This window comes from Cohaesibacter marisflavi, assembly GCF_963665895.2.
In the GTDB taxonomy this organism is placed as follows: Bacteria; Pseudomonadota; Alphaproteobacteria; order Rhizobiales; family Cohaesibacteraceae; genus Cohaesibacter; species Cohaesibacter marisflavi.
On record NZ_OY762534.1, the window covers coordinates 2,756,118 to 2,986,803 of the forward strand.

193 protein-coding genes, 1 tRNA gene, 1 other RNA gene, 4 pseudogenes and 1 riboswitch (2 of these 200 only partly in view) are annotated in these 230,686 nt (G+C 55.0%); of the genes and pseudogenes, 77 read left to right on the forward strand and 122 right to left on the reverse strand.

Annotated elements, in window-relative coordinates; all coding sequences use genetic code 11:
- On the forward strand, nucleotides 1-4,407 hold the 3' portion of the coding sequence (locus tag ACKPCT_RS13605) for an ATP-binding protein (RefSeq protein WP_319567156.1). Its footprint begins 96 nt before the window's first position; only the last 4,407 of its 4,503 coding nucleotides appear in the window; its start codon lies beyond the left edge, outside the window; it ends in the stop codon at nucleotides 4,405-4,407.
- Between the two features lie 52 nt (nucleotides 4,408-4,459).
- Here the strand turns inward: ACKPCT_RS13605 and ACKPCT_RS13610 are convergent, their stop codons facing one another.
- Nucleotides 4,460-5,860, reverse strand: a complete 1,401-nt coding sequence (locus tag ACKPCT_RS13610; RefSeq protein WP_319567157.1) for an aminotransferase-like domain-containing protein — start codon at nucleotides 5,858-5,860, stop codon at nucleotides 4,460-4,462.
- 326 nt (nucleotides 5,861-6,186) lie between these two features.
- Between ACKPCT_RS13610 and ACKPCT_RS13615 the strand changes: the two genes are divergently transcribed.
- On the forward strand, nucleotides 6,187-7,155 hold the full coding sequence (locus ACKPCT_RS13615; protein ID WP_090070152.1) for a threonine dehydratase: 969 nt from the start codon (nucleotides 6,187-6,189) through the stop codon (nucleotides 7,153-7,155).
- Nucleotides 7,156-7,283: 128 nt separating this feature from the next.
- Here ACKPCT_RS13615 and ACKPCT_RS13620 read toward each other — a convergent pair whose 3' ends face one another.
- On the reverse strand, nucleotides 7,284-7,901 hold the full coding sequence (locus ACKPCT_RS13620) for an NUDIX hydrolase (RefSeq protein WP_319567158.1): 618 nt from the start codon (nucleotides 7,899-7,901) through the stop codon (nucleotides 7,284-7,286).
- Between the two features lie 107 nt (nucleotides 7,902-8,008).
- On the reverse strand, nucleotides 8,009-8,863 hold the full coding sequence (locus tag ACKPCT_RS13625) for a 3-keto-5-aminohexanoate cleavage protein (RefSeq protein ID WP_319567159.1): 855 nt from the start codon (nucleotides 8,861-8,863) through the stop codon (nucleotides 8,009-8,011).
- A gap of 279 nt (nucleotides 8,864-9,142) precedes the next feature.
- Between ACKPCT_RS13625 and ACKPCT_RS13630 the strand changes: the two genes are divergently transcribed.
- The 5 genes and pseudogenes from ACKPCT_RS13630 to ACKPCT_RS13650 all read left to right on the forward strand — a co-directional run bounded on the left by ACKPCT_RS13630 (nucleotide 9,143) and on the right by ACKPCT_RS13650 (nucleotide 13,843).
- Entirely contained in the window at nucleotides 9,143-10,057 is a 915-nt protein-coding gene (locus ACKPCT_RS13630) for a MurR/RpiR family transcriptional regulator (RefSeq protein ID WP_175527949.1), read from the forward strand.
- A gap of 166 nt (nucleotides 10,058-10,223) precedes the next feature.
- A complete protein-coding gene (locus ACKPCT_RS13635; protein WP_319567160.1) occupies nucleotides 10,224-11,396 on the forward strand; it encodes a DegT/DnrJ/EryC1/StrS family aminotransferase in 1,173 nt (390 codons plus the stop codon).
- Between the two features lie 316 nt (nucleotides 11,397-11,712).
- Nucleotides 11,713-11,817 (forward strand): annotated as a pseudogene (locus ACKPCT_RS13640) (TetR/AcrR family transcriptional regulator); the annotation flags it as partial.
- Nucleotides 11,818-11,820: 3 nt separating this feature from the next.
- Complete coding sequence (locus ACKPCT_RS13645) at nucleotides 11,821-12,372, forward strand: TetR/AcrR family transcriptional regulator (RefSeq protein WP_244544609.1); 552 nt, start codon at nucleotides 11,821-11,823, stop codon at nucleotides 12,370-12,372.
- Nucleotides 12,373-12,733: 361 nt separating this feature from the next.
- A complete protein-coding gene (locus ACKPCT_RS13650; protein ID WP_090070137.1) occupies nucleotides 12,734-13,843 on the forward strand; it encodes an ATP-dependent DNA helicase in 1,110 nt (369 codons plus the stop codon).
- An 18-nt stretch (nucleotides 13,844-13,861) separates the two neighbouring features.
- Here the strand turns inward: ACKPCT_RS13650 and ACKPCT_RS13655 are convergent, their stop codons facing one another.
- Both ACKPCT_RS13655 and ACKPCT_RS13660 read right to left on the reverse strand, forming a co-directional pair.
- Nucleotides 13,862-14,380, reverse strand: a complete 519-nt coding sequence (locus ACKPCT_RS13655) for a response regulator (RefSeq protein WP_175527947.1) — start codon at nucleotides 14,378-14,380, stop codon at nucleotides 13,862-13,864.
- Between the two features lie 186 nt (nucleotides 14,381-14,566).
- A complete protein-coding gene (locus tag ACKPCT_RS13660; protein WP_319567161.1) occupies nucleotides 14,567-16,234 on the reverse strand; it encodes a B12-binding domain-containing radical SAM protein in 1,668 nt (555 codons plus the stop codon).
- 538 nt (nucleotides 16,235-16,772) lie between these two features.
- Between ACKPCT_RS13660 and hemA the strand changes: the two genes are divergently transcribed.
- A complete protein-coding gene (gene hemA / locus ACKPCT_RS13665; protein WP_090070130.1) occupies nucleotides 16,773-18,050 on the forward strand; it encodes a 5-aminolevulinate synthase in 1,278 nt (425 codons plus the stop codon).
- Nucleotides 18,051-18,279: 229 nt separating this feature from the next.
- On the opposite strand, the gene ACKPCT_RS13670 is transcribed toward hemA, so the two are convergent.
- The 14 genes from ACKPCT_RS13670 to ACKPCT_RS13735 form a co-directional block, all read right to left on the reverse strand.
- Entirely contained in the window at nucleotides 18,280-19,188 is a 909-nt protein-coding gene (locus ACKPCT_RS13670) for a substrate-binding domain-containing protein (protein WP_319567162.1), read from the reverse strand.
- Between the two features lie 47 nt (nucleotides 19,189-19,235).
- Nucleotides 19,236-20,918: a methyl-accepting chemotaxis protein gene (locus ACKPCT_RS13675; RefSeq protein WP_319567163.1), complete on the reverse strand. Its 1,683-nt coding sequence runs from the start codon at nucleotides 20,916-20,918 to the stop codon at nucleotides 19,236-19,238.
- Between the two features lie 242 nt (nucleotides 20,919-21,160).
- Nucleotides 21,161-21,805 (reverse strand): LysE family translocator, encoded by a 645-nt coding sequence (locus ACKPCT_RS13680; protein ID WP_090070121.1) that lies wholly within the window; start codon nucleotides 21,803-21,805, stop codon nucleotides 21,161-21,163.
- A gap of 9 nt (nucleotides 21,806-21,814) precedes the next feature.
- Complete coding sequence (locus ACKPCT_RS13685) at nucleotides 21,815-22,480, reverse strand: DedA family protein (protein WP_090070118.1); 666 nt, start codon at nucleotides 22,478-22,480, stop codon at nucleotides 21,815-21,817.
- Nucleotides 22,477-22,869 carry a hypothetical protein gene (locus ACKPCT_RS13690; protein ID WP_319515717.1) on the reverse strand — a complete coding sequence of 131 codons (393 nt, stop codon included), beginning with the start codon at nucleotides 22,867-22,869 and terminating at the stop codon, nucleotides 22,477-22,479. The genes ACKPCT_RS13685 and ACKPCT_RS13690 overlap by 4 nt, the downstream gene beginning before the upstream one ends.
- Nucleotides 22,870-22,935: 66 nt before the next feature.
- The gene (gene ccoS, locus ACKPCT_RS13695) at nucleotides 22,936-23,142 is read right to left on the reverse strand and encodes a cbb3-type cytochrome oxidase assembly protein CcoS (protein WP_407652412.1); all 207 of its coding nucleotides are present in this window, start codon (nucleotides 23,140-23,142) and stop codon (nucleotides 22,936-22,938) included.
- Nucleotides 23,143-23,247: 105 nt separating this feature from the next.
- On the reverse strand, nucleotides 23,248-25,515 hold the full coding sequence (locus ACKPCT_RS13700; RefSeq protein ID WP_319567164.1) for a heavy metal translocating P-type ATPase: 2,268 nt from the start codon (nucleotides 25,513-25,515) through the stop codon (nucleotides 23,248-23,250).
- Between the two features lie 31 nt (nucleotides 25,516-25,546).
- Nucleotides 25,547-26,047, reverse strand: coding sequence for a FixH family protein (locus ACKPCT_RS13705; protein WP_319515715.1), 501 nt, complete (start codon nucleotides 26,045-26,047; stop codon nucleotides 25,547-25,549).
- A 127-nt stretch (nucleotides 26,048-26,174) separates the two neighbouring features.
- A complete protein-coding gene (ccoG, locus tag ACKPCT_RS13710) occupies nucleotides 26,175-27,638 on the reverse strand; it encodes a cytochrome c oxidase accessory protein CcoG (RefSeq protein ID WP_090070104.1) in 1,464 nt (487 codons plus the stop codon).
- 440 nt (nucleotides 27,639-28,078) lie between these two features.
- The gene (gene ccoP, locus ACKPCT_RS13715; RefSeq protein ID WP_090070101.1) at nucleotides 28,079-28,954 is read right to left on the reverse strand and encodes a cytochrome-c oxidase, cbb3-type subunit III; all 876 of its coding nucleotides are present in this window, start codon (nucleotides 28,952-28,954) and stop codon (nucleotides 28,079-28,081) included.
- Nucleotides 28,955-28,956: 2 nt separating this feature from the next.
- Nucleotides 28,957-29,109, reverse strand: coding sequence for a cbb3-type cytochrome c oxidase subunit 3 (locus ACKPCT_RS13720; RefSeq protein ID WP_090070098.1), 153 nt, complete (start codon nucleotides 29,107-29,109; stop codon nucleotides 28,957-28,959).
- Nucleotides 29,110-29,120: 11 nt separating this feature from the next.
- The gene (gene ccoO / locus ACKPCT_RS13725; protein WP_319567165.1) at nucleotides 29,121-29,879 is read right to left on the reverse strand and encodes a cytochrome-c oxidase, cbb3-type subunit II; all 759 of its coding nucleotides are present in this window, start codon (nucleotides 29,877-29,879) and stop codon (nucleotides 29,121-29,123) included.
- A gap of 12 nt (nucleotides 29,880-29,891) precedes the next feature.
- The gene (gene ccoN / locus ACKPCT_RS13730) at nucleotides 29,892-31,523 is read right to left on the reverse strand and encodes a cytochrome-c oxidase, cbb3-type subunit I (protein WP_090070094.1); all 1,632 of its coding nucleotides are present in this window, start codon (nucleotides 31,521-31,523) and stop codon (nucleotides 29,892-29,894) included.
- 517 nt (nucleotides 31,524-32,040) lie between these two features.
- Complete coding sequence (locus tag ACKPCT_RS13735; protein ID WP_090070091.1) at nucleotides 32,041-33,162, reverse strand: AbrB family transcriptional regulator; 1,122 nt, start codon at nucleotides 33,160-33,162, stop codon at nucleotides 32,041-32,043.
- Nucleotides 33,163-33,560: 398 nt separating this feature from the next.
- Between ACKPCT_RS13735 and ACKPCT_RS13740 the strand changes: the two genes are divergently transcribed.
- Together ACKPCT_RS13740 and hemN are read left to right on the forward strand one after the other, a co-directional pair.
- Nucleotides 33,561-34,736, forward strand: a complete 1,176-nt coding sequence (locus ACKPCT_RS13740) for an alpha/beta hydrolase (RefSeq protein WP_090070089.1) — start codon at nucleotides 33,561-33,563, stop codon at nucleotides 34,734-34,736.
- Between the two features lie 143 nt (nucleotides 34,737-34,879).
- Nucleotides 34,880-36,229 (forward strand): oxygen-independent coproporphyrinogen III oxidase, encoded by a 1,350-nt coding sequence (hemN, locus tag ACKPCT_RS13745; protein ID WP_090070086.1) that lies wholly within the window; start codon nucleotides 34,880-34,882, stop codon nucleotides 36,227-36,229.
- A 253-nt stretch (nucleotides 36,230-36,482) separates the two neighbouring features.
- Here the strand turns inward: hemN and ACKPCT_RS13750 are convergent, their stop codons facing one another.
- From ACKPCT_RS13750 to ACKPCT_RS13765, 4 genes are all read right to left on the reverse strand, one after another.
- Nucleotides 36,483-37,211 carry a Crp/Fnr family transcriptional regulator gene (locus tag ACKPCT_RS13750; protein ID WP_210186671.1) on the reverse strand — a complete coding sequence of 243 codons (729 nt, stop codon included), beginning with the start codon at nucleotides 37,209-37,211 and terminating at the stop codon, nucleotides 36,483-36,485.
- A gap of 470 nt (nucleotides 37,212-37,681) precedes the next feature.
- Nucleotides 37,682-38,299: a response regulator transcription factor gene (locus ACKPCT_RS13755; RefSeq protein WP_090070083.1), complete on the reverse strand. Its 618-nt coding sequence runs from the start codon at nucleotides 38,297-38,299 to the stop codon at nucleotides 37,682-37,684.
- Between the two features lie 32 nt (nucleotides 38,300-38,331).
- Nucleotides 38,332-39,636: a two-component system sensor histidine kinase NtrB gene (locus tag ACKPCT_RS13760; protein WP_319567166.1), complete on the reverse strand. Its 1,305-nt coding sequence runs from the start codon at nucleotides 39,634-39,636 to the stop codon at nucleotides 38,332-38,334.
- A gap of 82 nt (nucleotides 39,637-39,718) precedes the next feature.
- A complete protein-coding gene (locus ACKPCT_RS13765) occupies nucleotides 39,719-40,930 on the reverse strand; it encodes a pyridoxal phosphate-dependent aminotransferase (RefSeq protein WP_090070080.1) in 1,212 nt (403 codons plus the stop codon).
- A gap of 423 nt (nucleotides 40,931-41,353) precedes the next feature.
- On the opposite strand from ACKPCT_RS13765, the gene ACKPCT_RS13770 reads away from it, so the two are divergent.
- Nucleotides 41,354-44,911: a PAS domain-containing hybrid sensor histidine kinase/response regulator gene (locus ACKPCT_RS13770; RefSeq protein WP_090070078.1), complete on the forward strand. Its 3,558-nt coding sequence runs from the start codon at nucleotides 41,354-41,356 to the stop codon at nucleotides 44,909-44,911.
- A 169-nt stretch (nucleotides 44,912-45,080) separates the two neighbouring features.
- Here the strand turns inward: ACKPCT_RS13770 and ACKPCT_RS13775 are convergent, their stop codons facing one another.
- Nucleotides 45,081-45,752, reverse strand: coding sequence for a response regulator transcription factor (locus ACKPCT_RS13775; protein ID WP_090070075.1), 672 nt, complete (start codon nucleotides 45,750-45,752; stop codon nucleotides 45,081-45,083).
- Nucleotides 45,753-46,538: 786 nt separating this feature from the next.
- Between ACKPCT_RS13775 and ACKPCT_RS13780 the strand changes: the two genes are divergently transcribed.
- Complete coding sequence (locus ACKPCT_RS13780) at nucleotides 46,539-47,561, forward strand: endonuclease/exonuclease/phosphatase family protein (RefSeq protein WP_090070072.1); 1,023 nt, start codon at nucleotides 46,539-46,541, stop codon at nucleotides 47,559-47,561.
- 63 nt (nucleotides 47,562-47,624) lie between these two features.
- Here the strand turns inward: ACKPCT_RS13780 and ACKPCT_RS13785 are convergent, their stop codons facing one another.
- Both ACKPCT_RS13785 and ACKPCT_RS13790 read right to left on the reverse strand, forming a co-directional pair.
- Nucleotides 47,625-48,248 (reverse strand): hypothetical protein, encoded by a 624-nt coding sequence (locus ACKPCT_RS13785; RefSeq protein WP_090070069.1) that lies wholly within the window; start codon nucleotides 48,246-48,248, stop codon nucleotides 47,625-47,627.
- 238 nt (nucleotides 48,249-48,486) lie between these two features.
- Nucleotides 48,487-49,551, reverse strand: a complete 1,065-nt coding sequence (locus tag ACKPCT_RS13790; protein ID WP_175527946.1) for a DUF2336 domain-containing protein — start codon at nucleotides 49,549-49,551, stop codon at nucleotides 48,487-48,489.
- Nucleotides 49,552-49,931: 380 nt separating this feature from the next.
- On the opposite strand from ACKPCT_RS13790, the gene ACKPCT_RS13795 reads away from it, so the two are divergent.
- On the forward strand, nucleotides 49,932-50,495 hold the full coding sequence (locus tag ACKPCT_RS13795; protein ID WP_090070063.1) for an NUDIX domain-containing protein: 564 nt from the start codon (nucleotides 49,932-49,934) through the stop codon (nucleotides 50,493-50,495).
- Nucleotides 50,496-50,540: 45 nt separating this feature from the next.
- On the opposite strand, the gene ACKPCT_RS13800 is transcribed toward ACKPCT_RS13795, so the two are convergent.
- The gene (locus ACKPCT_RS13800; protein WP_407062700.1) at nucleotides 50,541-51,017 is read right to left on the reverse strand and encodes a MerR family transcriptional regulator; all 477 of its coding nucleotides are present in this window, start codon (nucleotides 51,015-51,017) and stop codon (nucleotides 50,541-50,543) included.
- A 338-nt stretch (nucleotides 51,018-51,355) separates the two neighbouring features.
- Between ACKPCT_RS13800 and ACKPCT_RS13805 the strand changes: the two genes are divergently transcribed.
- The 3 genes from ACKPCT_RS13805 to ACKPCT_RS13815 all read left to right on the forward strand — a co-directional run bounded on the left by ACKPCT_RS13805 (nucleotide 51,356) and on the right by ACKPCT_RS13815 (nucleotide 58,193).
- Nucleotides 51,356-56,014 (forward strand): peptidoglycan-binding protein, encoded by a 4,659-nt coding sequence (locus tag ACKPCT_RS13805; protein ID WP_319567167.1) that lies wholly within the window; start codon nucleotides 51,356-51,358, stop codon nucleotides 56,012-56,014.
- Between the two features lie 455 nt (nucleotides 56,015-56,469).
- Nucleotides 56,470-57,393: a sulfite exporter TauE/SafE family protein gene (locus ACKPCT_RS13810; protein ID WP_319567168.1), complete on the forward strand. Its 924-nt coding sequence runs from the start codon at nucleotides 56,470-56,472 to the stop codon at nucleotides 57,391-57,393.
- Nucleotides 57,390-58,193 (forward strand): TIGR02186 family protein, encoded by an 804-nt coding sequence (locus tag ACKPCT_RS13815; protein ID WP_090070054.1) that lies wholly within the window; start codon nucleotides 57,390-57,392, stop codon nucleotides 58,191-58,193. Before ACKPCT_RS13810 ends, ACKPCT_RS13815 begins: the two co-directional genes overlap by 4 nt.
- 45 nt (nucleotides 58,194-58,238) lie before the next feature.
- Here the strand turns inward: ACKPCT_RS13815 and pdeM are convergent, their stop codons facing one another.
- From pdeM to ACKPCT_RS13830, 3 genes are read right to left on the reverse strand one after another with little or no spacing between them, the layout of a single operon-like run.
- Nucleotides 58,239-59,099 carry a ligase-associated DNA damage response endonuclease PdeM gene (gene pdeM, locus ACKPCT_RS13820; protein WP_319567169.1) on the reverse strand — a complete coding sequence of 287 codons (861 nt, stop codon included), beginning with the start codon at nucleotides 59,097-59,099 and terminating at the stop codon, nucleotides 58,239-58,241.
- A gap of 44 nt (nucleotides 59,100-59,143) precedes the next feature.
- Nucleotides 59,144-61,756: a ligase-associated DNA damage response DEXH box helicase gene (locus ACKPCT_RS13825; protein ID WP_407652489.1), complete on the reverse strand. Its 2,613-nt coding sequence runs from the start codon at nucleotides 61,754-61,756 to the stop codon at nucleotides 59,144-59,146.
- A gap of 54 nt (nucleotides 61,757-61,810) precedes the next feature.
- Entirely contained in the window at nucleotides 61,811-62,659 is an 849-nt protein-coding gene (locus tag ACKPCT_RS13830; RefSeq protein ID WP_090070048.1) for a GGDEF domain-containing protein, read from the reverse strand.
- A 288-nt stretch (nucleotides 62,660-62,947) separates the two neighbouring features.
- Between ACKPCT_RS13830 and ACKPCT_RS13835 the strand changes: the two genes are divergently transcribed.
- Nucleotides 62,948-63,226, forward strand: a complete 279-nt coding sequence (locus ACKPCT_RS13835) for a DUF6460 domain-containing protein (RefSeq protein ID WP_090070046.1) — start codon at nucleotides 62,948-62,950, stop codon at nucleotides 63,224-63,226.
- A gap of 535 nt (nucleotides 63,227-63,761) precedes the next feature.
- Entirely contained in the window at nucleotides 63,762-65,099 is a 1,338-nt protein-coding gene (locus tag ACKPCT_RS13840) for an MATE family efflux transporter (RefSeq protein WP_319567171.1), read from the forward strand.
- A 130-nt stretch (nucleotides 65,100-65,229) separates the two neighbouring features.
- Here ACKPCT_RS13840 and arsC read toward each other — a convergent pair whose 3' ends face one another.
- Genes arsC through ACKPCT_RS13855 form a run of 3 tightly spaced genes read right to left on the reverse strand, consistent with a single transcriptional unit; the run spans nucleotide 65,230 to nucleotide 67,069 of the window.
- Nucleotides 65,230-65,574, reverse strand: coding sequence for an arsenate reductase (glutaredoxin) (gene arsC, locus ACKPCT_RS13845; RefSeq protein ID WP_090070041.1), 345 nt, complete (start codon nucleotides 65,572-65,574; stop codon nucleotides 65,230-65,232).
- Nucleotides 65,575-65,591: 17 nt separating this feature from the next.
- Nucleotides 65,592-66,692, reverse strand: coding sequence for a quinone-dependent dihydroorotate dehydrogenase (locus ACKPCT_RS13850; protein WP_090070038.1), 1,101 nt, complete (start codon nucleotides 66,690-66,692; stop codon nucleotides 65,592-65,594).
- Nucleotides 66,693-66,709: 17 nt separating this feature from the next.
- Nucleotides 66,710-67,069, reverse strand: coding sequence for a DUF952 domain-containing protein (locus ACKPCT_RS13855; protein WP_319567172.1), 360 nt, complete (start codon nucleotides 67,067-67,069; stop codon nucleotides 66,710-66,712).
- Between the two features lie 299 nt (nucleotides 67,070-67,368).
- Here ACKPCT_RS13855 and ACKPCT_RS13860 point away from each other — a divergent pair, with 299 nt between their 5' ends.
- Together ACKPCT_RS13860 and ACKPCT_RS13865 are read left to right on the forward strand one after the other, a co-directional pair.
- Entirely contained in the window at nucleotides 67,369-68,088 is a 720-nt protein-coding gene (locus ACKPCT_RS13860) for a hypothetical protein (RefSeq protein WP_319567173.1), read from the forward strand.
- A gap of 171 nt (nucleotides 68,089-68,259) precedes the next feature.
- Nucleotides 68,260-69,402, forward strand: a complete 1,143-nt coding sequence (locus ACKPCT_RS13865) for a hypothetical protein (protein ID WP_090070028.1) — start codon at nucleotides 68,260-68,262, stop codon at nucleotides 69,400-69,402.
- 53 nt (nucleotides 69,403-69,455) lie between these two features.
- On the opposite strand, the gene ACKPCT_RS13870 is transcribed toward ACKPCT_RS13865, so the two are convergent.
- A complete protein-coding gene (locus ACKPCT_RS13870; protein ID WP_319567174.1) occupies nucleotides 69,456-70,949 on the reverse strand; it encodes an alpha/beta hydrolase in 1,494 nt (497 codons plus the stop codon).
- Nucleotides 70,950-70,984: 35 nt separating this feature from the next.
- Complete coding sequence (locus ACKPCT_RS13875; RefSeq protein WP_090070022.1) at nucleotides 70,985-72,607, reverse strand: lysine--tRNA ligase; 1,623 nt, start codon at nucleotides 72,605-72,607, stop codon at nucleotides 70,985-70,987.
- 390 nt (nucleotides 72,608-72,997) lie between these two features.
- Between ACKPCT_RS13875 and ACKPCT_RS13880 the strand changes: the two genes are divergently transcribed.
- From ACKPCT_RS13880 to ACKPCT_RS13895, 4 genes are all read left to right on the forward strand, one after another.
- Nucleotides 72,998-73,408, forward strand: a complete 411-nt coding sequence (locus tag ACKPCT_RS13880; RefSeq protein ID WP_090070019.1) for a tellurite resistance TerB family protein — start codon at nucleotides 72,998-73,000, stop codon at nucleotides 73,406-73,408.
- A gap of 345 nt (nucleotides 73,409-73,753) precedes the next feature.
- Nucleotides 73,754-74,704, forward strand: coding sequence for a 1-acyl-sn-glycerol-3-phosphate acyltransferase (locus ACKPCT_RS13885; RefSeq protein ID WP_319567175.1), 951 nt, complete (start codon nucleotides 73,754-73,756; stop codon nucleotides 74,702-74,704).
- A gap of 183 nt (nucleotides 74,705-74,887) precedes the next feature.
- Nucleotides 74,888-75,523 carry a thymidine kinase gene (locus ACKPCT_RS13890; protein ID WP_090070013.1) on the forward strand — a complete coding sequence of 212 codons (636 nt, stop codon included), beginning with the start codon at nucleotides 74,888-74,890 and terminating at the stop codon, nucleotides 75,521-75,523.
- Between the two features lie 131 nt (nucleotides 75,524-75,654).
- Nucleotides 75,655-76,335, forward strand: a complete 681-nt coding sequence (locus ACKPCT_RS13895) for a DUF930 domain-containing protein (RefSeq protein WP_319567176.1) — start codon at nucleotides 75,655-75,657, stop codon at nucleotides 76,333-76,335.
- Between the two features lie 24 nt (nucleotides 76,336-76,359).
- Here ACKPCT_RS13895 and ACKPCT_RS13900 read toward each other — a convergent pair whose 3' ends face one another.
- Nucleotides 76,360-77,133, reverse strand: coding sequence for an alpha/beta family hydrolase (locus tag ACKPCT_RS13900; protein WP_319567177.1), 774 nt, complete (start codon nucleotides 77,131-77,133; stop codon nucleotides 76,360-76,362).
- 248 nt (nucleotides 77,134-77,381) lie between these two features.
- Between ACKPCT_RS13900 and ACKPCT_RS13905 the strand changes: the two genes are divergently transcribed.
- Entirely contained in the window at nucleotides 77,382-78,200 is an 819-nt protein-coding gene (locus ACKPCT_RS13905) for a sterol desaturase family protein (protein ID WP_090070008.1), read from the forward strand.
- Between the two features lie 58 nt (nucleotides 78,201-78,258).
- On the opposite strand, the gene ACKPCT_RS13910 is transcribed toward ACKPCT_RS13905, so the two are convergent.
- A complete protein-coding gene (locus ACKPCT_RS13910; RefSeq protein WP_319567178.1) occupies nucleotides 78,259-79,272 on the reverse strand; it encodes a transporter substrate-binding domain-containing protein in 1,014 nt (337 codons plus the stop codon).
- Between the two features lie 148 nt (nucleotides 79,273-79,420).
- On the opposite strand from ACKPCT_RS13910, the gene ACKPCT_RS13915 reads away from it, so the two are divergent.
- The 5 genes and pseudogenes from ACKPCT_RS13915 to ACKPCT_RS13935 all read left to right on the forward strand — a co-directional run bounded on the left by ACKPCT_RS13915 (nucleotide 79,421) and on the right by ACKPCT_RS13935 (nucleotide 87,185).
- Nucleotides 79,421-82,567 carry a glycosyltransferase gene (locus ACKPCT_RS13915; RefSeq protein ID WP_319567179.1) on the forward strand — a complete coding sequence of 1,049 codons (3,147 nt, stop codon included), beginning with the start codon at nucleotides 79,421-79,423 and terminating at the stop codon, nucleotides 82,565-82,567.
- Between the two features lie 154 nt (nucleotides 82,568-82,721).
- Nucleotides 82,722-84,650, forward strand: coding sequence for a DNA helicase RecQ (recQ, locus tag ACKPCT_RS13920; RefSeq protein WP_244544607.1), 1,929 nt, complete (start codon nucleotides 82,722-82,724; stop codon nucleotides 84,648-84,650).
- Between the two features lie 116 nt (nucleotides 84,651-84,766).
- On the forward strand, nucleotides 84,767-85,915 hold the full coding sequence (locus ACKPCT_RS13925; RefSeq protein WP_319567180.1) for a GGDEF domain-containing protein: 1,149 nt from the start codon (nucleotides 84,767-84,769) through the stop codon (nucleotides 85,913-85,915).
- A 194-nt stretch (nucleotides 85,916-86,109) separates the two neighbouring features.
- Nucleotides 86,110-86,732: pseudogene (gene msrA, locus ACKPCT_RS13930) on the forward strand (peptide-methionine (S)-S-oxide reductase MsrA).
- A gap of 108 nt (nucleotides 86,733-86,840) precedes the next feature.
- Entirely contained in the window at nucleotides 86,841-87,185 is a 345-nt protein-coding gene (locus ACKPCT_RS13935) for a Spx/MgsR family RNA polymerase-binding regulatory protein (protein WP_090070437.1), read from the forward strand.
- On the opposite strand, the gene ACKPCT_RS13940 is transcribed toward ACKPCT_RS13935, so the two are convergent.
- The 10 genes from ACKPCT_RS13940 to ACKPCT_RS13985 form a co-directional block, all read right to left on the reverse strand.
- A complete protein-coding gene (locus tag ACKPCT_RS13940; protein ID WP_090069994.1) occupies nucleotides 87,182-88,708 on the reverse strand; it encodes a sensor domain-containing diguanylate cyclase in 1,527 nt (508 codons plus the stop codon). The two genes, ACKPCT_RS13935 and ACKPCT_RS13940, sit on opposite strands and share 4 nt — an antisense overlap.
- Before the next feature lie 249 nt (nucleotides 88,709-88,957).
- Complete coding sequence (locus ACKPCT_RS13945; protein ID WP_407652413.1) at nucleotides 88,958-90,013, reverse strand: cytochrome-c peroxidase; 1,056 nt, start codon at nucleotides 90,011-90,013, stop codon at nucleotides 88,958-88,960.
- 356 nt (nucleotides 90,014-90,369) lie between these two features.
- Nucleotides 90,370-91,602, reverse strand: a complete 1,233-nt coding sequence (locus ACKPCT_RS13950; protein WP_319567182.1) for a Zn-dependent hydrolase — start codon at nucleotides 91,600-91,602, stop codon at nucleotides 90,370-90,372.
- Nucleotides 91,603-91,638: 36 nt separating this feature from the next.
- The gene (locus tag ACKPCT_RS13955) at nucleotides 91,639-93,480 is read right to left on the reverse strand and encodes an adenine deaminase (protein WP_319567183.1); all 1,842 of its coding nucleotides are present in this window, start codon (nucleotides 93,478-93,480) and stop codon (nucleotides 91,639-91,641) included.
- A complete protein-coding gene (locus tag ACKPCT_RS13960) occupies nucleotides 93,477-94,064 on the reverse strand; it encodes a helix-turn-helix domain-containing protein (RefSeq protein WP_319567184.1) in 588 nt (195 codons plus the stop codon). Before ACKPCT_RS13960 ends, ACKPCT_RS13955 begins: the two co-directional genes overlap by 4 nt.
- Nucleotides 94,065-94,160: 96 nt before the next feature.
- Entirely contained in the window at nucleotides 94,161-95,108 is a 948-nt protein-coding gene (locus tag ACKPCT_RS13965; RefSeq protein WP_319567185.1) for an N-carbamoyl-D-amino-acid hydrolase, read from the reverse strand.
- 1 nt (nucleotide 95,109) lies between these two features.
- Nucleotides 95,110-96,177 (reverse strand): ABC transporter ATP-binding protein, encoded by a 1,068-nt coding sequence (locus ACKPCT_RS13970; protein WP_090069980.1) that lies wholly within the window; start codon nucleotides 96,175-96,177, stop codon nucleotides 95,110-95,112.
- A gap of 11 nt (nucleotides 96,178-96,188) precedes the next feature.
- Nucleotides 96,189-96,980, reverse strand: coding sequence for an ABC transporter permease (locus ACKPCT_RS13975; RefSeq protein WP_090069976.1), 792 nt, complete (start codon nucleotides 96,978-96,980; stop codon nucleotides 96,189-96,191).
- Nucleotides 96,977-97,810, reverse strand: a complete 834-nt coding sequence (locus ACKPCT_RS13980; RefSeq protein WP_090069973.1) for an ABC transporter permease — start codon at nucleotides 97,808-97,810, stop codon at nucleotides 96,977-96,979. The genes ACKPCT_RS13975 and ACKPCT_RS13980 overlap by 4 nt, the downstream gene beginning before the upstream one ends.
- Before the next feature lie 37 nt (nucleotides 97,811-97,847).
- Nucleotides 97,848-98,882 carry an ABC transporter substrate-binding protein gene (locus ACKPCT_RS13985; RefSeq protein ID WP_319567186.1) on the reverse strand — a complete coding sequence of 345 codons (1,035 nt, stop codon included), beginning with the start codon at nucleotides 98,880-98,882 and terminating at the stop codon, nucleotides 97,848-97,850.
- A gap of 215 nt (nucleotides 98,883-99,097) precedes the next feature.
- Here ACKPCT_RS13985 and ACKPCT_RS13990 point away from each other — a divergent pair, with 215 nt between their 5' ends.
- On the forward strand, nucleotides 99,098-100,006 hold the full coding sequence (locus tag ACKPCT_RS13990; RefSeq protein WP_319567187.1) for a nucleoside hydrolase: 909 nt from the start codon (nucleotides 99,098-99,100) through the stop codon (nucleotides 100,004-100,006).
- Nucleotides 100,007-100,097: 91 nt separating this feature from the next.
- Here ACKPCT_RS13990 and ACKPCT_RS13995 read toward each other — a convergent pair whose 3' ends face one another.
- On the reverse strand, nucleotides 100,098-100,694 hold the full coding sequence (locus ACKPCT_RS13995; protein ID WP_319567188.1) for a LysE family translocator: 597 nt from the start codon (nucleotides 100,692-100,694) through the stop codon (nucleotides 100,098-100,100).
- 146 nt (nucleotides 100,695-100,840) lie between these two features.
- On the opposite strand from ACKPCT_RS13995, the gene ACKPCT_RS14000 reads away from it, so the two are divergent.
- Nucleotides 100,841-101,800 carry a DUF2332 domain-containing protein gene (locus tag ACKPCT_RS14000; protein ID WP_319567189.1) on the forward strand — a complete coding sequence of 320 codons (960 nt, stop codon included), beginning with the start codon at nucleotides 100,841-100,843 and terminating at the stop codon, nucleotides 101,798-101,800.
- Nucleotides 101,801-101,843: 43 nt separating this feature from the next.
- On the opposite strand, the gene ACKPCT_RS14005 is transcribed toward ACKPCT_RS14000, so the two are convergent.
- A tRNA-Gly gene (locus ACKPCT_RS14005) sits at nucleotides 101,844-101,917 on the reverse strand.
- 312 nt (nucleotides 101,918-102,229) lie between these two features.
- Here ACKPCT_RS14005 and ACKPCT_RS14010 point away from each other — a divergent pair.
- Together ACKPCT_RS14010 and ACKPCT_RS14015 are read left to right on the forward strand one after the other, a co-directional pair.
- Nucleotides 102,230-103,036: an ion transporter gene (locus ACKPCT_RS14010; RefSeq protein ID WP_090070433.1), complete on the forward strand. Its 807-nt coding sequence runs from the start codon at nucleotides 102,230-102,232 to the stop codon at nucleotides 103,034-103,036.
- 134 nt (nucleotides 103,037-103,170) lie between these two features.
- The gene (locus tag ACKPCT_RS14015; protein WP_090070431.1) at nucleotides 103,171-103,842 is read left to right on the forward strand and encodes a glutathione S-transferase; all 672 of its coding nucleotides are present in this window, start codon (nucleotides 103,171-103,173) and stop codon (nucleotides 103,840-103,842) included.
- A gap of 40 nt (nucleotides 103,843-103,882) precedes the next feature.
- Here the strand turns inward: ACKPCT_RS14015 and ACKPCT_RS14020 are convergent, their stop codons facing one another.
- From ACKPCT_RS14020 to ACKPCT_RS14030, 3 genes are all read right to left on the reverse strand, one after another.
- Nucleotides 103,883-104,971, reverse strand: a complete 1,089-nt coding sequence (locus tag ACKPCT_RS14020) for a GNAT family N-acetyltransferase (protein WP_319567190.1) — start codon at nucleotides 104,969-104,971, stop codon at nucleotides 103,883-103,885.
- A gap of 204 nt (nucleotides 104,972-105,175) precedes the next feature.
- Complete coding sequence (locus tag ACKPCT_RS14025) at nucleotides 105,176-105,751, reverse strand: IMPACT family protein (protein ID WP_319567191.1); 576 nt, start codon at nucleotides 105,749-105,751, stop codon at nucleotides 105,176-105,178.
- A gap of 4 nt (nucleotides 105,752-105,755) precedes the next feature.
- The gene (locus ACKPCT_RS14030; protein WP_319567192.1) at nucleotides 105,756-106,856 is read right to left on the reverse strand and encodes a 2'-deoxycytidine 5'-triphosphate deaminase; all 1,101 of its coding nucleotides are present in this window, start codon (nucleotides 106,854-106,856) and stop codon (nucleotides 105,756-105,758) included.
- Between the two features lie 338 nt (nucleotides 106,857-107,194).
- Between ACKPCT_RS14030 and ACKPCT_RS14035 the strand changes: the two genes are divergently transcribed.
- From ACKPCT_RS14035 to ACKPCT_RS14050, 4 genes are all read left to right on the forward strand, one after another.
- A complete protein-coding gene (locus ACKPCT_RS14035) occupies nucleotides 107,195-107,863 on the forward strand; it encodes a hypothetical protein (RefSeq protein ID WP_319567193.1) in 669 nt (222 codons plus the stop codon).
- A 202-nt stretch (nucleotides 107,864-108,065) separates the two neighbouring features.
- Nucleotides 108,066-108,737, forward strand: a complete 672-nt coding sequence (locus ACKPCT_RS14040; RefSeq protein WP_319567194.1) for a hypothetical protein — start codon at nucleotides 108,066-108,068, stop codon at nucleotides 108,735-108,737.
- Nucleotides 108,738-108,822: 85 nt separating this feature from the next.
- Nucleotides 108,823-108,902, forward strand: a riboswitch (SAM riboswitch).
- Nucleotides 108,903-109,039: 137 nt separating this feature from the next.
- Nucleotides 109,040-110,236 carry an O-succinylhomoserine sulfhydrylase gene (locus ACKPCT_RS14045; RefSeq protein ID WP_319567195.1) on the forward strand — a complete coding sequence of 399 codons (1,197 nt, stop codon included), beginning with the start codon at nucleotides 109,040-109,042 and terminating at the stop codon, nucleotides 110,234-110,236.
- Between the two features lie 135 nt (nucleotides 110,237-110,371).
- Nucleotides 110,372-110,812, forward strand: coding sequence for an acyl-CoA thioesterase (locus tag ACKPCT_RS14050; protein ID WP_319567196.1), 441 nt, complete (start codon nucleotides 110,372-110,374; stop codon nucleotides 110,810-110,812).
- A gap of 80 nt (nucleotides 110,813-110,892) precedes the next feature.
- Here the strand turns inward: ACKPCT_RS14050 and ACKPCT_RS14055 are convergent, their stop codons facing one another.
- From ACKPCT_RS14055 to ACKPCT_RS14065, 3 genes are read right to left on the reverse strand one after another with little or no spacing between them, the layout of a single operon-like run.
- The gene (locus ACKPCT_RS14055; protein ID WP_090069944.1) at nucleotides 110,893-111,081 is read right to left on the reverse strand and encodes a hypothetical protein; all 189 of its coding nucleotides are present in this window, start codon (nucleotides 111,079-111,081) and stop codon (nucleotides 110,893-110,895) included.
- 4 nt (nucleotides 111,082-111,085) lie between these two features.
- Nucleotides 111,086-112,213 (reverse strand): YeeE/YedE family protein, encoded by a 1,128-nt coding sequence (locus tag ACKPCT_RS14060; protein ID WP_319567197.1) that lies wholly within the window; start codon nucleotides 112,211-112,213, stop codon nucleotides 111,086-111,088.
- 4 nt (nucleotides 112,214-112,217) lie between these two features.
- Nucleotides 112,218-113,162 carry a sulfurtransferase gene (locus ACKPCT_RS14065; protein ID WP_319567198.1) on the reverse strand — a complete coding sequence of 315 codons (945 nt, stop codon included), beginning with the start codon at nucleotides 113,160-113,162 and terminating at the stop codon, nucleotides 112,218-112,220.
- A 339-nt stretch (nucleotides 113,163-113,501) separates the two neighbouring features.
- Between ACKPCT_RS14065 and ACKPCT_RS14070 the strand changes: the two genes are divergently transcribed.
- Nucleotides 113,502-113,930: a VOC family protein gene (locus ACKPCT_RS14070; RefSeq protein ID WP_319567199.1), complete on the forward strand. Its 429-nt coding sequence runs from the start codon at nucleotides 113,502-113,504 to the stop codon at nucleotides 113,928-113,930.
- A 98-nt stretch (nucleotides 113,931-114,028) separates the two neighbouring features.
- Here the strand turns inward: ACKPCT_RS14070 and ACKPCT_RS14075 are convergent, their stop codons facing one another.
- Nucleotides 114,029-114,640 carry a CDP-alcohol phosphatidyltransferase family protein gene (locus tag ACKPCT_RS14075; RefSeq protein WP_319567200.1) on the reverse strand — a complete coding sequence of 204 codons (612 nt, stop codon included), beginning with the start codon at nucleotides 114,638-114,640 and terminating at the stop codon, nucleotides 114,029-114,031.
- 287 nt (nucleotides 114,641-114,927) lie between these two features.
- Between ACKPCT_RS14075 and apaG the strand changes: the two genes are divergently transcribed.
- Nucleotides 114,928-115,326, forward strand: a complete 399-nt coding sequence (gene apaG / locus ACKPCT_RS14080) for a Co2+/Mg2+ efflux protein ApaG (protein ID WP_244544604.1) — start codon at nucleotides 114,928-114,930, stop codon at nucleotides 115,324-115,326.
- 189 nt (nucleotides 115,327-115,515) lie between these two features.
- On the opposite strand, the gene ACKPCT_RS14085 is transcribed toward apaG, so the two are convergent.
- Nucleotides 115,516-115,791 carry a hypothetical protein gene (locus tag ACKPCT_RS14085; RefSeq protein ID WP_319567201.1) on the reverse strand — a complete coding sequence of 92 codons (276 nt, stop codon included), beginning with the start codon at nucleotides 115,789-115,791 and terminating at the stop codon, nucleotides 115,516-115,518.
- Between ACKPCT_RS14085 and ACKPCT_RS14090 the strand changes: the two genes are divergently transcribed.
- From ACKPCT_RS14090 to phoB, 7 genes are all read left to right on the forward strand, one after another.
- Nucleotides 115,792-117,132, forward strand: a complete 1,341-nt coding sequence (locus ACKPCT_RS14090) for an ATP-binding protein (protein WP_319567202.1) — start codon at nucleotides 115,792-115,794, stop codon at nucleotides 117,130-117,132.
- Nucleotides 117,133-117,390: 258 nt separating this feature from the next.
- The gene (locus tag ACKPCT_RS14095; RefSeq protein ID WP_090069928.1) at nucleotides 117,391-118,431 is read left to right on the forward strand and encodes a substrate-binding domain-containing protein; all 1,041 of its coding nucleotides are present in this window, start codon (nucleotides 117,391-117,393) and stop codon (nucleotides 118,429-118,431) included.
- A 268-nt stretch (nucleotides 118,432-118,699) separates the two neighbouring features.
- Nucleotides 118,700-120,247: a phosphate ABC transporter permease subunit PstC gene (pstC, locus tag ACKPCT_RS14100; RefSeq protein ID WP_090069926.1), complete on the forward strand. Its 1,548-nt coding sequence runs from the start codon at nucleotides 118,700-118,702 to the stop codon at nucleotides 120,245-120,247.
- Complete coding sequence (pstA, locus tag ACKPCT_RS14105; protein WP_090069923.1) at nucleotides 120,247-121,569, forward strand: phosphate ABC transporter permease PstA; 1,323 nt, start codon at nucleotides 120,247-120,249, stop codon at nucleotides 121,567-121,569. Before pstC ends, pstA begins: the two co-directional genes overlap by 1 nt.
- Nucleotides 121,570-121,660: 91 nt before the next feature.
- A complete protein-coding gene (gene pstB / locus ACKPCT_RS14110; RefSeq protein WP_090069921.1) occupies nucleotides 121,661-122,467 on the forward strand; it encodes a phosphate ABC transporter ATP-binding protein PstB in 807 nt (268 codons plus the stop codon).
- 77 nt (nucleotides 122,468-122,544) lie between these two features.
- Complete coding sequence (phoU, locus tag ACKPCT_RS14115) at nucleotides 122,545-123,216, forward strand: phosphate signaling complex protein PhoU (RefSeq protein WP_319567203.1); 672 nt, start codon at nucleotides 122,545-122,547, stop codon at nucleotides 123,214-123,216.
- A gap of 162 nt (nucleotides 123,217-123,378) precedes the next feature.
- Nucleotides 123,379-124,077: a phosphate regulon transcriptional regulator PhoB gene (phoB, locus tag ACKPCT_RS14120; protein ID WP_319567204.1), complete on the forward strand. Its 699-nt coding sequence runs from the start codon at nucleotides 123,379-123,381 to the stop codon at nucleotides 124,075-124,077.
- A gap of 137 nt (nucleotides 124,078-124,214) precedes the next feature.
- Here the strand turns inward: phoB and ACKPCT_RS14125 are convergent, their stop codons facing one another.
- The gene (locus tag ACKPCT_RS14125) at nucleotides 124,215-125,735 is read right to left on the reverse strand and encodes a L,D-transpeptidase family protein (RefSeq protein WP_319567205.1); all 1,521 of its coding nucleotides are present in this window, start codon (nucleotides 125,733-125,735) and stop codon (nucleotides 124,215-124,217) included.
- A 646-nt stretch (nucleotides 125,736-126,381) separates the two neighbouring features.
- Here ACKPCT_RS14125 and ACKPCT_RS14130 point away from each other — a divergent pair.
- The 7 genes from ACKPCT_RS14130 (at nucleotide 126,382) to ACKPCT_RS14160 (ending at nucleotide 131,676) form a co-directional block, all read left to right on the forward strand.
- Nucleotides 126,382-126,906, forward strand: a complete 525-nt coding sequence (locus ACKPCT_RS14130) for a PAS domain-containing protein (protein WP_319567206.1) — start codon at nucleotides 126,382-126,384, stop codon at nucleotides 126,904-126,906.
- Nucleotides 126,907-127,200: 294 nt separating this feature from the next.
- Complete coding sequence (dapD, locus tag ACKPCT_RS14135) at nucleotides 127,201-128,055, forward strand: 2,3,4,5-tetrahydropyridine-2,6-dicarboxylate N-succinyltransferase (protein WP_319567207.1); 855 nt, start codon at nucleotides 127,201-127,203, stop codon at nucleotides 128,053-128,055.
- A gap of 132 nt (nucleotides 128,056-128,187) precedes the next feature.
- A complete protein-coding gene (locus tag ACKPCT_RS14140) occupies nucleotides 128,188-128,616 on the forward strand; it encodes a MerR family transcriptional regulator (protein ID WP_319567208.1) in 429 nt (142 codons plus the stop codon).
- Nucleotides 128,561-128,980, forward strand: a complete 420-nt coding sequence (locus ACKPCT_RS14145; protein ID WP_319567209.1) for a carboxymuconolactone decarboxylase family protein — start codon at nucleotides 128,561-128,563, stop codon at nucleotides 128,978-128,980. Before ACKPCT_RS14140 ends, ACKPCT_RS14145 begins: the two co-directional genes overlap by 56 nt.
- Nucleotides 128,981-129,117: 137 nt before the next feature.
- The gene (locus tag ACKPCT_RS14150; RefSeq protein ID WP_319567210.1) at nucleotides 129,118-129,594 is read left to right on the forward strand and encodes a hypothetical protein; all 477 of its coding nucleotides are present in this window, start codon (nucleotides 129,118-129,120) and stop codon (nucleotides 129,592-129,594) included.
- Between the two features lie 157 nt (nucleotides 129,595-129,751).
- A complete protein-coding gene (dapE, locus tag ACKPCT_RS14155) occupies nucleotides 129,752-130,921 on the forward strand; it encodes a succinyl-diaminopimelate desuccinylase (protein ID WP_319567211.1) in 1,170 nt (389 codons plus the stop codon).
- A 179-nt stretch (nucleotides 130,922-131,100) separates the two neighbouring features.
- Nucleotides 131,101-131,676, forward strand: coding sequence for a hypothetical protein (locus ACKPCT_RS14160; RefSeq protein WP_319567212.1), 576 nt, complete (start codon nucleotides 131,101-131,103; stop codon nucleotides 131,674-131,676).
- Nucleotides 131,677-131,694: 18 nt separating this feature from the next.
- Here the strand turns inward: ACKPCT_RS14160 and truA are convergent, their stop codons facing one another.
- Genes truA through def form a run of 3 tightly spaced genes read right to left on the reverse strand, consistent with a single transcriptional unit; the run spans nucleotide 131,695 to nucleotide 133,992 of the window.
- A complete protein-coding gene (gene truA, locus ACKPCT_RS14165; protein ID WP_090069897.1) occupies nucleotides 131,695-132,489 on the reverse strand; it encodes a tRNA pseudouridine(38-40) synthase TruA in 795 nt (264 codons plus the stop codon).
- Between the two features lie 15 nt (nucleotides 132,490-132,504).
- Complete coding sequence (fmt, locus tag ACKPCT_RS14170) at nucleotides 132,505-133,431, reverse strand: methionyl-tRNA formyltransferase (RefSeq protein ID WP_319569425.1); 927 nt, start codon at nucleotides 133,429-133,431, stop codon at nucleotides 132,505-132,507.
- 42 nt (nucleotides 133,432-133,473) lie between these two features.
- The gene (gene def, locus ACKPCT_RS14175; protein ID WP_319515622.1) at nucleotides 133,474-133,992 is read right to left on the reverse strand and encodes a peptide deformylase; all 519 of its coding nucleotides are present in this window, start codon (nucleotides 133,990-133,992) and stop codon (nucleotides 133,474-133,476) included.
- Nucleotides 133,993-134,147: 155 nt separating this feature from the next.
- Between def and ACKPCT_RS14180 the strand changes: the two genes are divergently transcribed.
- On the forward strand, nucleotides 134,148-135,491 hold the full coding sequence (locus ACKPCT_RS14180) for a DNA recombination protein RmuC (RefSeq protein WP_407652414.1): 1,344 nt from the start codon (nucleotides 134,148-134,150) through the stop codon (nucleotides 135,489-135,491).
- Between the two features lie 47 nt (nucleotides 135,492-135,538).
- Here the strand turns inward: ACKPCT_RS14180 and recR are convergent, their stop codons facing one another.
- From recR to ffs, 4 genes are all read right to left on the reverse strand, one after another.
- Nucleotides 135,539-136,183 carry a recombination mediator RecR gene (gene recR, locus ACKPCT_RS14185; protein ID WP_319567213.1) on the reverse strand — a complete coding sequence of 215 codons (645 nt, stop codon included), beginning with the start codon at nucleotides 136,181-136,183 and terminating at the stop codon, nucleotides 135,539-135,541.
- 60 nt (nucleotides 136,184-136,243) lie between these two features.
- Nucleotides 136,244-136,564, reverse strand: coding sequence for a YbaB/EbfC family nucleoid-associated protein (locus ACKPCT_RS14190; protein ID WP_090070420.1), 321 nt, complete (start codon nucleotides 136,562-136,564; stop codon nucleotides 136,244-136,246).
- A 94-nt stretch (nucleotides 136,565-136,658) separates the two neighbouring features.
- On the reverse strand, nucleotides 136,659-138,665 hold the full coding sequence (locus tag ACKPCT_RS14195; RefSeq protein WP_319567214.1) for a DNA polymerase III subunit gamma/tau: 2,007 nt from the start codon (nucleotides 138,663-138,665) through the stop codon (nucleotides 136,659-136,661).
- 222 nt (nucleotides 138,666-138,887) lie between these two features.
- Nucleotides 138,888-138,985, reverse strand: an RNA gene (gene ffs, locus ACKPCT_RS14200) — signal recognition particle sRNA small type.
- An 88-nt stretch (nucleotides 138,986-139,073) separates the two neighbouring features.
- Between ffs and ACKPCT_RS14205 the strand changes: the two genes are divergently transcribed.
- Both ACKPCT_RS14205 and nudC read left to right on the forward strand, forming a co-directional pair.
- Nucleotides 139,074-139,481: an HIT family protein gene (locus ACKPCT_RS14205; protein ID WP_319567215.1), complete on the forward strand. Its 408-nt coding sequence runs from the start codon at nucleotides 139,074-139,076 to the stop codon at nucleotides 139,479-139,481.
- Nucleotides 139,482-139,597: 116 nt separating this feature from the next.
- Nucleotides 139,598-140,596 (forward strand): NAD(+) diphosphatase, encoded by a 999-nt coding sequence (gene nudC, locus ACKPCT_RS14210; RefSeq protein ID WP_319567216.1) that lies wholly within the window; start codon nucleotides 139,598-139,600, stop codon nucleotides 140,594-140,596.
- Nucleotides 140,597-140,612: 16 nt separating this feature from the next.
- Here the strand turns inward: nudC and ACKPCT_RS14215 are convergent, their stop codons facing one another.
- Nucleotides 140,613-141,734 carry an acyltransferase family protein gene (locus ACKPCT_RS14215; protein WP_090069875.1) on the reverse strand — a complete coding sequence of 374 codons (1,122 nt, stop codon included), beginning with the start codon at nucleotides 141,732-141,734 and terminating at the stop codon, nucleotides 140,613-140,615.
- Between the two features lie 314 nt (nucleotides 141,735-142,048).
- On the opposite strand from ACKPCT_RS14215, the gene ACKPCT_RS14220 reads away from it, so the two are divergent.
- The gene (locus ACKPCT_RS14220) at nucleotides 142,049-142,972 is read left to right on the forward strand and encodes an MBL fold metallo-hydrolase (RefSeq protein WP_319567217.1); all 924 of its coding nucleotides are present in this window, start codon (nucleotides 142,049-142,051) and stop codon (nucleotides 142,970-142,972) included.
- A gap of 96 nt (nucleotides 142,973-143,068) precedes the next feature.
- On the opposite strand, the gene ACKPCT_RS14225 is transcribed toward ACKPCT_RS14220, so the two are convergent.
- The gene (locus tag ACKPCT_RS14225) at nucleotides 143,069-145,696 is read right to left on the reverse strand and encodes a bifunctional diguanylate cyclase/phosphodiesterase (protein WP_319567218.1); all 2,628 of its coding nucleotides are present in this window, start codon (nucleotides 145,694-145,696) and stop codon (nucleotides 143,069-143,071) included.
- Nucleotides 145,697-146,231: 535 nt separating this feature from the next.
- Nucleotides 146,232-147,119, reverse strand: coding sequence for a prephenate dehydratase (locus ACKPCT_RS14230; protein ID WP_319567219.1), 888 nt, complete (start codon nucleotides 147,117-147,119; stop codon nucleotides 146,232-146,234).
- A 388-nt stretch (nucleotides 147,120-147,507) separates the two neighbouring features.
- Between ACKPCT_RS14230 and ACKPCT_RS14235 the strand changes: the two genes are divergently transcribed.
- The 8 genes from ACKPCT_RS14235 to ACKPCT_RS14270 all read left to right on the forward strand — a co-directional run bounded on the left by ACKPCT_RS14235 (nucleotide 147,508) and on the right by ACKPCT_RS14270 (nucleotide 157,228).
- A complete protein-coding gene (locus ACKPCT_RS14235; protein ID WP_090069866.1) occupies nucleotides 147,508-148,029 on the forward strand; it encodes a c-type cytochrome in 522 nt (173 codons plus the stop codon).
- 207 nt (nucleotides 148,030-148,236) lie between these two features.
- Nucleotides 148,237-148,851, forward strand: coding sequence for a bifunctional nicotinamidase/pyrazinamidase (pncA, locus tag ACKPCT_RS14240; RefSeq protein ID WP_319567220.1), 615 nt, complete (start codon nucleotides 148,237-148,239; stop codon nucleotides 148,849-148,851).
- Nucleotides 148,852-148,918: 67 nt separating this feature from the next.
- Nucleotides 148,919-150,214 carry a nicotinate phosphoribosyltransferase gene (pncB, locus tag ACKPCT_RS14245; RefSeq protein ID WP_319567221.1) on the forward strand — a complete coding sequence of 432 codons (1,296 nt, stop codon included), beginning with the start codon at nucleotides 148,919-148,921 and terminating at the stop codon, nucleotides 150,212-150,214.
- A 29-nt stretch (nucleotides 150,215-150,243) separates the two neighbouring features.
- Nucleotides 150,244-150,720: a YbaK/EbsC family protein gene (locus tag ACKPCT_RS14250; protein ID WP_090069860.1), complete on the forward strand. Its 477-nt coding sequence runs from the start codon at nucleotides 150,244-150,246 to the stop codon at nucleotides 150,718-150,720.
- Nucleotides 150,721-151,051: 331 nt separating this feature from the next.
- Nucleotides 151,052-153,001: an extracellular solute-binding protein gene (locus ACKPCT_RS14255; RefSeq protein ID WP_319567222.1), complete on the forward strand. Its 1,950-nt coding sequence runs from the start codon at nucleotides 151,052-151,054 to the stop codon at nucleotides 152,999-153,001.
- Between the two features lie 319 nt (nucleotides 153,002-153,320).
- A complete protein-coding gene (locus ACKPCT_RS14260) occupies nucleotides 153,321-154,430 on the forward strand; it encodes a microcin C ABC transporter permease YejB (protein ID WP_090069854.1) in 1,110 nt (369 codons plus the stop codon).
- Between the two features lie 2 nt (nucleotides 154,431-154,432).
- On the forward strand, nucleotides 154,433-155,572 hold the full coding sequence (locus ACKPCT_RS14265) for an ABC transporter permease (RefSeq protein WP_090069852.1): 1,140 nt from the start codon (nucleotides 154,433-154,435) through the stop codon (nucleotides 155,570-155,572).
- 12 nt (nucleotides 155,573-155,584) lie between these two features.
- Entirely contained in the window at nucleotides 155,585-157,228 is a 1,644-nt protein-coding gene (locus ACKPCT_RS14270) for an ABC transporter ATP-binding protein (protein ID WP_319567223.1), read from the forward strand.
- Nucleotides 157,229-157,252: 24 nt separating this feature from the next.
- Here ACKPCT_RS14270 and ACKPCT_RS14275 read toward each other — a convergent pair whose 3' ends face one another.
- Nucleotides 157,253-158,782, reverse strand: a complete 1,530-nt coding sequence (locus ACKPCT_RS14275; protein ID WP_319567224.1) for a S41 family peptidase — start codon at nucleotides 158,780-158,782, stop codon at nucleotides 157,253-157,255.
- A 142-nt stretch (nucleotides 158,783-158,924) separates the two neighbouring features.
- Complete coding sequence (locus ACKPCT_RS14280) at nucleotides 158,925-159,170, reverse strand: hypothetical protein (RefSeq protein ID WP_319567225.1); 246 nt, start codon at nucleotides 159,168-159,170, stop codon at nucleotides 158,925-158,927.
- Between the two features lie 117 nt (nucleotides 159,171-159,287).
- On the opposite strand from ACKPCT_RS14280, the gene ACKPCT_RS14285 reads away from it, so the two are divergent.
- Complete coding sequence (locus ACKPCT_RS14285) at nucleotides 159,288-160,229, forward strand: 2-hydroxyacid dehydrogenase (RefSeq protein ID WP_319567226.1); 942 nt, start codon at nucleotides 159,288-159,290, stop codon at nucleotides 160,227-160,229.
- A gap of 12 nt (nucleotides 160,230-160,241) precedes the next feature.
- On the opposite strand, the gene ACKPCT_RS14290 is transcribed toward ACKPCT_RS14285, so the two are convergent.
- The 3 genes from ACKPCT_RS14290 to ACKPCT_RS14300 all read right to left on the reverse strand — a co-directional run bounded on the left by ACKPCT_RS14290 (nucleotide 160,242) and on the right by ACKPCT_RS14300 (nucleotide 163,150).
- Nucleotides 160,242-161,156, reverse strand: coding sequence for a C40 family peptidase (locus tag ACKPCT_RS14290; RefSeq protein ID WP_319567227.1), 915 nt, complete (start codon nucleotides 161,154-161,156; stop codon nucleotides 160,242-160,244).
- Nucleotides 161,157-161,221: 65 nt separating this feature from the next.
- Complete coding sequence (locus tag ACKPCT_RS14295) at nucleotides 161,222-161,572, reverse strand: MarR family winged helix-turn-helix transcriptional regulator (RefSeq protein ID WP_090069841.1); 351 nt, start codon at nucleotides 161,570-161,572, stop codon at nucleotides 161,222-161,224.
- 177 nt (nucleotides 161,573-161,749) lie between these two features.
- Entirely contained in the window at nucleotides 161,750-163,150 is a 1,401-nt protein-coding gene (locus tag ACKPCT_RS14300) for a leucyl aminopeptidase family protein (RefSeq protein WP_090069839.1), read from the reverse strand.
- A gap of 311 nt (nucleotides 163,151-163,461) precedes the next feature.
- On the opposite strand from ACKPCT_RS14300, the gene ACKPCT_RS14305 reads away from it, so the two are divergent.
- Nucleotides 163,462-164,256 carry a tetratricopeptide repeat protein gene (locus ACKPCT_RS14305; protein WP_244544603.1) on the forward strand — a complete coding sequence of 265 codons (795 nt, stop codon included), beginning with the start codon at nucleotides 163,462-163,464 and terminating at the stop codon, nucleotides 164,254-164,256.
- A gap of 148 nt (nucleotides 164,257-164,404) precedes the next feature.
- Here ACKPCT_RS14305 and ACKPCT_RS14310 read toward each other — a convergent pair whose 3' ends face one another.
- From ACKPCT_RS14310 to ACKPCT_RS14350, 9 genes are all read right to left on the reverse strand, one after another.
- Nucleotides 164,405-165,370: a type II secretion system F family protein gene (locus ACKPCT_RS14310; protein ID WP_090069837.1), complete on the reverse strand. Its 966-nt coding sequence runs from the start codon at nucleotides 165,368-165,370 to the stop codon at nucleotides 164,405-164,407.
- Between the two features lie 60 nt (nucleotides 165,371-165,430).
- Entirely contained in the window at nucleotides 165,431-166,435 is a 1,005-nt protein-coding gene (locus ACKPCT_RS14315) for a type II secretion system F family protein (protein ID WP_090069835.1), read from the reverse strand.
- Nucleotides 166,436-166,447: 12 nt separating this feature from the next.
- On the reverse strand, nucleotides 166,448-167,917 hold the full coding sequence (locus ACKPCT_RS14320) for a CpaF family protein (RefSeq protein ID WP_090069834.1): 1,470 nt from the start codon (nucleotides 167,915-167,917) through the stop codon (nucleotides 166,448-166,450).
- 26 nt (nucleotides 167,918-167,943) lie between these two features.
- A complete protein-coding gene (locus ACKPCT_RS14325) occupies nucleotides 167,944-169,251 on the reverse strand; it encodes an AAA family ATPase (RefSeq protein ID WP_319567229.1) in 1,308 nt (435 codons plus the stop codon).
- Nucleotides 169,248-169,997 carry a CpaD family pilus assembly protein gene (locus ACKPCT_RS14330; RefSeq protein WP_175527939.1) on the reverse strand — a complete coding sequence of 250 codons (750 nt, stop codon included), beginning with the start codon at nucleotides 169,995-169,997 and terminating at the stop codon, nucleotides 169,248-169,250. Before ACKPCT_RS14330 ends, ACKPCT_RS14325 begins: the two co-directional genes overlap by 4 nt.
- 4 nt (nucleotides 169,998-170,001) lie before the next feature.
- Nucleotides 170,002-171,453, reverse strand: a complete 1,452-nt coding sequence (locus ACKPCT_RS14335; protein ID WP_090069831.1) for a type II and III secretion system protein family protein — start codon at nucleotides 171,451-171,453, stop codon at nucleotides 170,002-170,004.
- A complete protein-coding gene (gene cpaB, locus ACKPCT_RS14340) occupies nucleotides 171,450-172,223 on the reverse strand; it encodes a Flp pilus assembly protein CpaB (RefSeq protein ID WP_175527938.1) in 774 nt (257 codons plus the stop codon). Before cpaB ends, ACKPCT_RS14335 begins: the two co-directional genes overlap by 4 nt.
- Nucleotides 172,224-172,534: 311 nt before the next feature.
- Nucleotides 172,535-173,059, reverse strand: a complete 525-nt coding sequence (locus ACKPCT_RS14345; protein ID WP_319567230.1) for an A24 family peptidase — start codon at nucleotides 173,057-173,059, stop codon at nucleotides 172,535-172,537.
- A 230-nt stretch (nucleotides 173,060-173,289) separates the two neighbouring features.
- Complete coding sequence (locus tag ACKPCT_RS14350; RefSeq protein ID WP_090069825.1) at nucleotides 173,290-173,466, reverse strand: Flp family type IVb pilin; 177 nt, start codon at nucleotides 173,464-173,466, stop codon at nucleotides 173,290-173,292.
- Nucleotides 173,467-173,999: 533 nt separating this feature from the next.
- On the opposite strand from ACKPCT_RS14350, the gene ACKPCT_RS14355 reads away from it, so the two are divergent.
- The 3 genes from ACKPCT_RS14355 (at nucleotide 174,000) to ACKPCT_RS14365 (ending at nucleotide 175,815) form a co-directional block, all read left to right on the forward strand.
- Complete coding sequence (locus ACKPCT_RS14355) at nucleotides 174,000-174,428, forward strand: pilus assembly protein N-terminal domain-containing protein (RefSeq protein ID WP_244544622.1); 429 nt, start codon at nucleotides 174,000-174,002, stop codon at nucleotides 174,426-174,428.
- Between the two features lie 196 nt (nucleotides 174,429-174,624).
- A complete protein-coding gene (locus ACKPCT_RS14360) occupies nucleotides 174,625-175,200 on the forward strand; it encodes a TadE/TadG family type IV pilus assembly protein (RefSeq protein ID WP_090069821.1) in 576 nt (191 codons plus the stop codon).
- Between the two features lie 48 nt (nucleotides 175,201-175,248).
- Complete coding sequence (locus ACKPCT_RS14365; protein WP_090069819.1) at nucleotides 175,249-175,815, forward strand: TadE/TadG family type IV pilus assembly protein; 567 nt, start codon at nucleotides 175,249-175,251, stop codon at nucleotides 175,813-175,815.
- Nucleotides 175,816-175,874: 59 nt separating this feature from the next.
- Here the strand turns inward: ACKPCT_RS14365 and ACKPCT_RS14370 are convergent, their stop codons facing one another.
- Nucleotides 175,875-176,963, reverse strand: a complete 1,089-nt coding sequence (locus ACKPCT_RS14370) for a phosphate/phosphite/phosphonate ABC transporter substrate-binding protein (RefSeq protein WP_319567231.1) — start codon at nucleotides 176,961-176,963, stop codon at nucleotides 175,875-175,877.
- Nucleotides 176,964-177,160: 197 nt separating this feature from the next.
- Between ACKPCT_RS14370 and ACKPCT_RS14375 the strand changes: the two genes are divergently transcribed.
- The gene (locus ACKPCT_RS14375; protein ID WP_319567232.1) at nucleotides 177,161-177,775 is read left to right on the forward strand and encodes an HAD family hydrolase; all 615 of its coding nucleotides are present in this window, start codon (nucleotides 177,161-177,163) and stop codon (nucleotides 177,773-177,775) included.
- Between the two features lie 38 nt (nucleotides 177,776-177,813).
- On the opposite strand, the gene ACKPCT_RS14380 is transcribed toward ACKPCT_RS14375, so the two are convergent.
- The 19 genes and pseudogenes from ACKPCT_RS14380 to ACKPCT_RS14470 all read right to left on the reverse strand — a co-directional run bounded on the left by ACKPCT_RS14380 (nucleotide 177,814) and on the right by ACKPCT_RS14470 (nucleotide 198,725).
- On the reverse strand, nucleotides 177,814-178,395 hold the full coding sequence (locus tag ACKPCT_RS14380; RefSeq protein WP_319567233.1) for a retropepsin-like aspartic protease family protein: 582 nt from the start codon (nucleotides 178,393-178,395) through the stop codon (nucleotides 177,814-177,816).
- Nucleotides 178,396-178,521: 126 nt separating this feature from the next.
- On the reverse strand, nucleotides 178,522-179,151 hold the full coding sequence (gene upp / locus ACKPCT_RS14385) for a uracil phosphoribosyltransferase (protein WP_090069810.1): 630 nt from the start codon (nucleotides 179,149-179,151) through the stop codon (nucleotides 178,522-178,524).
- 162 nt (nucleotides 179,152-179,313) lie between these two features.
- A complete protein-coding gene (add, locus tag ACKPCT_RS14390; RefSeq protein ID WP_319567234.1) occupies nucleotides 179,314-180,336 on the reverse strand; it encodes an adenosine deaminase in 1,023 nt (340 codons plus the stop codon).
- A gap of 39 nt (nucleotides 180,337-180,375) precedes the next feature.
- Nucleotides 180,376-180,696, reverse strand: coding sequence for a hypothetical protein (locus ACKPCT_RS14395; RefSeq protein ID WP_319567235.1), 321 nt, complete (start codon nucleotides 180,694-180,696; stop codon nucleotides 180,376-180,378).
- 27 nt (nucleotides 180,697-180,723) lie between these two features.
- Nucleotides 180,724-181,962 carry a phosphopentomutase gene (locus ACKPCT_RS14400; protein ID WP_319567236.1) on the reverse strand — a complete coding sequence of 413 codons (1,239 nt, stop codon included), beginning with the start codon at nucleotides 181,960-181,962 and terminating at the stop codon, nucleotides 180,724-180,726.
- Nucleotides 181,963-182,048: 86 nt separating this feature from the next.
- The gene (deoA, locus tag ACKPCT_RS14405; protein WP_319567237.1) at nucleotides 182,049-183,359 is read right to left on the reverse strand and encodes a thymidine phosphorylase; all 1,311 of its coding nucleotides are present in this window, start codon (nucleotides 183,357-183,359) and stop codon (nucleotides 182,049-182,051) included.
- Nucleotides 183,359-184,117: a deoxyribose-phosphate aldolase gene (gene deoC, locus ACKPCT_RS14410; protein WP_319567238.1), complete on the reverse strand. Its 759-nt coding sequence runs from the start codon at nucleotides 184,115-184,117 to the stop codon at nucleotides 183,359-183,361. Before deoC ends, deoA begins: the two co-directional genes overlap by 1 nt.
- Before the next feature lie 67 nt (nucleotides 184,118-184,184).
- Nucleotides 184,185-184,925 (reverse strand): purine-nucleoside phosphorylase, encoded by a 741-nt coding sequence (locus tag ACKPCT_RS14415; RefSeq protein ID WP_407652490.1) that lies wholly within the window; start codon nucleotides 184,923-184,925, stop codon nucleotides 184,185-184,187.
- Between the two features lie 210 nt (nucleotides 184,926-185,135).
- Entirely contained in the window at nucleotides 185,136-185,582 is a 447-nt protein-coding gene (cdd, locus tag ACKPCT_RS14420) for a cytidine deaminase (RefSeq protein ID WP_319515576.1), read from the reverse strand.
- Between the two features lie 9 nt (nucleotides 185,583-185,591).
- On the reverse strand, nucleotides 185,592-186,563 hold the full coding sequence (locus ACKPCT_RS14425; RefSeq protein ID WP_319515575.1) for an ABC transporter permease: 972 nt from the start codon (nucleotides 186,561-186,563) through the stop codon (nucleotides 185,592-185,594).
- 12 nt (nucleotides 186,564-186,575) lie between these two features.
- Nucleotides 186,576-187,694: an ABC transporter permease gene (locus ACKPCT_RS14430; protein ID WP_090069794.1), complete on the reverse strand. Its 1,119-nt coding sequence runs from the start codon at nucleotides 187,692-187,694 to the stop codon at nucleotides 186,576-186,578.
- 101 nt (nucleotides 187,695-187,795) lie between these two features.
- Nucleotides 187,796-189,289 (reverse strand): annotated as a pseudogene (locus tag ACKPCT_RS14435) (ABC transporter ATP-binding protein); the annotation flags it as partial.
- A 346-nt stretch (nucleotides 189,290-189,635) separates the two neighbouring features.
- A complete protein-coding gene (locus ACKPCT_RS14440) occupies nucleotides 189,636-190,634 on the reverse strand; it encodes a BMP family lipoprotein (protein WP_319567240.1) in 999 nt (332 codons plus the stop codon).
- A gap of 525 nt (nucleotides 190,635-191,159) precedes the next feature.
- Nucleotides 191,160-193,658, reverse strand: coding sequence for an ATP-dependent helicase HrpB (hrpB, locus tag ACKPCT_RS14445; RefSeq protein WP_319567241.1), 2,499 nt, complete (start codon nucleotides 193,656-193,658; stop codon nucleotides 191,160-191,162).
- A gap of 41 nt (nucleotides 193,659-193,699) precedes the next feature.
- On the reverse strand, nucleotides 193,700-194,380 hold the full coding sequence (locus tag ACKPCT_RS14450; protein WP_244544601.1) for an ATP-binding cassette domain-containing protein: 681 nt from the start codon (nucleotides 194,378-194,380) through the stop codon (nucleotides 193,700-193,702).
- 59 nt (nucleotides 194,381-194,439) lie between these two features.
- The gene (locus ACKPCT_RS14455; protein ID WP_319567242.1) at nucleotides 194,440-196,137 is read right to left on the reverse strand and encodes an ABC transporter permease; all 1,698 of its coding nucleotides are present in this window, start codon (nucleotides 196,135-196,137) and stop codon (nucleotides 194,440-194,442) included.
- Between the two features lie 81 nt (nucleotides 196,138-196,218).
- The gene (locus ACKPCT_RS14460) at nucleotides 196,219-197,382 is read right to left on the reverse strand and encodes an ABC transporter substrate-binding protein (RefSeq protein WP_407652491.1); all 1,164 of its coding nucleotides are present in this window, start codon (nucleotides 197,380-197,382) and stop codon (nucleotides 196,219-196,221) included.
- A gap of 349 nt (nucleotides 197,383-197,731) precedes the next feature.
- A pseudogene (bfr, locus tag ACKPCT_RS14465) lies at nucleotides 197,732-198,219 on the reverse strand (bacterioferritin).
- A 233-nt stretch (nucleotides 198,220-198,452) separates the two neighbouring features.
- Nucleotides 198,453-198,725 carry a (2Fe-2S)-binding protein gene (locus ACKPCT_RS14470; protein WP_319567244.1) on the reverse strand — a complete coding sequence of 91 codons (273 nt, stop codon included), beginning with the start codon at nucleotides 198,723-198,725 and terminating at the stop codon, nucleotides 198,453-198,455.
- A gap of 135 nt (nucleotides 198,726-198,860) precedes the next feature.
- Between ACKPCT_RS14470 and ACKPCT_RS14475 the strand changes: the two genes are divergently transcribed.
- Both ACKPCT_RS14475 and ACKPCT_RS14480 read left to right on the forward strand, forming a co-directional pair.
- The gene (locus ACKPCT_RS14475) at nucleotides 198,861-199,607 is read left to right on the forward strand and encodes an SDR family NAD(P)-dependent oxidoreductase (RefSeq protein WP_319567245.1); all 747 of its coding nucleotides are present in this window, start codon (nucleotides 198,861-198,863) and stop codon (nucleotides 199,605-199,607) included.
- A gap of 332 nt (nucleotides 199,608-199,939) precedes the next feature.
- Nucleotides 199,940-200,791, forward strand: a complete 852-nt coding sequence (locus tag ACKPCT_RS14480) for a DUF2189 domain-containing protein (protein WP_319567246.1) — start codon at nucleotides 199,940-199,942, stop codon at nucleotides 200,789-200,791.
- A 204-nt stretch (nucleotides 200,792-200,995) separates the two neighbouring features.
- Here ACKPCT_RS14480 and ACKPCT_RS14485 read toward each other — a convergent pair whose 3' ends face one another.
- The 5 genes from ACKPCT_RS14485 to ACKPCT_RS14505 all read right to left on the reverse strand — a co-directional run bounded on the left by ACKPCT_RS14485 (nucleotide 200,996) and on the right by ACKPCT_RS14505 (nucleotide 209,750).
- A complete protein-coding gene (locus ACKPCT_RS14485) occupies nucleotides 200,996-204,397 on the reverse strand; it encodes an efflux RND transporter permease subunit (protein WP_319567247.1) in 3,402 nt (1,133 codons plus the stop codon).
- A complete protein-coding gene (locus ACKPCT_RS14490; protein ID WP_319567248.1) occupies nucleotides 204,394-205,854 on the reverse strand; it encodes an efflux RND transporter periplasmic adaptor subunit in 1,461 nt (486 codons plus the stop codon). Before ACKPCT_RS14490 ends, ACKPCT_RS14485 begins: the two co-directional genes overlap by 4 nt.
- 464 nt (nucleotides 205,855-206,318) lie before the next feature.
- On the reverse strand, nucleotides 206,319-207,314 hold the full coding sequence (locus ACKPCT_RS14495; protein WP_319567249.1) for an Hsp33 family molecular chaperone: 996 nt from the start codon (nucleotides 207,312-207,314) through the stop codon (nucleotides 206,319-206,321).
- Nucleotides 207,315-207,602: 288 nt separating this feature from the next.
- The gene (gene argF, locus ACKPCT_RS14500) at nucleotides 207,603-208,538 is read right to left on the reverse strand and encodes an ornithine carbamoyltransferase (RefSeq protein ID WP_319567250.1); all 936 of its coding nucleotides are present in this window, start codon (nucleotides 208,536-208,538) and stop codon (nucleotides 207,603-207,605) included.
- A gap of 18 nt (nucleotides 208,539-208,556) precedes the next feature.
- Nucleotides 208,557-209,750 carry an aspartate aminotransferase family protein gene (locus tag ACKPCT_RS14505; RefSeq protein WP_090069767.1) on the reverse strand — a complete coding sequence of 398 codons (1,194 nt, stop codon included), beginning with the start codon at nucleotides 209,748-209,750 and terminating at the stop codon, nucleotides 208,557-208,559.
- Nucleotides 209,751-210,668: 918 nt separating this feature from the next.
- On the opposite strand from ACKPCT_RS14505, the gene ACKPCT_RS14510 reads away from it, so the two are divergent.
- The 3 genes from ACKPCT_RS14510 (at nucleotide 210,669) to ACKPCT_RS14520 (ending at nucleotide 212,470) form a co-directional block, all read left to right on the forward strand.
- Nucleotides 210,669-211,196, forward strand: a complete 528-nt coding sequence (locus ACKPCT_RS14510; protein WP_090069765.1) for a GcrA family cell cycle regulator — start codon at nucleotides 210,669-210,671, stop codon at nucleotides 211,194-211,196.
- Between the two features lie 478 nt (nucleotides 211,197-211,674).
- A complete protein-coding gene (locus ACKPCT_RS14515; RefSeq protein WP_090069763.1) occupies nucleotides 211,675-212,127 on the forward strand; it encodes an Hsp20 family protein in 453 nt (150 codons plus the stop codon).
- Nucleotides 212,128-212,209: 82 nt separating this feature from the next.
- Nucleotides 212,210-212,470 carry a DUF1150 family protein gene (locus tag ACKPCT_RS14520; protein WP_175527932.1) on the forward strand — a complete coding sequence of 87 codons (261 nt, stop codon included), beginning with the start codon at nucleotides 212,210-212,212 and terminating at the stop codon, nucleotides 212,468-212,470.
- 93 nt (nucleotides 212,471-212,563) lie between these two features.
- On the opposite strand, the gene chrA is transcribed toward ACKPCT_RS14520, so the two are convergent.
- From chrA to ACKPCT_RS14595, 15 genes are all read right to left on the reverse strand, one after another.
- Entirely contained in the window at nucleotides 212,564-213,940 is a 1,377-nt protein-coding gene (gene chrA, locus ACKPCT_RS14525) for a chromate efflux transporter (RefSeq protein ID WP_319567251.1), read from the reverse strand.
- A gap of 166 nt (nucleotides 213,941-214,106) precedes the next feature.
- Complete coding sequence (gene ptsN, locus ACKPCT_RS14530; RefSeq protein ID WP_090070396.1) at nucleotides 214,107-214,571, reverse strand: PTS IIA-like nitrogen regulatory protein PtsN; 465 nt, start codon at nucleotides 214,569-214,571, stop codon at nucleotides 214,107-214,109.
- Between the two features lie 247 nt (nucleotides 214,572-214,818).
- On the reverse strand, nucleotides 214,819-215,397 hold the full coding sequence (gene hpf, locus ACKPCT_RS14535) for a ribosome hibernation-promoting factor, HPF/YfiA family (protein ID WP_090069757.1): 579 nt from the start codon (nucleotides 215,395-215,397) through the stop codon (nucleotides 214,819-214,821).
- Between the two features lie 675 nt (nucleotides 215,398-216,072).
- Nucleotides 216,073-217,674 carry an RNA polymerase factor sigma-54 gene (rpoN, locus tag ACKPCT_RS14540; protein WP_319567252.1) on the reverse strand — a complete coding sequence of 534 codons (1,602 nt, stop codon included), beginning with the start codon at nucleotides 217,672-217,674 and terminating at the stop codon, nucleotides 216,073-216,075.
- Between the two features lie 469 nt (nucleotides 217,675-218,143).
- Nucleotides 218,144-218,947, reverse strand: a complete 804-nt coding sequence (lptB, locus tag ACKPCT_RS14545; protein WP_090069753.1) for an LPS export ABC transporter ATP-binding protein — start codon at nucleotides 218,945-218,947, stop codon at nucleotides 218,144-218,146.
- Between the two features lie 185 nt (nucleotides 218,948-219,132).
- Nucleotides 219,133-219,762 (reverse strand): LptA/OstA family protein, encoded by a 630-nt coding sequence (locus ACKPCT_RS14550; RefSeq protein ID WP_090069751.1) that lies wholly within the window; start codon nucleotides 219,760-219,762, stop codon nucleotides 219,133-219,135.
- On the reverse strand, nucleotides 219,759-220,589 hold the full coding sequence (gene lptC, locus ACKPCT_RS14555; RefSeq protein WP_175527931.1) for an LPS export ABC transporter periplasmic protein LptC: 831 nt from the start codon (nucleotides 220,587-220,589) through the stop codon (nucleotides 219,759-219,761). Before lptC ends, ACKPCT_RS14550 begins: the two co-directional genes overlap by 4 nt.
- 235 nt (nucleotides 220,590-220,824) lie before the next feature.
- Nucleotides 220,825-221,445, reverse strand: a complete 621-nt coding sequence (locus ACKPCT_RS14560; RefSeq protein ID WP_090069743.1) for a ribonuclease D — start codon at nucleotides 221,443-221,445, stop codon at nucleotides 220,825-220,827.
- A gap of 202 nt (nucleotides 221,446-221,647) precedes the next feature.
- The gene (locus ACKPCT_RS14565; RefSeq protein WP_139229205.1) at nucleotides 221,648-221,992 is read right to left on the reverse strand and encodes a hypothetical protein; all 345 of its coding nucleotides are present in this window, start codon (nucleotides 221,990-221,992) and stop codon (nucleotides 221,648-221,650) included.
- Between the two features lie 147 nt (nucleotides 221,993-222,139).
- Nucleotides 222,140-223,375: a glycoside hydrolase family 5 protein gene (locus ACKPCT_RS14570; protein ID WP_319567253.1), complete on the reverse strand. Its 1,236-nt coding sequence runs from the start codon at nucleotides 223,373-223,375 to the stop codon at nucleotides 222,140-222,142.
- A gap of 29 nt (nucleotides 223,376-223,404) precedes the next feature.
- A complete protein-coding gene (locus ACKPCT_RS14575; RefSeq protein ID WP_319567254.1) occupies nucleotides 223,405-224,163 on the reverse strand; it encodes a WecB/TagA/CpsF family glycosyltransferase in 759 nt (252 codons plus the stop codon).
- A 57-nt stretch (nucleotides 224,164-224,220) separates the two neighbouring features.
- Nucleotides 224,221-226,824, reverse strand: coding sequence for a Wzz/FepE/Etk N-terminal domain-containing protein (locus ACKPCT_RS14580; RefSeq protein WP_319567255.1), 2,604 nt, complete (start codon nucleotides 226,822-226,824; stop codon nucleotides 224,221-224,223).
- 207 nt (nucleotides 226,825-227,031) lie between these two features.
- Nucleotides 227,032-228,564, reverse strand: a complete 1,533-nt coding sequence (locus ACKPCT_RS14585) for a glucosamine inositolphosphorylceramide transferase family protein (RefSeq protein ID WP_319567256.1) — start codon at nucleotides 228,562-228,564, stop codon at nucleotides 227,032-227,034.
- A 47-nt stretch (nucleotides 228,565-228,611) separates the two neighbouring features.
- Complete coding sequence (locus ACKPCT_RS14590) at nucleotides 228,612-229,802, reverse strand: glycosyltransferase family 4 protein (protein WP_319567257.1); 1,191 nt, start codon at nucleotides 229,800-229,802, stop codon at nucleotides 228,612-228,614.
- Between the two features lie 19 nt (nucleotides 229,803-229,821).
- Nucleotides 229,822-230,686, reverse strand: partial view of a lipopolysaccharide biosynthesis protein gene (locus ACKPCT_RS14595; protein ID WP_319567258.1) — the 3' portion only. The gene runs 539 nt beyond the window's last position; the window shows 865 of its 1,404 coding nt (coding positions 540-1,404); its start codon lies off the right edge, out of view; the stop codon is at nucleotides 229,822-229,824.

A 230,686-nucleotide genomic window follows, 5' to 3' on the forward strand; every position in this document is an offset into this window, starting at 1 on the left:
TGGGTATGGAATGGTGAGGGGAACCGCATTCTGTGGGCCAACGCAGCCGGATTGGCCTTCTTTGGCGAAACAAGCATGGATTCCCTGCTGGAGCGCAGTTTTGGCGATGTCCATCCGGCACGCCGTCATTTGGCGCGCCTAGCCCGCAATGCGCGTCCGGATTCGCCAACACTGGATACCTTGCGATTCTTTCTCGGGCTCTCTTTTGTGACGCTTTCGTGCCTATGCAAGAAAATCAAGGTTGAGGGCGAGACGGTGCTTCTGGTGCTCTCTTCAGAGCCTTTGGACGCCATCGAAGCGCCTGATCAGACGCCGGACTGGCCAGAAAATGCCGACCCGAAGACATCCCTGCTTTCCGCCCTTTCCTGCGATGGAACCTTGCACTCAGCGCTATTGGATGATCATGGAAAGGTGATCGCCGCCTCCGATGGGTTTGTGCCCTTTGGCAACAATGCTGTTGCACTCGACAAGTTGCTCGCAAAGCTGGCTGATGATGCGCGCTATGCCGAGGGGTCTTTGCCCTTTTTCGATAGCCAGACCAGCGCAGCCGTGGCCCGTATTTCAGATGAGCCTGATATCGGCTATCTTCTCCTCGTGCACAATCCTGCCATCGCAGTCGATAATGCGCCCACTGGGTCGGACAATCCGTTTGCCGAACTGGAAGACGACAATCAGGACGAAATCGAGAGAGCTCTGGCTGAAGAAGAGGCTGACATTTTTGAAGATCCTTTTGGCATCAACGAATTGTCAGAGTTGGAAGAGCGCCTCATCAAGGGACCGGACCGACTCAAGGATCGGGACTTGCAGCCCTTCCTTACCGACGAAGGCCGACCCTACTCTTCCTTGCCTTTCACAGACCCTGTCACCGGGCGGGAGCTGTCCAGAGAAGACCTGATAAAGGACGGCAAGGATCGGCCCACTTCGGAAGCATCCATCACGGTTCTTGATTCGCATCTTCGCCAAAAGCAGCAGGCCAAAGACGATAATGTCTATCGCCTACAATTTCCGCAGCGGGGCAACGGATCATCAGATCAGTCCGCGTTGAATGGCATGTCCGATGATTTTCATGCCAAAGGCGCTTACCATTTCGTTTGGGAGAGCGATGAAACAGGCCGCTTCAAGTTTGTCTCGGAAGAATTGGCAAACGGTGTCGGCCCTAGAAACGCCGATATTGGCGGTTTGACTTGGAGTGACGTAGCCGCCCGCTTCGAAATGGATGAAGACGGGGCTGTCGCAAGTGGCTTTGACTCCCGCGATACATGGGCGAGCCTTGATGTCTGGTGGCCGGTTGCGGACAAACCCTACCGCATCGCAGTGGAACTGACCGGGCTTCCTATTTATGGCCACCTGCATGGTTTTCAGGGCTTTCGGGGATTCGGGCTGTGCAAGCCGGATGAGCGACAGGATATGCCCGGCTCACTAGCCCATCAGGGTGCACTTGACGCAGACCAGACTAAGCCAGAAGACCAGACGCAAGACACAGAGCAAGAGCGGAGCGAAAGCCACGGGCTTCAGCTTCAGATTGCACAAATTGAAGAGCTAATATCTGCAGACCTACTCAAAGCGGCGCAAAATGCCGTAGCATCCACGACAGAACTGATTTCGCCAGAAACCGCAGGGGACAGGGGACAGTCTCCTCAGGACACTGACGAAACGAGCGGGGTAATCGCCGTGTGTGACGATAGCAAGAAGGGAACGGAAGACCAGAGCTACGAAAATAACAATAACAACCAGAGCGAGCCTGAGAACCCATCTGTTGAGGCATCTCAACCGAATGAAGACACAGAAACCATTGCGCATAAACAGACTTTCGAGCTTGTGGGCTCGCTGCTCAGCGGCAATCCGGACGGAGTGAAGGAAACGACGCAGGATGCATCCATCAAGGAAGAAACTGCGCGTGAAGCCAAACTGAGTGCAGGCGAGGAGCATGCCTTTCAGGAGATCGCCGAGGCCTTGTCTGACGAAAGCTTCGAAAGCCGTTTGCCTGCGGAAGATCTCGATGACGATTACGAGGAATTTGAAGCCTTTGGCGAAGATGAGCTGGAGGATGAAGAGGATGGCACTACGCCTGACGCCTTGCCACAAGCCTCCATTTTTCCTACCGACGAGATTGTGCAGCAAATTGCTAGTGAGGTAGAGAAAGCCGACACGACAGCTTTAGCGTCCGAAACGCCTGACGAAACCTCTGGCGAAACCTCTGGCGAAGCTTCTGACAAGGCCATGGACAAACCCGCCCGTCCGACCATCACGCGACGGCCTCTTGCTGCTCTCATCAAGAAGCGCCTAAAGAATGAAGAAGAACCTGCTCTGCCATGGCGTTCATCAGAAGGCTCACTGGGTGACTTGCTGGCTGCGCGAGAACGCAAGGATGATGCTCACAAGTCAGCCACCAGCAAAGCTTTGCTTGATATTTTCTCTATCGATCCAAAGCTGAAATCCTTGCATGAGCAGGCCGGTCTTGCGCAGCAGCCCTCTCAAGGGGATACTTTGGCCGAGCCTCTCAAGGAAGCCGACGTGACGAGTGACGGCGAAGCATTCGCCTCAGAGCAGGACGCAAGCCTTGAGCAGTCTAAGCCAGAGGATAGTCTCACACCAGATGCTGCCAAGCAGTTGGACGCTTCGCAGGAGGATATATCGCAAGCCTGGGTAGAAGATGGTTCTCAGGATGTTGACAATGCTCTGCAGGATGACCCTTTCGAGGAGCCTGTGGTATCGTCGAGCCACTTTGTCATTTCTGCGTCTGGCGATGACGAGGATAGCCTGCCCGAGCCCCCTGCTCTTCCGTCTCTGGGAGATGACATCCCTGAAGACGGAGAGACTCCATCCGAGAGTTCTGCTGATTTGACAGCGGCAACCGTTGCCGGCGTGGCTGCCCTCAGCATTGGAACCCTCTGGGACAAGGGGGATAAATCTTCCCCGCTCATCGATATGCTGAACAAGTTGCCCACGGCAATCATTGTGTCTGCGCAGGGAACAGTTCTTTTTGCGTCGAAAACCGCGCTCACGCTTCTTGGTTATGAAAGCCCTGAAGCCTTGCAGGCGATGGGGGGCATGGAAGGGCTCTTTTCAGGTCGTCCCGGAGATTGGCTGACCAAGACCAATGGCCGCACAACCTTGCGCACCGAAGATGGCAGCCCGATTTCCGTTGAGGCCAATATCTCGTCCATCAATTGGGGCGAGCAGCCCGCTGCCATGCTCTGCTTTGAAGAGACACCGGCAACACCGCCTTCTGTTGGTGTCTCTGAGGAAGACGAGAAGATCGCCGAGCTGGAAGCCATTCTCGATACGGCAACAGACGGAGTTCTGGTGCTGGACCGCGATGGCTGCATCCTGCGGATGAACCATTCCGCCGAGGCGCTGTTTGAAGTGGATCGTCACAAGGTGGCCGGTGAGCGCTTCGTCTCGCTGTTGGCCGACGAGAGCCACAAAGACGCCTTGGCCTATCTGGAACGGCTGCGCAACAGCGGCCTTGCCAGCCTGCTCAATGGCGGGCAGGAAGTCATCGGGCAATTGCGCTCGGGCGGTCTCATTCCGCTGGTGATGACGATGGGGCGCGTTTCCATTCCAGGAACGAACCGTTTCTGCGCCGTGCTGCGTGATGTTACCGACTGGAAGCGCACGCAGGAAGAGCTGCTGACCCAGAAGCTGCGCGCAGAAGATGCCAGCAAGAAGAAGTCAGAGTTTCTGGCCAAGGTCAGTCACGAAATTCGCACCCCACTCAACGCGATCATCGGCTTTTCCGAAGTGATGATGGAAGAGCGGTTCGGCTCTATTGGACAGGAGCGCTACAAGGACTATCTCAAGGATATCAAGCTTTCAGGCACCCACATCATGAGCTTGCTGAATGATCTTCTGGACCTCTCTAAGGTCGAGGCCGGTAAGATGGATCTGCAGTTTGAGGCAGTCGGGCTCAATGGCCTTGTCGCCGAATGCGTCGGCATCATGCAGCCACAGGCCAATCGTAGCCAGATCATTATTCGCACATCCACGGCATCCAGACTGCCCGATGTGGTGGCTGATTGCCGCTCGCTGCGCCAGATCATTCTCAATGTGCTTTCCAATGCGGTGAAATTCAACCATGCCGGTGGGCAGGTCATTGTTTCCACGACAGAGCAGGAAAATGGCGACGTGGTGCTACGCATTCGCGACACCGGCATCGGAATGAGCAAAGAGGAAATGAAACGGGCGCTCGAACCGTTCCGGCAGATTTCTTCGACAACCCGCACTGCCGCTGAAGGCACAGGTCTTGGCTTGCCGCTAACCAAGGCACTGACCGAAGCAAACCGGGCCCGTTTGAGCATCTCAAGCGAGAGTGATCATGGCACGTTGGTGGAAATCACTTTCCCTGAAGAGCGTGTGGTGGAGCCAGAGCCGGAAAATCCAGTGGAAGCGGAACCAGCCAGTTAGGCAAGCCCGCCCCGGTTTGCTCGTCCTGCTCCTTGTCCACGAAGAGGCTGGGCTACTCCCAAACCTGCAACAGGCGCTTGCAGGCTTCCGTCAGATCTGCGCGATCGCGCGGGGCTGTAACGCATATGCGGACACCGTCTGACAACATGCGTCCGGCACAAAAGGTGGATGCTGGCACCAGATCCACCCCGGCAGCTCGCGCCAGCGAAGCGAGCTGTTCACCGGTTTTGTTGCTATAGGGGCTTCCTTCTGCTGTTGAAATCCAGAGATGCGGCGCTGCGGGGTCTCGCCCCAGTGCGGGCAGGTTAAGGCGTCGACGGACGAGTGACTGGCGGGCACGCGCTTCCTGCCGTTGCCAATCCATATGCTGCTGTACAGCGCCACTTTCGATCCAGTCGCACGCAAGTTCAAGCATGACCGGCGCAGTCATCCAGCTTGTCACATGCACCAGTTCGTCGGCGGCGAAATTGAGATTGAGCGCCTTGGATCTAGCCTCATCAAAGGTCACGACGATATAGCCAAAGCGCAGCCCCGGCGCGACGAGTTTGGAGAGGCCACCGACCAGTATCGACCGCCCGGCCAGCTGAAGGCTGAGCGGGGGCTGGTTGGAAAAACCGCCATAGACATCCTCTTCAATCACCAGCAGATCAAGCTTTTCGGCCATTTCGACAATATCGGCGCGGCGCTTGCGATCCATGGTGGCCCCGGTCGGGTTTTGCAGGATCGGGCTGACCACGAGTGTCTTGGCACCACTGGCCCTGGAGGCCCTGTCCAGATCTTCGGGCAAGATGCCATGTTTGTCCATGGCCACGGGAACCAGCCGTAACCCCATTTGCTTGGCGGCAACCTTCATGCCCGGAAAGGTCAATTCCTCAACCAGCACCGGCAGATCGGGTTTGGCGATCATCTGCAAGGCAGCAAACAGCGCCGCCTGCGCTCCGGCACAAGGAAAGATGTTGCTCTGACGCGGATGGAACCCGCGCGCCCTGCACAATGTGACCACAGCATCCCGACAGCGCGCAATCAGGCTCGGCGCGTGATATTCCATGACCTCGGCCAGATCCTCTCGCTCCAGCATCGCGGAAAAGAGGCTGCGAACATCCTCATTGGAAAAGGCATGCGCGGGCTTGATGGTGGACAAGTCGATGGCATTTTCCGCATGGGGTCGATCAATGGCGTATAGCTGGGTGGCCGTATTGACGGGTAGAACATAGGTTCCGCGCCCCACTTCCCCGGCGATGAGACGCAGACGCGTGGCCTCCTTGAAGGCTTCCGTCACCGTGGAGAGGTTGACCTGAAGAGCCCATGCAAGATCACGTTGAGTTGGCAACCGTGCCCCCACAGGCAAGGCTCCACTGCGGATATCCGTCTGCATGGCATCCACGATGGCACGGTAGAGCGGACCGGTATATCCGGCCAGATCCGGACACCAACTTACCTTTTTGTCTTTCATTTTACCCTTCCGCACCGTCTTGCAAAAAGACCAGCCATTCCACCCTCGCCCTCTTTATGGATCAAACAGCGAAAAAACGGGCTCAAAAAATTGTATGGAAGGCAATAATCTTGCATCCCATACAATATAAGATTTGAACCATACAATATCCTTTGCCATGATTTTTCACAACAGAATTTTACGCAATCAGCAAACCCGCCTTCTCCCGCCCGTTCCATAGCCCCCTCTGGAAACCGGTTTGAAGGAGGGCGTCTTGGAGCCCGGTGCCCAGACCGCCAAAACCAGATGACTGCTGATCCATTTTTGATAACCGAAGGATACCTGCAATGCTTAGCTGTCTCGATTTTGAAAAAGCCGAAGAACTCATTTACAAGGTTCTCGCCCCGACCCCCTGTTACAACTGGCCCCTCTTGGCCGACGAGCTTGGCGTTGACGTCTGGATGAAGCATGAGAACCACACGCCGACTGGCGCTTTCAAGGTGCGCGGTGGTCTGGTCTATGCCAATCGCTATAAAAAGCGCTTTCCCGGTGGCGCAGGCCTCATTTCTGCTACGCGCGGCAACCATGGCCAGAGCCTTGCCTTTGCCGCACGCATTGAAGGGCTGAAGGCCACCATCATCGTTCCCAAGGGCAATTCGCCTGAGAAAAACGCCGCCATGCGCGCATTCGGGGCGACTGTTATTGAAGCGGGTGAGGATTTTGACGAAGCTGTTGCCAAGGCAAAAGCAATGGCCGCAGAAGAAGACCTCCACATGGTTCCCTCCTACCATGAAGATCTTGTTGCAGGCGTTGGCACCTATTCCTATGAAATGCTGCAGCAGAATCCGGATCTGGATACGGTCTATGTGCCAATCGGCAAGGGCTCTGGTATTTGCGGCATGATCGAAGCGCGCAATGCCTTGAACCTCAAGACCAAGATTGTTGGCGTTGTTACAGCCCGCGTCGATGGCTATGCCAAGTCCTTTGAGTCAGGCATTCTGACACCCGCCGACCGCAGCGATACCTTTGCTGATGGCCTCGCCGTGCGCGTACCTGATCCAGACTCTCTGGATATCATCATGAAGAATGCAGAGCGCATCGTGCGGGTTGAAGAAGACACCGTTGCCGACGCAATCCGGCTCATTTACCGCGCAACGCACAATATTGCCGAAGGCGCCGGTGCTGCTGCGCTGGCCGCGCTGATGAGCGAAAAAGACAAGATGGCCGGAAAGAAGGTCGGTGTGGTCCTTAGCGGCCAGAATATCGATACCGACTGGATGGCTTCCATCCTTGCCGGACAGACTCCGACGGTTTGACGCCAACTGTTTGGCCTGACCATCTGAATAGAAGATCTTCAAAGAATTTCACAAGCCTCAAAGACCAAGGGCCGACGATGATGCATCGCCGGCCTTTTCATGTCTCACCCCTGAAGCCAGACAGAGCGTTAGAAGAACAACTCGGGCTCACTCAACATCAGATGTTGGATGAGAAGGATGGTCTTGGCGTCCCTTAGATTGCCTTGCAGTACCGCTTCGCCCAGCTCGTCCAGCGCGATTTCCTCAACGACGATATCCTCTCCCTCTTCGGCCAGCCCGCCGCCTTCGCTGACGCGATCCGTGAGGCTGTAGGAAGCCAGATAGGCATAGAGGCGTTCGGTCAGCGTGCCCGGCGAAATATAGAAACTGGACACTTTCTGAAGATCGGAAATGCGAAAGCCCAGCTCTTCCTCGGCTTCGCGCAACGTCGCCTGTTCGGGCTCTTCGCCTGGATCGATCAGACCGGCAGCAACCTCGAGGATCATGGGATCCTTTTCTTTGTTATAGAGCGCACCGGCGCGCAGCTGGCGCACTAACAGGGCGACACGGCGCTCGCGATCGACGGGCAACACGCAAATCGCCTCACCATGGTCATGAATTTCCCGCGTAAGCGTTACCTTTTCGCCATCGCTCTTGGTGAAGGAGAGCGTACAGGTGGAGAGCTTGATGAAGCCATCATATTGGAGTTCGCAATTGGTGAGCTCAGCGTCCGTCTTGTCACGCCGAGGAAGGAAGCGATCCGACATTTCATGTGCCTTTATTGAATTTGGGTTGCTCTGCCAGCTTTTGTGTGGGCAGTGATTGTTTGGGCGGTTGTTATCTGACAGCCCTGGTATGGACAGACTGGCAGCTTTCAGCGGGGACCAAACAGCAAGGTGCGGGCTTCAAAGGCGCTGGCCTGAGGACGACCAAGACTCATGCCCAACTGTCCGAACAAGGCAACCTGCTGCTGTTGGCTGCTATAGGGTTCTCCATCCACTGTGTGGATATTATATGCCCAACCCGGAGCAATCTGTCCACCCATGGCTATGGCAGCGGCCAGAGACACCGCCTCTTGAGAGCCGTATGCAGCCACCGACCAGCGGACGGTTTCCAGCAAGTGAAGCTTATCCAGCCCGGCAAGATATTGACGCAAGCCATGCACATTGCTGGTCGGCTCCTCGCCATCTTCGCCCAGAATGAACAAAAGAGCCCGCTGGCTTTCCGGGATAACGCCATATTGGCGAAATGCATAATACCAATCGACATCGGTCGGATCTGTCATGGAGAACTGGACGCCGATCCCCAATTCTTCACACACATCAAGCAGATCCCTTGCGCTGTCCTCATCATTTTCGTCGCCATCACGCGGAAAAAGCTGGCTGAAAGGCAAGAGGCAGGCGTCAGGCTTCACATCGCTCAAAAGGCGCGCGCAGCTCTCCACTGCACCAATGTCACTCAAATCCAACTCCAACTGAACAAGGGCGCTCTCCTCCAGAGTTTCTCGCAGCGCTGCGACTGTCTCTTTACAAACGGCCTTGTCCAGAGATGCCAGTCCACGCTCATCGCGTGGCGCACAGGAAAAAAGGGCTGCACCGGACGCGCGTGCCTCAAGGGCAGAAGCCTTCAGTTCAGCCAATTTAACAGGCAGGAAAAGATGGTCGCGCTTTGTCCGTTTCGGACCATTGGCAGACATCGCGATAATCAGGGGTTTCGGTATTCCGAGCATTAAGGGGTGTTCCAGCAATCAACGAAGAAACATGTCTTCAAACCATTATTAAATATCAGAAGCTTAACACCAGAATGCAGCAAATGAGAAACCATTTTTAACTATTAACAAGCGAAGGCTTGCACCCCAACTCTTCTGCTGCTTAAAAGAGGAACGCTGCTGTTTTTGCCAAACCGGGCCATCTTATGTAATAAGAAGCCAGAGACCCACTCGGCGAGCCCGGATATCCTGATCCGGCCCTGCCTCGCCTGCCCATGATGCCGAATGATGAGAGCCACCATGACACTGGATGACCTTCGCCAAGAGATTTGGGAGTCCTATGCAGACCTCTCTCCCCAGATGAAGGTTGCAGCCTCCTATATTTTGGAAAATCCGGCCGACGTTGCCTTCAAGTCGGTGCGCCAGTTGGCAAAGGCTGCCGATGTCCATCCCTCAACGGTGGTGCGTCTGGCACAGGTGGTCGGCTTCTCCACCTTCGAGCCTTTCCGCGCCGTGTTCCAGCAGGGTGTGCAAGCGCGTGACGTGCGCTTTGAAGACCGTGCTGCTGCGCTTCAGAAAGACGGCCGCTGGGACGGAGAGTCTGACATCTTCTTTGAAATCGGCAAAGCGACTCTTGGCAACCTGACCAGCCTGTTCCAGCCAGACACGCAAAAGGCTGTGCAACGCATCGCCAAGGCCATTCTGGATGCCAACCGTGTTTATGTGTCCGGCTATCGCTCATCCTTCGCCTTTGCCCATTATCTTGCTTATGCAGGGCAGATCGCCATGCCCAAGATCCAGCTTCTGGAAAGCCCTGACGGCTCGCATTTTGATGTTCTGGGACAGGCGAACGAAAAGGATCTCATCATCCTCTTCACCTTTGCCCCTTATGCATCCGAGGGTGGGCGCTTGCTGACGGTCGCCAAGAAACGCGGCTGTAAGATCGTTGCCATAACCGACACCATGTCCTCTCCTGCAGTGCCCTTCGCCAATATGGGGCTGTTTGTTCCCATGACGGGGCCGCAGTTGCTGCCCTCGCTGGTGCCTGCAGCATCGGCTTGCGAGCTTATTCTGGCCGAATGCACCCGCCTTGGAGGGTCTGTGGTGGTGGACAATCTGCGCCGTTTCCGCGATCAGGTGCACGCGGTGGAAGGCTATCTCAGTCCACTGGAGACTGCTGAAGATATCGAAGACGACGCACTTTTTGACACCTGAGGGTGCGCAGGGCTAGTCCCTTTCGGCAAACAATATTTTCTTAACCAAACAGGAAAAAGACTGGGGTTAGAGGGTGGACTCCATCCGCCTTCCGGAACCCGATTAACCGCTTGTTGCCCGCCTGTCTCTTAGTCTGAAGGGATAGAAGCAAAAGTCAGGCGCCGACATGATGAACAAGATACCCTCGCAGGATGAACAGACGTCCTCTCCCCACCGTGAAGCTCCCCTGATGGCAGGGCAGACACATGTCTCCACCGATGCGATTCGAGAGACCAGCCGGTCAACCCGAATGGAGACCAGCAACAGCGAGACGGCGCGCACAATGTTGCAGCGCCATTTCAAGGATGCTCATATTCATTACGGCGTCGGTTGGTCCAGTGCGTTCTATACGGCCCTGCTCTCTTGCCATGTTGCGCCAGGTGACGAAGTCATTCTTCCTGCATTGGCTCCGGCGGGCATCATTCACGCCATTCTGCTTGCCAAGGCCAGCCCCGTTCTGGTTGATGTGCGTGCGGGTTCCTATCTCATTGACCATGATGCGGTGATGGAGGCAATAACCGAGCGGACACGCTGTGTCGTCCTGTGCCATCTCTATGGACAAGTTGCCTCCCATCAGGCCTTGCACGAGCAATTGAGAGCCCGCTCCATTGCCTTGATCGAAGATGGATCAGACGCCTTTCTTTCTCTTGGGCAAAGCAACAGCCCGGCATCCCACTGCGATCTGTTGGTTGCCTGCCTGCCAGGCTGGCGCGATGTCGAGGGAGAGCTTCCGGCTTTCATTGCCACACGCAATCAGGATCATCATGCACGCCTATCCTACTGGACTGCACAGCATGACATCGCTGAACGGCTGTTCCAGACCGTCTCACCAGAAGCCGAAGAGGCCCCTTATGTCGATCTGGTGGGGCAGCTCACAGACGATCAGGATCAGTATTTTCAAAATTGCATTAGTTATAGCCTCAACACACGATCTGCGATCGAAAAGCAGGTGGCAAATTATGATGTTGCCCTCATCCAGATGGGGCTTCAGATACTCACCACTTCTGAAGAATGTGTTCGAATATTGCAGAGTTATCCGATATGTCTGGAGCCGTTCCAAAGAACATCCTTATTCGATAGTCTCTATAATGAGGGGTTCCAGATATGCCAGAGTTACCGCCACCTTGGTCAGTTGAAATTCTTTTTTTCACAAGAATCAGTTGGTAATTTCCCGAATGCAGCGAGCTGGAGCGACGGTGCAATCAGTTTACCCACAGGCAACCACTTGTCTGGTCGCGAGCAAAAACAAATGATCGCCACAATTGAGCGTTTTATGATCGCTGCAACAGGACCAGCCTAAAAGTGCTAAGTGAATATACTTAACGGAAAACTTTTACTCTGTAATGTATCAATAACTTCAAATGTCTGGCAGACATTTTAGCATTCCTCCATTCTGGACATGTCAATCCAATTGCATAGATTTAATAATATTATGCATAGGATTAATCTAATTTTTGACCTGACAAATTTTCCTATCATCCATCGTCTACTAATGTATTAGTACGACAGATTTTACATTTTATTGGTCAATATCATTGCTAGATCTCGAATTGAGAGGTAACTTTTATAGTTATAGTAGTTCCAATCTGTCGAAACGCATGACCTAGGGGGGTATGATGGGCCGACCTAAAGAATTCGACTCAGAAACTGTACTTGAAGCGGCAACTAATTGCTTTTGGGCCGACGGCATCGTGCGTACATCTATCAGTTCTTTGGTAGACGCGATGAAAATACAACGATCCAGCTTCTACAATAGCTTCGGATCGCGCGAAGGTATTCTTACCACTGTGCTTGAAAGATATCTTGAAAGCTCTCCATTGAAAGAACTGATGAAGAGCGGTCCGGTTGAGGATGATCAGCAACCAGACCTTGTGTTGGTGGACCTCATTCTCGATTTCAGCCATTTTCTTGCCGACCAAGGTCGGGGGCGCGGCTGCTTGATTTTTAACGGTCTGAGTGAACTGAATGCAGAGGACGCACAATCCTACGAAATCTTTCAGGATCAATATGCCAGCCTGACGGCAGGTCTCTCTCGGCTGATCGAGCGCATCAAACAGGAAAGCGCCAGTGAAGAAGATCTGGGACGGTTGAGCCTGCATCATGTGATGACCATCCTGACAGGCCTTGCCCACTATTCCAAGCTGGATCCTTCAGAAAACCGGCTTGCGACAATCGGGCTTGACCAGTTGTCGGGTTTGTCACCTCACTTTGCCACCCTGATCGACCGAGAGGTCCGCTCCAGGGATACAGAAGATCGCATGCGCCTAAGAGCCTGATATAGAACCGGTTTCTAGTCACAACCAAACGCCCCTTGTACGCCAAGTGAGCGCCAAGGGGCTTTTGACATTGCCAGCCCTATAAGATCCCTCTGCACGTTTCAGGTACCATGTTCCTTGAGCAACGCCCTTCTCGTCTCTTCTGGGCCGTGTCTTCTGGGCCGTGTCTCCATGGCAATCTTTCCATAGATCAATACAAAGTCGAGCAATCGACTTGATATTTTGGCCGTGCTTGGACAGTCTTGGCCCAACCAAACACGAATCCGTCAAAGTGATTCCATCATCGGATTCCATGAAGAACGAAGCTGCCGCGCCGGAGAACAGGCACCAGCGGCAGCTTTGCGTTTGTTGCGAGGCAAGAATGGACTGGTCACCACAGCAGGATGCGGCGCTCAAAGCAGTCGACAACTGGATCAAGCGCGGCGATGAACCGATCTTTCGCCTCTTTGGTTACGCAGGAACAGGCAAGACCACGCTGGCACGCCATCTTGCAGAGGGGATCGACGGCAGCGTTCTGTTTGGAGCCTTTACGGGCAAGGCTGCGCAGGTTTTGCGCCAGAAGGGATGCGCAGGCGCCAGCACCATTCATGCGATGATCTACCGACCGGACACCAGCGATGACGAGGAGCGCGATGAAGACGTGCCTGCCTTTGTTATCAATCGCGACAGTCCGGCCCATGATGCCGATCTGATTATCATTGATGAATGCTCCATGGTCGATGAAATGCTCGGCTCGGACCTGCTTTCCTTCGGCAAGCCCGTGCTCGTGTTGGGCGATCCGGCACAGCTGCCACCGGTTTCGGGCGGCGGCTACTTCACCGAAGACGAACCCGATATCATGCTCACGGAAATTCACCGGCAGGCACGAGACAATCCGATCATCCGTCTGGCGCAAGACGTGCGCGAAGGCAAGACGCCGGACTATGGCGACTATGGTGCCGTGCAAGTGATCGGTCGCCGCGGCCTTGAAACCGAACAGGTGCTGGAAGCCGATCAGGTGCTCGTCGGGCGCAATCTGACCCGTCAGAAATATAACAAACGCCTGCGCGAGCTGAAGGAATTCGAGGGGCCCTATCCTCGCGTTGGCGACAAGCTTGTATGCTTGCGCAACAATCACCAGAAGGGCCTTTTGAATGGCGGCATCTGGATTGTCGACAAGGTCACGAGCCGCACGGGCAAAGATCTCAAGCTGCGTGTCTCACCCGAGCTGGGGCATGAGTTGTCCGGCCGTGTCCCGCTGAAGATTCCCAAGATGCTGTTTGAAGACCATGAGGGGGAAATCCCCTGGACCGTGCGCAAGAAGGGCGATGCCTTTGACTATGGCTATGCGCTGACCGTTCACAAGGCACAGGGCTCCCAATGGAACAATGTGATGCTGTTTGACGAAAGCTGGGCCTTTCGTGACCATAGGACACGTTGGCTCTATACCGGCGTGACACGCGCAGCAGAAAGTCTGACAATCGTTCGATAAGCTGGATGTAGCGCCGCTTCAAGCAAAGGCAGTTGGTACGGAAACTCCGGACTGTCCAAGATCGGTGGTTCCATCGCCAGCCCGTCGCGTGACGGATTCCCGTGGTGCAGGTCCGTAATAATTGTCGGTGCGCACAAAGGGACGATCCATCGATGTGGCGGCCACGATCCTGAGATACATATCCTTGGCAGAGAATGGCTTGCGCAGGAATTCATGCACGCCAAGCTGCTTGGCCTCCATGATGCGGTGCTTCTCGGCGTAGGACGAAATCATGATAATCGGAACGGTTCCCATGGGGTGGTTCGGGTTGCGCACAAGGCGCACCAGTTCCGGCCCATCCAGAATGGGCAGGACCCAATCGATGATCAACAGATCAGGAGAGAGCTGCTCGAGCTTTTCAAGGCCGACACCACCATCTTCTGCTTCGAAGATTTCGCGGACTCCAAGCCCCTGCAAAATGGTACGAATGATCGTGCGCATATACGCACTATCTTCGATGACCAGTACTCTCAAAGCCGAAAGAACAGTTACAGGCATACACAACTCCGCACCAGCGATCTTCCGCATGGATATGTGGATAGATCAACAGTGCTAAAAGTGTAAATGCAAAGCGTTTATGAATCTTTACTAGGGCGCACATGCGCATATACCCATATGCGATTTTGTCGCATGGAGAACGGCATGATAGCACGATAGCCTCTAGACCAGTCGGGCAGCTGGTTCTCAAACCGTCTGCTTGGCCCCTGCGGCGATACTGCCCTGCGCCTTCTCAGCTGCAGCCCGCTCTCGCGCCACCTTGCGTTTGGCAACAAACAGCATGCTCCGCAGCGCAGCCAGATAGAAACCGGCATGCAAGATACCCCAAACATCCTTTAAGAAATATTTCGGGTAAAAGATTAGCAAAGGCTCCTTGGGCAACCCCGGACGGCGCAGATGTCGGTTGCGGTAACGTCCCGACCCGACTTCGTAAACGCCGGTGCCGCCTACGCGATAACCAAGGGTGAGGCCGACCGTCCAAGCAAAATTGGTAACCGCCTTGGTTGGATTGCGCAAGCCCTGCAGCATGATGGTCCAGGCGCGGCGCAAGGAATAGACCTTGGGCACGATGCGTGGCGTTAGGCGCTCGACCGACGTTTCATCCAGAGTATCGTGATTGAAAACGAAATGGCCCAGATCATAATTATTCAGGTCAGGGTCCATATAGGTCCCCTTCTCGTGCAGGCGCTTGTGATCCACCGAGCCCGGCAACGGCGTCAGCACCGAGAGCGTGAAGATTTCGCCTGAATATTCGCTTACAAGCGTGTCAACATTGCTCAATATTCTGTCTTCCGTTTCGCCGGGGAATCCGATGATGAAGCCCGAAATAGTGACAGCTCCGGCCTGATACCATGAACCGAACATGTCCCGCACATTGGCAGCACGATTGTGCTTCTTGCCTGCGGCCTTGATGGTTTCCGGATCGATAGATTCCAAACCAAGGAATACATCCGTTACCCCGGCAGCGGTTGCCTTTTCGATGAAACGGGGAATCTTGTAGGCGACGGTGTCGGCTTCGATAATGAGTTCATAGCCCACTTTGTGCTTGCGGCGCATTTCGATCAGTTTGTCAAAGACCTCTTCCCAACGCTTGTTGCGGGCGATGTTGTCATCGGACAGGAAAAACGTCTTCACGCCCTTGCGTGCATATTCGAGCACATAGTCCGCAATCACCTGCGGGTCGCGCATCTGCATTTCCACCCCTTGCGTGTTAGGGATGCAACAGAAGGTACAGCGGAACGGACAGCCACGGCTGGTTTCGATCGGCACGACGCCTGTAAAACTCTTCTTGATCGTGTCGACATCATAGGCTGGCATCGGCGCCGAACTCAGATCCGGCAAATCCCTGAGATAGTCGTAAACCGGTTTGAGCTCATTGGCGTTAAGGTCTTTCAAGAGATCATCCAGGTGCCCTTCAGCTTGCCCGACAAAGAGCGAGGCTCCCATATCCAGGGCATCCTGCAAGCCGTAATCATTGTCCTTGAAAAGGGCTTTGATGCCATTGATATGCACGCCACCGATGACCACCGGAATATCATGGGCGCGGAACATGCGGGCCAGATCAAGCGCTCGCGGGAAAAAGGCACTCAGGACGCCGGTCAAAAAGACCGCTCCGTGACCCGCCTCCCTTATCCGGGCGACGATGCCCTCAATCGGCACAGGACCGAAAATCTCGTAATGGTCTTCGCAAGTTATCTCATTGTCTTCGCCCAGCACCTCGCGATCATTGCAATCCTTCAGAAGGGCCTTGATGGCCGCCTGCGCCTGGGTAACCATCACCGGACGCTTCCATTGCTGAACATAGCCGTCGGTATCGTAGCGAGAAGGCGTTATAAGAGCGATGTGAAGCGCCATTTACTTTCCCCCAAGAAAGACAAAACAAGAATTTTACAGACTTATATTATCAAAATAGACGATAATACCTATTCCTATTGTTCACCAAATCCAATAATTGTCAAATTTTTCAAAATATTTTCGATATTATACGTTCGTATTACTGAGATTTATTGAAGTTGAATGTTTGGACAATACCACACCGGGGAGGCCGCAATCTATTTGTTTACCTCTTTTGGATAAGGGAAAAGTGATCTTTGGAGCCATTCAAAGGATCGTAAAGATGGTAAGTCATACCAAGGCCCTAGGCGCTCTCAAAGCAAAGACCAAGATGACCGTTAGCTTACGGACGCCTTAACAATTTGTAAGCTGCGCAACAATTGACAAATCTCAACGTCTCAGCGCAAAGTGTCGTTCTAAGTCAGACCTGTAGAAATGAGGATCAGGGCCTGATACAAGACCCAACAAATGGCCCATTCCGACCAGCAAGCAATGACAAGCTCTAAAAGACCGACCGGTTCGCTTACTTTGGACCAGAAACAAGCGGATATCAGTGATAATGCAGTATCTTGATTTTTTCGAAAGCGCCGTATCTTCCCTCAAGGAAGAGAAACGCTACCGTATCTTTGCCGACCTGGAGCGGCAGGCAGGACGATTTCCGCACGCCATCTGGCGCGCCGACAATGGATTGGAACGCGAAATCCTCGTCTGGTGCTCCAATGACTATCTAGGCATGGGGCAGCATCCCGACGTAATCGAAGCCATGAGCGACACTGCCCAGAAGATGGGTACCGGCGCTGGCGGCACACGCAACATTTCCGGCACCAACCATCCACTGGTCCAGCTTGAAGCCGAACTGGCCGATCTGCACCACAAGGAGGCATCTCTGGTCTTTACCTCCGGGTTTGTGTCGAATGAAGCGGCTATTTCCACCATTGCCAAGCTGTTGCCAAACTGCCTTATCCTGTCCGATGAACTCAACCATGCGTCCATGATTGCCGGTGTCAAGAATTCCGGCATGCAGAAGCAGGTCTTCCGCCACAATGACATGGAGCATCTAGAAGAATTGCTGGCCGCAGCTGGTAAGGATCGCGCCAAGCTGATCGTGTTTGAATCCGTCTATTCCATGGATGGCGACGTGGCGCCGATCAAGGAAATCTGTGATCTGGCCGACAAATATAGCGCGATGACCTATATCGACGAAGTACATGCGGTTGGCATGTATGGCCCACGCGGAGCCGGCATTGCCGAGCGCGAAGGGCTAATGGATCGCATCGATATCATCGAGGGCACCCTAGCCAAGGCCTTTGGTACGCTTGGCGGCTATATCACCGCCAAGGCTCCCATTGTGGATGCTGTGCGGTCTTATGCGCCGGGCTTCATTTTCACCACCGCTATGCCGCCAGCCATTGCGGCTGCCGCCTGCTGTTCCGTTCGCCATCTAAAAGAAAGCCAGAGCGAGCGCGATGGACAGCAGCGTCAAGCAGCACGCACCAAAGAAGTGCTGTCCAACGCCGGCTTGCCCGTGATGCCATCTGATACACACATCGTGCCGCTTTTCGTGGGCGATCCAGATCTGTGCAAACAGGCTTCAGATATTCTTCTGGATACCCACGGTATCTATATACAGCCGATCAACTATCCGACCGTACCTCGCGGCACGGAGCGTCTGCGCATCACGCCGACGCCTTTCCATGATGACACGCTGGTTGACGGTCTGTGCGAAGCGCTCAAGGATGTTTGGGAGCGTTTGAAGCTGCCCCATATCGAGCCGGGCACCTTTCACGACCTGACCAAACAGCCCGAACAGCAAGTTTTCCAAGCCGTCGGCGGCTAAGTTATTTTGCAAGCTTTTTTCAGCTTGGTTCCTAGAGCACCTTCCGCAGTCATGCGGTTGGTGCCTTTTTTTGCCCAGCCTCCAGCTTAGACCCGGCCCCGTAAATGGCTCCTTGTGATGAGACAAACAAAACCCCGCCAGTGGCGGGGTTTCCTTTTTACCGCCAGGAGAAGAGGTGGCGGTCGGAGCGGCTCGGAGAGGGCAAGCCGCTTGGGAGATAGAAAGGCGCTTACTTGTATTTTTCCATATTAGAAGGCACGACCACTTCCCACGGAATCCAATCAAACTCCTGCGCATAGCCACCTTCGGCCATGGCGATGGCATTCTTGATGGATTGCTGACCTTGCGCCGCTGCGTTCTGTAATACGGTGACCTTGATCTTGCCAGCTTCCATCTCTGCAATGGCGCTCGGAGTGGCGTCCACGCCGCCAATCATCACATCATCAAAGCTAAGGCCTGCCTTCTCAATTGCACGTACGGCGCCGATGGCCATTTCGTCATTGTTGGCAGCGATAATGTCGATCTTGGTGCCCTTGTTCAGCAGGCCGGTTATAATCTGTTCTGCGTTGTCTCTGTTCCAGTCCGCATCTTCTTCATGAACAACTGACAGACCCGGATACTGTTTAAGCACTTCCTTAACACCCTCGGTCCGCGCCTTGGCTGCCGGATGTGAGAGTGCCCCGTTGAGAATGACCACATTGCCCTTGCCACCGACCTCATTTGCCATCAGGCGCATCTGAAGGCGACCGGCAACCAGTTCATTGCAGGAAACGACGGAAACCGGGCCGGGGAATCGGCTTTGCGGTGGCTGTCGGTTGACATAAACCAGAGGGATATTGGCTTCGGCGGCCATCTTTTGCATCGCTTCGTTATGCTCATCCGCGACGGCGTTGATGATAATCGCATCCACCTTTTTCTCGATGAATGTCTTTACCTGATTGATCTGGGTGTCCTTGTCCATGTTGGCAATGACAAGTTCGAGGTCTACACCGCTGGTCTCGCTGGCGGCGGCCTTGATGTTGTCCGTCAGAATGGAGACGAACGCATCTTTCTTGGACATGGTGGTGCCGATTGTAACCGCGGCGGCTGCATTAACCATCAACGCGGTTGACATCAAAAAGATCGAAAAGCGTTTCATGTTAGGACCTTTCTTCAATCCCGAAATATAAGTGTCACCTATGCCCGTTATGAGGCTGCGCGGACAGTTTGGAGGAAATTCTGCATTTCCGTTCTGAGGGTCTCGGCCTGATTAGCAAGCTGCTGGGCAGAGGACAGCACCTGAGCAGACGCACTGGCTGATTCCTGAGCCGCGTGTGAAACACCTTCAATGTTAGCAGTCACTTCTCTGGTGCCCACCGACGCCTGCTGCACGTTGGTCGCCACTTCAGACGTTGTCTGGCCCTGCTCCTGCACGGCATCGACGATGGAGGTAGAGATATCGCTCATCTCGCCAATCGTATCACCAATCGCGTTGATGGCATTGCTGGCATCGGTACTGGAGGTCTGCATGCTCTTGATTTGCGCGGCAATCTCGGCGGTGGCCTTGGCCGTTTGCTCGGCGAGACCCTTAACCTCGGAGGCCACGACAGCAAAGCCCTTGCCGGCTTCGCCTGCACGCGCCGCTTCGATGGTGGCATTGAGCGCCAGAAGGTTGGTCTGGGAGGCAATTTCGTCGATCAGGCCGATAATGGTGCCAATCCGCTCGGCATCTGTCTGCAGACCGGACATGCGGGTGTTGGTCTGTTGGGCTTCGGACACGGCGCGATTTGCCACCTGCGTGGAATGCGACACTTGCTGGCCGATTTCCTGTGAGGAGGCCGACAGCTCTTCAATGGCCGCTGCGACGGTTTCGACATTGCTGGAGGCCTGTTCGGCAGCGGCGGCCACTGCCGCACACTGGGCATTGGTTTCTTCCGATGCTGCGGTCAGGGTGCCCACGTTGGTTTGCAGCTCCTGGGCCTCGGAGGCCACGCGTTCGACGACCTGCCCGACGGCGGTTTCGAAGCGGTCTGCCAGGTCCATCATTTCCTGATGGCGTTTCTGGGCCGACAGGCGCTCCTGCTCTTCCTTTTCCTGCCGCATATTGGTTGCCGCAATCATATTTTTCTTGAACACCAGCACAGCAGACGCCATTCGGCCAATTTCATCCTTACGCTCCACGCCGGGCACATCGGTGTCCATGTGGTTATCCGCAAGAGAGCGCATGACCTGAGCCAGATTGACGATCGGTCCGGATACATTGCGCACGATCAGCCAGACAACGATCATGCCAACCAGAATGATGACCGCCAATGCTATGGTTACGCTCAGGCTGGAACTGTCGCTCATGTCTTCAGCCAGAGCAGCGGTTGCGGCTGCCTGCTCGTTGCGATATTGCAACATGCGGCTGACCGCCGTGTTGAAGATCTCGGCGTCATTCTTGAGGTCATTGAGCAAGACTTCTTCTGCCAGCTCATTCTGCCCGACGGCCTGAAGGCCGGAGACTTCTTCTTCAACAGCAAGAAAATGTTGCCATGCGGAGAAGAGTTCATTGGCGCGAGTTTCGTCTTCGCCGGGTTGGATGGTCGGGGCAAAGCTGCTCCATGCGCGCGAGAAGGCCACCTGAGCCTCGCGAATTTCCGCCGTCAGGGTGGTACGCTCGGTCTCACTTTCTGTGAATTGGCGCAAGAGATCATGAGCCCGAAGATGCTGGCTGAGTTTGGCCATCTCGCCCAGCGTCTCAACCCCGGTCAACTCTTCAGCCAGGTCCTGTGTCATTGCGCTCATATTGTTGATGCGATCAAGCGCAAACAAGCCCAGCACTGCAGAGAATGCCAGTATGACACCAAATGTGAGGAAAAGACGGATCCTGATGGAAAGACTGTTCATTCCGAGGGACATCACGGGGGGGACCTTTCGAACGCAAATACCTAAACTCTCAGGTCAACAGCCTCCACTCAATGTATTAAATTAGTATTTCTTCACTATGTCCTTATTTGTTTTTTCCTAGACTTTACATATTCAACCAATACCAAAAGTATATATAATTTTAAACACAATTGAACATAACAAATGCAAAAATTATATATGCTTTGTTTTGTCTAATACTATCTATATTTTTGATTGTATTCTTAGCTGTTGGCGAATTTCGTCGTAACGAGGCGAACAGCAAGCGCCAGAAAAATGGTGCCGGCGATATAGTTGATCATACGTTGTGCGAACCGTCTTTTTCTCAGCCAGTCTCCCAGATATCCGGCTCCGAGCGCAATCAATGCAAAAACAAACAGCGTGACGATATCAAAAATGAAGCCGAGCAGAAGCAGCTGCAGGGTCATGGAGCCATGCGCCGGATCAGCAAACTGCGGCAGGAAGGCCAGAAAGAAGATGGCCACCTTTGGGTTGGTCACATTCATGATGATGCCACGCATATAAAGACGATGCATCTTCAGTTTGGGCGCGGAAGCATCCTTCTCGTCAAGAGAGCTGGCCTTGGACCTGAAAGCCTGCCAGGCCAGATAGGCCAGATAGCTCGCCCCGGCCAGCTTGAGCAGAGTGAAGGCGATTTCCGAGGTGCGGAAAATGACCGACACGCCCACGGCCACAAGCACGGTGTGAACGAGAATGCCGGTGCACAGCCCCAACGTAACAACAAGACCTGTCTTGCGCCCAGTCAGAGCCGATTGGGTGAGGATGAATATATTGTCCGGGCCGGGAGCCAGACCAAGCACGACAGAAGTCATTATGAACAAGCCCATGGTATCCAGCGAAAACAACATCTCAACTCCTCAGATCTTCTGCCCTTTTTCTTCCATCTCTTGCAGTGGCCGGCCTTCAGCCGTTTCCTCGGCAACAATCCGTTCGCGATAGCGCCGCCAACTGGCCCAGAGCCACCAACCTGCGCCTGCAGCTACGGCAAATGCGGCAATGAAGCCCATACCATCATTGGCGAGCTGGGCAAGCTCTGCCAAACGGTCAGCAAAGTAATAGCCAACCAGACCATAAGCAGCAACCCAACAGGCCGCACCGACAACTGAAGCTGCGGAGAAATGCACCCATTTCATGCGTGCCGCGCCACATAGATAATTCACCCAAGGCCCAACCGGGCTGACAATCGTGTGCGACAGGAAAACGGCCAGAACACCGCGCCTGTCCAGCAGGCGCTCGGCGCGCCCAACCATGGGGGCTACCTTGTTGGATTTACGAAAGCGGTCCATCAGTCTTGGCCCTAGGGCATGCGCGATGCCATAGGCGGTCTGGTCCCCTGCGATAAAGCCAGCATAGGCAACAGTCATGGCCAGATACAGATCAATGTCGCCAGTGGACGCAAAGGAGCCAGCCGCGATCATGAGCATAGAACCAGGCAAGGGAACTGCCAATGCACACAGAAGCAGTGTAAGGAAGATAACCCAGAGGCCATAGGAAGGGATAAGCGCGAGGATCGTTTCGGTCATTTGTCCGGCCCGCCTTTTTGCCCCAAAGGTCTTTTCGCTCCGTCTCCCTGCGCCAAGAATGCAATCTTGGCCTTGCGAACCCTCGCCTCCAGCTCGGCAAGAGAAATGCCCATGCGGTCAGCGATCTCGCCAACGCGCATCCGGCGCCCTTCCGTATTTTCAAGATCCATGACGTCGAAGATGACATCCCTTGGCAGCTTATAGCTCATGCCCACATAGCGCGGCGTCATCCATGGCTCTAGCGCCTGATTGCGGTGGGCAGGATCATGAAAATACATAAAGCGGTCCACGAAGCGGATACCGAAAAAGACAAGCAACACAAGCGCCAAGGCAAAAACCGACAAGGCAATCGGCTGTTCCTTCCAGAAATATCTCAGAGCCTTGCGCATGCTTTTGCCTTTTATCTGTCTATTCGCTGGCTGCTATACCCGCCAGCACCTGTTCAATCTGTCTTGTTATCGGCTGGCTTTTTTGGCCTGATCCTTAGGACCGGCGTGGATTTTGGCCTGCTCCTCGGGCTCCAGATCGGAATCATCCAGAATACGATAGGCAGCGCCCTGCAAATCTTCATACTGATTGCTTTTCAAAGACCAGAGAAAAGCAATCAGGCCAAGCGCACCAAGACCCAGTGCGATGGGAATAAGGAAGAACAGAACGTTCATGCTGCGCCAGCTCCTGTCTTATGCCTGCCCGGACGTCGATGATTTGCGATTTTTAATTGGTAGCAAAGGGGCAGATCCAATGAAACGAGATTTTTGTAACGAACCTTATCCCTCAGCCTGTGATGGGCGCCTGTCGGCAAGACTTTCCTCAAATCCGCCATTGTCAGTGAACCAGGGGTCACTTTTGGCACGGGCGCGCAAGGCATTGATGGTCACCACGAGAGAAGAGCCAGACATGGCCAGAGCCGCAATCAATGGCGTGACGAAGCCCGCAATAGCAAAAGGAACGGCGACGACATTATAGAGGGTCGCCAGCGACAGATTCTGCTCCATGATGCGGCGTGCACGTTTGCTTATATCCAGAATATGCAGCACCGGTGCGAGCTTTTCACCAAGGAACAGAGCGTCCGCAGCCGCCTGACTGACATGGGCCGCAGTCACAGGAGAGAGAGACACATGAGCACTGGCGAGCGCAGGGGCATCGTTGAGGCCATCGCCCACCATCATCACACGGTTGCCCTTGGCTTTTTCCGCTTCGATCAGAGCGATCTTGTCGGTGGGGGAAATGCCCGCATGAAACTGGTCGATGCCAAGCTCTTGCGCGATGGTTTCAACCGCGCGCGGCTGATCGCCGGAGAGGATCATCAGGGACAGCCCGCGTGCCTTGAGGCTATCAATCACGTCTTTTGCGTCAGAGCGCAATTGCTGCTCCAGCGCAAAGACCACTGGGTGCTTTTCCTCACGCCGGAAGGCGATAAGCGATGCCGTTGGATGGGCCTGCCGGATGATCTCCGCTTCTTCATGCGCATTGCAAAAATCGATGGACCCCAGCCGTAACCGCTCGCCAGCGTGAAGCACCTCGAGCCCCTTGCCCTTTTGCTCTGCGGCTTCTTCAAGAGGCTGGACACGCCGGTCCATACCCGCCAGCGCGGCAGACAATGGATGGCTCGATGCCTTGGCTAGGGCGATGGCAAGCTTTAGGCTTTCTGCGTCACAAGCATCAGGATTGACCAGCCCGACGGCGGGGCGCGTCAAGGTGCCGGTCTTGTCGAACACCACGGTATCCACCTTGGCAAAGCGTTCCAGTGCGTCGGATCGGTTGAGCAAAACCTGATTGCGGAAAAGAGACCCGGAAGCGACCACCTGCACAGCAGGGATCGCCAGCCCCAAGGCGCAGGGGCATGTGATGATCAGCACCGAGATGGCAATCACCAGTGACGGTTGCCAGCCGATGCCATAGAGCCACCAGCCCGCAAAGGTTACCGCCGAGGCGGTATGAACGATGGGCGCGTACCATTCGGCGGCGCGATCGGCCAAGTGGCGATAGCGGGACTTGGCTTCCATAGCCTCATCAATGAGGCGGTTGACTTCATCAAGCAAGGTGCCTTTGGCCGCTGCCGTGACCGAGATGGTCAGCGCATTCTCGCCATTAAGGGTGCCGGCATAGACAGGGTCTCCGTCGGTCACCTCGACCAGAAGTGTTTCGCCCGTCACCAGACTTTGATCAATCTGCGAGCTTCCTGACAACACCGTACCATCCACAGACACCCGCTCGCCGGGGCGCACCAGTACCCTGTCGCCGGGCTCGACCTTGGAGAGTGGCACTTCGCGCAAGGAACCATCGGCAAATAGTTTCATGGCCGTCTCAGCCTTGAGCGCAGTCAGATTCTCAGCAAAGGAACGGGTCTTCAGCCGCATCATCTGGTCAAGCCAGCGCCCGACTAGCAGGAAGAAGAGCAGCATCAGGGCGCTCTCGAAATAGGCCTCGGCTTGATGCTGCACGGTTTGCAGCACCGACAGGAACAGCGCCAGAATGACCCCGATGGAGATAGGCACATCCATATTAAGATGCCCCTTGCGCAAAACGCGCCATGCAGAACTAAAGAAAGGTTGCCCTGCATAGGCGGCGGCGGGCAGCGTGATCACAGCCGACAGCCAGTGGAAGAAGTCACGGGTTTCCGGCGTTATGTCGGAGACATTGCCCGACCAGACAGAGATGGAGAGCAGCATCACATTCATGGAGGCAAAGCCGGCCACTGCCAGCGCGCGCAACAGGCGTTGGCTCTCTTTCTTTTCTTCCGTCTTTACCCGTCCGGGGTCAAAGGGATGCGCACCATAGCCCAGATCAGCCAAACGCTTGAGCAAATGTTCGGGGTCGGTCTCCTCCGGCTTCCATGTCACCGCAAGCCTGTGAGAAGAGAGATTGACGCGTGCGTTGCAGACGCCCTCAAGATCCATCAGACCCTTTTCGATGCGCGTCATGCAGGCAGGGCAATAGATCCCCTCCACTGCCAGCGCCAGCTTTTCGCTGCCATCGGGCAAGCTTTCGGAGAACGCGGACCAATCCCGTTCAATCGGTTGATGTGCGGTCATAATGAAGCCCCACTGCCAAGCGCTGTGTTGATCACTTCAAAGCGATGATTTCATGGGTCTGGAACAGTTTCTGCCCTTGCTGCAATGCTTCGAACTCGACGCGCCAGCGGCCCGGATCAAGCATTCCGATTTCCCCCTGATAGATGCCATCCCCCGAAGGAGAAAGAGTCAATACATGGTCGAACTCTTCGGTAACCTGCCGCCCCACGGTGGCGTTAATGGTCAAATCCGTCAGCGGCTGCCCGTCTTTATCCTTGGCATCGATCACCAGAAAAGCCTTCTGCTGGCTGCGCTTGAGCGCCAGTTGCATATGCCAGTCGCGTTCATTTTGCGCGGCGGCTTCGGCCAATGTCTTGTTGTAATTCTGGCTTGCCTGATAAGGGCTTTCTTCCACAACGCCGGGCCATGACGTGCGGGCATAGTATACGAAAAAGCCGTTGGCGATGAACATCACGCCAAAGAAGCCAAACAACCATAAAAGCATATGCTTGCCGGTGAATTTCTTCTCTGCCTTGTCGGTCGTAACTGCCATTTATCCTGCCTTTTGATCCCTCAGGCTTCGGGGTAACCCTTCGCCATTATGCGCGTATCTTGCCAGAAATAAAGAGAGGCTTTAGAGCGAGATCCAAAGCCTCCCGGTGTCTTTCTTTCCAAAGCTCTCAAGGGGCCTTGAAATAATCCGTCACCAACTGGGCTTCACCCGTTTCAGTGTCTCTGACGTTGAAGCCGATTGACTGAGACTTATCCAGATCTGCCTGTGGCGGTGCGAAGACCTGAACACGCAGTTCCTTGGTGATGTCCTGATCAATCGGGATGACCATTGAGCGAGGATCATCGCTTTCAATGCCCACCGCTTTCATCGAGAAGCCTTCCGGCACGCCGACCAGCGACATTTCGAAATCCCGATGGGTCGATGCCTTGTTGATCAGGCGGATGGTGTAGCCATTGCGGATAGAACCATCTGACAAGGTGACGAACAATGGATTGCGATCATGCAGCACATTGAGGTCCACCAGCTGACGGTTGGCCAGCGTATAGAGCATCAGGCCACTGACCAGCGAGATCATGACGATATAGATGATCGTGCGTGGGCGGATGAAGCGATAGACGCTGTCCTTGCCTTCCAGATGACGCTGGATGTTGATGTCTGTATCATAGTCAACCAAACCACGAGGCTTGCCGATCTTCTCCATGACATTGTCGCAGGCATCGATGCAAAGACCACACTGGATGCAGGCCAGCTGCGCCCCGTCGCGAATATCGATGCCGGTGGGGCACACCGCCACGCACTGGCCGCAATCAACGCAGTCACCCGCAGGCAGGCCCTCTTCGGCGCGGGCCTTCATTTTCTTGAGCGACCCACGCGGCTCACCCCGGTCCTTGCGGTAGGTGACGTTGAGCGCCCATTCATCTGTAAGAGCCGCCTGAATGCGCGGCCATGGGCACATATAGACGCAGACCTGCTCGCGCATGTGACCGGCCATGATGTAGGTCGTTGCCGTGAGGATGCCAATCCAGACATAGGCCACCATGGGAGCTTGTCCGAAGGCCAGCTCTTCAACCAACGTCGGCGCATCGGCGAAATAGAGAACCCAGGCACCGCCGGTCCACCAAGCGATAAGGAGCCATACGATATGTTTTGAAATCAGTTTACCCACGCGCGGTAATGTCATGGGTTGCTTGTCGGCCTTGATGCGTTCGCGGCGATCGCCCTCAATCCAGCGCTCGACCAGCATGAAAAGATCCGTCCAGACTGTCTGGAAGCACATATAGCCACACCAGACGCGCCCTGCCAACGCATTCATTAGAAACAGAGTCAGCGCAGCAAGGATCAATAGACCGGTGAGATAATAGATCTCCTGCGGCCAGATCTCGATAAAGAAGAAGTAGAAACGGCGCGCGGGAAAGTCGATCAGAACGGCCTGATCAGGCGCATTGGGGCCACGATCCCATCTCACGAAAGGCAGAAAATAGTAAAGCCCGAGGGCAAAGATCATAAATGCCCATTTGAAATTCCTGAACCGGCCCTTGACGCTTTGCGGGTAGACCTTCTTGGCCTTGGCATAGAGCTGCAAATCGCCGGGGTTGTTGTCCGAGCTGGTCTGCGGGGCATCAACCGTCATCTATCGTCTCCTCGAAATGGTCCCTAAGATGATCGCATCACGATCCAGCCCAGTAAAGCCGGTGTCCTCTCTTGATCATCCCGATTGCCCACAAGTGGAAGGACTTGAGGCAACATGTTCCTGAGCATAGGTGTAGCAAGAGTCTCAGGAAAAACTCTCCAATTCTTTACCGCCGTCCGAAATGGCGGCGCAATACTGCAAGCAAACTTTCTAGTCTGACGAGCTCGCAGTAATCCGCATATGATTTACCAGTATTGGGTCAAAAAAATCGCCAGTCATTCCTGTTTACAGAAGAGCGGCGTCGATTTTTAGGAATTTTACTGAGACATATTGACGCAATCATCTTCACGCCAAATCGAAACCACGTCGAGACATGCAGCCTCGACCAGAGAAGAAGCGGAGAAAGCATACGCCTTCCCCGCCCCTGATGCATAAGCTGCTTACTGGCCACCACCACGGGTATGCACATAAACCGCGAGCGATTTGATCGTTACCGGGTCAAGACGCGCTTCCCAGCTCGGCATGACGCCCTGGCGACCATTGGTGATGGTTTCGATGATTGTCTCCCGATCTCCACCATAAAGCCAGATGGCATCTGTCAAGTTGGGCGCCCCCAGTTCCTGCATACCCTTGGCATCTTCACCATGACAGGAGGTACAATTGTCTGCAAACAGGGTTGCCCCTGCTTCCAGATCGGCGCCTTCAGAAGGCTCCTGACCGGAAATGGACAGGACATAATCTGCCAGCGTTTCGATCTCGTCTGATTCCAGAATCTCGTCACGACCAAAGGCGGTCATGTTGTTCAGTCTGGTATCCTCATGGGTAGAGCGGATGCCATAGAGCAAGGTCGTATGGATATCCTCGATGGTACCACCCCAGAGCCAATCGTCGTCGAGCAGGTTCGGGTAACCCGTGGCTCCGGCTGCGCCAGATCCATGGCAAGCCGCACAGTTGTCACCAAAGGCCGCAGACCCTTGCGCAACGGCGAACTGACGCAGGTCGTCATTGCCGAGTATTTCCTCGACGGATGCGGTCTGCAGGCCAGCACCCTGCTCCATACGCTGAGCAATCAGGCTTTCATAAGCCTTGATGCCGTCTTCACGGTTGGTATGGCCCAGATACCCCTTGGTGTAGCTGGATACCATTGGCCAAGCCGGAAACAACACCCAATAGCCAATCGCCCAGACGATACAGGCATACCAGGTCCACAGCCACCAGCGCGGCAGCGGGTTGTTGAGTTCCTTCAGGCCATCCCATTCATGACCGGTCGTTTCTACCCCGGTAATGTGGTCTATTTCTTTTTTGTGGTCACTCATTCTCAGTCCTCCCGCAGTGGCATCCGGGCTGCATCATCGAACCGCTTCTTGTTGGTGGGCCAGAAGGTATAAACCAGCACACCAGCAAAAATCAGCACGAAATAGAGCAAGCCCCAGGTCTGCGCGAAGTTAGCCAAAGTTTCATAGGTCGACATGAGCCTGCTCCCTAGCGAAGGTCCGCCTTGTCATCATAGATCGAGAAATCGACCAAGGTGCCAAGCATCTGCAAATAGGCAACAAGTGCGTCCATTTCCGTTACCCTGTCCGGATTGCCATCAAAATCCCGAATGGTCGGCTCTCTGTCCTCTTCCCCCAGAGTCTGGGTATAGCGATCGAGGAAGTCGTCGACATTGTCGTCATCAGGATTTGCCTGAGCCATCATATCGGCCTTGGCATTGGCGATCTGTTCGTCGGTGTAAGGCACTCCCACCATTCGATTGACCTTCAGGTCAGCAGAAATGTCAGGCACCTTGAGATCCGTCTTGGCCAGGAATGGATAGCCGGGCATGACGGATTCGGGAACGACCGAACGCGGATCTGTTAGGTGATTGACGTGCCACAGATCAGAATATTTGTTGCCCACGCGCGCGAGATCAGGACCAGTACGCTTTGAGCCCCACTGGAATGGGTGATCGTACATGGACTCGGCTGCGAGAGAATAATGGCCGTAACGCTCGATTTCGTCGCGCATCGGGCGGATCATCTGTGAGTGACACAGATAGCAGCCTTCGCGGATATAGATGTTGCGGCCAGCGAGTTCGAGCGGGGTATAAGGGCGCATGCCCTCAACCTTCTCGATAGTGCTCTTGAGATAGAAGAGCGGGATGATCTCGACCATACCACCGATGGCAACCACAATCAGGATGCCAACGAGCAGAAGCATGGAGTGGCGTTCGAGAATGCCGTGTTTATTCATCAAAGACATGCCAAACGCTCCTTATTCTGCCGGTACCAGCGCAGGATCGGCGGCATCTTGTTCCGCTTTCTCGCCCGCGCGAATGGTCATCCAGATATTATAGGCCATGATCACGGCGCCGGTGACGAAGAGAAGGCCACCAATTGCACGGATCATATAGAAGGGGTGCATGGCTTCTACGGTTTCGATGAAGGAATATTCAAGGAAGCCGAGCTTGTCATAAGCACGCCACATCAGGCCCTGCATGATACCGGATACCCACATCGAGGTGATGTAGAGCACGATACCCAGCGTGGAAATCCAGAAGTGCCATTCAACCAGCTTGGTTGAATAAAGGCTCTTGCGGTTCCAAAGCCACGGGATGAGGCAGTAGATTGCGCCAAACGAGATGTAGCCAACCCAGCCCAGAGCGCCCGAATGCACGTGACCGATGGTCCAATCGGTATAGTGCGAGAGGGAGTTCACGGACTTGACAGACATCAGTGGCCCTTCGAAGGTCGACATGCCATAGAAAGCAACGGAAACAACCATCATGCGCAGAACCGGGTCAGTGCGCAGCTTGTCCCATGCGCCCGAAAGCGTCATCAGACCGTTGATCATGCCACCCCAGGACGGCATCCAGAGAATGACCGAGAAGGTCATGCCCAGCGTCTGCGCCCAATCCGGCAGAGCCGTATAGTGCAGATGGTGCGGGCCAGCCCAGATGTAGATAAAGATCAGCGCCCAGAAGTGCACGATGGACAACCGGTAGGAATAAACCGGGCGCTCTGCGCGTTTGGGGATGAAATAATACATGATGGCCAGGAAGCCTGCCGTCAGGAAGAAGCCCACTGCGTTATGACCATACCACCACTGGACCATCGCATCCTGCACGCCGGAGAAGACCTGATAGGATTTGATGCCGAAGATGGAAACGGGGATCGACAGGTTGTTACCGATATGCAGCATGGCAATGGTGACGATAAAGGCAAGATAGAACCAGTTTGCCACATAGATGTGGGGTTCCTTGCGTCGCCAGAGGGTTGCCAGAAAGACAAGCAGATAGGCCACCCATACGATGGTCAGCCAAAGGTCTGCATACCATTCCGGTTCGGCATATTCCTTGGACTGGGTCGCGCCAAAAAGATAGCCGGTCCCGGCAATCACGATGAAGGCGTTATAGCCAAGAATAACGAACCATGGCGCAACACGCCCCGGCAGCCGCGCGTGGCTGGTGCGCTGCACGACATAGAAGGATGTCGCAAGCAGCACGTTGCCACCGAAAGCGAAAATCACTGCAGACGTATGCAGCGGACGCAAACGGCCGAAGCTGGTCCATTCCAGATCGAAGTTCAGGATCGGGAAGGTCAACTGCCAGGCGATGATGTCGCCGACAAGAAACCCTGCGATACCCCAGAAGACGGCGGCAACGGCACCGAATTTGATCGGTCCTAGGTTATATCCGCTCTCCACGGCATCCGCAGGACGCTTGAAGTATGAATTGAAAATCAGGAAAACCCCGATTGCCGAGAACAGCAATCCGAGCCCTGCGTGAAATGCCATGACGCCATCTACCGCTTTGCCGGCGATAACGAGGCAAATGAAAGCCAATGCAGTCAGGAATCCTGCAAACAGGCCTTCTTCTAAAGAAAGTCGTTTCGCTGTGTGAGCCATCTTTCAGTCCCATCTGTGGCCCGAACCTCCCCATGAAGTCGGGCTACAGCACCATTGTAAAGTCACCCTATCGACACCCGGATGCCGACAATTTCAGGTTGATCTTTGAGCACACTTCCCCCAAACGGGTCCAGAAACCCTAGGGATCGCCCTATTTTTACGCTTTGACTCATGTCAACGAAAAGGGGGGGCACCCTATCGATTGTGCGACTGGTTGTCGCAGTCAAAAGACTTACAGATCTGCAAAATCAGCATATCTGCCAATCATTACAATGCCTTAATGTTCCACCCTGATCCAGATCTCTATGGTCGCATGCTGCTTAAGTGGCACAAAAATATTCATGCCCGATGCACTTTATACACGGATATCCCAAAGGCTGACCAAGCGATTTTGTCTATACAGAGAAAATTGCCCCGCCACGCGCCTCTAAAGACTTATGTAGAATCACGATTTCCGTTTAGTCTCAAATAGATAAACAGTAGATAAAATACTTCTTTTAAACGCAATCACCTGCGTTCACGGATGGATCCGGTCGTCTTTTGCCCGCTTTGATCGGGTCAGGCGCGAGGTAATCATCGGGGTGAGCAAGACCAACCCGAGATAGCGCACCAAATGGTGACCGGTGACATATGCTGGGTTGAGATTGATCAGGAAAGATAGCAGCACCATCGTGTCAAACCCACCCGGCGCGAAGGCAAGGATCACCTGCCCCATGGGGAAATCTAACAAAGTGGCGCACAGAACAGCCGCCGCCCCCGAAACGCCAGCGGAAACCATCAAGGATAACATAGAGATACCCGACAAGCGGACAAGATCCCTGACAGAAATGGCAGCAAAGCGTCCGCCGATATTGATGCCGACGGTCAGATAGCCCGGTATGGTGAACCAGTTCGGAAAAGGCTCATGATAAAAACCTGTGAGATAGAGCGTTCCCGAAACGGCAATGCCTGACAACATGAGGCCTGAAGGAACGCGCAAACGCAGCATGATGGGCACCAGCAATGCGACGCCTGCCACCATCATTGCCAAATGCAAGACATCAAGCGTCACGGTATCTGCGGTCACGCGACTGGTCACGCCATCGGTAAAGGGCATCAGAATGATTGGCAGAATCGAGACCAGCACAAACACGCGCAAGCTCTGGGCGATTGCCACCCTGGTCATATCTGCTTTGGATTCTTCGGCGATGACCATGATGTAGCTGAGCGCCCCGGGCAGCGAGGAAAAGAGGGCCGTGGCATGGTCCCATCCGCCCACCTTGCGCAAGACCCAGTAGGCCGAGGCCGCAATGACCACCACAGTCACGGCCAGCATGAGAATGCTGAGGGGCCAGGCGGCGATGGCATGCAGCATTTCGGGAGAAAAGCCAGACCCGAGAATGAGCCCCACTTGCGCGAAGCCCAGATCCCGCAAAAGTGTTGGAAGGTTCAGATGTACCCCCGCCAGCGACGTGATGGCGACAGCCAGAAGAGAACCGGTCAGCCAGGCGGCAGGAAACTGCACCCAATGAGCAAGCGCGCCCCCTGCCATTGCAATCAGATAGAGTCCGATGACATGAAGCACCTTTGTGCCAAAGCCTTTGCCCAATCCGTGCACGCCTCCCTTGCTTGAAGCTTTGTCATCTTTTTCCGAAGGCATTGGCGATCACCGCAAACAGGATATCAGGGGAGTAAAAGAGCCAGATCACTATGCCGACCAGAAGCGGCCGACCCGGCTGGAGCGTTGGCAATAGAGAGATAAATACTGGGCTTTGATGTGCTGTACCAACCTGGAGGGACCAAGGCAAGCGGGGCATTATCAGGTAGCATCCCTATATTCTCTTGGCAAGCTGTCAGTCCCTGCAATCCGCCCGGAAGGGCAGCCCCCGTCAAGACAGGTTTATGGTCCGAGCCGACATAAGGGCGCCACACACCCCGTGCTATATCCATTGCACAAGCTGGCAGAATTCGCCCGCTTTGCTATTGGCGCAAAAACTGCTAAATATCGAGCCTGCACCACTCGCAGGTTGCGTTGACAGATAAAGAGCAAGAACACCCATGAAAATCATTTGGAGCCAAATTCAGCCCCGGATGCCGCGCATGATCAGCGCGCATCGTGGTGTGGCCATTGTTTTTGCCACAGCGCTTCTTGCTGCCTGCTCCACGCCAACGGGCGTCAAATTCACGCCATCGCCCACGGATGTCCAGAGCATCGAGCCGGTTCTGGTCGCAACCAGTCGCTCACCGATGCAGAATGCTGACTATAGTGGCGATCGTGATGCTAAATTGCACTTGGCCTCCTATCAGGTATCCATTCCCAAAAGTCACAAGGTGGGACAGATAGAATGGCCGCGCAACAAGCCTGATCCCAAGCGTCATTTTGCCGTCGCCTCGGTTGATCCATTCGATGATCCCAAAGCCTATCAGGCCCGACTTGGCACAATGGCTGCTGAGGCCAGCGCTAAACTGGAAAACGCCCCTCGTTCGGCCGCCTTGTTCGTGCATGGCTATAACACCGATTTTTCCGAAAGCCTCTATCGCGCTGCTCAGTTGCGCCACGATTTTGATCTGGCCATGCCGTTGACGCTGTTTAGCTGGCCATCCGCTGGCGAAGCGGGCCTTTATATTTATGATCGAGACAGCGTGAAGACATCACGCGATCAACTGGCCTCAGTGATCAAATTAATGGCTTCCTCGCAGCTTGATGACATCGTCTTAATTGCCCATTCTCTGGGTTCGGAATTGCTGATGGAAACCCTGCGGCAGATAGCACTGGCCAATCATGGCGCCCTGCCCTCCAAGATCCATTCCATCATTCTGATTTCGCCGGATCTGGACATCGATGTGTTCAATGCACAGCTAAGTGCCATCAAGGTGCTGCCGAGAGAATTTGCCATTTTTGCTTCACAAAAAGACAGGGCGTTGCAACTCTCCAGTTTCCTTGCAGGTGACCGGAACAGGGTTGGCAACAATATCGATGAAACCAAGATCCGCCGGGAAGGCATCACGGTGATCGACGTGTCCGAATTTACCGGTGGAGACGGTATGAATCATATGACGGCGGTTACCTCGCCCAGCCTTGTCGCACTGCTCAAGGGCATGACAGCAAGCAACCAGCAGGTATTCCTCAACGCGCCGGGGCAAACCCAGACCTTCTCCGATGTTGTCGTCGACACAGCCACCTTGCCATTGACCCTTGTAGTGAAAACGACAAGTGCTATCTTGAACCAATAGTCCCGCGTTGCCGCGCAAAGCTGTTTTGACCGAAGCCGACGTCTGCCTCGCCGTCTGACTCTATACGAAAGCCTGTGATGACAATTTGGTAAGAATTGACAAGGCTCAAAGTACTTTCCCTGACCAGAGATCTAAATGCCACAATGACCAATGTGACCTTGAAATACGCAACGCGCTCAGTGCCGCGTTATACCTCCTATCCCACCGCCCCGCATTTTTCCAATGCCGTGGGAGCAGAGACCTACGAGCAATGGCTGCAGGCGGTTGATCCACAAACGCCGATCTCTCTCTATCTGCATGTGCCCTTCTGCGATTCCATGTGCCATTATTGTGGCTGCTACACCAAGGTGACCAAGCAGGAAAAGCCGCTTCGGGACTATACTGATCATCTGGTGAAGGAAGTGGCGCTCGTGGCCAGCAAGCTGCCAGCCAACCAACCCGTCAGCCATATTCACTGGGGTGGCGGCACACCATCCATTTTGCCGCACGATTGTTTTCTAAAGGTCGTGAATGCGGTCCGATCACATTTCAGCTTCATAGACGATATGGAGCATGCCATCGAGCTAGACCCACGCACGGTGACGCCAGAGCTGGCAGAAACCTTGCAACTGGCGGGCATTACGCGCGCCAGCCTCGGTGTGCAGGATTTTGATCTCAAGGTGCAGGAAACGGTCGGACGCGTCCAACCCTATGAGCAGGTCAGGGCATCGGTGGACGCTTTGAGGGCCGTCGGCATCGAGAAGATCAACCTTGATCTGATGTATGGACTGCCCTTCCAGACGCTGGAGACCGTCCGAGAGGCGGTCGCGTTGACCGTAAGCCTTGATCCCTCCCGGTTGGCACTGTTTGGCTATGCCCATGTGCCATGGATGAAAAAGCATCAGCGCCTCATTCCGGAAGACAAGCTACCGGATGCGGAAGAACGCATTGCGCTGTTTGACGCGGCAACCCATGCACTGGAACAGAATGGCTATGAAAAAATCGGACTGGATCATTTTGCCAAGGCGGATGACCCGTTGGCCGTGGCGGCCCGCGCAGGCACCATGCGGCGCAATTTCCAGGGCTATACCACCGATGAAGCCGAGATCCTGATTGGCATTGGCGCATCATCTATCGGCAAGATGCCCCAAGGCTATATCCAGAACAGTCCTGACTTCGGCGGCTGGGAGCGGGCTGTTGATGCAGGCACCCTGCCCATCGCACGCGGTATTGAACTGGATCAGGATGACCGGGCACGCGCCGCGATCATCATGAGCCTGATGACCGCCTATGAGGTCGATGTGGCTGCTGTGGCCGAAGCGTTTGATGTCGATCTTGCGCCCTTGCGTGCCTGCTATCCGCATCTGGAAGAACTGGAAGCAGATGGCATCGCCGAGCGCAAAGGAGACATTGTGCACGTAACACAAACGGGTCGCCCGCTTGTGCGGTTGGTGTCAGCCGTCTTCGACGCGTATCTACAGACCGGCAAGGCCAGACACTCCGTCGCCGTCTAGATGCCCAATTCCGGCTCCCGATCCACCGACCGGTTTGGGAGCCATCCTTCTTTGAATCAATCAAAAGAAGGGGCGTTTTCAACTTGCGACCATACCGCGAAACACGCACGCGAAAACGCATACGACATTGGTTTGAAAATCTGCCGAATGTCCGTCCCAAACACAAAAACCTACCCATTCGGATAGGTTTTAACACGCATAACCTAGCGCTTGTTTTGTGGATATCTCTCAGAGAGTAGTTAGTTTCACCTAACTAGAATTTGCCAGTCAAATGGCATAGGCCACACACATTCATCACGCGAATGCGGTCCTGTTTCTCCATCGTGATGACCTTGCGTCTCTTCATATCGGAAAGAACACGGCTCACGGTCTCAATGGTCAGGCCCAGATAGTCGGCGATTTCCTGACGCGTCATATATAATGTAACCACGGACTCGTCTTCGGTTTCAGACTGCGGGCCGGAGCAGGCAAAGCCGCCGCGGTTGGGAACAAAGCGCATGAGGAAGGATGCAACGCGCTCATGTGCGGATTTCCGGCCAAGCAGAACTGCATGGTCATGCAAATTCTGAACCTGGGAAATCAGGCATTTCTTCATGTGCTGCTGGATTTCGTCAGACCCTTCGGCATCCTTGCGCGAGATCATGTGCACGAGGGTTTCTGTCAGGGTTTCTGCTGAAGTATCATAAACTTCACCGGCTGGAACGCCAAACAGGTCACCGGGACCGAGAATTTCAACAACCTGTCTGCGGCCATCCGGCAGGAGCTTGTAAAGCATCACTGAGCCGTCCGCGACTTCATAGATGTTGTTGGCAGGATCGCCTTCAAAGAAGACGACGCCATGTGCGGGGAAGGTTTTGTGTCGGCTCTGATCGCTTGACATAATGCCTTTAAATTCAGATTCGATGGGGAAGTTGGATCGACAACGCGCCGCACCGGTATCAAACTCGGCTTTTGGCATTCTGACAATTCGTTCTTCCGGCATCACTCGTTTTCTCCCGATTCAGACCGCCACGGCCTTTGAACCAATATAATTATTTTCAGAAGACTGTCAGCAGCTATACGACATGTTGACCGCCGTAGCAATCTGTCCAACTGAAAATACTTATTACACGTATTTTCACCTACCGCATCAATAAATGCAATCAAAACATGGTGAAACGATGACGCTTGACAGCTGGAGAGCATGCGCCGGGGCGCTCAAAGCTATGCGATCAGACAAAGATAGCGTGGGAAAGAGGCATTTTAAGACGGTTTCGAAAATCAGACGCCGTCATTTACAAACCGGCGTGGGAACAAAATAAAAGGACCGGGATTACTCCCGGTCCCATTGGCCATTGCCCCTCATCCTGCTGCACATCCTGTGTGCCTGCGGGAGAGAGTGTCCTCCTGTTTGGCCCCTGTCCACCCTTCGGCTCTCTACAAATAGATGCTCGACGGCGGCAGGTTGGCCTATCAATGGCCGGTCAGTACAATACGAACGAGGTCAGCCGTATTGCGTGCTTTCAGTTTTTCCATGATGCGCGCCCGATGCACTTCAATTGTGCGGGGCGAAATCGCCAGATGCTGGCCAGCTTCCTTGTTGGAAGCCCCTTGCGTTATCTGCAACAATACATCACGTTCGCGCGGCGTCAAGGTTTCTGCACGCGGGAAGCTCCAGTTGGTTAGTGCCGACTGACCCGGATCCGGAGCCTTGTTGGCGGTTGCCAGAATTTTCTCGATACGATCAACGACCTGCGTGCCATCGAAAGGTTTTTCGATAAAGTCGTGCGCGCCCTGTTTGATGGCTGCGACGGCCATCTGAATGTCGCCTTGACCGGAAATGATCATGACCGGAGCAGAGATATGGCGGGCGGCCAGCTCTTCGAGCACTTCCATACCGGAGCGGCCCGGCATATGAACGTCGAGCAAAATGATCGACGGGATGGAATCGCGCAGGTTTGCAAGGAAATCCTCTCCATTCGAGAATGTCTCGACGTGATACCCTTCCAGTTCAAACAGAACCGACAAAGCGTCCCTCACAGCGGGATCGTCATCAACAATATGGATAGAAGGATGTAAGTCAGTTGTCATGTTGTCTTCGCCTCTTGGCTCTATTCACGCTCTTAAGGGGCCGGTGAACTTTGTTGGTGACTGCCCGAGGGTTCTTCTTCATTTCCAGCTTGCGGGGAAGTTCGAATAGAAGACCGGGAAGCGATGGGCAGGGTCAAAACAAAGCAGGCTCCCGGCTGCTTTTCATCAAAGGGTGCCAGTTCCAGGCTGCCGCCATGGCTCTGAGCAATGGAGCGAGCAATCGCCAGGCCGAGGCCCATACCATTGCGCCGTTCCGAATCGAAGGCTTTGAAAAGATTGCTGCGGTGTGTTTCCGGCACACCCGGGCCGTTATCCTTGAAGCGTACGACCAGCCGTTCCTTTTCCTCGGAATCAGAGGTCCTCTCAAGGGATAGGGTAATCGTGATCGCCTTATTCTCGATTTCGTGCAGAGCCTGAAAGGCATTGCGCAGGAGATTGAGGAAAATCTGTTCGATCTGAACCGGATCTACCCAGACCACGGGCACGTCATCAGGGGCGATGAGATCCACCTGCACATCCGTTGCTGCGAACCCGACCAGAGCCAGTTCGTGGGATTTGCGGATGATATCCACGATGTCGCAGGCGCTACGCTCCGGTTCCTTCTTCTCGATGATGGAGCGGATGCGCTGAAGCAGAGAAGACGAACGCTGGGCTTCGCGCACGCACCGACCGCAGAGATCAACAAGTTTATCGATTTCCTCACGGCTACAAGGCTTCTGCTCATCATAGGATTGCAGCTTGCGCTCGATGGCCTGCAAATAGAGGATGATCGCGGTCAGCGGCTGGTTGAGCTCGTGGGCAACGGTTGCGCCCATCTCGTCCATCGCGTTGATCCGCGTGAGCTGATTGAGTTCGGTCTGAAGATTGCGCAAATGCTCTTCAGCCTGCTTGCGACCGCGCAAATCGCGCATGACGCCGATGAACTGCTTTCCATCCTCGGTTTCCGCAACGCCAACGGAGAGATCAAACGGAAATGTTGATCCATCCTTGTGACGACCGACGACTTCGCGCCCGATACCGATGATCGAATGCTCGCCTGTGCGCAAGTAGCGTCCGACCCAGCCATCATGATGCTGGGCATATTGCTCGGGCATCAGGATATCAACGGATTTTCCGATCACCTCATCTGCGCTATATCCAAACATGACTTCTGAAGCCTTGTTAAACAGAAGGATACGGGACTGCTCGTCAATGAGGCAGACCGAATCAGCCGCCACATCCAGCAAGGATGTGAGGCGCGAATCGAGTTCACCGATCGGTCGGAATGGACGCTCTGGCCCGTCATAGGCTCGCGTTTGCATTCTTTTGGGGCCATTGATGGTCACAGATCCGTTCATTCTTTCTTCTTCTGTTGACAAGAGTCTGACCTGAAAAGGAAGTCCTGCTGATTCTAGGTGTTTTTCCGAAGTATAGCGTATTTCACCGGCTTAGCCATTGGTTCAGTCGGTAAATTGCCTGATCCAATTTGTCCGGATTTGTCGCGAAACATAGTCGCATAAATGCGGACCCGCTTTGACCAAACGCAAACCCGGGCGCCAAACCAACATTTGCTTCATCAACCAGCCGTTTTGCAATGATGGAAGCGTCTGCCTCCCCTTCGAGCCCGAAAAAGAAATAGAAACTGCCCATGGGCGGAGCAAAGCGAATGGCATTATGTCCCTGAAAGGCGGCAAGCAGCTTCTCGCGGCCAGAACGGGCTCGCTCTATTTGCTCTGCAATGAACAATTCACCATCATTGAGCGCAACGCTCGCAGCCTTCTGCATGAATGGTGCTACGCCGGACGTAGAGCATTGCGTCAGGTTGCCGATAGTGGGAATCAAGGAAACCGGCGCCGCCAGCCAGCCGACGCGCCAGCCGGTCATGGCCCAGTTTTTCGACATGCTGTTCACATAAAGGATCTTGTCGTCCTCTTCCGCGATCTCATAAAAGGACGGCGCTGTCTCCCTGTCGTCGCCGAAATAGAAGCGGGTGTAGATTTCGTCGGCGATGATCCAGATGTCTCGTTCACGCGCAAAATCAAGAATCGCCTTCAACTCATCAAGCGTCGCCACCCAGCCGGTCGGGTTGTTCGGGGTGTTGATAAAAAGGGCCCGTGTCTTGTCCGTGCAGGCATCAAACAGCTCGTCAATATCCAGCTTCCAGCCTTCGGGGTGGAAATGCAGCGGCAGATCGACGGGCTTGCCCCCCGCGACGAGCACAGCAGAGCCGATATTCGGCCAGGCCGGAGACGGGACAATGACCTCCTCGCCAGCACTCATGACCAGGCGCACCGCCAGTTGGATTGCCTGCATGCCCGAACCGGTCACCGAAAAGCGGTTGGCATCGAAGGGGCGCCCATAGAGGCGCTCATGATAGCGTGCGATGGCTTCGCGCAGCTCGGGGATACCATTATCATAGGTGTAGAAGGTTTCGCCCGCCTTCAGAGCATCTTCAGCCGCCTTGCAGATGAAATCCGGCGTAGGCAGAGCGCCTTCCCCGATCCAGAGGGGAATGACATCTTCCCGACCTGCCGCGTAAGATCTGATGCCGGTAATGCCACTGTCAGGGGCGTTACGGGCTTCCGGACTGAGATGCGCCAACAGGTCGGTGCTTGCGGGTAAGGAAGATGGGGTCGACATTGGATCGGTCATGGTCTGCTCTGAAAGGACTGGTGCTGTTTTTGGTTTTATTCAGCAAAGGGAATGGAACGGCGCGCAAAAGTTTACTGTCCCGAATAGTGCTATCGGGGATCTAAGTATAAAGAATAAATATCTTTGCGGTTTTTCCCCCAAGAGTGCAACAAAGAGGGTACGCTTTTCCGTCCCATGTTTGCTGTCAGGGGGACGGTTTTCCACCAAAATGACCGCGCAACGCAGCTCGGGCACGGCCTCCCGCGATGGCGACAAGTCGCGCCAATCCGGGCCTTTCGGCCAGTCGCTTGCACTTGTTACCCCCAATTGTTCAGATCTGTCCTTAAAAATTGGTCTAAATTTCTGCGGCCAAGGCGCTCTTTCTGGTGCCTTTGAAATTTCTTATGCTATATCTTTGAAGACTCTAAACAAGGAGCAGGCTTCATGCTTCAGGGCTGGATGGTTGTTCTCACAACCCTTCTCTATATCGGGCTTCTGTTTGCCATTGCGTCATACGGAGACCATCGGGCGCGAAACAAGACAGCGGCTCAACGCCATCCTAGCCTTTATGCGCTCTCTCTGGCGGTCTATTGCACCAGCTGGACCTTCTTCGGGTCTGTTGGCATGGCAAAGGCCAGCGGGCTTGATTTCCTGACGATCTATATCGGCCCTGTCATCGTCTTCACGCTGGGCTATCCCCTTGTCTGGCGCATCATCCGGCTTTCCAAAACCGAGCGCATCACCTCGATCGCCGACTTTCTGGGCGCCCGCTATGGCAAGAACCAGCAAGTCGCAGCCGTTGCAACCATTATCGCGGTGGTGGGCACAATGCCCTATATCGCACTGCAGCTCAAAGCTGTCGCCACCTCGGTTGCCACGCTAATCCAGCATATGAATATCGCCTTCCCCACCGGGTCCGTGCCCGTGTTGGCCGATATTGCCTTCTTTGTCGCCCTTGCCATGGCTGTCTTTGCCATTCTGTTCGGCACGCGCCATGCGGATGCCACCGAGCATCAGGGCGGGCTGATTTTGGCCGTTGCGGCGGAAAGCGTCGTCAAACTGTTTGCCTTTCTGACCGTTGGACTGTTTGTCACCTTCTGGATTTTCGATGGACCGTTTGACCTGTTTGCCAAGGCTGCCGAAGCGGGCATCTCCATCCATGGGGTGGAAGATGGGCCGGATGCGATCCACTGGATTGTGTTGTCCATGCTCTCGGCCAGCGCGGCGCTGCTTCTGCCGCGCCAATTTCATGTCGCCGTAGTCGAGAATACCTCCAAGAAATCTCTGGTTCGGGCCACATGGCTGTTTCCGCTTTATCTGGTCGGCATCAACCTGTTTGTCATTCCCATTACACTGGCTGGCCAGCTTGTGCTTGGGCCCGGGGTGGATGCAGATAGCTATGTGCTGAGCCTGCCGATGGCCGTCAATGCGGATGCGATCACGCTGATCGCCTTTCTGGGCGGCCTTTCGGCTGCCACCGCGATGGTCATCATATCCTCGGTTGCGCTAGCCATCATGATCTCCAATGATCTGGTTATTCCGTTCATTCTGCGGCGGCATGCTGATACCGCCATCGATGCACCAGATATGGGACGATTGCTCCTCAATGTGAGACGTATCTCGATTCTTGTGCTGTTCACTCTGGCCTATGCCTTCTATCGACTGGCGGTCAACAACAGCTCTCTGGCTCAGATAGGGCTGATTGCCTTTGCCGCCATGGCGCAGTTTCTGCCGGCCCTTGCCGGAGGGCTCATCTGGAAGCGGGCCAATGCGCGCGGCGCGATTGCCGGTCTGGTGACGGGCTTCATTATCTGGGGCTATACATTGCTTCTGCCAATGTTTGCCCAGTCGGGGCTGTTCCCGACCAGCTTCATGACCCAAGGCCCCTTCGGGATCGAATTTCTCAAGCCGCAGGCGCTGTTGGGGACGGATCTGCCGCCTTTGCTGCATGGTGTTTTCTGGAGCATCCTGTTCAACATCATCGCCTATTCGGCTGGCTCGGTTTCCCGTCGGCCAGAATTGATCGAGCGTTTGCAGGCGAACCTGTTCGTGCCGGATGAATTGCGCCCCTCCCCAAGCTTGCGTCTTTGGCGCTCCATGCTGTCTGTCGGCGACCTGGAAGACATGGTCGCGCGCTATCTGGGGGCCGAGCGCACGCAGCGCAGCTTCCGCTCCCATGCCCAGCAGCGGGACATCCTCTATGACCGCAATATGGAGGTGGACCCGCTCTTCATGCGCTTTGCCGAGCAGTTGCTGGCCAGCGCCATTGGGGCGGCCTCCTCCCGACTTTTGATGAGCCTGTTGATCAAGAAGCGGGAAAGTGCCCCCAAGGGCACGATGAAGCTGCTGGATGATGCGTCCGAAGCGCTGCATTATAACCGCGACCTGCTGCAAACGGCGCTCAACCATGTGCGTCAGGGCATCGCCGTGTTTGATGCGGACTTGCGGCTCACTCTCTGGAACCGCCCGTTCCGTGACCTGTTGCGCATTCCTGCCGATTTTGGGCAGGTCGGCACGCCACTCTCTTCGGTCCTTAGCCATATTGCGGCGCGTGGCGATCTGGGCGAAGGCTCGGTGGAAGATCTTGTCAGCCATCGCCTTGACCTGATCGTTGTGCAGCAAGCCCCCTATCAGGAAAGCATGGCAAGTTCGGGCCTGACGCTGGATATTCGGGCCAATTCCATGCCCGATGGCGGTATCGTCATCACCTTCACCGATGTTTCCGAGCGGGTGCGCGCCGAGCGGGCGCTGGAAGCGGCCAATGAATCCCTTGAACGACGCGTGAAGGATCGCACCCGCGAGCTGATGCATCTGAACGATGCCTTGCGCAGCGCCAAACAGGCCGCAGAAGAAGCCAGCGTCTCCAAGACCCGCTTCCTTGCCGCAGCTGGGCACGACATCATGCAGCCCATGAATGCGGCGCGCCTTTATACGACGGCACTAGTCAACCGCCTTGAAGCACTCTCAAAAGCCGATGAAGACAATGCGGGGCTGGCAGAGAGCGCCGTCATGTCGACCAACATCGATAGCTCGCTTGAGGCGGTGGAAGACATTCTGGCCGCCCTGCTCGATATCGCGCGGTTGGATTCTGGCGCCATGAAGCCGCAGCTTTCTGCTTTCCCGATAGACGAGATGCTCGACCGAATGCGTATAGATTTTGAGCCACTGGCCCAAGAGAAGGGGCTCAAGCTCAGGATCGTCTCTTGCGGGCTGCATGTGCGCTCCGACAAGCATCTGCTTCGGCGGCTTTTGCAGAATCTCATTTCCAACGCCATCAAATACACCACTGAAGGCACGGTTCTGGTCGGCTGTCGCCGCCTTGACAGCGCCATTGAAGTGCAGGTGCATGATACTGGAGTTGGCATTCCGCCCGAACAGCAGGAAGAAATTTTCCTCGAATTCCAGCGGCTCGATGAAGGCGCTCGTATTGCGAGCGGGCTCGGGCTCGGCCTCTCCATCGTGGATCGTATTTCCAAGGTGCTCGACCATCCGATCCGGTTGATGTCCACGCCCGGGCAAGGCTCTGCCTTTGCCATCAAGCTGCCAGCCTTCCGCCTGCTCCACAGCGCCAGCCGCGCAGAGGCACCGCGTTCCATGGCCAACCAGCCGCTCAGCGATCTTCGCATTCTGTGCGTGGATAACGAACCGGTCATTCAGGATGGCATGAAAGTGATGCTGGAAGGCTGGGGATGTGATGTCATGATCGCCTCGTCTCTAGAAGAGGCGGAAAAGGTGCTTGAGGAAAGCGAGAAGGTGCCGGATGGTATTCTCATCGACTATCATCTTGATGAGATGCTCGGTACTGAGGCTTGCGAAAAGCTCCGCGCCAAATTCGGACAGGAAATCGCTGCCAGTCTGATTACGGCGGACCGCACCACAGAGGTGCGCGATGAAGCCAAATCCAAAGACATGGCCATTCTCAACAAGCCGGTCAAACCGGCCCAGCTGCGAGCTCTGCTCAATACCTGGAACATGACCGCCATCCGCAAACGCGGGCAGTAGAAGCACCGCTTGAATAGCGTCGTGCGGAGTGTCGGCCAGCCAAGAAGTGGCACAGGATGGGTAAGATATATATCCAACAATAAAAAACCCGCAGCCGAACTGGCGCGGGTTTTATAATTCAGGTTTCCTTGAAGCCTCATCAAGGCTTCAAGAGGGCCAACAGAGCGCTCTAGCTCTTGGCGCCAATAGCCTGCCACTGGCCGGCTTCGATCTTGGCGGCAGCAATCACGGCCTGCGTGCGGCTGTCTACATTGAGCTTTTGCAGGATGGCCGAAACGTGCGCCTTGACGGTGGCTTCAGAAACGGAAAGCTCATAGGCGATCTGCTTGTTCAGAAGCCCTTCGGAGAGCATCATCAAAACGCGAACCTGTTGCGGCGTCAAAGTATTCAGACGTTCTACAAGATCGGTGATTTCATCGCTATAAGGAGCGCTGAGATCGATGCTTTCAGGGACCCAGGTTTCACCGTTCAGAACGGCGCGGATGCCTTGGGCGATATCGTCAATCGGCAAGGATTTCGGAATGAAGCCCGACGCGCCGAACTCCATGCAGCGGCGAATGGTCGGCACATCCTCACTGGCAGAGACAATAACAACCGGAATGGCCGGATATTGCGCTCTCAAATAGAGCAGTCCGGAAAATCCGCGTACGCCCGGCATGGATAGATCCAGGAGCACAAGGTCCATATCTTCGAATTGTTCGAGCTTCTCGCCCACCTCTTCCAGCGTTCCGGCTTCATGGATGGCTATCTGATCAAAAATTGTTTCCAGTGTCTGGCGTAGCGCCCCACGAAACAAAGGGTGATCGTCCGCGATAATGATGTTAAGCGAAGCCTGTTGCACTTTCGGTCCTCCCCAGCGACTGAACGGAATGATTGGCACCTCACAAAGGACAAGACTTTATCATTCCACGATGCGTATTCTCAGGTCCTCAAGCCCACTGGCCTTCTGTCTGCTTGAATACGCGCAACCATTATTGTCATCTTCATCTCACAGCAGATGAAGCGACCCCTCTACAAGAGGTTTTGAAGACAGACAACAGAACAAGTCAAGGCCCAACACCCTGTTTCCTGTTGACGATACTGCCAAGCAAGCAGTCCCTGTCTTCATGTCAAGTTTTGTCAAAGTGTCACAAAACCCAACACACGAATAAGTTGCCAAGATAAACTTCGGCTACTTTAGTTCAAACTATGAGCGGTTGCATTGCGGTTGGCAAGTGATAGCTGCGATATATTGAAAATTTAGTCCATTTAATCAGATATTTCTGCTGGAAACGCTCTAATCAGTTGGCTCTTTGGGGAAATTGTTCCAAGCGGCAGCATTTTGCCGTATTGCATCCCGGTTAGGTTGTTTTACACCACAGGAATCACCTGCCCCTTGTTGGGAGATCGGAGGCGCCACCATGAGGGCCTGCAGCATAAAGCACCAGTGCATCAGCGCTTTCTTGTCATGAAACAAAGACATCTGGTCGTAACATTGCACCCTTACATTGCCCGCGCATTTGGGGCGTGTATCGGTTAGCCGTCACCTTGCCGTCATTTCTCCCCTGCAGCCTGCCCATGTCCGCTGTCATGGGTGTCATCAAGCCATGAGCACGCCAAAGCGACCAAGACGAGGGGAAATCTGATCATGAAACTGTTCGAAATGGCGACCCGCGCCAATTTACCCCCGGTTGACGACACACTCAAACAAGACATCTTGCAGTCAGAGCGCACATACCCGATGCATAAGACGCTCTTTGATAAAGTGGAAGCCCTGCATTTGCTCGAAACAGGGGGCGAGGTGCTTGAGGAGACGTCCCTTTCCGACTCCCTCTGCGTCATGGGCTGGAACATGCAGCGCTGCCTTTATCCCGAACAGAGTGCGGAATTGCTCCGGCCCCATGCGCCCGATGTCATCGTACTATCTGAAATGGATTGCGGCATGGCCCGGACCCATCAGCGCAACACAACACGCGCGCTCGCTGACTGTCTGGGTATGCGCTATGCATTCGGGCTTGAATTTTTCGAGCTTGGGCTAGGCAATGATCTTGAAAGGCGGCTGGCTGCCGATGATCACAATGAAAAAGGCTGGCACGGAAACGCCATCCTCTTCAGAGTGCCTCCGGTTGCCCAGGCTCTCATCCGCCTTGATGCATCCGGGCTCTGGTTCTGTCCCGACGACGGCTTGAGCAATAGCAGCGTTTCAAAACAACCGCGCATTGGCGGACGTTGCGCTGTTGCGGCGATCCTGCCGACGCAAGCGGGCGACGTTTGTGTTGCGTCGGTGCATCTTGAAAGCCTTGATGATCCCTCCATTCGGCTTGCCCAGATGGAGCGCCTGATCGCAGCGCTGGATGTCTTTGCCCCTTCTCTTCCCACTATCATCGCGGGGGATCTGAACACTGCTTTCACCCCTGAAAATGGTGCCGCACTGCAAGAGCCTCTTTTTAGGGCGGCGGAACGTCATGGCTACAGCTGGGAGAATAATGCTCAGGGCACAACAACCCGCTCAAGCCTTTTAACCTACAAGCCCCGGCCGCCATGCAAGCTGGACTGGTTCTGCACAAGAGGCTTTTCCTGCCACGGGGCGTATATCCTGCCCGCCGTCAATGACATTGGCAGCTCCCTCTCCGATCATGAAATCATCATGGGTCGATTTGAACGCGCCTAAAGCGCGAAGATACACTGATTACGGCAGCGCCCCGTTTCCCATCAATGTCCGGCGGACATGTCCTCAAACGCGATTGTCGTCAAAATCCTTGCGGAACTCTTTCACAACGCCAAAGAAGCGCCGCATCATGGCTTCCCCCATATCAAGGAAGCGTTCAAAGTCACTTGCCATTTCCTCATCTTCGTCAGCAGAGGGGGACGAAGGCCTTTTGCCTTCGCTTTCAGGGGCCACATCATTTTCGGACGGAGCCATTTCTGCTTGTTCGGAAGACTTTTCATGCGCGGCCTTGCCGGAGGATTGATCTTCAGATGCCTGACGCAGGGCGTCCTGTAGGCTTTCAATGCGTTTGGCCTGCAGCAAGCTGCGCTGCTCCAGCGTATCGAGACGTTGGGTCATATAGTCGACCTTGTCTTCAAGCAGAATATTCAGCCGACGCTGGGCATCAAGATCATTGGCGATGCGCCCCATCTCCGCGAGCAGTGGCGCGCGCCAGTTGCCCGCATCTTCAGAGACGACCGTCGGGGCCTCCGTCTCTTTGTCTGACGTCTGCTGTTGAGAAACATTTGGAGTGGCACTTTGCGCGTGCACCGGCGCGGATGGCACCACGCCACCAACGAGGCAGACAGCCCCCAATCCTGCAAAAACAGCGTTCCTTGAGAAAAGCGGGCAAGAGAAGGCATCACACATGAGCGTATCCTTTATCCGGAGCAGGCAATTTACGCAGGCCATGACATACGCGCCATGACACGCTCCCCATGGGCATCACTGGCAGCCACAGTCTTTTGGGCGTCAAACCATCAAGATACAGGAGTCAAACAACCTTTTGTGGCCCTCTGCATGGGCTTTTGACACAAAGCCGAATCTTCCCGCAAACCAACGGTCCGGGTGAATTTTATCAGATTAGGTGGGAAAATTGTGATGAAAATCAGATCGCGCCGTGCATCTGTTTTTCGCTCTTGCGCTTCTGAGACATCGATTGTCGGTAATTCTCTACCTCGCGATGCACATGCCGGGTAGGAAAGCCCACATGCTCGACCCGCCATTTGGTAAGGGCCGCAAAGGTTTTGACCGAAACATCCTGCTCTAGCAACAATCGGGTGAGAATACGGTTGGTTTCACTGGCCAGCAGATGCTCCATGGCATTGGTCGACAGGCCCGGGGCATCCTTCAGCAGCCAAATCACATCCTCCTTGCCTTCCTTGGAGATCAGGGTTTCCAGCAGATTGTCGAAGGTCAGTTCACCGAGATTGATTTTGACCAGCAGTTCATCGCGCGTCGGATCGTCGCTCAACTCGTCCGTTTGGAAAAGCCTTGCTTCCATATCGGCGACCAGCTGTTCAAGCGTGCCATCAAGGGTGGCGCGAGAGAGCGGATCTGGCAGGAACGGGCAGCCCTGTTCGGCATGGCGACGCATGCGTTGCTGGAAGACCTGATCAGCCAAACCACGAGCTGCCATGAGCGACTGGATTTCAAGAGAGGTCTGGCAAATGATGGCGCACAGCAAAAGGGCATTACTGGAGAAGTCACTGCCCAGATTGCGCAGCAATTCGCACACCACTTCATTTTGCCCGCGAGACATCAGAGCATCCACCACCGGCTCTGGCACCCGCTGGCGGCGAGCAATGGCGCGCAACACGCTTTCGCTACGCTCCCTTGCTGCCTGTAGCAATGTTTCCTGACTGAGCATGGGAGAATATTCATAAAGGGTCGTAACCAGCTCATCATTCTCGCCTGCAAGCTTTTCGGCGAGCGGCGTGGAGATATGCCTGGTGCGAGCCAGCAAGGTGATGATGTCACGACGCACGGAAAGGTCGATCTGGTCATACAGATCCAGCACGAGCGACGAGAATAGTTCCCGTTCGGCATCCGTCGGCTCGTGCCCTGTACGGCGCACATATTCAGCGGCCACCTTACGCACCAGCAAGGAGCGGGCCGAGGGGTCTTTTTCCCGAGCCAGAGACTGAAACTGATCGACGATATCGTCCGTCATGAATTCCCCAAAAAGCACGACTGCAGCCAAAGAGCATGCACCCTTTTTTGTTAAAGCACGAAGCTCAGACTTGCCCATTTCACCAATAACACAACGCGCAAGAAATGCGCGCAACTTGAGAATAGGATTAAATTCTTAAGGAGATCTCCATATTCAGTTAAATTGTTGTTACTCTTTGCCCTTTTTTCCGGTCTTCAGAATATTTCCAAGTCTTTGGCTCCGGTGTCCGGCGGGATCAGACATGGCGGATTTTCGCAATTTTTGGACATGGTTGTTTTTCTGCCATATTAGAGCATCATGATCTGGAGCCTGACTGAAAATCTTATTTTGGTTGCCATAAACTTGGCAATAATGTTTTAGAAATCGAGTTGACTGATCCGATGGAAATAAAGAACGACAAGGAAATCATCCAGCTTTCCCGACGCACGGTCTATCAGAACCGTTGGATGCAGGTGAATGAAGACAAGGTGCTTTTCCCCGCAGGCTTCGAAGGCATTTATGGTGTAGTCGAAAAACCTCCCTTTGCCATCATCATTCCCGTCCATTCCGACGGCCGCATCCAGATGGTTCAGCAATTTCGCTATCCCATCGGCCGGCGCTGCTGGGAGTTGCCACAAGGGACGTGGGAAGACACGCCTGATAGCGATCCGGAAACACTCGCGCGCGGAGAACTGGCCGAAGAAACAGGCTATCGCGCCGGACGCATGGAAAAGATCGGAGAAATGTTCCCCGCAGGCGGCCTTCTCAACCAACTGTGCCACATATTTCTGGCGCATGATTTGACAGAAGGCGCAACCAGCCGCGAAGCAACCGAAACCGACATGGAAACAGCTGCCTTCAGCATGGACGAGATAATGGCCATGTTCGAGAAAGGCGCCATGCCGGATGCCAATTCCATGGCCGCTCTGGGCTATTGGAAGTTGAAAGCTGGGCTTGGCGACTAAGCCAGTCCCTGCCTTGCTTGTGGCTAAAGGCGATTGAGGGCTTTTTTAGCCTTCCTTCTTTTCCTTTTCGCGCAGCATGCCGGAGACGACTTCCACCGTCCGTTCCAGATCGGCAATGGCCTGATCCACATCGGCCCTTTGTTGGCGCAGGATAGTGATATGCAGGCTGAAGCGATCCAGAGCAGAACGCAACTGAGGCACCTGTCCATCGCGCAGATCATACAGATCGAGCATTTCCTTGATTTCGGTCAGTGAAAAGCCGACCTTTTTACCCATCAAAACGAGCTTCAGGCGTGCCCGGTCTCGCCGGCTATACACCCTATTGACGCCGTCCCGGCGCGGATTAAGCAGGTTCTTGTCTTCATAAAAGCGCAAAGTGCGCAACGTAACACCAAATTCCTTGGCAAGATCCCCGATGGAATAGGAGAGCGGGCCAGACTGGTTGGTGGCCGCGCTGAGCACATCGTTGCCTTCGTCCTTGCCGGCCTCTGCAGCAGGTACGGGCGTTTTTTCCTCTTTCAAAACCGTCTCCCCAGACCGTTTGTTGGCAATGTGGTCTATTTCCATTGCCTGTCGTGAGCTTACCCGTGGGTAAACCACCCTGTATGCCGCCTGTCAACGCTCCCTTCGCATATACGCCCCTTGATTGAAGGGTGAGACACTAAACAACCAGCAGAAATCGGAAGAATATGGTGAGCAAATGATTAAAGCGGTCAGTATTTTTCGCAATACGCATCAGGATTAACGCGTTATTTACCCTAACTTATCACAGTACTCTGGGAAAAGACCGTTTTCGCGGGGCGTCGGGTGCCCGCATTGCGCAGCGGATGCCGAGAACCGCAAAGAGTTGAGCCAGTACTATGATTGATGACACATATCACACCGATCGCGATGTAGGCGAGTATATAGAAGGTCTTCGAGGTACGGATCGTAACAGAGGTGCGCATGACAGCCTCCGTGCAACCGCGCCCAAAGGTCGGCCTCGTCAGAATTCGGCTCTTCTGGATGCTATTGAGGATATCGAAGCCCAGCTTCATGCATTGGCGGGTGAAGCGGCTCAGTCCCCCGACATGCCCTTTGAACGCGAAGATACCCCACAAGACTATCGCGCCTCCCGTACCCGACGGGACACAAGAGGAGACTTTGGCTCGTCTCCCCGTCGCGGCAGAGCACGTGGTGTCCCCTCCACTCTGGATCAGGCCAATTATGGCAACGCTCTTGAACGCATTGAAGCCCAGTTGCAGCGTGTGGATCAGGCATTGGAAAGAAAAGGGGGCAGCCAGATGGCGCGGCCCCGTTCCAGCCTGCGGCCAGAGCGTACACCGGCGCGGTCAGCCTATTCTACGGGCACCGTCTCTGACCATCCTGTGGCCCGCGAACATATGCCCTCCTATCAGGACCGTCTATCTGCCCAGACAGGAACGACAGGCCCGTCTGTCTCTCTTGATTCGGCCATGCGCCAGATGCTCGATCGCAGCCAGACCCTCAATGAACAGATTGCGCGCCGGGCAGAGACCTCTGTTTCTGAAGTGGCACGCACAGCGCAGGATGCCTTGAGCGCAGCACAGGATTCGCAAGGCACCTATCGTGATGCCCTTGACAAGCTGGCCAAATTGCAAGCTCAGGACGACAGTCTCGCCATGCTGCGAGACGATGTAACGTCCCTGCGCAAGCTGATTGAAGAAGCCAATCTGACAGGAGCCTCCGATCAGGTTCTGCGCGAGATCGCCAGTCTCTCGGGTCGTATTGAACAATTGTCGACCGCCATTTCCGAAACCCGTGAAGATCCCGCCATTCTCGAGACAATGCGCGATGTGCGCGCCTTGCTTGACCGTTCCGCGCAGGATCCGTCCATCAACGCACAGTTCGACCGCATTCTGGCCAAGCTTGATGATATGGATGCCGGTGGGCATGAGGAAGACTTCGCCAAATTGTCCGAACAGATGGACCATTTGCGCGAAATTCTCGCCACGCAGCCCGATATGCAGCATCTTTCGAGCATCTCCGGTCAGATAAACGAATTGATCGAGCGGCTTGCCACGCTGGAGAATGACGTCAAGCGCGCCAACGCATCTGATCCGAATTTTGCGGAACAGAATGGCCTTGAGCAGCGCCTTTCCCAAATGCAGGCGCTGATCGAGCGGCTTGATCCGAATGACCGGTTGATCAATCTGGAGAACCAACTGTCTGCTCTTGCTGACCGCCTGGAGAATGGCTCCGACCACGCCAGCATTCACAAGCCCCTTGAGGCTCTTGCCCGTCAAGTGGAAAGCCTTGTGGAATTGACCGATCAGGGCACCCATCGCGATCAGCTCGATATTCTGGCCACATTGGCCGAACGGGTAACCAATCTGGACCAGTTTGTCCGCACGGAACAAGCCCCGGCCGTTTCTGAACGCCGCTTTGAGCAGGTGGAGCAAACGCTTGCGCGCATCGATGATATGCTCGCCAACAAGATGGAAAGCTCTGATCTGGGGGCACTCGAGCGCAGCCTGTCGCGTCTTGCCGACCGCATGGAAGCGCAGGAAGACATATTGCGCAGCGCACCGCAAACCGCTTCCGCAACAGATGGCTCGGCTCTTTCCAGCGGTGCGATTTCGCAGCTTGAACGCCAGATCATCGATCTTGCCCAGCGCCTTGACAATGCCAGTCAGGTTTCTGACGACCATCAGTTTTTCGAGATGCTGACGGAACGGCTGGATACGCTGGCCGCTGAATTTTCGCGCACACAAACTCGCTTTGACGCCGTTGATCGTATTGGCGAAGATATTCGCAAGCTCGCTGCGAACAGCAGCTCTGGTGCCTCTGGCGGCGCCAACGCTGCTCAGGTGGCCGAACAGGCCGCGATCAAGGCTCTCCAACAGGTTGGCCCGATTGCCGGAGGTAGCAGCGACGCCGCGCTTGAAGCCATTATTGATGGGCTCAAGGACGATCTGCACGGCTTGCGCCGTTTCGCAGAGACAAGCGAAACCTCGACCCAGCAAAGCCTTAATGGCGTCAGCTCCATGCTCAATGCAATTGTCGATCGTCTCGGCAAGCTCGAAGAGCAGGTGCGCGCAGAAGAACTGAAACCGCAGCAGGCTGCACTGCCTGACGCGCCGCTAGAGCCAATCGCAGAGCCTGCCTCTGAAGAGCCGAAAAGTCGCGGTCTCGGCAATATTCTGCGCCGCCGCAAGGCAAAGAGTGCGCCGGATGCAGCCGAGGCAGCCCCGCAAGGGCAACAGGGCCAGCCCCTCAGCGCCAGCGAGCTGCTGCAAAATCGTGGTAGACAACCTTCGCGCAGGCAACAGAGCGACGCCAGTGCAACGTCTGCGCCAACCCGCAGCCGCGCTGGTGCATCAGTTGGGCCGCAACAGGGAATGCCCGCCGCAGCCTCAGCCGGATCCTCCGCTCCGCAAGTTTCTTCTGGTGAAAGCAGACAGCCGGGTATTTACCTCTCAGGCAAGGCGGTCAGTGTTTCCAAGGCACAGACCGATAGCGCAACAGCGCGCCAGCCTGGCGAAAGCGCTCAGGCGCAGCCGCAGGTGACGGGCAACGTTGCCCTCAAGAATGCCGAGCAGGAAGCCCCTGCAGCCAAGCCGAGAACCGCCCGTATCGTGCAAGGCGCACCGGGCTCACAGGCAGCACAGAGCAGCCAGAGTGCCAGAAGCGGCTCTCAGCGCGATCAGGGGCAGTCCAAAGCCGACTTCATTGCAGCCGCTCGACGTGCAGCACAGGCCGCCGCACAGGAGAGCGCTCAGGTCGAAAAGGAACAGGGAGCAGGCGGAAGCTTCCTCTCCCGCTTCAAGGGCAGCAAAAAGCCTGCGACCGAGGTTGAAGCGCAGGCACCTGTAACGAACGAAGAAGACAAAGCCAAAGGCATGAGCCGCAAAGAGCGCCGGGCAGCCATCAAAGAAGCCGCACGCATGGCCAAGAAGATGCAGAAGGAGACCGCAAATGGCTCCGCTGATGCTGCGGCTATTGAGGAAAGCGCGGTTCATCTGCTTGAGAATGAAGAGGCCAGTAACAGTCTGTTCGCCAAACTGGGTCAGACCTTCTCGCGCCATAGTCGCCCGTTGCTCATGGCAGCGGCAGCCATTCTGCTCGCCATCACGACGATCCAGTTGGTGAAAAATCCGGATTCAAGCCTCTATGGCCTGTTCAATACCGATACGGCACAAACGCAATCCGATGACTCTGTACCAGGCTTTGGAGACAGTGGTGAGACCGTGGCCCCGGCTGGTTCGTCTGCACCGGCTCAAAGCACTCCAGACTTGCCGGAAGCTCCCGTTGCTTCCGAGCCGGCATCTGCGGGCCCGCAATCCAGCATCACGCCGTCCTCGGGCAGCGTTGCTCCGAGCATGAGTGATGAAGAGGCTACACGCGCGATTGCCTTCTCGCAGCCGACCCTAGCTCAGGACAAGCTGGCTGGTCCACGCGTCAGCAAGCCAGCCGCACAGCCTCTTTCTCATGATGCAGCCATGGCAAAAGCCAAGGCCATGCTCAATCAGCCAGGCAATCAGGGCATTGACCTGACGCCAACAAGTTCCATCCCCAAGGACACCAAACTTGGCAACTATGACGCCTTGCAAGAGCAAGCGAAGTCACAGCCGATGCCTCCGGTCGTCTCCGGCGGGGATGATAATCAGTCCAGCGCCAATCTGGGCAGCGATAGCGGCACTCAAGAGCAAACGCCGATCATGCAGGCTGCGACCAGTGGCAATGTACTGGCGCAGTTTGAGCTGGGCCGCCGCTTTACCGTGGGCGAAGGCGTAGAGGTTGATCTCAAGGAAGCAGCCAAATGGTTCGAAAAGGCCGCCAACCTCAACATGCCGCAGGCGCAATATAGTCTGGCCAATCTGTACGAGAAAGGCCATGGCGTCAAAAAAGACCTGCAAGTGGCGCGGCTTTGGTATCAACGCGCAGCTGATCAAGGCAATGTGAAGTCCATGCATAATCTGGCAGTGCTGTATGCCGAGGGTGGTCTGGGCAAGCCCGATTTCAAGCAGGCTGTCCAATGGTTCCTTAAGGCAGCTGACCATGGCCTCAAAGATAGCCAGTATAATCTCGCCATCCTGTTTGCCCGGGGCATGGGCGTCAAGCAAGACCTGCTGCAGAGCTACAAATGGTTTGCCATTGCAGCCAAGCAGGGCGACAAAGGCGCTGAAGCCAAACGCGACGAAATCCTGAGCGTGCTCAAGGGGCCACAGCAGAAGGCCGCCAAAGCGCTGGTTGCTGCCTGGGTTCCCAAAGTGGCCAAGGCCTCCGTGAACCAACTGTCCGCACTGCCGCCTGAATGGGTCGCCACAACGCCCGAGCAACTGGCCAAGGCCAACAAACGTCTCGGTGCAGACCCGAGAGTGATTGCCAAAGCCCAGTCAATGCTTGGCGCTCTTGGTTACAATGCCGGACCGGCAGATGGACAGATGGGCCCGCGCACGCGCACCGCGATCCGTAATTTCCAGGAAATTGCAGGATTGAAGGTTACGGGCGAAATCGATGCGCCTCTCCTTGAAGCGCTGGCACAGCGGGTCATCTGATCCGCTCTAGCGACGCCGCCGGCACTGCGGCATATGAGGAGACCAACTGGTCCTGACACGCATTCGCACCCCCATTGTGGCTGCGAATGCCTATAGCTGCGGCATGCCCTGATCCGCATGCCCGCCTCGCACGTATAGACCCTTATCGGGATAAACACCGAGCAAGCGCCTCAAACGCGACTCTTTCTGGCAAGGCAGTGCAATTTAACGTTATTTGCGAGATGTTTCGTTGACACCGGGGCGCTCTATATGGGATGCATGAAGACATGTATCTCGTGTTTGGAGCGACGTATGAACGGCGCTTTGAAACAGACCAAATCACAAATAGCCTATCGGGCCACACCTTGAGCGGGCAAGGCTTGAGGCAATTTGTTCTTGAGCATGCTGCCGCAGTCGTCAGGGAGTGATTTTCCTGACAAACGGCAGAACTGGCGGCTGGAAAACAGGAGTAGCGCGTGGAGCTCTACCTGCCTATCGCTGAAATGCCTGTCAACATCTTTGTCATCCTTGGCATGGGAGGCACGGTCGGGTTTCTCTCGGGCATTTTCGGGGTCGGTGGCGGCTTTCTGCTCACGCCCTTGCTCATCTTCTACGGTATTTCCCCTGCGGTTGCCGTTGCTTCGGTAACGGCCCAGATCACGGCTTCTTCCACGACCGGAGCACTGGCCTATCTCAGAACAGGCAATCTCGACCTCAAACTGGGAACGGTGCTCTTTTCCGCCGGCATAACGGGATCGACAGCCGGGGTCTTTGTGTTCAAGCAGCTGCGTGAACTTGGGCAGCTGGACCTGATCATTTCTGTCTCTTACGTGACCTTTCTTGGTGCCGTGGGCACCCTTATGGTCATGGAAAGTGTGCGCGCCATCGTCAAGGCCCGCAAAGGCATCGTCACGACACGCAAACCGGGCCAGCATAACTGGATTCACGGGCTACCGCTCAAGATGCGCTTCAAGAAGTCCAAAATCTATGTCAGCATCCTGCCGGTGATTGCCATTGGCGGCAGCATCGGCTTTCTGGGAACCGTTCTGGGTATCGGCGGCGGCTTCATGCTGGTGCCAGCCCTGATCTATCTGCTGCGCGTGCCCACCGCCGTTGTGATCGGCACATCGCTCTACCAGATTCTGGTGACGATGGGCGTTGCTACCATTCTGCATGCCACGACCAACCATTCCGTCGATATCGTGCTGGCTCTCATTCTGATGGTTGGCGGCACCATTGGCGCCCAGTTTGGCGCCCAGATCGGCCAGAAGATGAAGGGCGAACAATTGCGTGCCCTATTGGGCATTCTCGTGCTCATGGTTGGTATGCGCTTCGCTGTGGATCTCATCCTCGAACCGACGGACCATTACAGCACCGAGGTGATGGAGGTGAGCAGATGATCCTGTCGCGCCTCTCAAGAGCGATCTTCGGGGCCAGATTGCTGCTCTGGCTTGGCGTATGCATGGGAGGAACCATAAGCGCCGCCCATAGTGAACGCATCGTGGCTGATCTTTCCGAGCGGGTCATCAAGATCTCTTCCAATTTCACCGGATCGGACATCGTAATCTTCGGAACGATTGAGCGTGATCGGGCAACGGTGTCCCGCGGCGAACCCTATGATCTGGTTGTTGTCGTAAGAGGCTGGGACCAGACGCTGGTCTCCCGTCGCAAGGCGCGCACCTTTGGCATCTGGATCAATCAGGACCGCAGGCTCTATAGCAATGCGCCCAATTTCTATGCCATGTCGACAACGCGAAAGCTGGTTGATATCGCCCATCCTTCGCTGTTGGCCAAATTGCAGATCGGCACACGTTACCTGTTGTTGCCCCCGACCTTCAAGCCGCAGGACAGATTTGCGACCTACGACCCGTTCCGCGTGGCTGCCTTGAGGCAAATGCGGGAAAAAGGGCTTTATACGGACGATCCGTCCTCGGTTACATTTCTCAGCAAATCCCTTTTCCGCAGCACGATCCCCATTCCTTCCAACGTGGAGGTGGGAGAATATGAAGTGACGGTTCATCTGCTGCGTGGCGGCGCATTGCTGCATTCGTCAACGCAAAAGCTGCATGTCGCCAAAACGGGCTTTGAGCAACACGCCTTCACGCTGGCGCGGGATCATGAATTCTTCTACGGTCTGGCCTGTGTGTTGATCGCTCTATTCACCGGCTGGCTCACCGGAGTGGTCTTCCGCAAGAACTGATCTTTCGCTCTTTCGGCCTTTAGAGCTCTTTTGTCGCCGCCAGCGCTAGCGCCTGCGTCTTGAAGAGGATCTGGGTACAGAGATGCTTGCGCCATGCATCGCAAGGGTCTGGCGGCCGATGACTAGCAATTTGGCATCCTCGGACATATAAGGCGCGAAGGCTTCTTCACACAGCTCCAAACCACCGGTATAACTGCCATAGGCGGGCATGATGATGCGATCCTTGGCCAGCACGAAACATTTGCGACGCAAGGTGCGGCCACGCCCGGGAATTCTGGCCACCGGATGCAGATGGCCGCAAATCTCCAGACAGGGCATATCCGGTTGCCCTGACACCTCAAGACCGGCACTCTCTCCGGGTTCATGGCAAAGGATGACGGCGCGTCCAGCACCCTCCATCTGCCGGATATCGCAAATCTCCCCTCCCAGATCGATAGAACTGAACGGATCATGGTTGCCGGTCAGCCAAATCCATTGATGCGCAGAGGTCAATGCCTGCAACCGATCGGCAACGCTGGTAGGCAACCGTTTGGGGCCATCAACATCATGGAAAGAGTCCCCAAGGCAGATGACGGTCTCAGGCTTGAAATGGGCAATATCGAGCGCCAACAGGGCCAGTGTACGTTGGCTGTCATAAGGGGGCAGGAACTGTCCGAGCCTCGCAAAGGAAGACCCCTTTTCCAGATGCAGATCGGCGACGAGCAGGGTTTTCTGATCAGGCCAGTAAAGCGCGCCGGAAAGGCTGGCAACAAAGGCTTCACCGGCATGAGAGAAGGCATATTCGACTGGGCTGGCAGGCTCAGGAGCGGCCGGCGTCGGGGTTTCACCGTCCGGCTGTCGCTCTTCAAAGCCCTCGGGCAAGCTTGATGAAAGGGAGCATTGCTGCAGACGTTTTTGCCACCCCATGATACGGGCCTCCTGATGCGCGTTGGCTCACTCAATCCGGGACATCACAGCCCCATTTCCTCGGCCGCTTCGAGCAGCATTTCGTCCTCCGCCTCACCATAGATGGGCTCTCTGCCGATTTCCAGCAACACCGGAATAGCAAGCGGGGACGGACTGTCCAGAGGCGCGTGGACGATTCGGCCCTTGATGCGCTGGAGCATAGCCCCAAGGCGGGCAATATCCAACAGACCACTGGCTGCATCATCCCATGTGGCTTTCAGCAACAGGTGATCAGGCTCGTGATCCTTGAGCACATTATAGATGAGATCAGAGGACATGGTGATCTGGCGACCGGATTTTTCCATTCCCGGATGCCGCCGCTCGATCATGCCGGAAATGACGGCGCAATTGCGAAAGGTGCGCTTGAGCATGGCGGATTCGGACAGCCAGCTTTCCAGATCATCCCCGAGCATGTCTTCGTCAAAGAGCTGCGCAAAACTCCAGCCAAGCTCCTCTTCCAACTTGGCCAGATCCCTCAGGCCCCAGATCATCAGGGCATAATCAGAGGCCACAAAGCCAAGGGGCCGCGCCCCTGCCCTTTCCAGACGGCGCGTCAGCAGCATGCCCAGCGTCTGCAGCGCGAGGCGTCCCTCGAAGGCATAGAGTGTGAGATAGAATTTGCCCGATCGCGGGAAGGTCTCGATCAGCATCTGATCGGCAGAGGGAATGATCGAATGCTGCTTTTGCAGCGCCAGCCAATGCTGGACCTGCTCGGGTAATCTTGACCAGCTCTCAGGATCGGCCAACATGGCCCTGACGCGCGAAGCCAGATAGGTCGAGAGGGGAAACTTGCCGCCATTATAGGCTGGCACCTTTGGCTCACGATGCTGGGTTCTTGTTACCAGCGCAGAATTCTCGTCCAACCGCTCAAAGCGCAAGACCTGACCGGCAAAGAGAAAACTGTCCCCCGGCGCAAGCCCCTCAATGAACCCCTCTTCCACTTCCCCCAGCACGCACCCAAAGCGCCCCAGCCGCTTCTGCTCGCCGCTGCCGCCCTTCCATGAGGTAAGACGCACCTTGATCATCGCTTCCTCGACGATGGTGCCGATATTGAGCCGATATTGCTGCGCCCGCTTGGGGTGGGAGAGGCGCCAAAGGATTTGACCTGTCTCCTTGTCCTTCATGGGTTTGAGCTTGGCAAATTGCTCATAAGCCCGCATGGCATAGCCACCCGTTGCGACGAAATCGATAGCCTGCTCAAACAGCTCCCCCGGCAGGGCCCGATAGGGATAGGAGGCGGTAACCTCACGATAGAGATCGAGCGGGTTAAAGGGACCGGCACAGGCGCGGCCCAGAATATGCTGGGCAAGCACATCAAGCCCGCCCTTGCGCACCGGTGGCGTGTCCTGATCGCCAATATAGTTGGCGTCAAGTGCTGCACGGCATTCCAGAAGCTCGAAGCAGTTGGAAGGCACGAGAATGGCTTTGGAAGGCTCATCAAGGCGATGGTTTGCCCGTCCGATGCGCTGGGCCAGGCGGCTAGCGCCTTTCGGCGCGCCGATATTGATCACCAGATCCACATCGCCCCAGTCGATACCCAGATCAAGGGTCGAGGTACAGACCACAGCCCTCAGGCTGCCCGCCGCCATGGCCGCTTCCACCTTGCGGCGCTGGCTTACATCCAGCGAGCCATGATGAAGGGCAATGGGCAGGGTATCCTCATTGATGGTCCAGAGGGACTGGAACAGGAATTCAGCCTGCGAGCGGGTATTCACAAACAGCAATGTGGTCTTGTGAGCCTTAATCAGGACATAGAGATCGGGCAGAGAATAGCGGGCACTATGGCCAGCCCACGGGATCGGTTCTTCAGATTCCAGAACCTCGATATCCGGGCTTGTGCCTCCTTTCAACTGGATGATCTGTGGTTCGCGCTGCGGTTTCCCTTCAGCATGGGGCACCAACCAATGCCCGAGCTCCAGCGGATCGGCCACCGTCGCCGAGAGGCCCACAGGGCGAGCATCCGGCGCAAGGCTGCGCAGACGGGACAAACCAAGGCTCAGTAGCTCCCCCCTTTTGGAGGTGACCAGAGCATGCAGCTCGTCCAGCACGATGGTCTTGAGAGAGGCAAACAGGGTTTCGGCCTCCCGTGAGGCCAGCAGCAGCGCCAATTGCTCCGGCGTTGTCAGCAGAAAATTTGGCGGACGCTGTTTTTGTCTCTGGCGTTTGTGAGCAGGCGTGTCGCCGGTGCGGGTTTCGACCGTTATATCGAGCCCCATCTCGGCAATGGGCGTTTCCAGATTGCGCGCAATATCCACCGCCAGAGCCTTGAGGGGAGAGATATAGAGGGTGTGTAACTGTTCGTGCCAGCGCTCATCTCCCCCTTCGCGCCGATCCCTTTCCAGCTCGATCAACGAGGGCAGAAAGCCGGACAGCGTCTTGCCTGCGCCTGTGGGCGCGATGAGCAGGGTCGGCTGCCCCTCTACCTGCGCCATCAACATCGCTCTTTGATGCGGACGCAATTGCCAGCCCTTGTTCTTGAGCCAATCATCAAAGACGGCAGGAAGAAGCGGGCTGTCTTTATCGTCGAAAGAAAAGGCAAAGCGCGTCACCAACCGCCCTGCAGGATTGGAGAGTCGGTCGTCGTCTGGATGTTTGGAGATTTCTGGGTTGGGTGGCATCTCAATCATATAAAGACTATGGGACAGAGGCCGGGCGTTGTCTATCCGTTTGCTTTACGCGACATGTCCCGGAGTACCCTGTTCATCACTAAACATGACATCCTGTTCGAAAGCAGGCACGGTCTCCAGATGGTTTCGCAGAAGATGGACCCGATTGCGCCCGGCGGCCTTGGCCAGATAGAGCCCTTTGTCTGCGCGCTCGACCATGGCTTCCAGACTATCGCCCTCATGCGTCCATTCTGTCACACCGGCGCTGATGGTCAGGCACATGGCCCTGTCTTTCCAGATGAATGGCGTCTTGGCGATCTTCTCACGCAAGCGTTCCCCCCAGATGGTCGCACCCTGGGCGTTGGCATTGGGCAAGATGATCGCAAACTCTTCCCCGCCCCAACGGGCAACCACATCGCCATCGCGGCAGATCTGGCGCAAAAGGTCCGACAGATGCCTGAGGGCCATATCGCCAGCGGAATGCCCGCGCGTGTCATTGATTGTCTTGAAATGATCGACATCGAACATGATCATGGACAAGGAAGACATGTCGCGTTCAGCTTTCATGGCAAGATTTCGCCCCCTGCGCAGGAAACCGGCTCGGTTGACCAGTCGGGTCAAATCATCCCGCTCGGCAATCTCCCAGAGATATTCGTTTTTGGTATGCACAGCAGAAAAGCCACGAATGAGCAGAAAACTGGACGCAAAAACCAGAGAGAATGGCAGGATGTAAGACAAGAATTTGACCAGAGGCTCAATGGGCGAGCCAACAAACACCAAAATGAAATGCGTGCTGAACAAGGAGAGCAGACTGCAAACGGCAGCAAACAGTCCAGCGACAAGCAACATGTGGCGTGTGGTTTTGATCCTTCCAAGATAGCGGCAAAAGCTATCCAGATACTCTTCACTCATCATTGTGCCCAGTGCCCCTGCTCTTCAGCGCGCTCCAAAGATGCGGAACGATCTCATGCTGATGTCTGTGCTCAGCCTTATGACTCTTGAGAGAGGAAATTACACCCGTATAGCGGTAGTTTGTACGCATATATACGCCCTCTTATCGCCCGAATTCAAGCTATATGCTTAATCAAAGGTTGATGCCACCTTCCAAGTTGACTACATGCTCATTTATGATGTCCTTGCGGGAACGGATACCCTTGGAAGAATTGTCAATCATGCCGGTTTCAGAATACAGGGAGAAACATTGTGACCGATTCGAAACTTTCGCGCTTTTTCGGCGGCTCGCCCGGCCCTGTGATCTTACGGTTGATCGGCCTTTCCGTCGTGGTCGGCATTGTGCTCAGCGCACTCAACCTCCATCCTCGGCAGGTGCTTACGTATCTTACGAGTCTTGTACAGCATATTTATTATATGGGCTTTGATGCAGTGCATTGGGCGGTGGAATATTTCCTGCTTGGCGCGCTGATCGTCTTCCCTATCTGGTTGATCATGCGCCTTCTCAAGGTTGGCCGCCGGGACGACTGACAAGCCCCTTTGCCTCCCCTCTTGTCGTTCCACTTGGCAAACCTTTCCAAGACATTACATATGTTTAAGATGACATGACAAGGTGGCTGAGCAATACTCAACTCAACAGCAATGATCCTGAAACACAGGAAGCTGACTGATCTTTCAGGCAGCGTTTCGGGATTGAATGAGAGGTGGTTTCTCCGGTCAAACCAACTCTCTAGCCAGAGTGCCTGTCTCCGGTCCGTCCCCAGTACCTTTTATTGGTAGTACCTGAGATTTGACACTGCAAATCAACCGTCGCGCGAATGGTCCCCGTGCGGCGGTTGATTGTTTTTATGGCCTTGCCCAATGCCTTCCGTGTCAGATCCAATCCTTCAGTCGTCTTCTTTTTCTTCTGTTTGCGTCCGGCGTGGCCTCTTCCTGCTGACGCAAGGGGTATCTTTGCGCTTTCCTTGCTTGGCGAGCGATGCTAGAGGAAGAAGGCTCCGAGCTACGCCTGACGTAGTCCCTTCCTATCTCTTCCGGTCATTCCGGCCTCACTGGATTGCTTTCAATGGACATTGCGCCTTCAGAGAACAAGCGCTCTTTTTCCGTCACCCATAAGCTGGTTCTGGGGATTGCTGTGCCCATGACCCTTGGGCTTATCACGGTGCCTTTGGTGGGGATCGTCGACATGGCGGTCATCGGACAATTGGGGAGCGCTTCCCTGATGGGCGGCATCGCCATCGGCTCATCGCTGTTTGACATCGTGGCCTCCTCGTTCAATTTTCTGCGCATGGGAACCACAGGGCTCACCGCGCAGGCGCTCGGAGCAGGAGACACGATCTCCCAGCGAGCCGTCGCCTATCGCGCTTTGATGATTGCACTCTTGCTTGGCCTGATGACGATTGTCATTGGCCCATTGGTCACCCCTTGGGCGCTGGCGGCAATGGGCGGATCTGACGCGGTGAATGAAGCGGCGCAAACCTATCTGCTCATCCGGCTTTTTGCGATGCCCTTCAGCTTGGGCAACTTTGCCATTTTCGGCTGGCTTTTCGGCCTCGGCAAATCACGCAAGGGGATGGCCTTGCTGATCCTTCAAAACAGCATCAATGTCATTTTGACGGTCTGGTTCGTGCTCGGGCTTGATCTGGGTGTTGCCGGAGCGGCCTTTGGCTCGGTTGCCGCAGAGGCTGTGGCAACGTTTGTCGGGCTTGGCATCATGGCCCACCATCTGCGGGCCGATTGGCGGGTGCCACTGCCAAGGCTTTTCCATAAAGAAGCCTTTGCCCGTTTTCTGGCGGTGAACAGCGACATCTTCATTCGATCCATGGTGATGCTGTTTACTTTCACCCTATTCACTGCGTTGAGCGCCCGCCAGACCGACGCAATTCTGGCCGCCAACGAACTGCTGATGAAATTCTTCATGTTCGGCGGCTTCTTTCTGGATGGCATCGCCACGGCCGCCGAACAGCTGGGTGGGCGGGCCATCGGTGCTCGTTATCGTCCGGCCTTCGAGCGCACCGTCAAGCTGACCCTCGTCTGGGGATTGGGCCTTGGCATCGGCCTCAGCCTGATCATGCTACTGCTTGGCCCAATGATCATCGATGCGCTGACCACGGCGCCTGCCGTGCGCGAGTTGGCAAGGGTCTATCTATTCTGGGCTGCCCTCACGCCCTTCATTGCAACTTTTGCCTTCCAGTTGGATGGCATCTATGTCGGCGCGACATGGTCGTCGACCATGCGCAATGTGTCCATTCTTGCCACCAGCGTTTTCTTCGTTGTGCAATATGTGGCAATGCCCCATCTGGGCAATCACGGGCTGTGGCTGGGACTTATGTGCTTTCTGGCGGCGCGCGGTATCAGCCTTGGTCTGATGCTACCCCGGCGGATGGCGCGCACCTTTTCTTGAAAATGAGGCGCCCTTAAGCACCGTCCTGATACGAAAACGGGGCCGCACTCCATGCGCCCCCTTTTGGTTTGGCTCATTTCTTTGCGGCTTCAGGCTACGGCCCCTCAAAAGGAGGGGCACCCTGGCAAGCTTAGAGAATCTCAAGCACGGCTTCTGGCGGACGGCCCAGACGCGCCTTGCCATTCTTGATCACAACCGGGCGTTCGATTAGCTTGGGATTGTCCGCCATCGCCTTGATCAGCGTTTCATCATCGGCCACATCGGCAAGGCCCAGCTCCTTGTAGAGCGCCTCCTTGGTGCGCATCAGCGCACGCGGTTCAATGCCCAAGAGCTCCAGAATGTCCCGAATTTCCTCGATGCTTGGCGCATCTTCGAGGTATTTGCGAATGGTTGGCTGTTCGCCTTTTTCTTCGATGAGAGACAGAGTCTCACGCGATTTCGAGCAGCGCGGATTGTGCCAGATGGTTGTGCTCATGATTATTCCCCTAATCTTCAGGCCAACGGATGCTTGGCCCAGTCATCGCAGCTTTCGCCGCGGATTTGATCCAGATGTGAAACACCACGTTCGGCAAGGATGGCCGACATTTCCATCACCATAAGGCTGACCATGGAAACACCGCCATAGACCATGGAGGTGTAGAATTGCACAAGATTGGCACCAGCCCGGATCTTCTCGATAGCGGAGATGGCGTCCGTGATGCCGCCAACGCCCACCAGAGGCATGGTCGGCCCGACGCGCTTGCGGGTTTTGGCCAATGCGATGGTCGACTTGTCAAACAGCGGTTTACCGGATAGCCCACCGGCTTCTGACAATTGCTTCTGGCAGGCGAGATGATTGGGTCGGTCGAGGGTGGTGTTGGAAACCACCATGCCATCAACGCCACGGGCGACAGCCACCGCGCAAATATCATCAAGGCCGAATTCATCCACATCCGGCGCGATCTTCAGCAGAACCGGAACCGAGCGGCCGACCCATTTGGTCTGGGTGTTGCGTTCTTCCAGAACGCGGGCCAGCAGAGTGTCCAGCGCTTCCCGCGCCTGCAAGTCGCGCAACCCCGGCGTGTTGGGCGAAGAAATATTGATTGTGAAGAAAGACGCCAGATCCGCAAAGGCGGCGATGCCCTTCACATAATCCTGCATACGATCCTTGCTGTCCTTGTTGGCGCCCACATTCACACCGATAATGCCATTTTTGGCCTTGCGCGCAGCCAATCGCGCATGGGCTGCAGCATGCCCCTCATTATTGAAGCCCATGCGATTGATGACCGCATCGTCCTCGATCAGACGAAAGAGACGCGGCTTGGGATTTCCTCCTTGCGGGAGCGGCGTGATGGTGCCGATTTCCGTTGCACCAAAACCGAGAGCGAGGGTTGCATCAGGTACCTCGGCATTTTTGTCAAACCCAGCAGCCATCCCCAACGGGTTGGGAAATTCCAGATCCCAAAGCTTGATTTTCAGCGCAGGGTCGTCCGGCAATCTGGGGCCACGCACGAGCCCTGTCTTGAGCAACTGAATGCTTATCTTGTGAGCCAGCTCGGGGTTCAGGGTGAAGAGGGCCTTGCGCGCCAGCGTATCGAGAAAGGGGTTAGACATGGTCGTTTGCTCTTGTTCTATTCTTCTTGCAACTGTGGGAAGCGATGATGTCCGTCAGGCGTCATGGGCAAAACGCTCTCTTCGCTTACGGCCTCCAGGGGCATGGAGTGATATAGATGCGGGAACAGGGCGCCACCACGCGAAGGTTCCCATGTCACCGGACCGGCACAGCGCTCCAGCTTCTCAACGGAAACACCAAGCAGCAGAAGATCATCAATGCCCTTGAAATGCTTTCTGGCAGTCTCTTCCACCTGCTCTGCGGTCGAAAAATGAATGAAGCCATCGGCCAGGTCGACAGGCGCCCCTTCGAAGACACCCTTGGCCTTTGCCTCGTTCCATTGGTCTTTGGTAACCAGTTTATAGATCCGTTTTGCCATAGGGCAACATGCTCCGAGAAAGGTCGTCCGCTCCGCTCGCCACCGCCTCGCGCCCCTTATTGCTGGCAGATATCTGAAGGCGAACTCGTCGGATTTCTAATAGCAGCCGGTCGCCCAGGTTGAAAGTGGCAAAATCCCGTCGCTCGCAGCTATGCGAAAAAGGCTTAACGGCATTCTGTCTGGATGCGGGATTGTCAACAACAGATCCGATTACCTTGTGCAAAACACAACTATTGATTGTATTAATTATTTTTCCCCCTATGGTTTAAGCATTCATATGAGTTTATTGAGAATCACCAATGCTATCTCACAAACGCCTATGGCAAGCCATAGATGCGCTAGCGGCCAGGGAGGGGGTATCAACCACCTCCCTGGCTCGTATGGCGGGGTTGGATGCCAGCATATTCAACCGCTCCAAGCGGTTCCAGCCCAATGGGCGTCCCCGCTGGCCATCCACAGAGTCGATCGCCCGCATTCTGTATGCAACACAGGTGTCAGTGGAATCCTTTTTCGTGGAATTGCTCGGCGAGCGACGGTGTGTCGTCTGGTCCTATCAGAACATCCTTGATCAAACCGCGGCAGCGGAGATCCCTGTTCTTAATCATGCCGTTCCCCTTCCTTCCCAATTTTGTTGGGGTGACAGCGCTCACATGCGCCATACTCCCTCCCTTGATAGGATCTCCTCCCTGCAAGGAGATCCCCCGCAAACAGCCCCAGAAAATGTGGCGTTATCACCAGATGAGCGGGTCTTCCTGTTCAAAGTCGAGGACGACCGCTTCACTCCTTTCTACAAGGAGGGAGCATCCCTTCTGCTGGGCCTTTGTTGTCCGATTACAGAGGGAGATCGCGTGGTCTTCTTCTGTTGTGACGAACAGGAAAGCAGTATCATCGTGGGTGATATATCTGCCGATCATGACGGGGCATTTTATCTCGCCCCTCTGGACCAAGCCCAATCTGCGCTGCCAGTGACAGACGACAATAAGGTACGCTTGGCCAAAATCCTTTGGGCCAGCCAATGACTCCCAGCAGGGTTTGAGCATGCGTGGCAAGGGAAAAGACCCTTGTCAGAACTGCTGCCTTTAATTCTCTGTTTTTGAGGTTATATTCTCCCCATGTCTGCGTTCGAGGCTCTCCTTTGCAGGCGCGGCAACAAGCCGAGTTAAAACCAGGGTGTTGAGTATAGTCAGGTCATGGGCAGAAAAAGGCGAACAATTGGCACACCGGCGGACGATCACTATGCCGCTCGGCAACCGGCTCCCGAGCGTTCATGGCTGGACAGGCTTCTGGGCAATGTCATGCTGGTCGGCTCAGCCTTTGCGTTGACGGCTCTGGTCTTTTATCTTTTCTGGTATTGGCAGGGCTCCCCTTCCGCGCCGCAGGATGCCTATCTCTCAACGCAAGAGCGCAAGAAGGCAGACGAACAAAGCGCGTCCGAGACCGCGAAGAGACCCCAAACCGGACAGCAACAGACCGCCCCGCCCCGTGACGCCAAGTCTGACGATGAAGCCTCATCCAACATGCAAGTGTTGTTGCAGGGACCGCAGGCCGGCAAGCTTGTGGCTCCACCCAAGCGCAATGTGACACCGGGCTTTGCGCTTTCCCCTTATTATCAGGCCGCTCCCCTCGAGCGCGAGCAAGGCATGCCTCTTCCGCCCGAGCCAGAACCGGAACCTCTGCCGGAGATTTTCCGACGGGTTGCCGTGCAAGCGCCCACCAAGCTCACCTTGATGGTCAGCAAATATCGCGAGGTGGATGTCAATCTCGCCCATCTTCAGGCTTCCGATAGCGCGAAAGAATGCTGGATGGCTGGCAGGGCGGCCAAATGCGACAAGCTGGGTGCCACGGCGCTCAAACGCTTCATCCGCGCCCGCTCTGTACGCTGTGACTGGATCGGGGCAGACGGGGCCACCAATGACGAGAAAGCCAAAGAGGGGTCGGATAGCGCGACCTGCTATCTGGGGCCGGGCATCAAGCAGTTCAAGGCAGGGGAGCCGCCGGTCAATGTGACCGACCTGGCCAGCTATATTGTGCGCCTTGGTTGGGCCATACCCGAAGAGGGCTATTATCAGGACGAATATTTTGAAGCCAAACAGGCCAAGCGCGGCCTGTTCGCCACCAAGGCCACCGCAAGCGGCAGCGACATCATGGCGAGGCAGAAGGAAGCCGACGCGCTTTCTTCCTCGCTTAATGCCCAGTCACAGGATATCGGGCCGATTACCGCGCCGGATCTGTTGGCCGGAGCCAATGCCGGTGCGCTGTCCATCATGACGCCCCCTTCCGAGCCGGAAGAGGAAAAGGAGTTGCCGCTCCCGCCCGGCTTTGAAATGCGCTAATTCTGCGTTGTGGGAGCTAGCCAGCAGTCATGATGCGCCCAATAGGCAAGGCGCTATTTTCTGGCCAGTTGCGGGGTCAGCAGAAATGAGAGATCCGCATTCTGAGCGCAGGCGGTATCCAGCTTTTCAGGCTCGGTGCCAGCAAGGAACGCACCCGCCAGCGTTCGGGCGCACGGATTGACGCTAAGCACATCATGGCCACCAAACGGCAAAGTCACCCATGAGGCGTCGGTGAAGAATGGCAAGCTGTCTGCGACGGCATCCGGATAAACGATGGTGTCGAACGCACCATTCAGAATGAGCGTTGGGCGCGCCGTTTTGCTCGCCTTGTCCCATCCTTTTTCAAGTTTTACCGTGTGAGATGTCACCTCCGCGATGCGGTCACAGGCCTTGCGGTAAAATCGCATGGTCAGAGGTTGCTGAAAATCGATCTCCGACTGGTCGGCAAGCGGTGCAATCTCTTCGGCGCAAGCAACCGCGAAATGCATCAACAGGCTGATGCGCTTCATGGATTGAGGCAACGGATCAGGTGGCGTCCAGATGGCATCCTCCGCCAGAGCCTTGTCGACGCTGGTCACTGTGGCGGCAATATCAGCAGGAACGAGCGCGGCCTTGTTGCGCGCTAGAAGGGCGTTGAGCCTGTTCTGATAGAAATAGGGCTGAGCTTCTGCTGGGTAAACCGCATCTTCAGCCAGCTTCACCTTGCGCATGGCAAAGGGAAGGCGCTGATAGTCCCAATAGAGATCTGGAAAGGCATTCCGGCAGTCATCATCTTCGTTACATGCGTCGATGAGATCGTCTATTTTTCCTTCCGGCTTCCAGTCAAACAGGCGGGTTGCCAGAAAGAGCGGACCGTTGAAGAGGATACGGTCAATGCCCTCATTATCCCGACGCACCAGCCCTTGTGCTACCCGCGCGCCATAGGAGCTGGCGATGATGGCCCATTTGCCTATTCTGAGCGCATAGCGCAGGGCTCGATAATCCTCGACAGCAAAGGCCGTGCGATAATCGGAAAGCCGCACTCCGTCGGCATCTGCGGTTTTGACGCAGGCAACCAGTGCATCAACATCGATGGCTTCTCCCTCGCCCAGCGCCTCAGGGCACAGCATATCTTCAGCCAGAGGACCGGTGCCGCGCTGATCCATAAGAATGATCTCACGGTCCTCACGCAGATATTGGAGATTCTTGACGATGTTTTTCTGAAGGGTGATGGCCGATTGCCCCGGCCCGCCAGCCAATATGAGCAGCGGCGGCTTGCTCGCCTCCGGCCCCAACGGGGCAAAGCGCATGACCGGCAATTCCATGGGGCGATTGGCTATGTCATTCCAGTCAGACGGCACATGGAAGAGGAAGCAGACCACGTCCTGCCCTTCAGAGGCCTCGGCGGGACAATCAATGGGTTCAAGCGGCACATGGCTGTCTTCAGCCAGTGCTTCAGGCACCCCAGTCGGGAGGGCATAACTGCTGGCGTAAGCCAGCACAGCCCACACAGCCATAAGAAAAACCGGCAGAAGAAGGCGTCTCTGTCTCTTGCTGCCGGTTTTCATCTATTTGGCTCCCGATCACGGTGAATGAGGGCTGATTACACGTTCAGCAATTCGCCCTTCAAACCTTTTTCAATCAGGGCGATGGTATTCTCAACCCCGTAAAGGGCGATGAAGGAGCCAAAGCGCGGGCCCTGATCCTGCCCCAGCAGAACCTGATAGAGCGCCTTGAACCAGTCGCGCAAATTGCCAAACTCGTAGGAATTGCCCACCGCGAAGACTTCCGTCTGCAACTCTTCGGCGTCGGTTACATCGGTCATGCCGGCAAGGCGGGTTGCCAGATCCTGCATGGCGGTTGCTTCCATCTCGGTTGCTGCGCGGAACACCTTCTTGGGTTTGACGAAATCCTCGAAATAGCGGATGGCATAGCCGACCAGTTCATCCAGTTTTGGATGGGTTTCGGCGTTGGCGCCGGGCACATAGCGCGAGATGAAGCCCCACAGGACATCCTTGTCCTGAGCGTTGGCTGCGCTAACCAGATTGAGCAACAGAGCAAAGCTGATGGGCATATTGGCTTTTGGCGGATTGCCAGAGTGAATATGCCATGTCGGGTTGTTGAGCTGCTTGGGCAGATCTTCCTTTTCGATATTGCCAAGGAAGGTGAAATACTCGTCCACCGCCTTCGGGATCACATCGAAATAGAGCTTCTTGGCCGTCTTGGGCTTCTGATACATATAAAGCGACAGGCTTTCCGGCGAGGCATAGGTCAGCCATTCCTCAATGGTGAGGCCATTGCCCTTGGATTTGGAAATCTTGGCGCCCTCATCGTCAAGGAACAGCTCGTAGGACAGGCTTTCCGGCTGCGGCTTGCCAAGGGCGCGGCAAATCTTGGTGGAGAGCTTGACGCTGTCGATCAGATCCTTGCCGCTCATTTCATAGGCAACATCAAGGGCTGCCCAGCGCATGGCCCAGTCGGCCTTCCACTGGCATTTGACGGCACCACCGGTGACCGGCACTTCCACTTTCTCATTGGTTTCCGGGTCCACATAGACCACGGTGCCCTTGGAGACATTCCGCTCAATCATTGGCACTTGCAGCACCTTGCCGGTGCGCGGGCAAACCGGCAGGAAGGGCGAATAGGTCGCCTGACGTTCCTTGCCCAGCGTCGGCAGGATAATGTCCATGACCTTGTCATAGACGTCCAGCATTTTCAAAAGGGTCTCATCGAACCGGCCGGAGGTATAATAGTCGGTCGAGGACGCGAACTCATAGTCGAAGCCGAACTGATCAAGGAAATTGCACAGACGGGCATTGTTATGCTGGGCGAAGCCTTCATGAGTGCCGAATGGATCTGGCACTTGCGTAAGCGGCAGGCCCAAATGCTGGGCCAGCATCTCCTGATTGGGCAGATTGGTCGGCACCTTGCGGAAACCGTCCATATCATCAGAGAAGCACAGCATACGGGTCTTCACTTCATCCTTGGTGAGGGCGCGGAAGGCCGTACGGACCATGGACGTGCGAGCCACTTCACCGAAGGTGCCAATATGGGGCAGACCAGAAGGGCCGTAGCCGGTTTCGAACAGCACCTCATCGGGCATGCCAGACTTCTGATACCGTTTGACCAGCTTTCGCGCCTCTTCAAACGGCCAGGCCTTGGACGTTGCAGCTGCTTCGACGAGGTCATCGGAGAGCGCGAGCGGAAGGGCGGTTTGCGAAGTCATAGTCAGGTTCCTTGAGTGTCCTTGATAATCAGGCAGGCGCCACCAACGGCAAGCATTCTGCCAGATCCCAGATTGGCAGCATCCCATGCGGCCAGATGAAGTTACGACAATAAACAGCTGACGGCCCGCCGTCCGGGCAGGCCGTCAGCGCTGTTCTAGCTGATAGACAAGCCCAAGAAAAGGGACTTTTTGGCCTCGCACCCAGCCATTCCCAATGGAGTTTGCTATTGGCTGGGATGAAAGCCCGCTCATATGCCCCCATCCCGCAAGAAAGGCCAGAAGCAGAGCTTGATCCGAACGTCTTTGATGCATAAGTTCAAATGACTTGATGAAAAGTCGGGCAACTGTGCCCTTTTGCGCAACTTTTGCGCCCGAAACAGGAAAAGAAGAATGACCAAGATCGTCTCGCCGGAAGAAGCCCTGATCTATGTGATGGTGTCCACATCTGCTGCGGACCGGACCATGACGGACTCAGAACTCATGAAAATCGGAGAAGAAGTGCAGACGCTGCCTGTTTTCTCGGATTTCGACCATGAACGCCTCGTGACGGTTTCTCGCGATTGCTCGGACCTGCTTGCCGAGGGCGGTGTCGATCTCGTCCTCAAGGTTGTCCGTGCCAGCCTGCCGATCAAACTGCGCGAGACAGCCTATGCGCTGGCCATCGAAGTGGCTGCGGCCGACTTGCAGGTAGAGCAGGATGAATTGCAGTTTCTGCTGCTGCTGCGCGATGAACTGGAGCTTGACCGGTTGCATGTCGGTGCCATCGAACACAGCGCTCGCGTTCGCTATCGCCGCATCTAGAAGGCCCTTGCGGCACAGGTCACATCACTCCGCCCGCCAGCAAGCCTCTGCGCGAGCGGCGTGATGGCTCCCTATCTTGCCAGATATGGTGCCAGATACGTTCGGGCTCACTATCCGACATTTGTTTGGATTAGATCTGAATAACTGGGCCTTTTTGGCACTACCTTTGTTCATCTGGCGCCAATTTGGCCTGCATGTCATCTATTTGTTGCAAGCTTGATAAATTCAATCAGCCTTGATGATGACAGATTTGTCCATTTTATGGTTGGCCTCTGACAAGACCTGAAATGGTGAGCAGAGATGCGCAAAAGCGTATCAAGGGAACGATGAGCTATGGGGGAAACTATGACACAGAAGTCCATGCGCGTCATATATGACAGGGTGAGCAAGGCCCAGTCTTCCCTTGCAGACCGCCAAACCCGCCGCCAAATGGAACGCACGCCCCATATCTCTGACGATGTGAGGGAGTTGGTGGACTGGTATATCGAAGTCCGCGCCCGCCATCTGGTAACCGGTCGCTTCGGCAAGGCCTATGCGCCATTGATCCGCAAGGCCGTACGCTACGACAATCTCTGCAGGCTGGTCTCCGGCTGGCGCTATAATGAATCCGGCTATGAGATGGCCGAAGCCATGCTGGATTTGATGCAGCCTCGGGTGACGACGACCGGCTTGGAAAAACTGCCCCAAAATGGGGGATGCCTGGTAGCCACCAACCATCCCACGGGCCTACCCGATGGACTGGCACTGTTTGATCAGGTGCGCCATGTACGGCAGGATCTAGCCCTGTTTGTCTTTGCCGATCTGCTTTCGATCAATCCCAACGCTGCCGATCTGATGATCCCCGTCGAATGGCGGCCCAATCTGCGCGACCGCTCGGCCATGCGGCGCACGATGTCGATCGCGGCTCAGGCCTTTCGGGATGATCGCTGCGTGGGTATCTTTCCCTCGGGGCGGCTTTCCTACTGGAATGGTGTGCGCCTCAAGGAGCGGCCATGGAATTCGAGCTTTCTGCGTATGGCCAAAAAGCACAAGATCCCCATTATTCCGGGGCATATAAGGGCACGCAACTCGCTCGCCTTTTATGCCCTCAGCCAGATTTCGACAGAATTGCGGGATATCCAGTCGATACGCGAGCTGCAGAATAAGTATGGCGCCAAGTTCCATATCACCTTTGGTGAGCCGATTGATCCGGACAGCCTGCTGGGCGATCAGGATGAAATGGCCACAAAGATGCAGACCTATGTGGAGCGAGTCCTGCCCAAACAGCCGGAACGGGCCTTTGATCCGAAAGCGTAATTTCTTCAACCGTCTCCTTTTCCGCCCGGAACCAGCATACGCTCTGCCCCTACCCTTCCTCATGCCTGCCTCATGCCGCCTCATCCACATATCGCGTTGCGGGATGAGCAGCACCCTTGCATATTGGCACAAGCGGATTTAGCAACAGACAATCCCATTTGTTTGCGAAAAGACGATTCCCGCATGGCCAAGCTCTATTTCACCTATTCGGCAATGAATGCAGGCAAGTCCACCTTGCTGTTGCAGGCATCCTATAACTATGTCGAACGGGGCATGCGAACCTTGCTTTATACCGCAGCGCTCGACAATCGCACCAAGGTGGGTGAGATTTCCTCACGTATCGGGCTTGGGGCCGAGGCCTTCGTGTTCACGCTGGAAACGGATCTGTTCGACCATATTTCAAAGCAGTTCAACGTGGAAACGGGCGAGAAAAAGCCGGACTGCATCTTTTTCGATGAGGCGCAGTTCCTGTCGGAAGATCAGGTCTGGCAGCTCTGCCGGGTGGCCGATAGCTTGCGCATCCCTGTCATGTGTTACGGTCTCAGGACCGATTTTCAGGGCAATCTGTTCCCCGGTTCGAAATGCCTTCTGGCATGGGCTGACGAACTGCGCGAGGCGCGCACCATCTGCTGGTGTGGACGCAAGGCGTCCATGGTGGTGCGTATCGACCATGACGGCAAGATCATCGATGAAGGCGATCAGGTGGTGATTGGCGGAGAGGAAAGCTATGTTTCCCTTTGTCGCAAGCACTGGGCCGAGAAGGATCTAGGCGATGCAGACCGCTCTGATCCGCAAGGAGACCTGCCATTTGACGCATAAGGCCATGCTGTTGCCACAGGTGGATTGTAAAGGCACACCGATACGTTTTTCCATGAGGGAAAGAGCCGTGGACATTGCCACACCGCTCTGGCTTACCTTGCGGAGAACGTCCTTCTTCAGCGAGCCGGACCATGCGACCATGTGAGCCAAACAGACCCGAGAATCCCGGCTATGGAGGCGTTGTTGCCTCCCTTCTCCTGCACGGGCTCTTCCTGTTTGCGCTCATGACCATCGCTCCCAAGCTACTGCCATCTCTGCCCCCTGAAGACCCGATTGCGGTAGAGATCATCGCGTCCCCTCCGCCACCGCCACCACCACCAACTGTAGCTCAAAATGCACCAGCCGAGCCGATCGCCACCTCGGAGCCTATCGAGGAAATTCCACCCGAGCCCGAAGCCAGTCCGGAAGCAAGGGCACCGGACGACGGAATGATCCGCTCCAGCCAGATTTATTCTGGGAAAGTTCTCGCGCGAACGGGCAACGAAGAGGCCCTCCACGACTATCGCAATCTCACCGGTGATGAACAGCGCGAGCAGCTCTGCTCGCTGGAAGCCCTTGAGCAGATCGCCGCCTGGAGCGATGCCTATAAGCCCGAACGCATGGTCACCTACACCTTTGAAGAGGTGCGCTATGAGGGCAACCACATGATCGCGGACGGGGCTGTTTTCTGGAGCCACGACAATTGGCACCGCGTGAAATTCGACTGCGAGCTGTCTGATGATCAGAGCACGGTGCTCAATCTTGCCTTCGCGGTGGGCACCATCGTGCCCAAGAGCGATTGGGAAGACTATTATCTCACCCAGTATAAGTAGAGCGATTAATTCACGCCTTGGGCTTTACGCCTCGTCGTCGTCATCCTCATCATCAAAATCGTCAATCGGCTGATCCGGGCCGAAATCCATTTCCAGAATCGGCGGATTGGCCGCGAAGTCTGCCGCAAGGCGGGCGGCATGCTGCATGTTGCTCTTCATGGTCGCTTCGGATTTCCCGGTCGGACCGAGATCGTGGCTGCCATTGGCGATCCATTCGAGGGTCACTTGTGGGGGAAGCTCAATGGCATCCACTTCATCCCACCAGCCGAAATCATCGCGCTCACCCTGACAGATCAACACCGGCAGCAGGCTCTTTTCAAGAGGCTCAAGGCGCCAGTTTTCCGGCTCGGATTTTCCGATCGGATGGAAGGGATAGCCCAGAACCACAACGCCCTTGACCGCCAGATCGAGATCTTCATCGCAGGCGAGCATCGCCGCCACGCGGCCGCCCATGCTCTTGCCACCGATCAGCAATGGCAAACCATCCCAAGCGCTGTTCCAACTCTCGCCCTGCAGCAATTCTTCCACGGCGCGGAAATAATGGTGCGTCCAGCGTTCTGCACGACCTGCCGGGCGGCGTTTGCCATCGACGCGGCGGCGAGCCATGTAGGAAAACTCAAACCGCACAACGACAATGCCATTCTCGGTGAGCATGGCCGCGATCCGCTCCATGAAGGAAGAATCCATCGGAGCGCCTGCGCCATGGGCCAGCATCAGAACCGCGCGCGGGGTTCCTTCCGGCTCGTTGATGAGAAAATCAAATGGGCTGTCAGCGGTGATCGGTGCGGGACTGGACATGGTGCAATCATCTTTGGTTCGGGTGGCGTGAGGGGCTTTCTATCAGTTTCATTGCAAAAGGCAAAGGGAATCTGCAGATCCTCCCGCTTGTGCAGGAGCGCTTTTGGCGTCACGACAAAGTGAGAGGCTACGACCAACTTGCAATTTGCGCTAAGCTCTGCTTCTGGCTATAGATGCAGAAAAGCGAAACTATGTCCCGAGCCGACAGCAAGACCTATGGCAAGGCGGGTAGCATTTGAAGGTGCAAGATGGAGAATAATGATCTCTTTTCCCTTTTCGGGCTTGGCGAAAGCAGCCTGCGCCTTGGGGTATTCCTGTCTGTCTTTGTTATCATGGCACTGGCCGAATGGGCCCTGCCCAAGCGGGATCGCACCATGGGGCAGGGGCGGCGCTGGGTGACAAACTGGGGGATTGTCATTCTCGATAGCGTGGTGACGCGCCTTGTCATGCCGATCCTGCCCATCGGCGTGGCCATCTATGCTGCCGATCAGGGGTGGGGGCTTCTGAACTGGGTTTCGCTGCCTGCCTGGCTCTCCATTCTCATTGCCTTTCTTATTCTTGATTTTGCCATCTGGCTGCAGCATCTGCTCTCACACCGAATTCCGATATTCTGGAAACTGCACAAGGTGCATCATGTCGACCGGGATATCGATGTTTCGACAGCCTTGCGCTTTCATCCAATCGAGATCCTCTTGTCGCTTCTCTACAAGATTGTTTGGGTGTTGGTATTTGGCGCGCCGGCAATTGCCGTGTTCCTGTTTGAAGTGGTGCTCAATGCGGCGGCGCTGTTCAATCACGCCAATGTGCGCCTCCCCGAAAAAGTGGATCGGCTGTTGCGGCTGCTGGTGGTCACCCCGGATATGCATCGGGTGCATCATTCCAACCGGCCACGGGAAACCCACTCCAATTTCGGTTTCAATCTCTCCATCTGGGACAGGATGTTCCGCACCTATGTGGCCCAGCCACAGGACGGGCATGAGGGCATGACCATCGGTCTTGACCCGTATCAGGACGAGAAGCCAAACCAGTTTTTCTGGTCGCTACTGCTCCCCTTCTTCCGCCGCTAAATCAAGCTTGGTGCTTAGCTGATGAGCCAGCCTCAATAGCCAGCCTCAATAGCCAGTCTCAATAGGAAGCGTAAACATCAAAGGCGAAGTGCCGCGCATAGAGTTCGGCCAGACGTCCGCTCTGGGCGAGCTTTTGAAGGCCGAAATTGAGCAGATTGCCGATATCTGTCCGGCCAGCCTTGTAGGCGAAGGCCATGCCATCGCCGAAGAAATGATCGTCATAATAAGGCTCACCGGCAAAGCTGAAGATACCATTGCGCTGAGTGGCAATGGGCAGAAGCTGGAACGCATCGCCGAAGATCGCCACCACCTTGCCTTCTTCCAACAGCTCACGCGCTGCATGCAGATCGTTGACTGGCACTCGATTGACCCCATCGAAATAGGCGCGCAAAAAGGCCTCATGCGCAGAGCCACCGATAACGGCGACCGGTTTTCCTTGCAGGGCGTCCTTATCCGTCGACACCCCATCGTCTTTGAGAAGCAGAAAACGGCCGGGCCGCTTCAGGAACACATTTGAGAAAGTGACCCTGCCCTGTAATTCCGGATGGCGCACCAGACCGGCAAGCGCTGCGTCCGCCTCATCGCTTGCCAGCAGTTCAGGAATGGCATCAAACGGCACCACCTTCATGGTGCAGGCGATGTTGAGCTGCTCACAAAAAGCGCGTGCCAACTCCACATGATAGCCCACAGGAGCACCTGCTTTGTTGCGGTAGTTGAAGGGTGGGAAGTCCGGCGCGGTAAGAAGGCGCAGACCATTGTCCATCACCGTCTCGCTGGGTTGACGCAGGCGCTGGTGAATATCGATGAAGCCATAAAAATCTGCCTTGGCCCAATCCTCGCTGGTTACAGGCTCATCGCCCTCACCAGACCGGGGCGAGCGGGTTGCTTCCACATTCGTTGGTTGTTCAACGACGACCTCGCTCTGGCCCTCTTCTGTGAGCGTCTGAGCCAGACCATCCGTCACGGCCAATAGAAAAAGACAAAAGGCAGAGAGCACCGCCAAAAAGAATGTCCAGCTCAGCCCACCCCCCTGCGAAAGCCGGTCTTGGGTTGCAACTCCACCTGTCTGCATGCGGCAAATGCTCGCATTACGTACAATTTTAACAATTAACAGTGGATTTAATACGGTTGCACAATCCATTGATCACTCTTTTTGATCTAGTCTAAACAGATTATTTTTCGACATCTATTTGATATAAAATTATTGATCCACCTTTGTCATGAACTTTCTGAACAAAGCCCCAGATCCGGCAGCTCTTGAAGCAGCGGCTTTAGACCAAGCCGCCGTCGCCTATGATGAGCATGGCAGAGAATGGCGGGAAACACCACAGTCCGCAAAATCCGTTCAACCCGGTCTATCTTCTGAAGCCGAGTTTTCATCCCTTTTGCCGTTTCATCTTTCTATTCTGGATTCCTTACAGGTTTTCAAAAGTCCCTCCCTGCAACAGGCCCTCAAGAGTGCCGCGCAAACGGGCGATCCTCTGATCGAGCGCTGGACACGGGAGGGCAAACTGGATGAAACACTTTATTTTGCATGCGCGGCAAAGAGACTGGGGGTTCCCTTTGTCGCGCAGCCATCCACTTCTGGCCTCTACCCCCTGCCTGATAACTGGCCGCTAGAGAAACTGCGTGATCTATCGTGGATCTTGATCAGGCCATTTGCCAAGCTGGATCACGCGCCTCCTGTGGCCGACAGCCTCTATCTGTGCGCACCCCATGGCAAAGAGCTTGACGCTCTGGCTGAGAAAATGGCACTGGACCCGCAATTCAGGCAACGCGTGCGGATAACCACTCCGCGACAATTGCGGCGCCTGCAGCGAGCCTCCGCCTCAAAAGCGGCGATGGACCATCATGTGTTCCGACTCAAGCAGACAATGCCGGATCTGTCCGCGCACGGCAAGTTCAAGCCATTCCATTCCTATTATCTCGCAATTACTCTTATCGCCCTGATCGGCAGCAGCCTTGTCTTCTCGTCCATTGGCATCGGGATCAATCTGATTACCATCATGATCTTCCTGACAATGAGTATCTTGCGGCTCATATCCGTTTTCCGCTTGCCCCACACCCGCACAACGCAGGCAAGCCGCGTTATCTCTCTGCTTAATACCACCAAGAAAACCGAAGCGTCTTCAGACTGGCCAAGCTACTCGGTTTTTGTGCCACTCTTTCGGGAGGGACGCGTGGTTCCGGATTTGATCCAGTCGCTCTGCCGGTTGGATTATCCGCGCGACCGTCTCACCTGTTATCTCCTGCTGGAAGAAGAGGACGAGGAAACCAGAGCAGCACTTGCCAAGATCACGTTACCTGCCTTTATCGAACTGGTTGATATTCCCAAAGGCGGACCACAAACCAAGCCCAAGGCGCTCAATTATGCACTCTCCTTTGTGCAATCCGATCTCACTGTCATTTATGACGCAGAAGACAGGCCGGACCCGCACCAGTTGAAAATCGCTGCGCTGCATATGTTAAGCGGGCGCCCTTCCCTTGCCTGTCTGCAAGCCCAATTGGCCGTTGACAATGCGCGCACCAACTTTTTGACGCGTCAGTTTGCCGTGGAATATTCAGCGCTCTTTGATGGTCTTCTGCCCTTTCTGGCCTTTGACCGGCTGGTGGTGCCGCTGGGGGGCACGTCAAACCATTTCAAAACCCGCGTGTTGAAGCAGATCGGCGGCTGGGACCCCTATAATGTGACGGAAGATGCCGATCTTGGCTTGCGCCTTTCCCGCTTAGGCTATGACATCGAGACCATCAGAAGCGACACATGGGAGGAAGCGCCGGAAAGCTACGCTGTCTGGCTCAAGCAAAGGACACGCTGGTTCAAGGGCTGGATGCAGACATGGATCGTGCATATGCGCCGGCCTTGCTATCTTTATAGAAAATTGGGCAGCGACCGATTTTTCTCGTTCCATATCATGATCGGCAGCATGCTTTTGTCGACGCTTGTGCATCCGCTCTATTTTTTGACATTTGGCATATCCGCTTGGAATCTGGCCCTCTATGGCAGCCAGAACGGCTCGCTGTTTTTTGTCTTGCTGGCCATTAACAGCATCAATCTGGTACTGGGGTATGGCGGCGTCATGGTGCTGGGGCGCATATGGGCGGGCAAACGCTATGGCTTTGGCTGGCGGGCCATATTGGAAATGCCCCTCTATTGGCTTTTGATGACACCGGCGGCCTGGCGCGCGCTCTATCAACTGATACATGATCCGCATCATTGGGAGAAAACCGACCACGGCCTATCTTCAACACGCAGCCGTTTGCCCCATGCCAAGGTTAGCTCTGGTATAAAGCCATCCAATATGGCAATTTTTCCAAAACTTGGCAGCCATTTCAAACGGAGACCTTTTTCCATGCGCCGCGATCCCTCAACGCCAAAAGGCACCCTGCAAACCATCACTGTTTCTTCCAAAGCACTGGAAAACAATCTGCTGGGAGATAGCTGCGAACGCGAGGTTATCATCTACACGCCCCATGGCCATGATGGAGCGGGATTGCCCTTGCTGGTCGATCTCGTCGGCTTCACTGCTGGTGGACCTGCGCATGTGAACTGGAAGAATTTCGGCGAGAATGTGCCCGAACGGCTGGATCGGCTCATCGCTTCAGGAGAGATGCCCCCTGCCGTGGTGGCATTCCCCGATTGCTTCACCCGGCTTGGCGGCAATCAGTATGTCAATTCCGCAGCTTTGGGCAATTGGGAAGATTTCCTGATCGAAGACATGACACCGGCCATCGAAACACAGATCGGCTGTGGTGGATCGGGCAAGCGCGGACTGTTTGGCAAATCATCCGGCGGCTATGGCTCTATCCTTCATGCCATGAAACATGCCGATTTCTGGTCGGCTGCGGCCTGCCTCTCCGGCGATATGGCCTTCGAGCTTTGCTATCTGCCCGATATGCCGAACCTGCTGCGCGCGCTGGCCAAGAAGAACAATTCCATCGAGCGGTTCCTGACCGAATTTGAAGAAGGTCCGAAATATGACGGTAAGGACATCCATGCTTTGATGACACTCGCCATGGCTGCTAGCTATGATCCTGATCCGGACTCCTATTTCGGCATCCGGCTGCCGGTCAATATGCATGATTGCTCTCTCATCCAAGAGCGCTGGGCAAACTGGCTGGAATGGGATCCTGTGGTTCTGGCCGATCAGCCCGCGGTGATTGCCAATCTCAAGTCCATGAAGGGCCTTTGGCTCGAATGTGGCTATGTTGACCAGTATAATCTGCTTTACGGCGCCCGCCGCTTGCACAGCAAGCTGGAAGCCGCTGGCGTTGACCACGTTTATGAGGAATTCCCCGACAACCATTCCTCCATCGATTATCGCATGGATGTCTGCCTGCCCTATCTGGTGCGGGCTCTTGAGGAATAGGACAGAGAAACCGGGTTGAGGGGCTCGCCCCCTCCCCTTTATGAGGAACGCTCTTCACAGCATCGCGGCAAGCGCAACAATTCGGTTTACCAAAGCGCTGCAAATCAGATACGGTCCCGTTAACCCTTTCTTCAACTGAAAATTCAGCGCCTTTATGCCTCCTCCAGCCCAGCCTCTTCTCGCCAGTGATGTCGAACCGCTTGAGCAAGACCTTATTGCTGCGACACAGGCCATGCCTATGGATAGCGAAGCCAGTCCGGGCGAGCGCGCGCTGGAGATGCTCAAGACCGTTTATGGTTACGACCAGTTTCGTGGCAGACAAGCCGAAGTGATCGATAGCCTGCTGGAAGGCAAAAGCACGCTTGCAGTCATGCCGACGGGGATGGGCAAGAGTGTCTGCTTCCAGATCCCTGCCCTGCTGTTTGGTGGCCTGACGCTGGTCATCTCGCCTCTGGTAGCCCTGATGGAAGATCAGGTGATGGCGCTCAAGCTTCTGGGCATCGCAGCTGACAGCATCAACAGTTCCCGCTCGCGCGAAGAGAATGTCTCCGTCTGGCGACGCGTGGCTGCCGGTGAGGTGAGCCTGCTCTATATTGCGCCGGAACGGCTGATGACCGAACGCATGCTTGCGGCACTTGCCAAGCTGCCTATCCGCCTAATCGCGATTGATGAAGCCCACTGCATTTCGCGCTGGGGGCCAAGTTTCCGCCCTGATTATGAAGGGCTGACACGGCTGACGGATTTCTTCCCCGGAGCGCCCATTGCGGCCCTTACGGCAACGGCTGACGAAGCGACGCGCGAAGACATCGCCGAAAAACTCTTCCCGCGCACGCTTGATGGCCAGCGCGACGGCAAGGTCATTGTTTCCGGTTTCGATCGCCCCAACATCCGCCTGTCGGTTCAGCTCCGCAAGGACTGGAAAAAGCAATTGCTGGAATTTGTCGAGGCACGGGCCGAGCAATCAGGCATCGTCTATTGCCTCTCGCGCCGCAAGACCGAGGAAGCTGCCGAGTTTCTAAAGGAGCACGGCATCAAGGCCTTTGCCTATCATGCGGGCATGGATAGCAGCATACGGGCCGCTCATCAGGCCCTGTTCATGCGGGAATCAGGAACCGTGATGGTGGCCACCATCGCCTTTGGCATGGGTATCGACAAGCCCGATGTACGCTATGTGTTTCACACCAATCTGCCTTCGAATATGGAAGCCTATTCCCAGGAGATCGGGCGTGCAGGCCGCGATGGCGAACCCTCCGAGGCCATGATGCTTTATGGGCTTGATGATATCCGCATGCGCCGCAGTTTCATCGACAACGAAGGGGGCGACGAGGATCATCTCGCCCGCGAGCACAAGCGACTTGATGCGCTGATCGCCTATTGTGAAGCGCCAACCTGTCGTCGGCAATCGCTGCTGTCCTATTTCGGCGAGACGATTGAGCCCTGCAACAATTGCGACGTCTGCCTTGACCCACCCGAACTGAAAGAAGGCACGGCTGAAGCACTAAGCCTTATCGATGTAGCCGAGCAGACGGGCGAGATATTCGGCGCAGTGCAGCTGATCGACATTCTGCGTGGGCTCACCCATGAGAAGATCAAGAAATATAATCACCATACGCTTCCCTGCCATGGCTCCGGCAAAGGCACATCCAAGGAAGACTGGCGCGCCATTCTGCGTCAGATGGTGGCAGCCAATATGCTCAGGCTCGACATTCAGGGCCATGGGGCTCTCAAACTGACCGCCAAATCGGAAGCGCTGAAAAAGGGGGACATCCGCTTTTCCTATCGCACCGACGTCATGGCACCAAGTGAGCTCAGTCGGCCCAAGCGCACCAAATCCAGCCTGCCGGAGCTGGATGCGGCGGACAAGGATCTCTATGAAGCACTCCGTGCCGCCCGCTCGGACTTGGCTCGCGAGCATAAAGTGCCCGCCTATGTGATTTTCACGGACAAGACGCTGGCCGAAATGGCCATCCACAAGCCAACGACCCGCCCTGATTTTTTGCTCATTCACGGTGTCGGCAGTTCAAAACAACGAAAATTCGCAGATTCCTTTATCGACGTTATCGAGGCGTGGCTGAATATATAGCCGCTCTATAAGGCACTCTAATTCAGCTATATATATTGTTAATAGTTACAGTGGTAATATTCTGCGGAATTGGCCGTAAATTTACGGTCTCGCGGCACGCAGTGTATAGAGTGAACATGCCAAACAACCTTGACCTTGCGACGGTAATCCTACTGCAGAAAACCGCCTACATTGTTGGCGTGGTTACCTTTGTTTATCTGTGGCTTACCTCTTCGAAGCAAGCTTCCCTCATTCTTTTAGCCATCGGCTTCGCCATTATGGCTGTGGGCTCTACGTTGGCCGGCATAGGCGAATGGGGGAGAATATCGGAAAGAATGTGGCAGCTGGGTAGCCTCTCACTCGGCCTGTGGGGCTACGCCTTTATCTGGATGGGACAAAAGGCATTGAGCCAGCGACGGTTCACTCGGTTGAGCATGCTTTCGCTTGCCCCGGCAACTCTCATCATCATCGTTGCGATTGTTACCCATTTTGAAGAGGTCAATGCCTACCGCGCGGCAACCTTCAATCTGGTGGCCGCGACGGCTTTCCTTGCCAGTGCTGTGCAATATGTCATCGACTTCAAGAACGACCCTCTGCGCTCACGGCAAATGATGATTGCGATCAATGGTCTCGCCGGATTGCTCGCGCTTGCAGCCGGGCTCGGCTTTATCGATCCGCGCCTGATGCTTCTCACTCCGCTGTCCGTCTTCTTCTTTGTTATTGTGCTTAACTTTACGCTGGTGCTCTTCACCGCAGTGATGATTTCGGACAGGGCCCATACGAAGCTAAGGCGGCAGGCGGACACCGATCACCTCACAGGCATCTCCAATCGTCGGTCCTTTTTCATGCATTTCATCGCGACTCCCAATCCCGGAGACGTGGTGCTGCTGCTCGACCTTGATCATTTCAAAAAGGTCAATGACCGCTTCGGGCATATTGCTGGTGATGTGGTGCTCAAGACTGTAGCGAGCCGGATCAAACATTGCATGCGCTCACAAGATCTACTGGCGCGGTATGGTGGCGAAGAGTTCATCGTGCTGTTGCCAAACACAGGCGCACAGCAGGCTGAAGTCGTTTGTGAACGTATTCGCCACGCCATTGGCTCCGAGCCCATAGTCTCTGGCGATGAAACAATCTCCATTACGGTGAGCATCGGCGCCGCGATTGCCGATCAGCAATGCGAAACACTGCAAGAATTGATCAATGCTGCCGACAAGAAGCTCTATGAGGCCAAGCATCAGGGCCGAGACCGTGTTGAAATTGAAGACTTCAAGGTTGCGGCCTGACCCGGCTTCCTGACAAATTTGCGCCATGAGTCAGACACAGCTCCATCACATCCTCTCAAACTCCCGTGAGACGGCCCATTGCGGCGAGACATTGCCGCAATCTGCTGCCACACTGGTATGAACAGGGCTTTTCCTTGCCGTTCGGGCGGAAGGCCCCCAGGGCCTATCCCGTCTCACGTCTTCGGAGGAATATGATGTTTGCTCACCTTTTCAAGTCCGCCCTGCTCGCCTTGTGTGTGATCGCAGCCCCAACTCTAGGTCAAGCGCAGCAGGCGCCCAAGACCGCCATTTTTGCTGGCGGTGCTTCTGGTGCGTGGAGAGCGATTTTGACCATGTGCCCGGCGTGCTGGAAACAGTGTCTGGCTATTCGGGCGGAAGCACGACCGACAATGTGACCTACAAGAACCACAGCGCAGCAGGCCACCGCGAAGTTGTGCGCATCACTTATGACAGCAACAAGGTCAGCTATGACAAGCTGCTGGACATTTTCTGGCGCTCGGTTGATCCGACGGATGGAGGTGGCCAGTTCTGCGACCGCGGCCATAGCTACACCACCGCTATCTATACACTTGATAGCGAACAGGCCAAAATCGCAGAAGCGTCGAAGAAAGCGCTGGAGGAAAGCGGGAAGCTTGGAGCTCCGATTGCAACGGAAATCAGTCCCGCAGCACCATTTTTTGCCGCCGAGGACTATCATCAGGACTATTATAACAAGAACCCCATTCGCTACACCTATTATCGCTTTGCCTGCGGCCGCGATGCACGGATAGAAGAGCTTTGGGGCGATGAAGCTATGATGGGTATCGAGAAGAAATAGCATCACCCTGTCGCAAAGTCCGAATAGTCCTTTCTTCTTGTTCAGGCTTTGCCTAGGCTCTGGCCGACGACTGATTGATTCCCTCCTTGGCAGAAGGATATGGACACCATGAAGCTATTCGGTATCAAGACATGCGACACCTGCCGCAAGGCGCTCAAAGCACTGGAAAACGCCGGCAGGCCGGTATCGTTTATGGATCTTCGCAGCGGCGATTTTACTGGCGAAGATCTGGATCGTTGGCTTTCTGTTTTGGGCTGGGAGGCGCTGCTCAATCGACGCTCCACATCTTGGCGCGCGCTGGATGACACAGAGAAACAGGATCTGGATGGAGGCAAGGCGCGCGCGCTGATGCTCGCCTCCCCCACACTCATCAAGCGTCCTGTCATTGAAACGGCGGACACCATCATCGTCGGCTTTGGCAAGGCACAGCAGGACGCTCTTCTCAAGAGCTAACCGGTTTTGGCGAGCAGGGCCTTGAGCTGTTGAATGCGCCGGCCTTCCTCCTCGGGATCGGAGCGCGGGGTTGCCTTTTCCTGCTGCGAAACGAATGTAACCCGTCCTCGGCCATTTTGCTTTGAAATATAGAGTGCTTCGTCGGCACGGCGCAAAATGGCTTTCACTGTAAAGGCATCCTCGGGCCAGCGTGCCACGCCAATCGACGCGCCAACTTCAGCAACACCACCGGGCACAGGAACCGGAATGTTCACGGCAACGATGAGATCCTCGCACAAACATTCCAACTTATCCTGCTCCAGATGATCATAAAGCAGAATGCCGAATTCATCGCCCCCTACCCGCGACGCCATGCCCGATGAGCCCAGACGCTCCGAGATACGCTCAGAGACGGTAGACAGAACCATATCACCCGCCTGATGCCCATAATTGTCATTGACGGCTTTAAAGCGATCCAGATCAAGGCTGATGATGGCACACCGCTTCTGTTTTCTCTGCAGGATCGTTTCTTCCAGCTCCCGATCAAAGAACAGGCGGTTGGGCAACCCCGTCAAGGCATCATGAAGCGCCAGAAACCGGTTCTGTTCCTCGCTTTTCTGCAGCGCGCGCAGCATAAAGCTGAACCGCCACGCGATGGCAACAAGCGCAAGCGCGGTGATGAAGAAAGGAACAGCCAGAACTGGCAGTGTCTGCTGCCAAATGGCTCTTGAAGGATCGTCTGGCGTCCAACGAGCGTGGGCGATACGCCCATCGGGCAAGGTAACAAGCGGTAAATATCCGATTTCATTTTTCACGCTATCGAGATAGTCGAAATGAAAGTCTTCAACAACCAGTTTTTCACTGGCTGCCGCAATGTAATCCTTGTTGATCTGCTTGACTGTAAATAGCACATCCGGTTCATAGTTACCCAACTCAACGGCCCGGTTTGGCGCGACAGCCTGAGCGATAACATAGGACAGGCGACCATTGACGGGGCGAATGGACCAAGCGAAGCGTCCTTCCTCAGGACCAGCCAGAATGTCCTTGAGCAATTGAGCTGCCGGCATGGGCTTGTCTGTGGTGAATTCCTTTTGGAATTTCGCCCGCGCTTCTTCTACCAGATCAATATTTTCCTCAATGATATATTCACCCTGCCCCGCCTTGAGCCGCGTCTCTTTGAGAACTGCCACTTTGGTTTTGTTGGCCGGGGTAACCACATAGGTCATCAGAATGCCGAAGTCCCCCCACAGCCAGTCAGTGATATTGTCAAAGACAAACTCGTCATCAATCTCTCCCATGAAGGCATCATAGGAGGCATCCCAATCGGAAATCTGCGATTGGGCATGGGCAAACAGGATCAGGAAATTATTCAGCTCGTGCTCAACAAGCTTGCGCTCCTGTTGATGACGCACTGTATTGGCGATTTCGCCAGAGCGGTTCAGCAAAAAGACATTGGAGAAGGTCAGGGCGAGAAAAACGCCAACACAGGCCACAATGACAATGGCCCCAAAATTCACTTTCTGACGACCTGAAGCGACACCCATAAATCATCCCTTGCTTTGATAATGGCTGTTAATTCTATTTAGAATGCCTAAAGGGCGGGTTATAGATCGTAGTTAATATAGTATTTAAGAAACAATAAATCCTTTAATTCACATTTTTCTCGTTACATCCAAACTCAGTTTGGAAAACATCAGATACATCCACAACCCTTAAGTGGTATAAATATAAAATAACCTTCCCGAAATACTCCGGAAAGGTCAGATTATTACTGCAAACGCACTAAAACTGAGTTATTTTACAACCATCAACTCTGGCTTTGGCGTTTCAGATGTTTCAACCGGAAGAATTGGATAACTTACTCTTGGCTGTTCTCCGGTTAGCGTTTTCAAGAAGGCCGTGATCTTCTTGATCTCGTCATCAGACAAATCCTCACCCAACTGGCTTGTCCCCATAATGGCGACAGCCTGTTCAAGATCCCAAACCTTGCCGGAATGAAAATAAGGTGCGGTCAACTCGATATTGCGCAACGGTCCAGCGCGAAAAACATATTCCTCATCGGCTGTCTGTGTCACAGCAAAGCGGCCCTTGTCACCTGCGGGCAGAACGTCTGCCCCCGGTTTTTCGACAACTCCAAACGGATAGTAGCCTTCGCCTCCGAGATTGACCCCTGCATGGCAGGAAGCGCAGCCCGTATCGATGAAGAGCTGCAGACCGGCCTGCTCCTCCTCATTCATCACCTTTGTGTTTCCTTCCAGAAACTGGTCAAAGCGTGAATAGGGCGTAATCAGGGTTGCTTCGAAGGCTTCGATGGCCTTGGCCATATTGTCGAAACTGATCGGGCTGTCTTCTCCCGGGAATGCCTTGGCAAACGCGACTTCATAAGCAGGCATGCTTTTAAGCGTTGCTTCGACACGAGCTGGCGTGGAGGCCATTTCAACACCGGCTTGCACCGGCCCCTTGGCCTGAGCCTTGAGATCTTCGGCACGGCCATCCCAGAATTGGGCGATGTTGAACACGGCATTCAGCACGGTGGGTGCATTGCGTGGTCCCTTCTGCCAACCGTGACCGATCGATGTTTCCAAATTATCGTCGCCCCCCATGCCCAGATTGTGACAAGTATTGCAAGAAATCAGGGCCGATGAGGAGAGACGCGGATCGAAAAAGAGCATTTTGCCCAATTCAATCTTGTCACCCGTTACGGCGTTGTTCTTCACTGAAGGAACAACAGACGGGATCGGTTCGAAATAGTCTTTTGCTTCTTCCAACAGATCGTTGGACAATGCAACTGTCGGCACTGCCAGGAAAACAGCGCAGGCAAGCATTGCCCTTAGGCTTTTTGTGGTCATAAGGTCCTCCCAGTCGGTTATGACACGCCTATTCTAGCGGGAGGGAAACTTTGTCGCATTGTGTCAGGCAATGGACTTATGATATTAGAATAGCTATAAACAAGACATGTTTGCAGGCGACTTTTTCAGTCGACGGGTATTTTTGCGCGAAATTCAATTTTGTTTTTGCGCTGCGGTTTTCTTTGTCCGCTTTTTCTTAAACCGCGCTGAAAAACCTCAAAATGCCCCGCTTGAAGCCTGAAGCCCCCCCAATCTTTCCCCAACCCGATGAAATTTATTTCTTGGCATTTCGCTTAATGAATTACGCGAAACACTCCCATCTCTGGCTCCGCAACAAAGGATCATGGTTGATCGGCTTAGCCTGCGACCTTCAACACCGAGTGAAGCAGCACATCGGCACCGGCAGCGGCCCATTCAGGCGAAATGGATTCGGCCTCATTGTGTGACAGGCCATCGACACAGGGACACATGATCATCGCTGCGGGAGCCACTTCGGCAATCCAGCAGGCATCATGACCTGAGCCGGACACCATATCCATATGCTCATGCCCTAACCCCTCGGCGGAGGTCCGCACGATATCCACCAGCTCTGGTGCAAAGGTGACCGGATCAAAAGAGCCGACCTCTTCCACCGCACAGCCAACACCCAGGTCAGCGCAGATTTTTTCCGCTCTTTGCCAGATGGTGTCATACATGCGTTGCAGCTTGGCAGCATCCACAGTGCGGATATCGATGGTGAAGAGCACAGTCGACGGTAGCACGTTGGGGGAACATGGGTCATAGACCATCTTGCCGATCCCGGCCACGGCGTTCGGCTGCTCGGCCATTGCGACTTCCTGCACCACTTCGGTGATACGGGCTGCAGCGAGGCCCGCATTGATGCGCATATGCATCGGCGTCGAGCCGGTATGCACCGCTTTGCCAGCGAGAGTATATTGCGGGCGCTTCATGCCCTGACAATGGGTGATGACACCGATTTCCTTGCCCGCAGCTTCCAGCACCGGCCCCTGCTCGATATGCAGCTCGAAATAGGATTTCATCTTGCGGTTTCCGGGGGCTTCATCCCCCGCCCAGCCGATGCGCTTTAATTCATCGCCGAAGCGTTTGCCATCCATATCTTCGCGCCCATAGGCAAAGGCCTGATCCTGCTTGCCGATGAAGGTGCCCGAGCCAAGCATGGCCGGATGGAAGCGTGCGCCTTCTTCGTTGGACCAGTTGACCACCACGATCGGGTGTCTGGTCTTGATGTCGGCGTCATTAAGCGTGCGCACCAGTTCAAGCCCGGCCAACACCCCGAGTACACCGTCATAACGGCCCCCTGCAGGAACGGTATCCAGATGAGAGCCAAGATAAACGGGCAAGGCGTCGGGGTCAGTTCCCGGTCGCATCATGAACATGTTGCCGACTGTATCGACAGCCATCGTCAGGCCAGCCTGTTTGCACCAATCGGCAAACAGGGTTCGGGCCTCGCCATCTGCGTCCGTCACGGCCTGGCGATTATTGCCGCCTGCCACACCGGGGCCGATTTTGGCCAGGTCTTCAAGGCTCTGCCACAGGCGGTCGGAATTGATATGAAGGTTACTTGTCATAGTCTCTTGCTTCTTGCTCGTTCGCTGCGCACCCGATTACCAGACCACCGGATGGGTTTCACCGGTCGCAACATTGACGAGCCCCTCCGGGATGCCCTCAGCGGGAGCAACCAGCACCCAGCGCCATGGAGCACAGGTAAGGGTGGCAAAGGCTAACCGCTCGGGGAAACCAGCCCACCAGCGCGGCGAAGAGGAGGGTTCGAACATCCAGTCAATCTTTGCGCCTTCCGCATAGAGCTTTTGCATGTCCGCATCCAGCATTTCTGCGGAGCGGGAGGACATCAGCCCGGCCACCTCATAGCGCACGGTGGCAACGACCTTGTTGTCCCGCACCAGAGCCCAGCCGCCACCGATTTCTGACAAGGCATTGACGGCCATGGCCATCGCTTCATCGGACGAGCCAACGCACCAGACATTATGCTTGTCATGCGCCAGAGAGCTGGCAAGCGCGCAATCGGGCGTGCTCGGCCCAGTGCCTGCCCAGAACATTTTCGAGAGGGATTTTGTGCCGGAGAACCGGTCAACAATGGCAAATTTGGTGATGTTGCGGCTGACATCCCGCTGAACCAAACCGTCTTTCACCGGCAGCTCATAGGTGAGGAAGTCCTCCTCCCAATGGAACGGGCGCAGCACCGCCGCTGACATCGTTTCCCGTCCGGCCTTCGCGGGAATGGCAAAATCCGCAGCGCTGAGTGTGCCGCCGACTTGCACCGTGTTGCGCGCCCAGTCCGGCCAGTTGATTTCGGGCACAGGGTCAGTGAAGCGCTTGCCTTCAGAGACCTGCCGTCCATCGGCCCAGACTTCAGCGATCTCGAAGCTTTCCAGATCGGAGAGCAGCACGATATCGGCAAAACGCCCCGGCGTAAGAGAGCCCACCCATGGGGTGAGCCGCATGTGGCGCGCCGGGTTGATGGTCACGCACTGAATGGCGATTTCCGGCTTCAGGCCAGATTGGATAGCGAGACGAACATTGTAATCGGTTGCGCCTTTTTCCAGTGTTTCCGAGGCCGAACGGTCATCGGTGGTAAAGGCAATCTGGGACCAGTCTTCAAGCCCCTTTTCGATAAGGCCCTGCAAGACCTCCGGCATGGAATGGGGGCGCAATTCGATGAACAGACCGTGGGTCAGCTTGTCCCAGAATTCCTCAGCGGTCCATGCTTCATGGTCCGAAGCAAGGCCTGCTGCGGCAAAGGCATTGATGGTGGGCAGGTCCTTGAGGCCTGCTGCATGACCTTCGACCACGCCACGGGCTTCAAAGGTTGCTTCGATCATACCCCAGAGCCGCTTGTGAGAGGCGTTTTCCGGGTTCCAGACGGCTGGCCAGTCCATGACTTCGTCCAAGCCCGCCACCATCATGGAATTGCCGATGAAGTCTTTCTGCTCGTCATAGCCCAGATATCCGCCGCCATGTTCATAGGCGGTGGGGGGCACAGCAGAGCCGGGAAGAGGGAAAATCTTGAGGGGTGAACCCTGCTTGCGGGCTTCAAGCCAGAATTCCACGGTGCGCGACCCGCGCACGTTGGAGAATTCGTGGCTGGCTTCGCAGGTCCATGTATTGCCACGAGGCAACACGAGGGCGGCTTCCCACTCCGGCGTCAAATGCGAGCTTTCAATATGCTTATGCACTTCGCCAAGCCCCGGAATGGCCATCAGGTCAGGGCGTTTGACGATGGTTTCGCAAGCCCCTGTCCACGAGCCAATAGGACCGACATAGGCGATCCGGTCGCCCTTGATGACGATTTCCTGTGCGCTCGACCATGTGCGCGTGGCGGTGTCGAGCAGCTTGCCCACATGCAGCACAAGATCGGCAGGCGCTTTGCCCAGCGCAACGAGGGTCAGCTGCTGGCGGATTTGAACTTCGGATTTTGCTGTGATCATTTTTTATCCAGATTTTTTGTCAGCAGGTCAACGGTATCGGCAGAGCAAATGGACAGGATGCGCCCTGTCTTGGGGCCCACAGCATAGAAGCTATGGGTCTGGGCTGCATCGAAATAGACCGAGTCGCCGGTCGACATCAGCGTCGGCGCATAAGGGTCCATCTCGAAAATGACATCCCCTTCAAGCACATAGACGAACTCTTCGCCCGAATGGGCGCTTTGCGGAGCCGGATGTCCGCTGACGCGTGGATTGACCTCGATGACCATGGGCTGGAGCAGCTTGGCCGCCAGCTCGGTCGAGAGCAATTCATAGAGCCCCATGTCATTGGAGAGCTTCTTGCCCTCCCCTGCCCGACTGATGGTGCGTGCCGCGCCAACACAGCGCTGCTTGGGGGCTTCTGCTCCCACCAGCTCGGCAAAATCGACATCAAGGCCGGAGGCCAGACGGGTCAGAACGCTATAGGCCGGTTGGCTCTGACCATTTTCGATTTTCGACAAAGAGGAGATGGAAACACCAGTCCGCTTGGACATTTCAGCCAAGGTCCAACCATTCTTCTTACGCAAGTCCGAGATGATCTGGGACACGGAAGATTGTCTCTCCTCCGGTTTCACAAATGACATGTCTTGGTCCACGGACACGGTTCTATCCCCTTTGTGTCGGCTCATGAGAGCCATCCTTGATCAGGCCTCGTCATCATCGCTGATGATCGGTCCCTTGGTCTGGGTGATGATACCATAATGCTTTGGCTCGCGATGGCGCGCAAAGTCGAAGATGGTCCGGCGGTAGAGCGCAGCCATATCAAGGTCGCACCGCGCAGTGATCACCTCGTCGCCCGTGCCCAGAGCCATGGCAGCAATCTGACCGGAAGGCGCAACGATCATCGACTGCCCGATCATGTTGGAGCCTTCTTCCAAACCAGCCTTGGCGGTTGCCACAACCCAGGTGGAATTCTGGTAGGCACCGGCCTGAATGGAGAGCTGATTGTGGAATTCCGTCAGGCTGTCAAAATCATAGACGCCGGTGTGGTCAATGGGAGTGTTATAGCCCACAAGGATCATTTCCGCGCCTTTCAAGGCCATCACGCGGTAGGTTTCCGACCAGCGCCGGTCATTGCAGATGCACATGCCGATGCGGGTGCCCATGGTCTTCCAGACCTTGAAGCCATAATTGCCCGGCTTGAAGAAATATTTCTCCAGATGCTGAGCTTCCAGATCGGCTTGCGGCTCGTCCCAACCGGGCAAATGAACCTTGCGATATTTGCCGACAAGTGTGCCAGCCCGATCCACCAATATGGCAGTGTTGTAATGGTTGGTCTCTCCGTCTTCGACGGCGATTTCGGCATAGCCGAGATAGAAGCCAATACCAAGCCGCTTGGCGGCATCGAACAGGGGCTGGGTTTCCGGCCCCGGCATCTGCTTTTCATAGAAGGCATCGATTTCTTCCCTGTCAGTCAGGTGCCAGCGGGGAAAGAAAGTGGTCAGCGCCAGTTCGGGGAAGACAACCAGCTCAGCGCCCCGGCTCCCAGCTTCTTCCAGCAAGGCAATGAGGCGCTTGACGACAGACTTGCGGTCATCACTGCGCTGGATTGGCCCCAGCTGTGCGGCGGCGGCAACAATGGAACGGGACATATCAGTTTTCCTCTACCGGCAGAATGCAGCAATGCTCGAAATTGAATTTCAGATTGATGGCGCCGCCCTCTTCATGCAATTGCGTCAGCGGGGCGTTAGCAATCAGCATGCCGGTCGGCGTGTCGACCTTATATTGGTAGGAGCGGCCAAGATAGGAGCGGGTCAAAAGCTTGCCCGCGATGGCGTTGGAAGGATCGGCCGTAAGCTCTATGCCCTCGGGGCGGGCACCAACCACGAAGCGATCCTCAAGCGGGCCGGTTTCGGCTTGCGACAGGGTGATCAATGCCCCGCCCTCGACTTCTGCGGTGACCAGATCGCCTTCGCGTTTGACCACTTTCATCTCAATGAGATTGTCAAAGCCGACGAAACGGGCGACAAAGGCACTGTTGGGGCGACGATAGAGCACTTCGGGGGTATCAAGCTGGACGATGCGGCCTGCATTCATGATGGCAACACGATCGGAAATGGAGAAAGCCTCTTCCTGATCGTGGGTCACATAGATTGCGGTGCGGCCATTGGCCTTTTGCAGCTCGCGAATTTCCACGCGCATATCCACGCGCAGCTTTGCGTCAAGGTTCGAGAGCGGTTCATCGAACATCAACAGCGGCGGATTGATGGCCAGAGCACGTGCCAAGGCCACGCGCTGACGCTGACCGCCAGAAAGGGCCGCTGGTAAGCGATTGGCATAGTCAACAAGTCCCACACGCTCCAGCATGGCATCCACACGGGCCTTGCGTTCCGGCGCGGCCACCTTTCGCTGTTTGAGCCCGAAGCCGACATTCTCAGCCACAGTGAGATGGGGGAAAAGGGCGTAATTCTGGAACACGATGCCCGCGTCGCGCTTATGCGGCGGCAGCTTGGTGACATCCTTGCCCGCAACGGTGATCTGGCCGCTGGTTGGCTGAAGGAAGCCCGCCAGCAGGCGCAGGGTTGTGGTCTTGCCGCAACCAGAAGAGCCAAGCAAGGAAACCAGCTCGCCCTCGGCAATGGTCAGATTAAGCCCGTGCAGCACCTGCGTCGGGCCATAGTGAGCAACAAGATCTTGTAGGATAACGGCGTTCTGTGCCATTTCAGCTCCTGCTATTTAATCGTCTTGGACAGGCCCAGACTGCGCTCGATGAGAGCCATGACCCCAATGGTCACGGCCATAAGCAGCACGGACACAGCGCTGACGGTCGGATCGAAAAACTGCTGAACATAGGTGAAGACTTCAATCGGCAAGGTGGAAACCCCCGGTCCCGTAAGAAACAGGGCCACCGCCATGTCGTTCAGCGAAGTAATGAAGGCCAACACGGCACCCGCGATGACTCCGGAGCGGATGTTGGGCAGCACGATGGACCAGAAGGCCTTGACCGGATGCATGCCAAGGCTGACGGCCGCTTCCTGAATAGAGAAATCGAACCCGGCAAGGCTCGCCCCGATGACCCGTACGATATAGGGCAAACACAGGATCGCGTGGCCCAGCATCAGTGAAGGCAGGATCGGCAAATCGAACTGCACGATCAGCGTCTTGAGCATGGAAAAGCCGAACACGATCTCGGGGATGAAGAAGGGCAGGAAGAAGATAGAGCCATACCAAGCGGGCAGCCGCACCTTATAGCGCGACAGGGCATAGGCAGCGGCGAGGCCTGCGATCAGCGCAATCATTGTTCCGCCGAACGCCACTTCCATGGACGTGATGAAACTTTCAACGAAATTGTTGAGCTCGAAAACCTTGTGATACCATTTCAGCGTAAAGCCCTGAGGCGGAAAGGCCAGAAAAGGCGTATCGCTGACAGAGGTGCCGATCACGATGATGATCGGTCCGGCCAGATAGAAGACCACCAGCCAGCCTGCGATTTTGGAGAGAGGATTGATCTTTCTGGCGCTCATCGCATTTTCCTCCCCGCGGCGATCCGGTTCGCAAGTGCCCCCATGGCGATCACGCATGTGATGGTGATGGCCATCATGATCGCAGCGATGGTATTGGCCGCAGCCCAGTCAAATGAAATCATGGCCTTGCGATAAAGCAGGGTAGACAGGGTCATCTGTTGTTCGCCCCCAAGCAGAACGGGCGTAACGAAGGTCGCCAGACTGCCGGTAAAGACAAGGATCGAACCAACGATCATGCCCGGCACCGCAAGCGGCAGCGTCACTTGGAAGAAAACACCAACCGGGCTGGCGCCAAGCGAGCCCGCAGCGGCATAAAGATCGTCGTCGATATTCTCCAACACACCAACCAGCGACAGGATCATCAGGGGCGTGAAGAGATAGGCGAGACCGGCCACCACCGCGCCTTGCGTGAACAGCAGTTCCAGCGGCTGGTCGATCAGTCCGATCTTGAGGAAGAGCGTGTTGACCACCCCGTTACGCCCAAGGATTGCCATGAAGGAGAAAGACCGCACAACAACACTGGTCAGCAGCGGGAAGACCGACAGGATCAGCAACACGCGCTTGAGGTTGGGTGAGGCATTGGCGATCATATACGCGCCCAGGAAGCCTGCCACGAGTGACACGAACGTGGACATGAAAGCAATCTTGAAGCTGCGGATCAGAACAACACGATTGAACTCATCGGCAAAGAATGCCTGATAGTTGTCCAACAAGCCGCCTGACGCACCGTCAAAGCTCTCCTTGAGCGTGCCGGCAACGGGCAACACAAGGAGCAGAAAAAGCAACATGGTTGCTGGCAGAACCAGCAACCATGGGCCCAAAGCGGCCATGCGCTTTGTTATCGATAAAGAAGGTTGTGTAGACAAATCAGAACCCGAATGTCTTGTTCCAGAGTTTTTCCCATGCATCATTCACTTCAAGCAGTTGCTTGATGGGAGTGGTCTGCATTTTCTCAACCTGGTCCTGTCCGTAAACCAGGCCGCTAGCCTGTTCGTCGGTCAACTCGACCGTTTTGTTGATCGGGCCAGAGCCTGCACCGAGTTCGACAGCTCCGTCTTTCTGCACCTGTGCAGAGATCGAGAAATCGATGAATTTCAGCGCCAATTCCTTGTTCTTGGAATTTTTCGGAATGTTGTAGGTGTTCATCATGGCGAAGTCGCCTTCGTCAAGCTCCGCCCAACCGATATTCGGGTTGGCAGCCTTGATGGCAGGGAAGGCATAATCCTGAGCAAGGCCGATAAAGGCTTCGCCGGTGGACAGCAGGTTGGTCAGCTCGGAGCCTGAAGAGAAGGTCTTGACGATATTCGGCTTCAACTCGGCCATTTTGGCAAAAGCAGCTTCAGGATCCTTGAAGGCATCTGTGCCTGCGCATTTCGCAGCCATCATCACGGTGAGCGGACCACCGGTCGTGTTGAAGGCAGGCATGGCGACGGAGTCTTTGAAATCATCACGCCACAGATCGCACCAGGATGTGATCGGCGTGTCGGTGCGGGTCTTGTCATAGACAATGCCATAGCGACCGAAGGTGTAGGCAGGACCATATTCACCCTGCGGATGCTTGGCCACTTCATACAGCTCATCAAGATGGGTCAGCTTGGAAGAATCGATGGTCTCGAAAGCGCCCTGATTGATACCGATCTGGGAGAATTTGTCGGTCAGCAGGATAACGTCGACACCGCCGCGAATGCGGGCCTTGTTCAGGCGTTCCGGGGCGCCGCCGCTTTCCGTGACAATCTTGACATTGTGGGCTTTTTCAAATGGCTCAAACACGAAGGGCTGGTAGAAATTGTTAGAATAGCCCCAGTTGGAGACCACCAGTGTATCTTGCGCATGCGCGAAAGCAGGAAGGGTCAGTGCAATCGCAACAGACGCTGCGCGGATGGAAAAAGGAAAAGACAGCATAGCGGGGAATGTTCCTGTTTTTTCGAGCTGGAAAAGAATTTTCCTGTTGGAAATATCGAGTAAATACAAAATGCACGGAATTGTGCAAGCGTTGATTTTGACCAAATCCTGTGCAAAGTAGCGCTCTTGGCCTTGCTGTGTCCGTCTTGTCATTTTCTGACGGGGCCGGAGGCAGGATGTGCCCAAAGACGATTTCTATTTGGGATTTAACTTCTGTGAAGCTGATTATTGATACGGACCCGGGCATTGATGATGCCCTGGCCATTGCCTATGCCGCTCTGCATCCAGACATCGAGTTGCTCGGTCTGACCACGATTTTTGGCAATGTGACCACAGAGCAAGCGACGCGTAACGCTCTCTATCTTGCGGATAAAATGGGACTTTCCATTCCCGTTGCATCCGGGGCTGAAAAGCCGTTGACGCTTCCTCCCTTTGCTCCCAAAACACGGGTTCATGGCCTTGAAGGACTGGGCCATTTGCCTGCTCCCGCCCCCACAGGCACAGCCAGCCCGCTGGCCGCAGCTCAGTTTCTATGCGAGATGGCAGAGCGCCACCGGGGGAAGTTGGTCATTTGCCCGATCGGCCCGATCACCAATATCGCCCGTGCTCTCCAAATGGATACAAACTTTGCACAAAATGTGGACAAGATCGTTTTCATGGGTGGAGCGCTGGATGTGCGCGGCAATGTTTCACCCTATGCGGAGGCCAATGCCTTCCATGATCCTCATGCGCTGGACGTCGTTTTGGCCTCAGGGGCAAATGTCACCATGGTGGGTCTTGATGTGACGCTCAAAGTGCTACTTGATGAGCAGGACTTCAGCCATATTGCCACCAGAAAGCACCCGGTCGGCCCGTTTCTCAAAGAGCTCGGGGCCTTCTATCTGGACTTTTATAAAAGCATTGGCCTATCCGGTTGCGGCCTGCATGATCCGATGGCGATCATCGCGGCTCTTTATCCGGGACTTTTTACCATGGAGTCCATGGCGCTTGAAGCCGTTATGGAAGGGGAAGCCAGCGGGCAAACATGCCGCAGTCAATCCAAGACCCGATTGCCGTCCCACGTCGCCCTTGGCTGCGATGCCGATGCAATTCGGCACACCTTTTTCTCCGTGTTCGACCAATAAGGCTATCCAGCTTTGGCGAAACGCTGGCTCACGCGCCTCCTTACCCCAAAGCTTCGCAGGAATTGCGTGGGGCCCTCAGAGTATATGGGCCTCACGAGACCAATATCCATAAGGCAACCTCGGCCAAGAGGCTGCCGAACACCAAATTCAGGTGTCTTGAGCTATGGGGTGCACGAAAGATGACCCCAAGGGTGTCTCCCGTCAGGGTCCAAAGCACAAAGGCGACCATGTTGTTCACCGTGAACACGGTCGTTATGAGCATAATCTGGCCAATCTGCTCACCGCTGTCCCCTTTAAGAAACTGTGTAAACATCAAGGCAATGATGACGTAGGCTTTTGGATTTAAAATCAGCAGCAACGCACCATCCCCAAAGCCTGCAGCTTTTGGCGTTGCACTCCCCTTCAAGACACCGGCCCTTAGCAGAGTCCACGCAATCCAGAAAACATTGAGAGATCCGGCCACTTTCAGATAAGCCAGCAAGTGGGGGACCCGCTCCATAGTCGCCAGAAAGCCAAACCCGATTGCGGCAGTAACCAGCCATGTGGCGATGTGATAGCCGAGATTTGCCGGCATCGTCGCCCGAAAGCCGAATCTTGCGCCATTTGCGGCAAAGAACATATTGCCAGGCCCCGGGCTATAGGCGAGCGGAAAGAGGAAAACGACGAGTTCCATCACAGTTTGTATCATTGCAAACACCCCTTGGATTGGTGCTTACTTATCCCAGTCAGCCGGTCATGAAGGCGACCCGTTTCTTGTGCAGTCAAGCCTGAAAAGACAGGCAGCGATTGCCCCACCTTATTTACGGGACCACCATGAAGGACAAGACAAGGCCTATGATGACGATGGAAACACTCGCCGATAGCTACCGTACCTTTGCCAAGCGCGAAGCCAGTGGCATTTCTCCAACCTATGAAGCCTATGCCTGTTCGGTTGCCGAAAGCGGGACACTTCTCGAGTTGCTTTTGCAGCTCCCTTCGGGCAAGCAACAGCCTAACCTGCTATTTGCCGCAACACGCCATGTGATCGGCTTGCCCGATCAGGATACGGACTTCGCTCGACATGCTCTGGGCGCCTGGGACGCGATCGTGCCGGTTATTCTGTCTCGCTCAACGCAAACCAATGAACCGGGGCGTTGTGCCTGTTTTCTTCCAGCTTTCGCCCAGTTCGAGGGGCCTCTGGCGATTCTTGAGGTTGGAGCATCCGCTGGCCTCTGCCTGTTGCCCGACCTCTATGGCTATGACTATGGACGCTCGGTTCTGGCCCCGGCTAGACAGGGTGGTCCTGTCTTCCCTTGCCAAGCCTCGGCACAAACGCCACTCCCGCACGCCCATCCACAAATCGCATGGCGAGCGGGTCTGGATCTCAATCCACTGGATGTTGGCAAGGATGAAGACATGGATTGGCTAAAGACACTTGTCTGGCCAGAACAGAAAACACGGCGCACCAGACTGGAAGCAGCGATTGAGATGGCGAAAAGCCAGCCGCCCCGCGTCATCGCCGGAGATCTTATTGCGCAGACTGAAGCTCTAGCCTCCGAGGCCCCGTCGGGAACGCGTCTCGTTATCTTTCACACGGCCGTGCTGACCTATGTCTCACCGGAGGCGCGAAAGGAATTTGCTGTACTGGTGAAGGATTTGGGAGCAGAGTGGCTGGCCAATGAAAGCGTGCGTACGCTTCCTGATGTGGCGCCCTCCGCAATACTCGAGGCTAATCCCGGCGCCTTCGTCTTGTCCCGCAATGGACATGCAATTGCCCGCACCGGTCCGCATGGCCAGTTTATCGAGTGGCTGTGATCTGGATGACCGAGCCGAATTTGCTTGTTTGGGAAGAGCCTGTTGGAGCGGGTGAAGGGAATCGAACCCTCGTCTTAAGCTTGGGAAGCTCCTGCTCTACCATTGAGCTACACCCGCCTTCTGGCAACGCCCAATCGGGCATCGCATCAGGATAGAGTGTATCTATCACACTGAGCCATTTGCTCAAGATGGCAGAGCTGCTTTTTTGTCAGTTTTTTGACGGTGCGAACAGTTTTCTTTTCTGCCTCCCATTCGCTTAACGCTCGAAGGAGAGAACGGGCTTTGCGCACGTCATTTGACAAACCGCAGCGCCTTATGCATGAAACTACCTATTTCCATCTTGAATTCTCTTTTCAAGTACCCAATTTCTGCCAGTTAACGCTTTTGTTTCTTCAAACCTAAATGGCTTTGCGACAGGATTTCATTCGTATGTTGGACCGCATCAAAACAATTCTCGGCTCCCGGCCCTTCGAACTCGGCATTACCGGGCTTATCGTTCTGAATGCGATCACTCTGGCACTGGAAACATGGCCTGCGGCGGAAGCCCGTTTTGGTGGCCTGTTCCATATTGTTGACCGGACCATTCTCGTGGTCTTTGTGGTGGAAATAGCCATGCGGTTGCTGGTTCACCGGCAGCGCTTTTTCACCGATCCATGGTCCCTGTTTGATTTCTCGGTGGTTGCCGTTTCCCTTATGCCGACGACCGGCGCTCTTTCAGTGTTGCGTGCCTTCAGAGTGCTGCGTGTTCTGCGGCTCATCAGTTTTGTGCCATCCTTACGGCGCGTGGTGGGTGCATTGTTGGAAGCATTGCCCGGACTGGGGTCGATCACCTTGCTTCTGGGTTTGCTCTATTTCGTGTTTGCCGTGATGGCGACCAAGCTTTATGGCGCAGAGTTCCCCGACTGGTTCGGCAGTCTTGGCGAGTCGGCCTATACGCTGTTTCAGGTGATGACACTGGAAAGCTGGTCCATGGGCATCGTGCGACCGGTTATGGAAGCCCACCCCTATGCCTGGCTCTTCTTTGTGCCCTTCATTCTTGCGACCTCCTTTACGGTGTTGAACCTCTTTATCGGTATCATCGTTTCGGCGATGCAGTCCGAACATGAAGCCACGGCAGAAGCCGACCGTGCGGCGCTGCATTCGGAAACCGAAGGCGTGATGGCCGAGGTCAAGGCCCTACGCACCGAGATTTCCGAGCTGCGTACCCTGATCAAGGCGCAAGGCAGCGGCAAGTAACAGCTTCTAGAATGGGGTCGAAAGGCAGAATGCAAGCAACAGGCTTTTCACACCCTGCCTTGCGCAGTCATTTTGCTGCCTTGATTGGGGGCTTTGGTCAGTGGACCATCCACAAGACGGGATTTACAACCAGAATGCCTAGCTCCAATACCCTTCCCATTCTCTATTCCTTTCGCCGCTGCCCCTATGCCATGCGCGGACGAATGGGGCTGTTTGCGTCTGGCATTCCGGTCGAACTCAGAGAGATCGTTCTAAGGGACAAGCCGGCTCATATGCTGGAAATCTCCCCCAAGGGCACGGTACCGGTGCTGCTTTTGCCCGACGGGACGGTGATCGAAGAGAGCCTTGATATCATGCTCTGGGCCCTCAAGCAGAATGACCCGCAGGACTGGCTCTCACCAGAAGAAGAGACGTTGGATGACATGCTGGCCCTGATTGGGGAGCTAGATGGCTCCTTCAAGCATCATCTGGACCGCTACAAATATTCAAGTCGATATGAGAATGCCGATGAGGTGGTGCATCGGTCCATGGCCATGGTGGCTCTGGCCTCGCTGCAGGCGCGCCTTGAGCTTTCGCCTCATTTGTTCGGCTCGCGCCCGAGCCTTGCCGATATCGCGCTTTTTCCGTTTGTGCGGCAATTTGCCAATACCGATAGGGACTGGTTCGACACCAATGCACCTATAGCCCTGCGCAAATGGCTCGTCGGGCACGAAACCTCGGAATTGTTCATGAGTATTTTCTGCAAGTGGCCTGTGTGGCAGGAAGGCGATCCCGTTACGCTGTTTCCCGCCCCCAGGCACCTTTGACAATGAAGACGAAAGGCGGGCAGGACGCTTGCCTTCCCTATCAGGATACCCAGCGACGTAGACGCTCGGACATGGCGGTCCTGTTCACCGCTTCGGCAACCGTTAGGCCAACATTGCCAAGCATGGAATGGGTATGCCAAAGCGTGAAGATGGGCACTTTACGCGTGCCGAACTTGAGCTTGTAGGGCTCATCTCCAACGGTGAAGTCAAAGACCTTCATACCTTCCTTGACGCATTCCTCAATCAGGTCTTCCGTCATGAGCAGACCGGGGGAATAGCGCCCCACCCGCTCGAAATCGAGTCCCATCATCAGCATCAGATAGCGACCATTATGCTCAATGGCATATTGAACGGCGACGATCTGATCGTCGTAGGTGAACTGGTACAGGCGCACATAGCCGCTTGCGGCATTCTCGATTGCCAGATTGACATAAAAATCGAAGGTGTGCCGTGTCTGAATGAGGTCCTCACCGGGGCGATCCTTGTAGCGCTCCTTATGGAACTCTCTCAGATGATCCATGGCCACCCGGATGGGCTCTTCATCGACAAGGCGATGCATTTGCCAGTTGCCCTCTCGCATCATCGCGCGCCTTTTCTTGTCGCGATGTTTGCGCTCGCTTTTGGAAATATTGGCAAGGCGCCATTCCTGATAGTCCGGACCGAGTTGCGTGATATAGGCGGAAAATTCCGCGCGCTGGAAATGCCCCGAAGGGAACAGTCGCAACACGGCAGGATCGTTGACAGGCATGTGCTTGACACGTAGCACGTCGTAGGCACCCAACGTTTCAAGGAGTCGTTTGCTCAGATAGTCCGGGTCAGGGATCCAGTTTCCGATATCTTTGTGCATCGTCGGCAAAGCATAGTCGACCAGACACATATTGGCATATTCGAGGATGGTCGCCCCGAGCTTTTTGCGAGCGATCAGAGGGACGAGCCCAACAAGACAGCCGGATTTCTTGCAGCGCATTTGCAATGTGCGCTCCTCAATGTCCGGAAAATTCTTCAAATACTGCTGCATAGCATGATGCCAAAGCGGATGCTGAAAAGCTGTGACATCGGCCTGATCAAACAGGGCCTTATATTCCTCGGAAAGAAAATCAAAACTTGAACATACGCTCAACTCAAGCATAACAATTGCCTGCAACTTTTTGGTCAATGAGAAGTGTTACGGCCTAACCATTTCATAGAGAAGATAAGCAATCGTGAATCGTTCAGGCAAAAACACCAGAAAGTTGCATAATAGGTATTTAATTTACTTGTTTATACACGTTTTGAGATACGCGCGGTAACTGCGACGAAAATTCGAGGGAGTTTGAGGAGAAGTTCAAGAGTGTCAGTAGAGATTAAGCTCATGCATGAAAGCAGCCATGCTCTCAATAGTTGATTTGGGCCCTTCTAACAAGATATCGACACCGGCTTCATGATAGCTGCGATCAAGCACGCTCAGCTGCAACAAGGCGATCTGGCGCTCTATTTCGCTGGTCTGGTCGAACCGGCCCGTAAAGGTCTTTTGAACGATGCGTTGCCAGGGCACCAACGTGGCCGCGTCCAGTGCCATGGAGGCAACACCGGAATAGGCACGCGCCAATCCCCCTGCCCCCAGCTTGGTGCCACCGAAATAGCGCACAACGATCACGCCACAATTGATGATTTCTCGCCCGATCAACACCTTGAGCATCGGCATGCCAGAGGTACCCGCCGGTTCCCCGTCATCCTTGGCACCTTCCTCGATATGATCATCCTCATGAATGAGGCGGAAAGCGGTTACATGATGGTTGGCCTTGCGATGCTCTATGCGCAAGTCTTCGAGACGGGCCTCGAACTGCTCGATAGGCACGAGGAAAGCCAGAAATTTGGACTTTTTCTCCTCAAGCTCGGCATAGAATTCGGTTTCGATTGTTTGCAGCATGGCATCATGCCATCCGGAAATGCTTGGACAGTTTCAACCCCTGCGCCTGATAGTTGGACCCGATGCCCGTGCCATAGAGGCGGGTCGGACGTGCCCGCATGCGTTCATAGGCGAGACGTCCGATCAACTGGCCATGCTCCACAATGAAGGGCACTTCATGGCTGCGCACTTCCAGCACGGCACGGCTCCCCTTGCCTCCAGCTTCCGAGGCGCCGAAGCCGGGGTCGAAGAAGCCAGCATAATGCACCCGGAATTCGCCCATAAGCGGGTCGAACGGTACCATCTCGGCGGCATAACAGGGGGGAACATGCACCGCTTCGCGCGAGACCAGAATATAGAACTGGTCCGGGTCCAGAATAAGCGCATTCTTGCCACGCCCCGCTATAGGTTCCCAGAAATCGAGCATATCGAGTGCATCGCGCTTGTCGACATCAATAACAGCACTATGGCGCTTGGCGCGATAGCCGATGATGCCTTCTCCTTCCAGATCGATCGACACTGCAATGCCGTTGTCGATAAAGGGATCATCGGAGGCAATGACAAGACTTTCGCTGTTATGGAGCGCCAGATGTTCGGCATCACTGAGGCGCGAACGCCCCTGCCGGAAGCGGATCTGTGTCAAGCGGCTACCGGCACGGACCACAATGGGAAATGTGCGCGGGCTGACTTCCAGAAAGAGCTGGCCGCGATAACCGGTTGGGATGGTATCGAATTGGCGGGACCTGTCTGCAATGACACGGGTAAAAATGTCTAGTCGTCCGGTGGAGCTTTTGGGATTGGCGGCCGCCTCGATGAAATCTGGCAGGGCCAGACTTTCCATCAACGGCACAATGTAAACACAGCCGGTTTCCAGCACAGCCCCTTCTGTCAGGTCAATCTGGTGGAGCTGCAACCGCTCCAGTTTCTCTTCAACGGTCTCGTTGGGACCGGGCAGGAAGGAGGCGCGCACACGATAGGCGGTGGCTCCAAGGCGCAAATCCAGACTGGCGGGCTGGATCTGATCGGCATCGGGATGACAGGCAAACCGGATCCCCTCGCCTTCGACCAGTTGGGTAATATCGGCGTCATTGAGAATACCGCTTCCGGTAAAGGAGAAATCAGTCATGCATAGGCCCGTTCATTGCGTTTTCATGTTGTTTAACAGGGATAGTGCCCTTGGGCAACCAGCCAGAAAGCGGGCCAGAACCGGCCCATGAAGGGGCGAACCTCCTGCGCTATGCTCGCATAGCGGCAGCGTCATGCCTTCATTGCGTGAGCAGATAGTCCAGAAATGCATAGACACATTTGTAGTTGTGCACAAATGGGCAGTTGGTTCAAATTTTAGCTTTTATTTTTACCGCAGAAATAGGGAAGTCTACTAATATTGGACACACCTTGACAGAAGGCGTCTGACGACAGCAGGCGCCATTGCTATATGGCCAACCAGGAACAATAGTGTCTTAGATGAAAAAGCTCCTCGCGGTTTGCATTTTAACGGCCTGCTTTATCACAGGCATCATTCTCACATACGAGACTCCGGCAAACTCCAATCAGCTCAATGGTACACGTTTGACTTCTGCCGGGAAGCAGGAAGCGGAAAGCAAGATTGAATCCTTCCTTGAATCGAATATGGCCTATTTCAATCCCTTCAGCGATCAGGTGCAGGTGAACAATTGCAAGATCACCTACCGGCTGAACAGCACGGGCGATTGCGCAGGCTCTCCGACGGCGCGCTTCAACGAGTTCCAGATTGATCTCAAGGATGTTCGCAAGGTGCGAATTTTTGAAAATTCGCGTCGCGGCACCGGTGCTGCCGGGTCCATCCGCTTCGAATTCGCCGAAGACGTGCAAAAGCGGTTCGATCGCGCCAAGCAGCTGTTCAAGCGCTATAATCAGCATAACAATGGCTATACTGGTTCCATGTGGGCACAAGAAGCCTATTCGGCAGAACAGAATGCCGTGAAGGGTGCAGGGCTGCCCAGCATGCGCAGTTATGCCAAAACGCAGAATTGCTCACGCAGCATCCAGCAGTTCCACCTGCCCAAGACGCTTGGTACCATCAGCCTCTCAACGGTGGATCGCGGTGCCGCCTACAGTTTGAAAAATTACCACGCCAGCTGCATCAACAGCTAAGTCTTGTGCTTGCGATTGAGCACATCGGCAATCGAACGACACCTAATCCCTTGTCAAAAATACCTAAACTTTAGATTGAAATTTTCCACATTAATCGTGAAATAGATTCAATTTTAATCTTTCTGCTATGCGCGTTTAAAACAGTTTCGACCAAAATTCCCTCATTGACTAGTTCCACCAGACACAGACATTTTGCGAAAAAATGAAAAAGAATATTATCGTCTTAACTTCCCTATTCTCGGTGATCATTGTTGCCATCTGCTTTCTGGCCCTTTTCGAAGGAAAGAGCTTTGCCAAAATCAAACCGCTTTTCAGCAAGAGAGAAGTGGCGCGAATGGAAAGCATCATTCAAAAGGCGCTTTCAGAGACATCCAATGTCGCCTATGGCAGTGATCTGGTGGTGAAGGATTGCGAGATCATCAATCGGGTTGAAACAGCACGCAATTGCGCAGATCCCTATTCCCTTCGCCTGCAGGAATTTCGGCTCGACATCAGGGAAACAGCATCTGTCACCCAGTCCAGTCTGGTTTCCAGCAAACCGGGGCGTCAGAGCCTCCTGAAGTTTCACTTCACCCCTGAGATCGAGCAGAAGGTGCAGAGCGCCAAGCAGCAGATCTGGGAGTATGTGAGCGACAAACACGGGTTGCGCGGAGCTGTCTGGGGCGAGTTTGCGGAATCCGCAGAACAACGCCTTGTCAAACAATATGGCTTCGACCAACTGGGCAGCTATGATGTCACCCAGACCTGCGGCTCCAGCAAGAAGATGCGCCATCTACCCGAGAAGCTCGGAACCTATATTCTGAGTGGTGATTCCAGAGAGTTGGGACGGGTCATCAAATCCTATCACCAATATTGTGTTTCCTCGGATTCATAAGCGGGCCTGCCAGCGGCATGCCTTAGGCGGGACACTGGTGCCCGGAGCCGTGCCATTGACAGGTGAGGTCTTTGAGCGTACAGAATGTCGCACTTGTGGTCATTTGAGCCGACCGGCTTGCCGCCACGTAAAAGAATGTTGCTAAAAGGTCGGGGATGAAAAACAGTCTATCCCGGCCATACTAACCTATGTCGCCGGGTTTTATTTTGCCCAAAATCCGGCCACCCACGAAGAATGAGCCCGACGTCTCGCGGTGTTCTGCTCCGGACGGCGTGTGGGAAAAACAAGAACAGGATTGAGCCATGTCTGAGACCAAAAAGCCCGAAACCGGTTATCGCCCAGCGACCGAAATGGTCCATGGAGGCGCTATGCGTTCGCAGTGGGGGGAAACATCCGAAGCGCTTTTCATGACGCAGGGTTACGTCTATGACAGTGCAGAAGCTCAGGAGGCCCGCTTCAATGGCGAGGAACCGGGCTATGTCTATTCGCGTTATGCCAACCCGACTGTCTCGATGTTCGAAAGCCGTATGGCGCTGCTCGAAGGCGCTGAAGGCGCGCGCGGTACGGCCTCCGGCATGGCGGCAGTTTCATCAGCCATGCTTTCTTGCGTGAAGGCCGGAGATCATGTGGTGGCTGCCAGCGCCCTATTCGGCTCCTGTCTTTATATCGTTTCGGAGTTGCTGCCCCGCTTCGGCGTTGAATGCACCTTGGTCGACGGCACCAATCTGGAAGAATGGAAAGCGGCGATGCGGCCAAACACCCGTGCCTGCTTCCTTGAAAGCCCGACCAACCCGGTTCTCTCCGTCATCGATATTGCTGGCGTCGCCGAGATTGCTCATGAGGCTGGTGCAAAGCTGGTTGTCGATAACGTGTTTGCAACGGCCATGTGGCAAAGCCCGCTGGCGCTGGGGGCCGATGTGGTCATCTATTCTGCTACCAAGCATATTGATGGTCAGGGTCGATGTCTGGGCGGTGTCGTGTTGTCGACCGAACAGTTTCTGGAAGAAGAATTCAAGGATATCCATCGCCATACCGGCCCGTCGCTTTCTCCGTTCAATGCATGGATCATGCTCAAGGGACTGGAAACCTTCCCTCTGCGCGTGAAGGAACAGACCCTGAGCGCGGGCATCCTTGCCGACCGTCTGGCAGAGCACAAAGCCATAGAGCGCATTTTCTATCCCGGTCGCGAGGATCATCCGCAGGCTGACGTCTGCAAGAAACAGATGCGCGGCGGCTCTACCATGGTTGCGCTCAACGTGGCTGGCGGCAAGGAAAAGGCCTTCCAGCTGGAAAATGCCCTTAAGGTCATCAAGATTTCCAACAATCTGGGCGACGCCAAGAGCCTGATCACCCATCCGGCCACCACCACACATCAGCGTCTCACCGATGATCAGCTGGCTGCAGCCGGTATCGGTCAGGGCACATTGCGTTTCTCGGTTGGTCTTGAAGATGTAGAAGACCTTTGGGAAGATTTCGAGCAGGCACTTGCCAGCCTCTGATCGTCACCCGACAGAGCTATTCACCAGTTTCAGGGGCGCTTTTCCAGAAGCGCCCCTATTGCTTTGCCGATTGCCTTGAAGCTGCCCCCTTTCCTCGAATAGACTGGCCGCATCACGTCCAAAAGGCAAAGATAGATGTCCCAGAATTCTTGCTCTGAAAAAGACCCGACCATTCCCTATGACATGCCGATCGAGGTTCTGCCTTCCGATATCGACATGATGGGACATGTCAACAACACCATCTATTTGCGCTGGGTTCAGGAAGCGGCGACCGAGCATTGGGATGCTGTTGCCCATGAAGATGATCACACTGCGATGGTCTGGCTCATCACCCGCCATGAAATAGACTACAAGCGCCCCGCTTTTGAAGGTGACAAGCTGGTTGCCCGCACATGGGTTGGCTATTATGAGCACCATAAATGCGAACGCTTCACCGAGATTATCCGCTTGAGCGACAAGCGCATTATGGCCAGCGTCAGAACACTTTGGTGCCCGATCAGTCAAGAAACGAAGCGCACGGTTCGCCTCTCTGAAGAGCAGATTGGGCGCTATTCCAAGGGGCGCAAGCCTGCCTGACCCCTTGACTAATCTTTGATATAAAAGTCCGGACGAGAAACCCGCCCGGACCATATTTGCTACTGTCTAACTCTAAAAGCTCATTTCTTGGGCGGGACCAGCGCACAAAAGGCCCCGCTGGCCGCTTCATCCGAGCCCAGCATGATGGCAGCCGGCGCCGTATAGGGATTGAGCGGCTGGCTTGTCTGAAGATCGAAGACCAGAAGCGCACCAAGTGCCAGCAGAGTTGCTGATGCAGGCAACGCCCGACTTGTGAAAAATCCAGTCATGTTTCTACCCCTCCAGTCCCAGTGGTTTGCGCAAGCGGATACCAACCCACGAACCGGCAAAGGCGGCCACGAACCAGGCCCAGCCATGCAGGCTGCCCGTCGAGATACCCGAGAAGAAGGCGCCGACATTACAGCCTAGCGCCAGACGGGACGAATAGCCCAACAGGAACCCCGCCACGATGGCGGCAATCCATGCCTTTGCAGACAGGGAGGGCAGTTTCGCCGAGAGGCCAGACCGCCAGACCGCCACGATGAAGGCGCCCAGAATGATCCCAAGGTTGGTCAGCGATGTGTAGTCAGTCAGAAGGCTGGCCGCGAGCCGCTCCTGATGAGCTGCACTTGCCCAGTAGGGAGAGGCAGACAGATCGGCGCCCAGCGCGCTGGTGACTTTTGCTCCCCAAAGCCCGAGGCCATAGACGACGCCCCAAGGCTGACCGGCTACGACAAAGTTGGCGACTGCCAGTGCGGCGAGCAAAAGGGCAGCAACGAGCAAGCGGCGCGGCACCTTGCGTGCCTGCTTTGGCGCGATAGCCAAAGCCACGCCTCCCACGATCAGCAGACCCAACAGGGTGATACCTAGACCGCTTGTGCCTTGCAGAGCTACCAGAGGCAACTGCCCCAGTTCCGTCCACCAGAGCAGATGATATGATCCGGCAAAGGCACCGATGATGAAGAAGGGGAGCGCAACCACGCTCACCGGATTGCCGCTGCCCGCATTGACCAGCGTCCCCGAGCCACAGCCAAGCACAAGCTGCATGGCCGCTCCAAAGACAAAAGCGCCCCCGACCATGGCCCAGCCAATGGCGGCATGAGCTCCGATCAATTCGGAATGGTCTCCCGAGAGCAGCGGAAACGCGACTATAGCCACCAAAGCAATGGCGATAAGCTGAGCAAGAAGGCCCGCCGGTTCGCGCCGCAGGATCATGGCCCGCCATGGTCCGGCAAAGCCGAACCGCAAACCCTCAAGCGTCAGGCCGAAACCGATGCCGATGGCCAGCAGAAGCCCGTAGCGGACGCCGGCAGCAGCAATCAGGGTTAAGATGGCAATAAGGGCGACACCTATAAGAGCGGCCCTTATAAACAGACGAGACCCCTTGGAAGGGGTCTCAAAAGATGCGCTGATATCAGTCACTGGATTAGCCGCCGGTTACCTGTTTGATGAGGGTTTGAACAAGGCCTGGCGTGTTGGCCAGATCATAGCCAGCGTTGGAATAGCCCACCACAGATTCCGGATAGAGCTTCACATTGTCCAGCTCGGCCAGTTCGGAAAGCGCGAACCAGTTGGTTGCTGCCCAATGACCGGTGTTGCAGAAGCTTACAAGCTCTTCGCCACCCTTGAAGCCAGCCTCATTGGCCAATTGCTTGACCTTGGCCGCATCGGCAATGACCGGCTTGTTATCGAACCAGCTTGAATGCACGAAATATTCAGACTGAGGCAATGTGCCAGGCTTGGCCGCAGCAGGGTGCTTTTTCTCGCCTTTCCAGAATTCTTCCGGACGGGCGTCGACCAGACGGGCCTTCTCTTCACCATTGACGATCTTCAAAATCTCTTCGCGAGAGGCACGCCATTCATCAGAGAAGGTCACATCAATGGTGGTTTTCTGAGGAGATACCGCGCCAGTTTCGAAGGAAAGGCCCTGCTGCTCCCAATTGTTCAGTCCGCCATTGAGAATGGCAATATCGGTAAAGCCTGCCGATTTCAGCGTCCAGTAGACGCGGGCTGCCGCACCAAAATCAGAGATGTTGGCCCCCTGATAGGCAATGACCGTGGCACGGTCTTTTTCCGCTCCGATGTCACCGAGCACTTTTTCCAAGTGTTCTTCGGTTACCAGCTGGCCCGGATTTTCCTTGGGGCCACGAAACAGACCATAAGGTGCGTTGACCGACCCAGCGATGTGACCCTGTTCAAACAGGCTGGTGCCGTCTTTACTGTTACCACGAATATCGATGATCAGAGGCTTGTCAGCATCTGCAACAGCATTGAGATCCTGTGGGGAAACCAAAGGCCCGAAGGTTGCGGCGAAGGTCGGGGTTACAAACAGCCCGAATGCAACGAAGGCTTGGAATAGCATTTTTTTCATAAGTGTCTCCGTGTGAGCCAATTCGGTCTATCAGCATCGCTGCATTTGCGAATTGTTTGAACGTGATGTCTCAAGCAGCCAGAAGCCTCCCCGGCCCCAGCGCTTTTGTTGGGGCTATTGTGCTTTTCCGCTCTGTTTTTACAAGAAAGAGGATCTTAAAGTTCATTTTTAAATTAGAATATCCTGCGCCCTTGCCAGCGTATCTTGATAAATTTTGCCACAGTGTCGGCTCGTGCTCCCAAATTGAGAAAATTGCTTTTCTCAATTGCGCATTATCCTAGGGCCTATAACGCAGCATTATAGCGGACAGGATCATTCTGCCCGATTAGGAGGATATGCATGGACCCGCGGTTATCACTGGTCACCCTTGGCGTCACCGATCTTGAGCAATCCGTGCGTTTCTATCGCGATGGCCTAAGCTGGCCCTCAAGCTATACGTCGGGCGATGGCGTTGCCTTTTTCAAGACATGGGGCACGGTGTTTGCACTCTATCCAATCGACAAAATGGCCGAGGAGATCCCCGGCGGAACGTTCAAACCGCAGGCAGGTGCTTGTGGCATCACGCTGGCGCATAATTGTCGTGAGCGAGAAGAGGTAGATAGTGTGTTACTGCTGGCTCAAAAAGCGGGGGCCGAGATCAGGAAATCCGCCAGTGACACCTTCTGGGGCGGCTATAGCGGCTATTTCTCCGATCCCGACGGCTATCTCTGGGAAGTTGCCTGGGGTGCCTTCCCCATTGGAGATGACGGACATCTGGTTCTGCCTTGAGGCATTTTGCCTATAATGCCAAAGATTGCCTTGGCACGGTTGCTTGCGGTGCGCAATGATCAGAGATGCGCATCACTTTCAGGCGCCTTTCCATCGGGCTAATCCGTATCGGTGAACAGCTCTCTGGCCAGCAGAATGCGTGAGACCGTGGTGATCGCGGTTATGGCTGCAAAGCTATAGGCGATCACGCCAAACCAGTCCGGCAGCAGGCAGAACAGAGCAAAGACCGCATATGTTTCCCCCGCTTCGGCAAGCCCGCCGGTAAAATAAAGCGATTTTGAGCCATGGCTCTCGGTTGAGATCTTGCGCTTCTCGGCCATGATGGCAAAGGCAAGAAAGCTTGCCCCATTGGCATAAAAGACCATCAGTAGTACAGCGGCAGGCAGAGCATTCTCCGGGCGCGCGAAGGCGAATGCCAGCGGAACAAGACCGTAGAAAATGAAATCGAAGACAATGTCGAGATAACCGCCTAGATCGGTTTTTCGCCCTGCTCGGGCGACAGCACCGTCCAGCCCATCCATCAAACGGCTCAGGCCAATCAGCAGCAGACCCCAAAGATACAACTCATAGGCGATAAACAGGCCTGCGATGCCACCGATAATCAAGCCAAGCGTCGTTATTTGATTGGCAGTTACCCCAAACGCATGCAGGCTCTTGCCGATATGCCCAATTGTTGGGTCTATGATTCCTTTTATCCGGGCATCCAGCATGGTGATCCTTCCATTTCTTCTCTTAAAGTTTAGGTGCGCCTATATTTGATTACCTAATTAGTATTGGTAAGACATGTCTGTTTGTGGATTGAACTATTACCAATACAATTTCTGGTCTGCCTGTTCTATAATACAGCAGGGAGGTTATATTAATTTGGACAAAGCTTTGCTAAACAATTCCTATGAATTTTTCGCGAGTTTTGCCGGAACATAACTCTGATTTCTTCATTCTATTCCGATGGCCAAGCCTAGCATGAACCATCGTTCCACCGGAGTATGAGGACCAAGTGCAGAAATACACAGCAACAACCGGATCGATTCAAGTCATGGTTGTGCCGGAATATCAGCCGGACCAATCAACACCCGACAGAGGACAACATGTTTGGACCTATCATGTTGAAATCTGCAACAACGGCCAATCCAACATTCAGCTCCAGGCTCGTTTCTGGCGAATAGTGGATGGTCAGGGTCGAATACAGGAAGTCCATGGCCATGGCGTGGTCGGGGAGCGCCCCCATATTGGCGCCGGCAACAGCTTCCAATATACCTCGGGCTGTCCGCTCGATAGCGAAAGTGGCTTCATGTCTGGCCATTATGAAATGGAACTGGATGACGGGACGAAGTTTGATGTTACCATTCCCACTTTCTCGCTCGACATTCCAGATCAGACCAAAATTCTGAACTGATACCCTCTGGCTTTGTACGCGCATGCGCTGCCTGCATGCCTCAGGGTCTTAGGGTCTCGGGGTCTCGGGGTCTCAGTCGTCAAAGACGGCCGCCGGTGAGATATCAACAACAAACTTTTATCGGCTGCTTGCGCCTGCGCCAGCGGCCAATCTGTGTTTTGGTCCTCTTGAGAATGCGGTGTTTTCTCTTTAAAGCTCTATAAAATAATGCATAACCGACGTTTTCTCAGCCAATGAGCAGGAATGGCCGAACGGTTTCCCGGATATCGCCAGCTCATCGAACCACTCTTGCCCTGTTGCATCTTCGAGCAGATTGGCGAAATTTTGTTCGAATTTCCCTTGCGCAATAAGTGCGGCAGGTCGTTGTTGCAAAATGGTTGCTTTTGTTTGGCATGGTGCTTGCCAGCCAATCGGGGAAACAAGGCCCCCGGCTTTTTTGATTATTGTTGAATTGGAATGAACCACATGGCACGCGACAACCGCAAAGCAAGACTTGGAACTTCGGCCGATCTGGACCGCCTTTTGGGCGGAGGCCCGCTGAACCGGTTGTATGGCGCGCGTTGGTCTCTGATCGTCATGGCCATTGGCCTAAGCTGGATTGCCATGCAGGACGAGCGGGAAATGTGGCATGTGGGGCTTGTTCTTGTTGCTGTGATCATGGCCACGATGTTTCTGCCACGCCGCCGTAAGGTTACGCGCCTCAAGGCCAAGGTGGAAGCACGCCGTCGTGCGATCGTGCCTGACGTCAACATGCGCAAACTGGCCTCTGCCCTACCGGACCCCTGCTTCATTCTGGATCGGCGCGGCATCGTCCGCTTTGCCAACCATGCAGGCTCGTCCATTTTTGGCAATGTAAAAGAAGGCGACCCGCTGTCCTTCAGAATCAGACAGCCGGACATGCTGGCCGCATTGGATAATGTACTCGATGGCGGCCCCATCGAAAAGGTGGACTATACCCTCAAGAGCCACAGCGAACGCTTTTATGAAGCATGGGTCACCCCTATTCATCTAAATTCCGACCCTGAAGGGGAGCATCGCCCCGAATTCATCCTGCTGCTTCTGCATGATCAGACAGAACAGAAGAATATGGCCCGGATGCGTGCTGACTTCGTAGCCAATGCCAGCCATGAATTGCGCACGCCGCTGGCGTCCGTCATCGGCTTTATCGAAACCTTGTTGGGCCCGGCCAAGGATGATCCGGTCGCACGCGACCGCTTTTTGCGCATCATGCTTGATCAATCCGAGCGCATGTCGCGGCTGGTTTCCGATCTGTTGTCTCTGTCGAGAATCGAAATGCGCGCACATGTATTGCCCGACACGCGCGTTGATCTCTCCAAGATCATGCGTCACGTCATCGATAGCCTCAGCCCGCTGGCTCAAGATCTGGCTGTCGCAATCGAATCCAATCAGCTGGATGACAATCTCTGGGTTTCCGGTGATCGTGATGAGCTGGTGCAGGTGTTCGAGAATCTGGTCGAGAACGCCCTTAAATATGGCAAGGACGGCGAGAAGATCGACATCAGTTACAGTCGGATCATCGATTCTGCAGACGGCAAGCCCTATCATTGCTTCAATGTGAGGGACTATGGAGCAGGCATTTCGCAGGAGCATTTGCCCCGCCTGACAGAGCGCTTTTATCGCGTGGATGTCGCCTCTTCCAGAGAGCAGAAGGGCACCGGACTCGGATTAGCCATTGTAAAACATATTCTTACGCGGCACCGCGGCAAGCTGCTGGTGGAAAGCCAGCCCGGCGAAGGCGCAACCTTTCAGGTCCGCTTGCCGGTGAGCGACTCTGCCGATTTGTGACACTTTGTGACGGTTTTATAATTGTCCAAAAAATTCTCCATATATTTCAGTTGCTTAAATTGTCATAAAACTGAAATACAGATGTCATATACCCATCACATACGAAGGATAGGTTCGCGCTTGTCCCGGCCACCCGGTCATCATGCTTGCACAGATAGGCGCAAGTCTTTCACGGGAAGGTCGGCATATTCGTGAGCGCACTTTGAAAGCCAATTGTGTGGCTCGTCGCTCGAAAAAACTGACTTATGGAGAGGTCAAGTGAAATTCGCTTCTTTTGCTAGTGCAGCTGCTATTGCTGCCACCGCCGTTCTTGCTGGTACCGCCGCACAGGCTCGTGACCAGGTTCAGGTTGCTGGTTCTTCCACCGTTCTTCCTTATGCAACCATCGTTGCCGAATCTTTTGGTGAAAACTACCCTGACTTCAAAACCCCGGTTGTTGAATCCGGTGGTTCTTCTGCTGGCCTGAAACAGTTCTGTCAGGGCGCTGGTGAAGACACCATCGACGTTGCCAACGCTTCCCGTAAGATCAAAGACAAAGAAATCGCGACCTGCGCTGAAAACGGCGTCAAGGAAATCATGGAAGTCAAAATCGGCTACGATGGCATCGTGTTCGCTTCTGACGTAAACGGCCCGGACTTCGCTTTCGAACCAATTCACTGGTTCAACGCTCTGGCTCCGAAAATCGTTAAAGACGGCAAACTGGTCGACAACTCTAACACCAAATGGTCTGACGTTGACGCCAACTTTGCTGACTGGGAAATCGCAGCTTACATTCCTGGCGAAAAACACGGTACCCGTGAAGTTTTCGAAACCAAGGTTCTGGAAGCTGGCTGTAAAGCCGCTGGCGCCTTCGATCTGTATGTTGCTTCCGGCCTTGACAAGAAAGCCGCTGGCAAAGAATGCATGAAGGTTCGCAAAGACGGTAAAGCCATCGACATCGACGGCGATTACACCGAAACCCTCGCTCGCATCGACAGCAACAAAACCGGCTTCGGCGTGTTCGGTCTTGCTTTCTATGAAAACAACATGGACAAGCTGAAAGTGGCTACCATGTCCGGCATTTCCCCGAATGCTGAAGTGATCGCTGACGGCACCTACCCTGTGTCTCGTCCGCTGTTCTTCTATGTCAAGAAATCTCACCTGGGTGTTATCCCTGGCCTGAAAGAATATGTTGACTTCTTCATGTCCGACGACATGACCGGCGAAGGCTCCCCGACCTCTGAATATGGTCTGGTTCCTGCTCCGGAAGCAGAACGCGAAGCTATCAAAGCTGCGATCGCTGAAGGTAAAACCCTTTAAGCTTTGCTCTTTAGAGCCATGCGCGGGGGCTCCCTGCGCATGGTTTTTTTTGACTTCCGTCAACTGGTTTTTCCGTTAGTTGACCCGCAAGGAAAAAGTGAAGTCCCGTTTTCCGTCTACGGAATGGCGCACGATTATGGGGCAGACGTCTGGAGCGGTTTTCTCCGTCTTACCGATTTTTCTAGATGAAGTCGGATGCAGGCAACCAGAGAAATCTCGTAGTAAATTTACAATGCGATAATTGAAATCGCTCAAGGGGCAGATCGCTATGAGCCCGTTATGGCTTTTGGTAGCTATCATCGTTTTCGCGCTGGTCGGTGCAGTTCTGGGGCGTAATCGCGCCGTCTCCTGCGTCAACGGAAATATAGCTACACTTCATTCGCGTCCCGGATATTACGGTTCCTATGTACTGATATGGACCGCGCTTCCGGCAATTTTCTACATGGTGGCCATTCTTGTTGCGCAGCCATTCTATAACAGCTCAGTGATCGACACCGAGTTGCGCACTGGCTACACCCAATCCTGCGATCTTTCGCTGGCGCGGATTGAAGGGGACGCGGATGCGGAAACCCCCGCCATTTGCGAAGACAAAGAGCAGTATGAAACGCTCGACACCCGCCGCGCCCTGATGCGCAGCGTTGTTGAAAGTGTCGCAATTGGTGTCAGCCTTCTGGACGAGGACACCGCTGCCAAGCTTCACAATGGCCTTGTCGCCGTACGCCCGACTCTCAAATCGGTTGGCGTCGCGCTAGCTGAAGATGTGCCCGGCGCTGTGGTGGATGCAGCAAACCGGCTCAATGAGGTCAACGCGACCGGTAATATGGTTCTGATCGCCGGGGTTGTCCTACTGGTCATTCTCGGGTTTGTCCTTTCCTATCTGCGCGTCAAACCGCGATTGCGTGCACGCAACCTTGTTGAAAGCAACATCAAGGTCGCGCTGGTGCTGGCTTCCTCGATCGCCATCCTGACGACCGTGGGCATTGTGCTTTCGATGTTGTTTGAAGCGATCCACTTCTTCAGTCAGGTGCATCCGTTCAACTTCTTCTTTGGCACCGAGTGGGATCCTCGCTTTACGTCCGCCGGTCGCGAGGGCGGGGGCGAAGGTTCCTTCGGTCTTATTCCGTTGCTCTGGGGTACTCTGTATATTTCCTTTGTCGCCTTGCTCGTAGCGGTTCCAATCGGCATGTTCGCAGCCATCTATATGGCCGAATATGCCAACAATTCGGTCCGCGCCATTGCCAAGCCGCTTCTGGAAATTCTCGCCGGCATCCCGACCATTGTTTATGGTTTCTTTGCGCTGGTCACCGTCGGTCCGTTCCTTCATGACGCCGGTGCGGCTATCGGACTGAATATTTCCGCTACCTCGGTGCTGACGGCAGGCTTCGTCATGGGCATCATGTTGATCCCGTTCATCTCTTCGCTGTCCGATGACATTATCACGGCGGTGCCGCAGTCCCTGCGTGATGGCTCTCTGGGGTTGGGAGCGACCAAGTCGGAAACGATCAAGAAAGTCATTCTGCCCGCCGCCCTGCCGGGGATCGTCGGCTCCGTTCTGCTCGCAGCGTCCCGCGCCATTGGTGAAACGATGATCGTCGTCATGGCCGCAGGCATCGCGGCCAACCTGACAGCCAACCCGTTTGAAGCGGTGACAACAGTGACCGTGAAAATTGTCAGCCAGTTGACTGGTGACCTTGAGTTCAACTCTCCGCAAACCCTTGTGGCCTTTGCGCTGGGTATCACCCTGTTTGTCATCACCCTGGGGCTCAACATCTTTGCTCTGCACATCGTGCGGAAATATCGGGAGCAGTATGACTGATGACTGATGCAACCAACACACAGGGCGAAACCATCGCCACGAGCACGCAGCGCGATCTGGGACTGAAAAAGCGCTACAGTAAAGAACGTCGCTTTCAGGCTCTGGGCATCACAGCCATCATTCTGGGCGTGCTGTTCCTCGTGATGCTGTTCCTGTCTATTGTCACGAAAGGCTATTCCGCCTTTCAGCAGACTAAAATTCATCTCGATCTTTACCTTAATGCCGAGCTGATTGACCCGTCCGGCAACCGCGACATCAGCACCATCCAGATGCCGATCCGCTACAACAAGGTTCTGGAGCGGGCTGTTTCCAAGGCCGTAGGTCTGGACCCCAATGACAAAGCAACACGCAAACAGCAGCGTGTGGCAAAGAGCCTGCTTTCCAAGGGGGCGTCGGTCGATCTGCGCGATCTGGTTGTTGAAAATCCCGATCTGATCGGCACGCGGATAGATTATTGGGCACTGGCAGATGGCGACATCGACAGCTTTGTCAAAGGCCAGATCCCGCGCGACATTCCTGAAACACAGCGTCTGGTCAAAGATGCACAGATCGCCTATATCGATCAGCTGGTTGAAGACGGGGCGATGGAGAAGCAATTCAACACCAACCTGTTCGTGAATGGTCCCTCCTCCCGACCGGAATCGGCCGGTATTGCCGTGGCCGTCATGGGCTCTATTTTCATGATGCTCATCGTGCTGGTGCTGGCTCTGCCAATCGGTGTTGCCGCTTCCATTTATTTGGAAGAATTTGCACCGAAAAATCGCTGGACCGACCTTATCGAGGTGAATATCAACAACCTCGCCGCAGTGCCTTCCATTGTGTTCGGTCTGTTGGGGCTGGCTGTATTCATCAACTTTGCCGGACTGCCGCGGTCCGCTTCGCTTGTTGGCGGTCTGGTTCTAACCCTCATGACGCTGCCGACCATCATCATTGCGACCCGTTCGGCTCTCAAGGCTGTTCCACCTTCCATTCGTGAAGCGGCACTTGGTGTGGGCGCTTCCAAGACACAGGCGATTTTCCACCATGTCCTGCCCCTGGCAACACCGGGTATCCTGACAGGTACGATTATCGGTCTGGCGCAGGCACTTGGTGAAACCGCACCTCTGCTGATGATCGGCATGGTGGCCTTCATCAAGGACTTCCCGACAACGCCGCTTGATCCGGCAACGGCCCTGCCCGTGCAGATCTATATGTGGTCGGGGGAAGCACAACGCGCCTTCACGGAGCGGACATCCGCTGCGATCCTGATCCTTCTGGCGTTTCTTGCGCTGATGAATATTTCCGCGGTGCTTCTGCGTCGCCGCTTTGAGCGCCGCTGGTAAACCCCAGCGACGCACTGAACCACCGGTTTGAATGGCCGGGCAGCCCCAAAGAGACGGCGCCCCGCTCACAGGATAAAGAAAGCATTTGACCATGCAGGATACCAACCCAAACCTCAAGCAGGATAGCGATATCCGCTCCAACCCGATCAAGATGTCGGGTGAGAAGGTGACCGTTCATTATGGCGCCAAACAAGCGCTGTTTGATGTCGATCTGAAGATCGAGGAAAATCAGGTAACGTCGCTCATCGGGCCGTCCGGCTGTGGCAAATCCACGTTCCTGAGATGCCTTAACCGGATGAATGATACCATCGATATCTGCCGCGTCGGCGGCAAGATCATGCTCGATAGCACCGACATCTATAATGCCGACGTGGACGTCGTGGAGCTGCGCGCCCGTGTTGGCATGGTGTTCCAGAAGGCAAACCCGTTCCCGAAAAGCATTTTCGAGAATGTGGCCTATGGCCCACGCATCCATGGCCTCTGCCGCACCAAGGCAGAAATGGATGAAGTGGTTGTCACCTCCTTGCAGAAGGCCGGTCTGTTCGAAGAGATCAAGGATCGTCTTGATGAACCGGGCACAGGTCTTTCCGGTGGGCAGCAGCAGCGCCTTTGCATCGCCCGCGCCATCGCTGTCAGCCCGGAAGTCATTTTGATGGACGAGCCCTGCTCGGCTCTTGATCCGATTGCCACGGCGAAGGTTGAGGAACTGATCGATGAGCTGCGCGAGAATTACACGATCGTCATCGTGACACACTCCATGCAGCAGGCAGCACGAGTGTCCCAGCGCACCGCCTTCTTCCATATGGGCAATCTGGTAGAGGAAGGTCCGACTGACCACATCTTCACCAACCCAAAAGACAAACGCACCCAAGACTACATCACCGGCCGCTTCGGCTAAGCAATTTGTTCGCCTTCTCTATCAGGCAAAAAGCTTTATCTTGTTGAGAAATGAGCGAATTTAAGGAGAGATTCGAGATGACCGAACATACAGTCAGCTCATATGATGACGACCTGCGCAACCTGACCGGTCGCATTGCGGAGATGGGTGGCCAGGCAGAAAGCATGGTCGAGGATGCCATCAACGCTCTGGTCCGTCAGGACGTGAAGGCGGCACAGGCAACCGCCGCCAAAGACCGCGCCATCAACAAGATGGAACAGCAGATCGAAGAAGCCGCCGTTCTGATCATCGCGCGTCGCCAACCGATGGCACAGGATCTGCGTCAGATCATCGCCGCTCTGCGCATTGCGACAGATCTGGAACGCGTTGCAGATCTGGGCAAGAATATCGCCCGCTCCATCAGCTCCATGGATGGCAAGACGCCTCCCAAACAGCTGCTGCATGGCATCGAGCATATGGCCGAGATCGTTTTGGAGCAGATGCGCATGGTGCTGGATGCCTACACCACATCGGATTCCAACGCCGCCATCGCCGTCGTGAAACGAGATGACGAAGTGGACGCGATTTACAAGTCCCTGTTCCGGGAATTCCTGACCTACATGATGGAAGATCCACGCAATATTACCTTCTGCGCCAATCTCCTGTTTGCCGCCAAGCACCTGGAACGCGTGGGCGACCACGCCACCAACATTGCCGAAAGCGTCTACTATGTAGACACCGGCAAGGTTCTGGAAGACGGCACCTTTTAATGCAACGGATCGGGCTCAGGCCCGATCCATCCTTTGCCATGAAGGCACGCACACTGGAACAGATCGGCCCCGATTGACGCCGGCCTGTTCTCTTCAAATGTCAGATCCGAGCGACATCCGATCCTGTCGATCGTCCGGATCGCAGAATGCGGAAAAGTGGTTATGAGCCCCAAAGTCATGATCGTTGAAGATGAAGAAGCCCTCAGCCTTCTTCTTCGTTACAATCTGGAAGCCGAAGGCTATCAGGTTGAAGTGATCGCCCGTGGAGATGAGGCAGAAAGCCGGTTGCAGGAAGCCCTGCCCGACCTTCTTCTGCTGGACTGGATGCTGCCGGGCCTATCCGGAATTGAACTATGCAGACGCCTGCGCGCCAAGCCCAAAACAGTCAAACTGCCTGTCATCATGCTGACGGCGCGCGGTGAGGAATCCGAGCGTATTCGGGGTCTTTCAACCGGCGCTGATGACTATGTCGTCAAACCGTTTTCTGTTCCCGAATTGATGGCGCGTGTACGGGCTATTCTGCGCCGGGCAAGCCCTGATCTAGTCGCAACCATTCTCAAGGCCGGGGATCTGGAGCTCAATCGCGAAACCCATCGTGTCAAGCGCGCCAACCGCGAGGTAACACTGGGACCGACAGAATATCGCTTGCTGGAATTCCTGATGCAGAATCCGGGGCGGGTCTATTCCCGCGAACAATTGCTGGATGGCGTCTGGGGGCATGATGTCTATGTCGATGAACGGACAGTAGACGTGCATGTGGGTCGGTTGCGTAAAACCATCAACCGCGGCCGGGCGAAAGATCCCATCCGCACAGTGCGCGGCTCTGGCTACAGCTTCGACGACCAGTTTTCAGTCGAATAGAACAGCGTCAGAAAGCCCTGCGACCTCTTGTGTTCAATAAGAAGGCCCTGTTTCGAACAGAAACAGGGCCTATTGTTTTTCTTCAGTTTGCAATGAGTTTTATCATCAGCGGGCAAGGCTGAAAGCGGGCTCCCATATCAGCGGGTTTTAACCTCGGTCAAACTCGCACCGCGATTGATGAGCATGGAGAACAGTCCCTTCTTCTTGGGAGCTTCCTGCACGGGTTCGGTTTTGTTTCTGGCGACCTGCTTGGGCTTAGCGGGCTTTTTTCGCTCCACCGTCTTCTGGATCTGTCTGGAGGAAGGAAGATCCGGCTTGGTCAGAACAATGAAGTCTGTGCCTACAGGGGTTGTCTCACGGCTGAAGCCCCTGTCAGAAATCGTAATTGAAGAGCCGCTGTTCACCAGAAGATCAATTTGGGCGCGCACTTCATCGGGAATTTCGATCCGGTCAAGAATAGCGCTGGAGGCTACCAGAGCCTCGTTGTCCATATCCTGCGTAACACCAAGGCGGGTCTGCATGCTATCGTCATAGCGATCTGTCAGATTGACGGACAGCCAATCCAGCTTGCCACTTTGCGTGTGCGAGTGGGTCGCGGTCAACAGATGCGCCCCGAGAGGCGCCTCGGGATTCTTGATCATGATCGGCGCATCAAACAGAGGCTTGAAACGGGACCGCACATAGATGTGGCCTGTCGGCACTTCCCCCTTGCCTGCGGCATGATAAAGCGCGGTCAGCAGGGTCTTGTCGATCACGGCCTTGAGCGGCTGGACTTGGTCTTCGATGCTGCCCTGTCTGGATTTAATGAAGGCGCGCACTGCCCCATAGGTGGCCTTGCCAGCCAATCCATCCGGCACACCGGCATCAAAGCCCAGCTCATTGAGCATGATCTGCACTTCGCGCACCAGATTGCCGCGCGGCTGGCGGGTGATGAACACCCGAATGGGGGAGTTATCGCGTTTCACCTGATCAAGCAGATTGAGACGCATGGAAATTTTCGCGGCAAGCGGATCTTCTGAAGGGCGGTCATCCAGAAGCGCGATTTTGCCGTGTCCCTTGACCGGCTGTGACGGGCCAAGGCTCAATTCCGTCAGCTTGTTGGCCAGTTGAACATCTTCGGGCTGGAACAGCCGTGCGTTATGGATCAACTCGGGCTCGGCCTCCCGATTGGCGATGACAACATGCGCGCCGCGTTCGGTCATGGAGAAGAGTTTGCCTGCGAAGCCGCGCGGCAACCGGACACAGCCATGGGATGCGGGATAATTTGGCACCGAGCCGGACTCATGCAAAGCGATGCCGGACCAGGTCAGGCGCTGCATATAGGGCATGGGGGCGCTATCATAAATATTGGAAAAATGCTGTCTTCTCTTTTCAAGAATGGAGAAGATGCCGGTTGGCGTCGAGTGCCCCGCCTTGCCTGTCGATACGCGAGAGGTGGCGATGACCTCTTGTCCACGATAGACCCGCAAGCGCTGATCTTTGCGCGAGACAATGATCTGCAGGGGTGCCTCCTGATCGGCTTCCAAAGCAGTCTGAACGGCCTGAGAAGAACCGTCCGTCACAGCCATCGGATCAAGCGGCTTTTCTGTCGCCAGTGCGGCTCCGCCTGCGGACAAAATAAACCCTGCGGTATACAGCAATCGTCCTTTGTAATTCATTTCGTCCCCCAAAGATCCAACCCGGTCCGTAGGCTCATTCTGAGCCTGTCTTTTCCCGTCAAATCCCTTGTAAAAACACTTAAGGTATTCGAGGGTAGACTCGTTACGATTGGCATAATTGCGCTATTTCTATCATTGTTAACCCAGTTTATGCCACAGTGAGCCTTAAAATCACCCTAATATATAAAGATACGCACTAACCCAGATCGCGCAAGCAACCATGGCTTTTAGCGAAAAGCCTATACCAATCGCCTTTCTGCATAAAATTTCTTATTACTTGCTCACAAATTGATCAGATCACTATATCTTGTAATTAATTTTCGATAACCCCTTGTTTCACGAAATATTATTATCAATTTAACAGATTATTCTTTTTTTTCTAAAATAAAAACCAGATGTCGGATTAAAATTGCAACAGTTAAGCATGCTGCCGTTTGGTCAATACCGGTCCGTGAAAATTTTTATTTCCTTTTCTGAAAATAATCTATATTTTTGAGAGCTTCTAAAAACAAGATCCAAATCGAGACCCCCGATGCGCCTGTCGAATGCAATCGGGTCGGTGTCTTTCCAGTAACGACAGGCGCACATTCCGGCAGACTGCGCCCCTCCCAGCGGGGTCTGCCAAATCACAACCAAGGAGACCGAAATGACAATAACAATTTCTCCTACCGGTATAGAAAAGCAGTTCGGCGAAAGTGAAATTCTCGTCAGCAGAACCGACAAGGACGGTTACATAACCTATTGCAATGCGTTCTTTCGGGATATCACAGGCTATACCAACAAGAGCCTGGTTGGTCAGCCACACAATTGTGTTCGCCATCCTGAAATGCCTCGCTCCATCTTCAAGATCCTCTGGGATGGTCTTGCAGAGAGGCGAGACATGTTTGCCTATATGCAAAATCTGACGACCACCGGAGACCATTATTGGACCTTTGCCCGTGTCACTCCGTCTCGGAATGACAAAGGCGAAGTGGTTGGCTATGAAGCATCGCGCCGTGCACCCAATCGTACAGCAGTGCGTGAAGTCATCGCCCCTCTTTATAAGACACTCTGCGACATCGAAAACAGGTTTGATGATGAAGAGCAGGCCGTCGAGGCCGGTTGCGCTCATCTGAATGGCTTGTTGCAGGAGAAGTCGACTTCCTACCGGCGGTTTGTTCTGTCTCTATAAGGCGAACGCCCGACCGGATCAGACATAAAGAAGGGTCGGCTCGCATCGTGCCGACCCTTTGTCGTTTCTCTCCCCGGGCAAAGGGTCTGTCTTGGTCACTTGCCGTCCATTCCCCAGCCAAGCCGTTTGATCAAAATCAAGGTCTTTGCCACTTCTCGCATTGACTTCGCAAACGCATTGCTTATGGTTTGCGCGACAGCGGGATCGTCCAGCCTTGTGCCTTTTGGCAGCCGGAGGCAGGATTGATCTTGCAAGCTTCATCACCATCAACATGACAAGCTGAAAGCAAGTGACATGACCCAAGTTGATCTGAGCGCGCTCCAAAGCACGATCGAAGCAGGCTTCGAGGCTCGCGAATCCATCAATAGCAACACGACCGGCGACATCAGGGATGCAGTCGAAAAGGCGCTGACCCTACTCGACAATGGCCATGCGCGTGTTGCGGAAAAGGCAGAAGACGGCAACTGGGTTGTCAATCAGTGGTTGAAGAAAGCCGTGCTCCTGTCCTTCCGGCTCAATGCCATGGAAGTGATCAAGGGTGGCCCGGGCGAAGCAACATGGTGGGACAAGGTTCCTTCCAAGTTTGAAGGCTGGGGCGGCATCGACTTTGAAAATGCTGGCTTCCGCGCCGTACCGAATTGCACCGTGCGTCGCTCCGCGTTCATCGGCAAAGGCGTTGTGCTGATGCCATCTTTCGTTAATCTGGGCGCCTATGTTGATGAAGGCACCATGGTCGACACATGGGCAACAGTCGGCTCCTGCGCACAGATCGGCAAGAATGTGCATCTTTCCGGCGGCGCCGGCATCGGCGGCGTTCTGGAGCCACTGCAGGCTGGCCCTGTGGTGATCGAAGACAATTGCTTCATCGGTGCCCGCGCCGAAGTGGCCGAAGGCGTCATCGTGCGTGAAGGTTCTGTGTTGTCCATGGGCGTTTATCTTGGCGCATCCACCAAGATTGTTGACCGCGCCACCGGCGAAATCTTCATGGGTGAAGTACCGCCTTACTCTGTTGTTGTCTCGGGCACCATGCCGGGCAAACCGCTGCCAGATGGCACGCCGGGCCCGAACCTTTACTGCGCCGTGATCGTGAAGCGCGTGGACGAGCGCACCCGCTCGAAAACCTCGATCAACGAGCTGCTGCGCGACTAACTGTCCGTAAGCAACAACAAATATACGAAGTCCTGCCATTGCACTGATGGCGGGACTTTTTTTATTTTACCGCTTGACCTAGAGTGCACTCGAACATCTAGCCTCCCGAATTATCGAAACAGGAGCTGACCCTTGAAGATCGGAAATCTGGCACATCTGACTGGCCTGTCCGTCCATACCATCCGCTATTACGAGAAGATCGGCCTGTTGCCCGACGCCTCTCGCGATGCGGGCGGACGTCGACAATATGGTATGGAGATCGCCAATTGGCTGACCTTTCTCAAGCATCTCAAGGCCACCGGCATGGGCATATCCAACATGGTTCGCTATGCCCAACTAAGGGCCGAAGGTCCGCAAACTGCTGCGGCGCGACGCCAGATGCTGGAGGACCAGCGCAGGACCGTGCAGCAACAGATAGACGCTCTGCAAGCAACGCTTCCCGTTCTCGATAACAAAATCGAAATCTACAAGGACATGGAAAAAGCCCATGTCATGGAGGCAGATCATGCAAGAGACACAAGCACAATCCCCCGCATCCAACAGCCAGACAAGCGCTCTTGAACGAGCCCGCGCCTATTGCGACGCGTATCACCCCGGCCTTGAAGACAATCTAAATGCTTGGTTCGGCGACATGCTGCCAGACTTTGGCGAGAGCCTGATCGAGTGGGCCTATGGTCGACATTATTCCCGCCCGGGCCTTGATAGCAAAAGCCGACAGCTGGCGACCGTCGCCGCGTTGACGGTATTGGGCGGGCAGACTGCGCCACAGCTCAAGATCAATATCGAGCATACCCTTGCCGTAGGGGCAAGCGAGCAGGAGATCGTCGAGGTCATATGGCAAATGGCCGTCTATGGCGGACTGCCAGCCGCGATCAACGGGCTCAATGTGGCCAAAGAGGTGTTTGCCGCCAGAGCAACAGACTAAGCGATAGTCTAACGCGCCGGTGGAAAGCGTCTTATCATTTGTCCCGAGCGATGAGCCGCGCTAGGCTTGTCTTATCATCCATTTGCAGGGCGAAGCCATGGCAACGTCCTGCAAATGGGGATTTGGGGGAGAATGAGATGACGTTTGAAGGCCTGTTGTTTGATAGTCGCGGCGAGATCGGAAAAAGAGACTTCTGGTTTGGCCATCTGTTCCTGTTTCCCATGGAAATCGGAGCGGCCTATCTGTTTCGAGTGCCGCAAAACCAGCTCTGCTCGCAAGACCCGTCTACCTTTCTTGGCATGGCCTATTATGGCGCACTTGGCGTCATGGCCCTTGTCTTTTTATTCATGTGGTATTGCCTCGTGATCAAACGCCTGCGCAAGATGGGGCGTGGCCACAAGAGTTTCTTTGCCTATGCCATTCCCATCTTGCTCACTTTGAGTGCTCTGGCACCGCATTTTCCGCTGTCCTGCTCGGTTGGCTTTTCCACCCGCCTGATGTTTCTGGCGCCGCTCATCCCCTTCTGGCTGATCTATTTCTATGATCTGGGCCTTCGTGCGCCCAAAAAAGCTGCCCTTGAAGAGGATGGGGAACCGCAAATTACAGCGATCTAGCCGCTTATCATCAGACATGATCGCACTATCGCAGAAAGCTGGTTGAAGGCCGCTGCGCGGTCTTCTATGCTCGCGCCAGACCTTGCGTCCTGCCGACCTGATCCGTAGGACGACACCTTCCATATCTTTTCTATCCGAAAGAAAGCGCTCCTGCGACATGACAAAAGCTCCAACAGCCACGGACCTTGCCAGCGCCCTGATCCAATGCCCCAGCGTCACGCCCGCTGAGGCTGGCGTTCTCACCCTGCTTGATGATTTGCTCTCCCCGTTCGGGTTTGAGGTGCATCGTCCGACCTTTTCTCAAGACGGCTATCCAGACGTTGAAAACATGTTCGCCAAGATCTCCGGTGGTGAAGGGCCGCATCTGGCCTTTGCCGGTCATGTGGATGTGGTGCCGGTGGGCGAGGAATCCATGTGGCAGCAGCCGCCTTTCTGTGGCGCAGTGAAGGATGGCAAGCTGTATGGACGCGGCGCAGCTGACATGAAGGGCGGCGTCGCTGCCTTTGTTGCAGCGGCTCTGCGTTATGTCGAGACCCATGGCGCGCCGAAGGGCACCGTTTCCTTCGTACTTACCGGTGATGAAGAAGGCCCGGCGGTCAATGGCACCGTCAAGCTCATGCAGTGGGCGGCCGAGCGGGGCGAAAAATTCACTGATTCCGTTCTTGGCGAGCCAACCAACCCGAACAGCATGGGCGACATGATCAAGGTCGGTCGTCGCGGCAGCCAGTCGGGCACGGTGACCATTTCCGGCAAACAAGGCCATGTGGCCTATCCGCATCTGGCCAACAATCCGGTGCCGGTTCTGGCTAAAATCGTCGAGCATGTCAGCGCCCAGACGCTGGACGAGGGCACGGACTTTTTCCAGCCCAGCAATCTGGAATTCATTTCCTTCGACGTGGGCAATCCGGCGTGGAATGTCATTCCCGATCAGGCATCCGCCCGCTTCAATGTGCGCTTCAATGACCTCTGGACTGCCGAAACGCTGGGCCAATTTGTCACCAAGCACGCCACAGACTGCCTCTCGGGCGATAGCTTCAAGCTCTCCGTTTCGCTGGAAGCAGATGGCAGCGAGGCTTTTCTGACGCGCTCGGATAGCCTGATTGATCGCTTCTCCAAGGCGGTCGAGACCGTCACGGGCAAAGTTCCGGAGCTTTCGACCGGCGGCGGCACATCGGATGCCCGCTTCATCAAGAATTACTGTTCCGTGATCGAATTCGGCCTTGTTGGCCAGACCATGCATATGGTGGATGAACATGTCGCCGTGGCCGACATCGAGCAACTCGCCGAGGTCTATTATGAATTCATGATGCAGTATTTCGAGCGTTGATCGCGTTTGCGCTCTTAAGTTGATTAAAAGACGGGGTCAGCTATGCTGACCTCGTTTTATATCAGCTAATGCATAGTGCAGTTTTTTCTGGGTATGCAGAATGGCCGCGTTTGGACATCTGCCGCTTGTTGATCTATCCATAGTGCTCGACGCATTGCTCCTCACCTGACAGGCACTCAATGACCTATATTTTCTATCATCTTGAACTGTTGTGGTCTTTTGTGCGCGGCAAAGACGACGCCCTTTATGGCATTGATGCCACCCGACGGGGCTTCTGGCTTTCCTTCATTGCGATGCTGATCGTCGAGCCGCTCAGCCTGTTCTATGCGCTGTTGTTCGGCTATCTCGATGAGGTGCTGCTCTTTCGCTCTGGTGGGGGCACGCTTTATCTGTTGCAGCTGTTTCTGGATTGGGGCCTGCCGCCGCTGATCCTTTATGCGATTATTTCGGTTCTGGGCTACCGGGACCGGTTCATTCCGCTGATCGTGAGTTACAATTGGCTAAGCGTGATCATGGTTCTGATCACCATGCTGCCCGGCGCAATGATGACGACGCAGCTCATCCCGCCCCAGCTTTCCATCATGCTGATGCTTGGTATCTATGGTTTTGCCATGTGGGTGGCCTATCGGCTTTATAGCTTCGTGCTGGAATGTCCGCCCTTCACTGCGCTTGGCCTGGCTATTCTGATGGTCATTATCGGCATTGCCTCAGCCTTCTGGCTGCATAGCGTCAGTCAAGCCACAGTCAGCGCCTAAGCACCTCTCCCGCAGCCCTTACTTGTGACCGTGGCCCTGCCATGGCTCTTCCGGGATGACATAATCGATGTCTTGGCGGTAATCGACCTGCGTGAGGTAAAGCCCATCGGGTGGCGCGACAGGGCCGCAGGCGCGGCGATCGCGGGCCTCCAGAATTTCGCTGATCCATTCGACCGGTTTGCGTCCGGAGCCCACCTCCACCAGAGACCCAACAAAAGAACGGATCTGGTTATGCAGGAAGGACCGTGCCATCGCATCCATATAGACCCATTCGCCCTCGCGGCTGATGGTGAGCTTCTCCATGGTGCGCCAAGGGCTTTTGGCCTGACAGGCCGTGGCGCGAAAGGTGGTGAAATCATAATGCCCGACCAGCAGGTCGGCACCGGCCTGCATCCGCTCCACATCAATCGCGTAGCTATATTGCCAAGCACGCCCGATTTCGAAGGTCAGCGGCGCACGGCGATTGCAGATGCGGTAACGGTAATAACGTTTGACGGCCTCGAAGCGGCTGTCAAAGGCGTCCGTCACCTTCCAGACCTTGAGAATCGCCACGCCGGTTTCCTTGAGGAAGAAATTCAGCGCTTCATTCAGTTTGAGGCTGTGCCAATCGCGCTCCAGATCCATATGCGCGACCTGCCCAGTGGCGTGAACCCCTGAATCCGTGCGCCCCGCACCAAACAGCGTCACCCGTTCATGCGTGAATTTGAACAGAGACTCCTCGATCAGGCCCATGACAGAGGGCGCATTATCCTGCCGCTGCCAGCCAGAAAAGGGGCGTCCGTCATATTCGATCAAAAGCTTGTAACGAGGCATGGAATCTTTAACCGGTTATGCGATCACGTCGCCGATGGTCAGATCGGCACCGCGCAGGAACTCATCTGCATTCATGGCGCCCTTGCCAGCGCGCTGCAGCTTGGCAAGGCGCACCGCGCCCTCGCCGCAGGCTATGGTCATGGCATCATCGAGCAGAGTGCCCGGAGTGCCAGAGCCATCGGCCAGCTCGGAGCGCAGAAGCTTGACTCTCTGCTCCTTGCCGCGAATGGTCATCATGACCCATGCACCGGGAAACGGCGACAGGCCACGAATGATGTTATGGACTTCCTTGGCGCTCATTGAAAAATCAATACGGCTTTCGGCCTTGTCGATTTTCTTGGCGTAGGTTACGCCCTCCTCGGCCTGAGGCCGGGAGGTAAGCAGCCCGCGCGACAGGGCGCCGAGCGCCCGCACCATCAGGTCGGCTCCCAGTACCATCATCTTGTCATGCAGGTCTTCAGCCGTCATCTGTCCTGTGATTGGGATGGTCTCTGACATGCAGATGTCGCCGGTATCGAGCCCCTCGTCCATGCGCATGACCTGAACGCCGGTCTCTGCATCGCCCGCCATGATGGCACGCTGGATGGGAGCTGCCCCGCGCCAGCGCGGCAGAAGCGAGCCATGCAGATTGAGGCAGCCTTCTTGAGGCGCATCAAGAATGGCCTTGGGCAGCAACAGGCCATAGGCTACAACCACAGCCACGTCCGCATCAAGAGCACGGAATTTCTCCTGCTCCTCTTCAGACTTCAGCGATGTTGGCGTAAAGACAGGAAGCCCGAGCTGATCGGCGGCCTGATGCACCGGCGTCTTGCGTTCTTCCATGCCGCGACCGGCCGGGCGCGGTGGCTGGCTATAGACAGCGACCACTTCATGGCCTTGCCCGACAATTTCCATCAGGGTCGGAACGGAAAAATCCGGCGTTCCCATAAAGACGACGCGCAGCATGGCATACCCTCGTTGCGTTGCAGTGATGATGGAAGACCGTTACAGGACGATCTTCTCTTTCTGTTTAGCCAGCTTGGTGAATTTCTTGATCACCCGATCCCGGCGCAGCTTCGAGAGATAGTCGATGAAGAGAGCCCCGTTGAGATGATCAAACTCATGCTGGGCGCAGGTTGCGGCCAGCTCATCCAGCTCGAGGGTCTGCGGCTTGCCATCGCGATCGAGAAATTCCATCGTCACCTGTTTGGGACGATCCACTTCTGCGTAATATTCAGGGATCGACAGGCAGCCTTCCTCGTGGGTATTCAGCTCTTCAGACTGAAAAATGATCTTTGGATTGATCATGCAGATGGGGGAATTCTCTTCGCGGGACACATCCATCACGAAGAGGCGTCTGTCCACGCCCACCTGTATGCCCGCCAGGCCAATGCCCGGGGCCTTGTACATGGTTTCAATCATGTTGTCGATCAAAGTGCGCAGCTCATCGTCTACGCGCTCAACCGGAAGCGATTGCTTTCGCAGGATCGGATCCGGCAATGTTACAATATCCATCACAGCCATGAAGCTGACATAAGCTTTTCAGCTTCAAGCGTCAATCTCAAAGGCGCGAAAGAATAGGAAATTCCTATGCTTTTCTAACCAATTCCGACCAAAGCACACACATCCATGTTCACACTTTGTTTCGCTCCGCTTCCGAATCGCTCTATAGTCGCGCCATGAATGACATTGTGATCACACTGGGCCAGCATGGCATAACGACCTTCCAGATCCTGATCGGCGCCTTGGGCTTGATCGGGCTACTGGTCCTTTGGCTTCTCATCAGCCTGTCGCGGCAGAATACCGTGCGAGCGCAGGAGCTGTTTGACGCGCAGGAACAGGCCCGCCGCCAAAGAGCACAGGTGGATGAACTCTCCCGGCTTCAAGCCGAGATGACGGGCCGCATGCAAACCATGGCCGAGATCTTCTCGACACGACAGACAGAGATGTCGCAGGCTCTGACCAACCGGATGGACGGCATGGGCCACCGGCTGAGCCAGACGGTAACCAAGAGCCTTGGTAATCAACAGAAGATGACAGGCGACCATTTGCGGGCGCTGCATGAGCGTTTGGCCCTGATCGACAAGGCGCAAGGCAACATCACCGAGCTTTCCGGACGGGTGGTCGAACTGCAGCAGATCCTTGCCAACAAGCAGGCGCGCGGCACCTTCGGACAAGGGCGCATGGAAGCCATTATCGAGGATGCCCTGCCCAAGCATGCCTATGATTTCCAGTTCACCTTATCAAACGGCAAGCGGCCTGATTGCGTGATCCATATTCCCAATGACACGGCCGTGTTGGTGATCGATGCCAAGTTTCCACTTGAAGGCTGGACGGCGGTGAAGGAAGCGGCCAATCCGGATGAAGACAAGGCCGCCCGTAGCCGATTTCGCAGTGATGTCAAAAAGCATATCAAGGATATATCGGAGCGTTATTTCCTCGTGGGCGAAACGCAGGATACGGCCTTCATGTTCGTGCCATCCGAGAGCCTGTTTGCCGATCTGCATGAGCAATTTGACGATGTGGTGCAAACGGCACATCGGGCGCGGATTGTCATCGTTTCGCCTTCCCTGCTGACCCTGTCCATTCAGGTCATCCAGTCGATCCTCAAAGATGCCCGCATGCGCGAACAGGCCCATATCATCCAGCGCGAAGTGACCCTCCTGATGGAAGATGTGACGCGGCTTGATGATCGGGTCTCAAAGCTACAGGCCCATTTCGGGCAGACGCAAAAGGATGTCGACCAGATTCTCACCTCGACGGGCAAGATCGTCAAACGCGGGCGCAAGATCGAGGAGATCGATGTCAGCGAAGCCGAGCTGCAAGCGGCCGCAAGGGACAATTCCGATCAGATAGCCGCCCCCAAAAGCGATGATGAAGAAGAGCCAGAAGCTGAGACGTCAGCTCCTGTTGAGGATACGCCCGCCTTTCCCTTGAAGGGGCCTTATGGCATTGCCGGCCCAAAGATTGCAGAGCCGGGTACCCCACGCTCCCTATTCAGCATGGATGAGGAAGAACGCTGAAAGCTGAATGATGTGGGACGCTTCGAAGAAAGCCGCGCCCCGTGTCTCTATTCAAAGGCTTTGCGGCTGCGGATCGCCTGTAACAGAGTGCCTTCATCGAGATAATCAAGCTCCCCGCCGATGGGCACACCATGAGCCAACTGGGATATCCTGATCGGCTCATAGGCCGGATTGCTGACCTTCAGCTCCTTGGCCTGTTCCTGTAACTGATCGGTAATATAGTGAGCCGTGGTCTGGCCCTCCACCGTAGCATTCACCGCCAGAATGATTTCGCGAATTTCGCCCTTTGCCGTGCGCTTGAGGAGCCCGGCGATATTGAGATCATCAGGCCCCACACCATCCAGAGGGCTTAGCGTTCCGCCCAGCACATGATAGGCGGCATTGATGACGGAGGCTCGCTCCAGCGCCCAGAGATCGGAGACATCTTCCACCACGACCAGAACAGACGGATCGCGACGGGTGTCGGTGCAGATGGTGCAAGGGCTGGCGCTATCGATATTGCCACAGATTTCACATACTTGAACCTTTTCAACCGCGACCGTCATCGCCTCGGACAGCGGGACCAGGAGCTGGTCCTTGTTCTTGATCAGATGCAGCGCCACCCGACGGGCCGAGCGCGGCCCCAGCCCGGGCAGACGCGCCAGAAGCTTGATCAGTTTTTCAATGTCCGGACCGGCAACATGACTTGCCATACCACACCTCATCTCAATACCGCGATTGCATCATTGCGGCTCTTGTCTTTGCAAGCGCAATCAGAATGGCAGATTCATGCCAGCAGGAAGTCCCAGATCACCAGCCATTGCCTGCATTTTTTCCTGCATGGCGGCTTCAACCTTGGCTTTGGCATCGTTGTGGGCAGCGATGATCAGGTCTTCTAGAATTTCGGCATCATCGGCATTGATCATGGATGGATCGATGGAAAGAGATTTCATTTGCCCTTTGCCGGTAACGGTTACTTTGACCATATCGCCACCGGCTACGCCTGTTGCTTCCATTTCGGCGACTTCTTCCTGCATCTCGGCCATTTTGGCCTGCATTTCCTTCGCCTTCTTCATCATCTTCATCATGTCCATGGGGATCATCCTTTTCGTTCCCGCCCCGGCGGCTTACAAGCGCCAGAAGGCTTTTCTCACATTTGTGGCTTGTGTAGGGGACGGATTGCGGCCTCTATAAATTGTCGAGCCCGAACTCGTCCGCGTCATCGATTGTCAAAGACATATCGCCATCTTCGTCCGGGTCTTCAATGACCGGCGCCAGAAATTCTTCTTCAAAGTCGCGATTGATGCGCACGTCAACGACCTTGGAACCGGGGAAGGCCTTGCGCACCGCTTCGACCAGCGGATGGTTGTCGGCTTCTTCACGAGCCTGCTTTTCGCGCTCTTCCTTGCGCTCGAACAGGGTTGCGCCGCCACCTTCCCTTGTAAGGTCGACGAGCCAGCGTTCGCCGGTCCATTCAGAAAGCTTGCGCGACAGTTTGGTCTGGAAAGCCTCGCCATCGGCGCCATCATAGGCGACCACAACGCGTCCTGGCTCAACGCTAACAGGGCGAACGGCCGATTCCAGCGTGAATTGCAGCGCGATGTCGCGATGAGACTTGGCCAGCGCAATGATCTGCTCAAAGCGCGTGATCACGGGTTTGACCGGAGAGGCCGTATTCTCATGACCGGACGGGGGATTGGCGCGGGCCTGACGGGCCACCTGCATTTCGCTCTGGCTGGAGACCAGCCGAAGATTGGCTTTTTCCGTCTGTGCCGGATCAGCATGGCCACGCTGCAAATCCGGTGTTGGCTGATTGGCCGGATTGGCACCCGAATTCATGCCCGACCCGGCCTGCATTGCCGTCGGCCCGCCCCCTTGCGATGGGTCGGAGGGCCCTTGATGGGGCATGCCTTGCGGTGGCATATCCTGCTGGTCCTGCGGGCCGGAATGGGCCGGAAGAGTTGCATCCGGCGGGGTCGAAGGGCCTGATCCCGCGCCGGTGGGCATCGGAGGTCTGAAATCTCGGTTGGCGAGCATGCGCAGCGCTTCATCCGGGCTTGGCAGATCAGCCACATAGGCCATGCGCACCAGTACCATTTCAGCCGATGCCAGAGGGCGTGGCGAAGACTGCACTTCAGCCAACCCCTTGAGCAGCATCTGCCAGGCCCGTGAGAGCACGCGCACGGATAGATGAGTAGAAAAATCGCGCCCGCGGGTCTTCTCCGCTTCGGTCGCTGCCGCCTCCGAGCTGGCATCAGGCGTCAGCTTGAGGCGGGTAACCAGATGCACAAAGTCGGCAAGGTCGGAGAGAACCACCGCAGGCTCGGCGCCGATATCATACTGGCTCTTGAGTTCTTCCAGAGCCTTGGCGATATCGCCCTTCATCAGGGCTTCAAACAGATCGATGATGCGTGCCCGGTCTGCAAGGCCCAGCATCTGGCGGGTAGTCTCGGCGGTGATCTTGCCGGCTCCATGGGAAATGGCCTGGTCAAGCAGCGAGAGCGAGTCGCGCACCGAGCCTTCCCCTGCTCTTGCAATCATCTGCAAGGCATCTTCCTCGATTTCCACCTGCTCCTTGTCGCACATGCTCTGCATATATGCAGCCATTTCGCCTGCATCGATGCGACGCAAATCGAAGCGCTGACAGCGAGAGAGGACAGTGACCGGCACCTTACGAATCTCGGTGGTGGCGAAAATGAATTTCACATGCTCGGGCGGCTCCTCGAGCGTCTTGAGCAGCCCGTTGAAGGCTGCCGTGGAAAGCATGTGCACCTCGTCGATGATGTAGACCTTGTAGCGCGCGCTCACCGGCTTGTAGCGTGCTGCTTCAATAATCTCGCGGATATCATTGATCGAGGTGTGGGAAGCGGCGTCCATCTCCATGATGTCCACATGGCGGCCTTCCATGATGGCCTGACAGTGGGTGCCAAGGCGCGGCATATCGATGGTGGGGCTGCTAATTTCGCCGGGAATTTCATAGTTGAGGGCGCGTGCCAGAATACGAGCGGTGGTGGTTTTACCCACCCCGCGTACACCGGTCAGCATATAGGCTTGTGCGATGCGCCCGGTTTTGAAGGCGTTGGTCAGGGTGCGAACCATCGGCCCCTGACCGATCAGATCATCAAAGCTCGCAGGGCGGTATTTGCGCGCCAGTACGCGATAACCTTCAGCTGATTGATGTTCTTGATCGTCCATAAGGGAATCCCGCAGCTTCTTGCAAAAAACGAATATCGCTATCCATAGCAGAGGAACGCGCGCTGCGTCACCTATCTTGTCGCCGGATGCGTCTTTGTTGTTGAAAGGAATACAGAAGACGCGTCATTTCCCGCCCGTGCAAGGGAGCAATGCGAAAAGGACCGTTGGAGAACGGACTTAGAGCGCTCTATTGTGCGTCTGGTCAAATGTTGTGAGGGAAGAGTGGAAGACTGAACAGATGACCCGCTCTGAAACTCGTTAGGGCTGCTTCCTTCCGGACCTGACCCGATTGGCGAGGGGAACGTCCATTGCCAGCCTTCCGTCTGTTCATATGTCACTTGTGACATGCTAATGCAAGAGGCAATAGGCGATTCCTTGTCAGCAAAATTGGGCATATGGAGCAAAAAGATGGTTGAATTCACACTTGATCCCCAATTGAAGGCTGATAGCCTGCCTCTGGCCGAGCTAAAGCTTTGTACTGTGCGGCTCATGAATGATTCCAATTTTCCATGGCTGGTGATGATACCGCAGATCGCGGGCGCGGAGGAATTGATTGATCTTACCCCAAAGGACCAACACCGTTTGACGGATGAAATCGCGCGGGTTTCCAAAGTGCTGCAAGCTGAAACCGGGTGCGACAAACTCAATGTTGCCAGCCTTGGAAATCAGGTGCGCCAGCTCCATATTCATGTTATTGCCCGCTTTGAAGGCGATGCGGCCTGGGCTGGCCCGATCTGGGGCAAGGTGCCTGCCCGACCTTATGAAAAGGCATCCGCGTGTACTTTGATTGAAAGGATTGCCGCAGCCCTGCTTTGAAAAGATCTGCTACCCACACGCCTTTTTCTCGGCTCTTCTCTCGCCCCTTCTTCTCTTCGGCTCGCCTAAAGGTTGGCCGCTGCCCGTTTTGACCAGCTTCTGGACACCACTTGACCATGAATGATTTTGCTTTCTCATCCGACCCGTTTGCAGCCGTTCGCTCCGCCCCTACCGTCGAGGGCGTTGGCTTCATGCATAACCGTCTTAGCAGAGACACTGAGCATCGCGATGGGGACAGCATCCCGGCAATGATGGCGCAGAAGCATGCGGGTTTTTATCTGTTTCACAAGGACACTCTTCTGCTGGCCACAAAGGAAGCGACCTCCAGGGCCATCTTTAGCAAGGCAGAAGCTGAGACCTTGGGCGCAGACATGGAAACAGCGATCATTCTTGGCACCGATCCTGAAGAAGAAGCCGCGCCGCGCCTTGCCATGCTGCTTACAGATGAGGCGGCAGACAAGCTGGAAGGAACAGACGGCTACCGGTTTGAATCCGTGCGAACCCTTGGTCTGCATGGCATGCTGCCAAACGATCAGTTGGGCGCCATCGCACAGGCCCGTGGACTGCTGAACTGGCACGACAACCACCCTTACTGTTCCAAATGCGGTAGCAAGACAGTGGTGACCCTTGGTGGTGCCCGTCGTGACTGCCCCAACTGTTCAGCCGTTCATTTTCCGCGCACCGATCCGGCCGTCATCATGCTTGTTCTGCACAAGGATGATGAGGGTGTGGAGCGCTGCCTATTGGCGCACCACACCCGCTTTACAGGCCCAGTCTACACCACGCTCGCCGGCTTCATGGAGCAGGGCGAGACAATTGAAGCGGCGGTGCGCCGGGAAGTCTTTGAAGAATCGGCGGTCCGCGTGGGGGCTGTGCGCTATATGGCCAGCCAGCCATGGCCCTTCCCGGCGTCCCTGATGATCGGCTGTTATGGCGAAGCCCTCTCAAGTGAGATCACGGTGGATCCGACAGAGCTGACAGATGCCCGCTGGTTTGCGCGCGACGAAGTGCGCACCCTGATGAAACGCGGCACTGACAGCGATCTGCCCCATACGCCGGGGCCTTTCTCCATAGCAGCCTGGTTGATCCGTAGCTGGGTGGATATGGTCGAATAGCCCCTCGGGCCTTTGATCAGGAAGGTTTCTTGGAGGGCTGCAGGGCCATGCTCTCGACCATATTGCCAGCCCCCAGCGAGAGAAGCTTTTTGCGCGCAGGAACTTCAAAGAAACGTGCGGACAGCAGGGCAGTGACAATCGTTACGATCAAGGCAAAGGCCAGCACTGGCGCAAAGCCAATAATTTGCATGGGTTGCAGAATCATCAGCCAGCCCAGCCCCAAAATGGACACGGTAAAGACCGGGTGCCACATATAGATGCCGAAGGAAACGGCAGCCAGAGGCATCAGTGGCATGAGATAGGCACTGCGTTCCGGCGCGTTGATTTCCACCTGTGCGGCAAGATAGAGTGCGATGGTTATGGCCACAATATTGGCATAGCCAAAGCGGAAATCCATGAACATCACCAGCAGGGCAAACAGCAGCGCCCCCCATGCATACCAGTGGCTCTGCACCCTGATCAGACGCATGGAAGCGACAATGGCGATGATGGCACCCAGCACGAAATCAGCAAAAACGCGATAGGCACCCCATGTGTTGGCATCCAGCCATGTGGGGAACGGGATGACTTTAAAGTAAGTCAGCCCTTCAAGCGCTATCACACAGAAAGCGAGCAGAGCAACGAGCCCCCATAGTCCGCTTTTACGGAAGATGAACACGATGACCGGCAGGGTGAGATAGCAGAACCATTCCGCAGACAATGACCATGAAACGAAGTTGAAGGCGAGCCCGTCCGACAATCCCCAGGCATTGACCAGAAGAAGCTGACGCACCAGTTCTGGAAAGGAATAATAGTCCGTCAATTCGACCGATAGCCCGGCAACCGCGATGATCAGCCAGGCCATGCAGAAGATTCCCAATGTCAGAAGATGCAAAGGATAGAGCCGAGCCAGTCGGCGCAGCAGGAAGACGCCGTAGGCCCCCGGCCCCGTCAGCCGTTTGGAATAATGCACCCAGATCAGAAAACCCGAGACGATGAAGAACAGATCAAGCAAGGCAGTGAAGACTTCTGCATCCATCGCGAACTGGCGGTAGGCTTCCGGCCCGAAAGCGCAGAAGTGATAGAGCATCACCATAAGTGCCGCGAGCAGGCGCCAGACGGCAAAGAGGGCGAAAACAGGCCTTTTTTCTCCGCTCACATTCTGCTCCTGCTTTTTGCTGATGCCGAAAGGTTCGTGAGGCGCGCCCTGTGTTCCATAAGCAGCCCCATCGCTTGATGCGTATTATGTCTTAGCTCAATTCGATTGAAATCCCGTTAAGGGCGGAAATAGAAGGAAACAGTTGCGACACTGAGCCGCGTGAAAAACTGAACACGATTTCATCACAGGATAGTGTTTCGCCAGTGTCCGTATCCTCGACTACCATTCACGCCCAAGGCAATTGAGGGCACGCCTCGAGAAGGCCTGCCTTGAACCTGTTTTTTGACGCGAATAGTGATCAGGGGAGAAACACTATGACCATTTCTATTGATCGACGCATGGCGATGATTGGCGCTGCGGGCGCCGCCGGGCTTGTGCTTGCACCCAAGGTTTCCCTTGCTGAAGACATGATGAAACCGGCTCTGCCCATGGCCAAGGCCCGTGGCTTCAAGCTCGGAGAGCTGGATGTCATTACGCTGCTGGCCGGCTCGGCCCCGCGCGACAATCCGCATGGGATTTTCGGCATCAATGTCTCCGATGATGTTTTCGCCGAAGTCAGCGCCAAGAATTTCATCGGCACGGATATGGCTCAATTCTACTTCACACCAACGCTGGTGCGCTCCGGAGGGGCTATCATCCTGTTTGACACGGGCCTCAATGCCGAAGGCATCACGGCGGCGCTGGCTCAGGCGGGGCACAAGCCCGAGGATGTAACCCATGTGGTAATCACACATATGCATGGCGACCATATTGGCGGCTTAATGAAGGATGGCGCCCCAACTTTCGCCAATGCAGCCTATCTCACCGGGCAGGTTGAATATGACGCTTGGTCAAAAACCGATAACGCCGGTTTCGCCAAAAATGTCAAACCACTGGCTGAAAAGATGACCTTCCTCAAGGATGGAGACACGGTTGCACCGGGCATCACCGCCATGGCAGCCTTTGGCCACACGCCGGGGCATATGACATTCATGCTGGACAGCATGGGCAAGCAGTTGCTGCTGATGGCCGATTTGGCAAACCATTATGTCTGGTCGCTGGCCTATCCTGATTGGGAGGTCAAATATGACATGGACAAAGCGATGGCCGTGCAGACCCGCCGCAAGGTTCTGGACATGTTGGCAACCGACCGCATCCCGCTGATTGGTTATCACATGCCCTTCCCGGCTGCCGGTTTCGTTGAGACCCGCGATCAAGGCTTCCACTTTGTGCCTGTCAGTTATCAATTGATCGGTTAATCGGTCCCGTAGCTCCCTATTGGCAGGCGGACGGTAGAGCTCCGCCTGCCCCCCCTTCAAGGTCCGTCACCCACGACAGGTGGCTAGTCTGCTGTATCAAGCGACGTGAAACCGGCTGCCTTTGGCATGATGGGTGAAGAATTTTTCGCGGGTCATCGGCCGACTGAAGGCGTAGCCCTGCAAGATATCGGCTCCCATGACACGCAGAATTTCGGCATGCTCAAGAGATTCAATGCCTTCGGCAACCACACCGATGCCCAGCGTTCGCCCAATATGGATGATGGAGTGCACAAGCTCGCGCTGATGCTCGCTTGATGTTACCGGTAGGATCAGTTCCCGGTCGATTTTCAAGCGGTTCGGAAGCAAATGCGTCAGGCTGACGATGGAGGCATAGGCTGTGCCGAAATCATCGATCTCGATTTCAATCCCCATCTCCCTTAGCCGACGGATGTTGGCAGCCACTTGTGGTGCGCTGCGATCCAGGAAGGTCGACTCGATCAGTTCGAAGGTCAGATGCGAAGGATCGAAATCCATTTCCTTGAGGCCGGGGATCAGATCTCTGTCGCTCAATCGCTTGGCCGAGACATTGACCGATACACGATCAATATTGAGTCCCTTGTCGGCCCAGAACTGTTTCGTCTCCAGAGCATGTTCCATGACCATTGCGTCGATCTCGCCGGTTACACCTAGACTGTCAGCCAGATCGATGAACATGTCTGGATAGACCAGCCCGCGCTTGGTGTGCGCCCAGCGCGCCAGAGCCTCGGCACCCACAAGACGATGGGTTTCAGCATTATATTGGCCCTGATAGTAGGCAATGAATTCGCGGTTTTCGATGCCGCGCAGCAGATCGTCAGCAAGGCGACGTTTTTCATTGGCCGTTTGGAACAGAGGCTGGCTGAAGAATGTGAAGCAGCCCTTGCCATTCTGCTTGGACTGATACAGGGCAAGGTCCGCATTGGAGCGCAGCTTGTCAGGACTTTCTTTGGCATCGGCCCAGTTGGACAGGCCAATGCTCGCGCCCAATCGACAGGTAAGGCCCTTATAATTCTGCGGATTATGCAACATGGCAATAAGTTTTTCGGCCAGTTCCTGAGGTCTGTTTCTGTTCTGTGCACTTGAGCACAGCATGATGAATTCATCGCCGCCAACACGGGCAATGAATTCATCATGCAGCTTCAGAGAACGCAGCATATCGGCCACCTTGAGCAGCATAGTATCCCCGGCCGCATGGCCGAAACTATCGTTGATCTCCTTGAAACCATCCAGATCGACTTTCAAAAGCCAACTATTCTCGGCATCCTCGAATGGCCAAGGCGCACCATTTTCACCATTGAGGAACTCATCGACATAGCGACGGTTGGGCAACTTGGTGAGGAAATCATGCAAGGCGTTGAACTCTATACGCGTCTTGGCCTTGACGAGTTCCTGATAGCGTCTTTCGCTCTCGGCGCGCGCTTCCTTTAACGCTTCCTCGCGAGCGACATGCTTTGTAATGTCCCAGTTGACCCCGACATAAATCATCTTGCCATCGTCATCCGTCCAACCCAAAGCTGACACACGCACGGTCTTGATCGTCCCGTCCGGCATTTGAAGGCGGTAGTCTGTGCAGAATTTTCCTTCACTGGCAATGGCCTTACGCCCGTCATCAAACAGACGTGCCCTGTCTTCCGGGAAGATGCGCTCTTTCCAGTCTACAAAGTTGATATCACTATCAGGGTCTAAGCCATAGATTTCACGGGTTTGTTGATCCCATTTGAAACGGCGTACCGCCGGATCAAACTCCCAAACACCGAGCTTGAGGGCATCCACGGCCAATTCGAAGCGTTTTGAAACACTGGCTAGCTGTCGCTGACTTTCGATATGGGCATCTAGGTGCGCCATGCGCTCGCGCGACAGTTTGAACACGATGGCCATGGGAACAACCACCAGCAAAAATGCAGCAAAGGCAATCGCCCGGATGAGCCAGAAGATCGATGATGGAACGCTCCAGCCCCCATGAGGAACAACGCGCAGTTCCCATTGAGCAATGCGGAAGTCAACAGGAACCCTGATCGGATCCATCTCGTTAATGTCTTCTGACCCGAAGAATTGCTCGCCGGATGCTCCCATCCCGTCTTTGCCAACAATAGCATAATCGAGCTCAGCGTCCTCGTCTAGCAAGCCCGCGTATTGATAGAAGAAGTCAACATCCAGTACAGCTGATACAATACCCCAGAAATAGCGCCCCTTGTCTAGAGAATCGATATAGACCGGATAGCGCACAAGGAGCCCGGTACCGCCCTGTACCAGATCGATCGGGCCGGCCATGGTTAACTCGTTCTTGTCTCTCGCTTCGAAAACAAGATCTCTTTGCTCTTCCACATCTCGATAGTCGAGCCCGATTACGCTTTCGTTGCCCTCCAGTGGATAGATATTGGAGACAACCAGATTTGGCGCGATGGCGATAAGCTTCATGGAAGAAAAATTGTGAAAGAGCTGCTTGGCGAGTTGGTTGAACCGTTCAGTGTCTATATCCGGTTCGGTCCGGATCACATTGGCCAGGCCTCGGCCCGTTTCAATATTGGCAATGATCGCGCCTTGAATAGTGAGAGCAACCTGAGTGGCTTTATTGCGCAATTCAGCCCGCGATTTTTCCAGATATGCGTTCTTACTGATATCTTCGGCAATAAGGGTAACAGCCACGATCACAAGGGTAGCGACAACAACAGGCAGATGGGCCACGTTCCAAAAACGCTCCCTTAAAGCAGCCCAGCTCTTCAACCACTTTTCATTCCGCTCGTTGTTCAATGTGTTTGGTCCCGATGTTTATTACCAAAGTAAACTACGCAGAAAAAGTTGAGAATTGGTGAGCAACGAATTCCATTAATTCCAAGTACTTAGATTTGTTTTTGGACAAAGTTCGGTTTAACTTTTTGTTTAGCAAGAACTATGGTCGCGTCGATATTAAGCAGCTACAAATTACTCGTTTTTCTCCAAAACACCCTTTTTGGTGGTACATTTTTAGAAATCACACTTTATAGACGTGTTGATGACCAACATAGTTCCAAAAATAATTCTCCCTCCCCCCTCAGGAATTGACATAAGCAGCCCGGTTCACCTCCCTCTTTTCTTTACCTGCACCGATTTACCCTCACCATATGTTTCAAACCCTGTGCTCAGCTGGACACAGAGCAATCTGCAACAAAAACGGGCGCGCCCATATGGACGCGCCCTATTCATATTCACACCACTCAGGAAGGCTTTTTGCCTATCCCTTTCATAGGTCGGGGCTTGGCCGCAAATCGCGGTTGGCCTCGGGTTCGTGGTTCCTTTTGCGATATTCGTGCGCAGGGTAGATACCAAGAATTTTGAGTTCGGCCGAGAAGAAGCGCAACTCCTCAAGTGCCAGACGCACATTGATGTCGTCAGGATGTCCCTCAATATCAGCATAGAATTGCGTTGCGAAAAACTTGCCGCCGGTCTGATAGCTTTCCAGCTTGGTCATGTTGACGCCGTTGGTGGCAAAACCGCCCAGTGCCTTATAGAGAGCAGCCGGCACGTTGCGCACTCGGAACACGAATGTGGTTACAACAAGATCGGTGCTCTTGTCTGCCTTGATGGGATATTTCGACAACACGATAAAGCGCGTCGTGTTGTGATCTTCATCTTCGATGTCGGCTTTCAGGATATCCAGATCGTAGATGTCGGCGGCAAGCTCGGAAGCGATCGCCGCTTTGGTCTTGTCTCCCTGATTGGAAATCTGATGAGCAGACCCTGCAGTATCGGCCCCGACGATCGCCTGCAGCTTACGGTCACGGATGATCTTGCGACACTGCCCCAACGCCATCACATGACTCTGAACGGACGTGATATCCTCAAGACGAGCCCCACGCAGACCAAGCAGCTGATGATGGATAGGCAGGAAATATTCACCGATGATATGCAGATCGGAGGTCGGCATCAAATGATGGATATCAGCCACGCGACCCGCCACCGAGTTTTCAATCGGGATCATGGCCAGATCCGCAAGGTCATTTTGGACCGCGTTAAAGCAATCTTCAAAGGTTGCCATCGGAACCGCCTCTGCATCTGGAAATACATTGTTACAGGCGGTGTGCGAGTTGGCACCAGGTTCCCCCTGAAAAACGACTTTCTTGGCGATCATAATGGCTCCTTACCGGGCACCCTCGTGCCCCTTCCTTGGATAGACTGTATTTCGTCTGCCTGCTTTACGCTTTGGAGGCGCCAATGTCACGCGCCTTTTATGGCAGAATACGGCCACGAATGCCTCTCTTGCAGGCAATCCGGCAGGACGGGAAAACAAAAAGCAAAAGGATAGGCCCTGCCCCTATCTCCTTTGCAAACATAAGGATTCTTCCTTATGTTGTTGAAAAGGGCCCAGTCTATGGCGAAAGTCGAGCCCTGTTAGCCGCTATTCCTATGGACATCCATCAGGAAAAGCTAGTAGTTTCCGCAGGAAGAATTACCGAGTGAACCTTAGGACCAATCCTAGGTAATCCGTTTCGTCCTTCAAAGACCGGGAGCAAGGACCTATGAACTTTTTCGAATTCAACAAAATGGCTGGCGCTGTTTTGATGGCCCTTATTTTTATTATGGTTACAGGGATGGCAACGGGCTACATCTTCAGTGATGATGCCCCGGACCAGCCCGGCTATGCGATTGAAGTTGCAGACGGGTCTGGCGGCGGTGCTGCCACGGAACCCGAACCAGAGGTGGATTTTGCAACCCTTCTTGCTTCTGCTGACGCAGGAAGAGGCGAGCGCGTAGCCAAGAAATGCGCAGCCTGCCACACCTTTGACGCTGAAATGGCCAACAAGACCGGCCCGCATCTGTTTGGCGTTGTCGACCGCGCTATCGCCTCGGTTGACGATTTCAAATATTCTGACGCGATGGTCGAATTCGGCGATGGCAAGGTCTGGAACCCGGAAACACTCAATGAATATCTGACCAAACCAAAAGATCTGGTGCCCGGTACCGCCATGGCCTTTGCTGGCCTGAAAAAACCGGAAGATCGCGCCAACCTGATCAGCTATTTGCAGACGTTGACAGAATAGTGCTTCTACACTGGAGTAGAAATTCTGACGATATCAAAGGGCCGGAATTATCCGGCCTTTTTCTTTGGTTGCTTTTTTCAGCTGCTTTTATGTTTGCGCAACTTTTTATTTTTTCTTGCGGGCACCATCTGGCGTCGGGCGCAGTTCTTTGATTTAGTAGCGCTAATTTTGTAGGTTACCAGTTGAGTATCTGGAAAGGCGCCCATTATGGAACGCTCACAACATCAAGCGCTTGTCATTATTGATGTTCAGAATGACTTCTGCCCCGGCGGCGCTCTGGCTGTGCCCGGTGGAGATGAGATCATCTCCAAAATCAACCTGATGCAGCAAAACTATGCGCAAATCGTGCTGACACAGGACTGGCACCCGGCGTCTCACAGCTCCTTTGCCAGCGCTCATGACGGCAAATCCCCCTATGACATGGTGCAAATGCCATATGGCGATCAGGTCCTCTGGCCCGATCACTGTATTCAGGGTACCTCTGGAGCCGCCTTCCATGCCGATCTTGTAACAGACAGAGCCGATCTGATCCTGCGCAAAGGCTCCAACCCGCTGATAGACAGCTATTCGGCCTTTTTCGAAAATGACCATCAGACCACGACGGGGCTTGAGGGCTATTTGCGGGACAAAGGCGTGGTTTCCTTGCTTTTCGTAGGACTTGCGACAGACTTCTGCGTGCGCTATTCGGCTGTAGACGCTGCCAAACTCGGGTTTGATGTGTCGGTCGATCTTTCCGCATGCAGCGCCATTGATCTTAATGGTTCGCTCAAGAACGGTCTGGACGATATGCGAGCCCATAATATCCACATCATTGGCCAATAGGCTTCACCCATTGCCAAAGCTTGCGCTTGCAAAGCGGGCCTGCGTATTTCTTCATTCAGGATAGATCATGACCATCGATCTTGCATCTCGCGTTTATAGTCACCGTTGGAAAATCGACCCCATCGTCCGATCCCTTATCGATACGGATTTCTACAAGCTTCTGATGGCCCAATCGGTTTTTCACAACAAGCCCGACGTGCATGTCGAGTTCAGCCTGATCAACCGCTCCAAGGATGTGCCTCTCGCCAAATTGATCGACGAGGGCGAGCTGCGCGCCCAGCTTGATTATATTCGTGGGTTGAAACTCTCTCGCGGAGAGAGCACATGGCTACGCGGCAATATGTTTTATGGCAAGCGTTCCATGTTCCATCCCGATTTTATGGAGTGGTTCGAGAATCTCACCCTGCCCCCCTATAATCTCGAACGAGTGGGCGACCAATATGAGCTGACCTTCGAGGGCTCCTGGCCTGAGGTCATGCTATGGGAGATTCCGGCCCTTTCGGTTATCATGGAACTGCGTTCGCGAGCGGTTTTACACAAGATGAAGCGGTTCGAGCTGCAAATTCTCTATGCCCGCGCCATGACCCGCCTATGGGAAAAGGTCGAGCGCCTGCGGGCCATCGGCGATGTGCGCGTCGCAGATTTCGGCACCCGGCGGCGCCACTCCTTCCTCTGGCAGGACTGGTGCGTGCAAGCCATGCAGGAAGGGCTGGGGGATAACTTCACCGGCACCTCCAACTGCCTCATTGCCATGCGCCGCGAGATGGAAGCCATTGGCACCAATGCCCATGAGCTGCCGATGGTCTATTCGGCTCTTGCGCAAAATGATGAAGAGCTGGCCTATGCGCCCTACAGAGTGCTTGAGGACTGGCAACGCGAGCATGATGGCAATCTGCGTGTCATCCTGCCGGATACCTATGGCACCAAGGGGTTCCTTGAGCGAGCACCGGACTGGCTGACCAGTTGGACCGGCATCCGCGTGGATAGCGGCCAGCCGGAGGAAGCCGCCGAAACCGCCATCCAGTGGTGGAAGGATCGGGGCGAAGATCCACGCAAGAAACTGATCATCTTCTCCGACGGTCTGGATGTGGATCAGATTGGCGCCCTTTATAGCAAATTTCACGGTCGGGTGCGGGTATCCTTCGGCTGGGGTACGTTGTTGACCAACGATTTCAGAGGGCTGGTGCCCGATGACGAGCTTTCGCCCTTCTCTCTGGTTTGCAAAGCGATTTCCGCCAATGGCCAGCCGACCGTAAAGCTTTCGGACAATCCGAATAAAGCCATGGGGCCTTCCGACGAAATCACACGATACAAGCGTGTGTTTAACGTTGGCGAACAGAAGGCCATGGAAGTAATTGTGTAATTTCGTTTGATTTTGGAGTGATTTTGATAATGGCAGGCAAGAAAAGTTCAAAGGTTCGCGTTCAGGAAGCCATCGATGCCCTGGGGCTCGAAAGCGAAGTGGTCACCATGCCGGATACGACACGGACTGCGGAAGACGCGGCTGCTGCCTGCGGTTGCGCAGTGGACCAGATCGTCAAGAGCCTCATTTTCGAACGTCACGACAACCAGCATCTAGTGCTTCTGCTTATCGCGGGGAGCAACAGGGCTGACATGGACCTTGCCGCCAAAGTGATCGGTTCCACGCTTGATAGGGCCGACCCGAAGAAGGTGCGCTCGGAAACCGGCTTCGCCATCGGGGGCGTTGCGCCAGTGGGCCATCTTTGCCCCATGGAGGTCTATATCGACCCGCATCTGCTCACTTTCGAGACAGTCTGGGCCGCAGCTGGCGCGCCCAACGCCGTGTTCATGGTTGAGCCTCAGGCGCTGATGAAGGCAACAGACGCCAAGCCGCTCAGCGTTGGCTGAAATCGGCCGGATTATTGACATCATTACGAAAAATTCACGGAATATGGCAGAAAATGCCATATTCCGGTCCTATTGCTTTTGAACATTTTCATTATTTGATGCGTTGACTTTTTCAAGACGGCATTTGCCTGAAATTGCGGCTACTCGACCATTGTCAGCTTTGCTAAGGTGGTCCAAATCGGAATGATATCAAAAGACCGTCAGAGCGGTGACTAAGGGCTCATTGCCTTTGCTTGTCTGGATATGCAACGCAATCATATAACGACACTTCTTCATGGCACGGCGCTTGAGGTCCAATGCCAGATGAGGAAGGTGCCACAGGAGAAACAGAGTGTCTCAATCTTTACCTAGTCGCGGCCTTTCGGCCCTCCGAGCCGGGTTCCTTTCCCTTGCGCTTTTATCGAGCGGCGCACTCAACCTGATTGACGGAGACGGAACAGCTGGCGCGGTAGAATTCGAGACATGGGTCAGTGGCTCCTCCCTTATGGGTGAACCGAAATATAAAGGCGACTTTGCGCATTTTGATTATGTCAATGCCGACGCCCCGAAGGGCGGCACCGCACGGCTTGCGGTCACAGGGAGCTATGACAGTTTTAACCCGATCCTGACCAAGGGCGAAGCGGCATCCGGGTTGGGGCTCATTTATGAAACCCTGTTCACGCCCTCCTATGATGAAGTCTCCACCAGCTATGGGCTATTGGCTGAAGCCATGTATGTAGGACCGGATTTTTCCTATGTGAAATATCGCCTGCGCGAAAATGCCCGCTGGCATGATGGTGTTGCGGTCACGCCGGAAGATGTCATCTGGTCCTTCGAGAAATCCATCGAGCTGAACCCCCAGCGCAAATTCTACTATTCGCACGTCAAATCTGCCGAGATTACAGGCGAGCGAGAAGTGACCTTTACCTTCGATCAGACCGGCAACCGCGAATTGCCCTTCATCGTTGGCGAATTGCTGATCCTGCCAAAGCATTGGTGGACCGGGACCGACGACAAAGGCGAACAGCGCGATATCAGCCACGCAACGCTGGAACCACCGCTTGGTTCTGGCCCCTATGAGGTCAAGGATTTCTCTCCCGGCAAATATGTCGAATATGAGCGCGTGGATGATTATTGGGGCAAAGACCTCAACATCAATGTCGGTGAGAATAATTTTGACAAGGTTCGCTATGAATTCTTCCGTGACAATACGGTGATGTTCGAGGCCTTCAAATCAGGTGCTTATGATTTCCGGATCGAAACCACCGCCAAGACATGGGCCACCGGTTATGATTTCCCCGCTTTGGAAGAAGGCAAAGTCATAAAGGAAGTGGTGCCCGATGAATCGTCCGGCGTGATGGTTGGGTTCATCCCGAACCTGCGACGTGAAAAATTCCAGGATCCAAAGGTTCGTGAAGCGCTCAATTATGTGTTCAATTTCGAGGAAATGAACCGTACGCTGTTTTATGACCAATATAGCCGCATCAACAGCTATTTCTTCGGAACCGAGCTGGCGTCTTCCGGTGAGGCCGATGGGACAGTGTTTGATCTTTTGGAACCGCTGCGCGACCAGATCCCTGCCTCGGCCTTTGAGCCTTACACCAACCCCAAGGTGGAAAGCCGTGAAGATCTGCGCGACAATCTCAAGAAGGCGCTTGATCTCTTCAAGGAAGCAGGCTGGGAGCCGCGCACCGAAGTGGACGAGGAAAAGCGCGACAACGGCTTTTTGCATAAGATCATGGTGGCCGTAGGGCTCGCCAGCGACCCGACGAAAATCGTCATGCGTAACGCCAAGGGCGAAGCCTTCGAGATCGAATATCTGCTCAATGGTGGTGCTTTCGAGAGGGTTGCCCTGCGTCTTCAAGCGTCTCTGGAGCGCGTTGGCATCAAACTGATCCCACGTGTGGTGGACAGTGCCCAGTATGTCAACCGCGTGCGCAACCGCGATTATGACATGGTGTATCTGGGCTGGGGGCAGAGCCTGTCTCCGGGCAACGAGCAGCGCGAATATTTCGGGTCCGCCTCTGCGGACAGGGATGGTTCAGCCAACTATGCGGGCATCAAGAATCCAGCCGTGGACGCCCTCATCGACAAGGTTGTCTATGCCAAGGATCGCGAAGGGCTGATCAACGCTGTCAAGGCAATGGACCGGGTTCTGCTGGCCAACCATTATATCATTCCCGGTTGGACCATGCCGGCAACGCGCATCGCTTATTGGAGCAAGTTCAAGCATCCAAATCCGTTGCCGATGATGACGGTGGGCTTCCCCACGATTTGGTGGTCTGCCGAAGCGGCGCAATAGATGTCCAATTTTCCATGAAGCCTTGTGAGGAGAAAAGGCTTCATGGATTGGTGCTTTGCCACATTTGCGGAACAGCACAAACGCCCGAACAAGGGCGCGATTTGGCTCAAACGAGATGGAGTGGTGGACAGGAGGCCCTCTCTTTCGTCTCTTTGAGCAATTCGGTAACCAAATTCTGATTTATGGTTACCAAAGGGTTATGGCTCACGATGGCCCCTTTCAATCCGCCAGAGCCACAACGGGTAAAAAGCCCGATAGAGACCAAACAAAACCGGCAAGCAATCAGACAGAAAGCCGGACCAGAGGATGGAGAGACTTTTTGGGCGCTTATATTCTGCGACGTCTCCTCTTGATCATTCCGACGCTGATCGGGATCATGGCAATCAATTTCGCGGTCATCCAGTTTGCCCCCGGCGGGCCGGTCGAGCGCGTTATCGCACAGGTCACAGGCACCGATGTGTCGGCCACAGCGCGCATTTCCGGCAGCGGCAGCGATTTTGCCGGAACGGGAACCGGCGGCGGTGGAGGTGGTGAGGATATCACCTCCAAATATCGTGGTGCACAGGGGTTGGACCCGGATTTCATCAAGGATCTTGAAAAGCAATTCGGCTTTGACAAGCCCCCTCTGGAACGCTTCCTTGGCATGTTGCGCAGCTACGCCACTTTCGATTTTGGCAACAGCTATTTCCGCGATATCAGCGTGTTGCAGCTGGTCAAGGAAAAGATGCCCGTTTCCATTTCGCTCGGTCTCTGGATGACGCTGATCTCCTACCTGATTTCCATCCCGCTGGGCATTCGCAAGGCGGTATCCGATGGGTCCAAATTTGATGTCTGGACCAGCGCAGTCATCATCGTCGGCTATGCCATTCCGGGCTTTCTGTTTGCGGTCTTGCTGATCGTGCTGTTTGCTGGCGGTTCTTTCTTCGATCTGTTCCCCCTGCGCGGACTTGTCTCGGACAATTTCGCAGATCTCAGCTGGTGGGAAAAGATCCTCGACTATTTCTGGCATCTAGCCTTGCCGCTCACAGCCATGGCGCTTTCTGCCTTTGCCACCACGACGCTTTTGACCAAGAACTCTTTCCTTGATGAAATCCGCAAGCAATATGTGGTAACGGCCCGCGCAAAGGGGCTTACCGAACATCAGGTGCTTTATGGCCATGTGTTCCGCAATGCCATGCTCATCATCATCGCCGGTTTCCCCGGAGCTTTCATTGGCGCCTTCTTTGGCGGATCTCTGCTCATCGAGACGATTTTCTCGCTCGATGGATTGGGGCTTTTGTCCTTTGAAAGCGTGATCAACCGCGATTATGCCGTGGTCTTCGCCACGCTTTACATTTTCTCGCTGATGGGTCTGCTCATCAGTCTTGTTTCCGATATCACCTATATGCTCATTGATCCCCGGATCGATTTCGAGAGCAGGGAGGTATAGGAATGAGCAACAAAGACATGACAAAACCAGCCAAACCAAGCTTTCGTGATCGCCTTTCTCCGCTTAACCAGCGGCGCCTCAAGAGCTTCAAGGCCAACCGACGTGGTTACATCTCGCTGTGGCTGTTCCTCGCCCTGTTTCTGGTGACGCTGTTTGCCGAATTGATTGCCAACGACAAGCCGCTTCTGGTCTCCTACAAGGGCGAGATCCTCTCACCCTTGATGACGGATTATCCGGAAACCAAATTTGGCGGCTTCCTGCCGGTGACCGACTATCGCGATCCGTTCATTCAGGATGAGATTGACGCCAACGGCTGGATCTTGTGGGCGCCGATCCGCTATAGCTACAAGACCGTCAATATGGATCTGCCCGTCCCGGCCCCTGCTCCGCCAAGCTGGATGCTTGATAAAGAGGTGCGTTGCGCGCCCTTTGATGAAGGGGTCAATGACCGCAACTGCACCATTGGCAACTGGAACTGGATCGGTACGGATGACCAGGGGCGTGACGTATTGGCTCGCCTCATTTATGGCTTCCGCATTTCGGTTCTGTTCGGTTTGACGCTGACCTTCTTCTCTTCAATCATCGGAGTGACGGCAGGCGCTGTTCAGGGCTATTTCGGCGGCCTGACGGACCTCATTTTCCAGCGTTTCATCGAAATCTGGACCTCAGTGCCGCAGCTCTATCTGCTGCTCATCATTGCGGCCATCATCACGCCAAGCTTCTGGATCTTGCTTTCCATCCTGCTGCTCTTTAGTTGGGTGGCGCTTGTGGGGGTGGTGCGCGCCGAATTTCTGCGCGCGCGCAATTTCGAATATGTTTCGGCGGCCCGTGCGCTGGGGGTTTCCAACCGCACCATCATGCTCAGGCATCTGCTGCCCAACGCCATGGTGGCAACGCTCACCTTCATGCCCTTTATCCTCAATGGCTCCATCACGACGCTCACATCGCTCGATTTCCTTGGTTTCGGCTTGCCTCCCGGCTCGCCTTCGCTGGGCGAGCTGCTGGCGCAAGGCAAGAAGAATATCGAGGCTCCGTGGCTCGGGATTACCGGGTTTCTGTCCATTTCCATCATGCTGAGCCTGTTGATCTTTATTGGCGAAGCGGTGCGGGATGCCTTTGATCCGCGCAAGACATTTCACTAAGGAGGGAAGCCAATGACCAAGACCCATTCTTCTTCACCGCTTCTTTCCGTCAAGGAGCTGTCCGTTGCCTTCATGCAGGAGGGCAAGGAACAGCTGGCCGTTGATCGCATCTCCTTTGATCTGGAAAAAGGGGAGACCATGGCACTGGTGGGCGAGTCCGGTTCGGGCAAGTCCGTCTCGGCTCTATCGATCCTCAAGCTGTTGCCCTATCCGGCGGCGTCTCACCCTTCCGGGCAAGTGCTGTTCGATGGCGTCGACCTGCTCAATGCGCCGGACAAGACGCTGCGATCGGTGCGCGGCAACCGCATTTCCATGATTTTTCAGGAACCCATGAGCTCGCTTAACCCGCTGCATACGGTAGAAAAGCAGATTGGCGAAGTGCTCTCGATCCATCATGGCATGGGCGAAAAACAGGCCCGCGCCCGGGTGCTCGAGCTGCTCAATGACGTGGGCATTCGTGAGCCGGAGAAGCGTCTGAAGAGCTATCCCCATCAGCTTTCGGGTGGCCAGCGACAGCGCGTGATGATCGCCATGGCACTTGCCAATGAGCCCGAGCTGCTCATCGCCGATGAGCCAACCACGGCGCTTGACGTCACGGTTCAGGCCCAGATCCTTGAGCTTCTGCGCAAGCTTCAGAAGACCCATGGTATGGCGCTGTTGTTCATCACCCATGATCTGGGCATCGTTGAAAAGCTGGCAGACAAGGTCTGCGTCATGACCAAGGGGCAGATTGTCGAGCACGGCCCGACCGAGCAGATTTTCTCCACCCCTTCCCATGCCTATACCAAGCATCTGCTCAATTCCGAACCAAGCGGACGAGCGCGACCGGTGGCAGATAATGCACCGATCGTGCTTGAAACCGATGATCTCAAGGTCTGGTTCCCGATCAAGCGCGGTTTCCTGCGCAAGACGGTGGGGCATATCAAAGCCGTCGATGGCATATCCCTTGCCATTCGGTCCGGCGAAACTCTGGGCATCGTGGGAGAATCCGGTTCGGGCAAGACAACGCTTGGGCTGGCCCTGTTACGCATGATTTCATCGCAAGGACCGATTGTCTTTCAGGGCAACGCGCTTGATGGCCTCGACAGCAAGGCCATGCGGGAGAAACGCGGTGATTTGCAAATCGTCTTTCAGGATCCCTTCGGCTCCCTGTCTCCGCGCATGTCCATTGCCCAGATCGTAGATGAGGGTCTTGAGATCCATGCTCCCCATCTCAGTGCGCAAGAGCGTGACGCCAAGGTTGTCGCCGTGCTCAAGGAAGTGGGCATTGATCCGGAGACCCGCCATCGCTATCCGCATGAATTTTCCGGCGGGCAGCGCCAGCGTATTTCCATTGCTCGCGCCATGGTGCTGGAACCCAAATTCGTCATGCTGGACGAGCCGACCAGTGCGCTGGATATGAGCGTGCAGGCACAGGTGGTCGATCTTTTGCGCGATCTTCAGGCCAAGCATGATCTCACCTACCTGTTCATCAGCCATGACCTCAAGGTGGTGCGGGCCCTGTCCAACCGCGTGATCGTCATGCGCAATGGCAAGGTGGTTGAGGAAGGCACAGTCGAGCGGATTTTCGACGCACCGGAAACCGACTATACCAAGGCCCTGATGGCAGCCGCCTTGCGCATGGAAACGGCGCCGGAAGGTGTGGTGGCAGATTAAAGAGACTGGGGGAAAAGAGGCGGGCTAAAGCTTATCAAGCACAAATTCCAAGGTTTTTCTCTCTCGATCGATGAGACTGGCCGGATAGCCATCGATCAGGATGTCCGGTTCAACCCGGCCGTCAGGCAAAGTCTCATCCACCAGGCAGACGATCGGGATCCTCAGTTTCAGTTTGCTATAGGGCATTTCGAACGTGCCCGGAGCCCTCGCGCACATGCGATTGGCGCGTACGGTAGTCGGCATGCCCACAAGGGTGGCTCCACGAAACTGCCTGAGTTGCGCTGCCAAAATACCGGCAGCTGAGGCAGTGCGTTGCCCGATCAGCACATAAAGCTTGCTTTCAAGGCCCGGCACATCAAACGTCTCCGGTTTTATCGCAATCATATGATTGTCGCCAACCCTTGGCTCTGTTTGAGCGACTTCCGATTCCAAACTAGTAGCCCAATTTTCCAGCATTCCATCGGGCTCGTAATTTTCAGGGAGATGAAGCGCTCCATGACGATAGACATTATAGCTCACAAATTTGGAAGTATCGACGCCAAGCAATGCCGCTATCAGCATTTCAGTCCGGCTATTTCCACCACCGCTGTCTCTCAAATCCAGGATTAGGGTTTTGGGCTCATGGGCACGAATAGTGCTGAATATCGCTTTATAATCGTTGCCTACAGCTTCATAACTCTTGAAGTCAGGCAGGTGGAGATAGACTGCCGCCTTCTGGGGGGAAAAGAAGGCATAGGGCTGTGCAACAGATAGTCCCCGCTGCGATTTTCTTTGCGGCCTTTCAAAACCGGATTGGTGCAACAATTGAATCTGGGACATATATTTGTTCTGTCGCGTTGGCCTTCTTCGTTTTGCCTCGAAATCCAGCTTTCCCTTGATCTCGGCCGTGCTGTCACGGTCGGTGTAACTATAAGCAGCCTCGCGTCTCTCTCCCCACATGCCATGCAAAACCATTTCATAGAGCAGTTGAAAATGCTGCGTATTCACGGTGTCTGGCGGAAGACAACCATCCTTGGGCCAAACCGCCTGCAGCATGTCGCGCAATGCCTCTTGCGATGTTCCATTGATCTCGACCAACGACCGCATGGCTCCATCGACCTCAACCATCAGCTCGTCATCACGAATCTCCAGCGGTCGAGACCTGACCGGCCAAAGAGTTGATTTGATGCGGTAAAGCTCAAATGCACGAGGCAACCGATGCTCGCCTACGAAAATACTGGTGTGATAATCGCAGACAGACGCCATCATGCGCGCATGCAGCAAGTAGGCTGTCGCCAGATCATTGTCTTGGCGAATATCATTCTTGATCGCAGCATAGACCAGATCGAGCTCTTTCCTTGAGCGGTAAAGATGGGCGTAAGGATGATAGCGGTTGAGAAGGTCGTAGGCTTCATCAAGCTCTTCAGACATTTGCTGGCGGCTTAGATGAACACCTTCGGCTTCTGCATCCAGCTTCTTCTGCCAGACTCCATTGATATTCACGAGCCCAAAGGCAATGAGGCCAAACAGGACGACCGGAATGATGAGAACATTGGAAAATTGTTTAAAGAACATGGCAAAAGGTCAGTTGAGGTCAAAACCACCTGAAATTGCACCCTCAAGTTTTAAACAACCTTAATATTCTTCGACCAATCTGAACATGGTTAACAAGCTATTAAGCTGATCTCGCATCCGGCTCTGCACCTTCACTACCATGTTATTCATCATCGCTTGGCAGTTGGACCGGGCCCGAGGGGAAAGCGGGTTCTCCGCGGAGAATGCGGTTCATACAAGCGGTATATTCTTTCATCAAATGCCGATCATCGTGTTTTATCGCTTCCTTGCGGATCTGCTCGCAGCGTTTCAAATCTGATGCAGCATCTCCTGCGGGCACTATCGAACGAGCAGAAACCGGGGTTGCCAAAAGTAAAATCAAGAGAAAACTGCAAGTCTTGCGTGTCATGGTGGGCTCCTTTTGTGAACTGTGCTTTCCTTTTGGTCGCTTTGACTTGCCATTGGGTTCAAACAAACTTTATTGTGCCAACCAAAAGAGCCATAGCCTTCCAAAGGACACCATTTCATGAAAATTGCACTGACCGCCAAGGGCTGGGAGATTCCCGCCTGGATCGAGAATCTGAATAAACTGCTGCCCGAAGCTGAAGTCCGCCTGTCTGACGACCTTGGCAATCTTGAAGAGATCGAGTATGCCCTCGCATGGAAGGGCGACACGGCCTTTCTCAATGATCTGCCGAACCTGAAAGCCATCTTTTCACTGGGGGCTGGCGTCGAATTCCTGACGCAAGAGCCAAACCTGCCAGACGTGCCCATCGTGCGCGTTATCGGCGATGATCTCACCGCCCGCATGTGCGAATATGTGGTGCTCAATGTTCTGATGCATCACCGCCACAGCCTGCGCAGCCTTGACCTTCAATCCCGCAAGGATTGGACACAGATAGCAGATGCTGCCGCAGAAGACTTCCGTGTGGGCGTGCTGGGGATCGGCGTTCTGGGGCTGGCAGCGGCGCGCAAGCTACAGAATTTGGGCTATCGCGTCTCCGGTTGGAGCCGCTCTCCCAAAGAAATCGAAGACCTTGAGACCTATCATGGCGCGGACGGCCTTGACGCCATGTTGGGCAAGACCGACATTCTCGTTTCCCTGCTACCGCACACGCCGGAAACCGAGGGCATTCTCAATCTCGACCTGTTCAAGAAGCTGGCCAAGGATGGCCCTCTTGGCGGTGGGGTGATCATCAATGCGGGGCGCGGCAAGCTTCAGGTTGAAAACGATATTGCCACCGCGATCAATCAGGGCATTCTGGCAGGCGCCTCTCTGGATGTGTTCGAGCAGGAGCCCCTGCCCGCTGACAGCCCGCTATGGGAGCTGCCCAACGTTATCATCACGCCGCACATTGCTGCCGTCAGCGCGCCGTATGCCACAACGAAATGCATCGTTGAGCAGATCAAGCGCAACGAAGCGGGCGAGCCGATGGTCGGTATCGTTGATCGGGGTGTGGGCTATTAAGCCCACCCTTTGCTATTTTGTCAGCCGCCGGATCGTTCTGAGCTTGCCATATTCATTCTGGGCTATGCGCTCGATCGCTCCGGCGAGCGGCTCTTTTGCCACCGCCATATGATGGCCGTTGGCATGGAGCAGAGTGTCCGGATCGGTCATGATGCCCACATGGCCGGGCCAGAAAATGAGGTCACCGCGCGCCAATTCGGGGAGCCCTGCGGAGATATCCAGCGCAACGCCTACTTCCTTTTCCTGCATGGAGGCGTCCCGCAGCATCTCAATGCCTGCCATTTCTGCCGCCAATTGCACCAGCCCGGAGCAATCGATGCCAAGCGAGCTTTTGCCACCCCATAGATAGGGCGTGCCGATCAGGCTTTCTGCAACGGCGACGAAATCCTCCGCCTTGCTTTCGACCTCGCACACATGTTGGGCAACCACCCAACCGGCTTCCCCGTTGGGCGTTGGCATGTTTAGCAGCTTGCGATAGTGCGTGCCGCGCACCTCCTGCTCTTCGCCAAGGATGAGCCCTGTACCCATCGACAGGAAAACCGCGGCGGGATATTTCAGGTCCGGCCCTGGATAGACAAAGGTGCGCACGGCGCTCACCTTGTGGGTCGGCGCTCCGGCGATGAATTCATCATTGAGAGAACCACCAAACGGCCCCAGCGCGTTGGAAGGAATGTACCCGACATAGCCGTCACCATCCAGCTGCACCCAGCTCCAGCCGTTGGCACCTTCTTCAAAAACTTTGACCACTTCGCCGAGCATGGCTTGCGTATCAAGGCCACTGCGCCCGTCCGGACCGGATTTGAGCGGTGCGACGGGCACCTGCACCCGCTTGATGACGGGATCAACGAAGCGTTCGGCCTCCACCTGCCCTTCAAGGCGTTTGTCGGCAAGATCCGGGCGGAAGGCATTCAGGGACGAATTCAACATGAACTTTCTTTACTCATTGAGGCTCCAAGAGAGGAGCTGTCTTTGTGGGGAGATGGCCTTGAGGGTCAGTAACTTATCTGGTGGGCTTTGTGAACGATCTTGTAGCCGAGCTTTTCGACATAGAGCGCACCCTTGACGGTGCGCAAGATAACCACGTTGCGCTTGTCCATGTCGTCGCGGCGGCGGGTCAGAAGGCCATTTCGGCCCATTGTGTCCAGCGCGCGGGTGATGGCAGGCTTGGTAACTCCCAGCTTCGCCGCAAGGCCTCGCACAGTATGAGGCGGCGTTTCCATATAGACTGTGAGAAGCACCATCATCTGCCGTGCAGAGAGGTCGCTTTCATCTTCCAACACCATATCATGGGTCACGTCGTGCCATAATTTCAGCGCCTGGCCAGCGCAAATATCCATAGACATCAATTCACAAAACCCCCGGGCACCATGGCCAACCCCATCCCGGAATCCACGTATATTCCGGCTTCCTGCTCGTGCCCCTGTGTGATTAATGCAGATTCATGGCCCGCAAGCAAGATGCGGGAACCGAGCCAAAGGCTCAATTCCCGCAAATAACAACTTTGATGATGTATTGCTTAGTTATGACCAACTCACATCGTAGCGATTGCGGATGAGGTTATAAAGCGCACGAATACCTTGCGCTTCGCCCCCCTTGGGGCGCGCCGCCTGAGCTGCAGGGGCCCAGCCGAAGATGTCGAAATGCACCCAGCTCTTGGTCTTGGCCACAAAACGACGCAGGAACAGAGCGGCGGTGATCGAGCCTGCAAAACCGTCAGAGGAGATGTGGTTCACATCGGCAATATCGGAGGAAAGCTTGGCGTCATAGGCATTCCACAGCGGCATATTCCAGAGCGGATCCCACTGCCGATGGCTTTCGCTGGCAATGGCATGCACCAATTCGGAATCATCGCTATAGAATGGCGGTAGATCCGGACCAAGCGCCACGCGCGCTGCGCCGGTCAGGGTGGCCATGTCGATCAGCATTTCAGGCTCTTCATCGTCAGCCAAGGACAGGGCATCAGCCAGAATAAGGCGCCCTTCGGCGTCGGTATTCCCTATCTCGACTGTCAGGCCTTTGTGGCTCTGCAGCACATCTCCGGGCCGGAAAGCATCGCCCGCGATGGAGTTCTCCACGGCAGGGATCAGAACGCGCAACCGCACCGGCAGCTTTGCGGACATGATCATGGACGCAAGTCCCAGAACGTTGGCGGCCCCGCCCATATCCTTTTTCATCAACGCCATGGAGTTGCCCGGCTTGATATTGAGCCCGCCGGTATCAAAGCAAACGCCCTTGCCTACCAGGGTCACTTTCGGATCGCTCTCCTTGCCCCAGATGAAATCAAGCAGACGGGGTGCGCGTGGGGATGCACGGCCCACGGCATGGATCATCGGGAAATTCTTCTCAAGCAGGGCGTCACCCGTGGTGACTTCAAGCTTAGCGCCATGGGTATCGACCAGCCCGCGCGTCACCGCCTCAAGCTCATCGGGGCCCATATCATTGGATGGCACATTGATCAGGTCGCGGGCCAGATTGCACCCCTTGGCCTGACGCAGGACTTCATCACTATCCACGCCTTCGGGCCAATCGAGTTGAGGCATTTCCTTGGCGTTTTCCTTGTAGCGATCAAAGCGATAGCAGCCCAAATGCCAGGCCAGTGTCGCCAGAAACAGCGCCTGCGGATCTTCAACAAACCTGTCAGTATCTGCAAAATGATAGCGCCCAGCAGGCAGCTTGACCGGCAAAAGCCCGGGCAGCAGGGGAGATGCTGTCTTGCTCTCTTGCTTGCCAAGACCAAACAGCACAGCTTCGCATGTGCCGGACGGTCCGGGCACCAGACAAACCTCACCTTCCTTGGCGGCAAAGCCTGTCGCTTCAATCCATTGGGTCGCCGGAGCAGACAGCGCCTTGGGCAAGAGCGCCCCGGAATCACTATTGATGAAATAAACAGGGCAGGAATCAGGTTTAATCGGCATTGTCATTCTTTCTCATTTATCATTGCTTGTTATCAAGATGGGCTTTCGAGCGACTGGAATCAATCCGCCAATGACGAACAAGCCTAATGCATTTGACAAATTTCGCAAAGGCAATGACAGGGCACTGCCCAGTTCGCGCATCCTCACAAAAAGGTAGAAAAACTCAGAAATCCGCACAGCCCAAATGCATGCAAATTGCGAGAATTAACCAACCATTAGGGTTAATACTTTATTTCTGGAACATATGTGATCCCGCGCCGCAGATGGTGCGATTGTTGCGGGTTTCGCCTGCGGTGCCGATTTCAGAGGTTTGCTCCATGAATGCTCAATTGAATGCAAAACCATCCCACGCCATGCGCAAGATCATGCTCGCGGGCTCCATCGCTCTCGTCATCGCTGTTGCGGGGTGCTCCTCTAACAAGAAAAGCACGTCGTCCTCGACCCATCAGGGTGCAAGCTATGCCACTGAGGAAGCGCTCAGAGCCTCGGTGACCTATTGGGAAAAGCGCTATCGCAACAATAACAAGGATACCAAGACCGCCCTCAATTATGGGCAGTCTCTGCGTCTGCTCGGCCGTCACGATCAGGCGCTTGCTGTTTTGGAAAAGCTGGCAACCGAACATCCGAAAGACCGGGTGATTCTGGCCGCCTATGGCAAGGCGTTGGCCACCGTCGGACGCTTCCAACAAGCCCTACAGGTGTTGCAGACCGCCCAGACCCCAACGACGCCTGACTGGCGGCTGGATAGCGCCATGGGTGCAATCTATGACCAGACCGGCAACTTCCAAAAAGCCCGCGGCCATTACGACAAGGCCTTGCTGCAGGCTCCGGACTCTCCCAGCGTCTTGAGCAACTATGGTCTGTCCTACTTGCTGGAAGGCGATCTGGTATCGGCTGAAAGCTATCTGCGCCGCGCGGCTAAGAACCCCAAGGCAGACAGTCGCGTTCGGCAAAATCTGGCGCTGGCGCTGGGGCTGCAAGGCAAATTCGGGGAAGCTGAGGCCATCGCCAGCAACGAGCTTTCTCCTCAGCAAGCCGCCGAGAACATGGCCTATCTGAAAGAGATGCTCAGCCAGCGCAACAATTGGGACAAGATCAAGAAGCAAGGCTGATCTGAGATCTCGGGTTGCAGCCGCAATAAGGTGTGCGCGGCTAACACAGCAGGCTGAACACATGATAAAGGGCCTTCACGGCCCTTTTCTTATATTGCTTCCTTTTGCTTGCTTACCCCGCGGATAGCCCTTCCAAGGGCTGATCCTGCTAGTGGGTCGTGAAATATTGCACGGCAATTGGCCCCAGAACCACGATGAAAATCGCTGGCAGGAAAAACAGGATCATCGGCACGGTCAGCTTTGGCGGTAGGGCAGCAGCCTTTTTCTCAGCAGCCGTCATGCGGGCCAAGCGGTTTTCTTCAGCCATCACGCGAATAGCGTCTCCCAACGGCGTCCCGTAGCGCTCAGCCTGAATGAGCGACGTCATGACACCGCGAACACCTTCAAGCCCGGTACGATCGGAGATATTCTCATAGGCAATCCGCCGGTCTTGCAAATAGGACAGTTCTGCAGTCAGGATGGTCAATTCTTCTGCCAGCTCTACGCTGGCTGTCCCGATCTCGGTGGCCACCTTCTGGAAGCCCATTTCGGCGGTCATGCCGGACTCAACACATATCAGAAGCAAGTCCAGTGCATCCGGCCAAGCCCTTGTAATAGACGCCTGCCTCTTGTTTCTCACATTTTGCAAATAGAGCAAAGGCGCATAATAACAGGCATAGGCAAACAGCACGCACATAAACAGGTTTACCATCGGCGGATAGTCAGGCTTCAACATAACGAAGACATAGAACAGCGATATCAGCAGGCCGGCGAAAGGCCCGATGATGCGTGCGAAGGTGAAAGTCATGACATGCTTTTCAAGACGAAAACCGGCCTGCTTGAGCTTGATGCGGGTCTCCTTATCGGAAAAGGCATCGCGCATCTTGAAGCGATCCACGATGTTGACGATCAGTTCCTTAGGCTCCTGGCGCAAAGAAATGCGCCCTTCCTTGCCGCCACTATTCAAAAGAGCCCGTTCCCGCTTGCGAATGCGTTCCCGCTCGCTTGCGACCTCATGCATTCTTTCGCCGAGGCGATCCTTCTCAAGGAAAGGCATCGCCACGGCAAGAATCGAGGCGATCACAGCAATGGCCGTTAGCAGCGCAAACAGATCCTGAACTTCAAAGCCTGCCATGTTTCATTCCCTCACTGTTGCACCCTGCCTTGGGACACTCGCGTCGCAGCGACCGAACACTCAAATATCAAAATTGATCATCGCCCGCATAACCAGAACCCCGATCCCCATCCAGACCAAGGCCCCACACACGAGCATGATCCCCATCGATTCCTGGAACAGGATCATGATGAGATCCTTCTGGGTGAGGTAGGTCATGAAGCCGATAATGAACGGCATCGCGCCGATAATGGCTGCGGACGCCTTGGCCTCGGTCGAGAGGGCCTGCACCTTTTCCTTCATCTGGGCACGAGATCGCAAAACACGCGAAAGGTTCCCCAGAGCCTCGGACAAGGAGCCACCGGCCTGTACCTGAATGGCGATAACGATGGCGAAAAAGTTGGTTTCCGGCAAGGGCACGCGCTGATGCAGACGCGGTACAACTTTTGCCAGCGGTAGCCCCATTGCCTGTTCATCAACAAGACGCTTGAATTCGCTGCGCACGGGTTCGGCGGTTTCTGTCGCGGCAATCGCCAGACAGTCGCCCAAAGGCAATCCGGTTCTGATGCCGCGCACAATAACGTCGACCGCGTTGGGGAATTCTGCAATGAACTGTCTCATGCGTTTCTTGCGCTTGCGCGATAGCCAGAAATGGGGAACGCCCAGAAAGCCAACGATGCCGACACCTGTGGAAATGGTGATGGATGAGCCACCCAGCAAGGCAATGAAAAAGAAAACCACACCACTCACGGCACTATAAAGCCAGAATTGCCTTGGCGTTATCGTGAGCCCGGCCTGTCTTAGCCGTGCCTTGAGAGACTGCTTTTTCTCCTTGCCCTTCTTTTGCAGATCTTCCATCTGCTTGAGGTTGGCCTCGATGTCCTTGCGCCGGTCTATGTTGGCCGATTTCAGACGCTTGTCGGCAATCTGAATGCGGCTCATAGAGACAGCCTGCATACGCTGGTCGCGGTTATAATTCTTGGAAAGACGCGGATAAAAAAGACCCCAGGCGATTCCGATAACGGAAAAGACGACCAGAACAACCAGCGCGATGGCAAAGATCAAATCACTACTGATAAAATCCATGTCTCCTCCAGATCAGGCAAAAGTGCCCGGTTCGATGTTGGACGCGTCAAGCGCAGCGGCCAAGGCTGTTTCTTCGTTGTAATAGCGCGCACGTTCCCAAAAGGCCGGGCGGCCGATGCCAGTGGAGCGGTGCATGCCCGTAATCTTGCCGGCGGCGTCTTCCCCGGTTATTTCATAGAGGAACAGGTCCTGAGTGGTGATGACGTCTCCCTCCATACCGGTCACTTCGGTAATGTGAGTGATCCGACGAGAGCCGTCTCTAAGGCGCGAAGCCTGAACGATGACGTCAATGGAGCCTACGATCATCTCGCGAATGGTCTTGGTTGGCAGATTATAGCCGCCCATGGTGATCATGGCTTCCAGACGAGAAAGAGCCTCCCTAGGGGAGTTGGCGTGCAAGGTACCCATGGAGCCGTCATGGCCGGTATTCATGGCCTGTAGCAAGTCGAAGGCTTCAAAGCCACGCACCTCGCCCACGATGATCCGCTCTGGGCGCATACGCAGACAGTTCCTGACCAGATCAGTCATGGTGATCTGCCCTTCCCCTTCAAGGTTGGGCGGGCGGGTTTCAAGACGCACGACATGCGGCTGCTGTAGCTGCAATTCGGCAGCGTCTTCGCAGGTGACGATACGTTCGTCATTCTCGATATAGTTGGTCAGGCAATTGAGCAGTGTCGTTTTACCCGAGCCGGTACCGCCGGAAATCACCACGTTGCATCGGACGCGCCCGATGATCTTGAGGATCTGAGCCCCTTCGGGCGAAATGGTACCAAACCGCACTAGCTGATCCAGCGTCAGCTTGTCTTTCTTGAATTTACGAATGGTCAGCGTGGGGCCATCAATGGCCAAAGGCGGCGCGATCACGTTCACACGAGAGCCATCGGGCAAGCGGGCATCACAGATGGGGCTTGATTCATCCACTCTACGACCAACCTGAGACACGATGCGCTGGCAGATATTCATCAGCTGGCCATTGTCGCGGAAGCGAACATTGGTGAGATAAACCTTACCCTGAGTTTCGATATAGGTCTTCTCGGCGCCGTTGACCATGATATCGGCGATATCGTCGCGTGCCAGAAGCGGCTCAAGCGGGCCATAGCCCAGCACATCATTGCAAATATCATCCAGCAGATCTTCCTGCTCGGCGATCGAGAGAACGATATTCTTCAGGGCGATGATCTCGGAAACGATGTCGCGGATTTCCTCGCGCGCAGAATCCGTGTCCAGCCGCGCCATCTGTGCCAGATCGATCGTATCGATGAGCGCGCCGAAAACCGAGGTCTTGATGTCAAAATACTGTTCGGAACGGCCAGAGGCAGCACCATCATCAATGGGCTGATAGTTCACCTCGACCGCTTGCTTATAGCTTTCCTCGTCCTTCTTGGCAGAAGGTTTGGAAGGCGCAGGCTTTGAGGTGCTCGCCTTTGGCTTGCTCACTGGCACCGCAACTTTGGCGCCTTCTGTTCCACGTTTTCCGAACATATCTTACTAACCAGACTAACTCGATACTATTTGGACTTTTTCAGCTTCTGCAAAAGCGGTGCGAAAAGGGACTTGCTTGTCTTGGGCGCTTCCGATCGCCCCGTGATATCGGAGGCCAGATTGTCGAACAACTCCACCAGCTTTGCACCAGACCCCAATTCACTGATCATCTGACCATTGTTGGCCGCCTGCCCGAACACCGCCGGCTCGAAGGGAACCTCGATATAGGCGTCACGCTCAAGAGCTGCCGCAAAATCCTTTGGCTTAATCTCCGGGCGTTTCTGCATGCCGGTCTGATTGATGATCAGATGCGGTGGCCGTTCGCCGCGACGTTCCTGGTCAATCAGGTCGAACAGGTTCTTTACGTTGCGCAGGTTGGCGAGATCAGGCACCGCCGTGATGACGATTTCGTCTGCTCCCATAAGCAGGGCCTTGCTCCAGTCGGTCCAGACATGAGGCAGATCGAGCACAGTGTAAGGTGCGCTATTCTGCAGCAGCTCCACCATCTGCACGAAGAATTCGGCGTCATAGTCGCAGGTATTGTCAAGCACGGCAGGGGCCGTCAGCAAATGAAGTCGATCACTGCACCGGGTCAGAAGACGCTCCAGATACTGATCATCCAGACGCTCGCCGGCCTTGATCGCATCAGCGATGGATTGCGGAGGATCTTCGTTGAAATCGAGCCCGGCGGTGCCAAACGCAACGTCAAAGTCAGAGATGATGACATCTTGCTGGTTGCTGGTGGTGATCGACCATCCGATATTGTGCGCCATGGTCGAGGATCCAACCCCGCCCTTGGCCCCCATGAAAGCGACCGTCTTGCCCAATGGCTCGGCGTCGGGGCTTACAAACAGATCACTCAGGGCCTGAATGAGTTCAATCTGGCCGACAGGCGCAACGATATATTCGGACACGCCACGGCGCACCAGATCACGATACATCTGAACATCGTTGATATGGCCGATCAGCACGACCTTGGTGCCCACATCGCAGACCTCAGCCAATCGGTCGAGATCTTCGATCAGCATCTCGTAGCTTTGGTTCGCTTCTAGCAAAAGCAGATTCGGGGTCGGCGTATCGGAGAAAAACTCAATCGCCGACTGGACTCCACCCGATACCGATTTCAAATGAACCCGCGACAGGCGTCGATCTGTACTGATCGCATCAATGGTGGCCTGAATTTGCGGCGTCTCGCAAAAGGCGGAAATGGACACACGTGGCAAGGGACGGATGTCAATCGCGTCATTGGAGCCGGGGCCAGACAATTCCTGCTGGAATGCCTGCAATTCCGGATCATCCTCGAAGCCAATAGCTGGAATTGTTTGATCACTCATTGCCCGACCTCCGAGCTAGAACCGGATTTGGTATCCAGACTGCTTGACCAGGTTTCCTTGCCATCGCGATATTTGCCCGACATGGCCGAGCGCAGCATGGAATCGCGCGGTTCCCATCCGCGTGGCTGGATCAGATCCTGCGGATTGGCAACGGCTGCTGCGAAATTTTGCTGTGTCGTACATCCAAAGTCGAAATGCTGCCTGTTATTCATGCTGCGTCCGAGATCTTCAGGGTGGGTTCCGCAAGGTAGTGTCTTGGCTTCCATGCGCGGATAGGCCAAACGGATCGGCGCATCGCTCGCATCGGTTGCTGTGTAGGGAAGCATATCGATCTGGGCAGACTGTACGCCCTGCCGCATCAGATCCATTCTGATTTCCCTTGCCATGAAGCCAGCGCTCATCTCGTTGACGGCTCCAGATGGCACCATGACCTGAATGACCGAAGCACGTTCACGGCTGAAGTCCCGCGCAAACGCCGCGATGGCAGATTGCGATGACGGGGTCAGCTTTTCGCTATGCACACCGACCGGAATATCCAGTGTGCGAGCCGATTGCTGCAAGGTGATCGGATGGCGCAAACGATAGTCCTGAGAAACCGAGCCGGTCACTTCCCGCTTGGATTCGCACCCGACCAGCGCCAAGGCGCACGCAACAATAGCGGCCCCTCGCAAAAAGGAGGATTTTGCCACTGGCTGTCGTCCGGATTGTTGCATTGGCGTGATCTCACCATGTTTGAACATTGCCATGCCCTCACTCATAACTGTAGCCAAAGCGGCCATTATATTTTACACCCCGGCGTCCATTCCCTCCGACCATGTCGTAACGACGGGTCAGAGCACCAAGGAAAATGTCATTCATATCGGATGATGGCTCGACATTCTTTGTGGGCAGAGCCACTTTCGATTTGGCCACCGGCTGGACAATATAAGGGGTAACGAAGAACACCAGTTCGGTCTGATTGCGCTTGTAGTCGCGAGACCGGAACAGAGCACCCAGCACCGGCAAATCCTTGAGATAAGGGAAGCCGTCGATATTCTTGCGTATGTCATCACGCAACAAACCAGCCATCGCCATGGTGCCCCCGGAGGGCAATTCCAGCGTGGTTGACGAACGCCGGGTTCTCAAGCCTGGAATGGAGAGCTGGGCATTGGTGCTGCCGACAGTCACCGTCTGGTCTGACGAAATTTCCGAAACTTCGGATTTGATCTGCAAGCTGATGCGATTTTCCGACAGAACAATCGGGCGGAAGGATAGCGCTACACCATACTGCTTGAACTCGACCATGATCTTGCCATCGTCCAGACCGACCGGAATGGGGAATTCGCCACCAGCCAGAAAATCGGCTTTCTCGCCGGAAATGGCCGTCAGGTTGGGCTCGGCCAAGGTGCGGATCAATCCGTTGCGCTCCATGGCCTGAACGACCGTGGTCAAATAGTTGTCTGTGCCTCCCAGGCTCATGCCCAAAGCGCTTTCAGACATATTCTGCAAGGCAACCGAGAAGGGGTTGGAGATCTGTCCGGAACTGGTGAAGATACCACGTGAAAGAGCACCTCCCATGCTGATGCCGAGCTGCTTGATAACACTGCGCTCCACCTCAGCCACGGTGACGCGGATCTGAACCTGCTCACGGGCCTCGACTGAAATATAGTTGCTGACTTTCTCGCGGTCGCCAACATAGGTGGCAGCCAGATCCATGGCTTTTTCCGCATCTGCTGGTCGCTCAACCGAACCGGAGAGCGCCACCCCCTCACCGACACCATCCACGCGGATGTTGGACGAGGGGATCATCCGGCGCAACAGAGCAGCAAGAGAGGCGTTGTCTCGTGCAACATTGACATCGAAGCTGGCGATCTGATTGCCGTTGCCATCAAACAGGATCACATTGGCCTGCCCTATCGCCATGCCGATGATGTAGACCCGGCGCGGCGTGCGCACCACCGCATCGGCAACAGACGGACTGGAAACCAGCACATCGCGCACATCACGCGGGGTTTCGATCACCACAGACTTGTTGAGCCCGACATCAATGTTGCGCCCATTGGCACTGGCGGCGTTGAGGCGCATCTCAGATCCGGCAAAAGCTCCGGACGTGGGAGCCAGACAAAGCAGGGTCATCAGGCAGACAAGCATCATGACCGGCAGGGCCCTGCCAGACAGTCCGCGGTGTGTGACCATTTTCATACCAAGCGAAAATCTGATCATTGCTTTACTGTCCTCTTGCTCATCATACCGGAGCGCACCATGATTACGGTGCCATTGTTGGCCTGAGAGACCTCGGTATCGTCTTCAGCATCTTCCAGAGAGCGCAAGACAAGCGATATGGTTCCGTCGGCCTGAGCCGCCGAGAGGTTTTCAACCTGTGAAGGCAACAGCTCCAATGTCGCGGTTTCCCCGACAACCACCTTCACCCCGTCCTTTTCTTCAGTTGTCTGGTCGATTGCCAGAACCCGGATATTATTGAGGATGGTTTCAGAGCTGGCGCCATTTTTGCCTTGCTCGGTGAGAATGACATCAACCTTGTCTTTGGGAAGAATGAAGCCGCCCGCACTCGTTGCCGCCGAAATAGGCGTTGCGACGGCCCGATAGCCCTTGAGCAGAACCGAAGACATCATGCCTTTGCCTCCGATGGCCAGCTTGCCTTCGGTAATGGGCTCGCCCTGCAGGAAAGACCCGCGCGCAACAGCACCAACCAGTTCGCTATCGGCTTCGGGGCGTTCATCACGTACAATATAGCCGGGGCCGAGATTGGCTCTTGGCCATTTGCTCCATGCAAAGAGATTGGCCGTGAAATTTGTGCCGAGCGAAACATTCTGCGCAGCGGTCAGCACTTCAGCCAACTCGATCTGCTCAACTGGCGCAGCCGGTTCCACCTGGACTTCCTGCTTCTGGGTGCCAAGAGATCTGGCCAACACCAAAGCAAACAATCCGGCGACCAAAGCGACAACAATGACGGCAATACGCGCTACTCTCATGTCCTCGTTTCCCATGCGTTTCAGGCACTAGACGCTTTCAGGGCGCAAAAGCACCCGCGTTCAGTGTCCAACACTTATGGTTAACGACAAGTAAGCGTGTTTGCTTAATATGAGCTTAATTTCGCAAAAAACCGTAATTATAAACGCTCAGAAACAAAATTTGGACGCGTAAAAGGAATTGGAGGGTTCTTGGTTACGTGAATATTTTATAACTTCAAGAGTAGAAGAAAGAAAACCGCCCTTCTATGAAGAAGACCGGTATTCCGTGCTGCATCTATTGGAAGAATTTCCTATCGAACAAATGCCGATCCTCAAGAAATCGCAAGGCGAATACCGGCATCCATCCAATCAGAGATTGAATAGAGCTGAAGCCCGGCGGCGCCGAGAGCCAAACCGTAGGGAATACGCTTGACCGAATGCAGACGCATGGCCCAATCCATCTTGACCATGAAGGCGGGCAGAAAACGCGAGCGCATCAGGATAAAGGCAAAGGCCATGATGGACCCGTAAATGGACGTGAGCGCGAAGAACATGATGGTCAGTTCCGGTCCCATCCAGATCGCGGCAACGGCTGCAAATTTGGCGTCGCCACCACCGATGCATTTAAACATCCATAACAAGTAAACAGCGACGAACGTGATAGCGCCAACACCCAGATGCGCTAAGGCATCCTGCCAGCCCATGCCAGTGCCATAGGCAAAAACGGGAAAAGCAGCAAGAAAAACAAGGGCAAGACGATTGGAAATACGCATGCTGAAAAGATCTGAGCTGGCTGCATAGGCAAAGACCAGTGGGACAAACAGAACAAGACCCCAGCCAAAAACAAAATCCATCATGCTTTCATCCTTCCCCATGCTCTCAAAGAGGGTGAGACAACTCTTCCCTCGCAGTCTTCTCAAGCAACACGCCCGACTTGGACCAAATTACCCGAGAAATATTACCAATCCATTGTATTTCCTGGATAATTCATAAAGAAAAGGCCACCCGCAGGTAGCCTTCCTTTGTATCGTAGCTTGCACTTTCTTTTGAGAAAAGCGCAAGCTCCATACCTTGAAATGTCATGCCATTAAGGCAGGGTAATACCGGAAAGCTTGTTGCCAACGTTGGTCATCAGCGTGGATACGCCGCCAGCAAGAGTAGAGGCAGCAGCCATGATGCCTACGCCGATGAGGCCAGCAAGAAGGGCATATTCAATAGCGGTTGCGCCAGATTCGTCTTTCAGAAAGTGAGTAAACTTGTTCATTTTGGACTCCTAATATTCCACATTTTTGACAGCTCTTGCTCCAACAATCAGCGCTTGTCGCGTTTTTATTGCATCATTGGAACGATGTCAGTTTTATCGAATAACTCTTTCCATCACGTTAAATGAATAGGTAAACCAATAGCTAAACCAACTGAATAATATTCTTGGTTAAGAAATCACTTCGAAAAAATCAACAAACCATAACCCCACAAAACAGAACAACTCTGATAAATATTTATAAATACATTGTATTATAAAGAAAAATCATACCTAATAACTTATTAATATAAAAAATCCTCAAATTCTATTTCCATTTTTGCTAAATCACGGGTCTGACACACTTGTTTTTGTGCCACTGCACAGCTAGCCAATCCTTGCGCTTTTCTGCTCTTAAAGCTTCCTTCACCATTTTTTTCCATCTTTAGCTGAACAAGGCTTGCCTCCAAAAGGAGTGCTGGCGGCCTGCCTCATGGAGACAGATTATGAAATTCGCCCAAGCGTCCTTCGCTTTTTTAGCAATCGTTTTTTTGTCAATGGGTCAAACCGCGCTGGCAGACCAGTCCTATCCCATGATCGACGTGAAAGTGGACCGGGCCAAAGTTATGCGCGTATCCCGCGCCGCTTCCATGGTGATTATCGGAAACCCTGCCATTGCAGACGCCACCATCAAGGATAGCCAGACCCTGATCATCACCGGCAAGCAATATGGTACAACCAACCTCATTGTGCTGGACGCTGAAGGTGAGCCGATTGCCGACGAAATTCTGAGCGTGTCCTCCGCAATGGACAGCAATGTCGTTATCTATAAGGGCACAGATCGCTTCACCCTGCATTGCTCACCCGATTGCGAGCCGGTTTATCGGGTTGGTGACCAGAAAGACAAGCTGGCAGAGCTCAACACATCCATTCAGTCACGTGGCCAGCTTTCCGAAGGCGGCGACCCCGCCCCAAATCTTGAGTAGGAGACCCGCATCAGCCGCTAGATCCTCGCGATTAACCAGTTTTACCAATCATTCGTAAAGGCTTTTCTGGCAGTGTTTCTGCGCGTTATCCGAAGCATATGAGAGAGTTTTTCGCAGCATACCAGATCCATCTGCATGGCTGCTCGGTTTTCTTCCGTCCTCTTCGGCGCAGCGCCATTGAATAGAGGAACTCCCAATGAGACTGTTCTTGAAAGACGGCCTTTTTACCAAACAATCGATCGGGCTTGGAAACAAGCAGTCCTTCAGGCACGCCTTTATCCGCGATGAAGAAGGCGCCACCACGATTGAATTTGTCTTGCTGGCGGCCCCGTTTTTTGCATTTCTCTATTCGCTGCTGGCAATCGGCTATATCTATCTCAACGCAACCATTCTTGAAGATGCCGCACAGCAGGCCGGACGGAAAATCCGGACAGGCGAAGTCGCGGCCGTGGACCTCTCCAAGAATGACTTCAAGAAAATGGTTTGCAGTGGCGTTCTTATTCCGGAAGCCACTTGCCTGAGTGAACTGGTCGTTGATGTGACCAGCGATCCGGACCTCTCCCAGCTTGATACGGACGCCCCGACCAATAACGGGCAGTTGGACAGCTCGCAGGAAACTTATGATCCGGGAGATGCCAATGATTATGTCATTGTGAAAACCTATTTGCCTCTGGGGTCCATGAGCGAGTTGTTTGCGCTTTTGAATAGCGGGACGGCACCAGAATTCATTTTGTCTTCTGTCGAAGTCTTTCGTAACGAGCCTTTCGAATAAAGCCTATCGCGAGCCCTATTTCGATCCTTGAATTTCGGACATCCCATCATGCAGGCATTGACAAACAGACTTCTTTCCAAGGTTAGGGATCAGCTCGGCCGCTTTTCCAGAGATCAACAGGGTGTGTCTGCAATTGAGTTTGCCATCATCCTGCCATTGATGGTTTTTTTGGCACTTGGCACTTGGGAGCTCACTCAGGCCATCATGGTCAGCCGTAAGAATTCCAATCTTGCCACTTCGATTGCCAACCTGGCGACACAGGATTCCGAGATTACCGCGTCTGACTGGACCACGTTTGGCGATATCGCAGAGAAGATCCTGTATCCCTATGACAATCTCACCCATAGAATCGGCATGATTGCAGTCAAAGTGGACAAAAACAGCAATCTCGATGTTATTTGCCGCTATGGCTCTGCGCCGGTTGATGCCTCTACGCTGCCTACGGGTATGCGCGTGGCCGAACGCTTTTATATCATGACGGCAGCCGAAGTGGATTATCTCTCTTTTTCCGACACGTTCTCGGCCTATGGTGTCACCACGGGCATCGGAGATATGACTTTCAGGGATACAGCCATATTCTCTCCCAGAAATACTGAAGAGATATCTTGCAAATAGCGCCGTCACAGGCAGGAGCCATTGCGGCCCCTGCGCTTCCCGATGTTAGATACTGCCGATCAGCGCGCAGTGGCAATTTCGATCAGGGGTTCATAATCCTGCAGGCTGACGCTTCTAAAGCCGCCGCCATAGCGCCGCTCAATCGCGTCATAGGCCTCAGGATCCCGCTGATTCATCTCTTTAAGCGCATTGATCAGATCTGCCCGGGTCTGCTTGTCCACTTCATTATGGATCACATGTGGGCCTGCCGGAATGGCCGGTGAATGCCAGATGGAGAGAAAATCGGGCCTGATGTCCGCCTGTCTGGGCCCATGCTTCTTTTGCAGATAAGCAGAAACGGCTCCTTCACTGGAGAAGATATTCTGGTTGTAAGGCGTAGTCGACCAGACCAACGCGGCATCAACGGCCCCTTCATCAAGCAGTTCAAGAGCCTCATCCGGGCTATCCTTGCCAACCAGAGAGTCGAGATCCCGCTCGGGGTTCAGTCCCGCTTTCTTGAGTTCATTCATCGCCATGTAGAAGGGGATTGCGCCATCCTTGGAAGACAGGGCCATGGAGCGCCCGGATAGATCGGCAAGATTCTGGATGCCGCTGGCGCCACGAACGAGCAGCAGCATATAAATGCCATCGGGTGCCTCGCGGGAAATGGGCGCGACCATTGGCGTCAGGCACCCGCAGGATGCATAGGCCATTGAAAAGATGCTGGCCGGATAGATGGAGTAATCCACCTGTCGCCCGATATGGGCTGCCATAAGCGAACGCATAGAGGTGTAGGCCACAATCTCGATCGGTCTTGAAAGGCTCTCCTGAAGATAGCGACGGAAGGGCTCTATGCGCGCCTGTAGATAGCTTGCGCCCTGCTCAGAGATCAGACCTACCCGCAATGGTGGCTTGTCGTCTAGAAGCGTAACGGTGTTTGGCTCGTCCAGCTGGGTGATCGATGGACTGACTTGCGTGCTATTCCCCTCTCCTGAAGGAAGCGGCTGAAGCGCATTGTCAGTGGAGCGCACATCGCTTTGCGTCATGGGGAAGCTGGCTCTTGGTTCCGTTGTCATATCTCTGCCCAGCGAGTCGAGCATATGACGTTCAACGGCTTGTTGTGCCTTAACCTTCGGGGCCCCCATCACGACCAGGCATAGGGTTGCCATAACACATATGCCGATCAATGCACCAAACGGACGCTGACATGCGACCAAACAGCCAGAAACGGAATTCAACATCGAAATTCAATATCCCCCAGCAAGGATTTGTGTGAATCATATAATCTACATCTTGCGGTGATAAATCACCCGGATCAAATACAATACCCTTCGTACACTCACGCCAGATGAATAGCGAGCCTCACATGTCACAGAATCCATCCATTGTGGTTTTCGATGTTGGTAATGTCCTTATCCGTTGGGACATGCACTATCTCTACGAATCTTTTTTCGCCAGCAAGGAAGAAATCGATGCCTTTACTGCGGAAACAGGCTTGCATGACTGGAATTTGCAGCAGGATCTTGGCCGAGATTGGGCAGAAGGCATAGAAATGCTCACCAAGGCACACCCCGGCTATGAAAAAGAAATCCGTGCCTTCAGAGAGCGCTGGCATGACATGGTGCCGGGCGTCATTTCCGGAACCGTACTCATTAAGGAACGCTTGCAGGAAATGAATGTGCCGCTCTATGCGATCACCAACTTTGCCGGCGACACCTTCCGGGAATGTCAGGAGCGCTTTCCCACCCTCAAGCAGTTCCGCGATATCGTGATTTCCGGCGAGGAGAAAACCGTCAAACCGGGTACCGACATTTTTCATATTCTGCTGGAGCGCAACAATCTGGAAGCAGCCGATTGCCTGTTTGTCGATGATTCCATGCCGAATATCGACGCGGCGCGTTCCATTGGCATGCATGCGCATCATTTCAAAAGCCCGTTCGGTTTGGCTGAAGATCTGCGCAAGTATGGCTTTGCCATCTAGACGTGATTGAGCGCTGGGTAGGATCGCCGAGGCCGGGGTCAGTTCTCCAGAATGAGCCGACCTCGCTCAACCCGGATGGTCTGGAGCTTTCGCAGATAACTCATCCCCATAAGCGTGACACTGAGGGCTCCTTTTGGCGCAACCAGCACATCGAGATTGCGCACTCTTACCTGTCCGATCCTTACGCTGGAAACCCGTGCATGGGCATAATACTGCACGCCATTCCCCGTCCGCACTGGCTCCTTATAGTCGGCTTCATTCGGGCGAATGCCTATGCGCCGCGCATCTTCATGGGTCAGCGCAACAGTGCTGGCTCCCGTATCAATCAGCGTTCGCACGGTCTTGTTGTTGAAATAGGCCTGAGCAAAAAAGTGGCCACCTGGGCCGGGCTTTAGCACAACGCGATTGACGCCATTATAGTTGGTTGTCTTGCCGCTCTTGTCTGCTGAGGATGTGTTGAGAAGTACGGAAGCATCACGGCTGTCCATATAGCCATTCGCTACAAGCCAATCGGTTGCCACTCCCGGCAGCAGAGTGGCAAGAACAACAAAGACGATGGCCATGAAAATAAGACGCGCCATGATAAAGAAAACCCCGGTTTCGACAACCGGTGCCAACATGGCAAATTTCAGAATAAAAGCCGTTAAAGGCGCGCGTCTCGCGCATCATTTTCAATGCGCATGGTAAACAAGGCCTGAATTCAGGCCTTGTTCTTGTTGCTATTCAATCATGCAGCAAGCAAATGCTTACTTGGTGCCATACATGCGGTCGCCCGCATCGCCAAGACCGGGAAGAATATAATTCTTCTCGTTGAGCTTCTTGTCGATGGCTGCGGTGATCACAGGCACATCGGGGTGCGCTTCGGTGAAGGCTTCGATGCCTTCAGGTGCTGCCAGAAGAGAAACAAAGCGGATATTCTGAGCACCACGTTCCTTGAGCTTATTGATGGCGAGAACAGCCGAGTTGGCCGTTGCCAGCATCGGGTCAACAGCGATGACCAGACGATCTTCCAGATCTTCAGGTGCCTTGAAATAATATTCAACCGCTTCAAACGTCACCGGATCGCGATAAAGACCAACATGGGCCACACGGGCAGAAGGGACCAGATCCAGCATGCCTTCCAAGAGGCCATTCCCAGCGCGCAGAATAGAGGCGAACACCAGTTTCTTGCCGGAAAGCGTTGGCGCCTTCATTTCCATGAGCGGCGTTTCAATCATCTTGGTGGTCATTTCCAGCTCACGCGTTGCTTCATAGCAGAGCAGGTGGGAAATTTCCCGCAGCAACTGGCGGAAGGATGCCGTGGACGTGTCCTTGTCCCGCATGATGGTGAGCTTGTGCTGAACAAGCGGATGATCGACGACAGTTACCTGCTGCATGGCCCGATTCCTTTGATCTATGGTGCAATTTTGCCTCTTTTAGCCTAAGCCGCGCTTTGAGAGCAAGCAACCGAGTCAAATGGATGTCCAATGATGAACCGGATTCTGGCCTTAAGCTGAACAAGCGTCCCTTATATGGCCGAGGGTGTTGATATCACCCGCTCACGTAACCGGTTCAAGACGCGCCAAAAGGCTGGCTCTGGTTTCCTCATCCACAAAAGCGGCGTCAAGCGAGCGACGGGTAAAGCCAAGCATGGTGGCGTCATTCCACCCGTTCACGGCCTGCATACCATCATATTCTTTGCCAATGGAGGTGGAGAAGAAGGGCGGGTCATCCGATGAGAGGGTTGTCAGCACTCCCGCCTCCATCAAGGCCTTGAGCGGATGCTTGCTGAGCGAAGAATAAAGCCCAAGCTCCACGTTGGAATGGGGGCAAACCTCCAGCAAGATGGCATCATCGGCCAGTCTCTTGACGAGATCGGGGTCGTCAATGGAGCGCACCCCATGGCCAATGCGTATGACAGGCAGATGATCGAGCGCATCTTTCACGCTTTCCGGTCCACCAAATTCCCCCGCATGGGTGGTGCAGGCAAGGCCTGCATCGTGCGCAATTTCAAAGGCCGGAGCGAACGCTCGCTGGCTATAGAGGCGTTCATCGCCGCCCATGCCGAAGCCTGTTACCAACGGATGGGGCGTGGCGACCACGCGCTTAGCAACCTCTATGGCAGCTTCCGGCCCCATATGCCGTAAGCAGGTGACGATAAAGCGCGCGTCGATCGGAAAGCCTGCTTTGCCGCTCTTGGCTTTGGCACGCTCATAGCCTTCACTTATGCCTTCAAGCAGATTTTCATAGCTCATGCCGAGCAGCGCCACATGATCGGGCGAAAGAAAAAACTCGGTGTAGAAACAGCCTTCAGCAGCGTTGCGTAGCAGATAGTCTTCGGTCAGATCCGCATAATCCTGAGGCGTGCAGATGACTGCGGCCACCTTGTCGTAACATTCAAGAAAATTGGTGAAATCAGACCAGATATAACTGCCATCTTCACGCATGAAGGCATCCAGATTCTTGCCATGGCGCTCGGCCAGCCTGTGCACCAGCTCGGGATGTGCGGCGCCTTCGATATGGACATGCAATTCGGCCTTCAAAAGCCTCTGGCCAGAGGGAGCGGAGTTTGCTTGCATCATTGTTTTCTTGTTCAATCTCTTTGCATGCGGGCGGCTCCATCAGGAGCCCTTGGTGTCATTTTCCCATCGGCATTGCCAGCGTTTGGACGGATAGGTGCGCTCGCAGACGAGCCACTGCCCGCATGGATGCTTGCCTTTAAGGCGGCTCATCTGCCGCCCGAAACCATCGGCCATGGGCCAGAGGTCAGCACCCGCTTTTTGGGCATCCGTCGGGCAGGCGCTTGCCTCTGTCTGCATCATGGACCGTATGCTCTCACCATCTCCCTTGCCATCTGCCCTGCCATCTGCCCTGCCATCTGAATGTGCTGCAGAAGCGCTGTATGCTGCGACCATCAGAGTGAGACAAGATTTAAGAAGCATCGCTCTCCACATGCGCGAGGTCCTTGATCAAGCTTTGAGGAAGGATGTGCCATGCTTGCCCGAAGCAAGCCCCAGATGCTCGGCCACCGTCTCGCCAATATCGGCAAAGGTGTTACGCTGACCGGCATAGCGGCCTGCGATATCCGGCCCGAACATTAGAACCGGCACCTGCTCGCGGGTGTGGTCTGTGCCCTGCCATGTCGGGTCGCAGCCATGATCGGCGGTCAGCACCACCAGATCACCGGGCTGAAGCACAGCTTCCAACTCGGGCAATCGGCCATCGAAATATTCAAGGGCAGCCGCATAGCCGGACACATCACGGCGATGGCCATAATGCATGTCGAAATCAACAAGATTGGAGAAGACCAGATCCCCGTCCTTGGCCTCGGCGATGGCCTTCAGCGTCTCATCAAAGATCATTGGATTGCCCGTGGCCTTGATCTTTTTCGTCACTCCCTGGGCGGCGAAAATATCCGAGATCTTGCCAACGGCCAGCACCTGACGACCGGCATCCTTGGCTCGGTCGAGCAAGGTTGGCTCCGGTGGCAGAACCGAATAGTCATGACGGTTGCCGGTGCGTTCGAAATCGGCGGGTGTCTCACCAATGAACGGACGGGCAATGACGCGGCCAATATTGTGTGGGGCAACCAGATCGAAGGCGATTTCACAAATTTCATAGAGGCGATCCAGCCCGAAATGCTCTTCATGGGCTGCGATCTGATAAACCGAGTCAGCGCTGGTGTAGCAGATCGGCTTGCCTGTGCGGATGCTCTCTTCGCCCAACTCGTTGATGATCACCGTGCCGGAGGCATGCTTGTCGCCAAGAATACCCGGCAGGCCTGTTTTCTCCAGAAAGGCCTTGGTCATTTCCGGCGGGAAGGTCGGCTGTGTTTCTGGGAAATAGCCCCAGTCGAAAGGCACCGGCACACCGGCGATTTCCCAGTGGCCAGAGGGCGTATCCTTACCGATGGAAACCTCAACCGCGTTGGCGCAAAGCCCTTTTGGCTCCCCTTCGTCGGTGAGATTGGCGGGCCGGCTGCCCGTTGCCTTCTGGGCGACCAGTCCAAGCCCCAGACGGTCCATGTTGGGAAGGCTCAGAGGCCCGGAACGCAAACCTTCTTTGTCGCCCTCACCGCGTGCGCAAGCGCTGGCGATATGGCCCAACGTATCCGAGCCTTTGTCGGAGGTCGGCTTGCCGAATTTTTCCGCATCCGGCGCGTTGCCGATGCCGAAGGAATCTAGAACCAGAATGAATGCGCGTGCCATGAGACACCCCCTTTATCTTATAATTCAGGAAAGGGAGCGGCAGGAGCCTCCCGACCGCCGCTCGACCTTTTGTTTTGCATGATCGATCATTGATCGATGATGTCATAGACGGTTTTGCTCTCCGTCCCCTTTTCGCCGATGCGATAGGCAGAGCGAATGCGGGCGGTTGCCTTTTCGATCTGCTCCTGACTATTGGCATAAACGCGCGCGATTGGCGTGTTGGCGTCAACAGAAACGCCAAGTCCTGCGAGCGCGTCGAAACCGACGGAATGATCAATTGGATCAGCTGCGCGGATGCGCCCACCGCCCAGCTCGACCACGGCAATGCCCACTTCGCGCGTATCGATAGCCTGAACGAAGCCGTCTTCCTGCGCGTAGATGTCGGCAACCATCGGGGCAAGCGTCAGATGATCTTCCATATTCTCGATGAAGTCCGTCGGGCCACCAAGGGCGGCAACCATCTCGCTGAATTTCTCGGCGGCACGGCCAGACCGGAAAGCCTCTTCGATCTTCTCTGTGCCTTCCGTGCGGTTGGCAACAACGCCACCAATCAGCAGCATTTCTGCGCAAAGGGCGACGGTGATCTCCCAGTTGCGCGGATCAACCACGTCACCGGTCAGGAACTGCACCGCGTTTTTCATTTCGATCGCGTTGCCCGCAGCGCTTGCCAGCGGCTCGTTCATATCGGTGATAAGCGCGGAGGTCTTCACCCCTGCCCCATTGGCGACGGTCACGAGGCTCTTGGCCAGCGCGACACTTTCATCATGGGTTGGCATAAAGGCACCCGAGCCGGATTTGACATCAAGCACCAGCCCCTCAAGCCCGGCCGCCAGCTTCTTGGAGAGGATAGAAGCGGTGATGAGATGGATGCTTTCCACCGTCGCAGTGACATCGCGGATGCCGTAAAAGCGTTTATCGGCGGGAGCCAGATCTGCGGTCTGGCCGATCACGGCGCAGCCAACCTCTTTTGTCACCTTGCGGAAAAGGGCATTGTCCGGCTGGGTGACATAACCGGGAATGGAATCGAACTTGTCCAGCGTGCCGCCCGTATGTCCGAGGCCTCGCCCCGAGATCATCGGCACGAAAGCACCACAGGCAGCGAGCGCTGGCGCCAGCATCAGCGAGGTGTTGTCGCCCACGCCACCGGTGGAATGCTTGTCGACCACAGGGCCGTCCAGCTCTGACCAGTCCAGCACCGAGCCGGAATCGCGCATGGCCAATGTCAGTGCCACGCGCTCGTCCAGCTCCATGCCCTGAAAGAACACGGCCATCGCCAGCGCAGAAATTTGCCCTTCGGTCACGGAGCCATCAGTGATGCCCGAGACAAAGAAGCCGATTTCCTCGGCACTCAGCGTGCCGCCGTCCCGTTTTTTGCGTATAATTTCCTGTGGCAGCATCAATAGCCGTCTCCTGCCTTTGCGGTTTGGCCCTGCATGGTGGCGAGCAAAGCATCGAGCACGCCAGAAGCGCCGAAACGGAAATGATCCGGCGTTGCCCAGTCTGAGCCCATATATTTCGCGGCAATTGCCAGATAGGTGCCAGCGTCTTCCAGCGTTCTGACGCCTCCGGCGGGCTTGAAGCCGACCGGCTTGCCGCTCTCGGCGATGGCCTCCATCATGATTTCAGCCGCTTCCGGGGTGGCGTTCGTCTCCACTTTGCCGGTCGAGGTCTTGATGAAATCGGCTCCGGCTTCAATGGCCATATCGGCGGCGGCGCGGATTATGTCCGCATCCTCTAACACGCCGGTTTCCAGAATGGTCTTCAGTTTGGCTGGCGCCGGAACAGCCTCTCGCACCTTCAGCACCATGGTTTCGGCAAAGCCGCGACGCCCCACTTTAAAAGCCTCATAGGGGATGACCAGATCGATCTCGTCGGCCCCGTCTTCCAAAGCTTTGGCTGTTTCGTCCAGCGTGGCAAACAGATCTTCCCCGCCATGGGGGAAGTTGACCACTGTTGCGACCTTTATCGTTGTGCCACCAAGGCATTCCTTTGCCTTTTTGACAAAGTGCGGCCAGACGCAAACCGCAGCCGTGTTGCCATAAAAGGTCTTTGCGCGCTGACACAGCGCCTCGATGGCAGCATCATCGCAGTCATCGTTGAGATTGGTCAGGTCGAGCAGAGAGATGGCCTTTTGAGCCAGTTGTTTTTGTTCCATTTTATTCTCTTTACCAGTAGGGATTCTCCGCAGAGTCTGGCACCCCAAGCATCACGATCGTGATGCTCTAGACAGCCAATGCCTGCAAATAGGCGCGGATCACCTTGATCAGCTTTTGTGCGCCGATCGGTCCGACTTCCTTGGTCTCTTCGTGAGACAATTCGGTTCCGGTCATGCCGGCCCCATAGTTTGTAATGGTGGATACCGCCGCAACGCGCATCCCCATCCAACGGGCAAGGACGACTTCCGGCACGGTGGACATGCCAACCGCGTCAGCCCCCAGAATGCGGGCCGCACGGATTTCGGCGGGCGTTTCAAAATTGGGGCCGGAGAACCATGCATAGACGCCAGACGCCAGCTTTATGTCGGCAGAAGCCGCAGCACGGGTCAGTCCTGCGCGGATCTCGGCGTCATAGGCTTCGGTGAGCCCGACAAAGCGATCATCCGTTTCCACGCCTATGAGCGGCGAGCGACCAGACCAGTTGATATGGTCATCGATCAGCATCAATTCGCCCGGAGCCACCTCTTCGCGCAGGGAGCCTGCGGCGTTGGTCAGCAGAAGCTGCTCGCAGCCCAGAGCCTTAAGGGTTGCCAGTGGCTGCTTCATCACAGTGGCGTCGCCATACTCATAATAGTGGGCGCGGCCAGCCAGAATGGCAACCCGGACGCCCATCAGCGTCCCGACCACCAGTTCAGATGCATGAGAAGAAACCGAGGAGACGGGAAAGCCGGGCAAACTCTGATAAGGAAAGCGCTCGGCGCCTTCCACCTCATCGGCCAAGGCCCCCAGTCCTGAGCCCAGAACCATACCGACCTCAATAGGGCCTTCGACTTTTTCCAGCACACGTTTGGCTGCATCTTGAGCGAGACCAATAACGGTCATGTGCGCATCTCCCTCTCATGTTTCGAGCATTGAAATGTAATGCAATGCTGTGGCAATTCAATGTCACGTCATCCGGCCCTTGCCGATGAAGTATCGGCAGGTGTGAGCCCTTGGCCGGTTTCCCCTGACGTGTGGTTATCTGTTTTCTTCCAGATCGAAGGCCGCAGGCAAAAGCGCTTCCAGTGTGAAGCTCTGCTTGATGCCGGTCAGATCGGCAGCATGGACAATGGTGTCCGGACTGCCAAACTCCCTGATCCTCTGGCGGCACCCGCCGCAAGGGGTAATGGGCGGTGTGTGATCGGCAATCACCACCAACTCCTCGATCGCCCTGCTGTCCGCCACCTCGTTACTCGCCATGATCATGGCCGAGATGGCAGAGGTTTCCGCGCACCAGCCCTCCGGATAGGAGGCGTTTTCGATATTGCAGCCGGTGTGAACCGTGCCCGAGCGCGTGCGCAGGGCAACGCCAACGGGAAAGCGCGAATAGGGCACATGGGCCTTCTCGCGCGCGCTGGTGGCCAGCGCCAGAAGCGCCAGCGTCTTCTCGGTCACAGCGATGGGCTTGTCGCTCATTCCACTCATGGGTCTCTCCTAGCGTTCCTTTGTGTAAGGCACACCGCTCGCCTTGGGCGGAATGGACTTGCCGATAAAGCCAGCAAGCAACACGACGGTCAGCACATAAGGCAAGGCCTGCATGGCCTGCACGGGCACCTCGCCGATAACCGGCAATTGCGTGCCCTGCAAGCGAATGCCAACGGCATCAAGGAAGCCGAACAGGAAGCAGGCTCCCAGCGCGTTGACGGGCTTCCATTTGGCAAAGACCAGAGCGGCGAGCGCGATGAAGCCCTTGCCTGCCGTCATGTCCTTGGAGAAGCCTGCCGACTGGGCAATGGACAGATAAGCCCCTGCAAAACCGCACAGAATTCCGGTAATGACAACCGCGCGATAGCGCATCCAGGCAACCGAGATACCTGCCGTATCCACCGCACCGGGATTTTCCCCCACAGCGCGCAGACGCAATCCGAAGCGCGTGCGGTAGAGCACCCACCATGTCAGCGGGATGGCGACGAAAGAGGCGTAAACCAGCAAAGAATGGCCCGAGATGACTTCGGAATAGATCGAGCCGACAATCGGAATATCCTTGACGGAGTCCGCAAAGGGCAAAGTAATTTCGTTGAAGCGGGCCGTATTGGGCAATTGCGGTGTCTTGCCGCCGCGGCTGAACCATGCCTGCCCCAGCAGGGCGGTGAGGCCACTGGCGACGAAGTTGATGGCCACGCCGGAAACGATCTGGTTGCCCCTCTGGGTGATGGAGGCATAGCCATGCACCAGCGCCAGACCAATGGACACCAATATGGCAGCCAGCAGTCCAAGCCATGCGGAGCCGGTAACGGCGGCCACGCAGCCAGCCGCGAAGGCGCCACCAAGCATCTTGCCTTCCAGACCGATATCAACGACGCCGGAGCGTTCGGAATAGAGCCCGGCAAGGCAGGCGAAAAGAAGCGGAACAGAAAGGCGCACGGCCGAATCTGTCGTAAGAATGAGTGTTTGAAAGAAATCCATGGTCACGCCCCCTTACGCTTCTTGTCCAAGATCATCATGTCTTGATGTGAAAATCCGCACCAGCGCGGGACGGAACATATGCTCCATGGCCCCGGCAAACAGGATCACCAGCCCCTGAATGGAAATGATCATGTCGCGGGTGATCTTGGGCATTTCAAAGGCCAGCTCGGCGCCGCCCTGATAGAGCATGCCAAACAGGATTGATGCCATGATGATGCCCACCGGATGGGACCGCCCCATCAGGGCCACAGCGATGCCGACAAAGCCGTAGCCGGTAACATAATCCAGCAGCAGGCGGTTCTGAGCGCCCATGACCTCATTGAGCGCCATGAGCCCGGCAAGCCCGCCGGAGATCATCATCGTGATGATGATGATGCGCGAAAGGTTCATGCCCGCATAGACAGCAGCATCCTGATTGGTTCCGAAGGTGCGGATGGCATAGCCAAGGCGCGTGCGCCAGATGAGCGCCCAAACGAAGACACAAGCCAAAAGCGCAACCACAAAGGAAAGATTGAGAGGCGACGAGGCCATCTCGATGCCGAACCATCCGGCCACATCATGAATGAAGGGTAGACGGCCGCCTTCAAGGAAAGTGCGGCTTTCCGGCTGCATGGAGCCGGGCTGCTTGAATACACGCACCAGCAGATAGGCCATCAGCGAATAGGAAATGAAGTTGAACATGATCGTGGTGATCACGATGTGACTACCGCGCTTGGCCTGAAGATAGGCCGGAATGGCAGCCCATGCGGCGCCAAACACCGCCGCGCCAATGAGCGCGAAGGGGAATGTCACATACCATGGCACATAATGATCGAGCGCAAGACAGGCGAGCGTAACCCCGAGACCACCCACATAGGCCTGCCCTTCCCCGCCGATGTTGAACATGCCCGCATGGGCAGCAACCGCAACGGCAAGGCCGGTAAAGATGAAGTTGGTGGTGTAATAGAGCGTAAAGCCGATGCCCTCGCTATAGCCCAGCGAGCCCTGCACCAGCCAATAAACCGCTTCAAGCGGGTTTTCACCGATGAGCAATACCACCAGACCGGACACCAGCAAGGCGGCTGCCAGATTGAGCAGTGGGATCAGGCCATAATCGACCCAACGGGGTAGCTTTTCAGATTGCGCGCTCATTCTTTACCCCCTTTGGCCATTTCAACGAGGGCCTCATCTGTATTGTTGCGGGCCAGTTCTGCACTGACCATCGGGTCGGAGCCCATTTCGGACGGGTCGTCAATACCAGCCATCATCAAGCCGAGTTCTTGCTCGCTTGCGCCTGCGGGGCGCTCGCCGACGATCTTGCCATCAAACATGACGAGGATACGGTCGGACAGAGAGCGGATTTCATCCAGCTCCACCGATACCAGCAAAATAGCCTTGCCAGCATCGCGCATTTCGATAAGCCGTTTGTGAATAAATTCGATAGCGCCGATATCAACCCCGCGTGTTGGTTGACCAACGAGCAGGATATCCGGATCGCGCTCCATTTCGCGCGCCAGCACCAGTTTCTGCTGGTTGCCGCCCGAAAAGTTGGCCGCTTTCAAATGCGGATCGGGCGGACGCACATCGAAATCCACCATGAAGTCCTGCGTTTCCTTCAGGATTGCAGTGAGATCGAGAAACAGGCCTTCGCCATATTTCTTCTGGTCCTGATAGCCAAGGATCATATTTTCCTTGGCCGGGAATTTGGTGACAAGCCCGGTGCGGTGACGATCTTCTGGCACATGAGCCATGCCGCGATGGCGTCGGTCCAGCGCATCGGCCTTAGTGGTCACTTCACCATTGATCGTGATGGAGCCCGAGCGGGCGGTGATCATGCCTGCGATGGCTTCCATCAGCTCGCTCTGGCCATTGCCGGAGACCCCTGCTATGCCAACAATCTCGCCCGCGCAGACCTTGAAGGACACATCCTTGACCAGATCAACGCCGCGCTTGTCGGTGACCGTCAGATTTTCAACCGAGAGCACTTCACGGGTCGGGTTGCTGGGGCCTTTCTCAACATTGAGCAACACATGGCGACCAACCATCATTTCAGCCAACTGCTCAACGGAGGTTTCCGAGGTGTGCACCGACCCCACCATTTCGCCGCGGCGCATGACCGAGACCTCATCGGTGATAGCCATGATCTCGCGCAGCTTGTGGGTGATGAGAAGGATGGTTTTGCCCTGATCGCGCAACTGCCCGAGAATGCGGAATAGATGGTCTGCTTCAGCCGGGGTCAAAACGCCCGTGGGCTCATCCAGAATAAGGATATCAGCGCCCCGATAAAGCGCCTTAAGAATCTCGACCCGCTGCTGCAAGCCAACGGGGAGATCCTGTATAAGGGCATCGGGATCGATATTGAGTTCATATTCATCGGCCAGACGCTTGAGTTCGGCGCGTGCCTTGTCCACGCCCTTTTGCAGCAGGGACCCACCTTCGACGCCGAGCACCACATTCTCGAGCACCGAGAAATTATCAACCAGCATGAAATGCTGATGCACCATGCCGATGCCAATGGCGATGGCCTTCTGACTATCGGGAATGGTTTCTCGCTTGCCATTCACATAGATTTCGCCATCATCGGCCTGATAAAAGCCATAGAGGATGGACATCAGCGTCGATTTGCCTGCGCCATTCTCGCCGATGATCCCGTGAATGGAGCCTTTTGCGACATTCAGATCGATATTCTTGTTGGCATAAACCGGGCCGAACCGCTTTTCGATTCCGACCAGACGGATGGCGGGCACGCGCTCGCTTTGCCCGTCACCGGCGCTTTTTGCCCCGGTTCCATCGTTGCCCTGCGCCTTTGTTTTCTCGTCCAGATGCAAGATCTCTTCCCCAATTATCAGCCCCTCCCGACTATTCCTGTCTTACAGGGCGCGTCTTTAACCAGACCGCCCGACAGGGAAACCGGGACCCACTCTTCACCTCGAAGGCACAGTGGTATGGGTGGGCTTTGTTACTCAGGGGCCACTGACGCGGCCGGCTGGTAGATAGTTCGCGATCCAAGGGATCACTTGGCTATTGATGCTAATAAAAATGCGCCCCATCCGGGAATGAGGACGGGGCACATTTCATTTCAGGGTCAACTACTTAGAATGGGCAGCTGTTGTCGGCACGGTAATCGTGGACAACGATCTTGCCATCAATGATTTCCTTGGATGCCTGATCGACAGCTGCGCGCATGTCATCGGTGATCAGGTCCTTGTTGTTTTCATCATCAGCCCAGGCCACGCCATCTTCAGCCAGGCCGAGAACATAGATGCCTGAAGACCAGTCGTCAGAGGCCAGATCCTTGAAGGCATTGTAAACAGCGGTATCAACGCGCTTGACCATGGAGGTCAGGACGTTGCCCGGATGCAGGGCATTCTGGTTGGAGTCAACACCGATACCCAGTTTACCTGCATCAGCTGCGGCCTGCAAAACGCCAGCGCCCGAACCGCCAGCAGCGTGATAGATCACGTCAGCGCCACGGTCGATCTGGGATTTTGTCAGCTCGCCACCCTTCACAGGGTCATTCCATGCAGCACCGGTGGTGCCAATCATGTTTTCAAAGATTTCAATGTCCGGATTGGCAGCCTTGGCACCCTGCTTGTAACCGCAAGCAAAAGCGCGGATGAGCGGGATGTCCATACCACCAACGAAGCCGACCTTGCCGGTCTGTGATGCTTTGGCTGCCAGAAGACCGACGAGGAAGGAGCCTTCATGCTCCTTGAAAACGATCGAACGCACGTTTGGCAGGTCTACAACCATATCAACGATAGCAAATTTCGTTTCCGGGAATTCCGGAGCCACTTTCTTCAGGGCTTCAGCCTGAGAAAAACCGATAGCCACGATCGGATCATATCCGCGCTGGGCAAAGCGACGCAGAGCCTGTTCGCGCTGGGCATCATTCTGGATCTCGAAGTCACGATAGTCAGTGCCGGTATCCTTCTGGTAGGCTTCCGCACCATTATAGGCGGACTGGTTGAAGGACTGGTCGTTTTTACCGCCCAGGTCATAGACCACAGCAGGCTTGATTTCAGCAGCGAGTGCAGGTGCTACAACCATCATGGTTGCCAGTGCAGCAGCACCGAAAAATTGACGCAACATGTCTAACCCCTTTTAATTGGTATGCTGTATCGATTGCTCAATCGATCGCTTCAACGATCTGTTGTTCTATCATGTTTTGCCCTGACCCCGGATTGCGCTTAAGCAGCATGAAGACCGATAAAGTCGAAAAACGACCGGTTCCATTCGTAACAACTTGTCGGCAAACTGAGGGCCTCTTGCAACACATTGCGGACAGTCTTGCACGGTCTGATGCTCTTTGCAGCCAGAATCTTCGCTTTTCACCACCGGGATGAGGCCTTTTGTTGCATTTATCAGTCCCCGCAAGCAAAAAGCGTTTCCCAGCCTCTTGTTAAGAGAGAATTGGCGATAAAAACACGAGCCATTTTGAAAAATCGTGATACGAATCCGAATAAATTTGAGGGATTTTTTCACCCCCGCTCTCATTTTACGAACAGCAAGAACCGATTTGCTATCAAGCGTGCCATAAATGATTTGTTGATAACTAACCCTTTGGCGCAAATCTGATGTCTATGAGCGGCTATCAGGTCTTCCCACCACTAAGGATCATTTGCGGGGCTTGGCGCGGCGGGTTGCTTCGGTGTTGATCGGATCATCCGGCCAGACATGCTTTGGATATTGCCCGCGCATATCCGCCTTGACATCTTTCCACGATCCACGCCAGAAGCCTGGCAGATCACGCGTCACCTGAATGGGGCGCTGGGCAGGAGAGAGCAGATGTAACAGCAGCGGCAGCTTTCCGCCCATAATCGCCGGATGCACATCAAGGCCAAACAATTCCTGCACGCGCACGGCAAGAACAGGGCCATTTTCAGCTGCATAATCAATGGGAATACGCGAGCCGGTGGGCACGGTAAAATGGGTTGGCAGTGCCGTTTCCAGCGCAGCCAACCGATCATAGGGCACCATGGCTTTAAGTGCCGCAGAAAGGTCACCGGCAGAGATATCCGAGAGAGCCATTTTGCCGGCAAGGAAAGGGGCAAGCCAATTTTCCAGCCCGTCCAGCAACCCCTGATCGGAAAGATCCGGCCAGCCATCTTCCCGCTCGGAAACAAAGCGCACACGACCGCGCCAGCGCTCAAGCTCCTTGGTGAAGGGTAAGAGCCGCAGCCCCCCTTTGCGAATCGCGCCTATCAGCGCCTTCTGGATCGCGTCGGCTGAGGGCTCTTTCAAGCGCTGTTCGGCCAACACAATGCGCCCCAGCCGCGTTTGCAGCTTGGCGGAAACAGCTCCTGAATTCTGGTCAAAACTGATGGCTTCTTCCTGATGGATGAGAGCAGCGAACTCCTCTTCGATGACCTTGCGGGCAATGGGGGCAGCCAGCGTTATACGCGCGTTGGCAGCAGCGCCTTGCAGATCGGCCACAACGAGGAAGGTCTCCGCGTTGAGCGGATCATCAGGCTGGAGCACACCTCCACGGCCCGAAGCCAGCAGATAGCGCCCCTCGGCGCCGCGTCGCATGGCAATCCGGTCCGGATAGGCAAGCGCCAGAATGCGGCCAGCGTCCTCAGTATTCGCCCTCTTGTCGCGGCTCTTGCCAGTCCAGCGTTTGGCCAGCGCTTTGATATCCCTTGCCCGCGGCAATTTCCCAGCGATGAGATCCTGTAACAGACGGCGCATATCATTGTGGCGCAAGCGTCCCCCCTCGCTTAGCAGTGCTGCCATCATCGCAGCCAGTTCCTCAGCCCCTGCCTTGCGGGCCATGACGAGCATATGCGCGAGCCGTGGCGGCAGAGGCAAGGCGGCCAGCGCCTTGCCATGGGCCGTGATCGCTGCTGCGTCATCCAGCGCGCCGAAGGATTGCAGCAGCTTGACCGCTTCGGCCCAACCGGCTGCGGGCGGTTCATCCAGCCATCTGAGATTGGTTGGGTCACTCTCGCCCCAAAGTGCCAGATCCAACACAAGGCGGGAGAGATCTGTCTCAAGAATTTCAGGCGGCTCGAAGGCAGGCAGCGCGGCGGTTTGCCCCTTGTCCCAAAGACGATAGCAGATACCCGGCTCGGTACGACCGGCGCGCCCCTGTCGCTGATCGGCACTGGCGCGGGAAACGCGCACTGTCTCCAACCGCGAAATGCCAAGGTTGGGCTCAAAGCGAGGACGTCGCACAAGGCCAGCATCAATGATGATACGGACGCCATCGATGGTCAGCGAAGTTTCGGCAATGGAGGTGGCCAGCACGATCTTGCGTTTGCCTTCTGGCGGCGATGCAATGGCGCGATCCTGATCCTTGCCTTCCATGGCGCCATAGAGCGGGGCAAGGATGATGTCTTTATCCCTCTTGAGCTGCTCGGCCAGACGATCCTCGACGCGATGGATTTCGGCCTGTCCGGGCAGGAAGACCAGAAGCGAGCCTTCATCCTCGTTCAACGCTTGCAGCACGGCATCACAGACGGCACTTTCCAGCCTGTCGTGCGGTTTGCGCGGCAGATGGCGGGTCTCGACCGGATAGGCGCGCCCCATGCTCTCGATAACCGGCGCTCCTTCGAGAATGGAAGCCACACGCCCCCCATCCAGCGTGGCGGACATGACCACGAGGCGCAAATCTTCACGCAAGGCCGCCTGCCCTTCAAGCGTGAAGGCCAGCGCCATATCCGCATCAAGACTACGCTCGTGGAATTCATCGAACACAACCGCCGCAACTCCCTCAAGGCTGGGGTCATCCACGATCATGCGGGCGAAGACGCCCTCCGTTACCACTTCGATGATGGTCTCCTTGGAAATGCGGCTTTCCATGCGCACCCGATAGCCGACGCGCTTGCCAACCGGCTCACCAAGCAGCTGTGCCATGCGACGGGCCGCCGCCCTTGCGGCAAGACGGCGCGGCTCGAGCATGATAATCTTGCCATTGCCCTCTGACGTCATGGCAGCAAGCCATGGCTGATCGAGCAAGGCCAGCGGTACGCAGGTGGTTTTACCGGCACCGGGTGGCGCGATCAGCACGGCCCGTGTCCCCGTGTCAAGCGCGGCCAGAAGGCCGGGCAATGCTTCCCGGATGGGCAGATCAGGCAGAAAGGCGGGCAATGAAATGGAAGGCTTCTCGGTCATATGTTGGCCCTAACCGCTCCATGGAGAGAAGGCAAGCAAATTCATCCAACCATGCCGTTTGGTGCAAGGCGAATGATGCGCCCTTGCGCTGCTCTGGCGTCTTCCTCGTCATGGGTCACCAACAGTGTAGGCAGCCCTTCTGATCGCGCCCGTTCGAACACATGATGTCGCATACGGACGCGCAAATCTGCATCGAGCTTGGAGAAAGGTTCATCCAGCAACAGAGCGCGCGGTTGGGAAAGCAGGGTGCGCGCCAAGGCGACCCGTGCCTTCTGACCGCCAGAGAGGGTCTCAGGATCGCGCCCTTCAAAGCCAGCCATATTGATGGCCTCCAGCGCCTCGCAAACACTGGCCTTTCTTGCAGCCCGTCCCTTGACGGCACGGGTCAGTCCGAAGGCCAGATTGCCGCCGACGGAGAGATGAGGGAAGAGCAAGGGATCCTGAAAAAGAATTCCGATATGGCGCCGCTCTGCTGACAAGGAAGAGACATCTTTGCCATCGAGCCACACCCGCCCCTCCCCCTCAAAGGCGGGAGGCAGAAATCCGCCTATATAGGCCAGCAACGTGGATTTTCCTGAGCCGGACGGCCCCATTATGGTCACCACTTCGCCAGCGGCAACAGACAGAGAAAGATGGATCAGGCAATCGCCCGCAAGACGAATTTTCACCTCTTCGAGCATCATCGGCTCTTGCGGCATTCTGTTGGTCTGTGTGTTCGTCATACAGGTCTCTTTGAAATCTTCTCTTGCTGCTGCGCTGCTTTGTTAGAAAAAGCACCATTTCAGCGGTCGGTCGGGGCCATGCCGCGCCGGTTTTTATAGAACAGGGTCGGGATCAGTGTGGCAATGAGAAATCCCACAAAAGGAAGCAGCATCTGCATGAGGGCATAAACGCCGATCAGGCGCCGATTGCCTCCCGCGCTCAAGGCCACAGCTTCGGTGGTGATGGTTTCCCAGCGTCCGCCACCGATCAGCAGCGTTGGCAGATACTGCCCGATAGAGACAGCAAAGCCTACAGCCGCCGCCGTCAAAATGGGGCGAAGCAACATCGGCAGGCGCACCCGCCAGAAAATGGCCCACGCGCTGCGGCCAAGGGCCGTTGCCATCTGCATATAGCGCGGATCAAGGGCATGCCACTGGTCGCTCAGCGACAAAAAGATATAGGGCAAGGTGAAGATCAGGTGGCCGAACACCAGCGCCCAGAGTGCATAGCTGGCGTTGACGGTCAGCAGGATCAACTGCAATCCGAACAGAAAGGCGACCTGCGGCACGATCAGTGGCAGATAGAGGATCACCATGGCGCTGCGCCCAGATCGTTTGCCCATGCGGCTTTGCGCTTCCAGCGTGGCAAGGGTCATGACAATGCCGACAACGGTCGCCAGTCCACCAATGAGCACGGCGTTGTAGAGCGGCTCCATAAGCATCGGCCCCTGCCGCATCCATGTATTAAGGGAAAGGCTGACGGGAACCGCATCGGGAAATCGCCAGAAGCCCGCAAAAGACCAAAGCACAAGGCCCCCAAGGCTTAGCAGCATCAACAACACGGCAGCTACATTGAGCGATGCAGCAAGGCGTCGGGCCCACTCGTCTCGCTGAAAGCGCAAGCCGGATTGGACAAGGCAGCCAAGCAACCGGCTGGCCATCCTTTCTCCGCCCCACCAGATCCCCAGCGCGGCCAGCGTAACAAGCAATTGCAGGATGGCACCAGCGGACGCCAGAAAACGCATCGATAGGTTCGGGTCACTCATCCAGCGCACCAGCTGAACCGCCAGCGGCGGCGGGTTGGTTGGCCCCAGAATGAGGGCGACATCCACCACGGACGAAGCATAGGCGATGACAGCAAAGATCGGCAGGCGGATCTGTCGATAGAGACGCGGCCAGACAGCATGCACCCAGCCGACCATCGGCCCATAGCCAAGACTGCGGACAAGATTTTGCGTCCGGCGCGGCTCAGTCTGTGGCAGAGCGGCAAGACTGACAAGTAGCAAAAACGGCAATTCCTTGATCGTCAGTCCCGCAATCATGGCAAGACCATAAGGATCATGAGGGAAAAACCAGTCCGGCGGCCGGCTCCAGCCGGTCAGTTCTGGAGAGATCATCCGCACGATCCAGCCCGATGGGGCCAGCAAAAAGGCAAATCCGAGCGCCGTCGCCGCATGGGGAATGGAGAGCAGCGGCGAGATCATCCGCACCATCCAGCGAAACAGCCGTGTACCGGACCAAGCACTGAGCAGGCCGATCACCATCAGCATGGCCAACAGGGTCGCCAATAGTCCGCTTGCCAAGCTCAGTGCGATCGAGCGTGCAAGGCCCGGTGTCGCAAGAAGCGCCCGCACGGGCTCCAAAGTCAGGCTATCGCCCCCCAGCACCGGCAACCAGCCAAAGGTGGGCAACAGCGCGCCCAGCAATCCGGCCAAAACCGGCCCAAGCATCAGCAGGCTGATCAGCATCGGGGCACTATGAAGGGGCCGAAAGCGCATGGTGGGGTCTCGTTCTGATCAGGGACTGGCCGGATTGCTGGCCTCAAGTTTGCACCTGCTTGTTTGTTTCTCCTGGTGCAATCACTGCACGCCGTAATGGCTGGTCCAGTCTTTCTCCAGCCGCTCCATCCATGAGGCATGGGGCTCTGGCAGAGCGGGGCCGAAGTCTTCCGGCTTCAGCGTCGCCACACCAAGCTCCAACGCATCAAAGCGAGCCTTGTCCTCATTGGGGAGGCTGGTGATATCCAGAACCGTTGGGTCGCCCCAGATGGCGGGGTCCTGCTTGCGAACCTGCGCCTCGGGGGAAAGCAGGAAGTTGGCGAGTACCATCGCCCCTTCCTTTGCATTGGCGTTAAAGGGAATGGCCACAAAATGGCTGTTGCCGATGGTGCCTCCCTCAAAGGTGAAGGAGCGCACCGTGTCGGGCAATTCATCATTGGCAATGGCAGCAGAGGCATCACCGGGATTGAAGGTGAAGGCGATTTCGATTTCGCCATCGGCCAGCAAATTCTTAAGGCTCGACACATTGTCCGGAAAGGCCTTGGCTTCGCGCCAGAGATAGGGATGCAACGCATCCAGATAGGCGAAGAGCTTATCGGACACGGTCTTGTAATTTTCCTCTGTCACCGGACGGGAGAGCACGGACGGATCATCAGCCAGCTCAAGCGCCAATTGCTTGAGGAAGGTGGAGCCGATAAAATCCGGCGGCTTCGGATAGGCGAAACGCCCCGGATGCGCCTTGGCCCAATCGAGCAATGCTGTGGCAGACTTTGGCACCTCTTTAGTGATGGCGCTATCATAATAGAAAGACAGCTGCGCCATACCCCAGGGGCTTTCCAGCCCATCGGTGGGCACGGTGAAATCTGTCGTAAGGGTTGGCTTGCCTTTGACATCGGCAAATTGATAATTGGGCAGATCCGGCGCCCAGCTCATGGGCAATAGCAATCCCTTTTCCTTAAGAGATGCGAAATTCTCGCCATTGATCCAGACCAGATCAACCGAGCCACCGTCTTCCTTGCCAGCAGCTTTTTCAGCGATGATCTGGGAAACCACATTGGCCGTGTCTCCCACCTTGACATGCTTGACGGTGACGCCATAGCGCCCTTTCACCTTCGCACCGGCCCAATCGATATAGGCATTGATGCGATCAGCACCGCCCCATGCGTGGAAATAGACCGTTTGCCCCTTGGCTTTTTCCAACACGGCAGGCCAGTCTTTTACATTGACGGCTCCGGCCTGCACCATGGATGGTAAGGCCGCAAAGGCAGCGGCCAGCACAGCCTTTTTCAAGACAGTCAATCGCGTTTGGCGGGGGGGAAGGGCAGTGATAAGCGCCTTGGAATAGCCCGCAGTCAAAGGCCGTGCGATCATGGCAATCTCTCCTGTTCTTGATCCGCATTATACTTGCGGTAGCTTGTGTTTTGCTTTGCTGTTTGTTTCAGCTTCCACACTACACGGTCAATTCACAAGTGGTTGAAACGCGGTTGATCTCTCCCTTTGGTATCAACACCAAATGAAAAGCCCCGCAGCCAGACAGGCAACGGGGCTTGATGACATTTGGTCAATCGATAAAGGGGACTTGAGCGAAAGGCGCTTAGTCCTCCGCAGCTCCGGCGTTATCAGCCTGCAATTGGGCGTATTTTTCCTTGCCGAGCGTTTCGAGCAGATTGAGCTGGGTTTCGAGGAAGTCGATATGGCCCTCTTCGTCTGCCATCAGCTCTTCAAACAACTTCATGCTGATATAGTCGCCAGCATCGTTGCAGGCGTCGCGCCTTCCTTATAGAGGGTCCGTGCAGAGACTTCGCCCTTCAGGTCACTTTCAAGAATTTCCTTGATGGACTGGCCGATCATCAGGGGATCGAGCATCTGTAGGTTCGGATGCCCTTCCAGAAACAGGATGCGTTCGATGAATTTATCAGCATGCTGCATTTCCTCGATGGATTCCTCGCGCCATTTGGCCGCCATCTTCGAAAAGCCCCAGTCTTCCAGTAGACGGTAATGCAGCCAATATTGGCTGACTGCTGTCAATTCGCTGCGCAAGCCCTTGTTTAGATATTCAATTACTGTCTCGTTGCCCTTCATGATGGTCCCTTTGAATGTAATTGTCAGGTTTCAAGGTCGAATTATGCGAAAATGGCCGGTCTTGTGTCTGGTCGATGTCTCTGCTTGCCTCACGCCTACGCGGTCAGCTGCATGTGCAGCCTTCAGCCCGCACACTCCAATGCGCAAAGAAGCCTGGCCCGAGTCACCGAGAAGAAAGTAAACCACGCCCTGACGATCCGGTCAAAAACTCCCTCCTGAATCTGGCAAAGATTTCAGGAGAAGCCGGGGCAATCATTCGGCGCACCATGGAAGCTGGGTTGCTTGGCGCGGGCAATCTCATCGGTACGGGCAATGGCAACATCATGACCATTCTGCAGAAGAATTGCTTCAATCATCGGACGGCAACAGCCGCATTTGGCCTTACAGCCGCGCCCCTGATAGATCTGGTTGGAATGGATCGGGGCGTCAGAATCCTCTTTGGCAAGCCTGTCCGCTATCTCGAGAATCTCATGATCGGTAATTTTGTTACAGTGGCAAATGAACATCAAAGGCCCGTTTATTGCTGGCGGATTGCATGTGCGTGTCGCGTACAGTGTCATATAGGGTCAATGGTAGCCATTGGCAAATAGGCAGCGGAACCATATCTAGAATGAAGGCACACTCATCAATGAGGAAACATCATGGAGCCTTCCGAAAACAGAACCCTGCTGCTCACTGGCGCCAGCCGCGGCATCGGGCATGCAACGGTCAAACGCTTTTCTGACGCTGGATGGCGCGTTTTCAGTTGCTCTCGTCATGCCTTCTCGGACAAGTGCCCCTGGCCGATGGGCGAAGAGAACCATATTCAGGTGGATCTGGCCAATCCGGCGACCATTGACGAGGCCATTGGCGTGATCAAGGAACGGCTGAAGACCCATGACTGCAAGCTGCACGCGCTGGTCAACAATGCCGCCATCAGCCCCAAGGATGAGGAAAGCCAGCGGCTTGACACGTTGCAGACACCGCTAGACCTCTGGCACAAGGTGTTTGCCGTCAACTTCTTTGCTCCCATCATGTTGGCCCGTGGCCTGATCGACGAACTGAAGGCGGCACAGGGGTCCATCGTCAATGTAACCAGCATTGCGGGCATGCGCGTGCATCCTTATGCAGGCGCTGCCTATGCCACCTCGAAAGCAGCTCTCGCCTCTCTGACCAGAGAAATGGCCGCCGACTTCGGCCCTCACGGTATTCGCGTCAACGCCATTGCGCCGGGAGAAATCGACACCTCCATTCTTTCTCCGGGTACGGAAAAGATTGTTGAAACGATCCCCATGCGGCGGCTGGGCCAGCCTTCAGAAGTGGCAAACACCATTTATTATCTCTGCACGGAGGCCAGTTCCTATGTTTCCGGCGCGGAAATCCATATCAATGGCGGCCAGCATGTTTGAAGCCTGAGGCCAGGTTCGGGCTCTTTCACCTGCGCGTCACAGGCAGAACCTCGTCCGAAAAGATAAACTTTTTGTGAGTCACAAGCGCCAGTTGCAGATTGCGGCTGGCGACGCATTCTCCTTTTTATGATTTTTACCCAATAGCTTAAGCCCAATCGGAATCGAGGTTCCGTTGCTTTTTTGTTTGCATCTTGTTCAGATTAGAACCAATTGCGACTTTCTGTCGCACCTGTTTCGCGTTAGCCTTCTCTTTCAAACATGAGGGAATGGCGGACAAGACACGCAGGAAGCCAAGCATGTCGCCACCGCCAGCATTTTGCGGGAGGATGAACGTGACCGACGTTGCTCAGGATTTTTCAGCTTTATCGTCCACACCGGGCAGGCCGACAGACAGCCGTGCCAAAAAGCCGGTGTTGCAGCCGCTCAGCATGGATGATCTATCCGAAGCGCTTAGCGCGGGCTTGCGGGATTTTCGCGGCAGCGCTCCCTATGGTCTGTTCTTTGGTGGGTTTTATGCTCTGGGCGGCTGGTTTCTCTTCTGGATGCTATCAGCGTACAACATGCCCTATCTGGTCTATCCGCTAGCCTCTGGTTTTGCCCTCATCGCGCCTTTTGTGGCTGCCGGCCTTTATGAAGTCAGCCGCCGCCGTGAAGAAGGGCTTGAGATTGCCCCGGCCCAGATTTTCGGCGCCGTCTTTGGCGAACGCTCAAAAGAGCTTCGCTGGATGGCCCTGATCACCGGATTTGCCTTCATCATCTGGATCGATATCGCGATTTTCCTTTATGTGATCTTTTTCGGGCTGCATCCGGTAAATCCGGCGGCCTTGATCGACACGATCCTGCTGACACCTCAGGGGGCCATGTTTCTACTGGCGGGCAATCTGATCGGGGCCCTTCTGAGCCTCGCGGTTTTCTCGATAACGGCGATTTCCTTTCCCATGCTGTTGCATAAGGATGTGGATTTCATCACCGCCATGATCACGTCGATCAAATGCGTTATGTCGAACAAGAAGGTCATGATCAGCTGGGGCATCTTCATCGGTTTTATGATGATGATCTGCCTGGCCTCGTTCCTGCTTGGCTTGGTGGTCATCCTGCCATTGCTCGGTCATGCCACATGGCATCTTTACCGGCGCGCTGTCCGCTTTGATGAAGCGGCCCCGGATCTTGCCGATCAAGTATAAGAAACGACGAATGGCGTTCTCTTACTTCGCTGGCTTGTCCGTGCCTTTCACACAGCCTCCGTGTCCCCAAAATGGCGGTGAAAGGGCCGAAGCCCAACCGGCAGAATGGACGAGCACTCAGCCGCGCGCAGGTCAGCTCACACTGACCTCGCGCGTTTTTATGTAAAATGACCTTATCACAGCAGAGACTGCTCCGGCCTTACGCTACTCCGCCGGACTATGCTCGGCTGGCCTTTTGCTGCCATGCAACAGGAAGGTCAGGCCACGCTTGATGTCTCCCCCGACACCAAACAGGCTCGGCACCAGAAACAACACGAACAGGGTAGCCACAGCCAACCCGAAGACGATGGTGATCGCCATGGGTTTGAGGAACTGGGCCTGCGGCGAGGTCTCAAACAGCATCGGCGCCAAACCTCCCACCGTGGTGAGCGAGGTCAGCACGACAGCGCGCAAACGGTCGCAACTTGCCCCGATCGCGGCGTGACGCAGGGTCTGTCCATGGGCGATGCGTTCATCCAGACGGCTGACCAGAATGATCGAGTCATTGACCAGAATGCCTGCAAGACCCAACAGGCCGATCAGGGACAGGATGGTCAACTGGAAGCCGAGCAGATAATGCCCAAGGATAGCGCCAACCAGTCCGAAGGGGATGATCATCATGATCGCGAAGGGGCGCGTGTAGGAGGCAAAGATCCAGGCCAGAATGATATAGATCGCCGCCAACGCAATCATCAAACCGATGCGAAGATCGGCAAAAGCATCCATACGCTCTTCGTTCCGACCGGAGAAATGATAATCGATGCCATATTGGTTGGCGACTTGAGGCATCAGGGTCCGATCCAGCTCGGCGACCAGTTCCGTTGCTGTTACCACTTCTGCGTCCACATCGGCCGTAACAGCAATGGTGGTCTTGCCATCAAAGCGCTGAATGGAGGAAAAGCCTTGCCGGTCGGCGATCTGAACCACCTCGGTGAGAGGCACAAAGGTGCCTTGCGGGCTTCTTAGCCAAAGGCTGCGCAGACTGTCTACATTGGCATGGGAAAGCCGCTTCAGACGCACTTCCACCTCTTCATCCAGAATAGCCAGTTTACGGGCCGTGCGACCTTCAATCAGGTCGCGCACCTGCTCACCCACCGTCTGGGCAGTAAAGCCAAGGCTACGGCCGCGAGGCGTCAAGGCCAGCGTCAGTTCCGGCTTGCCGTAGGGCATGTTGTCATCAAGCTCGCTGACGCCGGGATAGGCGGAAAGGCGTTCCTGCAAATCAAGCGACGCACGCTTGAGCACATCAGGACTGCCGCCCGTCAGGCGGATATCCAGGTCAGCCCCCGGAGGGCCGCCGCGCTGACCGCGAATGGAGGCACGCTTCAAGCCGGCCATGTCAGGCATGTTGCGATTAAGGGCGCGAATGAAGGCAGGCGTGCGGATGCTGCGCTGCTCCGATGGCGTCAAGCGCAGGCGCAGGGAAGCAACATTGTCAGCAGTAGTGCGACCAGACTGGCCCAGCGTGACGAAGGAAGCGATCACAAGTTTTTCGCCCTTGCCGATTTCCCGCTCGGTTTGATACACGACATCATCCACACGCTTGGCAATTTTTACTGCGTCTTCTTCCAGAATGCCCACATTGAAGGTCATGGAAATGGTGACAGTTTCCGCCTCTGCCGAAGGAAAAAAGACAAAGCCGACGCGTCCTCCCGCCACAAGGCCGCCCATGATTGTCATTGCGGCAATGCAGAGGGCCAGCGTCGTGTAGCGCCAATCATAGGACAGGGTCACAATCTTGCGGAACGGACCGTCCCTTAGCGCATTAAAGCCCTTATCGAACTTTCTGCGAAAAGCGCTCTCACTCATGCGGCCATGGTTGGCGCGGAAATCGGTGCGGCGTAGTTTGCGCACATGCAGCGCTTCGATAAGGGTTGAGATAACCGCAGCAATGGCAATGAACACCAAAAGCGCGACCATACTGCCTTCCGCAAACAGACCATGCAGCCATTGCCAGAGAGACTGGGTAGCACCGCCGAATTTACCCACCATCTCGGGCGAAAGACCATAGAAGAGCACCATCGGTAGCAGCAGAATAAGGCCAATGGTAATGACCCGTCGCACGCTCCAGTTTCGATTATGGCTGGGTGTCATGGAGTGCGCCAGATGGCCGGGCAGTATGAAGAAACACTCCACAAAGCTTGCCGTCAACACGGCGATAACGACCAAGGGCAGAACGCCCATCATCTGGCCGATTACCCCGCCGATCAGCAGGATGGGGCCAAAGGCAGCGACCGTGGTAAGCGAGGCTGCCGTGACGGGCAACAGCATCCGACTGCCGCCCCCTTGTGCGGCAACGGGTCCGGGATCTCCGGCCTGATAGCGGGTGGTGGTTTCCTCCCCTACGACGATGGCGTCATCGACGATAACCCCCAACATCATGATGAAGGAGAAGAGCGACATCATGTTGATGCTTTGGCCCAACGCCAGCAGTACAACGCACGAAGCCAGCATGGAAATGGGAATGCCTGCCGTGACCCAAAGGGCCGTGCGCAGATTGAGGAACAGCGCCAGAATAACCATGACCAGAATGATACCCGATGCGGCATTCTTGACCAGCAGCAGGATGCGATCCACCAGCGCTTCGGCCAAGGCGTCATATTGGGTAATCTTCAGGGTCGGCGGGAAAACGCCTTCGATGGATTTAAGATAATCGTTGACGATAGCCGAGGCTTCCAGCGAATCCGCAGACGGGGCCCGTCGAACGATCAGCTGGATCGCGGACTCGCCGCGCATAATGCCTCGCACCTGATCCGGGTCCAGCCGTCGCTCGACACGGGCAATATCACCCAGAGCCACGCTGGAGCCATCAATGCCGGAGATGATCTTGATGTCCGAAAGGCTTTCCGGCGTCTCTTCGTTGGCCAGCGTGCGGACCTGCTTCTCGAAACCGTCCTGCACATTGCCAGAGGGCAGATCGCGACTGTTGGAGGCAATCTGGCTGCCGATATCCTGCACGGTCAGCCCGAGGCGGCGCATGTCATAATCGAAAAGCCCGACAAAGAATTCCTCATCCCGCAAGCCGGTGAAATCAACCGTGTCGATGCCTCTGTCAATGAGATCATCACGGATCTCCTTGGCAAATCCCCGGAGTGAAGCTTCATCAAAGGGTCCTGACAGGATCAGCCGGGCCACATCATCGCGGAACTGGCGATAGGAAACCGTCGGATCATCGGCAAGATCAGGCAGCGTGTTGATCAGATCAACAGCGGATTCCACATCCCGCAAGGCCTGCGGCATGTCCACGCCCTGTTTGAATTCAAGGATGATGTAGGCGCTGCCTTCCCGCGCATAGGACGTTACCTTGTCGATGCCATCGATGAAGCGCACCTTGGGCTCGATGATCTCGAGAATGTTGGCTTCGACATCTTCAGCGCTGGCACCAGACCAACTAACGGAGATCTCGATGGTATCTGAATCAATCGTCGGGAAGAACTGGCTGTTCATACGAGACAGGGCGAAGAGGCCCGCCACCAGCAGGATGATCATCAACAGGTTGGCAGCATTGGGGTGATGCACGAAAAAGCCGACCATGCCCCCTTTGCCGTCCTTGTCAAAACGGCTCATTGAGGTGCCCTCCCCTTGTCGGCGGCGTCGACCTCACCACTCTTAGAACCTTCTTCAAGGGGCTTTACTTCCATGGCGGGCACAACGAGCTTCAAGCCCGGACCGGCCTCGGCCACACGGGTGGTGACGATCTGGGCGCCCTCTTTGAAGGCTGCACCATCGATCAGGGCATCATCGCCTAGATAGGCCAATACCTTGACATCCCTTGGGGCCATGCGCCCCTCTTCGTTGACATAGACGCGGTTGCCGCCATAAATCGCGGCCTGCGGAATGGAAATGGCGTTTTCATAGACCTGATCAGGCACCAACAGCTCAACAAAGGTACCAGCCCTTAGCCCCGCATCGGGCTCAAGACGGGCATAAACTTCAATACCCCCATTGGCCGCATTCACCTCCGGGGTGATCCGCGTGATGGTTGCTTGGTGTGGGCTGACCTGCTCACCAAGTTGCCAGTTGACCGTTATGCTCTGGCCGATCAGTGTCGCCCCTTGAGTGGTCAGCCGCCCATATTGCGCGTCTGACAGGGTGAAACGGACATCCATTTCTTCAGGATCATAGAGTGACACGAGGGTGTCGCTACCCGAAACAGAACGGCCCAACTCTACCGATTTGCTTTGCACCAACCCACGATAGGGTGCATTGAGGGTGGTATTGGCAAGATTACGACGGGCTAGCTCAAGCCGCCAGTCGAGCCGCTCCAGATTGGCTTTCTGCTGTTCGATCTGGGAGGCGAGTACTTCGAGATTGAATTGACGGCTTTCCACGCTCTGTTGCCGCTGGGAAACGGTCAGCCTGCGGGTTTCCAGCGCTTGCTGCGTGAGGCTACCGCTGACCGCCAGCGTCTCGGCCCGATCCAGATCATTCTGTGCCAGAGTCAGCTGTTCCTTGAGCCGCCCAAGAGCCACCTTGTCGCTTTCAAGGGACACTTCGCTGGAGCGCAATTGCGCCTCGGCTTCCCTGAGATTGGCTTCCGCTTCACGGACTGCCCCTTCATAATCAAACGGATCGATGCGCACCAACGCTTCACCGGAATCCACAATCTGGCCCGTCTGCAAATTCGGATTGACCCAGACCACCTCACCGCTAACGAGCGCGCGCAGCTCTACCGGACGCGCCGCAGATACCGTGCCATAAAGAATGATATCGGGCTGAAGATCCGTTGGGGCTGCGGCTTTGATTTCAACCGCATAGCTCTTCTCGCTCGGAGGACGACGATTAACCTCGGGCTTTGAGGCAACCATTTGCCAAGCCGCAAAACCGCCAGCGGCGATCACAAGGACAGGAAGAATGAGTTTGAACGCACCGCGAAGTGTCCGCGCAAGAGCCGATGGCTTTGCCTTGCTTTCCGCCGCAGCCCGAGGATGGTTGGCGTCATGAGCCAACGGGGGGGCCAACGGGGGGGCGACTTGTTCTGTCGTCGGGCTCGGCTTCAGGTCTTTGCTATGATCGTTCATCATCTCTGGTCAACGGTTGGAACCGGATTGGCGGGACTAGCCCCTGTCTTTCCGGCTCTGAAATATCAAGGCTCGGGCTAAACCCGATGATTTTCAAGGAGTTTGGCACAGAATGGTAAATCTTCTGGCGCACTTTCTGCGGCCCCGTGCCGCACGCGGTTCGCAACAAAATTCACCATAGATCAGAAAGATAGCCCCCCATTTCCCGCAAGCGGGCCTCCTCCTCCAGAGGCTGCAGGCGCCTCCTCTGGCCATACCCCATCTGCTCGAATGCGCCCTCCCGGTTGGGCTTCATCCTGCCACTTATGCGTTTATTCCAGCCTTGATGCTTCTGCGCAATCAAATCTTTGCACTTTTTTGTATCAAGTAGAAAACTTCAGCAATAAAAAAGCCACCCGCAAATGGGGTGGCCTTTCTCTTCAAAATTCTTGTGTCGCTATCGACAAGCGGGATTTTCAGGCCAGACGTCAGTCCTTGGCGACTTTGGCAACATCCTCGGGATCAAACTCATAATGCGTGCTGCAGAATTCGCATGTCACCTCGATTTTGCCATCAACGACCATGTCCTTCATTTCTTCGGGATCGAATGTCTTGAACATATCGCTGATCCGCTCACGACTGCATGTGCAGCGGTCATAAATCGGCATGGATTCAAAAACCCGAGGCCCGTTTTCATGGAAAAGCCTGTAGAGCAAAGTTTCCGCAGAAACTTCTGGGTCGGTCAGTTCGTGGTCATCCACGGTGTTGACCAGCGCTTCACATTCACGCCAGGCATCAGCCTCGGTGACGTGATGGGTTTTCTGCATCTCCGGATCTGGATGGTCGCCGGGATGCAAATCCCGATGAGGGATATCTTCTGAGGAATGGGGCAGATATTGCACCAGCAAACCACCGGCGATCCATTCGCTCTTAGCTGGGCCTTCATCTTGTTTGGACACCATTTCGGTGACAGCCAGACGCACCCGCGTGGGCAGCTGCTCGGACTGCATGAAATAGGCATGGGCCGCATCTTCAAGGCTTTTGCCATCCAGAACAACAACGCCCTGATAACGGTTCATATATTGCCCCTGATCGATGGTCATCACCAGATGCCCTTCGCCCAACAGCTGTTCGGGGCGCGTTTCGCCCTTCTCGATCCGTTGCTTGAGAGCCTCTTCGTCAAAGCGGACATAGGCACGCACGGCGTCCGGCGCATTATAGTCCACCACGAGCATATTGACCGCACCCTTGGACTGTACCTGAAGAATAAACTTGCCCTCGAATTTCAGCGAAGAGCCCAGCAGGGAAGTCAGGGCAATGGCTTCAGCCAAGAGCCGATTGACGGCATCGGGATAATTGTGGCGTTGAATGATGCCGGTGACGGTCTCATTGAGATGGACCATCCGTCCGCGCACGTCCAATCCATCGACCTGAAAAGGCAAGACGCGGTCTAGCGAAGAGACGATATTGGTTTGTTCGGTCATCTGGCTTACTTTCCTGTGGCACCCAAGGGGACAAATCACATCATGCATGATGGCTTTTCATTGTCCGGGGTGGGCCCTGTCCTTCCCTCATCTGTCAGCATCGAGGGGATTGGGCGCGCAGTCTGTTCATTGTCTTTCGTTCATTCAAAGGCAAAGGGCGGATACGCCTGTATCCACCCTTGTCTCTATTTCAGTTGCGCTCGTCAAGTCCGGCTGGTAGCCCGTGGGTGCTTGGCTCTGTCGCCATAGTCCACCCTCACCCCGTAGCCTTGGTGCACAGTCTTGGAATTATTCGTCGCCGATGGCCTTGTGGAAGCACCAGGCCATCACACCCTTCTGTGCATGCAAACGGTTTTCTGCTTCGTCGAACACAACTGATTGCGGTCCGTCGATCACTTCATCCGTCACTTCCTCACCGCGATGGGCAGGCAGGCAGTGCATGAACAGAGCGTCATCCTTGGCAAGCCCCATCAATCTGGTGTTGACCTGATAAGGTTTCAAGAGATTGTGGCGATGCTCTGCATCTTCATCCCCCATGGAGACCCATGTGTCGGTGATGATGAGATCGGATTGGCTGGCCGCATCTTCTGCGCTGTCGCACAATTCGATGCGCACACCGCGTCCGCGCAGGCGATCGATGATCGAAAAATCGGTCATCAGCTCTTCGGGGATGGCAATCCGCATGGTGAAGTCAAAATGCTCGGCAGCATGGAGCCAGGACGCCAACACATTGTTGTAGTCCCCCACCCAGGTGACAGTCTTGCCTGCAAGCGAGCCGCGATGCTCCTCGTAGGTCATGATGTCCGCCATGATCTGACATGGATGCGAATAATAGGTCAGGCCATTGATGACCGGAACGGTGGCATATTCGGCCAGCTCGGCGACGGCTTCATGATCAAGCATGCGGATCATGATGCCATCGACAAAACGGGATAGCACACGGGCCGTATCGGGGATGCTCTCGCCGCGCCCCAGCTGCATTTCTGCACCGGTCAGCATCAGCGGAGTTCCGCCCAGCTCGCGCACGCCAACGTCAAAAGAGACGCGGGTCCGTGTGGAAGGCTTATCGAAGACAAGGGCGATCACCTTGTCTTCGAGCATGTCAGTCCGGCGCTTTGTCTTGCGCGCATCCTTGATCTTGTGCGCGGTGGCCAGAATAGTCTTCAGGTCTTCGGTCTTCTGCGTCTCCAAATCGACGAAATGGCGCTTGGCATCATTCGACATGGTTTGCAATCCCCCTCATTATTGACTGTCTGCCTTTGCAGCGCGCATTGTATCGAGCGCCCGCTCCAAGGCCTGGAGTGCAAAATCTATTTCTTCCTGACCGATGGTCAGAGGCGGAGCCAACCGCAAGACATTATCACCAGCCCCCACGGTCAAAAGACCTTCCTTGCGGAGTTCGGCAACCAGATCTGCTGGTGGCATTTTCAGTTTGAGGCCAAGAAGCAATCCACGCCCCCTGATCTCTTCAATAAAATCAGGATAGGCATCCTTCAAACCTGCAAGGCTTTGCTTTAAAACTAAGCCTGTTTTTGCAACATTGTCCAGAAAACCCTCTTCCAGCACCACATCAAGCACGGCATTGCCCACGGCCATAGCCAAAGGGTTGCCACCATAAGTTGAACCATGTGTTCCGGGAACCATGCCGTCCGCAACCTCTTCGGTCGCCAGACAGGCCCCCATAGGAAAGCCGCCGCCGATGCCCTTGGCAATGGCCATTATGTCAGGTGTGATGCCTGCTTCTTCATAAGCAAACAGACGGCCGGTCCGTCCGACGCCAGTCTGGACTTCATCAAGAATTAACAGGATGTCGGTTTCGTCGCACAAATTCCTCAGAGCTTTCAGGAAGGATGGCTCGATTTCGCGAATGCCTCCCTCGCCCTGAATTGGCTCGAGCAGAATGCCGGCGGTGGTCTCGTTGATCGATTGTTTCACCAATTCGATATCCAGAGCTGGCAAACTTTCAAAGCCAGGCGCCTTCGGCCCGAAGCCTTCAAGATACTTGGCCTGACCGCCAGCGGCGATGGTGGCCAGCGTCCGTCCGTGAAACGCCCCTTCAAAAGTGAGGATCGTGAACCGTTCCGGAGCGCCCTTATCATACTGATAGCGACGCGCAGTTTTTACCGCACATTCGACGGCTTCTGCACCGGAATTTGTGAAAAAGACCTTATCAGCAAAGGTGGCGGCGCAAAGACGCTCGGCCAATTTGTGCTGCCCGGGAATGTCATACAGGTTTGAAACATGCCAGAGCTTATCAGCCTGATCCTTCAGCGCCTCCACGAGATGCGGATGGGCATGGCCGAGACTGTTGACCGCGATTCCTGCAGCAAAATCAAGGAAGCGTCGCTCATCTCGCGTCGTAAGCCAGGCGCCTTCTCCCTTTTCGAATTCGAGGTTGGCTCTTGCATATGTGGCATACAGCGAAGATTGCGTCATTTTACTTATCCTCGTCCCAAGACAAAGGTCTCCTGATATCAAATCTGCCTCATCGCGACAGAAAGTCGAGTAACCGGTCCTTTGCAAGCGGATCCGGGTCCCTCTGATGAACGCCATTCCCTCAATGCCTTGCTGTTCTGGATTTGCCCGAATATCAGGGAGCAAGAAAGCCAGGAACACAACACAGAGAATGGCAGGAATGCAACAAAAAAGCCGCTCCAACGGCGGCTGTTGAAGGTCCCTCTTTTGCAAGAATGTTCCCCTCTTGTCAATCGGAGACTTGTCTCTATCTGCAAAACATTCTGCTGTTTAAGGATAAATCCACAAAATTTTATAGAGTCGGGCCAGAAGCGATGGTCGTTTGCTTTTGTGAAACCATTTTCGCAGCCTTCTCTGGACAGGCCCTTACAGTCGGTTGACTCATCAAGCGCACGCCCCCTATTTGGTCACCACCATACAATCTGAGACCATCGTATGAGAATAAAGTGTTTCACGTTGCAACCTACTCAATTTTGTACAACCCTTAGGCAGCATAAGCTGATAAAAGCGCCATAGCTGACCAAACCGCCGCAGATTTGAGCATCTGCTGTGAACAGGAAAAACCAACAGGGATATTCAACACTTAAACACACCTTATCCACAAGCAATCAACAAATGGATGAGGATAAATTCAAAAAATCGTTGTCAAGCGAATTTTGGACAATTGTTGATTCGATTAGTTGGGGAAAAGGGTTAAATTGGGCCTGCATCCAGTTGCGGCAGACTCCAACCGTATAGTAGTTTACGATTTATTAACGAATAACTATCGTGCGGCAAAAATCAAATCCACTTACGAAGGACAAACCATTGGTTGTGTTATCATAACCAGATGCGGTTTTCGGTTTGCCTTCTTTAACAGTCTAGACGGAGGCTTTTTATATGTCTTGGACTGACGAACGTGTTGAACTACTAAAAAAACTCTGGGCCGAAGGCCTGAGTGCCAGCCAGGTGGCGTCTGAGCTTGGCGGTGTCACTCGCAATGCTGTTATCGGCAAGGTGCACAGACTGGGTCTTTCCGGTCGCGCCAAAACCACGACGACAGCACCGCGCCCGCGGCGCCCTCGCAACCAGCAGACCAGTCGTCCAGCTCGGACAAGCAGCAGCTCAACGGCTGCGCCAAGCGTTGGAGCGACGGCTCTCAAGGTCGAAAGCCAGCCACAATCGGCTCCTCAGCCAAAAGCGGTCAAAAACCCTCAGGCGGATCCAGTCGTCGTGCCGATTTCCAAGCGCGCGTCGATCCTTACGCTTACGGAAACGACCTGCAAGTGGCCAATTGGCGACCCGGGAGATACGGATTTCCACTTCTGTGGTCACAAATCCGAGTCCGGCTCTCCCTATTGCAAATATCACTCCGAGATCGCCTACAATACAGGCGCAGATCGTCGGCGCTCGAAGAAAGCAAGCTAACAGCTGACTTCTTGCTGGAAAATACGAAACCGTCCGGAGCCATCCGGACGGTTTTTTATGTTTGGCCATGAATTCTCGTATGACCGAAATGCCTTGCCTTGGCTGATAGTCTGGTAATTGTCTCTAGACACCAAACACTTGCGCTTCCCGACAGCCAAAAGAGACAGGCACCGTGCCCTGCTGCGCAAAAATCCACCGCTTCGAAGATCATGTTTAAACTTGAAGCGGGCTGCAAATACCCCCATATTGAACCTATGCCAGATGCTTGATGATGAGGTCTGACACAAGGGCTGTGGCTTAAGCCGACCCTTTTCATGATCTGACCGAGCTATCTTTTTAAGAAGAAGATCGGCGGTTCATTATTCACTTGGGGTTTTTGTCTCGGAGAGATCTTGGCGAAAACTCTGTCATGCAGCTCCGATTTTTCCGATTGGAAAGGGAGTTATCCAGCGCGTCGCTTAAAAAGAAGGACCGCCTAATGTCTCGAATGTCTGCTTTTTCCAGCCCTTTTCTCCTTGGCTTTGATGAAGTCGAGCGTGTGCTTGACCGCGTCGCCAAAGGTGCCAATGAGGGCTACCCTCCGTATAATATTGAAAGACTGGATCCAACCGAGAGCAAATTGCTCGAAGGAAATGGCGGCAGTGGCGATGTGTTGCGCATTACCCTTGCCGTGGCCGGCTTCACTCGCGATCAGCTGGATGTGACACTGGAAGAAAGCCAGCTTGTCATTCGCGGTCGTCAGGTGGATGACCAGAGCCGCCAGTATCTTCACCGTGGTATCGCTGCCAGACAGTTCCAGCGCTCTTTCGTGCTGGCTGAAGGCATAGAAATTCTTGGCGCCGAACTGAAAGATGGCTTGTTGTCCATCGATCTGGCTCGGCCGGAACCTGAGAAAGTCGTCCGCAAGATTGCAATTGACGTGAAAGAATAAGCATGTGTTCCACCCGGCCTGAAGGGCTGTCCTATCCTCCCGATGCAGGACAACTCTTTGGCCCAACATGAAGGTAGATGCCATGAATGAGGAAGAAATGTTCGAAGACGAGCTGGACGATGGTCTGGAATCCATCATGCTGGAACGTCGTATGGCCTATGTACGTCAGGTGAGCATGGAAGAAGTCATGGATATGTTTCCGGAAGCCCCGGAAATTCCGCAAAATCAGCAACTCTGGGCCCTGCTTGACGTTCAGGGACAGCCCATTGCTTTGGCCGGGTCTGAATCCGCAGTCAAACTGAGCGCCATGCGCCATGATATTGAAACGGTGAGCCTGCACTGAGCAGCCTTTACCGGCACAAACAATCAACAGCGGTCTGAATGATTTTCAGACCGCACCGTATTCAGGCCCCGTTTCGGGGCCTTTTTCATTCCGTTACAACAGTCCCCAGAGACATCCCAGCCCGCCGGTCACTCCAAGGCAAAGCATGATCGACCATTTGCGCACATGCAGAAGATATCCAGCCAGAAGCGCCAAAACGAATAGAACCGGATTAAAACTGGTCCACTCAGGCAGGAAGATCACCAGCCAACCGGCTTTTTCTTTCGCGACGCTTTCAAACAGCACGTGAAGCCCGAACCAGACCGAAAGATTGAGAATGACGCCCACAACTGCGGCAGTAATCGCACGCAAGGCTTCTCTCAAGCGAGGGCGTTCGCTGATCCATTCGATATAAGGGGCGCCCGCAAACACCCATAAAAAGCACGGAGCAAAGGTCGCCCACAGGGTTACACCGGCTCCGGCGAGACCGAGCCATAAACTAAGCTCGCCAGTTGACCGCGCGGCAGCGAGAAAGCCGACAAATTCCGTGACCAGAATGAGCGGACCCGGCGTGGTCTCGGCCAGCCCCAGACCATCGAGCATTTCTGTGGCGCTCAGCCAGCCATAATGACTGACGGCATCCTGCGCCATATAGGCGAGCACTGCGTAGGCGCCACCAAAAGTGACCGTTGCCAGCTTTGAGAAAAACAGCCCGATTGTGCCCAAAATAGTCACGGAAGCGAACCAGGCGAGCAGCGTCAGGGGCAATAGCCAAATGCAGAGCCAAATGAAAACGGTCCGCAAGGTGGCTAAATGGGAGAAGGATCGGTTAACACGCGCTTGGGCCTGAGAGGCATAAGTGAAAGGGCCAGCAGGCTCCCCCGCCATCTCCACTTCCCTTTCCAGCCCCAACCGTGCTCCATGCCAGACACCATAGAGGCCCGCGGCAAGAATAATCAGCGGGAATGGTGCTTGGAAAAAGAAGATGCCGATAAAGGACAAGGCTGCGATCAACCAATGCGCCCTCCCGTCCAGCGCCTTTTTGCTAACCCGCAACAAGGCTTCCAACACAATGATCAGCACCGCTGCCTTGATACCCATGAATAGGGAAGCTGCCAAGGGGGCCTGACCAAACAGCGCATAGGCACCTGCCAACAACAGCACGACCAATGCACCGGGAAGCACGAAAGCAAGGCCGGCAATGAGGCCACCCAACGTCCCATGCAGCCGCCATCCCGCATAGGTCGCCAATTGCATGGCCTCCGGGCCGGGCAACATCATGCAAAAAGACAGGGCATTCAGGAATTGTCGCTCCGAAAGCCAGCGCTTTTCATCGACGATCATGCGATGCATGAGAGCAATCTGGGCGGCAGGCCCTCCAAAAGAGAGAATACCAATGCGCCACCAGACGGCAGAGGCCTCTCCCAGCGTAGGCGTGTCTGCGCTATCGACGCCCGTTTGCAGCGCCGCCTCATGCTTAGTCTTTTCCATACCCAGCCTTTTCAGCTCCCATTTCCCCAACCAACCATTGGTAAAGGGAAACAAGAGCCAGAACTCAGCTTTATTGCTTGCCAATTTTGACAAGCGAATAACAGGGTGACAGAAAATTCAAAAGATGGACAGATTTATCGGTGTCAGCGCAATGCGCCAACCTGCATCAGGCAGCATCCGATTCTGGCAGATGACACAGAACGGCCCTGATGGCGTCTCCATCGGTTGCCGCACGCAATTTATTGAGCGTGTCTTCATTGCGCAGAACGCGCGCAATACGCGCCAAGGCCTTGAGATGATCCGCCCCGGCCCCTTCAGGTGCCAAAAGCAGAAAGACGATATCAACGGGTTGATCATCCATGGCGTCAAAATTCACTGACTTATCCAGCAGGGCAAAAATGCCATAAATCTTTTCCAGCTCAGGCAATTTGCCATGAGGAATGGCCACGCCCTGACCGACGCCGGTCGAGCCGAGCCTCTCGCGCTGGAGAAGTTTTTCAAAAATCTGACGTTGCGGTAATCCGGTCAGCTTTGCCGCGCGCTCCGACAGCTCCTGAATTACCTGCTTTTTGCTACTTGCCTTAAGCAGAGGTACGATCGCTTCAGGAGCGAGTAGATCGTTCAGTTCCATGAAACTCTCATGTGTCAGGTATCGTGCTTTCAGGTCCGATGAAAACAGGATACCCCGGTTTCTTGAAATGATCAAAGCCTTCAGGTGGTCGGACCTGAAGGCCATTTGATCTTGAGCGAACACCAACGGCTTTGAGCCTAGTTGGCTAAAGCGCACCCCAATCAACCAGATTGTCCAATCGGGCGGGGCGCGCCTCTATGTTTTTAAATGGTCAAAGACCATCGTCCGTTACGATATTCCTTTGCGCTTACTTCTCAGCAAGGGACGGGCTCACCCATCCGATGTGGCCATCGGTGCGCTTATACACCACGTTGATAGCATCATCGCCGGCGTTCCGAAAGACCACAACGGGATCCCCGGTCAAATCGAGAGCGACAACAGCGTCACCGACCGTCATGGTACGGATGGGCTTGCTGGTGCTTTCAGCGATAACAACCGGCGTGAAATCATCGGGCACTTCATCCTGAGCCGCAGGATTCTGTAGCACACCGTAAGCGACCTCGATTCCCTCAGGGCTTTCGTGATGATCATTGCGATGGCTTTTCAGACGTCTTTTATAACGGCGCAGTCGCTTGTCGATATGCTCGACAGCATTGTCAAAGCTCTTCTGAGCGTCAACGTCCGAACCGCTTGCCTGCATCACCATCCCGGTATCGAGATGAATCACAAGATCACTCTTGAAGCCGATGCCTTCCTTTTCCAAAGTCATCTGACCACCAAAGCCACCGTCGAAATATTTCTCGACTGCTTCAGCAACCCGATCCTCTGCATAGGCGCGAAGTGAATCGCCAACATCAACTTGTTTGCCTGATACTCGAAGCGTCATGGAACCCCCTATCAATTATGGGCCTATAGAATGACCGACTTTTAGTCTTTCTCTCTTAACGACGTTCGCAAATGTGGCCTGAAGGTTTGGCCGGAATTTGCGGGCGTCATCAACATATCGAAAGCCCGGTCGGCCATACGCATGGAAACACACCACGGACCGCATTGACATCTGTACGGGCCGCGCACAAATAGGCGGTAAGTTCGCAAATGTCAATGTTATGGAAAAGTCTCTCATGCATGCTTTTAGTCTGCCAAAATAAATGGGGTTTGACCAGCAGACTTGACAATCTTGGCGATTAAACACGCATCTTTACGTATTTATCCACTGACCTTGAGAAAGTGAAATTAACAAACATCTACCAACTCATGCATTTCGCAAAATTTCTTAAATCAAAACTAAATTGATATATTATTACAATTTCGTTATTTTAGAACATTTTCAGAAGCGCGGTATATCCTCTTCTGCCCAAGACTTGTTCAACCACCATTTCGAGAGATGATCTGACGGGCAAACCGGGGCAAACATCTTTTCATCAGGAAGGTTATACCCGCTAATTTATAGGCATATTGCCCAAGCTGGCACCATTTGCACCATCCCACCAGGAAGCCAATGATTTGATGGAATCGCGGCTGCAAGTATGCTGATGCCGTGTCTGGATGCCCTGTAGCGCGCCTAGCCTCGTGCGGCTTTCTTCTCACGCCGTCGCTGCACCGAGGACGGAATATGCATGGCTTCACGATATTTCGCCACTGTGCGACGAGCGATATCGATGCCGGATTCACGCAGAAGCTTCACCAAGGCATCATCAGACAGAATACTATCGGCGGCTTCCCCATCAATCGCTTGCCGGATACGATGCTTGACCGCTTCAGCAGAGTGACTATCACCGCCCGACGTTGCCGAAATGGCTGAGGTGAAGAAATATTTCATCTCGAAGGTGCCACGGTTGGTGGCGATATATTTGTTCGAGGTGACACGGCTGACCGTGCTCTCATGCATCTGGATCGCATCGGCGATGGTGCGCAGATTGAGCGGCTTCAGGTGTGTTACGCCATAAGCAAAGAAGGCATCCTGTTGCTTCACGATTTCCGTCGCCACCTTGAGAATGGTCTGTGCGCGCTGGTCTAGGCTCTTGACCAACCAGTTGGCGCTTTGCAGGCAATCGATGAGAAACTCTTTTTCTTTCTTGCCCGCAGCCGTCTCGTTGATTTGTGCATAATAAGTGCGATTGACCAGCACGCGGGGCAGGGTTTCGCTGTTCAGCTCAAGCCGCCAACCACCGTCTGATGCCTGCCGCACAAAAACATCGGGCACGACCGGCTGCACGGTCAAATGGCCGAAAGCGCTACCGGGGCGCGGATTGAGCGCCTTGATCTCGGAGATCATATCGGAGAGGTCTTCCTCATCCACTGCGCACAGTTTGCGCAGGGCAACGAAGTCCCGTTTGGCAAGTAGTTCGAGATTATCCAGAAGCACCGCAATGGCCGGGTCATAGCGGTTGAGATCCTTGAACTGGATTGCAAGACATTCGGACAGGGAACGGGCAAACACGCCGGATGGTTCGAAGGATTGCAGAATATCGAGCACCCCAGCCACTTCTGCTTCATCCACACCAAGGCGATTGGCGACCATGGCCAGATCCGTTTGCAGATAACCGAATTCGTCCAGTTCATTGATGAGGAATTGGCCGATGATCCGTTTGCGTTCATCGGCAATGGCTGTCATCAACTGTTGTTCGAGATGATCGGCAAGAGAAATCTCGCCAGCCAGCACGGTTTCAAGGTCGTAATCAGGGTTGCCGCCCCCATCGCGCATGGGCGCGGACATCCAGGGATCATTCAGGCTTGGCCCAGCTTGCTCCTGTGGACCACTATCATCGGGAAAAACATTATCAAGACGGGCATCCAGATCATTGGATATGGCATCCATCTGCTCCGGGCTCTCCCCGGAGAACTGATCGGACAGGTCCGGATCGGGAGCAGAATCGCCCGCTCCTTCGCTATTGGTTCCGTCAGAGGAGTCCGAATTGGCACTATTGGCCTGATCTGCCCCCTGTGCATCGTTCGTCCCCTGCCCGTTATTATCCGAAGAGCCAGAGTCGCCAGAATAATCATCCGAGACAGATTCCAGCAGAGGATTGCTCTCAAGTTCCTGCTGTACATAAGCAACGAGATCAAGATTGGACATCTGCAACAGTTGGATCGCCTGCATCAATTGCGGCGTCATCACCAGCGATTGGCTCTGGCGCATGTCCAGTCTGGGTGTCAAAGCCATGTAGTCGTCTGTCCTTACCTGTACCCCACCTAACCGTGATTGCTACGGCAGGGTCTCATCCCTGTTACTCAAGTCTGTCAGGATGTCTGGTAGCCTGTTTGTGGCACGCTCTTTTCATCCTGAAACACTGTGCCACGCGGTATCGACGCGGGTCGGGTGCCATCAAACGCCTTGCGCATAGTACCAATTAACAACACACATATTGTGAGTTGGTACAAATCTTGCTTGTTAAATATAGCAGGATTACACCCTTTTACACAATTCAAATCTGCTAATTGATAGAATATCTAATTTTATCAAAAGCTTATCCTCTGATTATTGTGCTCGGGAAGGTTAAAACCAGTGTCCCTATTGCCTTGCTTGTGGCCATTGAACAATTATTGGGCAATTTTTTAAAACTTCAAGCCTCAATTCACGGCTCCGCCTTTTTGCGGATTGTTTTCCCGTCTTCTCACCAGCCCAATGTGGCTTACATGGAGAAGCTCTCCCCCAAATACAAGCGCCGAACATCGGGATCAGCGATGATTTCATCGGGCGTGCCATTGGTCAACACATTGCCCGAATGAATGATATAGGCCCGGTCGATCAGGCTCAGCGTTTCACGCACATTATGGTCGGTGATGAGAACACCAATTCCGCGCGCAGTCAAATGACGCACCAGTTGCTGAATATCCCCCACCGCAATGGGGTCGACACCGGCGAAGGGCTCGTCAAGCAGCATGAAGGAAGGGCGGGACGCAAGGGCGCGGGCAATTTCGAGACGGCGACGTTCCCCGCCGGAAAGTGCAATGGCCATGGACTTGCGCAGATGCGTGATTGAGAACTCTTCCAGCAGCTCGTTCAGCTGTTCCTTACGCTTCTTGCGCTTTGGCTCAACCAGTTCCAGCACGGCCATGATATTCTCTTCCACATTCAGGCCGCGAAAAATCGAGGCTTCCTGGGGCAGATACCCAATGCCCAAACGGGCACGGCGATACATGGGCAGCTTCGTGATATCAAAGCCGTCTAGGGAAATGTAGCCTTTATCTGGACGCACAAGTCCCGTGATCATATAGAAGATGGTCGTCTTACCAGCGCCGTTTGGCCCCAAAAGCCCAACCGCTTCACCGCGTTTGACAGCGAGAGACGCCGAGGTGACGACCGTGCGGCGCTTGTAGCTCTTGCCGATGTCATGCACGACCATCCAGCCCAAACCATCCTGTTCGAGCGGATCGAACGGGGTTTGCTGATTTTCCGTCTCATCAAGAGATGAAAGATGATCACTTTCCTGCATTGGCAGATGCGCACCTGACTCTGGATTGCCGCTTGAAGGCAATCTTCTGATTATTGTCTCACCCCTGCCAACCCATAGTGGCCGCGATGGTTTTGCTGCTCATTTTCTCCGAACAGCAAGACAATGCCGTTGGATTGCTCATAAATGCAATTGCCCTGCTTGTCGAGGGGCTTTGCCCCGCTCGCCTAGTTTTTAGGGTTGCGGTTTGGGATAAACAGGCCCTGCACACGGCCAGAATTGCCATTCTGACCACCAGACGATTTGGCAGCAGCCAGACGCGCCGCGCCGGAGCGCATGTTGATGGTCAATTTGGAGCCACGCAAGACATTCTTGCCCTGGGTCAAAACGACATTACCGCTCAGAACAATCACTTCTTTTGCCATGTCGACAGAGGCCGTTGAGCCGGTTGCCTTCTGGTCTTTCTGGCTCACGGTCACTCCGCCATGGGCCTCAAGCCGCGTGATGGATTGCGCAGTGCCTGCACCGCCTCCCGAATAGTGGATCGTCAGGGTGGAGGTGAGCAGGTTTGTCTCACCCTGACGCGCTCTAACGCTACCCTTGAAAATTGCAACTTTTTTGTTGTCGAAGATATCAAGCTGATCAGCTTCGATCTCGATTGGCGCATCCGGGTCTGTGCGCAGACCGGACGCCACATCAGCCATGCTCTGGGCCATGACGGGGTGAGATGCTATCAGCCCGCCAGCAAAAAAGAGGCCCCCAGCCAGCAGCAGCGCCAGAGTAAGGCAAGAAAGCCTACGGGCTGGATTCCTGGTTGCCAGTGCGGTCAAACGACAAAGAGAAACAATCAGGGTCATTGGGGAGCCCCCTCTTCCTGCGCAGCCCCTTGTTGACGGGGCTCGGTTTGGTCTTGAGCCTTGGTTGGCGATTTGTTGAGGAGAGCCGCGTCGACATAGAGGCGCACACTACCGGTAAACCGGAACTGCTCGCCATTGTCGATGGCTTCAAGCCGGTCGGCCGATAGACGGATGTCGCTGGACGCGATATTCACCGGGCTGAGGGTTTGCATATATCCCTTTGGCATATCAACGGCCACCTTTTCGGTATGCAGTTTGTAACCCAGAGAGGAGTCGACCTGCACGTCTCCATCCAGTCCAAGCGTCTCATTATTCTGGTCAAATACGCCGGTTTTGGAGTCAATCGTTACCCATTCCTGCTTTTCATCTGTAATGCGTGCCTTGACGGTTTCAAGGTTGATCACATTGGGTGTTTCCACCTTCTGGGTAGCCCGATCGGCAGCCACTTCATAGGCGCGCCCATCGGTATAGCCGTTCAGGTTCGGATTCTGCATGACCAGTTCGTCCTGCTTCAGGCTTTCGTCATCCTCGAACTGAACCACCTCGGTCGTTTTCTCGGGATTATGCTTGCTCACCCAGCCGACAAAACCAGCAATGATGCCCAAGGCGATCACCGGCAGGCTCCATTTGAGAATGAAGACACGTCTTGAATGGCGTTTGGCCCGGCGGAAGGCCTTCATCTGATCTTCAGAGGAAATGATGCGAGCGCTATCCAGCGCGCTGCCCCGACGGTTTCCGCCTAGATCCGGCCCCCTTGGGCTCCCCACTGGATGTCCCTGTGGCTGAGCGGGATCGCCGGATTGCTCTCGTTTAATCCTGTCTTGCATTGCTTCCATCCAATAAAGGCAGGCTTGATGCTTCTGCTTCGCCGCTCGGTTCCGGAGTTTCCTGTTTTTTGCAGGCTTTTCGCTGCATCGGCAAGTCATTTCTACAAAGGAAAGAGGCGAAATTAAGCGTATGGTCTCTTCGGCTTCTTAAAATGACGAAGGGAGCCAGACCGGCGTGACACCGTTGCTCCCTTGGCCAATCGATCAGCTTTTTTCCTCAGCCGAGATCTTGCCCTTAGCTATGGGCAAAGATGTCGGTTTCGTCCCAACCGGCCAAATCCAGCTTGGCGCGGGTTGGCAGGAAATCAAAGCAGGACTGCGCCATTTCCTTGCGTCCCTCACGCGACAGACGTGCGCGGAAGATGCCCATCAGGCCGTGCAGATGCAAAACATCCGTTGCAGCATATTTCTTCTGGGCTTCACTCAGGGTATCGGCCCCCCAATCGGAGCTTTGCTGTTGCTTGGAAATATCGACATCAAGAAACTCGCGGCAGACATCCTTGAGGCCATGGCGGTCTGTGTAGGTACGGGTGAGCTTGGAAGCGATTTTGGTGCAGAAAACCGGTTCCGGCATCACACCGAATGTGTGATAGAGCACGGCAACATCAAAGCGGGCATAGTGGAAAATCTTGGTAATATTGTCATTTCCAAGCAAAGTGCACAGATTGGGCGCTTCTTTCTGCCCCTTGGCAATCTGCACCAGATCGGCACTGCCATCGCCTGGAGACAGCTGCACCAGACACAATCTGTCCCGATGCGGGTGAAGCCCCATCGTCTCGGTATCAATCGCGACTGCAGAAATGTTGTCATAGTGGTTGAGGTTGGGAAGGTCTCCCTGATGCAGTCTGATTGCCATCGATCAAAAATCCTGGATGATTGCGAGGGTCAATGATGCTTGCCCTCCTGTACGGAAATGAAAAGCGACTTCTTACGAATATCTGCCAATGTTTGGAGCAGCATAGAAGGTTCGCCCCAGTGACTCAAGAGTTGCTGTTCATTAAGCACATGCATCGAAGGCTCGCCCCGGCCTTTCTCACACGATCATTCCTGCGTACCGATCAATAGCGCACCGGGCAAATATAGCGCTCAAACACCCAGCCAGCCGGATAACGCCCGCTATGAGGTGCGTCCAGGTAAGGCAAAACATCAACCTGACGCCAGCCCCGTTCCCCGTAGGGCTCCCAAGTGCGGAGCGGTGTATCCGGACCAAGTCGCATGATTTCTGTGCAACGGGTAGAACCGCATGTGCGCAGGGAGAGAAAATTGTCGCCATAGGGGTTAAGCCCGCAGACAACAAAGAGCTCCCCATCATAGCTCTGAGCGGGCGTCGCCAATAGGCCGCCCATAGCCAGAAAACAGGAAAAGAGAGCCAAGGCCAATCTATGCGTTTGTTTATCAACCATCGATGCTGTCTCCGGCTGGGACAATAGAAAAGGAAGCAAAGAAATCTGCCTCCAGCCTATCATCAACGAGCGCCCTCGGGCAGCCCTTCCATGGTACTGCTCCGCAACAGCATCGGCAGGCGCCTCTTAACTTCCACTCGGCAAAGTTCAAAAATTGGGCAAGAGCGAATCGAGCACCAGCGGGTCAGGCAGGGTGGTTTCTGGATTGACCATCTGGAATCCGTCGGAGAAATCCCAGTGCGCCCAGCCCAGACAGTTTTCCTCAGCTCCTGCCCGCACAGCGCGCAGCCAATTGGCCCGGTCATGCGGGTCCACATCAAAAGTCAGGGTGCCAAACTCATTGACGATCACCGGCGTTTGGTGACGACGCGACCAGTCTCCGACCATCGCGAAAGCATCAGAAATCCGCTTTGCATCCCAGCCATCACGGTAGCTGTCGAGCATTGTCTGGGCGGCCTCATCCATGCCAGCTGCCTTGAGTTTTTCTACCTGTTTGAGCACAGCCGGAGACGAGGCATTCCCCGGGAAAGGCATCTGACCGATGATAGCAAGCGAACTCCCCTGCATCCATGTCGCGCCCTGATGGGTAAAATCCATGGGGTCGTAATAATGCACGGCATAGACCAGCCCCTCCCCCTCGAGCGGTTCGGAACCGGCCAGCACTTCCACACGCTGAAAGATCGCCGGACCGATGATCAATTTACGACCCGGGGCTATGGCATTGAGATGTGTTACCAAGGTCTGGGCCTGCTGCCACCATATCGACGCGTCTGCAGCCGGTTCATTAAGAAGCTCGAAATAGACATCGGATCGGGACCAACTCGCTGATCGTTCGGCGATCCGGTTCCATGCTTCGGTAAGCAGGGAAAGCCCGTCTTGCGGCACTGAAACATGAATATGCTGGAACCGCCCTGAGGGATGAATATCGATGCTTACGGCATAGCCCATGCCGCTCAGCCTTAGGACTTCCGCATCAAGAGCGGCCATATAGACTGCCGATTGCTGCTCAGACGCAAAGCGCGCCATGAAATGCTCGCCATTCACCGGCAAACGAATATGGGTAAAGCCCAACATGTGAAGCTGCTTGAGAAGGCTGTCATCGGGTTTGTAGCCGGTGTAGTCAGGATCCCAATTGGGCAGATTGAAGCCACGCGCCAGCTTGGCATCGGCACCGCCAACAGCAAGCGAAGAGACACCCTCGCACGCAGCAAGTCCTATCGGCTGCCCCACCATAATGTCAGATGCGTTTGCCTCCCTCGCTGCAACAAGTCCCAAGAGCGCGAAAGCGGCACTCAAAACGGCCAGCATATGACCGGCAGGATAGGCAAGATGTGCAAGGTGAGCAATCGGCCGGAAGGCTTTTTTTATAGCGAGCATCGACATGAACATGGCCCCTCTTGTGATCGAAAATGCTAGCGGGTTCGGGTCAGCAACAACCAGAGTGCATGCGGATTGGTGGTCAAATAGCGCCAGAACAAGCGGCCCGGTTCCTGATAGATGCGATAGGCCCATTCAAGGCCAACATCCTGCATCCATTGCGGCGCACGGGCATTCTTGCCTGACAGAAAATCAAACAGACCGCCTGAGGTCTTGATCGCACCAACCCCGGTCAATTTTTCAAGATTGCGCGCCACAAAGCGCTGCTCAAGAGGCACTCCCATGCCGATCCATAGAATGTCAGGTTTGGCTTCGTTGATGCGCGCGACCACTTCAGCCTCTTCTTGCGGGGTCACATAGCCGTTGCGGTAACCGACAAACTGCAAATCCGGATAAAGCCGCTGCATAGTCTCAACGGCCAGCTTGATGCCCTCGTCCGTCGCTCCCAAAAAATAGAAGGTCGCCTTTTCCTTTTCCGCCAAACGCGCCGCGTTATGGATGAGATCTGTGGTCGCAACCCGTTCGGGCAAGGGCGTTTTGGACAGAAGGTGCGATGCTTTTACCAAAGGGGTTCCGTCGGCGTGGATAAGATCGGCCTTGAGGAACAAATCCTCGATCTCTTTATCCCGGGCGCAAATGGAAAGAACCTGCCCATTGGCGGAGGTCACATAGAGCGGCCTTTGCTCCTTGCCTCGGCAATCATAGGCAAAATCAAGCATGGTGCGCGCTGCGCCATCGCAGTCTTCCACTGCGATAGGCAAGCCACCAACTGTAATTTGTTGAATCTCTTTCATTCAATACCCCTGAGCCCCACACTCTTTTCATTCAGGGGTCGTAATATCAGAAAATACTTAACTTTGAGTATGATCCACGATGAGGGCAACGCCCGTATCTGCGGACCATTCACACCAGTCATCCATCTCGGACGGGCTAAGTTCACCGCTTTCAAGCACCAACAGGCAGCAATCCACCAGATCAAGCAAATCTTCCAACGCGTTTGGCGTGAGAATTTGTTGGGCTTCAACAATCACGAAGCCATAGGTTTCCCTGCATAAATCAATAAGGCTGGAGAGTTCCTGGGCCAACTGCAGATCAAGTCCTTCAACATCGGTGAACCCCGCCGTACCGATGAATGGAATGAGATCAAAGGCCTCGAAATGCTCCACTTTGGCATTTTGCTGTTGAGAGACTACAGAGCCCCCCATCTGTTGACGCAGCCTTGGCTGTTCCTGAAGCGAGATAACAACCGGACGAAAGCCCTCATCAACGGCAAAGTTGGTGATCATGTCGGTGGTGATATCCAGACCGTTGCCCGGTTGGGTAGAGGTCACCAGCATGCTCGGCTTATCTCCGTCGCCCTTCTCATTGACAAAATCATTAAGCGCTTCAAAGAAATCATTGAGTTCAGAGCCCGACGGCAGATCAGAATTGCCCGAGGAAGCGCCGTGCGGCATTTGAATAACCACAGGCCCTGCTTCCAGATCGGCTTCCTGGTCGGCTTGCATGTCGGCTTCATCTCTCGCGGGGGCTTCCCCCTGCTCATCCAAGCCGCCGTCTTGGCTTTCAGTGCTTTCGGTCTTGCCTTCATCTTCCGGAGCCGCTGCAATAGCGTCTTCGGACCGAGGCCTTGTCACAGAAACCTCTTCAACGTCAGGAGCCTTGAGCGTTTGGACCTCATCTTTCTCCGGAACAGAGGGGTCCTTATCAGAGGGCTCGTCGCCTTCCTTATGCGAGGCTGGCTGCTCTGGCGCATCAGCCCCTTTTGAGGAATCCTTGGCTTTGGCCATTGATCCTGCAGCAAATGCGGCAGCCGCTACTGGCACACCGCTGCTGGTATAGCCGGACTGGCCATATCCGAACCGGGGCGAGGTTGCTGAAGACGCCGGCAAGGGCGCAGCGCCCCCCATCGACCCATGTGTCGCCATGGCCATTCCACCCGCATCCCAACGGTCTGCATCACGCTGTTCAGTGCGAAAGCCTCTATATTCCGGGGCGGCGAAGGCGATCCGGATCAAAGCAATGATGAAGCCGCACAGAAGCCCAAGAATGACAAGCGCCACTCCGACCAGCTTGATGGAAGGCTTGGTGGATTTGATGGGAACCGGAGCTTTGGACACGATGCGCGCTTCGTTGAAATTGAATTGCGCCTGCTCATCGGTCACCTTGTAGCGGGCCAGAAACTGCTCATAGAGATTGCGGTTTGCGGCTGCTTCACGCTCCAGATTATCCAGTTCGACCTTGGCCTTGTTGAGCATAATGGAGCGTTGGCGCAAATCGGCCAACTGGCCTTCCAGCGCCTGCTTCTTGGCCAATGTGGTTTCATAATCCTGCTTGGCGCGCTCCACCAGACGGGCCTGTTCCTGCCTGATCTGGCCTGCGATGATGGTTTGCTGTTCGCGGTTGGCCAGAATGCGTGGATGACGACTGCCCAGGGTCTGGTTCAATTCGGCAGCTTCACGGCGCAGTCGGTTCTGCTCCTGCATAAGCTGGTCAAGATTGGCAAATTCGCCAGCCTGAGAGCCTCTGGCACTACCCGGCACACCATCCTTGCGGGCCTGATCATAGCGCGCCTTGACGTCGGCCAGTTCAGTTGTGACGGTGCCAAGCTGGGAGACCAGCGAGGTCAATTGCTGATTATCCAGCGTGCCTTGAGCACCGGCATCGACGATCCCGTTCTTAGCGCGATAGGCAACGACGGCTTCTTCCGATTTTTTGAGGTTGCTATGCAGAAGGGTCAGACGCCCTGAAAGCCATTGGGCCGCTTCTTCATTGGCGTTGCTGCGATAGTCTTTCTGATCCCGCACGAAGGCTTGAGCCACTCCGTTGGCATATTTGGCAGCACGGGTTTTATCGAGAGATGCTGCGCTGACTTCCACGATGTAGGTCGCACCTTGACGATAGGCGGAGATGTTGCTGCGGAACATGCCGATCAGCGCGGTTTCATTCTGGGCTTTGGCATAGTCAGGATCATCCTTGACCCCGAGTTCCTCAACCACTTTGGCTAGAAAGCCATCGCTTTTCATAATTTGCACATAGCTGGTCAGAGCGGCGGCATCGCCACCAATACCAGAAATTCCAGTGTCGGAATTGGTCACCCTCGGCTGGCGTGGATCAACCAGAATAAGCGCCGTGGAAGAGTATTTCTCGGGCAACATCATGAAGATGGTAAGCCCGGCCAAAACCACCAGAACCGCTATGGAGCAGATAAGAAAAAATTGCTGACGTACGAAGCGCAAGATGGCACGCGGGTGCACCAGCCCGCTCCAGACATCGGAGGACGGTGGATTGTTGTGAAAAATCGAGGAAACGGGCTCATCCTGCTTTTGACGCGCCTTTTTTCCAGCTTTCCTGTCAGCCTTGTTTTCAGCAGAAGAAGCCGCAACTGCATCAGGAGCCTCCGGGTCGACGCCCGGCTGCCAATCCAGATCAGATTTCTTTTTCTTGCGTCCAAACATACGCCAATCCCTGCAACTGAAAACATTTGCAATATAAACCGTCAAGAAGCCAAAAGATGCTTCTATTCGGTTGCCAGTATGCGGCGATCATATTGAGTTTTGGTTAACCATATGCCCAGCTATCCGCAGTTTCACGCAAGAGCCCCCCTAATTTGCTTCGAGAAGATGAGGCAAGAGGACGCATCACCCACTCTTTGCCATTGGCCCCTATCGGGCATAATGCGGGGCGGGGCGATAGACCCGGTCTGCCAGCTTTTTGAGCCATGACAAACGCGGGCGCAGAATGGCTCCGTCGATGACCTCAAGATGTCCTGCACGATTGAGGGTATGCAGCTTTCTCCCCGGCCAGCGATCATTTGGCTCCAGTATACTGAGAGTCTTTTGCTCGTAGTGATCCGGTGACAGGTGAGTAACTTCCACCAGTTGCATGCGCGCGCCATAAGACCTGCTGCAATCCTGCACGGGCCGGCAGAGCCTGCCATCGATATGAACAAAATTGCCCGCCGGCCGCGCCGTTGCCTTATCGATCAGCACCGGATTTTGCGCGTGCGGAAACCATGGGCCGAACAGCTCATCGGCATGGAAGATAGACAGGCAATCGGAATAGCCCCCGCCCCCATCTCTTGTCACGCAAAAGAGCCACCAACGCCCGTCATGTTGAGTGATGGTCACGTCAGCGGCATCAATGTCGGTGAGGATGGTCTTGAATGGCTGCCAGCCAACGGGAAAGCTGTCAGTTCGGTAGAAAGTCACCTTGCCGTCTGCCGAGGTTTCCGGGATCATATAAAGCTCTCCCTCATGCTCGATCAGGAAGGGGTAGGAGAGATGAAAAGGCTCTTTCAGACAAGGCCGCGCAGGGCCTTTCGGCCCGTTCTCGTCCATCTCGACCACCGACAAAATCCCCTTCTGGGTGCGGGGATCGAGATCTTCGAAAAAGAGATAATGCGCCCCGTCCTTTTCCCAAGGCACCGGATCGGCGTAGAAGTGATTGTCCACGTCATCGAGCACGCGCCATGGTTCACCATCAAGGGATTGACGGCTCCAGACATCGGCCTCAGACACCCAACGCCAGCCAATGCGCCAATGGCTTGGCAGAAACAGACGATAGTATATCTGCTTGAGGTTCGCCTTGATGCCGTTTTTCACGGTCTGTTTGGAGAGCTGTCCGGCAGAAGGCCATTCGGCCTTTTTTGTGCAAAGCGGTTGGACCCATCGGTCGGGATTTTGCACCCACGCCATCAGCAGCGTAATCACTCTGGCATATGTTTGTTCCATGGAGCCGGAGACGCCTTTTGCCAATTCGCCCGAAGGGTCTGCGGTGGCGACAAGGGTGCCCTCCTCATCGATGAAGGCAATCTGCGGTATGCCTGAAGCCATGATCGAGGTGATGAGCGCAGCTTCAGCGGGAAACCCGTTGAACAGCAGTGTTAGCCGCTTTTTGCCTTGAGGGGCCGAGCCATCGCCCACCAGATCGATCACCAGATCAATCTCGTCAGACGAGTTCAATGCGGGCGCCTTTTCCTCTAATGCCTCAGGCGTCATCGGGGATGCCAAATAGGTCTTTCCCCCAAACAGCGAATGAGCTTCAGAGCGGAGCAACTTCTCTACATGAGCCGGATGCGGCGAAGCAGACGAACGGGAGGAAAAGACCTGTGCCTGCACATTTGCTGACAAGCGTTCGACAAGCCGACCATGCCACATACGGCAATGGGACGGGTCGAAATGGAGGCAATATCTCATAGACCCCGAGCTCCCTTCAAAAAGCGATATTAAAATGATGTTCTAGATCAGCCGCGACCGGTGACGCTGCAAACCAATTGTTCGTAGCGGCCAATCATTGCGGACATGGAATAAAGAGATTTGAGCGCGCGACCAGACTCGGTCAATTGCTCAGACAAGGTCTTGTCGCGCAAAAGCCTGCGGATTGGGTCTGCATAGCTTTCAGGGTGATCGCTATCGGCAAACAGAGCACACGGGCCGAGATCGGTTTTCATGACTTCCCGCAAGACGGGCAGATCATTGCAAACCACCGGCAGGCCGGTCTGGGCCGCTTCCACGGCAGCAAGACCGAAGGTCTCCGCCTCTGTCGGGAACAGGAATATATCCATGGCTGCCAACAGGTCGCCAACTGCGGAGGACTCCATTTCGCCGGTAAAGTGGGTGCGGTCTTCCACGCCCAGAGCCTTGGCCACAGAGCGCAGGCGCATTTCATCAGGGCCTTGCCCACCTAGCACAAGATGCCAGCATTCATTGAAGGTGAGCGCCTCGATGGCCACCTCCAGCCGTTTGAGCTTGTTAAGGCGCGCGATGGACCCCAACAGGATGACGTCATCGGGCAGACCAAAGCGGGCACGGGCCTCTGCCTTGCCGAGCCTTGAGCTCTTGTCCTTGAAACCATGGGGCACATGAGTGATGCGACGCGTATAGGCGGGCGGAAAGTCCGCATATTCACCTGCCGTATCCACCGAGTTGACCGTCACCACATCATAGAGTCCGATTTTGCCCCAGATCTTGTCGATGCGCCGGATCGTGTCGTTCATCGTTGCCTGCGCAGAGACCTGATTGGCGATCACATGACGCACACCGGCAAGACGCGCAGCCGGAGCGCCAAACAGGTTGCCATAATGCTGAAAGGTCAACACCACGTCCGGTTTGAGCGCCCGGATCTGGAAAATCAGCTTGATGAAGAAGAGCAGGATCGCAAAGGGGCTGCGCGGACGCTTTTCAACGGTGAAGCTGGTATGGGGCGCATGGTCGAAGGCATCGGTCTTGCGATAGAAAAACAGATGCTGAATATCATAGCCCTTGGGGGCCAGCCCCTCACCAAGCAGGCGCGATATTTCCTGCGCACCGGCATTCTCGGCCTGTGTCTGAATGAAAAGCAGACGCAAGGGGCGCTCTGCCTCCGCAACATCTTGTGCGGCATCGGCAATTGATGCTTCTGAAATGTCAGGCTCAGCTTGGTCCAGATTGCTCAAGAGATCACCTCAATGATAATCAATCAGTTGGTTGTGCTTTTGCCGCCCCCGATGGTGCTTCATCGGTGCTTTCAGCCACAAACCGCAGGATCGAAGGATCCATACCGGTGAGGCGACGGCAGAAATAGTTTGTCAGCAGTGCCATGCCGATCATGACGGCGCCGGACACGGCTGCGGCACCAAGAATGCCGAAATGCGGGATAATGACAAAAAATCCGATCACACGCAGGGCAAGCGATGATGTGACGATGGTCACATAGCGCCCTTCATGGCCGGTCAACATGAGAAATGCGGGGGCCGCTCCATTGGCGGCCGTCAAACCTGTGCCAGTGGCAAGCAGCAGGAACACCCAGTAATAATCAGCGTAAGTGCGTCCAAAAATCATCAGCATATAGTCGCCACCGATGACCACAGCGGTCAGCCCAACCACGACAATCATCAAACTCATGCCCGCCATCATATTGAGCGCATGCTTCAACTCGGCGGTCTGGCGCGCAAAATAGAGACCCGGTACGCGACGGGTGCCGAAGGTATTGAGGCCACTGGTCGCCAAGCCGAACGCATTGGCGAGACGGGCGGCGACGAAATAGGCACCGGCAGAAACCGGATCGAGCAGCAGGCCGATCAGGAACACGTCCAGATGCTGGTTCGAGGCTTCCATGATGGAAGCAAGCCAAAGACGCACCGATCGCGGCGTCCATTGGCGTACATCATAGCCGGGGGTTACCTCGCCGATCTGCTTTTTGATACGCACAGCAACCACATAGGCCTGCGTGGCGATAACAAAGGCCAGCCCGAGAGCAAAAACAGCCAGAATTTCCGTGCTGGTGACCGAATGGCCGACAAAGAGGCTGATGCTCAGGAAAAGGACGGCAAAGGCCCGC

Bases quoted from the DNA above. Each gene is read 5' to 3' on its own strand.
- ACKPCT_RS13690 (WP_319515717.1), bottom strand. From the start codon at position 22,869: ATGCGCAAGGCTCTGAGATATTTCTGGAAGGAACAGCCGATTGCCTTG.
- ACKPCT_RS14250 (WP_090069860.1), top strand. From the start codon at position 150,244: ATGGCAGGCAAGAAAAGTTCAAAGGTTCGCGTTCAGGAAGCCATCGAT.
- ACKPCT_RS14050 (WP_319567196.1), top strand. From the start codon at position 110,372: ATGTCCCAGAATTCTTGCTCTGAAAAAGACCCGACCATTCCCTATGAC.
- ACKPCT_RS13995 (WP_319567188.1), bottom strand. From the start codon at position 100,694: ATGATACAAACTGTGATGGAACTCGTCGTTTTCCTCTTTCCGCTCGCC.
- ACKPCT_RS13780 (WP_090070072.1), top strand. From the start codon at position 46,539: ATGAAACTGTTCGAAATGGCGACCCGCGCCAATTTACCCCCGGTTGAC.
- ACKPCT_RS13855 (WP_319567172.1), bottom strand. From the start codon at position 67,069: ATGGCAAAACGGATCTATAAACTGGTTACCAAAGACCAATGGAACGAG.
- ACKPCT_RS13815 (WP_090070054.1), top strand. From the start codon at position 57,390: ATGATCCTGTCGCGCCTCTCAAGAGCGATCTTCGGGGCCAGATTGCTG.
- ACKPCT_RS13985 (WP_319567186.1), bottom strand. From the start codon at position 98,882: ATGCTGTCTTTTCCTTTTTCCATCCGCGCAGCGTCTGTTGCGATTGCA.
- ACKPCT_RS13645 (WP_244544609.1), top strand. From the start codon at position 11,821: ATGAAAATACAACGATCCAGCTTCTACAATAGCTTCGGATCGCGCGAA.
- ACKPCT_RS14380 (WP_319567233.1), bottom strand. From the start codon at position 178,395: ATGTTGGCACCGGTTGTCGAAACCGGGGTTTTCTTTATCATGGCGCGT.
- ACKPCT_RS13970 (WP_090069980.1), bottom strand. From the start codon at position 96,177: ATGGCACAGAACGCCGTTATCCTACAAGATCTTGTTGCTCACTATGGC.
- ACKPCT_RS14195 (WP_319567214.1), bottom strand. From the start codon at position 138,665: ATGGACGATCAAGAACATCAATCAGCTGAAGGTTATCGCGTACTGGCG.
- recQ (WP_244544607.1), top strand. From the start codon at position 82,722: ATGCCTCCTCCAGCCCAGCCTCTTCTCGCCAGTGATGTCGAACCGCTT.
- ACKPCT_RS13975 (WP_090069976.1), bottom strand. From the start codon at position 96,980: ATGAGCGCCAGAAAGATCAATCCTCTCTCCAAAATCGCAGGCTGGCTG.
- ACKPCT_RS14000 (WP_319567189.1), top strand. From the start codon at position 100,841: ATGATGACGATGGAAACACTCGCCGATAGCTACCGTACCTTTGCCAAG.
- ACKPCT_RS14520 (WP_175527932.1), top strand. From the start codon at position 212,210: ATGAATGAGGAAGAAATGTTCGAAGACGAGCTGGACGATGGTCTGGAA.
- ACKPCT_RS14035 (WP_319567193.1), top strand. From the start codon at position 107,195: ATGAAAAAGCTCCTCGCGGTTTGCATTTTAACGGCCTGCTTTATCACA.
- ACKPCT_RS14485 (WP_319567247.1), bottom strand. From the start codon at position 204,397: ATGAGCCGTTTTGACAAGGACGGCAAAGGGGGCATGGTCGGCTTTTTC.
- ACKPCT_RS13955 (WP_319567183.1), bottom strand. From the start codon at position 93,480: ATGATCACAGCAAAATCCGAAGTTCAAATCCGCCAGCAGCTGACCCTC.
- ACKPCT_RS14305 (WP_244544603.1), top strand. From the start codon at position 163,462: ATGAATGCTCAATTGAATGCAAAACCATCCCACGCCATGCGCAAGATC.
- ACKPCT_RS14360 (WP_090069821.1), top strand. From the start codon at position 174,625: ATGAGACTGTTCTTGAAAGACGGCCTTTTTACCAAACAATCGATCGGG.
- ACKPCT_RS13885 (WP_319567175.1), top strand. From the start codon at position 73,754: ATGACACAGAAGTCCATGCGCGTCATATATGACAGGGTGAGCAAGGCC.
- ACKPCT_RS14055 (WP_090069944.1), bottom strand. From the start codon at position 111,081: ATGACTGGATTTTTCACAAGTCGGGCGTTGCCTGCATCAGCAACTCTG.
- hpf (WP_090069757.1), bottom strand. From the start codon at position 215,397: ATGACGCTTCGAGTATCAGGCAAACAAGTTGATGTTGGCGATTCACTT.
- ACKPCT_RS14330 (WP_175527939.1), bottom strand. From the start codon at position 169,997: ATGGCAATGTTCAAACATGGTGAGATCACGCCAATGCAACAATCCGGA.
- ACKPCT_RS14460 (WP_407652491.1), bottom strand. From the start codon at position 197,382: ATGGTGCAGGCCGGAGCCGTCAATGTAAAAGACTGGCCTGCCGTGTTG.
- ACKPCT_RS13945 (WP_407652413.1), bottom strand. From the start codon at position 90,013: ATGACCACAAAAAGCCTAAGGGCAATGCTTGCCTGCGCTGTTTTCCTG.
- def (WP_319515622.1), bottom strand. From the start codon at position 133,992: ATGGCTGTGATGGATATTGTAACATTGCCGGATCCGATCCTGCGAAAG.
- ACKPCT_RS14270 (WP_319567223.1), top strand. From the start codon at position 155,585: ATGACCAAGACCCATTCTTCTTCACCGCTTCTTTCCGTCAAGGAGCTG.
- ACKPCT_RS13625 (WP_319567159.1), bottom strand. From the start codon at position 8,863: ATGCTCGGAATACCGAAACCCCTGATTATCGCGATGTCTGCCAATGGT.
- ACKPCT_RS14230 (WP_319567219.1), bottom strand. From the start codon at position 147,119: ATGATCGCCAAGAAAGTCGTTTTTCAGGGGGAACCTGGTGCCAACTCG.
- chrA (WP_319567251.1), bottom strand. From the start codon at position 213,940: ATGGAAAAGACTAAGCATGAGGCGGCGCTGCAAACGGGCGTCGATAGC.
- ACKPCT_RS13700 (WP_319567164.1), bottom strand. From the start codon at position 25,515: ATGACCGCACATCAACCGATTGAACGGGATTGGTCCGCGTTCTCCGAA.
- ACKPCT_RS13805 (WP_319567167.1), top strand. From the start codon at position 51,356: ATGATTGATGACACATATCACACCGATCGCGATGTAGGCGAGTATATA.
- ACKPCT_RS14300 (WP_090069839.1), bottom strand. From the start codon at position 163,150: ATGACAATGCCGATTAAACCTGATTCCTGCCCTGTTTATTTCATCAAT.
- cdd (WP_319515576.1), bottom strand. From the start codon at position 185,582: ATGAGTGGAATGAGCGACAAGCCCATCGCTGTGACCGAGAAGACGCTG.
- ACKPCT_RS14145 (WP_319567209.1), top strand. From the start codon at position 128,561: ATGCAAGAGACACAAGCACAATCCCCCGCATCCAACAGCCAGACAAGC.
- cpaB (WP_175527938.1), bottom strand. From the start codon at position 172,223: ATGAGAGTAGCGCGTATTGCCGTCATTGTTGTCGCTTTGGTCGCCGGA.
- ACKPCT_RS14040 (WP_319567194.1), top strand. From the start codon at position 108,066: ATGAAAAAGAATATTATCGTCTTAACTTCCCTATTCTCGGTGATCATT.
- ACKPCT_RS13675 (WP_319567163.1), bottom strand. From the start codon at position 20,918: ATGAACAGTCTTTCCATCAGGATCCGTCTTTTCCTCACATTTGGTGTC.
- ACKPCT_RS13905 (WP_090070008.1), top strand. From the start codon at position 77,382: ATGGAGAATAATGATCTCTTTTCCCTTTTCGGGCTTGGCGAAAGCAGC.
- ACKPCT_RS14315 (WP_090069835.1), bottom strand. From the start codon at position 166,435: ATGGATTTTATCAGTAGTGATTTGATCTTTGCCATCGCGCTGGTTGTT.
- upp (WP_090069810.1), bottom strand. From the start codon at position 179,151: ATGCAGCAGGTAACTGTCGTCGATCATCCGCTTGTTCAGCACAAGCTC.
- nudC (WP_319567216.1), top strand. From the start codon at position 139,598: ATGAATGATTTTGCTTTCTCATCCGACCCGTTTGCAGCCGTTCGCTCC.
- recR (WP_319567213.1), bottom strand. From the start codon at position 136,183: ATGGCAAGTCATGTTGCCGGTCCGGACATTGAAAAACTGATCAAGCTT.
- ACKPCT_RS13825 (WP_407652489.1), bottom strand. From the start codon at position 61,756: ATGCCACCCAACCCAGAAATCTCCAAACATCCAGACGACGACCGACTC.
- ACKPCT_RS14585 (WP_319567256.1), bottom strand. From the start codon at position 228,564: ATGAGATATTGCCTCCATTTCGACCCGTCCCATTGCCGTATGTGGCAT.
- ACKPCT_RS13890 (WP_090070013.1), top strand. From the start codon at position 74,888: ATGGCCAAGCTCTATTTCACCTATTCGGCAATGAATGCAGGCAAGTCC.
- ACKPCT_RS14285 (WP_319567226.1), top strand. From the start codon at position 159,288: ATGAAAATTGCACTGACCGCCAAGGGCTGGGAGATTCCCGCCTGGATC.
- ACKPCT_RS14475 (WP_319567245.1), top strand. From the start codon at position 198,861: ATGGAGCCTTCCGAAAACAGAACCCTGCTGCTCACTGGCGCCAGCCGC.
- ACKPCT_RS14090 (WP_319567202.1), top strand. From the start codon at position 115,792: ATGGCACGCGACAACCGCAAAGCAAGACTTGGAACTTCGGCCGATCTG.
- ACKPCT_RS14320 (WP_090069834.1), bottom strand. From the start codon at position 167,917: ATGTTCGGAAAACGTGGAACAGAAGGCGCCAAAGTTGCGGTGCCAGTG.
- ACKPCT_RS13850 (WP_090070038.1), bottom strand. From the start codon at position 66,692: ATGTCTAACCCCTTTCTCGATACGCTGGCGCGCAAGGCCCTCTTCACC.
- ACKPCT_RS14440 (WP_319567240.1), bottom strand. From the start codon at position 190,634: ATGTTGCGTCAATTTTTCGGTGCTGCTGCACTGGCAACCATGATGGTT.
- ACKPCT_RS14150 (WP_319567210.1), top strand. From the start codon at position 129,118: ATGACGTTTGAAGGCCTGTTGTTTGATAGTCGCGGCGAGATCGGAAAA.
- ACKPCT_RS14290 (WP_319567227.1), bottom strand. From the start codon at position 161,156: ATGTTGAATTCGTCCCTGAATGCCTTCCGCCCGGATCTTGCCGACAAA.
- ACKPCT_RS13655 (WP_175527947.1), bottom strand. From the start codon at position 14,380: ATGCCTGTAACTGTTCTTTCGGCTTTGAGAGTACTGGTCATCGAAGAT.
- ACKPCT_RS14365 (WP_090069819.1), top strand. From the start codon at position 175,249: ATGCAGGCATTGACAAACAGACTTCTTTCCAAGGTTAGGGATCAGCTC.
- ACKPCT_RS14030 (WP_319567192.1), bottom strand. From the start codon at position 106,856: ATGACTGATTTCTCCTTTACCGGAAGCGGTATTCTCAATGACGCCGAT.
- ACKPCT_RS14295 (WP_090069841.1), bottom strand. From the start codon at position 161,572: ATGTCTATGGATATTTGCGCTGGCCAGGCGCTGAAATTATGGCACGAC.
- ACKPCT_RS14205 (WP_319567215.1), top strand. From the start codon at position 139,074: ATGGTTGAATTCACACTTGATCCCCAATTGAAGGCTGATAGCCTGCCT.
- ACKPCT_RS13950 (WP_319567182.1), bottom strand. From the start codon at position 91,602: ATGACAAGTAACCTTCATATCAATTCCGACCGCCTGTGGCAGAGCCTT.
- ACKPCT_RS13765 (WP_090070080.1), bottom strand. From the start codon at position 40,930: ATGACCGATCCAATGTCGACCCCATCTTCCTTACCCGCAAGCACCGAC.
- ACKPCT_RS13635 (WP_319567160.1), top strand. From the start codon at position 10,224: ATGATGAACAAGATACCCTCGCAGGATGAACAGACGTCCTCTCCCCAC.
- ACKPCT_RS14025 (WP_319567191.1), bottom strand. From the start codon at position 105,751: ATGCTGCAAACAATCGAAACCGAATTCTATGCCGAGCTTGAGGAGAAA.
- ACKPCT_RS14125 (WP_319567205.1), bottom strand. From the start codon at position 125,735: ATGAATTACAAAGGACGATTGCTGTATACCGCAGGGTTTATTTTGTCC.
- pncB (WP_319567221.1), top strand. From the start codon at position 148,919: ATGACCATCGATCTTGCATCTCGCGTTTATAGTCACCGTTGGAAAATC.
- ACKPCT_RS14580 (WP_319567255.1), bottom strand. From the start codon at position 226,824: ATGTTTGGACGCAAGAAAAAGAAATCTGATCTGGATTGGCAGCCGGGC.
- ACKPCT_RS13840 (WP_319567171.1), top strand. From the start codon at position 63,762: ATGGACATTGCGCCTTCAGAGAACAAGCGCTCTTTTTCCGTCACCCAT.
- ACKPCT_RS14355 (WP_244544622.1), top strand. From the start codon at position 174,000: ATGGGTCAAACCGCGCTGGCAGACCAGTCCTATCCCATGATCGACGTG.
- truA (WP_090069897.1), bottom strand. From the start codon at position 132,489: ATGCCTCGTTACAAGCTTTTGATCGAATATGACGGACGCCCCTTTTCT.
- ACKPCT_RS14180 (WP_407652414.1), top strand. From the start codon at position 134,148: ATGAATGACATTGTGATCACACTGGGCCAGCATGGCATAACGACCTTC.
- ACKPCT_RS14495 (WP_319567249.1), bottom strand. From the start codon at position 207,314: ATGACCGAACAAACCAATATCGTCTCTTCGCTAGACCGCGTCTTGCCT.
- ccoN (WP_090070094.1), bottom strand. From the start codon at position 31,523: ATGGCTCACACAGCGAAACGACTTTCTTTAGAAGAAGGCCTGTTTGCA.
- ptsN (WP_090070396.1), bottom strand. From the start codon at position 214,571: ATGGAACTGAACGATCTACTCGCTCCTGAAGCGATCGTACCTCTGCTT.
- ACKPCT_RS13735 (WP_090070091.1), bottom strand. From the start codon at position 33,162: ATGCCTTCGGAAAAAGATGACAAAGCTTCAAGCAAGGGAGGCGTGCAC.
- lptB (WP_090069753.1), bottom strand. From the start codon at position 218,947: ATGCAGGAAAGTGATCATCTTTCATCTCTTGATGAGACGGAAAATCAG.
- ACKPCT_RS13900 (WP_319567177.1), bottom strand. From the start codon at position 77,133: ATGTCCAGTCCCGCACCGATCACCGCTGACAGCCCATTTGATTTTCTC.
- ACKPCT_RS14265 (WP_090069852.1), top strand. From the start codon at position 154,433: ATGAGCAACAAAGACATGACAAAACCAGCCAAACCAAGCTTTCGTGAT.
- ACKPCT_RS14375 (WP_319567232.1), top strand. From the start codon at position 177,161: ATGTCACAGAATCCATCCATTGTGGTTTTCGATGTTGGTAATGTCCTT.
- ACKPCT_RS13660 (WP_319567161.1), bottom strand. From the start codon at position 16,234: ATGGCGCTTCACATCGCTCTTATAACGCCTTCTCGCTACGATACCGAC.
- ACKPCT_RS14455 (WP_319567242.1), bottom strand. From the start codon at position 196,137: ATGCGCTTTCGGCCCCTTCATAGTGCCCCGATGCTGATCAGCCTGCTG.
- ACKPCT_RS14515 (WP_090069763.1), top strand. From the start codon at position 211,675: ATGTCTCGAATGTCTGCTTTTTCCAGCCCTTTTCTCCTTGGCTTTGAT.
- ACKPCT_RS14275 (WP_319567224.1), bottom strand. From the start codon at position 158,782: ATGTTCTTTAAACAATTTTCCAATGTTCTCATCATTCCGGTCGTCCTG.
- ACKPCT_RS14425 (WP_319515575.1), bottom strand. From the start codon at position 186,563: ATGGATTTCTTTCAAACACTCATTCTTACGACAGATTCGGCCGTGCGC.
- ACKPCT_RS13705 (WP_319515715.1), bottom strand. From the start codon at position 26,047: ATGGCAGTTACGACCGACAAGGCAGAGAAGAAATTCACCGGCAAGCAT.
- ACKPCT_RS14015 (WP_090070431.1), top strand. From the start codon at position 103,171: ATGCCTAGCTCCAATACCCTTCCCATTCTCTATTCCTTTCGCCGCTGC.
- ACKPCT_RS14510 (WP_090069765.1), top strand. From the start codon at position 210,669: ATGTCTTGGACTGACGAACGTGTTGAACTACTAAAAAAACTCTGGGCC.
- dapD (WP_319567207.1), top strand. From the start codon at position 127,201: ATGACCCAAGTTGATCTGAGCGCGCTCCAAAGCACGATCGAAGCAGGC.
- ACKPCT_RS14010 (WP_090070433.1), top strand. From the start codon at position 102,230: ATGTTGGACCGCATCAAAACAATTCTCGGCTCCCGGCCCTTCGAACTC.
- ACKPCT_RS13630 (WP_175527949.1), top strand. From the start codon at position 9,143: ATGACACTGGATGACCTTCGCCAAGAGATTTGGGAGTCCTATGCAGAC.
- ACKPCT_RS14490 (WP_319567248.1), bottom strand. From the start codon at position 205,854: ATGATGAACGATCATAGCAAAGACCTGAAGCCGAGCCCGACGACAGAA.
- ACKPCT_RS13650 (WP_090070137.1), top strand. From the start codon at position 12,734: ATGGACTGGTCACCACAGCAGGATGCGGCGCTCAAAGCAGTCGACAAC.
- ACKPCT_RS14415 (WP_407652490.1), bottom strand. From the start codon at position 184,925: ATGGTTCTGGGCTCAGGACTGGGGGCCTTGGCCGATGAGGTGGAAGGC.
- ACKPCT_RS13680 (WP_090070121.1), bottom strand. From the start codon at position 21,805: ATGTTGTTTTCGCTGGATACCATGGGCTTGTTCATAATGACTTCTGTC.
- ACKPCT_RS13610 (WP_319567157.1), bottom strand. From the start codon at position 5,860: ATGAAAGACAAAAAGGTAAGTTGGTGTCCGGATCTGGCCGGATATACC.
- ACKPCT_RS13670 (WP_319567162.1), bottom strand. From the start codon at position 19,188: ATGAAACGCTTTTCGATCTTTTTGATGTCAACCGCGTTGATGGTTAAT.
- lptC (WP_175527931.1), bottom strand. From the start codon at position 220,589: ATGCAAGACAGGATTAAACGAGAGCAATCCGGCGATCCCGCTCAGCCA.
- ACKPCT_RS14565 (WP_139229205.1), bottom strand. From the start codon at position 221,992: ATGGTTGATAAACAAACGCATAGATTGGCCTTGGCTCTCTTTTCCTGT.
- arsC (WP_090070041.1), bottom strand. From the start codon at position 65,574: ATGAGCACAACCATCTGGCACAATCCGCGCTGCTCGAAATCGCGTGAG.
- ACKPCT_RS14470 (WP_319567244.1), bottom strand. From the start codon at position 198,725: ATGTTCATTTGCCACTGTAACAAAATTACCGATCATGAGATTCTCGAG.
- ACKPCT_RS13965 (WP_319567185.1), bottom strand. From the start codon at position 95,108: ATGTCCCGTTCCATTGTTGCCGCCGCCGCACAGCTGGGGCCAATCCAG.
- ccoS (WP_407652412.1), bottom strand. From the start codon at position 23,142: ATGAACGTTCTGTTCTTCCTTATTCCCATCGCACTGGGTCTTGGTGCG.
- ACKPCT_RS14335 (WP_090069831.1), bottom strand. From the start codon at position 171,453: ATGATCAGATTTTCGCTTGGTATGAAAATGGTCACACACCGCGGACTG.
- ACKPCT_RS13980 (WP_090069973.1), bottom strand. From the start codon at position 97,810: ATGGCCGCTTTGGGCCCATGGTTGCTGGTTCTGCCAGCAACCATGTTG.
- deoC (WP_319567238.1), bottom strand. From the start codon at position 184,117: ATGGAACAAAAACAACTGGCTCAAAAGGCCATCTCTCTGCTCGACCTG.
- ACKPCT_RS13865 (WP_090070028.1), top strand. From the start codon at position 68,260: ATGGGCAGAAAAAGGCGAACAATTGGCACACCGGCGGACGATCACTAT.
- phoB (WP_319567204.1), top strand. From the start codon at position 123,379: ATGAGCCCCAAAGTCATGATCGTTGAAGATGAAGAAGCCCTCAGCCTT.
- pdeM (WP_319567169.1), bottom strand. From the start codon at position 59,099: ATGGGGTGGCAAAAACGTCTGCAGCAATGCTCCCTTTCATCAAGCTTG.
- deoA (WP_319567237.1), bottom strand. From the start codon at position 183,359: ATGCTGCCACAGGAAATTATACGCAAAAAACGGGACGGCGGCACGCTG.
- ACKPCT_RS14045 (WP_319567195.1), top strand. From the start codon at position 109,040: ATGTCTGAGACCAAAAAGCCCGAAACCGGTTATCGCCCAGCGACCGAA.
- ACKPCT_RS14160 (WP_319567212.1), top strand. From the start codon at position 131,101: ATGACCTATATTTTCTATCATCTTGAACTGTTGTGGTCTTTTGTGCGC.
- ACKPCT_RS13750 (WP_210186671.1), bottom strand. From the start codon at position 37,211: ATGCCGGAAGAACGAATTGTCAGAATGCCAAAAGCCGAGTTTGATACC.
- ACKPCT_RS13860 (WP_319567173.1), top strand. From the start codon at position 67,369: ATGCTATCTCACAAACGCCTATGGCAAGCCATAGATGCGCTAGCGGCC.
- ACKPCT_RS13770 (WP_090070078.1), top strand. From the start codon at position 41,354: ATGCTTCAGGGCTGGATGGTTGTTCTCACAACCCTTCTCTATATCGGG.
- ACKPCT_RS13740 (WP_090070089.1), top strand. From the start codon at position 33,561: ATGAAAATCATTTGGAGCCAAATTCAGCCCCGGATGCCGCGCATGATC.
- ACKPCT_RS13795 (WP_090070063.1), top strand. From the start codon at position 49,932: ATGGAAATAAAGAACGACAAGGAAATCATCCAGCTTTCCCGACGCACG.
- phoU (WP_319567203.1), top strand. From the start codon at position 122,545: ATGACCGAACATACAGTCAGCTCATATGATGACGACCTGCGCAACCTG.
- ACKPCT_RS14505 (WP_090069767.1), bottom strand. From the start codon at position 209,750: ATGACGCAATCTTCGCTGTATGCCACATATGCAAGAGCCAACCTCGAA.
- ACKPCT_RS13870 (WP_319567174.1), bottom strand. From the start codon at position 70,949: ATGAAAACCGGCAGCAAGAGACAGAGACGCCTTCTTCTGCCGGTTTTT.
- ACKPCT_RS14280 (WP_319567225.1), bottom strand. From the start codon at position 159,170: ATGACACGCAAGACTTGCAGTTTTCTCTTGATTTTACTTTTGGCAACC.
- ACKPCT_RS14220 (WP_319567217.1), top strand. From the start codon at position 142,049: ATGACCATTTCTATTGATCGACGCATGGCGATGATTGGCGCTGCGGGC.
- ACKPCT_RS14235 (WP_090069866.1), top strand. From the start codon at position 147,508: ATGAACTTTTTCGAATTCAACAAAATGGCTGGCGCTGTTTTGATGGCC.
- ACKPCT_RS13720 (WP_090070098.1), bottom strand. From the start codon at position 29,109: ATGTCGACCTATGAAACTTTGGCTAACTTCGCGCAGACCTGGGGCTTG.
- ACKPCT_RS14130 (WP_319567206.1), top strand. From the start codon at position 126,382: ATGACAATAACAATTTCTCCTACCGGTATAGAAAAGCAGTTCGGCGAA.
- ACKPCT_RS13915 (WP_319567179.1), top strand. From the start codon at position 79,421: ATGAACTTTCTGAACAAAGCCCCAGATCCGGCAGCTCTTGAAGCAGCG.
- ACKPCT_RS13620 (WP_319567158.1), bottom strand. From the start codon at position 7,901: ATGTCGGATCGCTTCCTTCCTCGGCGTGACAAGACGGACGCTGAGCTC.
- ACKPCT_RS13760 (WP_319567166.1), bottom strand. From the start codon at position 39,636: ATGAACGGATCTGTGACCATCAATGGCCCCAAAAGAATGCAAACGCGA.
- pstC (WP_090069926.1), top strand. From the start codon at position 118,700: ATGAGCCCGTTATGGCTTTTGGTAGCTATCATCGTTTTCGCGCTGGTC.
- ACKPCT_RS14020 (WP_319567190.1), bottom strand. From the start codon at position 104,971: ATGCTTGAGTTGAGCGTATGTTCAAGTTTTGATTTTCTTTCCGAGGAA.
- ACKPCT_RS13880 (WP_090070019.1), top strand. From the start codon at position 72,998: ATGACCAAGATCGTCTCGCCGGAAGAAGCCCTGATCTATGTGATGGTG.
- ccoO (WP_319567165.1), bottom strand. From the start codon at position 29,879: ATGTCTTTGATGAATAAACACGGCATTCTCGAACGCCACTCCATGCTT.
- ACKPCT_RS14345 (WP_319567230.1), bottom strand. From the start codon at position 173,059: ATGATGGATTTTGTTTTTGGCTGGGGTCTTGTTCTGTTTGTCCCACTG.
- ACKPCT_RS13685 (WP_090070118.1), bottom strand. From the start codon at position 22,480: ATGACCGAAACGATCCTCGCGCTTATCCCTTCCTATGGCCTCTGGGTT.
- ccoP (WP_090070101.1), bottom strand. From the start codon at position 28,954: ATGAGTGACCACAAAAAAGAAATAGACCACATTACCGGGGTAGAAACG.
- argF (WP_319567250.1), bottom strand. From the start codon at position 208,538: ATGTCGAATGATGCCAAGCGCCATTTCGTCGATTTGGAGACGCAGAAG.
- ACKPCT_RS13925 (WP_319567180.1), top strand. From the start codon at position 84,767: ATGCCAAACAACCTTGACCTTGCGACGGTAATCCTACTGCAGAAAACC.
- ACKPCT_RS14450 (WP_244544601.1), bottom strand. From the start codon at position 194,380: ATGACGAACACACAGACCAACAGAATGCCGCAAGAGCCGATGATGCTC.
- ACKPCT_RS13785 (WP_090070069.1), bottom strand. From the start codon at position 48,248: ATGTGTGATGCCTTCTCTTGCCCGCTTTTCTCAAGGAACGCTGTTTTT.
- ACKPCT_RS14550 (WP_090069751.1), bottom strand. From the start codon at position 219,762: ATGACCCTGATTGTTTCTCTTTGTCGTTTGACCGCACTGGCAACCAGG.
- ACKPCT_RS14575 (WP_319567254.1), bottom strand. From the start codon at position 224,163: ATGAAAGAGATTCAACAAATTACAGTTGGTGGCTTGCCTATCGCAGTG.
- ACKPCT_RS14190 (WP_090070420.1), bottom strand. From the start codon at position 136,564: ATGGACATGATGAAGATGATGAAGAAGGCGAAGGAAATGCAGGCCAAA.
- ACKPCT_RS13615 (WP_090070152.1), top strand. From the start codon at position 6,187: ATGCTTAGCTGTCTCGATTTTGAAAAAGCCGAAGAACTCATTTACAAG.
- ccoG (WP_090070104.1), bottom strand. From the start codon at position 27,638: ATGACGGTTGATGCCCCGCAGACCAGCTCGGACAACAACCCCGGCGAT.
- ACKPCT_RS13830 (WP_090070048.1), bottom strand. From the start codon at position 62,659: ATGATGAGTGAAGAGTATCTGGATAGCTTTTGCCGCTATCTTGGAAGG.
- hemN (WP_090070086.1), top strand. From the start codon at position 34,880: ATGACCAATGTGACCTTGAAATACGCAACGCGCTCAGTGCCGCGTTAT.
- ACKPCT_RS13910 (WP_319567178.1), bottom strand. From the start codon at position 79,272: ATGCAGACAGGTGGAGTTGCAACCCAAGACCGGCTTTCGCAGGGGGGT.
- ACKPCT_RS13875 (WP_090070022.1), bottom strand. From the start codon at position 72,607: ATGACTTCGCAAACCGCCCTTCCGCTCGCGCTCTCCGATGACCTCGTC.
- ACKPCT_RS13940 (WP_090069994.1), bottom strand. From the start codon at position 88,708: ATGGGTGTCGCTTCAGGTCGTCAGAAAGTGAATTTTGGGGCCATTGTC.
- ACKPCT_RS14070 (WP_319567199.1), top strand. From the start codon at position 113,502: ATGGACCCGCGGTTATCACTGGTCACCCTTGGCGTCACCGATCTTGAG.
- ACKPCT_RS13935 (WP_090070437.1), top strand. From the start codon at position 86,841: ATGAAGCTATTCGGTATCAAGACATGCGACACCTGCCGCAAGGCGCTC.
- hemA (WP_090070130.1), top strand. From the start codon at position 16,773: ATGCAGTATCTTGATTTTTTCGAAAGCGCCGTATCTTCCCTCAAGGAA.
- dapE (WP_319567211.1), top strand. From the start codon at position 129,752: ATGACAAAAGCTCCAACAGCCACGGACCTTGCCAGCGCCCTGATCCAA.
- ACKPCT_RS14400 (WP_319567236.1), bottom strand. From the start codon at position 181,962: ATGGCACGCGCATTCATTCTGGTTCTAGATTCCTTCGGCATCGGCAAC.
- ACKPCT_RS14570 (WP_319567253.1), bottom strand. From the start codon at position 223,375: ATGTCGATGCTCGCTATAAAAAAAGCCTTCCGGCCGATTGCTCACCTT.
- pstA (WP_090069923.1), top strand. From the start codon at position 120,247: ATGACTGATGCAACCAACACACAGGGCGAAACCATCGCCACGAGCACG.
- ACKPCT_RS13755 (WP_090070083.1), bottom strand. From the start codon at position 38,299: ATGACAACTGACTTACATCCTTCTATCCATATTGTTGATGACGATCCC.
- ACKPCT_RS14395 (WP_319567235.1), bottom strand. From the start codon at position 180,696: ATGCTTCTTAAATCTTGTCTCACTCTGATGGTCGCAGCATACAGCGCT.
- ACKPCT_RS14430 (WP_090069794.1), bottom strand. From the start codon at position 187,694: ATGAGCGCGCAATCTGAAAAGCTACCCCGTTGGGTCGATTATGGCCTG.
- ACKPCT_RS14560 (WP_090069743.1), bottom strand. From the start codon at position 221,445: ATGGCAATCAGACTGCATCAGGGAGACCTTCCCAACCTCAACCACTAT.
- ACKPCT_RS14065 (WP_319567198.1), bottom strand. From the start codon at position 113,162: ATGAAAAAAATGCTATTCCAAGCCTTCGTTGCATTCGGGCTGTTTGTA.
- hrpB (WP_319567241.1), bottom strand. From the start codon at position 193,658: ATGACCGAGAAGCCTTCCATTTCATTGCCCGCCTTTCTGCCTGATCTG.
- ACKPCT_RS13895 (WP_319567176.1), top strand. From the start codon at position 75,655: ATGCGACCATGTGAGCCAAACAGACCCGAGAATCCCGGCTATGGAGGC.
- pncA (WP_319567220.1), top strand. From the start codon at position 148,237: ATGGAACGCTCACAACATCAAGCGCTTGTCATTATTGATGTTCAGAAT.
- ACKPCT_RS13790 (WP_175527946.1), bottom strand. From the start codon at position 49,551: ATGACGGACGATATCGTCGATCAGTTTCAGTCTCTGGCTCGGGAAAAA.
- add (WP_319567234.1), bottom strand. From the start codon at position 180,336: ATGATGCAAGCAAACTCCGCTCCCTCTGGCCAGAGGCTTTTGAAGGCC.
- pstB (WP_090069921.1), top strand. From the start codon at position 121,661: ATGCAGGATACCAACCCAAACCTCAAGCAGGATAGCGATATCCGCTCC.
- rpoN (WP_319567252.1), bottom strand. From the start codon at position 217,674: ATGGCTTTGACACCCAGACTGGACATGCGCCAGAGCCAATCGCTGGTG.
- ACKPCT_RS14350 (WP_090069825.1), bottom strand. From the start codon at position 173,466: ATGAACAAGTTTACTCACTTTCTGAAAGACGAATCTGGCGCAACCGCT.
- ACKPCT_RS14325 (WP_319567229.1), bottom strand. From the start codon at position 169,251: ATGAGTGATCAAACAATTCCAGCTATTGGCTTCGAGGATGATCCGGAA.
- ACKPCT_RS14075 (WP_319567200.1), bottom strand. From the start codon at position 114,640: ATGCTGGATGCCCGGATAAAAGGAATCATAGACCCAACAATTGGGCAT.
- ACKPCT_RS14370 (WP_319567231.1), bottom strand. From the start codon at position 176,963: ATGGCAACCCTATGCCTGGTCGTGATGGGGGCCCCGAAGGTTAAGGCA.
- ACKPCT_RS14310 (WP_090069837.1), bottom strand. From the start codon at position 165,370: ATGGCAGGCTTTGAAGTTCAGGATCTGTTTGCGCTGCTAACGGCCATT.